The following is a 173,198-nucleotide window of genomic DNA, read 5'->3' as shown; positions in this document are numbered from 1 at the left end:
TTAAGGAAATAACACGATCAGGATAAGTTGCACTAAATAGGGCAGAGACACTTCCACCCTCGGAATGCCCAAAAAGAACTGCTTTTTCAGAACCCACAGCATCCATAACTGCTGTAATATCCTCCATTCGCTCTTCGAGAGTAGCAAATTCTACAACTCTATCCGAAAGCCCAGTTCCTCTTTTATCAAAAAGGATTACTCTTGCAAACTTACCTAGCTCCGTAAAAAAATCAACCAATTCAGGACATGACCACATCCAATCGATATTGGATATCCATCCAGGAATATACACTATGTCTACTGGACCAGAGCCAAAAACCTGGTACGCTATACTAATATCTCCGCATTTGGTATATGTCGTCTTTGGTTTTGTCATATCATTTAGTTTTTAAGGAATGGAATAAGGCCTGAAGCCTACCGATTGTAAAACTAAAGAAAGCCATCTCTATCGCCATAAAAACGATACCTACAATGTGTATACGTTAAAGTTTAAAGTGTTAAAAATGGATATACAAAATGTAGACAAGTAAAATTAAAATACTGAAAATCAATTATTTATTATTTTTATTTCAGAAAAACCAACAACCCTCTACATCCACTCTTTTTCTTGTTCGAACTTTACTAAATATGTGAAAATTTCCTGCTCTGGAGTCAATTTTAGCTTTTTCCTAAGGCGATATCTTGCGGTTCTAGCACTATCCGGAGATATCCCAAGAATACCAGCCATTTCTTTAACATTGAGGTTAAGCATTATCAAAGAACAAATTCTTAAATCATTGGTACTTAAATCTTCGTGTTGTGATTTTAACTTTGTGTAGAATCCCTGATATGCATCTTCAAAAAACCTGCTGAAGTCATCCCAATCTTTATCAATACTCAAGTTTGTACGTACTATTTTATTAAGATCAGCAATTAATTTGCTTTTTTCTATAGAGGAGGACTTTTTAATATTTTGAATGGTTTGTTGTATTCTCTCTATGATTTCATTCTTCTTTATAAAATTCAGCGTATACGAACTGAGCTCTTTGTTCTTAAAATCCAATTGCTGTCTTAATTCTGTTTGCTTTAATTCTGAATTCTCTAATTCTTTTTGTGTCAGTGCATGAGCAGATTCTAGAAGCTCTTGAGTTTTTGCGGTCAATTGATTACTCTTTTTTGCACGTTGGCGGGATATCATAAAAATAAAACAACCACAGATCGATATAGTAATAACACTAAGGATCAAAATGAGTTGTATAAGATCATCTTTTTTTTCTTGCTCCTTAAGCATTATCAACTCTTTATCTTTTTTTTCTAACTCATTTTCAAATTCCAGATAGGCAATTTGTTTTGATTTTTCTAGATTGAAAAGAGAATCTCTAAGAAAAAGATATTTATCATAAAAAACATAGGCTTCTGCAGGTTTGGCTTGTTGTTTTTTTAATTCTTTTAATTCTTCATAAGCAAACAACTCGTATTTCTTAAGGTTATTTTCTTTAGCAAGTTGTAAACCTTTATCTACCTCTACAGCTGCCTCATCGAGTTTACCAGAAAGTCTTAAAATTTTACCGTTTATAATAAGGTTATTTGTTAATCCATCAATATCATTTACTTTACTTCCTAACTCTTTAGATTTTTTTATGTGGTAATATGCTTGTTCTATTTCGTTTTTATGAAGATATAAAATCCCTAGTTTGTTATGTGCTTCTGCAACACCATAAGTAAAGTTGTTATCCCTATGCATTTTTAGCGCATCGGATAAATATTGTAATGCTTCTTCATCTTTATGTTCTTCAATAAGCATGGTGCCTATCTTAGTAAAGGTAGTAGCTATCCTCCCTTTTAATCCCAATGCGGTGAATTCATTAATCGCTTGTTCGTAATAGTGCAATGCTTTTGCATACTCTTTAAGATCTGCGTAGACCATCCCTATATTAAGTCTTGTATTGGCCAGACCCGCTTTATCTTGTATGATTTGATATGTTTTATGAGAATTATTAAGGAATTGTAATGCCTTAGTTAGATTTCCCTGAGCCCAATGGGCTACCCCAATCACACGATTTGCTCTAGCTAAACCTTTGTTGTATCCTAATTTTTCGGATAATTGAAGTGCTTTTAAACCAAAACGTATAGATTCATTAGCATCTACAATCCAATATTCATACCCAATTGCATTAAAAATATTGACTCTGGTAGTATCTTCTGTGGTATGTGCTTTTAATTTTTGTTCTAAACTGTCAATCTTTTTAGTAATCTGTATTGCAAAGGAATTATCTATCAAGAAAAAGATCCCAAAAACTACACAAAAAACGAACTTTTTACCGCATAAACATCGTTCTAACAGAGGTAAAGAAGTTTTAATAAAATTCATTAACAACAGGAATTACAGGAAAAAGTGATTTTTATAGCTATAAAACTACTCATCATTTTTTTAATCTAACCTGTAATAAGTGTTAAAACCCTTATAGAGCAAAGGATTTTGAAAACCTCTTAATAAACCTCCTATTAATTTAATAAAAACGTATTCCTTAATTCATTTTTATGTGATTGCTACTTAGAGAGAAACTCCAAGTAAAACTCCAGCTCCAACTCCGGCAACACCAATCAATATTTTTTCAAAAACAGTCTTTCTTCTTTGTCGTTTAGTTGCTTTTTCTACGAGTTCCAGGCTGTTGGTTGCTTTATCGAGACTATTAATAGTATAATCCAAAGCTTTTTGTGTATTGCTTAAGGTTGCTTGAGTTTTTTGATATACGATTTGATCTAAACTATCACTTTTAGTAAAGTTGATATTTAACCGACGTTCCAGATCAATATTTCTTCGCAAAGTTTGGGTGTATTTTTCTACTAATTCTTTAGTCATTTTATCTTGATCAATCGTACTCTGATATACATTCTTAATAGCTAAAAAAGATTTCTTATTAACCAGAAAAATATCTGGTGTTCTAAAGACATATAAACTATCTTTTTTTACAGTAAATGGTTCTCCTGAGCGATTAGCATAAGACTCCTTAATTTCTATCACTTTTAGTGAATCTATCTCTTGACTAAAAACTTTGCATACCGAGAATATCAATAATGTAAATACTATTTTTTTCATGTTGTAAAATTTATGTGGAACCAAACTTCTATTGATTTAAACCAAAAAGATCATCTAATAAAATACGTTCTTTTGCTAATTGATCATTCGTTAATTGTATAGAATCTTTAATATTCTGCAATTCGTCCCAATCTTTAGCATTCTTTCGTTTAAATGAAAAAAGTAATGAATCTCGTTTATGGATGATCAAATCCTTTTGGATTTTCATTTGTTGGAATTCTAATCTAGTATTTTTTAAAAGATTTTTTGTGATTGCCAAAGTATCTTTTGATATCTCCAGTTCTTTATTTGCCTTCTCTAGTTCTGAAGTAATAATTTTCCAATTCTCACTAGTATTAAAAGTCATGTAACCGATAATAATTAGAAAAGCTATTGCTACTATCTGCAATACCGTACTGATATTAATATTTTTCATATTCTGATTTCAATCAAAATTATCTAATAAACATTTTATAATAACTCTTGTTATAAAATTGAACATTCGTAAGCATATTTCATTTTCCAAAAGGATGCTAAAAATCTCTTTTTCTTTTGACATTAAAAGTATAGAAAACCCACTAATTATACTATTACAAAACCGGATAATATTGATAAAAAACCGACACTATAAAATGAATAAATTGTGTGGATATTTACATCTTTTGTTGAAGCCAAAACCGATCTATTCATGTCTTTGAAAAGAAAAATTCTTAAAAGCGACTAATCACAACAACGCTCTTTCTTGGTTACATAAATAAGAGATTCCAATTATTATAAAGATTACTTTTATAAAAAGGTACTATTATGATTTTAGTAAACAAGTTTGTGCGTATTTTTCATAACTATACTTACTAACCTTTATGCACCATTCTGCAAGGTTATTAGAGTGCTTACAATCACACACTATTTTCTTCTGGTTTAACGGTATATTTATCTTTATAAAGTATCATCAGATTACAGAATGAAATAATAAAACCTGCTGAAAATAAATAACACAAAAACAAAAGAACTATCAGCTGTATTCTATTAGAAGTAATACTTTCTTTGGTCCAAGCTTTTTCTGGATCACCTAAAATAATCATCATTTGCTCATTTCTGGCTGGTAAGAAACCATGAGATTCTTTAAATGCTTCAAAAGGATTGGTTTCTATGAATTCATTACCAATCACTATATCTTTATCCAGATATGGTAAAGTTTTGCTTTCACGTGCAAGATGGTATGCCGCATAGGTTCCTACAAAAATCACTATAAAATTAATAGATAAACGCATCCATACTCTGATGATTTTATTTTTTAAGGAATATAGAATTAAAAATCCCGCAAGGGCAGTAGCAATGAATACTCCAAATTTCATTAAGAAAGTAGTATTCTCATCGGATGCATACCAAGAAGGTAAAGGGATTATAAAAGCACCTGCCACAGAAGCTATCCAAGTACTAAGCAGTGTAATTTCTTTCCAGATTTCTTTTAGTTTAGATACTCCCATAGTACTACAATTTTGGAGTTTTAAGCACTAATTGTTTTTCTTCTTCACCGCTATTACTCATAATCAAATGTAGTTCTGGTTCTCCTATACGATCTTCTTTTTCTAACCAAAAAAGATAATACCCAGGTACAAAATCCTGAATAGCATTCTGAGTAGGCTGGTTAAACCGAAATCTTTTAACATTCTGTCCCTGCTCGTAGGACAGTTTCCCGAAAACAAAAAACCCTTCTTCTTCATTAGAATTTACCGTTACTTTTATTTTTGTAGTAGCATTGTTTGCTGCTGTATTCTTAATCGTTTGTAATTTGGCATCATAATCTTTATAAATTGCATTCAAGATAAATTCCTTATCTGAAGTTGTTGTAAACTCCTTGTTTATGCGACTTATCGTTTTCTCAATTTCTATTAATGTAGCAATATACTCTGGAGTAAGTGCATACTTTTCATTACACTTTTCTAAAACAGGAAATAACATTGCACTCTTTTCATTCAGATTGTTATAAGCTTCTTTTAGCCCTTTTTCTTCGGAAACAGCAATCTTTTCTTTAAGACTAGCGATGGTTTGTTGTGATTTGGATAAGACCAAAGTAAGATCATTATTTTTAGGTCCATAACTTGCACAACTGGTTATAAGAACCAGTATGAAAACTATTACTATTTGTGTGACTAATTTTTTCATGAGTAATCATATTTAATATTGTTGGTCTATCATGTTGAATCGTAAAGGTATATTTCGAAATGGGTATTGGACTAGTACAAATCCGACATATTAGAGTAATTTACCGACTCTTTACTTTAATTATAAAAGTCCTTCCATAACTTTTTGCCAATCAAAAGCGGGTCCTATATCCCACTTACCAGAAGATCGATAGTTTACGTGAGAGGTGATTCCTCTAAAATTAACCAGCTCACTTTCATTTACCACATCATATCGTTTATTTTCTGGTAAGAATGTTGCAGGTATGTTATATGCTGCAGTTAAATATCGAAGCAAAAAGATCAAACTCTCATATTGTTTTTTAGTATGTGTAGCAAAATAGTGCTCTCCCCTATGAGGCATGTCTAGCTTTCTATAAAATTGCTTTTCGTTAATATGACAATACACATCGGTATCGCTATAAACAGTTACTAACTGATCCCCTATTCGTTTTAAAAAACCAATGTTAGACATTTCGATCCCTATTGTTCTCTTACCTCCTTTGGTATTACCTCCTACTGCTTTGGAACCTAAGTGATATGCCCAATAGGCAGAAGACCACATATTAAGAATCGTACCATTTCTCGCGATAATAAAAGGTACCGAAACACGATAATTAGGCTTGGATAAAGCGGCTACATCTCCTTTTAAATATCCAGCGGTATAATGTAATACAATCTGTTTTTTGGTATGCTTTTCCTGAACATAAAATGAAGCGTCTCCATTTTTAGGTCGACATCGGATATATTCCATCATTTCTGTGCTTCCTTGAATTGGCACTGAACTTGGAGTTAATAAAAATTCTTTCCCGGCTGAATCCCTACCGGTATCAAAAAAGCTTTTCTCATGTTTAGCTATACTTGTTGCCTTCATACCTTCTTCAATTTATGATTATACTGATACAAAAGTACTGACCGTGGTACTGGCAGACTATCTCAAAACCGCCAAATAAAGGGAATTTTACGACAGAGTAGTTGCTTTTATAAATTCTTATGTTTTATAGAAAAACATCCATCCCCTGTTCATCCTTCTTAAGAAGTAACTTCTTTTTGTAAAACATCCATCCCCAACCCTTCCTTCAAAGGAAGGGGGCTAAAAAAACCGTTTGCTGCTCGAAAAAACTTCTCAAAACACCTATGCTATTTGTTTCTTACGATATGAGTTCGATTATTAATGTATTAGATTTTAAAACCGCCAATTCGAGTGTCCGCCTCGGGCGGATGTATCGAGAATAGGTTTTTAAATCCAAAACGCTTTTCATCCTGAGTTTATCGAAAGGTCGATACGATTTTCTATCAAAAATCACTCTGACTGACGTAAATTTTCTTGTATCGAACTCACGTTTGGAAATCCAACAGCGTCGATTATGCTTCTGGAACGGTCAATTTTTTGATAACATTTTGTATATCCTTATCGATTCTTCCCTTTACCAGCCAGGCGACAGCAAATGCATATACAGCTACCCACTCTAACCAAAAAGTATAAGCAGGAAGTATTTCATCCATATTTATTCCTAATAGTTTCTCGATGGCAAAAATCACAATAAGCACACCTACAGAAGCCCAAACGATAATACCACTCCTTCTGAACAATTTATTTTTAGAGGACGATGCTTCATGATTTAAAACAAATTTGTAAAAACTCATATACCCTAACAAAAAGAAAAATGAAGCTGCACTAAGCAAATGAATGGTTCCTAGTAAGCTGTTAGATTGATGACCAAACAAATAGGGAGTATCCGTAAAAAACAAAGTTCCTAATGGATTTTCTGATTTGGTAGGGACTAGTACTGTAATCAAAATGCATATTCCTGCTACTGTGGTGATCAAACGATCGCTAAACGACTCTCCATCTTTTTTTGGATATCCTCTATAGTTTATTAAGATTAAGCCAAAAGCCGAAAGTATCAAAATAAAAAACACACCTCCTGCTGTGTAATAATAATGACTCATACTAGACAGTAATTCCTGATGTGCTACTAACAACAGTATAGGTAGTGCTAATCCCAGGATTCCTATTGTTTTTCTAAGCGAATACATTGATTTTTTATCTTCCATAATTATCTTATTTATAAGACTTCAAATGTAGAAAGAGAAAGTTCTTAAGGCTATTACAAAACCGTCAAATCAAGGGAAAATTACGACAAAAAGTGATCTAGAAGGTGTGTAAAAAGGCTTCAAAACTTAAAATTTTCAGTCTGAGCTTGTCGAAGATGTTTTAAAAATAAGAAGTTAAAAACTTCAACAAATTTGACACCGTAAACTTACTTTTTAGACACCCTCTTAATTTTGGAGACTACTTGCGAAGATCTTTGACTTTCTTATATTTCACATAGCTACTCTTACCTTCTAACTGTTGATGCTAAGAAGTTGCACCTATCTACCTTAGTTAGAAACTTCACAGAACAAGATATAGCAAGCCCGAAGAATAAGTAAGAGAACGCAGACTCTTCGTACACCTTCTCATTAAGCTGGCGTTGGATATTGATATCCTCGCACGATTTAAACTTCTCTTCGCGAAGGGTCAAATAAGCTTCGCGACCTACACAACCTTCTTCGCTCAAGCTCCCTATATCTTCGGGAGGACTTACTTTCTCTGTGAATGTCTGTGACTTCGTAGTATTTTATTCGCACTATATGCTGCACATAAACTCTTATCTTCTCACTGTTGACACTACGAAGTTGTAAACTTCGGAGAACCAAGTTATATAATATCTTAGTTTTCCTTATATAATATTTTCATTTAAAAAACATATCAAAATCATCTGATTTATTTCTTTAAAAGAGACTCCCAATATGAATGTTTTTTTAGGTTAATGAATCCTAACTTTCGTTTAAACCATAGCAACCACCTTTTCTTACTTCCTTTTTCTGATGAATCTGCTAAAATTTCTAAAATTTCTTTTTCTTTATTTACTTGTTCATCATTATTTACAAGAGAATGTGCTTCTTTATATCCCTCTATCCATTTTTCATCAGTATAGTACTCTAATTCTTTTTGTGCCAATAATATTGCAGTTGGTAAGTCATCCGGACGTAAATTAGTAGTTCTTTCAGAAAGATGAATATCAAGCACATCAGTTGGTTTTCGGATTTCTACCAACACTGCATCATTTTGTTCGTTAGTTTTATATGCAACATCATTATTATCTAAATAGATCATTGTATCTGGACGAGCTGAAGTCATTAAACTTCTAACGTCAGGGTTTATAACCTGTTCCTTAGTATTCTTTACCTTATTTTTTTCATCCTCAAAAAAGGGCGGTAATTCTTCAAATACATTTTTATAATGCTCAATTGCTTGTTTTACAAAAGAATCATATTGTGGCTCAAAATCAAAAGCTGGGTTTGTCTTCGCATATTGTTTCATAGTCCTATACGCTACATTATTTTGCAGTGCTTTTTTAAGATCTTCCTTTTCCTTAGATAGTAATGACAAACCTGCTATTTTCAATTCATTTGGGAATTTTTTAACCTGTTCTGACAGCGTAGACTTTATCCATGCATAACCACGATCTTTTACACGACTAACTAAAGAGCGAGCCGCATGCTTTGTAAAATCCTGATTTTCGGTCCTTCTTCTTTCATGAACTTTATCTTGTTCATCCTCGTTACCTTCATGACCAACTAAAGTTTTTAACACATTAAAAGTTGGAGTATCGGTTGTGTCATCTTCTGAATAAGTATTTAACTCATTTAAAGATTTAGCGTGTAGACTATCAAAAAACATATAGGGAATCTCTGATATTTTTTGGGCTATGAATATATCATATCCTTTAGTCTGCGAGTGATATTCATTAGGTAGTCCTTTTAAAAATAATTTTCTAACTTCCTCAATTTCTTCCGGAAGTTCTTCTTTATTGTAAGCTAACTTAATAGCTTCTTCCAAAGAAGTTACGACATTGGCTTGTGCAGTAGTATGTCTGTTTTGTAAGTAGCTATTCTTATGCATAAATCCATAACGTTCGTAACTTACGTTTTTATAAGAGGAAGTTATTTTAATTTCTTTTGAAAGACCAAGGAATAATTGTACTGCCTTTAAAATCGATGGTAAGTTTCTTGTATTATTCTTTGCTAGTCCTTTTAGACCTCCTTCAAGTTTTAACATTACTTTCTTCATCCAAGTTTTATTTACTATTTTGGAACCTGGATCTCTTGGTATTAAAATAGGAGGCATAACCAACTCTATAGCTGCTCCCATATCAGTTTCAAATTTTAATGGAATATTTGGGAACAAAGGAAAAGATTCTCCTTCGGCAAGTTCTAGATGTGACATTTTTCCAAACTCTGTATTTTGATCCCGGGAACCTAATTGTGCAAATTCAAACTCGTAGCCCACAGCACTAAACTTTTGGGAATTTCGCATTTGCTCTCCATTATTATCATCTTTTGCGTCTTGCTGAACTTCTATATTTGTTGGTATTATCTCAGAAGCTGGACCATTTGCAGATTCTTCAATCTTCTGATATGCCGTATTTGTATCCCAAATAGGTTGTATCACTTTTTTTACTTCATGATTTTCTTTTTTCTTAATTGTTCTTGGGTCACTTTTAAAATCTGATAACTGAGCTTTTTCTCCCATATAATCTGCCTCTTTCTCTAATTCATCATCATCATTTACGGCAAACTTCCCTTTCATTTGTAATTTTGGTTGTACACGACCTTGCTTTTGCTGTACTACGTGCCAAGCTTCGTGTGGTAAATGTTTTTCTTGTCCTGGAGCCAAATAAATATCATTTCCTTGTGCATAGGCTTTGGCTTGCAGTTGTGCTGGTTTGCTAGAATTATAATGTACTTTTGTATCCTCTAATGAGTAACCAGAAAGTTGTTCGATCCCATTTCTTAATTTATCGGGTAAACCTGTTCTACATTGTCTTTGAATAATAGGTTTTGATCTATTAGGCGTATGCATGGCGTGGATCAAATTACGATGTCCTTTAGTAAAAAACCGGTTGTCCGTAATGGCTGCAATTCCTTGATTATTATCCGAATTACTTTCTGGTTTCTTATTCAGAGTAGTATCCTTTTCCACAGATTTACTAATTTGTGTTTTCATCTTAATGAGATCTTGTTCTTTTTGGCAATTATTTCTTATTTACACTTTTTTTGCATACAAACGTATTTATAGTTGTAGCTCTTCCTGAATGATTCCTAATAAAGAGTATTACATAAAACAACAACAAGTAGGAGTACTTCGCAAAATAGTACTCCAAAATATATCACTGTTCAAATCTATATTTTTGATTTGGAGATCTTTTTTTAGTTTCTGTTTAGCTTTTTTTATGTCACCTAAAGCCAACAATTCAAAAATCTGCTTTTCAATTGTGATCCGTTTGTCTGTATTCAAAATACTAGCTTCTTTATAGGCTTTTACCCAGTTCTCATCATTGTAGTAGTTCAGCATAATTTTAGCTCGTTTTCGGATAAAATCATCGTGCCTTCTAGGTTGGTAGTTACTTGTTGTTCTTTCTTCATACGAAATTCCTAAACTTTGTGTTGCTTTTCTAATCTCCACCAGGACAGCATCACTATTTTCATCTATTTTATAAGCAACGTTTTTATCCTCTAAGTTTATAATGGTATCTGGACGAGCAGAGGTTATTTCATATCTATTATCTGGGTTTTCGTTTTGTTCATCTGTATTTTTTAGCTGATTTTTTTCAAATGTGACCAATGAATTTGAATAAAATTGAAATGCTATCTTAAAATAATAAAGGGCATCTTCTATAAAACTATTATATTCTTTCTCAATATTCGAATTCTCATTTGCTTCGGCATATTTTTTCATCAGCCTGTAGGCTGTGTTCTCCTTTAGCGCTTCTTTGATTTTTTCCTTTTCAAAAGATAACAAACTATGACTAGCAGTAATTAACGAAAATGGAAATTTTTTGATTTGCTGTTTTAAGGAAGACTTTATCCATCCATACCCGCGATTTTTCACTTTACTCACTAAGGTTCTAGTGGCATGTTTGGTAAGATCCTCCTGTTCGGTATCCCTTCTTTCATGAACTTTGTTTTCTTCCCATTTAAAATCTTCATGTCCCACCAATCTATTTAATTCATTAAAGGTAGGGGTTTCCATCTCTTCTGCAGCTTCTTGATTACGTTCAATTTCTTGTAGTGACTTTGCGTGGAGGCTATCAAAAAACATATACGGGATTTCTGATATTTTTTGAGCTACGAAAATGCTATATCCTTTGGTATCCTCATCTCTTTTATCGTCCATTCTCTCTAATATAAGTTGTCGTACGACATCAATTTCTCTAGGTACCAGAAATTCCTCATTACTATCATCCATATAGGATAGTTTAATAGCTTCTTCTAAACTCGTTACAATATTAGCTTGTGCTGTAGTATGTTTGTCTCTTACTTTACTATTTTTTTGCATAAAACCATATTGTGCATCCATTGCATCTTCATCTTCAGTTACCTTTATATCAAAGCTTTCCGTAAGTCCCATAAATGTTTGAACTGACTTTAAAATAGCTTCTAAGTTGTTACTACCATTTTTAGCCAAGCCTTTTAGTCCTCCTTCAATTTTTAATAGCACTCTTTTTATCCATTCTCGATCCGTAACAGAAGATCCAGAATCAACATTTCCTCTTCGAGGTACCAGAATTGGAGGCATCGCCAATTCGATAACGGCAGACATATCTGTTTCCGCTCGAAACGGAATATCGGGGAATAGGGGGAAACGCTGCCCTTCGGCAAGCAGTAAATGTGACTTTTTTCCAAAATCAGAAGTACGTAATTCTGGGGCTAGCTGTGCAAATTCGAACTCGTATCCTACTCCTGTAAACTTTTTAGATTCACGCATTTGATCACCACCATCAAAATCTTTGGCTTTTTGTTGCACTTCAATATTGGTTGACACAATCTTCGAAGGATCACCATAAGACGAATTAACAATCCGTTCAAAAGCCTCATGAGTATTCCATTCGGATGTATCATTCTCATGAACCTCTACAGCACCAGTAACTGAAGGTAAAGAAATATCCTCAGATTCTACGGGAGTTTCATTCTTATATGGTATATTATGCAGTGTCTGTAAATAGCCCAATGTCTCAAAAGTATAATCCTTTATCTGATTCGTAGGTATTCTATAACCTTCTTCAAAATTTGGGCTTTGATAAAAACTTTTGGCATGTCTGTTTTCCATAATTACTGCCCATTCCTTATTACCTTCAAATCCTATTTCTTCTGATTCAATACCATCATCATCTATCAACTCTTCAAAAATAGTGTCCTTTTTATCCCCAAATAACGAATTCAAATGCGCATTCCAATCCCAGTCCTCTTCATTTGGATCATTCTTTATTTCATAAAGTTTCCCTTCCGGTCTTTTACTCTTGGTTTTTTCTATAATTTTTTTGATTAAGTTCTTTTTATTTCTAGAAATAAGATTTTGTCCTTCATCGGTTAATTTAGAATATATGTCCGATAATTGTGTTTTATACAAATACATTCCCACAGAGTTTTTACTGAGAAGGTAATGTGAAATTGTTGGGAATTTTATCATATAATTAGACAGTAACATGACCAGTGATTTTAGGATTGCTCTGTCCGAATTACTTATCTTTTTTTGTATATTACTAGGTAACTCATTGATGATTTCATTTCCAGCATCAACGACATTTTCAAATTTTGATCCTTTTGCATTTACCCCACCCCTAAGATGAGACATTTCAAAATGTTTTTGCACCTTTGATAACTGTACGCCCATGGTAGCTTGCGGCAATGTTTTTTGGGTATTCTGACCTCCTCTTTCTAATCCTCCAACTCGAATATCATCAGTATCTTCAAATAGATCCATTCCATCAATTCCTTGTACTACTTGTACTAGTGTACGGTTATTTCCAATCGCGCCTTCTAACCTTTCTACCAACAGCATAATTTGTTGATTGAGATTCATAAGTTCTGGAACGATATCGGGAGAAAATTCATCCATAGGATCAGTCGTTATTTCTACTATGTTGGCATTTCTTTTATCGTGATTCATACGATCATAACCCAAAACATCTTCTCCTGCTTCTATTCTGGTGGTACTATCCTTTACCATGTTAATGCCATTACCTTTTGATAATTCATACTGATCCTCGGATAAAGGTCCGTAAGTTTCATCTGCGGCGTTGTATGAGGTCAGTACCACATGAAATTCAAACTCAAACCCAAATTTTCCTTGTAGTACTTGATTAGAATCAGGAATGGTAGTAGATCTGTATTTTTTATGGAAGTACCCTCCAGATTCTTGTAGCGCTTTTTCCCCCATCATATCTGCTTCCTTCTCTAACCCTGCATCGTCATTAATATTTACTTTACCTTTAAACTGCATAGTCGGTCTTACACGTCCTTGTTTTTGTTGTACCACATGCCAGGCTTCATGGGGCAGATGTTTTTCTTGTCCTGGTGCCAAATGAATATCTGTTCCTTGTGCATAGGCGTGAGCCTGTAATTGTGCAGGTTTACTAGAGTTGTAATGTACGTTTACATCATCCATATTATAACCAGATAGGTTTTCTATACCTGATTTTAGGTTATCAGGTAATCCAGTATTATTCTTTCGTTGGATCGGATTATCCGTATCATCGGCACCACCCATGGCAGATCTCAGCTTGCGTTGTACTCCGATAGCTGGTCGATTGTCCGAAATGGTGGCTTCACCACCAGTGCTAGATTCTTGTTCTACTCGTTGTACAGTTTCTTGTTGTGATTCTCTGGTATTTTCTAGTGGTGCTTTCATTTTACATCATACATTTTACTATTCGTCTAAAATCTTTACCTATTAATAATGACGGCTAACTCGTACAAACAAATCCATATCTATTTGCGCTGCGAACATCTGTGACTTCGTAGTATTTCGCATATTTTTTCCATACGCATAACTTCTCACTGTTGACGCCACTAGTTACAAACTATCAGAAGCTGTGAATTGACAATCCTTTTTTAGGTTTTCTTTTACAGATTTTGCTCTTCCTTTTTATCTTTCCTAATTTCATGAATAATCTTAGGGTCTTCATTAACTATATAAAGAAATGAGAAACTTTTATCATGAATAGCTTCTAACAATTCTCTATTCATCTTCTCCCCTATTTTCTTATAAATTCTCTGAGAATTTTTGCTTCCAGTTTGTCTATAATGTAGATACGCTTCATCTAGTCGTTTACGAGCATCTCCATCTCGTTCTATCCAAGCAATTTTCATCTCCAACCATTTTACAAAATCCTCATCTAAACTATATTTTACCAATTTTCCTCTCGAGGTATGACTTCCCGGAGTAGATTCATTTTGTCTAGGCTTTATTTCAATTAAGAAACGGTCTTCGTGATTAAAAAACTCATCAAACAACTTAATGGCTTCCTCTACATTATCAACTCTTTTGGCCCAAAATGGAATTTCTTCACCTTTGGACACAACCTCTTTTAAAATTATCTTTACTTCTTTTGTTATATCTTCTCTATCAATTTCGGGATGACTTTTCATAAATCCGGCAACATCAATATTGAATCTTTCTACAGACTTATACTTCCTTTCCGTTTTTTCTACAGAAGGTCCGTTCGCGTGGGTTAATCGTAAACGATCTCGGTCATTGATATATATACTTCCAATCTTTTTTTCATCATTCATTGAAACCAAATAATCTTTCCTTACCATTTGAAATACCTCTTTATTACCATTTCCCTTCTTAGGTAATTTCTGTGAGCTACTAGTATCCCCTTTCATAGCTTTAGCCCCCATCGCATCAGCCTCTTTCTCTAAACTAACATCATCATTAATATTCACTTTACCTTTAAACTGCATAGTAGGTCTTACACGTCCTTGTTTTTGCTGTACTACATGCCATGCCTCGTGCGGTAAGTGTTGTTCTTGCCCAGGTGCCAAATGAATATCTGTTCCTTGTGCATAGGCGTGAGCCTGTAATTGTGCAGGTTTACTAGAGTTGTAATGTACGTTTACATCATCCATACTATAGCCAGATAGGTTTTCGATACCTGATTTTAGGTTATCAGGTAATCCAGTATTATTTTTTCGTTGGATCGTATTATCGGTATCATTAGCACCACCCATAGAAGACCTCAACTTTCGTTGTACCGCCATAGCTTGTCGATTGTCTGAAATGGTGGCTTCACCACCTGTACTGGATTCTTGTTGTAAACGTTGTACGGTTTCTTTTTGTGATTCCTGTGTTTTATCGGTTTGTGTTTTCATAGTTTTTTGTGTTAACTATAATTTTACTTTTTTATAGACATCCATCCCCAACCGTTCCTTCAAAGGAAGGGAGTTTAAAAAGTTTCCCTTTGATGGAAGATTTAAAAGGGATGTTTTTGATCAATTCACTTGAATTCATAGTTGTAATTTCATCTTTTAAATCATTATTCGTTTGCATCACAAACCTATTCTCGATAAATTTTATCTCTATTACATTATGACAAAACAACTGATGGGCTTGTTTTTATTTATAATTCGTCACATCGATGTCACGACGATAGGAGTGGTGTATCGAGATATATTTTCACTGATATCAGTTTTAAAAATCACTTGATCAGACGAGCTTTTTTAACTTAAAATCACTCCTTCTTTCTGTAACTCCTGTTGTATGGCAGTTTCCAGGCTTTGTTGGGTGATTGTATTTTCTTTATTTGTTACGGCTTGCAACGTACATTTGCGCACTACATTCATCATCAATCCGCCAGAGATTTCATAATTTTCGGAGATATGCCATAGATCTGCATTTTCATTTAGTGGTAATTTCTTAGCAAAAGATTGTTTCCATAATTGATAGCGCTCTTCTACTCCTGGCATCTTGAATTCGATTATGGATTGGAATCTTCGGGTAAAAGCATCATCTATATTGTCTTTTAAATTACTTGCCAGAATTACCACTCCTGGGAAATCTTCGATTCGCTGTAATAAATATCCGATCTCCTGATTTCCATAGCGATCATTGGCACTACTTACTTGGGTACGTTGCCCAAATAAGGAATCTGCCTCATCAAAAAATAAGATCCAATCGTGTTGTTGTGCCTGATCAAATACTTTCGCCAGGTTTTTTTCGGTTTCACCAATATATTTGGAAACCGTCATACTTAGGTCAATCCTATAGACTTGTCTGTCTGTACTTTTTCCTAACAATGCTGCTGCCATACTCTTGCCGGTTCCCGGTGGTCCGTAAAACAAGCTTTTATATCCTGGTTTTAGTCGTTTTCCCAGTTCTAACTCTTCTAAAACCGTATGTCCATAGGTAACCCAATCCCTGATTTCCTGCAAGCTATGTGTTGTGGACCTAGAGACGATGAGATCCTCCCACGATAGTTTGGTATGAATCCGTTGTGCAGGGAAATCAGGGCTATATTTTGCTTGATAGGGTTTACCAGTTAATAGATATTCTACATATTCATTAGCAATCATCCAGATATTACTCAGCAATGGACTATTTCCTTTTGTTCTGGATAAGCTGATAATGCCTCTTCTTATCGGGACAAAATCTTGGGTAATGAGTTTATGATATTGTAAGCGTTTCTGTAGTACATCTCCTGCTATCAAAAACATTGCTGTTTCTGCGGTAGGAATCAATCCCAAATGTCCTTCTATCAATAGTCCCCCAAATTCACTATAGCGACGGTCATAGTCTTTGTTTTTAGTTAGTAAAATATCTAAAATTGATGGTTGGATATGAGGAACCAACGCCAAGATTAGCAACAACCGTTCTGCAAAGTTGAGTTTGTGTTTTTGGATAAATGTTACATAGGATCCTTCTTTATCCGATATATCTGGAGGTGTTAACTCTTGTATGGATTGATAAGGCGTTTCTTGCTTGAAATGTAATTCCAGACGGGTTTGGATGATCAAACTAAGCCAAGTGAGTTCATTGGTTAACACTATTGCATTTTCTTCTAAACTTTTGTCTGTAAGAACTACTTGGGTTTGTTGATTTATGGCTATATCTGTTTCCATATTTTTTATTTTATTATTAGCTACTAACCTTGGTTTGCACCTTTTTCCTAATTTTTGTTTTACTCCTTTTAAGAAGGAAAGCATTTTTAGTATTTACACCATACGTAAAACCTCATACCCAAGATCTAACGCTTAACTCTTTACATCCAATCTACCATCAACGCACGTTCCATCCACGGTAGTTTTACCGCTTGTATACTCCAAGGTAGTTTTTGCAAAGTGATATCATAGGTCTCTTTTTGCACTTGTAATAACCAATGGTCATCACGCGTACGAAATGAGGCTTGCCGACATACATAAGAGGTTCTAAATCCTGTAATAGATAAATTTTTCCAATGTGGTCCTTGTCTCAGCACTGCATTCAATAAACCATTAGCGATTTCTTTTTCTTCTTCTGTAAGAAAAATAGGGGGTATGGATGCTCCTAATGGTACTCCACATAGTATTTTGGGCAAGGGCAACTGTCCCTCGAAAAGCTCTGATTCCTCAGGATTACAGAGGTATTGTAGTGCACATACTGCTTTATGTATGGATATTTGATCTCTAAAGTTTTTATCTTCTAACAATCCTAGATTATCAAAAAATCGTTGCAAAAAAGGCCAAAATAATACCAGTCCAGCATTTTCGATGGTAATAAAGTCTGCATCCTCAAACTGAGATTGTAATTTGGTAATGTTTAAACGATCTGCTGCAGGCGTATGCTGTTTTGCTATTTTTTCTATCGTAGTACCAAGTGTTGCTATGGGTGTCAACACCTCAGAAATCAAGGTGTCTTGTTCTTTTGCATCTTGCAATAACCCGGTTTTAAGATTTGATTTTATAGATTTTGTAGCATTTTCTAAGTCTTCTAAAAAGGCTGTATCCTCAAACTGAGATTGTAATTTGGTATTACTTAAACGATCTACTGCAGGGATACTCTGTTTCGCTATTTCTGCTTTCGGCGTCAATGTCTTAGAAATCAAGTTTTTTTGTTCTTTTGTATCTTGTAATAGCCTGGCTTTAAGGTTTGATTTTATAGCATTTTGTATGTCTTCTAACAATACTACCATTTGCCTAAGCAGATGAACTGGAACAGCAACTGCGGTATTCATTTGTATTACTGTATCTAATTGCTTAAAAAATTCTTGCCATACCCTATCCTCTAATCGCATACGCTTATATTGCTGTATGAAGGATCTAATTTTCTTAATTTCTTGATGTTGTGGTCTACTCTGTTTGTTATCGACTTTCAACCTTAATGTTTTTAGTATTTTCTGTATATAATAGTGTTGAATAGGTATTCCTTGATCTGACTGAGGTGAAAATACAGTTCGTAAGAATGTATTTTTCCACGATGATGATACTGTTGTTATACTGCTTTTATTGACCGTATTCGCAATACTGTTTTTGATATATAAAAGTTCATTTTCCGACATTCCTGTAATCAACTGTGCAGATTGTAACAATTGTTCTTCAGAAAAAGTATGCAGATACCGATCTAGGTGTACTTTATTATGATGTAATTCTGATAACAGTATCTTAAATTCGGCTGTTGGGTTTTGCATAAGCGATTCCCATTGTTGTTGCAAGTACGATTTATGCTGAGAAGTTGACCACCATGGTAATCGTCCTGTTGCTATATAATGTGCCAATACTCTTAGCGGTGTTCTTTCTGCAACATCCTCATTTTCATCAACGCTTGTTACTTTAGTTTTTGTTACTTGTGTAGTTTCTTGTATTGACGTCAACACAGTGTCTAATTCTTTTGCAAAAGTATCTTGCATTACTCCCAGATCTATTGCTCCCAAATCGATGGTTAAGGTATCTATCTGATAATGTGTATTGGTATCAGCATTAAAATATACATCTAACAAACGACTTAACTCAGGAACCAACTTATCTGCATACAATTGGCTGACTTTTTCTTGTGTCGCAAACGCAGTAGCTTTATCCGATACTGCTAGTTCGATGATTTGCTTATTAATGATATGTGTATGCTGATTTATAGACATTATAGATTAGCGCTTATTGATGGTAACAACAAAGTCCTGATAGGCTTTTGTAAACATTTCTATTTCATCTGCTCCTAACCAATGTACATAAGTAGTAAGATGTACCGGAGTTTCTTCGCGAACCGTGTTCTCTACAAAATTTTGAAATACAGGGTCTTGATACCTACCTTTTCCTTCAGGAAAAACAAAACTCAACTGTAGCGAGTATAGATCTTCTGTTGTGTCTAATTGCATAAAACGTCCTGTGATATATACCTGATTAAAAGGAATTTCAATTTCAAAACTTGTTTCTGTGATATTGGTCACTTTATGCGTTCCATCATACTCCTCAGCTCCAACGATCGTTACCGCATCGCCAATTTGTAAACTATGTATCGTATTACAAAAGGTATGACCCGTATTTGGTGAGGCCTCAAATGAAGTTATCGGTTCCGAAAAAAGATGATGCTTTATATCTGGTTGTATGCGTTGACAATTAGCAGTATCATTACTTCCTCCTTCCTGAAAAGGAGTATTAATCTCAAAACCGGTTTCAGTTATCGACTGTATCATATGGATTCCATCATACGTACCATTTTGTGTGATGCGTATTTGCTCTCCTTTTAGAAAACTGTGTTCAGGAATGATACATTCGGTATTTAGTTCGTTTTCAGCTGCTTTAAAAGCAGTGATCTCTATGGATTGATAGTACGTTTCCAGCGTATGTTGATCTGTGGTCTTAGGACGTAAAAGCAGGTGTTCTACCATAAAAAATGTTTCTTGCTCTTCTAATCCTAATTTTAGCGCAATCCGTTTTTCTAATCCCGAATAATTAGTATCATTGGTGTGTGGTTTACTATAATCAAAGCCTTTACCTCTATTAGCACTAATTAATGGGTAAGATTGTAAGAATTGCATTTTGTCTTGTATCAATCTTTGCTCTTGATCAAGCACATCCGTGCCTTCTTTTGGTTCTCCTAAAACATGGGTGCTAAACGTCTCACTAAAACGAGCTAATAGATGATTTAAAAATTTGTTTTTCCGCTGAAGACTTTCCAAAGTAATCGATGAAACATTGGTCAAGTATGTTTCATAATCCTCTTTACTCACAAGAATATCTTCTAATCCTTCTACAACACCTAATAAACTTTGATTAAAATAAGTACGATAATCGAGATCTGTAAAGCTGACCAATTTTTGAAAATTAGCAACCTTTGAAAATGTATTTGCCAATAACTGATCAAAAAAAGTAAGATAGGCTTTAAGCTGTTTAGCCTGTGCTTTTCTTTTGTCTGTTAACGAATCAGGCAATCCTAAAGTACCGATACCATAATTATCAGGAAACTGGTTTTGTACGCTATAATAGTTTGCTATATTCCTATCCTTGCCTACAGAAAATGACATTTCTTTTTGTACAGGGTTTAGGTTTTTTTGGGTTGCCGACATAAGTACTTTTTGTTGATAATTTTTCAGGACTTGTTCGGTATTAATTGTTGCGGTAAGTCCTTGCACCCTAAACTGTAGACTTTGCAAAGTAGCATTGATATCCAGTGTAGGGGTTTTGGTAGTATCCAGATAATACACCCAATTTTTACCATCATTCGCTCCAGACTGAATCAATAGATCCTGAACCGTGACCACGTGCCCAACATCCATAATTTCTTTAATCAAATCAGAAGCATGTATTTCTGTCTTTCTAATTTGCTCTTCCAATTCATCATCATCAATAAAACCGTGATCCAATATTGGACCTTCAAAAACCTCATCGGTACGTTTGCCTTTATCTAATAGTTCCTGCAAGGTATAAAACCGGATCGAAGGTGATAGATGCTCTTGTATCTTATATAATAGATCGGCAATCAGTAAATGGATATCATCTGTCTGATTCGAAATTTCTATAGTACCTCCTAATCGGATTTTCTGTTTATCGAGTAGTTGAATGTCTTCAAAATCCTCGCATAAACTACGACATTCTAGAAGGCGTTTTTTAATTGTTTGTAACATATTGCCTTCTGCATCTATCAGATCATCTTTTTCGATAATTACTGTATAGAGTCCTTTTGGTGTTGGATGCGAATTACTAACACTAATTATATTTTCTGGGGTGATCTTTTCTATCCATGCATTTTTAACCCCCTTAATATCGATCACCACTTTTCTAAGATCCAACCAGGTTACCGCACTACTGCTTAGTATCGTTGCCGCACTATACAGTTCTTGATGAGCTGCAAGGTTATCCCCTAGTAGGTCTTGTATATCATAATCTAGGCGATATGCCAGATCCGTAATCGCATAACACAACTGTTCCAGAATCGTAATACCCGGATCGTGGGTATTATGATCAGTCCAACTGGTACCTGCCAGTTCCTGGATGGTTTTGATTCCTTCTTCTCTTAAGAAATCATAACTTAAAGCTGAATTGCTAGGCACTTCTTTGGGTATGGTAATCGGTGTTGACATCATTACTTTGGTGTTTTTTAATAAGATTTTTTTAATCCAGGTATTACTAGGCTTACAATTTCATGATATATGCCAATACAAAATATGGTGGTCGATTTTCGTGAGGCTTATTTTCACCGGTTTGATTAGTTTCAAACGAATGTGTATGCTCCCCTGCAAATGCAGTAATCCTATTAAAAGCCTTGTAATAATCATTTGAACTACCGGTTCCTCCTCCATCTCCCCTTTTTGCTGCACCTACAAAACTGTGCCGATGATTACCATCGTTATTTGTTGTTCCAGAGTGTTTATGAGCAGGCAATTGTTCAGGAGTTAAGGATACCTGTTCTTGTCCACCGGTATTTGATATTTTGTTATAATCTTCATTATTTTCACTAAATCCAACAACAAATCTCCCGGAAAGGTTTGGTGTTCCATTTGTTCCATCACATAATGCCCATCCCGAGGGAATTTCTTTTCCGGACCACATCGAAATAAGCCCTTTTGGCAAACGAGTATCTACGTATGTTTTTACCGCTCGTTGTGATGCAATTGTACGGTCGCTGGCTTCTCCACTGTCCTGTAAATTAGGACTAGTCGATAAATTATTCATAGATACATTACCAGTAATTTTCATATCATCCGCAACGATTTCTAATGTTCTCGTAGTTGATTCTTCATCAGATGATTTTCCATAAATCTTTAGTGTCCCGTCTTCTGAAGCAATCTTAGCAGACTTGGTATTAGTAGTATCTCTTTTATCTTCAAAAGAAATCTCATTGCCCTGTATAGCGATACATTCATCAGATTTACCATTACGTACAGAGACCAAACCATCTCCTTCTTCCTGAGCAACTTCAAAAATTTTAGCGCGTTGTTGTGTAGCATCAATTATGGATAATAAGGAAGCATCATTATCTCCTTCGATAGTGAGTTTAGAATCAGGTTCGATGGTACCCACGCCTACATTTCCCTTATTAGATTGGATAAACAATCGACTTTTTCCTGTGGCATCTTTGATATTTAACCCTGAAATCCCCGTGTCAGGCTCTTCTGGATTGACTCTAGGATGCATGTTTACCGACCAACTAGGATTATCTTGATCAAAATCAGCATACAACTGTAACAGCTCCTGAGTGCTGGCAGCATTACCTTCTGCCATAATTGCCAGTGGATTTCCTGGTACTTTGGCGATACCATCTTCCATTTGATTTATATTAGCGTCAATCAATTCTGCAAATTGCTTTTCGGTAGGTTTATCACCTTCGTTAAAAAACTCTTTTAGTTCTGTTCTGTTTCTTTTATTAATGTCCATATTATTTCTTTTTGTGAAATGCCTTCTTTTGACACTCAGGTGTTTTTAAAAATCTTTTGCTACTACGAAGTCTGTTTCTACAATCATATAATTGATTCCTTTATCTGCATCCTCATCATAAATGTTTTCGTCAGCGATATCTATAAAATGATTGGCTGCCGATACAATTATCATATCAGGTTGATCCGGGATCACAGCATTTTTTTTGTGAGCTAAAGAGGTCACATCTGTAAAATTTTTGCCATTCGCACTCTGAAACAGTTTTAGATTTGCTACAAAATCAATGTAAGGTCTTTCTGCAATGAAATTGACCAATATTCCCGAATCCAACATTCCTCCCAAACGGATATCTTCCGCATCATCAAAAGCCCAGGGTGACAAAAATCTTTTGATCTCTTCGATCAATTTGTTTTTGTAAAAAATAGCATCTAAGCCTTGATTAAACTTTACAGTACAGCGTGTGGCTACTTGTAAATAGGTTGGATTGTTTACTGAAATTTCTGCTACCACCGGAGCACGTTTCTCCAGAAATTTCTGAATCCTTGATAACACATCAGCGGCTACTTTAGGATTGAAAGGCTGAAATGGCAAATTTTTTCTGATATCAGGTACTACCGTCACAACTACATTTCCTAATTGTTTTATTTGAGGTAAGCATTTTACTTTATATACTTCCGGAAAAGCATCAAGTACCAAATGTTCATAATCCCACATAGTTAACGCCCTATTTTTATGGCGTAACCGTTCACTAATCCGCTGGTTAAAATGTAAATCCTCTTCTGCAGGTTTTCCTTGGCTAGAAGTAAATGGCTGAGATACTGATTTTATTTGTGGAATAAATTGTTGGGTCTCGGTAATACTTTCTTCCTTTAAGGGTGTATTAAAATGTGAGGTAGCTATCACATCATTAGAAAGTATAGCTTGTACTACCTGAGTTTTAATAGCTATTGTATCCGCTACGCCTTCTATATGTTGTGCCACACTAACTCTAAACCAGTGTAAGTGATCCGGTAATAAAGAATTACCAGTAGTAGCATCCTCTGGCATACGAATGCTTACAACACCACTATTTAACAACCCATTGGTAGTATCCGATATGATATCGGATGTATCTAAAATCTTCCAGTCATTGTTCTTAAGATAACTCCAGTGTACGGCTGGTTTACCGACATCCGGATCAGCGCTTCCTTCTGCTAATTGAAAAAGTATATTGATAATTTGTGGAGGAGTACACCCGGAAATCCCAACGTAAAGTGATCCATTATCCTGGTATTTTGGGAATAAAGTAATTTCTCCATTCCCTTTTTGAGTTTTATACCCAAACGGATGTACGTGAAATATTTTCTGATTTTCTACTGTTGTCTGATCTTCTAAAAGTAAATTGGCTTCTGCTGTATAGCTTAGCTTTAAGCTTTTTAATTTAGGTTGATATGGAAGCGGAAGTATTAATTTTCTAATATCTGGGTTTTCAGAGAATGTCTGTCTGGCAAATAAACTATTGTATAGTTTATCCTGAAAATCAATAGCATTGAGCTCTAATTTAAAATAACGCTGCCAATCAGTAACTTCATTTTGCTCTTTATCGATATGATCAATAGGCTTGTACTTATACGATGGCTTGTTTTTTTGCACCAGATTGGGAATATTATTAATCTCCATCACCTGTTCTTCTGTAAATAACGGTACCTGATCGGTAACAGGAATTTCGGTAAAATTATGATACACAAACAAACTTGAGGTGAAATCACTATTACTTTTTATCTTTTGATCCTTAGCAGCTGGTGTAAGAGTATCCTGCTCAACTTTCCAATAATTTTCATAGTGCAGCGCAAAATCGTCTGGCTGATTCACCCATTCCGGATGTAACTGTAAGTCAGTAATTACTTTTTGAGCAATTTCTTCATTTGTAAAATACAATCCATCTCCTCTGGAAGGTTCTAATCCAAAAGGCTCGAAAGGTTTTTTAGGATTGATTGCACTCTGGTCATTCTGAATAATGATATTCTGTAACCCAGTTACAGCTACACGTAATCCAATCTTATTGATCTTCAGATCCATAAGACAGTCGTATACTTCTAAATCACTTTGGGTATTTAGTTCATCTACTATATCTGGATCAACTGTCATCACTAATGAAGGTGTATCTGCTTGTATGAATGATGTAGTTGTATCGGATGTATTGAAAACTTCTACTGCGGCCTCCTCTGGAGTAAGCTTTATTTTTGTTTTAATTGATTTTACAAAAACCTGTTCCTGATCGTATAAGGTTATCGTTTCTTGTAATTGGTTTACTTTACCTATTCTGCGCAATGGAACCGACTTATCTACAATATCTGATAATAGTTTATAGCTAGTTCCATCAGTATCAACGACTATTTTATCCTTCTCTAATACTTCGAATATTTCAGCAGTATCTTCTGTGATTGTTAACGTTTCATCAGTGATTGTTACATTTGATAACGGTATCCCTGAAGTTGATTTTAAGAAATCTCCTAATTCTATAGATACTTCATTAGGAACAAACCATTGCTCTTTACTACTCAGATATATACGGATGATTCCTCTATTGATTAGCTTTTTTAATTTTATAAATCTTTCGTTATCAATGTCCAATTGCTGAAAAAGCGTTATTGTTCTTTTACCTTCTTTAAGTAACAAAACAGGAGAACTTACTGCAAAACCTAACGTGGCTGCTTGTAAATGATTTGTAGCTTCTGTTGGTATATTACCAAAGGTTTTAAATCGTTTGCTTTCTTCAGTGTCGTTATACTGGCTAAAAGCAAGCGCCTCGGCATCATTAGCAGCATAGATATTTATAGTTTTTTCTTTCGAAGGTGCTTCAATAGTAATACGTCGCACCTGTCTTTCTGCAACTTCTAGAAGCGTATAAACATCTTCCCACGCTTCATTGGTCTCAGGAGTACTGCTCGTATCAAGAATGAAAACAAAATCAGGAACTTTTAACTTTAAGATTTCTTCGACAAACTCAGAAGCACCTTGTTTCGTAGCTGTATTTGGACTTTTGAGATCTTCAAAAATGCGCTCAAAAGAAGCCTCTCTCCCTCTATAGGTCGGTAGCTGATCTCCTGGGTTAGGATCACCATACACTTGTTTTAATAAAGATATAAACCCTTCTTCTTCTCTTATTTTGGTTAATCGATCCTTGCGTTCGGACCTGATCTTACGACCGTATGCTTCTTCTAACAATTCATAAACAGGCAACCAATCAGTAGATTCTCCTTTTTTTTCCTGAGCTTGTTTTTGGAAAATCAATTGGAATTCTTCGATGCTTAAAAACAATACTTCCGTAATATAACGCTGTACTGCTTCATTGTCATTTATCTCTGGAAGCATATCTGTAAGTTCCTGAAATCCATCAGGCATATCAGGTAATGCATCCCCAGGATTGGGGGTTCCTAATGCCATTTGCATCATTACCGAAACCCCCTTGTCTGGGGTATCTAAATTGTGACGATGAATCCCTGCAATTGTAAAAGTTTGTTTATCTACAAAGACGTTTTTTAATTGAGCGACCTTTGCTTGATTGATAATCGTATTTTCTGTGGTCGTGTAGTGTAGTTCATTACCTTCATCATCTTCTCCTGCCAAGAAAATAGTTCCTTTATTTAACGCTAACTGCGTTTCTTCTTCTACAAGTTCGATCAAGACATTGACCATATCCGGGACTGCTTTTTTGGGAGATAATCCTAGTCGCTCACGATAATAAAAATCCAGATGTTTTTGAGTAAGTCCATTGATCTGCTCTTTTATAAGATGAAGTAACTTTAAAAAAGTCAAGAAAAGTGCCGTATGTGGGCTTGCCAATTTTTGTTTAGTCTCTTGATTCTTTAGAAAACGATCGGGATTCTCTACATATGCTGCCAATTGACTTGCCCATTGTTTCCTTAGAGATTCCTTGCCGGTTTCCGAAGCCTTATAAAAGCTATCAGGATCTTCTATTAAGAAAGATTCCCAGGTTCCTCTAGCCTGATTGTTCTCATCAACAAATATCAGTTCTTTGGCTAGACGCTGTGCTTCCTGAATCAATTGCTCCATACTTCGATTCTCTACCTGAACATAGGAAGGTGCTAATCGTTCTATAGTATCGTTTTGTTTACTGGCACCATCACGAAATAAGAGTTGGTGTGTTTTTATTGTATTTCTCATGTCTCTTTTACATCTTTTAACAACTAGGTTGCTTTCAATTTATCTATTGCAGGTACTAATTTTCCTGTTCCCATATAAAAAGGTACCGGGTCAGATATCGGTGCACTTCCTGGCGGGATAAATTTTGCCGGAGACTGTACTTCAAATCGGGCTATAAAAACACCTCCTTTTAATACGATAGGTTTACTACCACTTTTGGTTTTTTTTGTCAATTGATCTGGCCCCAAAGAAGCTACTTTTAAATTACCAGTTCCTGGTATCGGAAAGGAAGGACTTGTATAAGTACAGCCAGATACAACAACCTTACTTTCATCTCCTTTGACCACTACTTTTTTACCTTGTACTGTGGTTTTTCCCGAAGCTTTTATTGTTCCTGGTTTGACTACCACAGTAGCTGGACCATAGGTAGGATCGAACAATACTTTATCTCCATCCAAAATAATTGTATCTAATGCCATATCATTTTATATTATGATTAATTAAAAGCTTCATTTATATAAAATGGATATACCAGATTAAATCTATTATTAGTCATTCTAACAGTATAGGTTACTTTGATATGGATGAGTCCTTTTTCAGGATCCGTATTATCTAGTACAACTGTATCTACTTTAATTCTTGGTTCATGATTAAGAATAGCATCTGTAACCGCATTTTTAATATCTGTTATAAACCTTTGATTTATACTTTCAAATACATAATCTTTTAGCTCACATCCATAATCAGATTGCATTACTCGTTCTTGTAAAGAAGTGGTTAATAGAATATAAAGACTTTGTTCTATATCCTTTTCACCAGAGACCATTACTACCTGATCACCACCTTTCTGAAACTGAGGTGGAAAGGACCAACCACTACCTAAAAATTTATTATCTTCAATCATCTTTTATTATTCTCTACGTTATTTATTAGATCACATCTACAGTATTCCCTTTAATTTCTATACCTCCACCTGCTTCAATTTTTAAATCTCCTTTGGATTGTATTTTGCAGTTATTCGCACTCAAAATATTAATTCCTTGTTTACTTAATTCAATCTGGTTACCGTGGCTATCAGCCAGTTCAATACGTTGTTGTTTTTCATCTATGGTAATCTTATTTTGTTCGGAAGTAGCAATGGTGATACACTTTTCCTCTTCGTCAAAAAATAGTTGGTATTTTGATTCCGTAAAAATCCCTTTAGATGTGGGATGCGTATCAAAGGAAACTGGAGGTTTATTTTTTGGATTATAAACGGATCCCATTATCATAGCATGTCTGGGATCATCGTTTAAAAATCCAATGATCACCTCATCTCCAGGTTGTGGTAGAAAAAATGTTCCTCGACCCACACCTGCGTCTAAAGTAGTAAGACGCGCCCATACCGTATTTTGCTGATCCCCAAAAGCGGGTATCATTACTTTAATACGGTTCAAATTATCAGGATCTTTGGCTAGAGGTTGTATAACACCTATCTGTAATCCGTTAACACCTGGTAATAAACCTGCTGCGGGTGCATCCATCACCTTAGAAGACGATGTAAACCAGCATGCATCCATGCCTATTTGAAGGTGCGTACACCAACCCATCACAGTTACTTCATGTCTAACTGCAGATACCATATTGTTACCTGATAAGGTTTTGCTAAATTCCTTAATTTCCAGAGTGTCACCTACTTTAATTTTGCCAGTTCCTGGAATTTTAATCCAACCTTTTATAAAGGACAAACTAGATTTTAGTTGTTGAGCATTAGACCAAGTCTCTAGCTCATTAGCAATTGTTGGCACCCCGTGTACCAATGTCATTTCTTTAGTTCCAAAGGCTTTACTTATGCTTGTTACATCTTGTCCTTTTGAACTAATGTTAAAAGTTTCATTTTTTGAAACCTTGGTGCTTTTTTGCGCACCAACGTCCCAACCTACTGCTGTTATTTCTTTATATTGATGACTGCCATTAATTTGTAAATCAAAATCATATATCTCATGAGACCCTAGTTCTAAAGAATGTTTTGGGCCTTTTAGTTTGGGCTGAAAAACAGAAATCTCCCCGAGTGCAACGCTTACTAACTGTGCATTAGCCTCTGCACGTGATAGCATAAAATCCCAATCAGTTACATAATATTGTATCATTTGCTGATGACTAACCGTCGTGTCTTCTACCTTTTTACTAGAAACCCCATATGGCTGTAGCATACTCGCTATAATCTCGTGATCCTTTTTCTGATGATATACAGCATTTTTGCGATGACTATTCATTTTTATAACAACATCGCTTAATTCTATGGTCAGCGTTGGTTCTTTTCGATTAAGTTCTAGTAGTTTATTGGTTACAATACCTCTAAAAACTTTTACTTCTTCATTTGGTTTATCTTCATACTTTAATGAAATATCTATTTTTTTTCCAATGGCAAAAGAAGTGTCGTCTAAAATTTTAAATTCTTTTTTGGAAACATCTCCATCAATAAATTTCAGTTCTGCTGTAGGAATTTTATTAAACTCATGCGTTACATCAATAGAAAGAAGCTCAAATTCGCCTCTCATTTCCTTGCCTTCACTTTTTATAGTTGCTGTTACTACTGACATATGACTATTTTTCTATAGGAGGAAAATAAATTCGCTGCCCAGGTTTAAGGTTTCTAAAATCATTTAGATTATTGGCTTTGGCTACCCAAGGATAATACTGGGCAGATCCATAAATTGCTTTACACATTAATGGCAATTGATCGTGTGTTCCTACGATTCTATAGTGCGTAAGATCAGGTGAGTTTTTGTTTTCTTTTTTAAGCCTTTCAACAGTTTCTACATCTTTAATGAACTCAGTATCTAACTCAGCTCTTAATGGAATTCCGCTACCATTAAACTGCGTATAATTGATGTTTACAGAACTTAACCTACATTTAAAATACAGATCTCCCCAACGTATTATTAAATATGGGGGCTGATGAATATCTCCGTTCATTTCTCTAGTCAGATCTAAAAATTTCTGAACCTTTTTGGAGACATCATCATTTCTGAAAAGATTTAGTATTCCGAAGTGTGTATCTACATTATTCCCATCTAAAATAAGCTTAAGATTAATTCGTTCCGGCTTAGAAAACCCATACTTAGCATTACTTCCGGTTGTATTAATACCTGTTTTTGTTCCGTATGTATTTTGATAAGAAACCGAATATGAATCTGGATTAAACATAGCTTCAAAAGAACCTAAACTATCTTTTATTTTTCGCTCTCCACTAGAAAAGCTTTGTATCGTTAGCTTTTCCAGCATAGTAAATGAATCAAAAGCCATAATTATCTACGATTTTTCTTTTTTAATATTTTTAATACTTGCGTGACACACTCCTGCACTATACTATCATTATCGGTAGCGTCTTTTGATGGTGTGTTAGTATCTTCATTTAATACAGCTCTAATTACGAGTTCTTTAATTTCTACCGGCATAGTTATAATTGTATAGTTTGAAATCTAGTATATGCTAATTCCATCGTATCGATGAGAACTGTATTGGATTGGGCGTCAAGATCTGAAATCGACCATTTTACAGGATATGCTTTCATAAATAATAATGCTTTTATAGGCACAGGAATCCCTTGAAAATCATTAAATATGGTAATCAACACATTGGAAGGTGCAAATTTAAAAGTGGAAAATGCTATATTAAACTCATCACTTAATGGTGATGGTATAAGGCCAGTACTATGACCACGCTCTAACACTAAATTATTGTAGTTAACCTTATTAGGTAACCGATGAGAAAAAAGATTTTGTCCTCCTTCATTAACTGTATCCGTTTGGATATCTGCGCTAAGTCCACTAACCTTCTGAAATCTAAAATCTATAGGATTTGGAATTACTCCTCCTGCGAAGAAAAAAACACCAAATCTATGAGATAATACCGGATCGGGATCTACAATATTCTTAAAAGTCTCTAATGCGTCCATGTGTTTCTATTATTCGTGATGAATTAGTTTTATATTGTGAGCAATTAAATCCAGGCTTTCAATGGCAACATCATTGGTACTGGCACTAAAAGAAGGTGCATTTAGCTTTATGGGCAATGCGCGATATACTTCCCAACTTACGACGGGTGTAAAGCTTTCATCACATAATGCTATATTAATATCCCTCTTGTTTTCGGAACGCAACCAGTCATATAAATACTTTCTATTCTTAACTACTCCTCTTTTTAGGCTTACACTAATAGGCTTACGTTGAGCACGGATCAGGTAATCCCCCATAATCCAACTGAAACCGTGCCTGTATAATACGTGGTCATAGTCCATTTCTAAACCCGAAATTTCTGAAAAGGACATGCCTTCATCAATACCATCAATGCTTACTTGATAGTTATAAACCGGTAAAGGATAATCTTGAATAATTTTCTTTTTATCTACTGCCATGATGATGTTACTGTTATCTTTATAGTATCAAACTTTATCAAAAGCCTGAGATTGAATCGCTAAAATGATCTTTATGCTTCTTCCATTGTTACTCGAAACGCCATAAGCTCTAAAGACTCTAAGGCAACCTCACTTGTACTTGCATCAAAAGAAGGTGCCGTTAATTTGGTAGGAAATGCATCAATAACTTTCCAACTTACTATAGTACTTCCTGTTTCATCGAGAAGGTGTACTATGATATCCTTTTTATCTATTTGATTTAGTTGAATATCATTGATCCAAGCATAAAAAACTGGGATACTCTTCCCTTTTACAAAACCTTTTTCCAGGGTAATATTAACTGGTTGAATCTGACCTGGCATATACATAATATTAGGTCCTACTTGCCCTCCAGCCGCAAAGCTCTCTTTGTATGTAATCGTTTCAAAGGATAAATCAAGACCCGTTACTTTAGAAAAGCTAAAGGACGCTCCATCAATATCTACTCTATAATTATAGGTTACCAATGGGTAATCTGTTTTTATTTGTTCTTTTGTTAAAGCCATGTTACTTTAGTATTAATTTATAATTGAATAATATGCTGTGAATGAGTATGATATTTTATAATATCATCTATCACTTTTTAAAAAAATTATATCGGATTATACTTCCTGTAGTTTATGTGAGAATTTTAGAATGATAAATTCTGCTGGTCTAGCCGCAGCAATTCCTATTTCTACAACCATACGGCCTTCAAGAATATCTTGTTGTGTCATCGTCTTACCCAATCCAACATTAACAAAATAGGCTTGTTCTTCTGTCGAACCTACTAATCCACCTTGCTGCCAGATTCCGTATAAAAAACTTTCGATCATTGCTTTGACTTTCAACCAAGTTGTTGCATCGTTTGATTCAAATACGGCAAAATGAGAAGCCTTTTTGGTAGATTCTTCGATCATATTAAATAATCTACGTACAGAAACATATCGCCATTCATTATCATTTCCGGCTAATGTACGTGCACCCCAGACTAGTGTTCCTTTTCCGATAAAACTACGGATGGCATTTACTGACTTTCCACTCGTGACATCTACGTTAAGACGTTCCTGATCTGCAGAACTGATTTTAACGACAGGTCCGATTATAGAATTTACACTCACATTTGCTGGTGCTTTCCAAACTCCTCTTTCTCTATCTGTAGTAGCGTAGATTCCTGCCACTGCCGAACTAGGAGGCAGGACGATGGTTTCTTTGGCCAACTCACTTTTAATCTTGCTATACAAGGCAGTACCTTCTCTACTTTCTAATGTAAAAGCACCTTCACTACCTCCTTGCTTAGATATTTCCTGACCGCCTGTTCCTGGCGTTGCAGTAATTTGGGTGTTTTCTGTTACAATTTCGATATCAAAATCTCCTTTGTTATCAAATGCTGTCCAAGCATCTAGTAAATCACTCGCTGCAATACCTTCTGTAGGAACATTAGAGATCGTTAACAACTTGGATGGGGAAACAGAAAACTCCACAGTATCGCCACTCCCACCATTGATTCTATACTTTGGTTCTTCAGAAATATCACCTGCATACGTTATTCTGATACCATCATGTACTACTTCGAAAGTAGCTGTGTCCGAAGAAGAAGATAAATTGATAATACGAACATCCTGATCGTCATATATATAATTTAGGGATGTATGGATATATGGAGTATAGGCGGCACCGTATTTTAGGTTATTAGTTCCTATTCCATTTCTAAATTCATTTGCTTCCTCATCGTCTTTTTTGATATCAAAAATGCAAAACCTGTCTTTTAGGTCTGCACATTGTGCTAATGCTTGTTGGCAAATTGCGTGATAATCATTTGCTGGTAATTTGGCCGCTTCACTTAACATAATAAGTGTAGGTTCATCTTCTTTGCTTAAGATTTTAAGCCCATCCTCAAAAGCTTGTTTGTTATACGCATCTTCAAAAGAACCGACAGATATAATATAGCAATCACCCCCTCCATTTTTAAAATAAAGATCTATAGCATAATACAAAGTACTTGTCGGAGGTGTAGCAGTCAATTTTTGCAACTGCTCATCATCATTAATAAGAACTTCAAATTCTGTTTTTTGAGCTCCTCCATACATTTCTCTGAACTCTAAAAAGGTAGAAATTCGTATCGCATTATTGGACACGCTTTTTCCATTTTTCAATGCTTTTTCGGTAAAACCTATAAAAGCAGGAACTGCTGTAGATACACCAGCAACGGACTGTGGTAAAACAGGTACTTCCTCGGTGTACACATCAGGTGTTAAAAAACTAGACATAATTATTTGAATTTTAAATGTTTATACTTAGCATTCCCATAAACCAATGTGAGTCTTCTGGTCCTGCTTTTTACTTACTTAATTTTAATTATTTGGATACCATTTTGTTCTTTTCGGGGATTGGGCAAATGACTCATAAGCACATCGCCATTTTTAATTAGTTTGATGTTCTTTATCGGTTTGCTACTGTAAGGAACCAAATCTTTAGACTCAAAAGCCTTTATTTGGGTATTGGGGAAATTTAATCGTATAGAAGTTATAATCTGATCTGTGGTATTTTCATCAATGACCATCTCATTGAAAGAGATTTGTTCGTCTCTGGATTCTAATGTTATGATTGGATCTTCAGAATTAGAAACAAAATAGTATTTCCACTTTATCGACTCCGTTTTAAATTTTGCTTTAAACTTAGTGGGCTGATCGATTGTATTGGTATCGATTTTGTTTCCAGCTATTACGATATTCGCTAATGCCGGAAAACCACAAAAAACTCCATTCTGTATTACCTGATTCGTAGTTAATTCAGAACTACCTATTGGTTGTTCTTGATTCGTAAAAGAAATCATGTTTCCTTTTTCTATTTCAGAAAGGTCAGTAACCTCTTGGATATGTTCTGAAGTAGGGTATATGTGAAAACTGAATATATCATCCGCTTCCAAAGGAGAAAAAACTTTGCTTTCTTGATGGACAGGAGCTAAAATTTTTAGTCCATTAGGCATCTTTTTTAGTATGAAACCAAGGTTATTTAAATGGCTTTTCGTTTCATTTTCTGTTACTATTACCATATCTTCCGCTATATCCGAAAAAAAAGGATGCACAATTTCTATATGAAAGAATTCACGATACTCCATCTGTCTATTTTTATTATTTTAATTAGTTCTCCTTACGGTTTTTCAACTATATTTTCAATTCAATAAAGCACCTAAATACTTATTTATCATGCACTTTTAGTTCTATACTTGATACTGGGTCTCCTACAAATTCTATACTTTGGTCATCTATAAAGGATAGTAGACGAACTCTATACAACACAGAGGGTAAATAGGAAGTATTTAAAGAATGCCATACTTGATTCTGTTCTTCCAAGGGGAGGGAAATTAGTTCTACAACTAGTTTTTCTATACGTTCATCAGACAATTGTGGGGAGTTAAGTGGATTAAAAATCCTATTGACCTGAAAAAATTTGATTACGTGGGATAAAAATTTAAGTGCCTGATCATATTTACTAAACTTAGACACAAAAAGAATCAAAAGCTCAATTCTTATTTCGGGATTGGTTTGCGTTCTGATTCCGTTTCTTACAATACCCGAAAATTGATCAGCTTTTCTGAATTTTCTATCCTCAGAAATATTAATTAAAAATGGTGTGATTTTATCATTTGTAAAAGAAACGGGGTCATTACTAGTGGTACTAATGAACTCTATTAAATTAGACTCTGTAGTACCTACTACATTCTTAAAATACTCATTGAGTTTATCTTTTAAAACGCTTAATACAACATCCACCATAATACTGCTCTTATAACTTATTGATCTTAATAGCTCAAAATTACAGTAGAACGTCGCATTGGAGTTAGTAAAAGTCCGGCAAATTCTTAAAGATTTCCGACAAGATAGTAGCACAAAATCGTCAAACTATGACATTTCCGACAAAATAAAACCAAACCAATTAATTATGTTGCATTTTCCCTGATTAAAAAGGGAAAAATACAACACAAAATTGTTTTGAGTAGTTTCAATATATGATAACATACAAGAGAATATTTGTTTTGTTTACTTACAATAATAACCTGAAAACATTATCTAGTTGGAACTAATTTCTAGTTGTTGTATAAGGTGTTACGAATAAAACTACTTTCGAATTTTTATCAATTAATAAAGATGTAATAATCTTTTCCATAAAAAAAGTAGCTGTTTGGCAAACAGCTACTTTTCAAACAATTAATGATGAAAGCATCACTAGTAGAAAACCATAAAGGGCGATTTACAGTTCTCGTACTAACCCAAATTCTTATATAATTTTACTTTTCTTTTATTCAATTGATCTTTAAGATCTCCTATTGTATTATTTATTGCGTTTTCAAAACTCTTTTCGTCAGAAGAAGCATAAATCCTGGGGCCGGGAAGACTAAGCCTAATTCCACAGATATTACCTTTTTTAACATTATTCCGTTCTTTATTAAAAAAGATATCTGCTCTAATAATAAATGCATATTTTTTTGTGAGTTTTAGAAGTTTTTTTGCTGTAAAAGCCTCTAAATATTTACTCGCTTCAATGCCTTTATATTCGAAAACTGTATTCATAGTTCTTTAACTTAAAGATTAATCATTATTTACTTTTAATATTTTTAGGCCGCATTCTTAAATAACTAAACGTCCACGCAATCTTTTGTCTATTTTACGTTTTTTTTGAGTAATCATTTTCATTAGGTTCATGAGGTCAGGGTCTTTACTCTTCTTATATATCTCATTGATACTTAATACCAAGGACTTTGCTTCTCTGGATGCAGAAACTCTATCACTTGTACTCATATTATTCATACTTCTTTGATGAAATTCTCTCGCTTTTTTTAATAATTCCATAAGAATACATTTTAGTGAAACATTAGGTTTTAATTTATTGTTATATCGAAATCAAGTAGCACATCAAAATCAATTACAACTTTTTGATTTAGAGTCTTTAATTCACTTTTTTACTAATAACATTATAAATGTATATATAAATTTTCATATATTTTTATTTATATTTGTAATCATAATCATTAATATTATTTATGAATTATACATTGCATCAACTACAAATTTTTCTCAAAATAGTAGAAAAAGAAAGTATTACTAAAGCTTCTGAAGAGTTACATTTAACTCAACCAGCCGTATCCATACAGCTCAAAAATTTTCAGGATCAATTTCCTATCCCTCTTACAGAAGTTATTGGAAGAAAGTTGTATGTCACTGATTTTGGAAAAGAAATTGCTATTGCTGCTCAGAAAATTATAAATGAAGTAAATCAAATTAGTTATAAAACCAAGGCCTATCAGGGGCAGTTATCTGGTATTTTAAAAATTTCTGTTGTTTCTACAGGAAAATATATCATCCCTTATTTCTTGTCTGATTTTATGAAGAAGCATGAAGGAGTCGACTTGGTTCTCGATGTTACAAACAAACAAAGAGTAATAAATAGTCTGGAAGAAAACACAGTTGATTTTTCGCTGGTTTCTGTATTACCTAAAAACATGCAAATTGAGAAAACAAAGCTCATGGAGAACCAGTTGTATTTGGTAGGTAGTACTTCAGAAAAATTTACTAAGAAAAAGTATAACAAATCTATTTTTTCTGAACTCCCTTTGATTTATAGAGAGCCCGGATCAGGAACAAGACATACAATGGAGAAATATATCGAAAAGAACGATTTACCTGTTAGAAAAAAAATGGAACTTACCTCTAATGAAGCAGTAAAACAAGCGGTTATTGCGGGACTAGGATATTCTATTATGCCACTCATTGGAATTCGAAATGATTTGGATGCTGGGCGTTTACAAATTATTCCAGTACAAGGTTTTCCAATTAAATCTATCTGGAATCTGATTTGGTTAAAAAATAAAAAGTTTTCTCTTGTTGCGGAAGCTTTTCTAAAATACGTGGAAGAAAAAAAGGATGAAATAATAAAAGATAAGTTTCATCTTTTTGACCAATAAAAAGAATATTAGTAAACTTTGAGCCTAATCATTGTATAATGGTTAAATCTAAAATCGAAAACCTTATCTAAAATAATAACATATAAAAAAAACCGTGTAATACGGTTTTTTTTATGTTTTTGATCATTATATTTCTGAAGCAAGTTCGGGCAACAGCCATGCATACACCTTCCTTTGTTCAATAGGAATATATTCAAAAGGTGGACCAGCTACTTTTCCTTCTTTGTTATCTGGTATCTGGATATTTAACAATTCCGCAGCTACATATTTCATCTGATACATCATCCCTACAGCTTTTACAATAAGATCCGACTGACCATTAAAAGTAAGATGAAGTAACCGTAAAAAATGAGAGTATAATTGATTGAACTCATCTGCTTTGATTCGTGCAGGTGACCCTTCAGGAAAATGATTGGCTTTAGGATTCTCAATCATATCTTTTACCGCTTCCCAGTTCACAGGAACACTTGCTCCTGTTGGTTCCTCAGTGGGCAAATCTCCTTCCTGATATCTTCGTTCCACATGGATTTCTTTGAACCTAAAATAATGTGCTACTTCTTGATCCTGACCAAAATAGGTCTCATCTCCATCATAAATAGATCCTGGAGCTCCTTCTCCCTGATCTACAATAATATCAATAGCAAATAATGCAGTTTCCAGATTATGAACCTCAATAACTTCACCTCCACCTCCATAATAGTCTTTTGAAGTGATTTGTAAACTTTGATCTCCATTAAATACAGATTCCTCTCCATATTCTTTTACCAACATTGTAAATTGTTCTTTTACCGTTTCATAGAATTCTCCAATCGTACTTTCATCCAGATCAATGGGATGTAACAATCCTTTTAGATCTTCTCCTTTAACTCTCAATCTGGTTTCTGAAGGTTTTTCTATTTCCATAAACGTTTCTATAGACGATTTCGAAAACTTTATTAACCCTACATCAAACTTGCGATCTGCAAAATTAAACTTAGCAGGATATTCCGGAATAAACTTTGGATTATCAATGTACGGTTTTCCTCCTACGGCATTTAATATGTTACAAGCTAAGGTCATATGTAACATTTCTTCCATTACTACGCTTCTAACCGCTTGCCATGAAAATGGATTGGTATCCTGATCAATAGTAAAAAAAGCTGCCAAATAAGGCGGTATCGTTGAGTGTTCCAGTTCTATTGCTGTTTGCAAATTCTTAAACAATTCTTCTTTATATGTATCGAGCATGGGTTTATTTTTTTTATGAATTCAGATCTTTACTAATATTCTCAGCCGCCCAAAACGAAAGTGCAGCAATCGTTAAAGTAGGATTAGATGTTCCCATCGTAGGCATATTTCCACAGCCTACCAGAAACAAATTCTTGTGTTCATGACATCGCTGATACTTATCCACAACAGAATTTTCTTTATCAGTCCCCATAATATGAGTTCCTGCCAAATGACCAGCTCCCTGCCACCATAGTTCTTCTCCTTTATACAAAATAAAACCTCCCTTATCAGGGCTATATTGGGTTTTATCAGTACCGCTTAGTGCATCAAAAAACTGTTTAGAAAATTCTTTGGCTGCCAACATGCCTTCTTTCTCGTGATCCGTGATATTATAGTTTATGATAGGTCTGTAATTCCCCAATTCATCTCGATAACGATCATCAATGGTAACACTGTTGTTAGAGAGTGCTTGTTGTTCTATTAAAAAACCTAAACGAAATTCTTTTTGGACTGTATCTAGCAGAAATGCGCGTAGTTCTTTTCCAAATAGTTGTTTAGAGAGCCCTTCTTGTAATTCGGTTGTTGGAGAACCAGCAGGCCAGTTCCATCCCCAATTACCAATCTCAATTCTAAATGCCGAACGATCTTTTCTAAACGTTCCATCTCTAAGACTCGGAATTCCTGATGTAGATCCTGGTCCTCTAAAAGCGCCTATAGCTTCTGGTGCCAATCCCCAAGTCAACAAAACAGGATGATCCATTAAATTTTGACCGATATTTTTATTTTTGAATCCTGAAGCTAACATCAGTTTTGCATTCTCAACCGCATGGGCCGCCAGGACATATCGCTTAGCCGTAATTACCTTTTCAATGTAGTTACAAGGTTTACTGGTATCTGTAAGACTATCAAAATCTTCATATTCCTTATACTTGATTCCGGTAATTTCTCCAGAATCTTCATCATATAATATCTCTGAAGCTACACATTGAGAATAGATCACTACGCCTTTATCTACAGCTTTCTTCAGTGTTTTTAGTGCATTATATTTTGCCTGAACAGGGCAAATCGGTACACAGGCAGAATTCCCTTCACATCGCTGACCTAAATCAGGATTTCCGACTGCTCCTACAGGTTGATATCCCTCACCATTGTTATAGTTAGGATTCGGATTACTATTTCTTCCTTGTGGAGTACTTACAACTTTATAGGGATATGTTTTTCCTTCATAGTCAAAAGTTGCCCCTTTTGTCCATTCTGTTAATTTTTTATCCAAATGACTCTGCGGAATCTTAGTCATTGGGTATACATAATTTTCTTCGAATTCAATTCCAAAAAAAGCTTGTTCCTCTACATCTGCAGAAACACCTATTTCACGTTCCGCCATTCGATAATATGGCATTAGATCATAATAATTGATTGGCCAGTTTTTTCCGGAATCGTATAAATCTTTTTCTTTAAAATCACTTGGAAGCATCCTTAGACAGGTACCTAACCAGTGTAATGTAGTTCCTCCTTTTGCCCTGGTATAGGTACTCTGAAAAGGCGCCGGTCCATATTGTCTAAAATATCCGTCTTTATTAAATTGTTGGATTCCATCTTCGATATCACCTACATCCGTTACCAAAGGCTGAGGAGCATTTGGGTTCTGAGGGTATGGGGAATTAGGAATTTTAATCGTATTCTGATAGTAATGATGTAAATAGGCTCGATAACTCTCAAAATCAAAGCTCTTTTGTACTCCTGCTTCCAAGATTAATACTTTATGACCTTTTTCTGCCAGTTGATTTGCAACAATTGCTCCAGTTATACCAGCCCCAACAATCACTACATCGTATGTGTTTTCTGTACTCATAATTCAATAGATTAATAACGTTTGATAGTGATTAAGAAGAAAAGGTAAGTGGTGGAAATCCCCAGGTTCCATATCCCGGTTGTTTTCCTCCCATAGGATGTGCTCCTATAGCTTTCCATACCAGACCTTCCAGATAAGATTGAGAAGAAACAATATAACTGTTCTTCCCATACCATTGTCCGGTATACCATAACAGAATAACCAATTTCGTTATGGATTCATTGCTTTTACTTTCTACTAATTCTTGTATATTCCTAGATTCTTCAGCTGTTAGATCTTCTTCATCCTGAATATTGATCTTTCTAAATGAATCTAATAAAGTATTGACGTGGTCTTCTCCAAGGTGTTGATCAATGGTATCAAGATATATTTCTATAAGCCCTGTTCCCAGAAGTTCACTTCGTGAAAATCCTGTAAGAATCACACTTAATTTCTCGAACCAATCCAGTCTTTCTGATACTGTTATTTTCATAGGTATGATGAGTTATATGAATTGTGTGTCAAAAAACCATGTATCGCTTTAGTTTAAAGACAGCGATACATGGCATGAAATAATCTTTATTGTTTTTTCGTCAACGTATTACAAGTGATATGTGGAAACTTTACGATAGTTCCATTAATCGGAATATTCATCAAAATCGTTTGATTATATGATAATTGTGTAAATTCTCCTCCTTGTGTAAATGCCTGTAACCAATAGTTCGCACTATAATCTACTACATTTGCCTTTTGTTTTTCGAATGGAATGTTAGTTACCGAACCTTTTGCTGCAGGATTTTCAGTATCTACTGCCCATTGAATATATTGAACACAAGGATTAGCCGCAACTCCATCCTGTAATGGTTGGTTAGGATTATCGTTTAGAGCAGGAAAAGGATTTCCCACACTTTCTGTTGTATAAGGAGTTGTATTAATACCTGAAGGGATTACATCTCCGGAATACGCACTTATACTTAAAGGACCATTATTCAAATAGGAGTTAGGGTATCCTTTTATACCTCCTTGCGCTAAAATAGAGTTCCCATGAGGTACAGAAATTTGTTTCGCCACATTCGTCAATACAGATTGCTCTGGAATAGGTCCATCATGAGGTACAACTGGTGTCGTTCCATAAGGTCCTTGAGCTTCTGTTCCTGTTACCAAAAACAACCATGAGCCATTTTCTGCATGAACAAGTTTATCCTTATCCGGTCCATCCGCAAAATAAATTCTTTGTTCATAAAAAATAACATTTGCATTTTGATTGTAATCACCTCCTCTATTGGGAGCATTTCCGTTAATTGGAGAAAATGTGATTTCCTCATAATATTTGAAATTCTTAAGAATATACTTTTCCGGTACTGACGCTACAGGTAATGGCATGATATTATAAGAATATGGTGATGCTGTTCCTCCACTACCAGATGATCCTAAATTTTGATTTGTCCAGGTACCTATTAGATTGCTAAGTGGCCCAAGACCATCAATATTAGGAGCTGGATTGGTTTGTGTTGGTTCATTAATGAGTGTATCAGGGAAAACAGGAGGTGTTACCGATGATGCTGTTGCTGTGCTTTTTTCTGACATGATAATACGTTTTAAAAGTTAGAATAAAATTTGCTTGAATATGTTTATGAATGATTAACCCCAATGCCCTCTGGAAACTCGTAAAGAAGTTTTTCCTGTGGTTTCATCGTTTGTTTCAACCTGACTTTTACAAGGAGCGTTGTCCATAGGTTGTATTGCTCCTTTAGATATTTTACCCAGTGCTAAATCAGAAGATCGTAAAGATCCATTTACCCAGCCTTGCATATCCGAAATAGCTTCGTTACACATATAAAATCCGGGTAAAGGATTCGAAAGATATTCGATCGTTTCTTTATCGTTTACATTCAATTGCCATTGGTGATATGCATGTTCGAAATCATCTTCTCCATTCCACAAACGATAACTGGTAAAAATAGGCTCCGGTATATTGGTAACACCAAATAACAGCCCCATTTGTTTTCTTGCTTCTGCTACTACTGCCTGTGAAGCCGGGAAAACTGTTTGTGATTTCATCTCATTATACATTTCCTGTAATGGTGAAGTGAATTTTGGCCCCACATTTTGTAACCCTTTCCAGAAATTCGTATTATTAAAATCGCAGTATAAAGTCAATGCCGCGGGTTCTTCTCCACTAATAATGGAGACGGTTCCTTTTTTGTGATCTACATCCAGATCCTCAACAGAATAGAACGGGTATATAGAATTAATGGGTAGGTCTGTAAAATTAGGTCCGAATTCTATATTAGGTCTTCCTGTAGAACCATTGTACCACCAAGCCTCTCTGAAATAGAAATTAATCTTCATCAAATTCATCCCTAAAACCCCGTTAATACTTTCCCACAATCTCATACCATCATGCTCCTTATTAGTTGAGTAAAGCGCAGGAGATTTCACAAAAAGAGATTTAAATCCAGTTGCTGCAATGGCAGATATTATTTGTTTAGCTTTTACCTTTTTGTGTTCTCCACAAGGAATATTTGGTCTCGAGTTTTGCCCTTCCGGAGCTTCCGTAAGATCTATGGTAAAATCATTTTCTTCTCCTCTTATACTATCTATATTGGTACTGAGATAAATATCTACTTTTCCTTCCAATTCTTTTTTAATAGCATCAGGAAGCGTACTAAATCCATATTTAAAAGTGTAATATGTTGGATCTTTTGGGAAATCTGCCAAAATTTGCCAGGCATCTCCTGCATTGGGTAATGATTTAAAAGGCCCTGCAAATCCAATAGTATTAGTGAGCATTTCTATACATTCTTCAGAATATCCCATATCCCGTAGCAATCCCCATAATTGCCATTCATTCATAGGAATTCCTTTCCATTTAAAATGCAATCTGAATTTTTGCCAATATTCTGGTGTTTGATCTTCATCTAAAATAATATCATTTGCTTCCAGAATCCTATTGTAGGCATTCGTTACAATCTGCACAGGACTCAATCCTATTTCTTCCGGATTTAAATCATACAATTGACTCCATATCATATTGCCTCCTGCATTCGCTTCTGCTAATGAAAAACTATGCCCTCTGATACAAAATCTATTGGTATCATCTGTACTTGACATCGGGAAAGGCACAATCTCATCACATATATTCAGTGCGCCATTAAGGGTCATTAGCTCTTCCATATTATAATTGAAACGCATCCCTCCTTGTTCTTCCTTCACCCAATCAATCTGTACCTGATCGTAAAAATTACGGATTCCGTTTTCATCAGAAACTTTATGATTTCCCCGAATCGGAATTAAATCTGATTGTAATCGCCCTCCTGTTCGATTAAGACGTTCGTATATGCTAATTTTTTTTCCTGAGTAGGCAGGATTATTGATCAATCGATATGCGCAATATAGACCAGAAATACCTGCTCCGATAATCGCAATATCCACATCATCATGATCTGAAATTTCATTAAATGTTAAGATAGCCATGTTGTTTAGTATTTTAAAAGTTGTGAATTCTAAGCCGGGGATTTCCCCAAAGTTCTATTATTATTTCAAAGAAAAAAAGCGTATAAACCCCTGTTTTTTGAATCCCAAACAAGCAATTTTATTTTTTTAATAAAATCGCTTAACCATCTAAAAACAGGTAACAAATAAGAAAACAGGTATTTATACCTATACCAAATTTTCCCTCTTGTTCCTAACTTTGAGAAGCATGGCTTAACTAAAAATACAACACACAATTATGGCTGGTAAAAAGAAAAAAACTTCTCAATATGAACAGGTAAAAGAGATCCTTAATACACTACAAGGAAAAACGGTTCCCAGTTATCAAGGATTACACGCTTTTTGGTTAGATCCCGAAACTTTTATAACAGCTTCCTTATATGGACAACGATTGATTGCTCCGAAGGATGGTTCAGATTCTAATGAAGGATCTGAAGGGTGTTGTGGATCTAAAAGTTCCTCTTCGGCACCAACTGCTGCCAAACAACCTACTAAAAGTGGTGATGGATGCTGTGGATCAGAAGAGAACTCCTCTGATACTGCCTCATTACAACCAGCAGTTTCTGCTGTACAGCAACCCCCTACTACAACATCTATAGGTGATTGCTGGCCTTCTGGAGGTTCTGGTGGCGGAGGTGGAAGTAGTCCAACTCAAAAACGAAGTAATCAATCTGCTATTATTATAGGTTTAAAAGGACAGTATCCTTTTGATGGAAGCATTTTCCCAAAACTATTATGGGATGCAGCCGCCACAGCTTCTGCAGATCAAATTCAAACCATTGCTAACTGGATTGACGCCGATTGTCCTTTAACTTTAGAAGAGGAGCAAAAAAACGCATCAAAACTGGTGCAGGTCTCTACTCATAATAATCATCTGGCATTAGCTACCGGAGAGTTACTGCATCAGGTGTCTACCAATAAAACCAATCAGGATCACGGAGATAATAAAGGGCTTACCGTCAGAAAAGAAGTAAGTTCACTAAGCGCTGATGAATTAAATACCTTTAGAGAGGCACTAAACTGTATGTTTCAATATACAGACTATTGGCAAGATGAAAGAAGCTTTGATTATTGGGCAAGAATCCATACTGATTCTTGTCAGCATGGATGGGAACAGTTTACTACATGGCATAGATTATACTTATACTTTTTCGAACAAAAACTGCAAGATTACGATAAGAATATTGCCTTACCTTATTGGTCCTGGACTGATTACGCTGATCAAAATAAAAACACTTTTAACAATAAAGAATATGATCTGGGTGTGCTGCCAGAAGCCTATGGTTGTTATCTAAGCAAAATAGGATTAGATAAACTAAAAGATCAAAAAACTTCTGAAGGCAAATCCATATTAAATAAGAAAGAGATTTCTGCCTTAGAAAAAATTGTCAAAAAAGGTACTGTATATAACTCTGGACTACGTTTCTTAAAAGCTGCCGGAATTCCTTATGAAATCATCAATGTTAATAATGTAGCGGTATGGTCTGATAAAATACGAGCTATATATGATATCCTTAAGGAAACGAACCCATTATGGTTTCCGAATCGCTGGCCAGGATCTATGGGACCACTATCTCAGTATCCAACAAAAGATGATATTAATTTACTCCTGTCATTAGATAACTTTGGTGATTTTGGAGGAGGTCCATCCTATGATCATCATTATGGATCCTTAGAAAAAGTGCATAACGGCATGCATAACTTCTCTGGAGGGACCAATCCCACGTATCCTGATAATAGTGATGAATGGAAAAAAATATATCAAAAACTAAAACTTACTGCTGACCCGCAAAGCAAGGAAAACCCCGTATATGGATGGATGACGGATAACAGAATTACAGCTTTCGATCCTCTATTTTGGGCACATCATTCTAATGTTGACCGGATATGGGCACGATGGCAGGAACTGCATAATGGAACTCCTCAGGAAATGAATGCCGTCTTGGCTCCTTGGTCTATGACAGTTCAGGATACTATGAGTATCCAAAAGTTAGGATATACGTATATGAGGGATTCTGTGTTTTATGATGTATCGAGCAAAACAGGGTTAGTAAAATTTAATAGTGCACCTGCCAAAGTTTCTACAAACACATTGGATTCTCATCGTAAAGCTGAAATTAAAATTCATAGAGTCCAACGAGGAAATCTACAAAATGCAAATATTAGAGTATTCTTAAACACTCCTGATGCTACCATAGATACTCCTACAAAAGGTAATGATCATTTTGTTGAAGAAATCTCTACGTTTCACGGAAGTTGTTACGGAGGTCCGGGACATTGTAATTTACCTCTGGATAAAACAAGACAATTTGATTTTAGACAACTACATCACCATGAACCCAGGAACTATAAAATCAATGCTACGGATGCTGTACAACGTATCTTAAATAATGGCGCAAAAGATATTACCATACAATTAGTGATTCTCGGTATTGATGGAAATCAGATAGACAACGCTGTATACATCGATGGTGTATCCTTAAACTTCATGGACTAAATTAAAGCAACACAAATGGACAATACATATACTACTTTTAAAATTCACCCAAGCATCGGAATTGCAAGACTTGGTAACACTGACGATGATTTTTACATTACTCCAGAGCAACCGGGAACGCGTCCTATTGCTTGCGATGAAATGGGAAGAGAACAAAAAGATTCAAAAGGAAACCCCATAAGAGTAAACTCTTTTAAAGACAGTAGTGATCTTTCTAAAATCAAAAAACAAGCTGCTCGATTTAGAGTATTTGCCTATAAAAATGAAGAAGATACTGAAGGAGAAGAAATCAAAGTAGGAGGTACCTATGATTTTATATATCAAACCGCCGTAACAGCACCAAGAACGGTTAAAGGAAAGGTTACGGATATCGATTGGACTGTACATCTTGCTAATAAGAAAGCCTCATGGTACGAGTTTCAGGAGACTGATGGAGAAGAAGGTTATGCTCCCAGTCACCCACTCCGTAATGCTGAAGTCACCCAACCCGATTTAAGAAGACAACTTATTATTGATCCGGGACCACTTACTGTAAACCTTAAAAACAACAAAGGTGCTTTTGCCAAATTTGGTTCAGAAAGTAAGAAGATGGATTGTAGTAAATATAAAAAAATATCCTATCCACAGACCTTTCCACCTTCGGATATACAACCTAATTCTATAGAAACACTGGGTAGTTTACTAGTGAATGAGCAGGAAAAAAACATCCGACTTATTGTATTAGGAGGAAATGGTAATTCGGGATCCACTAAAACTCCAGTTATAGAAAGTTTTGTTAATAATGATGGTTGGTTTGATGATATCTCTGATGGACCTGTAACGGCTACAATAGAATACACTTTTACAGATATCACTTATGATGGTGATAAAGAAATAAAGACCAAAACTAAGGGAACTATGGATGTCCAAGTTCCTGCATGGGTCGTTGTGGGATACCCGAGATATGTTCCTGAAATGGAAGACATGATTACGATGGATGAAAAGATGTACGACCTTTTTGTTCGTAAAATGGCATATGATCCGCAAGTATTTGGAGTACCTCCTTTCACAAAAGAAAGCAATAGCCCTAAAACTCAAGAAGAATTCGATATCTGGAGAAATGAAGCACGATACAACCCTGATTATTATCCAAAATTTTATAGGGAACTGTGGCCACAATTGCGCAGACCAGATGATTTTAAATACACCTTTGTTTTTGACTTCTTCGGTGGTGGAGATCCTCATAATCGAGGTACTGGTGGAAATTTAAATTACGAAACACTTTCCATCCCTCCAAAAAATGGAGAAGATCCATACTACCGATTGAGACAATTTGTACTCGGAATTATGAGACAAACCAATCAACTTAATGAATATGAGGTAGAAGGAAATTACAATTCTACTTCTAATAAGCCCCGATTAATGCCTATGCTCTGTGGTAATAATCCGATTAGTAATACTGCTCCTCAAAAGTTTCTATCTATGACAGAAACGCAGTTATTCTTTTTAAAACAATGGGCAAATGGAAAATTTGTTAATGAATGTACAGAATGGGGGGAAAGTAATACAAAATGCACTAATCCTTGGGTAAATCCTCCTACAACAGGTATCGGAATTGACCGTGGTGTATTGAGTAACTTATTAGGTGGTGCTTTCTGTCCGGGAGGTGAACTCTCCTGGATTGTTAATAATCCAGCTATTTATAGTGAACCTTATCGAATTAAACATGCCACCTATATTGCTGGAGGATTAAGTATCCCACAGCCTATTGCGAATACTGATGGTAGTACTGCTCCTAATCTAGCTGCAGGTATGGAGCCTGGAGATCTTACTAAATATATAGGAATTCCATGGCAAGCAGATTTTCATGAATGCACATTTCAGAACATTAATATCACCTATGAAAAATGGAATAACATTTATCCGGAATCAACAGGTGATCCAGTAGAGCAACAAATTGCTTATAACATTCCCTGGTGGCCAGCTCACAGACCTATTGTAGTACTGGATGCTCCAGAACCAAACGGGTCGCAGGTATACTGGGCATCTGGAATACCAAACAATAAGGCTGGGGATCTACAAATGGTTCAGGCATGGAAAGATCTTGGCTTTATAGTCTCCAAAGGAACTGGAATTACAAGACAGTTTTATCAAATAGAGCGTAATAATGAAGCATTAGGAGATCCTGTAAAACCTGGAGATCGTGTATTAGGACAAAGTTTTGGAGAATCAAATAAAGAAAATAACAATAATTAAAACAGTATGAGTACACCAACTAATTCAGTTCCAGAAATCCTTACCGGGGTATGGACTTATAGAAGTTTTCTTAGTAATCCTGATTTAGATGCGGATTTTGATTCATTAGAATTTGGAAGAGGAAATATAAAAATAAACGAAGCTCCTATGCAGACTCTTGATGGTTTGATATACGGCCCTGGATGGGAACTAAAATTAAAGGGTTCCATTGGATATGGAAATCCTTTTACACTTCAATTTCAAGGAAAAGGAATTGTAGGAGGTGCAGAGTGGATCTATAACTATTTAGGATATTATGTGCCTAATTGGATGAATGGGATAGATCAACGCCCTGCTATTGTTGGATCCATCGTTAGGGAAATCCCACATCCCACAGGACCTAATGGAAAATCTACTGCTCCTGCAGGGGTAGTTGCACAATGGATTGCGGTAAAACAAGATCCTAGCTAATGAAAAACAATCCATACACATATGATGTAGTTATAATCGGCGGTGGTGTTGCAGGATGTGCTACTGCAATTTCATTAAAAAATGAAGCTCCCGAACTTCGTATTGCCATTATGGAGCGTAAACCATCTTTCATTCCTAATAACGCTTCTATACGCAGAATAGGAGAAACGCTACCTCCTCATGCCTCTCAGCAATTACAAAAGTTAGGGATTTGGAATTCTTTTTTAGAGTGTAATTTTATAACCGCCTATGGAACGTCGGCTGCTTGGGGATCCTCAGAATTATATCATAATGAATATATGTATTCCCCTTATGGATACGGATGGCATTTGGATCGAATTGCTTTTGATCAATTTATGATTAAAGAAGCACAAAAAAGAGGTGTTTTTTTCTATTTTGAAACTAGTATTATAGCATCCACCAAGAAATCTAAACATTGGGTCTTGGAAACTAATTCTAAAAAAGATAATACAACAGTTAAATCCAATTTTGTAGTAGATGCAACTGGTAAGAAAGCTACATTCTCTAGTCTTCAAAAATCTGCTAAGATTAAGAAGGATCAGATGGTTGGGATTTATCGTTTTTATATTTCAAAAAATCAAGATAAAGCGCATTCAGAAATAGGCAATGGAACTTGTGTCGAAACCGATCAAAATGGATGGTGGTATAGTGCTACATTACCCAATAAAACGATCGTAGTTGGCTATATGACTGATGCAGATATTGCAAATCAGTTACAACTTCGTAAAAAAGAAGCTTTTGATAAGCTCCTAAATAATACCAAGTATACTAACAACAGAATAAAAGATACTATACATCTCTCGCAACCTCAAGTAACGGCGGCTCACACACAATATCTTAGTACTGTTACTGGCGATTCTTGGCTTGCAGTAGGTGATGCGGCTTCCTCTTATGATCCTATTTCATCCCTCGGGATTTTTAAATCATTAACTATGAGTCAGTATGCAGCTTATGCTACATTAGATGATCTAAAAGGAGATCAATCTGGATTACAAAAATATCAGCAAATCATTACTCAAGATTATAAAGCATATCTGAAAAAGAGGCAAGAATACTATGCACAGGAAGATCGATACACTACATCACTTTTCTGGAAAAGAAGACATGCTAATCAAAATTATAACTAGTAACCTTAAATTTTTTATACTATGAAACACACAATACAATTTTTAAACTCCAATATATTTCACCTCACAACGGTTTTATGTATTTCGTTACTACTATTTTCTTGTGATGATAAAGTAATCATTGAAGGAAATAACGATAAAGCAGAAGTCAATATCAATACAGATGATTACAAAAAAATTCCTGCTCCGGTAAAATTTTCTGCAGACATTCCTGTAGATGTGGATCCAGTGATTCAAAAAAAGCTGAAAGACAAAAAAAATACATTTAAGCTTAATGAGAAGTTTAATGAATACAGCTGGCAGGCTTTTATAGCCATCATGTGGCCAAGAGATGACAAAGGTACTCCTACACCTAAATTTACAGATAAAGGAGAGCCTACCTGGTTGGGATGGAAAGAGGCCTTTCAAGTATATCGAGCTGATGGAAAAACACCTGCTCCTTGGGGAAGTCCAAGAACAGCATCTGGATTAGGATTACACGATGATAAGATATCCGAAGACGCTAGAATAGTGCTTTCTTCTGCTACACCAACGCATCCTAAAAACTTCGACATTGCTGATGAAGTTGATCAGGCTTTTGCAGGAAAATTGTTTGACCAAAATGGAAATGTTGTCGTATACGAAGTATTAATGAATAAAGAAGAATTTGATTATATAGTTACTAATAAGCTCTATAATAAAAATGGACAAACCAAATTTTCTGAAAATGGAGTAATCGCCAACTTCCCAAAAGGAGATTATAAAAGCAATAAACTAGGAGCTATAGAAATAAAATTTGCTTGGAAAATCCTTACGGATACCGATCATAAAGAAAGGTACTATACTGAAGAAGGATATATTATTAGCCCTGATTCTACTTTAGTCAAAAAAGATTTAGGAATGATCGGTTTTCATATCAGTCAAAAAACACCAACGGGAAAACAATGGGTTTGGTCAACTTTTGAACATATTGATAATCTGGATCAAAATGTAATCGAAAAAGATGGAAAAACAACAGTAATTCCTCCTTCATTAACAGATCCGAATTGTGAGATCTGTCCTGTAAATATAGATGTAACCAATAACGGAACGACTTACACACATAACAAAGGAGCTCACGGAGATTTCTGGACAATTTCGAGCAGTAACACAGATATGTACTATGCAGAAAGTGATACTATGAAAACCCAAGCAAAACGTATGGTGGACATCCCAATTAGAGTACAACGAGTAAATGAAAAAATGCAAACATATTTTAAACAACAAAAAAGTGTTTGGCAATATTATCAACTAATCGATACGCAATATCCATTGGATCAAAACGCTCTTCCGGGCAATCATACTGAGGCTGGATATAATGTGCCAAAATCCGTAGTAAACAAACCCGGTGGAAAACCTAACCTGGCATTACTAACCAATATTACCATGGAAACTTTTTTTCAGACAGGAAATCAATCGGCTGCTAATCTTATGGAAGCAAACCCTGTAAGTGACATTACCATTTTTGGTACAGAAAGCTGTATGGGATGCCATTCCAGTGCTGGAATCTATGAATACAAGGGTGGAAAAGCAGTGTCAGGAGACCAATTAAGTGGTGATTTTAGTTGGTTACTTGGCAAAGCACAGTGGGAAAAAGGGAAGCCTAAAAAACCATCTAACTAATAGATCTAAAGAAATGGAGCAAAGTTTTTATAGAATATCATATTCATTTTGCTCCGATTCCTTTTAAATAATAAATCATTTTTAATATCCCTTTTTTGCCCATAATCAAGTTTAATTCTAAAACACAACAGCAAATGTATACTTCAAACAAAAACTCATGTTCTTGTGCTACCAAAGGTTCGACAAAACAAATTGGTAACCAAACAAAGAAAATGAGCGTTCTGAATATACTATCTGCTGTTGTGTTTTTTTTATTTCCAAAATGTGCCTTCTGTTGGGCAGCCTACGCATCTTTTTTTAGTTATATAGGATTCGGACAATTGGAATACAATTCTAAATGGAAATATATTATTCTTACAACATTTCTTTTGGGTAGTATTATACTAATGTGGAAACATTATAAAAATAAATCTTGGCTTAATATCCTACTATATACCTCTGGGCTAGCTATTTTACTGATCGCCTATTATCTTAACTATAGTCAGACTTGGTGGTTATATATAGTTGCTTTCCTGATGATTTTAAGTAATTTTCATCTACGAAAAAAACAGATACTAACTCATCATTAATATTTATTAAATAGTATCTATAAAAAAACATATAGTATTGTATATTTATACAAAAAGTACTTTATATGTCATCCCAATCCCGTCTGGATCGCGCTTATAACAATGCAAAAGTCATTTCTTTTGATGACAGTTCTAAGTTCATCTTGTTTAGTGATTGCCATAGAGGTGATAATAGTTTTGCAGATGATTTTGCAAATAATAGAAACATCTATTTCCATGCATTGAAACATTATTATGATGAAGGTTTTACTTATTGCGAATTAGGAGACGGAGATGAACTATGGGAAAACTTAAATTTTGAAACCATTCTTAGAGCGCATAAAAATGTATTCGAGTTACTTCAAAAATTCTTTTTCGAAAATAGACTAGAAATGATATGGGGAAATCATGATATGGTCTATCGAGATCCAAAGTATGTAAAAAAACATTTAAGTACTTATTTTGATCAAAAAACAAATCAAGAGACTCCTCTTTTTCCTGAAATTAAATTTCAGGAAGCAATTATACTAAAACATAAAAATACTAATCAGGATATCTTCCTTTTACACGGCCATCAAGCGGATTTTATGAATTACGTTGGATGGAGAATTAATAGATTCCTGGTTCGTGTTTTATGGAAACCTCTTCAGGTTGTAGGAATAGCAGACCCTACCAGTCCTGCTAAAAACTATAAAGAAACCATTAAAGTAGAACGAAGAATTAAAAAATGGATTGCTAATCATAAAAATCAATTTACCATTATTGGTCACACCCATCGCCCTCGTTTTCCCGAAGCTGGTGAATTAGCCCTTTTTAATGATGGAAGTTGTGTACATCCCAGGTCAATTACTGGAATTGAAATCGAAAATGGAAGTATTACTTTAATCAAATGGCAAATCGCAACTACAGAAGATGGAACTCTCAAAATTATTAGAGTACCTCTGGAAGGTCCTCAAAAATTGACTGACTTTATTACTGATTAATAGAGTATTCGTATGGAAAATATTGATCAAGTACTAGAACAAATTCCGATACGACACGATTTTGTATCTTATTTTATAAGTCTGGGTATTTTTATCGGATTATTAATGAGCTTTGTTCTCTTGCTTCGTACTTCCAATAAAAATAATGGCTTCAGAATCTATGGTTGGTCATTATTAATACAATCTATCATTGCAACAGATGTTTTCTTATGTTATACTGGTCTTATAAAATTTATCCCTCATTTTAATGATAGTACAGAACCATTAGTACTACTTCTAGCTCCATCAATATACCTTTTTATATATACGTTACTCACACGAAGATCAATCATTTTCCAAAAACTTTGGATTCATTTATTACCTTCTTTTTTATACTTTTTATCGCAAATACAATATTATCTTCAACCAATATCTGTTAAGATTAATGCTTATTTAGGAGCTTACTATGATGATATAGAAAAAGTAAAAATTCCTAAAGACACTGATTATAGTTATCTATGGATTAAAGATGAGTTTAGATGGTTGATTTTGGCCAGTTTCGTTTTATATATTATTTTATCAATGCGTCTTATTCTAATAAACAGAACTAAAAAGAAAATCTTGAGCGCTAAAAACACAAAGATTAATAAGTTCGATTTCTCTAAAAACACCTCTCTTGGACTTCTTGCCTTTTTCTTGCTCATATTTATCGTGTATATAAATTTTGAAGATGATGGTGGAGATCATTTTATATTCATTTTTAATACAATCATCGTTAGCATTACCAGTGTTATATTATTGTCAGAATCTCGTTTTTTTGAAAACTCCTGGATCGCCGATAAGTATGAAACATCAAGATTTAAGAGTCAAGAAATTTCAATCGATGATATCAAACAATTCGTGGAGAAAAGTAGATTTTATCTACTGAGTTCTGCTTCCTTAAAAAGTTTAGCCGAAGAGTTAGACTCAAACTCCAATTATATCTCTCAGGTAATTAATGCACGTACAGATCTTAATTTTAATGATTTTATTAATCAATATAGAATTGAAGCATCTAAGAAACGTTTAATCGACTCAGAATATAGTCACCTCACTATCGAAGCGATTGGAAACTCTGTAGGATTTAAATCAAAATCAGCATTTTATAATGCATTTAAAAAACACGTAACGATATCTCCCAAAGCATTTGTTACACTGCAAAAAGCCGAATGACGCCTATAAGAAGACGTCCAAAATTATAATTCTACACATAATTTGCTTCATTTTCTATCCAGTTAGAAGAGAAATATTTCACTTTTGAGCAAACAAATTTTCAAAAGTTATGGATAAAAAGATACGTCGTTACGATTTAGATTGGTTACGTGTTATTGTATTTGGATTACTCATTTTTTATCATGTAGGGATGTTTTTCGTCCCTTGGGGATGGCATATTAAAAACGACGTAATTTACGATTGGATTCGTTGGCCTATGCTCTTTTTAAATCAATGGCGTTTACCTATTCTATTTGTTATCTCAGGTATGGGGACTTTTTATGCATTATCACACCGGAACCTATGGCAGTTTAATCTGGAACGAATTAAAAGATTATTCATTCCCTTATTATTTGGCATGGTATTTATTGTGCCACCTCAGATTTATTTCGAGAGATTAGCTAATAATGAATTCTTAGGATCTTATGTTGACTATTTTACAACTGAAGCTTTTACCGGAGTATATCCTGAAGGAAACATTAGCTGGCACCACCTCTGGTTTTTACCTTACTTATTGGTATTTTCCGTTATTCTTTCTCCTTTATTCATAAAAATTAAAAGAAGTGCTCCAAGATTCACGAATTGGGTACGAAGACAGATTCAAAAGTCTTACGGTTTATATCTATGTATCATACCCTTGTATTTTCTCGAAGTCTTAGTTGAGCCTTTTTTCCCTACTACCCATGCTTTAATAGATGATTGGTTTAATTTCATAAATTCCATGACCTTCTTTTTGTTTGGTTTTATACTTATTTCTACTGGAAAGGAATTCTGGAAAAGCCTGGATATTATAAAATCTAAAGCTTTGGTTATTGGTGTGATTGCTTTTTCTATTCAACTTTTTATATGGATACAAGGTAAAGACAGTCTAATTATTCATTGTACGGAAGCATTGATTAAAGTTACAAATCTATGGTCCTGGATTTTGGTTATCTTAGGATATGCTGCTAAGTTTCTGAACACAAAAAGTAACGTACTGGCGTATTGTAATAGAGCAGTATATCCCTTTTATATTTTACATCAAACCGTTACGGTAGGAATCGGATATTATATTATGAATCTCAATTGGGGGTTTTTGTCAAAATTCATTTTGTTAACTATAGGTACTTTTGGAATTAGTTGGATGATCTATCACTGGGTTATTTTAAAGATTTCAGTATTACATCCTTTCTTTGGTTTAAAAAAGCTCAAATAGTTATTAATCTATTACAGTAGTTGGTATTGATAACTCATTGTCATTTGGGATACTATATTCAGTACAAGATTCTTTTTGAAGATTATATTTTTCTGATGAGACTTCTACCCAATAATCATCTCCAAAGAGTTTAAAAAAATATCGCTTATCAATATACTGTTCGAATACATTCTGAACAGCATAATAACCATCTCTTTCAATTGTATTTCCAACTGAATCTTTAGATTTTATTGAAATGTATTTTTCTTTGAGATAATGAATATAAGTAGCATCGTTACAAAAAAGAAGATGTTTAGGTTCTGCAGTACCTCCATTCCAATTTATATCTCCGTTGTTCACTGTAAGTTTATAGCTATAACTATGACTTGTCCCATAATTAGAATTCGTTATAATACCTATATGAGTAGTATTCTTATTTGTTTTTTCTACTTCTAAATGTTTGTCATTTCCTAATAGCGTATTTGTTATATCGATACGTTCTGTAGTTTTTGATCTACAAGCGATAAATAAAAAAATGAAACTAAGAATCTTTACATAAATTAATTTTTTCATGATTCTATTAGAATAAGAATTAAAAAATATATGCTCAAGAAGAATCTTTTTCTTGAGCATATATTTTATTAAAATTTAATAAAAAATTATATTATTCGATGTTCACAACTTCCTCAATTTGAGGAGCATACTTTTTAATAGTCATCTCAACTCCTGATTTTAGGGTCATTTGATTTACACTACAACCAACGCAGGCTCCCTCAAGCTGAACTTTAACTCTTTTATCATCTTCAATACCCACTAATGAAATATTTCCTCCATCACTTTCTAAGAAAGGACGGATTTCATCTAGTGCTTTTTCTACATTAATCTTTAATTCTTCAGAAGTCATTTTTTATTTTTTTACAGCAGAACATCCTGCCATTGTTGTTATTTTAATCGCCTCAGTAGGTGGTAGATTTTCATTTCTGTCTACTACTTCCTGCACAACATTCCTTGTCAATTCTTCAAAAGCTTTTTCTATAGGAGTGGCTGTTTGCAATGCAGCCGGACGACCTACATCTCCTGCCTCACGTATACTTTGTACTAAAGGTATTTCTCCTAAGAACGGAACATCAATATCTTCTGCAAGATGTTTAGCACCTTCTTTACCAAAGATATAATATTTATTATTAGGAAGCTCTTCTGGAGTAAAATATGCCATATTTTCTATGATCCCTAGCACAGGAACACTAATACTTTCTTGTTGAAACATTGCTACTCCTTTTCTCGCATCAGCAAGTGCTACATTCTGAGGTGTACTAACTACAACCGCTCCGGTAATCGGCAGAGATTGCATAATAGATAAGTGAATATCACCTGTTCCTGGAGGCAAATCTAATAGTAAGAAATCTAATTCTCCCCAAGCTGCATCAAAGATCATCTGATTTAATGCTTTTGCAGCCATAGGACCTCTCCAAACTACTGCTTGATTAGGTTGTGTAAAAAATCCTATGGATAATATTTTAACTCCATAATTTTCAACAGGTTTCATTTTAGATTTATCTCCTACTTTTACAGATAAGGGTCTTTCTCTTTCTACATCGAACATAATCGGTGCGGAAGGTCCGTATATATCTGCGTCTAATAATCCAACACTAAAGCCCATTTTTGATAAAGTAACAGCTAAATTAGAAGTCACTGTGGATTTACCAACTCCTCCTTTTCCAGAAGCAACTGCAATAATATTTTTAATTCCAGGAATCGGCTTCCCTTTAATTACATTTTTTTCAGGCTGTTTAGCTGCAGGAGCTTCTACTTTGATATTCACCTTAATTTTGGCTTTTTCATATACTTTATCATGAATAGCTTTCATTACGTCAACTTCTGCTCGCTTTTTGATATGTAATGCGGGTGTAGACAACTCTAAATCAACGATCACTTCATCTCCAAATGTGATTACATTTTTTACAGCTCCGCTCTCTACCATATTCTTCCCTTCTCCAGCAACCGTAATCGTCTCTAACGCTTTTAATATATCTGACTTTTCTAACTTCATGAGTATTATTTCTTTTTCTAACAATGAATCAATCTAGAATGATTCTAAAGGCAAAGATAGGTCGAAAAGTTAAGATTATAAAGTTCCTAAATTGAAATGATTTATAGCTCTATCGGAGGTAATGATAACATATTTTAAAAAATGGTATAATTCGTGATAATTCCCTATTCAAAATTCCACACAATCATTTTATGAAACACATATCATTTATTTTATTCTTATCCTTTTTTACTTACCAAGGGAATAGTCAAGGGAAACTGGAAAAAGCAGAAAAAAGTTTATCAAAAAAGGAAAGGAGGAGCATTTCTAACTCAAGATATGACAACAGCTCTTCTGACTCAGAAAATAGTTTTGTTGCGGATACCTTCAGTGAATTGTTTGTAAGTATATTTTGGGGTATCACATATGGATTAGTGTTTGAAACACCTATTGAAAAAGAATACGGTGCTAGCGATGCTTCTATTACCAAATACCCTTATTACAATAAAACAAAAGGAAATTACTCTTATGAATGGGGTGATGACACCGAAATTTTTAGAACGACAATATCAAATAGATTTATTGCCGAAAACGGTAAATTGTATGGAAATCATTTTAATGGAGAAATTTGGTTTTTAAAACGAATCAGTCTCGAAGGTGATTATCTTCAGTTATGGGAGGAAAACACTAATTTTGGAGATAATTCCCTTGCAATGTATACAGCGTTAGTTAAATATCACCGGGTAAGAACTGAGCTATTTAATGCATGGTGGGGCATAGGAGCTGCCTATGTGGATGGAGAAGTGGATGAGTTAGGTTTTACCTATGGTTTGGGTGCTGAACTTTTTTTTGCGAAACCATTGAGTGTAGAAACTGTCTTTAACCAAACCTTTATCAATAATCGGACAGTTAATAAGTTTACTGGGACATTAAATTATCACGTGAATCGTTATAAGATATCTGGTGGATATGAACACCTGAAGATTGGAAACCAGGATTTCTCTATGTTTTCTATTGGCGCAGGTATTTCTTTTTAAGGGTTATAAGGGCATCCGGGCAGGCTATTCGCTATATTTTTTGTTTGCCTGCTTCGCTAAGCTACGCACGACAACAAAAAAGGATGAAGCTTGTCCTGAGCCTCCTCCATAGGCAGATAGGTGTCGAAGGGCTACTATCCCTGATGCAGTTTATCCTATTATTTCCTAATTTTTGAAAAATCAGGAAATATTAGAAAATCATAATTCCTTCATAGGATCCCAAAACAATTTTTCGAAATCTTGTATTTGATTATCTATTACTTCTACGCCTTCATTTTCGAGTAGTTGCTGCATTAAATTTGTTCCATCAAAATGATGTTTACCGGTGAGAATTCCTTTTCTATTTACCACTCTATGAGCAGGCACATCTTCTTGTTTACCAGAAGCATTCATAGCCCAACCTACCATTCGGGCACTTCTTGCTGCACCGAGGTATTTAGCAATCGCTCCATAAGAAGTAATTCTACCATACGGAATCAGTTTTGCTACTTCGTAAACTCGATCAAAGAAATTTTCGTTTGTATTCTTATCCTTCATCCCAAGTATAAATTATTCTAGCTAAAGTTAACATTACTAAAATCAACATCAATATCCCCATAAAATAGTTAGAATATTTAGTTATAGATGCTGTTTTCTTTTCAATCTTAAGAAAAGAAAATACATAAAAATATAAGGTTACAAAAGTCCCGATTCCGGCAGCAATACCAAATATCACAATCCTTAATGCATCATATTCTATTTTCCCACTTACACTCATAGCCGCAGCAATTGTACAGAAATAAGGGATAGGCAGTACATTAATTGCTGACATCATCATTCCTTTAAAGAGGCTACGGGAACCCGCATGTTTATATACTTTGATCTTGGTCCTTCTTTGTTTTGCCTTAACAAAAAAATAAATAGCCATTAGAAAAAACACAACTGCTCCTGTTCTGAGAAGCATATTTTTCACATAAGGATTAAAAAAAATATATTTTGCCAGTAAAATAGCGAATAACGCTTGAATAAAAACAACAACCGAAGCTCCTATTGCTACTAAGATTCCATTTTTCTTTCCTCTTTCTAAACAAGTTTTAGCAACAGTCATATTAATCAGTCCAGGTGGAATTACCCCAACCAAGGATGCAAAAAATGTGACGAGAAATAGTTTAGTTGTTTCCAAATCGATGACGCAATTAGGTAATTTTAAACTGGATGTAAGTTATAGGTTTATTTTTTTCTAAGTATTGTTTTTCATAAAAAGTCTGGATAGCTGTTACCTCCTCGGGAGAACCTTCTTGATGGTACACATTATGATTGGCATATAACACCTCGTGTCCTTCACCATGTAATAAGCCTAATGTATACCCATGCATAAATTCGCTATCTGTTTTAAGATGCATGATACCATCTGGTTTCAGAACTTTCTTATAACGCTGCAAAAACACATGGTTAGTCATCCTATGTTTTGTCCGTTTGTACTTTATTTGAGGATCTGGAAACGTTATCCATATTTCATCAATTTCGTTTGTATCGAATATATGATCTACTAATTCTATCTGAGTTCGAATAAAACCTACATTACTCATTTCTTTCTCTATAGCTGTCTTGGCACCCCGCCAGAAACGAGCTCCCTTGATATCTATCCCCATAAAATTCTTATCAGGATACTTTTCTGCCAATCCTACTGTATATTCTCCTTTACCGCACCCTAACTCTAATACAATTGGATTTTCATTCTTAAAGAACTTCTCTCTCCATTTTCCTTTATACCCTAAAGAATTGTTCAATACCTCTTCTCGTGTAGGTTCTACTACATTATGAAAAGTTTTGTTCTCGTTAAAACGTTTTAATTTATTCTTGCTTCCCACCTATTCTACTTCTATATCTATTTGACTCTATAACTCGTTTTATGTTACACCAGGTTTAAAATACTTCATCAATAAAGAAGTTTACCATCTTAAACTCCAAAACATAATTACTATGTATATCCCTTTCTACAACAGGATTAGTTCGTCTATTACATTCAGCGTATTTCACTTTTGAATATAAAGCTTCACTAACCTAAACATAATTTTTTGGTAAAATTAAGGAAATATATACTTAGAAGAATACTATTAATTTTAAAAATAAGACAATGCGTTTTTTCAATAATTAACTTACAAAGCAACTGATTTTGAGTAAAAAAGTACTTGTAGCACCACTAAATTGGGGATTGGGTCATGCGACTCGATGTATTCCAATAATAAATGCCTTAATTAAGGAAGGTTTAGAGCCTGTTATAGCTTCGGATGGAGCAGCACTTGCTTTATTAAAAAAGGAGTTCCCCGATTTAAAATCGGAAGAAATTCCTTCATATAACATAGAATACTCTAAAAAAGCTAGCAATTTTAAGTTAAAAATGCTCTTAAATAGTCCTAAAATAGCACACGCCATTACTACCGAAAAAAAGGTAACAAAACGTATTATAGAATCTGACAATTTTTATGGTATTATCTCTGATAACAGAATGGGAGTGAGGCATAAAAGTGTACCCTCTGTATTCATTACGCATCAACTCACGGTTCTCAGCGGTAAAACAACTTCTATTAGCACAAAAATTCACAATAAATATATTAAGAAATTTGACGTATGCTGGGTACCGGATATGGCGGATGATCCAAGTTTAAGTGGAGAACTTGGGCATCCCAAAAGAAGTAATATACCAGTTACATATCTTGGACCTTTAAGCAGGTTTACCTATCAAAATCTACCTAAAAAATATGATATCATGGTATTGCTATCAGGCCCGGAACCACAGCGTACAATGTTGGAGCAAAAATTATTTCAAGAATTCGAGCGTAGTGATAAAAAAATAGTTTTTGTTAGAGGTATTATTGAGGAAAATCAGAAGACTTATATTAAAAATAATATTACCATACATAATTATCTAACAGGTTTAGCATTACAAAATACAATTAACAGTAGTAACATGATCATTTCACGATCCGGATACACTACGGTAATGGATCTTGCTAAATTGAAGAAAAGAGCATTTTTTATACCAACTCCCGGACAATTTGAGCAAGAATATCTCGCTGAAAGGCTTACTTCGAATAAGCTTGTCCCTAGTTGTAAACAAAATGAATTTACACTAAAAAAGTTATATGATCTAAATGCTTATAAAGGGTTAAGCAGTTTTAGTACCGACATCGACTACGGGGAACTTTTTCACTTTTTCCAAAGTAAATGAAAATTCACTTCCTATTCGATAATCACTTTCGACGTAGATACGTTCATGGTGTGCTTCAATGATATGTTTAACAATAGCTAATCCAAGTCCAGAACCTCCTTCTTTACGTGACCCACTTTTGTCAACTCTATAAAAACGCTCGAACAATCTAGGTATATGTGCTTGTGCAATACCTTCTCCATTATCCGTAACTCTAACAATGACCTTATTTCGAATTAAATTCTCTATACTAACCTCTGTGGTACCATCTTCTTTCCCATACTTAATAGAATTAACGATCAAGTTAGATAGTACTTGTTGAATTCTCTCCTTATCTGCGTGGACCATAACAGGTTCCTGATAATTCATGTCAAAAGTTAGAGCTATATTCTTTTTTGATGCTTTCATTTCGAATAAATCAAAAACGCTTTGCACTAGTTCTATAATATCAAAATTAGTGTAATTAAGATTTAGATCACCTACTTCTAGTTTAGTAATCATATCCAGATCTTTTACAATATAAATAAGTCGCTCTACTCCTTTATTTGCACGATTAAGGTATTTATCAAGAATTGCAGGGTCATCCATTGCCCCATCCAGAAGTGTTAATATATATCCTTGTACTGTAAACAACGGTGTTTTTAGCTCATGAGAAACATTCCCCATAAATTCTTTACGATAATCTTCTCTTATTTTTAAGGTTTCTATTTCTGTCTTTCGTTTCTGAGCAAATTTTTCAACTTCTTTTATTAAAGTTTTCATATCTGTAGTCACAGGACTTTCACCAACGGTATCGACATCGAGCATTTCGATATCGTCATAGATTTTTCGAACTCTGCGATAAATAAATTTTTGAACTCGATACTGAATTATTAGAAAAGATACTGCATAACAAACAATCACGAAAATTGCCAAGAACAGAAAATTAAATCGACCTTGAACGTACAAAAAAACGCTCATTAAGAGCGTTAGTAATAATGTTATGTATAAAGACGAAAGGTAAGCAAACCTATACGATCTCTTAAAATTTTCTGCCATTTTATATTACAAACTTATAGCCAACTCCTTTTATGGTTTTAAAACTATCATCGCCAAGTTTTTCTCTTAGCTTTCGAATATGCACATCTATGGTACGTCCACCAACAATAACCTCATTCCCCCAGACTTTATCCAAGATATCTTCTCTTTTAAAAACTTTACCAGGCTTTGATGCCAATAAAGATAATAATTCAAATTCTTTCCTAGGTAATATAATCTCTTTTTTATCCTTAATGATCTTATATTCATCCCTATTAATAACAAGGTTTCCGATCTTAACTACATTCTCAGATGAATCATCTTCTTTTAACCTACGAAGTAAGGCTTTTACTTTACTTACTAATACTTTCGGACGAATTGGTTTCGTAATATAATCATCCGCACCAGCGTCAAAACCTGCTACTTGTGAGTAATCTTCTCCACGTGCGGTTAAAAATGTGATAATTGTATTTTGTAAATCCGGTATTTTACGAATCTGTTCACATGCTTCGATCCCATCCATCTCTGGCATCATTACATCGAGTATGATCAAATGTGGGTTTTTCTTTTTAGCAATTTTAACAGCCTCGATACCATTCTCTGCTGTTAAGACATTATAGCCTTCTGCGGTTAGATTATAGCCTACAATTTCTAAAATATCCGGCTCATCATCTACTAGTAAAATTGTAATATCCTTTTTATTCATTTCTTTATTGAATTACATCACTAATCGTAAATATACTAGGTTAAAATGAAGTATCGATAAACATTCATCCAGGAAACGATAAACTAACACAAAGATTTCATAAGCATAACATTAAGTTAACTTAATAAATTCATTTCGTGATTAATCCTGATGATCTCTATAGGTAGTTAACAAATTCATGGTAGCTGTTATGAGATCTTTTGTCTCCATTAGTAGTCCGAAATAAAGTGTCGTATTTTTAGGACTACTTTCTTCTGTTCTAGTTCGTTCTACTTGCTTATTAATTTTGTCATTTACTAAGGTAAACAATTTTTGTTTTTCTTCTATAATGGTATTAAGTCCACCAAACTCCCTACTATCAAAAATATCTTTAATGCTAACAAAAAATTCTTGTAATTCATCTTCAATCTCTTTAAGATCTTTAATTTGATTAAATCGTAGTTTCTTATGGTTATTATTTACGTGTTTATGACTAGTTTTAGAAATATACTCAAGGGACTGAGTAATATCCTCTAGGTATCCTAAAATAGAAATATAAAAACTACTTGCGCCAACGCTAGATTCATCAAGGTTTTTGATAAAATAAAAAATACTATCTCTAAGTTCTTCTACTTCTGTTTCTAGTTTTGCAATTCCTTTTCTGCTCTTTTTAAGAGAGGCCAGATCATATTTTGCCAAACTGTCTATTGTATTGCCATAAATTTTATTCCCTCTGTTTACAAAAGATTTAATGTTATCTGCACTTTCTTCGATAACTCCTTGTATTGAACTACTCTCTGACTTCTTAAGACTATCTTCCGCTTTATTCGCTCTTGCTTTGTTGCGATACTTAATTGTATTTCTAACCAACAAGAGTATTGCTACCAATAGTAGCACACCCGTCATAATTGGTTGATTAAAATTAATTAGAAAAGCAATAAGTGCTGCAGCTAAAAATGCGCTTATAGCAGTAAAGAACCATCCTCCTATTACATTTAGAACTCCAGCTACTCTATACACTGCACTCTCAGTTCCCCAAGCTCTATCAGCTAATGAGGTACCCATTGCAACCATAAAGGTTACATACGTTGTTGATAACGGTAACTTCATAGAAGTTGCAATAGAAATCAAAACTCCAGCTACCATAAGATTAACAGCTGCTCGTACCATATCAAAAGCCGGCATATCTTCCTTTCGAGTAGTCACAGGTAATGTCAGCTCTTCAAACTGTTCATCAGAAAATTTCTTAAATGATTCTGGTGTAATAGAAGATATAACTTCAGAAATAAATACGGTTCCTCTTACAACTCCTCTAGACAGAAAGTTAGGACGAAATTTTTCATCCCCATCTCCTTGACGTGATAAGTCAATAGATGTCTTAACTACGTTTCTGGCTTTAGAAGAAAACCACAATGTTAAGACCATAATAAGTCCGGCTGCCAGCAATAATAAAGTTGGTGTTTCCGCTTTACCACTTAACGAAGTCATAAGATATTCGTTTGCAAGAACTCCAGAATCACTCCACATTTGGTATCCTTCCCAAGCAGCTATAGGAACTCCGATGAAATTCACCAAGTCATTTCCTGCAAAGGCTAATGCCAATGCAAAAGTTCCTACTATAATAATAAGTTTATAAATATTTATCTTAAAAATGCTCATCACTGCATAAGAAAGCAAGGATAATAATCCAAAGCCAACAGCAACGATTAATAATACATTAGTTTCTAAAAACCCTCTTAACGTAGTAGCAATTGTTCCAGCTTCTGCGTCAATCTTAAAAAGATCCTTCTTAGCCGCAATCATTTCTTTAACTGTTTCGTAAGAACTTTCGAAATGAATATTAGCCCAATCTAAAAAGCTCAATCCAGAATCATTAGATACTGTATCAATAATCAATTTAGCATAATTAGTGCCTTTAATTCCTTTTATAAAAATGAAATAAAGTATTGCGGTCAATGCAATTCCTCCGAATAACGCTCCTACCCATTTTGCCTTTTTTTCAAAATTAAATGACAATAATAATCGTGATATATATTGAACGATCGCTCCAACAGAAAATGCCACAACCACAGAGAGTAATATCCCAGTGATAATTTCACCGGCTTTTTTAGTATTAATATAGTTCCCTAAATCTCCAAAAGAAAGCGATGAGTCCGCGGCAATTTTAATCAAAGCAACACAAACCGCAGCTCCCAATAGTTCAAATACAATCGAAACTGTGGTTGAAGTTGGCATACCTAGCGTATTAAAAAAGTCTAGGAGTAATATATCTGTAATCATAACTGCCATGAAAATGATCATGATTTCATCAAAATAAAACTCACTAGGCACAAAAATACCCTTACGGGCCACCTCCATCAATCCGCTAGAAAAAATCGCACCTGCAGCTATCCCTAGACTGGCAACTATCATAATAGTTCTAAAGGAGATCGCCTTAGAACCTATCGCAGAATTTAAAAAATTTACAGCATCATTACTAACCCCTACTACCAGATCTGCAATGGCTAAAATAGCCAAAGCAATAATCATCAAAATATAAATGTCGTTCATATTTTTCTTACAATCTTATAAACCACAAAAATGTTACTAAAAATCTAGTCGTATGTTATTGAAATGTTATCTTTTTTATTGTAATCTAAAATCATTTAGTTCTAAATAATCATTAAAATCATAATCATCTCAAGATTAACATTATTTAATTTTTTCCTATTTCTATTTCGATTTTTTACACCCACTTGGAGTCAATAGAATTATATTGATATTTCGACAGTCCTTAAATCATAGTATTTCCGCAAAGTTATGAATGAAATAAATTTATTAAATTAACTTGTATCTATTAGCACTTCTGTCTTGTTCGAAGTTCAAACTGAGTTTATACATTCCATTATTAATAGTTGTTTTTTTATCTTTTATTCTTTCAATCATAACCAAAATACACTTTCATAACATTTCAATATTCTGAATATCAAGTATTTATGTTTTCAATGTTAATTTAATGTTACGCAAATGTTGCTTAAAAGTAAAATTAATGTTACATTTGTAATGTAAATATTAAGAACACCCCCAATAAAACATATATTATGAAAAATTTACTCTTAACATTAGCAATCCTTTTTTCAGGAGTAATTATGGCACAAGAAGCAAAACCTACTTTCGAGAAGCAAGGTGATGCTATCAAAGGCACTTACTTTCACGAAAACGGCGAAGTACGTCAGCAAGGATTTTACAATAAAGAAGGAAAACTTCACGGAGAATGGAAGTCTTATGATATAACAGGCAAGAAAATTGCTATGGGACAATATACTAATGGAGTTAAGACAGGAAAATGGTTCTTTTGGTCTGATGAAAAATTATCAGAAGTAAATTACTCTGATAATAGTATTGCTTCTGTAACAACTTGGTCCAATAAAAGCGATGTAGTTGTTAACTACAACGAGAATTAAATTTGCTAAAATATTTAAACAACAAAAAGCACTCATAAATTTATGAGTGCTTTTTGTTGTTTAAATAACTTCAGGATTAACAAAAGTTAAACTATGTTTTGACGATAGAATTTATAAATCTTGTCATTAACTAAAGTTACCTCTAGCTTCTATTCATTTCCTAAATCGAGCTCTTAACAATTAGGTAATCCTCAATATTTTTACGTTAAACCCTTAATTTTAAAGAGCTTTATAAATCACAACCTCTTCCCTTTTTGACAAAAGCTCCATATTCATTTAAAAACAGATAACAATTAGGTAACGTTATAATCACTCTTATTTAATTTTTCAGTAACGCACAGGTAACAATAGCTATCGTTATTTGCACCGAATTTAGAACACGTTATGAGAAATATTGTAATTCTCTGTGCACTATTCGTTGTTGGAATAGTTAGTGCGCAGGAAACTGGCTCCATAGCCGGTACTTTGCTTGATAAAGAAGCAAATAGTCAACCATTACCCTTTGCTAATGTTTTAATTAAAGGGACGAGTAAAGGTACTACTACAGATTTTGATGGTTTATATACTATTGAAAATTTAGAACCCGGAACGTACACTGTAGAATTTAGCTTTATAGGATACGAAACTCTTGAAAAAGAAGTTATTGTAAAACCGAATGAAACCACTACTGTAAATGTAGCTATTGGTGCAAGTGCAGCGGCGCTAGATGAAGTTGTTATTAGAACCACGAGTACTAAAAAAGAAAGTGTGCAAGCACTACTTTTAGATCAAAAAGGTGCTGTCGTTCAGAAACAAAGCATTGGAGCTCAAGAACTTTCGAACAAAGGAGTAAGTAATGCTGCCGCGGCTGTTACCAAAATCTCTGGTATCTCAAAACAAGAAGGTGGTGGTAATGTATATGTTAGAGGTCTTGGAGATAGATACTTAAACACCACATTTAACGGTTTATCACTACCTGCAAATAACGTAGATAAGAAAAATATAGATCTTGGCCTATTCTCTTCTGATGTTATTCAGAACATTGGTGTAAGCAAAACCTATGCTGCTAATTTTTATGGAGACTTTGCCGCAGGTAATGTAGACATTAAAGCAAAAGAACATGTTGGGAAAGCGTACATTGATGTAGATCTAGGAAATAACATAAACACCGCTTCAATTGGAAAAAAGTTTCTAAAAAATGAAGGAACAGGATTTTTTGGATTCTATAATAGATATAAAAACGATCCTTTTGCCGTTGTTTTATCTCATGGAGTAGATCCTATTTCATCTGAGGGACCAGTTGGTCTATCAGGATCAATTACAGCAGGAAAATCCTGGGAAATTGGGGAAGAATCAAAACTAAGCATCTTCGGAACTGCATCTTTTGGAAGTAGTTATGAATATCTAAGAGGTGAAGCAGCAAATGTAACTGCAGCAGAAAATCAAATATTCAGAGATACAGAAATTTTTGAATATAGCCGAACTACTACGGCAATGGCAAATATTGTATACCGAATTAACGGAGATCATAGAATAAAGTTTACTTCTTTATTTATTAATGATGCAACAGATGAAGTTGGTCGTTTTGGAATCGACGGAAATGGATTTAATAGAAACACCATTGCAGACATCGATGATTTCGGATTTTTTACACAAAATGTGCAATTCGAACAAGACATGATCTATGTTAACCAATTATCTGGAGTTAGTAACATCAATGAAAAGATAAAAGTAGATTACGGAATTGGTTTTAACAGTGTTCTGGCTCGTCAACCGGATAGAAAGCGTATTGCGTTAGAGCAGTTTGACTTAGCATTAGACAATGATCCTAGTACAAATCCAGTTCTTTTCCGTAATGTAGATTTTGACAACCAACGTTATTTCCAAAATATTGAAGATCAAGAATGGAATGGTCGTGTAAACGTAGCTTACGAACATAAAGAAAATCTATCCTTTAATTTTGGATATAATGGGCGTATAAAACAACGTGATTTTGATAACCAACGTTTTGGATTAAGCATTATTGAACCAAGAACTGAAGTCACTGATGTTAATAATTTCGATTCAATTTTTAATATTGATAATTTAGGAGTTACCTATAATACCGTAGTGATAAATGCTTTAGATCCTTCCAATGGATTAGGAAATACAAATCTTCCGGGACTTCCAGAAAATACATATACTGGAAACCTAGATATACATGCACTATATGCTAATGCAATTTATAAATATGGAGAGAAGTGGACATTTGTTCCAGGACTTCGTGTAGAATCTTTCAATCAAAGCATCGACTATAATGTGATCAACCTTGCATTTAATAATCCAGGACGTAATGAAGCAACAGAAACTTTTTTACTACCTAGTTTAAATGTAAAATACGCATTAAACGAAGATCAAAACTTACGTTTTTCTTTAAGTAGAACGGTTTCTAACCCAGAATTTAAAGAAGTAGCTCCATTTGTTTATGAAAATGTGACTGATCGTATCGGAGGTAATCCAGACTTATTAAATGACCCTGCATTCTCTTCTATTATCAATTTAGATTTAAAATACGAATGGTTCTTTGAAAGAGGTCAAGTATTTTCTATTGCCGCTTTCGCAAAACAAATTAATGATCCTGTAAACTTGGTATCTGCTAACGATGCTACAGGAACGCAACGTTTCTTTAGAACAGGAGATAAAGCAGAGGTTTTCGGTATTGAATTAGAAGCACGCAAAGCGTTGTTATTAAACACAGAAGAAGAAAGTCTTCTTTCTGCAGGTCTAAATCTTACCTACACCTCTACAAAACAGGATTTAAAAACTGTTTCGGGAACCTTTAACACAAATTTTAATAGAGATTCTGACGAACTACAAGGAGCATCACCATTTTTGATAAATGCGGATGTAAGTTATACACCAACTTTTGGAGATTATAAACCTGTAGCAAACCTTGTATTCTCCTACTTCTCTGATCGAATTGACGCATTAGGAGCTGGACAATTAGGAAATATTGTCGAAAAAGGAGTTCCAACACTGGACTTTGTTTGGAAAAACAAAGTACGTGAGAATTTTGAAATCAATGTTAGCGTTAAAAATCTGTTGAACCCTACTATAAAAAGAGTAAGAGAAAACGCAACCATATCAGAAGATGTTCTTACGACTTTTGGAATTCCATTCACAAGAAATGAAAATAATGAAATCAATCCAATAGATGAGTTTGCCCTTTCTAGCTATAAAAGAGGAGTAAATATCGGATTACAATTTAAATACACATTTTAACACAATTAAAACGAACACGAATAAAATTAATTAAAACAAAAACCCATGAAAGCAAGTATATTTCTTTTAAAAATCGTTGCCATTGCTATGCTTTTTGCAGCATGTGCTAGTGATGACACCTCAGATATTACTATTAATATTAACGGTGATGGTTCTCCTGTAGACCCTACTGATATAGTAATTGGAGGTACTCTTACAGAGGACCTTACTCTTGAGTCAAACACAGAGTATTCTCTTAATAGCGCTCTTATTGTACCTGAAGGTTTTACGCTAACTGTAGAGCCAGGTGTAGTAGTACGAGCAGCTACTGGATCTGATGTATATATCGCTGTACTACAAGGAGGGACTATTAATGCTGAAGGAACTTCTTCTAATCCTATTGTATTTACTTCTGCTACCTCAACTCCTAATCCTGGAGACTGGGGAGGTCTAATCCTATTAGGTAGAGCACCAATAAACTCTGTTGTAGGAGGTGATGCTACCTCTACTTCTGAAATTGGAGGATTACCATATGGTGGTAGTGCTGTAAATGATAACTCAGGTATCCTTAGATATGTTCGTATCGAATATTCTGGTGGTGCAGCAGATGCAGCTTCAGAGAATAATGGATTTTCATTCTACGCAGTAGGAAATGGAACTACTATCGAATTTATTCAGGCCTTTGAAGGAGCAGATGATGGAGTAGAGTTTTTTGGAGGAACCGTGAACGCTTCATTTATATCAGTAATTGGTGCACAAGATGATTCTGTAGACTGGACTGAAGGATTTACAGGAACATTAACCAATGTATATATCGAGCACAGACAATCTCATGATAAAGGAATAGAAGGTGATGGTTTTAACACAGATATAGGAAATAATTCTAATCCAGTATTTTGGTCAGCTCCTACAGTAACAAATCTTACCATCAATGGACTTGGTTCTTCTAATGAGAATGAAGCTATCCGATTACGCGCCGGAACAAGAGCTACATTTACCAATGTACTTTTAGAAGGTTTTGCAGAAGGTTTTGATCTTGACGATACTGAGACTGGAAACGGTGTTTTAAATGATGAAACTTCTATTACAGATATCACTTTTGACGATATCACACTTAATCTTAAAAATGATACAGGAGCTACTTTTGGAGAAGCTGATGTAATCACTGGTGTTGGTAACGGAACTGGTGCGGATTACAACTCATGGAATTCTGGATGGACTCGTAACTAATAATACGAAATAAGAATTCAGTTAATAATAAGCTGTTTGAAAAGTGTTTAAAATATTTTTCGAACAGCTTATTTTATTATTCTTTTACAAAACATTGCCTTTCTTAACCTTTTCTTTTAATTCTTTGCACTTAAGTTACATTCTCATAATACAAGTATAATACTCAAATAAAATACAACTCAGACAATCTTTATTTATTTGTAACTAGATTTTTAAAATAACACTATATCAAAATAAATACTACGCGTAATACTTTCTTGAATATTTTGAGTTAGCTATTCGATATAAAGAAACGTGTTCGTAGAAGGCTGGAAGATCATTATTATCCAACAACAATAATGTTTCTATTCAGCCTTCTCTTTTTTATAAAATTCTAAAAATGGATATTTTTAAGAGATTAACTATAAAGTTGTCTTTCACTGACACAAAACCTCTTATGATTCCTAAAAAAATACAAAAACATTAGAACTATTCGTATCGTAAGTTTATCCAATTGTTAAGACCAGTACATACATTTTTACCCGTTTAACATTGCGATAATGTTTATGTAATATTTTATAAAACTATCAAACTTGAACATTGTTAACCTCCTGAAACAAACTTTCAAATTATTACAACAAAAACAAAAAATCTTAATACCGTGTAAAACCTTGGTTTAAAAACAAATATTCAATAAGACAATACCGAAAAAACAGATTAAAAAATTACCAAAAACTCCACTTATCTCTATTTTTTTCAAAATTACAATCCCTTAAACTAAGGATAATAATAGGATAAGATTCTTTACTGTAAAACCGTATTTATTTGTAACAGAATTTTACGAATACGAAATGAGAAAACTTTTTACAGTAATTGCACTGTTTTATCTTGGATTAAATTTTGCACAAGAAACCGGATCCATCGCCGGAACACTTCTAGACAAAGAAGTAAACAACCAACCACTTCCTTTTGCAAATATTGTAATTGTTGGAACTACCTTGGGTACTTCCACAGATTTTGATGGAAAGTATGAAATGACCAATGTTCCTTCTGGAACCTATACCTTAGAATTTAGTTTTACTGGTTATGAAACCTTACGCATTCCTGATGTAGTAGTAGAATCCGACAAAGTAACTGTTATTGACACAGCACTAGGAGCTACTGCCGCCGCATTAGAAGAAGTTATTATCAAAGTTCAAACAAGTAGGGAAAGAGAAGAAGCCTTATTATTAGAACAAAAAAATGCTGTTCAAATAAAAGAGAGTATAGGAGCAGAACAACTAGCAAGACTTGGCGTTTCGAATGCTTCTGCTGCAACTACAAAAATATCAGGTGTTTCTAAAGCAGAAGGATCAGGAGATATTTATGTACGAGGTTTAGGAGATCGTTATTTAAGCACAACACTTAATGGATTACCGATCCCATCCGACAATATCGATAAAAAAAATATAGATTTAGAACTGTTTCCAGCTAGGTTTATAGGGAACGTATCAATAAGCAAAACTTTTGCCCCTTCCAATTCTGCAGATCTTGCTTCTGGAAATATAGATATCGTTTCTAAACAAGTTACCAAAACAAAAGACATCGGTGCAAGTATTAGTAGTGGAGTTAATTCTAATGTAGCCGATAACGACATTTTTAACAATTTTAAAGCTACAGCGAATAATGACGATATTTCTTTAGGGATATATAGCCGTGAATTTGAAGCTGACAACCTTGTAAACGCTATAACTCAGCAATCGTGGAACACCACAGAGATATCTACTCCTATTAACTATGGATTTGGATTTAATGTTGGCGGTATATTAGGTGAGGAAAGAAATTTCAAAGTTTATTTTAGTGGTGGCCAATCCATTGATTACGAATATCGAGAAGGTTTATTCAGGGAATATGATCAAGGAAACCTAAGGGACATAGTACCTGAGGATGATTTAAGACGCTGGTTACGTACAGTTAATTCAACAGCGATGTTACACGGTCAGTACAAAATTAGTAATGATCATAAATTATCTTTTAACACTTTCGCTATTAACAAAGTTTTTGAAGAGACGTTGGAAGCTGGACGTGAGCGTACTACTGAATTTTTTGAAGAATTAGATAATATTGAAGAAGGATCTCAATTTCTTAGAGATCAAAATATAAAAAATACTTTTTTATCAGCCACGCAGCTTATTGGAGAGCATGTTTTTTCTGAAAAGAATAATTTAGAATGGGCAGCTGGGTTCAATTATTTGGTAGCTAATGAACCTAATAGAATTCGTAATGAAGTAAATATCCTTAACGATAATCCAAACACACCTGAGAATGAAGATGGCATCATAGAACTTGGATTTACCGGAGGATTTCAACAAAGAAAATCTGTTCAGGAAATCACAGATCAAGAAATCAATGCGAGAATCTCAGATGAATGGGTTCTTAAACAAAATGAAGACGAAGAAGATATTTTTGTTTTAAATATTGGAGGAGATTTTAGAAACAAGACAAGAGACTTCTTATCACAGTTTTTTGGAGTTGAAGAAGGTAATGTTGAAATTAATCCTACCTCAATAGATGCTATAGGTGATATTTTCACACAACAAAACTTTGATAATGGAGCGTTGCAGCTTAACGTACAGCCGATAGACACTTATGACGCAGAACTTCTTTCCTATTCTGGTAATGCAAACTTTACAGGAAAATTTGACAAATTCACGGCACAAGTTGGTGTTCGTTATCAGAAAGATGAAATTGACGTTAACTTTGATGTAGGGAATTTTGTAAATCCTCTCACAGGCCAAGCCAGAATAGGTAGTTCCAATAAAGAATATGATAATTTCTACCCATATCTGAACTTAAAATATGCAGTAAACGAAAAATTAGCATTGCGTCTTTCTGGAAGTTTAGGTCAAACCTTACCTGAATTTAAAGAAATTGCTCCTTTCCAATATGTTTCTCAGGTTGGGCAGGTATTTCAGGGAAATCCTAATGTAGAAAGATCTCAAAACTATAATGTAGATTTTAAAGTAGAGTTTTTTCCAGAAAATGATGAATTACTATCCTTTAGTGCTTTCTATAAAAGGATAGAAGACCCAATAAACCGAGGTTTACAAAGAGGAGGAGAAGATATTTTCTCTTACTTCAATACAGGTGATAGAGCTCGAATTTTAGGATTTGAACTTGAAGGGAGAGTCTACATAATAAAGAAACAAGAATCAAATCCGAACCTAAGACTTAGTGGTAACATTTCTTACCTAGACCATGTACAAGATTTAAAAGATGTAATTAGAGAAGATGGAACTCTTGAACAAACTTTTAAATACGGTGATAGAACTGAAATTGGATTGGAAGGAGCATCTGATTGGATCTCAAACCTGTCATTAACATTCAACTCGGGTAATGAATTCCCTTATGAGCTTACGCTAACAGGTAATTATGCATCTGATAAGATTTTTGCTCTAGGAGCTCCTAGAAATCAACAGCAACCAGATGTTTTCTTCAATGGTGAAATCATAGAAAAGGGTTTTGTAACCTTGGATTTGATTGCTAATAAACAGATAAATAATCATTGGAGTATAGGATTAACCGCAAAAAACTTATTAAATCCAACTATAGAGAGAACGCAATTTATTCAAGAAGTGGTTAGCGGTAACCAATTTGAAAGTACCATTTTATCATATTCTACGGGTATAGAAACTTCTTTGAGTCTTAGTTATAAATTTTAAAAACTATTAATTAAATATAAACAATGATGAAAACTTTTAGTAAATTATTAAGCTTTGCACTATTTACAGGATTACTTCTTGTTTCCTGTGGAGATGATGATGATGGAGGAATAATTCCTACACCAACAGATGATTCTGTTCTAAATGGTATTATTAATGCTGATCGTACATTGGATGCTAGTATTCAATATAAAATTACAGGAACAGTAACTGTTGCTTCAGGAACTACTTTAACGATACCTGCAGGGACAGAAATCGTATCAGACGCTGGTGTCGAAAATTACTTAGCAGTATTAAAAGGGGCTGATATTGATATTCAAGGAACAGCAGCAAATCCAGTGATTATGCGTTCTAACGGTCAAGCAGGTGCTTGGGGTGGGTTAGTGATTTGCGGAGATGCTACTACTACAGAAGGAACAAATGCGACAGCTGAAGTTGGTGGTCTTATCTATGGTGGAACTAATGATACAGATCGCTCTGGTAACATCGATTATTTAATCCTAAGAGATGCTGGTGCACAAATTAATGCAGATTCTCAGTTTAACGGTCTTACGTTATATGCTGTTGGTTCCGGAACTACCATCGACAACGTAGCAATCATCAATGGTACTGATGATGGTGTAGAATTTTTCGGAGGGACTGTATCTGTTACAAATATGTACTTAGAGAATAACGAAGATGATGCTGTTGACTGGACTGAAGGATGGAATGGTGTATTGACAAATGCATATGTTACAAATACTATTTCTGATTTCTCTACTGCTATCGAAGCTGATGGTGTGAATAACAACCCAACACTTGTTAACTTTACAGCAATTTCTTCTACTGGAGGTACGGCTATCCAAATCAAAAATGATTCTGGTGCAACTATCAATGGTTTAACATTAACTGGTTTTGATACGTCTTTCGACTTTAGAGATAGTGCTCCAGCTTCTAACTTACAAATTGATAGTGCTGATGCAGATACTGCGGATGACGCTGTATTTAGTACTTCTTCTACAAACGCTAGTTTATTTGCTTGGGTTATAGATGCAGGAACTGGCTCTGGTAACGTATTACCAGCTACTATTTCTAGCGATCTTACACTGGATGCTTCAGTTGCGTATGAAATAAGTGGACCAGTTTTAGTAAGTAATGGTGCTACTTTAACAATTCCAGCTGGAACTACAATTACTTCTGAGTCTGGAACTGCAAATTACCTTGCTGTATTAAAAGATGCTTCTATCGATATCCAAGGAACCATGGCTAATCCAGTCGTAATGGAATCTAACGATGGTGAAGCTTGGGGAGGATTACTTATCTGTGGTGATGCTACAACTACTGAAGGAGTAGATGCTATTGCAGAAGTAGGTGGTCTTGTTTATGGAGGAAACAACGATACAGATAACTCTGGTACTATCAATTATTTAGTACTAAAAAATACTGGAGCACAAATCAATGCAGATTCTCAGTTTAACGGTCTAACTCTTTATGCCGTAGGTAGTGGAACAACTATTACCAACGTAGCAGTTATCGGAGGTTCTGATGATGGAGTTGAATTCTTCGGAGGTACTGTTAACGTAACAAATTTCTATGCTGAAAACCTTGAAGATGATGCTGTAGATTGGACTGAAGGTTGGAATGGAACTCTTACTAATACTTTTGTAAACATCACCATAGCAGATTTTTCTACAGCTATAGAGGCTGATGGAGTTAATAACAATCCTACACTTGTTAATTATACTGCAGTTTCAACTATGGGCGGTACTGGAATTCAAATCAAAAATAATTCTGGTGCTACTATTACTGGTCTTTCTCTAACAGGATTCGATACGCAATTTGATTTTAGAGATAGTGCTCCTGCTTCTAACTTACAAGTAGATAGTGCTGATGCAGTAGAAGGTACAGCATACAATACTTCTACAACAGTGGCTGCTGATTTTGCTTGGGCTACTTCTTTATAATAATAGCTATGAGATAAAAATCTCATTATAATATAGTAAAACCGCTTCAAAAAATTGAAGCGGTTTTTTTATACTTAACCATAAGAAACTTTCATAAATAGAATTTTTTAATGAATTCATTCACACCTTCACTGATTTCCAAGTACCTTTTTTAAACCATATAATTCCAACTACAGCTATTAAAATTTCGGCAAAAGTAATTGCTAAAAAAACACCCATTGCTCCCCAATCGAAAACAATTGCAGCCAGATATGCAAACGGAAGCTGAAATACCCAGAAGCAGAAAAAGTTAATAATAGTTGGTGTTTTAGTATCACCGGCACCATTAAATGATTGAATCACCACCATACCGTATGCATAGAATACATATCCAGCAGCAATTACACGTAGACTTAACGCTCCATATTCTACAACTTGGGGTTCTACACTAAATATTTTGATAATAACCTCGGCAAAGATCAAATAAAATATAGATACAAATATCATAAAATAAGCATTGTACTTTCCTGTTTTCCAAACGGATTGCTCAGCCCGATCTGGTTTACCTGCACCCAGATTTTGACCTACTAGCGTTGCAGCGGCATTACTCATCCCCCATGAAGGCATAAGTGTAAACATCAATACTCTAATTGCAATAGTGTATCCCGCCAAAACTTCACTACCAAATTCCGCCATAATTCTCATTAAAAACACCCAGCTGGATGTTCCTATAATAAATTGGCCGATCCCTCCAAGAGACACCTTAATTAAATTAATCATCACTTTAGACCTAAGTACAATATCTTTAAAAGTCACTTTAATTTTACTCCATCCGAATAAAAGAATTACTAGTTGTAATAGTACTGCACTACCCCTTCCTATAGTAGTCGCTATTGCAGCTCCTTGCACTCCAAAACCAGGAATAGGTCCAAAACCGAAAATAAAAAGTGGATCCAAAATGATATTTAACAGGTTAGAAAAAATCAACACTTTCATAGCTACCGATGCATCACCTGCCCCTCGGAAAACGGCATTGATTAAAAACAATAACATAATAGTAATGTTTCCTCCTAGTAAAACTTGCGTATATCCATATCCATCGGCGATCAGATCGGGTTCACCTCCCATAAGTGCTAAAATTTCTTTCGGAAAAGTTATTCCGATTACACTAATGATTATAGCAACCAGCGTTCCTAAAAAGATAGCCTGTACTGCTGCCTGAGATGCTCCTTCGATATCCTTTTCACCAACTCTACGAGCTACAATAGCAGTAACTCCCATACTGAGACCAATTGCTATGGCATAAATTAAAGTGATAACAGATTCTGTTAACCCTACCGTTGCAATTGCATTTTCGCCAAGACTGGAAACCCAATAGATATCTACTAATGCAAAAATAGATTCCATGATCATTTCGAAAATCATAGGAATTGCAAGCATAAATACAGCTCTTCGAATACTACCAGAAGTAAATTGTTGTTCTTTGCCTGTAACAGCTATTTTAAAATAAGAAAATAGTTTAGAAAGGGTAAGTTTATTTTGTGTCATAAAAAAAGAATTACGTTTAAAAAAAGAAATAGCTGGAAAAGGCTAGAGAAGTTTCTCTACCTTACTAATACCGAGACCGATATTTCCAAAAAGACGTACATAATTCTTTATAACTTCATAATAGTGTAAATATCCGTTTTTTTTATGAAACTACAAAACAAACAACAAACCTTAATTACTTAATGGTAAATCCGTACATATGAAAGTAAACTAAGTTATTTATAGAGATTTAACATTAAAAAATGACCTCCCTAACTCAATTATTAATAAAATATTGTACTTTTATAGTCCCAAAATAAATTTTTTATGAAAAAAATCTACTTACTACTCATATTTATTGGTGTTTTTAGCCTCTCCTTTTCTACTGGAGTACAGGCTCAATCATCCTTTAATACTACCGACCAAAAAGAAGAGATCCAAATATTTCCTAATCCTGTCTCTGGTGATATTCTTAATGTGACATCTAAATCTGGAAAGTCAATCACCTGTAGGGTTTTTAACGTATTGGGTAAAACAGTATTATACAAGGTTATTACTACGGAGAAATTAAATATTTCTGCACTATCGCCAGGAGTATATGTACTTAGAATGAAAATTGGTAATATCACACAAGTACAAAAACTGGTAAGACAATAGCATTTTAGTGAATTATATATTTTTATCTCGGACATTAGAATATACTATTCCGAATCTAACCAAAAATCAAAATATTATATAAAAAACACTCTATTCATACAGAGTGTTTTTTTATACCTTTGTTCTAAACAAAAATACCTTATCGACTCCTATGCTGGCTGAGACTATTTTTACAATTCAAAATGATCAAGATTTTGAAAAAGCCGCATTGAGAGTTTTTCAGCATCAATATGTTAATTGTACAGTATACCAGCGATTTTGTAACCTTTTGGGAATTACTAAAAGTTCTGTAAAGAATAGCTCTGATATTCCATTTTTACCCATTGAATTTTTCAAACAAGAAAAAATCGTTAGTTCTCCATCCAACATTCAGCAAATCTTTACCAGCAGCGGAACTACAGGGAGCATCACTAGTAAACATTATGTAACTAACTTAAATATTTATGAAAGTAGTTTCAGAAAAGGTTTTCAGCATTTTTATGGAGAGGTAAGAGATTATACAATTTTAGCTCTTTTACCATCTTATTTAGAACGTGAAGGTTCTTCATTAGTTTATATGGCAGATAAACTGATTAAAGAAAGTCAGCAACCAAAAAGCGGATTTTATCTCAACCAAACTGATAAGTTGGTCACAATGTTAAAACAACTAGCTCAACAAGGTAAAAAAGTATTGCTTATAGGAGTTTCTTTTGCATTATTGGATCTTGTCGAAAACCATGATATTCAACTAAATGATCAAACGATCATCATGGAAACCGGAGGAATGAAAGGCAGGAGAAAAGAAATGATACGAGGACAACTACACGAAATTCTTAAAAAGGGTTTTGGCGTCTCCAAAATTCATAGTGAATATGGCATGACTGAATTATTATCTCAAGCGTATTCTAAAGGTGATGGGATTTTTTACTGCCCGCCCTGGATGAAAATATCAACTCGTGATACCGAAGATGCCTTAACCCAGCTACCAGCTTATAAAACGGGAGGTATCAATATTATTGACCTCGCTAACATAAATTCCTGTTCATTTATTGCTACTCAAGACCTTGGCAAAACCCATGATAACGGTAGTTTCGAAATTCTTGGCAGATTTGATCATAGTGATATTAGAGGATGTAATTTAATGGCATTATAATCTTTCTTTTACAATTATCACCTCTTATTTTATCAATTTCGTAAGGTTCTCTTCTTTTTACGATCTAATTGCCCATAACCACAATAAATAATCACAACAATGAAAAAATTAATAACAACACTGTTACTTATATTTACAATAGTACTAAATGCACAACAAATAGATTACAACACGGATGATGGATATATTGCAGAAGGATATGATGTTACTGAATATTTCAATAACAAGGCCGTAGAAGGAAAAAGTGCTTTTGTCGCCACTCATGATAATGTAAAATACAAATTCGCAAGTCAAGCAAATCTAGAAAAATTTAAAAGCAACCCAGAAAAATTTGTGCCCAAATATGGAGGATATTGCTCTTATGCACTGGCTACTAAGGCAGATAAAGTTGACATCGATCCTGAAACATATGAAATTAATAATGGTAAGCTGTACTTGTTTTACAATTCTTGGGGCACTAATACACATAAAAAATGGAAAGCCGAAGGAGCAGAGAAACTAAAACCAAAGGCGGATGCAAACTGGGAAAAAATAAAAACAAAATAATAAAACATATCACTTAATCTTAATCATATATAAGATTACGTTTTTTTCAATAATTGATTAGTAAAGTCTGCAGAGAATAAATTCTGGCAGACTTTATTTTTTTGCAACTTTCGATTTTAGATATCGTATTTATAGGAGTAAGTAATTTTTTAGATTAAAAGAATGTTAGATCTCTATATCTTCTAAAAACTTATAATTATGTTAAAGTTGTAATGTTCTGATTTTTTCACGACTGAATAGATGTAACAACAAAAAAACACAATTACACAAAATGAAAAAGTTCATTGTCATACTGTTTTTAGGATTAATTACCAATGTAACAGCGCAACAGATTGACTATAATGTTAAAAAAGGATTTGTTGCAGAAGGATATGATGTTACGGAGTATTTTAATAATAAAGCGATAAAAGGAGATAGTAAGTTTATTACTATTCATGACAACGCAAAATACAAGTTTGCAAGTCAGGAAAATCTGGAAAAGTTTAAAAACAACCCAGAAAAATTTGTTCCACAATATGGAGGTTACTGTGCCTATGCAATAGGAGCAAATGCGGAAAAAGTGGATATTGATCCGGAAACATATGAAATAAGAGATGGAAAACTGTATTTATTCTATAATTCCTGGGGAATTAACACCTTAACCAAATGGAATAAAGAAGGTGCTGAAGATTTAAAGAATAAAGCTGATATAAATTGGCAAAAAATAAAAACAAAAAAATAATCGATATTATCGATACACATATAGAATGCTAAGTTTTTTTCAATAATTGATTGGTTAGTTGACAAAGCCTGCTAAGAAGAGATTCTCGCAGGCTTTGTTTTTTTAGGTTATCATAGTATTACAATCTGATAAAATACCATTATTAAATACACTGTAGGTTTAAAATATTAAGTGCGAATTACTCGTTATAGGTATCCAACTTAAATTTTAACACAATGAAAATCAACAAGTTTTTAAGCGTAACTGCTTTAGGAGTATCTGCAATGTTATTTATAAATTGCCAAAACGATTCTGTATCAGAAGAAGTGATACAAGATTTGTCAAAATCTGATACCTCATCAGAAAAGTACCCATTAACTTCAAATGAGTCTTTAGTTATTAAACCTTTCTTTGGTACTGAAACAGAGTTTAGTGAAGTGGATGGTAATTTAGTTTTGGGTGATATGATCTTGTCTCCAGAACAAGTAGAAGAAACCAATACTATTGAAAAAGGAACCATTCTTAATAATCCTTCTAGAAGATGGCCAAAATCTGGAAACACTTATGTTGTTCCTTATGTAATAGATAGTCGTCTACCCAATAAAAGTCGTGTAACCAATGCAATGAATCATTGGAAAAACAAAACTAAAGTTCGTTTTGTTAGGAGAACGAACCAACGTAATTATGTGTATTTTACAGATGATGGAGGATGTTATTCTTATATTGGTAAAATAGGCGGTCGCCAAATTATATCTCTTGCCAGCGGCTGTACCACAGGTAATACTATTCATGAAATTGGTCATGCAGTGGGTATGTTCCACGAGCAGTCTCATCCAAGACGAGATCGAAATGTTACCATCAATTTTCAGAATATCATCCCCGGAAGAGAAGGTAATTTTAGAAAAGAATCAGCTTCTAATGTTAGAACTACTAATTTTGATTTGGGATCAGTAATGATGTATGGATCATTCTTTTTCTCTAAAAATGGAAGACCTACAATTACCAGAAAAAACGGAAGCACATTTAATGTCCAAAGAAATGGACTAAGTACTAGAGATGTGAGAGCTGTCAATAAAATTTATAACTAATTTCAATTTCGCCTCATAGTATAGAAAAAGGCGTATACACTTTCTTAATGTATACGCCTTTTACAGTATTGTTAAATATTAGAATACATTATACGACTCTAATTACAAAATAGTTTTTCTTTCCTCTTTGAAGTAAAACAAATTGATCATTAATCAAATCATTAGAAGTAATAATATAGCCTTCTTTTATCTTTTCTTTATTTACAGAGATAGAATTCTCCTTAAGAGCTCTTCTTGCTTCTCCATTAGACTTCAAGAATCCTGTATGTTCTGCTAATGCTCCAATAATATCTAATCCAACATTAATCGAATCTTTAGAAACTTCAGTTTGAGGAACTCCTTCAAAAATATCCAGAAATGTAGCCTCGTCTAATCCTTTCAAGTCTTCAGAGGTAGATTTTCCAAATAATATATTAGATGCTTTGATCGCATTATCCAAATCCTGCTGAGAATGTACCATAATGGTAATTTCTTCTGCTAATTTTTTCTGAAGAATTCTCTGATGTGGAGCTTCAGCATGCGTAGTAACTAAGCTTTCGATTTCTTCTTTGGTCAAAAAAGTAAAAATCTTAATATACTTCTCAGCATCCTCATCACTTGTATTTAACCAGTACTGATAAAACTTATATGGCGATGTTCTTTTAGCATCTAGCCATACATTTCCTCCTTCAGATTTACCAAATTTAGACCCATCAGACTTAGTAATTAACGGACAGGTTAATGCATATCCTTTTCCTCCACCGATACGTCTTATTAACTCCGTACCTGTAGTGATGTTACCCCATTGATCGCTACCGCCCATTTGTAGCGTGCATTCGTGTTCTTTGTATAAATGCAAGAAATCATATCCTTGTACCAATTGATATGTAAACTCAGTAAAAGACATTCCGTCAGAAGACTCCGAAGAAATTCTGTTTTTTACAGAATCCTTTGCCATCATATAATTTACTGTAATATGCTTACCTACATCTCTAATAAAATCAAGAAATGAAAAATCTTTCATCCAATCATAGTTATTAACTAATACGGCAGCGTTAGCAGCATCACTCTCAAAATCTAAAAACTGCGCTAACTGTGATTTTATAGCATCCTGGTTGTGTCGTAAAGTTTTTTCGTCTAGAAGATTTCGTTCTGCTGATTTACCAGAAGGATCTCCAATCATTCCAGTGGCACCACCGACTAATGCAAAAGGTTTATGACCAGCTCTCTGATAATGTGCTAACAACATGATAGGTACTAGATTTCCTATGTGTAAAGAATCTGCAGTAGGATCAAACCCTACATATGCCGCTCTCATTTGTTCCATCAGGTATTCTTCTGTACCAGGCATAGCATCGTGCAACATCCCTCTCCAGCGTAGTTCTTCTATAAAGTTTACAGCCATTATAATATAATTCAATTAGACGCGGCAAAGATAAAAATATGGATTATATAGCACTATGAATAACTGAGAAATCGTTTTATCAACCTAGTCTTTTTATAACTCACTCAACTCAGCTTTCAGTTGCATTGCTTTTTCTTTGTAGATTCCATTATAATTAATGATTTCTTTTAGGATCTCTAAAGATTTGTTGGTCTCTCCTAACTTAAGATGTGTAAGTGCACGATACCAATTCGCAGTTTCACGATATCTACTTGCATCACTTATCATTTCAAACTGTAGTAATGCTTCGCGTTCTTTTCCTGTATTAAGATAACTATTGCCTAGATACAACCTAATCCGTTCTGATGTAATAAAAGAATTAGTTTTCTCAAGTTTAGAGATTACCGAATCATAATTACCTTCAGAATAATTTTTAACGATTTCCTCCCATTCGTTTGTGGTATCTCCTCTCGTAACATCCTCTACCGGATATGGTTTATAATAAGAAGCATACAAATCCGAAAAATTATTTGTCTTGTTCAAGTTATTCCATAACAGTGTTCCTACTCCGAGTATAATAATAATAGAGGCTGCGATTTTCCAATATGAAAAATAGGTATTACTTCTAGATTGTTCTTTTTTTATTTCTGCACTGATTTTTTGTAATTTCTCTTTAAAATCAAGTGTATCCTTATCACTCAACACTTTATGTAGCTCTCGTTGCTTTTCTAGTTCACGTTTAAGTTCAGAATCTTCAGCCATTTCTTTTTCAAAAGCAAGCACTTCTTCTTTGGATAATGTCTGAGTAAGATACCCTTCTATTTTTTCAAATAACTCCTGAGTCCTTTCCATATTATGATTCTTTTTCAGAAATTATTTTTAACTCCTGATACATAGGATCTTTTTCTATATTATCTAACAAAGATTTTTTACACTCAAATTTCTTTTTTCGTGCATATCCTTCTGCATATCCAGTAATACGCGCTATTTCTTTCATATTATTACCTGCAAAAACTAAACTTAACACTTCTTTACACGCATCACTTAATCTAAGAAAGTATTTGCGATACACCTGCTCCCGTTCTTTTTTTTCTATATCTTCTATGATATATTGTTCTGATTCTTCATTGACCAGTATTAACTCACTATCAAAGATTAGCTTTCTTTTTTTGCGCAATCGACTCCTCCAAATATTCTTACAAATAGCATAAAAATAAGTTCGTATCGAAACATTAATATCTAGTGTATCTGATTTTAGTTTTTGATACATCACTACCAACGCATCCTGAAATACATCTTCTGCATCTTCCTCTTCTCCAGAATTCTGAAGAATATAACCTCTGATATAATTGTAATTCTTTTTATAGAAAGCTTTTATAACTACCTCATCTCCGGATATAATTCCTTCTAAAATTTTACGTTCCTTGGGGTTATTCATAAGTTAATGTCACCAAACAGTGATGTGTTACCTTAAATTTGTAAATTTTTTTTTACAATGTAAAAGTAACATTTTTACATTCTTTGTTATTAACAAATATAGAATTACCTTATGAATCGTCCAGAATATTTTTTCAATATGACAAAATATGTGCTTTTTACGCTAATAATATCATTGAACTATGTTCATGGACAAAGTGTAAATGATACGATTCTAGCCTCACAATATTTTAATAAAGCGGACTCTCTGTTAGCTGATAGAAAACTAGATAATTCTATTGTATATTTTAAAAAGGCACTACCCTTATACAAAAACGCGAAAGCATGGAAAAAAGTAGCTAATTGCTATAATGAAATAGCTTATATTCAATTCCAACTCCAAAAACTGGATTCATCATATTTTGCTGCAAAAAAAGGTCTTGACATAAGCGAAAAGCACCTTCCTGAAAACTCTATCGAAAAAACCGTTTCGTATGAATACATTGGAAACTATTACGAAATAAAAAAGTCTGATATAGAGACTGCTCTAAGTTATTATCAAAAGTCCTATGGAATAAAAATGAAAATCTTACCTGAAAATCACATAAGTTTTTCTTCTACACTCACCAATTTGGGATTCATTTCATATTCTAAAGGAGAATACGATAAAGCAATAGAATATCATAAAAAAAGCTTATCCATAAAAAAGCGCCACAAAAAAAAGAATTCAAATCTATCATATAGTTTAAATGAAATTGGAAGAATTTACATTGCAAAAAAACAACATACTAAAGCATTAGAATACTTCAAACAATCATTAACTATTTCTATCGAAACTTTCGGCTCCAACAATTTAGAAGTAGCTACTAATCTAAATAATATTGGCGTCGCCCTGCGCGGAAACAAACAATACAAGGAGGCTTTAATAAAATATAGAGAAGCTTTGCAGATATATATAAAACTATATGGCGATAAGCATATAAGAGTATCCAATTCCTATTATAATATTGGACTCATCTATTATGATTTGAAAGATTATGATAAATCTCTCGATTTTTATAACAAAGCTTTAAACATAAGATTAAATAAGCTTGGAGAAAATCATCAATATATAGCTAATTCATATTTTCTTATTGGTATTAGTTTTGATGGAAAAAAAGAATATGAAAAAGCATTAATAAATTACAAAAAAGCAGTACGTATCAATTTAAATCAATCCAGTATTAATCATGGAATGGTCGCAAACATTTATAATTATATTGGAAACACTTTAAACAAAACAAAAGAATTTTCTGAAGCCATAACGTATTATGAACATGCTTTAAATACAAATTCCATTTCTGATAATAGAAATTTACATTTTTTTGACTCGAATATTGCTTTGGAAACTTTACTTTTCAAAGCTAAAACCTTTCAGAGTTACTATCCCGATAAAGACAGTATCCAAAGCCTTGAAAATAGTATTCGTGTTTACCAAAAAGCGGACACCTTAACAAACAGTATTAGAGGAACCTTAAGTAATTATAAGGATCGAGTAACTTTTGCTAACAAAGTTAAGGAGATTTATCAGGGTGCTATTGATGCTCAATTACTTCTTCATAATCACAATCAACATAAAGACGCAATACATCAAGCATTTCTGTTTTCAGAAAAGAGCAAAGCTAATACCCTAAAAGGACTACTAAATGATGCTAACGCAAAAAGTTTTGCAAGTTTACCTTCAAAACTTGTGTCATTAGAAAAAAAATTAAGAGAAGATCATGCTTTTTATCAATCACAAATCACCAAAGAGCGTTCTAAACAAAAAACAGATCACAATAGGGTATCGGATTATGAAAGCAAACTATTTACAACTACAAGAAAACAAGATTCGTTAACAGAAGTCTTGGAGAAAAACTATCCTAACTATTATCAGATAAAGCATCAAATTGAGATTATTTCCGTAAATGATATTCAACAAAAGTTGGATAACAAAACTACCTTTTTGGAATTTTTTGTTGCCGATAGTACAACCTATGCCTTTACGATTTCAAAAAACAAAATTGGTGTAAAAAAACTTACTACCTTAAAACTTACAGAGAATATAAAAAAATTAAGAACATCTATTACTGATAAAAACAATGTTAACTATAAAAGCAACGCACTTAAACTTTATCAACAATTAATCAGTCCCATCAAGAATCAAATCGAAGGCAATAACTTAATTATCAGTCCTGACGGACCATTATGGCATCTTAATTTTGATTTACTCCTTACACAAGATGACACCTCTAATAATCCGAAGAAATTATCATATTTATTAAAAGACTATACGATTAGCTATGCTAATTCTGCTAACCTTTTGTTTACTCCTTTCAAAAGCAATGAAAAATCCAATAAACTAAAGGAATGTCTAGCATTTTCATTTTCGGATAGCACCAATATTGTTACAAGTAAGACCCTTAGTATGGCAACCCTAAGAAATACTGGTGATGACCTACCGGGAACTCGCAAAGAAATCAAAAGTATCTCAAATATTATAGATGGAAATTATTTCTACGGATCTGAAGCTGTAGAGACTAACTTTAAGAAAAATGCTAGTCAGTACAGTATTCTTCATCTAGCATTACATGGTGAGGTAGATAATGAACGACCAGAAAATTCTAAACTATTTTTCTCACAAAGCAAAGACACCATAGAAGATAATCTATTGTATAGTCATGAATTATTTGCTTTAGATATACCTTCAGAATTAACGGTATTAAGTGCTTGCAATACGGGTACAGGTCAAATTGCCAAAGGAGAAGGTATCATGAGCTTAGGAACTGCATTTCAATATGCAGGAACTAAAAGTTTATTATTAAGCAGTTGGGAAGTATCGGATCAAACTACACCAGAATTGATGAAGTATTTCTATACTAACTTAAAAGCAGGCATGGATAAAGCAAAAGCTCTAAGACAGGCAAAGTTGCAATATTTAAATACTGCTGATATTAACCGTACACAACCATTTTATTGGGGAGGTTTTTATCTGATTGGAGATACCAATCCAATTCAATTTAATACTAACTACAGTCTATATTGGATAACTGGAATAATCATATTTGTAATACTATTTTTGAGCATCGTTTGGTTCAGAAAAAGGAAAGCTTCTTTTTAAAGAAGTAAAATAAAATATTTATTACTAATTGTTTACATTAGTATGACAGAATAAATACTATGATATTAGTTACCGGAGCAACAGGTTTAGTAGGCACGCATTTATTAATCAAACTGGTAGAAGAAAAACATCAGATACGTGCTTTATACAGAACAACTGCTAAAAAAGAATATGCAAAAACAGTTTTTTTACAATGTTCTAAACCCGAAAACCATAATGCTTTTGATGCCATTGAATGGATACAAGGAGATCTTAATGACATTCCAGCACTAACCACTGCTTTTGAAGGAATTACTCAAGTGTATCATTGTGCAGCTATGATATCTTTTAATCCATCTCATTATAAAAAACTACGCAAAATAAATATAGAAGGAACTGCTAATATCGTAAACCTATCACTGATCCATAAGATACAAAAGCTTTGTTATGTAAGTTCTATTGCAACTTTAAGTGAAAACACTTCTCAAAGTTCAATTAATGAAACTGCCGAATGGAATCCTGAGGTTTCTGATTCTGTCTATGCTATTACTAAATACGGTGCAGAGATGGAAGTATGGCGTGGAACTCAAGAAGGACTTAACACCGTAATTATAAATCCCGGTATCATTATTGGTCGTGGTTTTTTTAATTCTGGCAGTGGATATCTATTTAAAAAAATCTACAATGGAATGAAATACTTCACTACAGGAACTACAGGATATGTAGGTGTTGATGATGTAGTAAAGATCATGCACCGTCTTATGAATAGTGAAATAAAAAATGAACGATATATCTTAGTGAGTGAAAACTTAAGTTTCAAAAATGCGTTTACTCTAATTGCTGAAGCTCTTAATAAACCTATCCCCAAAAAGAAAGTTTCTCCTTTTCTGATGAAAATAGCATATCATCTGCAACAGTTTAGTCATTTCTTTTTCCGAACCAAACGATCCATATTCAAATCCTCAATAAAAAGTGCTTTCTCTAATTCTTTTTATGAAAATGAAAAAATAAAAAAAGAACTTACTTATAGTTTTACACCTGTTAATAAAGCAATAGAAACTACTGCTTCTTTTTTCCTGAAAGAGGAATAGGTTTTGGTTTATTTCTTTTCTTGATTGCGTTTTCTATCTCTTCTTCTAATAAAAATTCTTTATCAATAGAGGATTTTTTTTCGAGTTTGACGCCTTTTGTTGCTCTTTTAATAGAATCCTTTATCTTTTGTATTGAATCTTCTTCCTTTTTTAGTTTTTCAAATTTGACTTTTGATTTCTCAAGGTTATTTTTCACCCTTTTAAAAATCTCTTCGTATTCATCTAATTCATGTATATACCATCTATTATTTTCTGCAAACACTAAACTATCTATACCGTGTTTTTTTAAGATATATGATTCAGGGTTTATCTTTTCAATATCAAAAACCTTTTTATAACTTCCTTTTGCAGCTTTTACAAAAGCAATATCAGTTAGTAACTCTACCATTTTATCTTCTGTGAGTAGATTCTCCGGCTTTTGTCTTTTATCTAAACTTTGACAAGAAAAAACAATAAGAGCTAAAGAAAAAAAACTATATACTATTCTTTTTTTCACACATTTAAATTTTATCAATTAATCACAAGTACGTCATAAAGTTGAAAATATCTCTAACCATTTTCTTCAGCAAAGAAATTTTTAAAAAATTCCTAACACCTCTTTTATCGGTCAAAAGTTAATCGTTGTGCGTTCTTAACATCATAGAACTTAAAATTCTTATACACCAAACTTCCATTCACAAAAGTATGTGTAATTCTTGATTTAAAGGTAGTCCCTTCAAATGGAGACCATCCACACTTATAAGCTATATTGTCGTTATTTACAGTCCAGGGAGCATTAAGATCTACTAACACAGCATCTGCACAATAGCCTTCTTTAATATATCCTCTTTTCTCTACCTGAAATAAAATTGCAGGATTATGACACATTTTCTCTACAATTTTTTCTAACGAAATTTCACCTTTATGATAAAATTCTAACATTGCAGGTAATGCATGTTGCACTAAAGGACCTCCTGAAGGTGCACTTGTATATACATTATCTTTTTCTTCTTTCGTATGTGGTGCATGATCTGTGGCAATTACATCTAATTTATCATTAAGTAAAGCTTTAAATAATGCCTTTCTATCTTTTGATGTTTTTACTGCAGGATTCCACTTTATCAAAGTTCCTTTTTCTTTATAATCCTCATCAGAAAACCAAAGATGATGTATACAAACCTCTGCAGTGATCTTTTTATCTTTTAACGGAATCTTGTTCGTAAACAATGCTAATTCTTTTGCCGTAGAAAGATGAAAAACATGCAATCTGGCACCTGTTTTCTTAGCAAGTGCTACCGCCCTAGAAGAAGATATATAACAAGCTTCTTCGCTTCTAATAATCGGATGCATCTCAATAGGTATATCCTCACCATACTGCTCCTTATATTTAGCCGTATTATTTTTTATAGTCTCTTCATCCTCACAATGTACCGAAATTAGTAAATCTGTAGACGAGAAGATTTTTTCTAGTACTTCGAGATTATCTACCAACATATTTCCTGTAGAGGAACCTAAAAATAACTTAAGTCCTGCAACCTTTTTCCGATCTACCTTTAATATCTCTTCTAGATTATCGTTAGTACCTCCAAACATAAAAGAATAGTTGGCATAACTGGTTTTGGCAGCTATTTCGAACTTTTCCTCCAGCTTTTCTATAGTAGTTGTCTGTGGGTTTGTATTAGGCATTTCAATAAAAGAAGTAATCCCGCCAGCTATTGCAGCTTTGGATTCTGTTTCTATGGTAGCTTTATGTGTCAGTCCTGGTTCTCTAAAATGAACCTGATCATCAATAACACCTGGCAAAAGATATTTCCCTTCTGCATCAAAAACTTGTACATCCGGAGATTTGGCACTAATCTGTGAAGCGATTTCTTTAAAAAAACCATTCTCTATATATACATCCCCATTAAAAATCTTTCCTTCATTAATAATGTTAGTATTCTTAATCAATACTTTATTCATGATCATATTTCATAACTATTAAACAAACTCTCTATTTTCATTCTTAACACCCCAAAAATTGCTTCAGAGATAATTCCTTTACTCATTTTAGAGGTTCCTCGTGTTCTATCGGTAAATACCACGGGAACTTCTTTTATCTTAAATTTTGACAGATATGCTTTAAACTTCATTTCAATCTGAAAAGCGTATCCTACGAATTTAATCTTATCAAGGTTAATTCTTTGTAAAACTTCTCTTTTATAACAAATAAAACCTGCCGTAGTATCGTGAATATTCATTCCAGTGATAAAACGAACATATTTAGATGCTAACCAAGATAGTAATACTCTGCTCATAGGCCAATTTACCACATTAACACCGGTAACATATCTCGATCCAATCGCTACATCTGATGTTCCTTTAGCGCAAGCATTATATAATCTTATCAGATCATTTGGATTATGCGAAAAATCTGCATCCATCTCAAAAATATATTCATAAGACCGTTCTAATGCCCATTTAAATCCGGTAATATATGCTGTTCCTAATCCTAACTTCCCTTTTCGTTCTACTAAAAAAAGATGTTCAGGATACTCTTCTTGCAATTCTTTTATCTTTGCTGCTGTTCCATCCGGAGAATTGTCATCTACAATCAGAATATTAAAATCACGCTGTAGCGCAAGCACATTTTTGATAATACGCTCTACATTTTCGATCTCATTATAGGTAGGTATAATTACTAATGCATCTACCATTTAAGGTGTTTTCAGGCAAATATAACTAAATAATCACTAGAATATTTTCAGTTTTTTACACTAATATTATGGTTTATGTATATATACTTGGTATTTAAATTAGTGTTGCATCTTATTTACGATACTTTATTTTATTATGTAATAAGTATGACTTAATTTTATCCTTTTCTAAGTATGGAAGTTATTACCAGAGAAATCATATCTACCGACTGGATTACTATAGTAATTCTATTGTGTTTTGCGCTTTTAGCAACAGCTAAACTTATGAATTCTGCTCGTTTTTCAGAATTTGTAATGCTCTTTAATACAAACAAGTATATAGTTCTTAATCAAAAAGGAAATAAACTATCTACTTTTTTTAATGGAATTCTAATTTTAGTTCAGGTTCTTTCTGTTTCATTATTCATATATCTATGTCTGGATGTTTTACAATGGCAATCAGATATGATTAACATTACACTTTACTTAAAGATAGCATCACTATATTTGTTTGTTTTAATCTGTAAAATTTTAGTAGAAAAAATAATTTCAACTATTTTTTCTATCGAAATTTTAATCGAAGATTATTTATTCTATAAATTATCATATCGTAATTTTTTGGGGGTAATATTATTACCTCTTAACTTATTATTCATTTATACTACGAAACCTTCAAAAATTGTTTTGATTGTACTAATAGCTTCTCTGGTGATTCTTAACTTAATCATCCTTTTTTCTATCTACAAGAAAAACGAAAACATCATTTTAAACCATTCGTTTTATTTTATTTTGTATCTTTGCGCACTTGAAATCGCACCCTATTTTATGCTGTACAAGCTAATTATATAATTTAGGGATACGTTTACAAATAAAGACTATATATGAAAGTGAAAACGATTTTGGTCTCGCAACCAGAGCCTAAAGTAGAAAATTCACCTTATTTCGAACTTGAGGAGAAAGAAAAGGTAAAAATTGACTTTATACCGTTTATTCACGTAGAGGGCGTAGATGCTAAGGAAGTGAGGCAACAAAAAGTAGATTTATCTCAATACACTGCTATTATTCTTACGAGTAGAAATTCTGTGGATCATTTTTTTAGAATTGCAGATGAAATGCGTTTTAAAGTTCCTGATTCGCTTAAATATTTCTGTCAGAGTGAAGCTGTTGCTTATTATCTGCAGAAATATGTGGTTTACAGAAAGAGGAAGATTTATGTTGGAAAACGTACATTTCAGGAATTAATGCCATTAGTTAAGAAGTATAAAAATGAAAAGTTTTTATTACCTTCTTCTGATAAGTTAAAATCTGAAATACCTGATACACTTAACACCCTAAAAATAGAGTGGAAACAAGCAATTTTCTACAAAACCGTGGTAAGTGATCTCTCTAATTTAAGAGATGTATTTTATGACATCCTTGTATTTTTTAGTCCTTCTGGAATTAAATCATTATTTGAAAACTTTCCTGACTTTCAACAAAAAGATACTCGTATTGCTGTTTTTGGAAACTCAACGGTAAAAGCTGCAGAAGAACACGACTTGATAGTAAATATTCAAGCGCCGACTCCTGAAACTCCTTCCATGACAATGGCACTTCAGAAATACATCAAAGAAGCAAATAAAAAATAAGCCAAGCTTTTTACATAACTAATAAAAAAGCCGAGAGTTCGTACTCCTCGGCTTTTTCAATTTCACGCAGATATAGAAACTGACTCACTTCATTATATCCCTTAAGTCAAGTACAAGAAAAATACATCAACCAAAATGTTTTCAACTCCAAAAAATATTCTGATTACAAAATTGTGTAAACACTCAATAAATATATTTGACTAGAGAAAATCAACTATTTATACCTGAATGTCCTTTTTAAAACAGAAATTCCGAATATCATTTGAAAATAAACAATTACAACAACTATAGCAGCGAAAATAGACGGATAAAATGTTTTTAGATTTTGTGTATTAAGATCTATAGATCTTAATAAATCAGTATACGTTAAGATTACATAGATGAAGAAGAGAATTAAGCTAGTAAGAAGCCCGATTTTTATTTTAAGCTTCGTTTTTGACAATATTTCTTTATAATCTTTTTGTTTACCTATTACCTTCATTATACTATTTTCCAATTCAGAATCAACTGCATATCCCGCTTCATTCTCTACAAGTATTTTACGTATGTTTTGATCTGTATTATTCATTATTTTTTATTATTATGTTGAACAGAAAGTGCGAGAAAACTTTTTCGTGCTCTATGTAGTAATACTTTTATATTTGATTTTGAAAAACCTGTTATTTTTTCTATTTCAACAATAGGTTCTTCGTGTAAATAATATAATTTCAACAACAAAGCTTCTCTAGGTTTCATAAGATTCATTGTCTTTGTAATTTCCATTTTCCTATCAGCTTTGTCAAAGCTCTCAACCGCTTCATTGAATGAAGTAGAATAGTCAAAAGGGTCACCCATGAAGGTAATGAACTCTTGAGTTCTTTTATTCTTTTTTAGAAATTTTAAAGACTCGTTTACTACAATCTTATACAGCCAAGTTGAAAACTTGGCATCTGATCTGTATGAACGTAAGGCTTTAAATGCCCTTATAAATGAATTCTGTACTACATCATTTGCATTGAATTCATTCTTTACCATAGAAATGGCAATAGAATATGCCATTCCTTGGTAGTTCCTAATGAAATACCCAAAAGCATTGGTGTCTCCAGAGAGCACTTTATCTATGTAGACATTGTCTGGTATAGAATTCAATTGCTCTTCTTTTTATTGATATTATAAGAAACCAGAAAACCGATTCCTCCAAAAAGTAATAGAAACCCAGGAATTATTACATATTCAGGAATTTCAGTATATGCACTAACTAAATAAGAAACGAAGATTCCTGTTGCCAGAGAGCATAAAAGTATCCCAATGTTTAGAAGAATAGTACCTGAATCTTTAAATTCTTCGTCTATCATTCCACTTTCAATTTTTGCCATACGCTCTATATGCTTACTTTTTATGATATAGAAAACTGAAAATACAACCGCTGCTATTAAGGCCATTACTACTATTGCTACTGGATCATTCATGTTTTTTTCATTTTAAGATTACTGTATACCCATTGGATACTTGAATTCTGATTAAGGTTACAAAAACTCAAAAAAAATAATTAATTGTAACCTTTTCCTATCTACAGGTATCACATTATCAGATTGAAAATTAATATTCAATAGAATCAATTTGCTTAGAGTTCTATTTGCGCAATTAGAGATAGCAATTTCAAAAGTTTTAACAACCTTTAAAATCATTCAACATGAAAAACACAATGCAATTTTATAAAATACAGCGTATAGATAACGCCACAAAAACTAATGGTATTTTAGTAAAAATCATCGTAAACATATTCTTTACTATTACTGCTATGATGAACATGAATGCACAGTTGAGTTCCGCTCAAATTGATAGTATAGCAACAAAAGCATTTAATAGTCTAAACAATACTGTTGGTTTTGCCGTTGGTGTTGTTAAAGATGGTAAAATCGTTCATATGAATGGGTATGGAGTGCAATCAATTAAAACAAAAGAAAAAGTTACTGCTGAGACTCCTTTTGGTATAGCATCAAACTCAAAAGCATTTACTTCAGCTGCACTGGCTTTATTAGTTGAACAAAGGAAAGTCAAATGGGAAGATAAGGTTATCAAACATATTCCAGAATTCAAGATGTATAATGATTATATAAGTAATAATTTTAATGTACAAGATCTATTAACGCATCGTAGCGGATTAGGACTTGGTGCTGGTGATCTAATGTTATTTCCAGCAGGTTCAGATTTCGATATTAATGATGTCTTGAATTCTTTTCAATACTTTAAACCTGTATCACCATTTAGAACGAAATTTGATTATGATAACTTATTATACCTTGTGGCAGGAGAATTAATAGCTAGAGTAAGTGGTCAATCTTGGGAATCATTTATATCTAATGAAATAATCAAGCCACTTGAAATGAAAAACACCTATGCCAGTTTTTTTGAAGCAGTAAAAAAGGCAAGTAGCGCAAGTGCACATTCTTTTAATGGAAAAAGTCTTAGTGTAATAGAAACACCAATTCCCGTAGAAGAAAAACAAAAATTGAATGGAGCAGCGGGTGGAATTTGGGCAAGTGTGTCAGACATGTGTAAATGGATGTTACTTCAATTAAATGAAGGAAAGTATGGTCGTAGTTTAGATAAAAAATTATTTTCTGAAGAACAACAAAAGGAAATGTGGAGAATGCATACTCCAATGAATTTACAACAAGACCCAAGATCTCCTTTTAAGGTGAATTTTTCTGGATATGGCTTAGGTTGGTTTGTTTCTGATTTTAACGGACATTATAAAGTTGAGCACTCAGGATTAATTGCAGGAATGTCTTCTGAGGTTATATTATTCCCCAAGCTTGAATTGGGAATTGTAGTTATGAATAATTCTGCCGGTGCGGAATTTTTAAACGGCCTGGTGAGTTATATTTTGCTGGATGAATATTTAAATTTGGAAACAGGAATTAATTGGCTTGAAATGGCAAAAGGAATGCAACAGCAAGAACAACAAATGGCAGATGTAGAAACAGAAAAAGTATGGGCAGAAGTTGAAGCAAACAAAGGTGTAAAAATTAATAAACAGAATTATATAGGCATCTATGAAGATAATTGGTTTGGAAAAATAGAGATTTTAGAGAAAAATGGAGAACTATGGTTTAAATCTCATAAATCACCACGATTAAACGGTAAAATGTCATTTTACAAAGACCATACATTTGCCATCAAATGGGAATATCAAGACATGAAAGCAGATGCGTTCGCAATATTTTCATTTTCCGGAAATAATGGTAAAGCTATGAAAATCAAAATGAAAGGGATTTCTCGTTTTATCGATTTTAGTTTCGATTTTCATGACTTAAATTTAAAAAGAATAACCAGTCATTCTAATTCACATACAACTTTGAATTGAAACTTATGTTGTGAAAGTAAATAAAAACGCCTGAAGTGAAATTTCAGGCGTTTTTATTTCTTGATTAACGTTTCTTAATTACTAGAAAGCATATCGTTGTGGTCCTCCTCTACGGATTTCCTCATTAGCATAGGATTCGAATTTTTTAAAATTCTCTCTGAATGCATTCGTTAATTTAAATGCTGTTTTATAATATTCTTCATCATTATTCCAAGTAGCTCTAGGACTTAATACAGTTGTTGGAACTCCTGGACATTCTCTTGGCTGTGCTACTCCAAATACTGAGTGAATATGATAATCATCATAAGAATACAATCCTAAATCGCCATTAAGCACTGCTTGGATCATAGCTCGCGTATATTTTAATTTGATTCTAGTCCCTACGCCGTATGGTCCACCAGTCCATCCAGTATTCACCAACCACACATTTACTCCAGTATCTTTCATTTTTTCTACTAACATTTCAGCATATTTTGCTGGATGTAGTGGCATAAATGGCGCTCCAAAACAAGCCGAAAATGAAGGAGTTGGCTCTACAACTCCAGCTTCTGTTCCTGCTACTTTTGCGGTATATCCAGATATAAAATGGTACGCTGCCTGACTTGGAGTCAACTTAGAGATAGGCGGCATTACTCCAAAAGCATCTGCAGTTAAAAAGAATATATTCTTTGGGTTTTTACCGATAGAAGATTCCTGTATATTATCTATATGATAAATCGGATAACTCACTCTTGTGTTCTGAGTGATAGAGGTATCAGCATAATCAACCTCACCATCTTCTCCAAAAATTACATTTTCAAGAATTGCTCCTTTTTTAATAGCTCCATATATCTCTGGTTCTTTTTCAGCAGAGAGATCAATAACCTTTGCATAGCAACCACCTTCAAAATTAAATATTGTATTTTCTTTAGTCCAACCATGTTCGTCATCGCCAATTAATTTACGGTTAGGATCAGTAGATAATGTTGTTTTTCCAGTTCCTGAAAGTCCAAAAAATATAGCCGTATCTCCTTCTTCTCCTACATTAGCAGAACAATGCATCGGTAGTGTCTCCTTATAAACAGGTAATATAAAATTTAATGCAGAGAAAATACCCTTTTTGATTTCTCCAGTATAACCTGTTCCTCCAATAAGTGCTATTTTCTTTGTGAAATTCAATATCGCAAAATTATGTTGACGTGTACCATCTACAGCTGCATCCGCCATAAAACCAGGAGCATTAATGACCGTCCATTCTGGATCAAAATCTTTAAGCTCCTCTTCTGTTGGCCTTAAGAACATATTATAAGCAAACATATTAGACCAAGGATATTCATTGATCACTCGTATATTTAGCTTATAATCTGCATCCGCACAAGCGTAACTATCTCTAACAAATATCTCTTTACCAGAAAGATACGAAATAACCTTGTCGTATAATGCATCAAACGCATCAGACTCAAAAGGAATGTTAATATCACCCCACCAAATTTTGTCTTCGGTAATTTGATCTTTTACAATAAAACGATCCATTGGTGAACGCCCAGTAAATTCTCCTGTATTTACAGCAAGTGTTCCAGATTTTGTGATTTTCCCTTGTCCTTTTTGCACCGTTTCCTCCTGAAGTTCATCTGGAGATAATTGGTAGCGTATTGTAGCATTTTCAATACCGTAATGCTTTAACGAAATCGTTTTCGTAATTGGATACAGTGGTTCCATAAAAATATGTTGTGTTTGTTATGTTTGACAAAATTATAAATAAATATTACACTAACGGTTAAAAAATTCACTTAATCTTAACAAGCGAAATTACAAAGAAAATCCATCCTAAAATTAACATAAAACCTCCTAAAGGTGTAACAAAACCAATACTTGACAAAGAAATTCCTAATATTTCATCAACTACCAAAAGGTAAATTGACCCTGAAAAAAGGATCATTCCAGTTAAGAAGAAATAAAAAATGCGTTTTTTAGCAACATCTTCTAAGACAACCATATTTCCTAAAATCAGGCAAACGATTGCATGATACATCTGATATCGAACACCTGTCTGAAAAGAGTTAATACTTTCTTGATCTACAAGCTTTTCTAAGCCATGCGCTCCAAATGCTCCTAAAAGCACAGCCAATAAGGCTGCAACTGCTCCGGTAATCAAAATTGTTTTATTCATTCTTGTTTTAGTAATAATTGATCATTTTTTTGAACAAAAAATAAATTTTAGACATATTTTATCTGAAATTATAACGAATACGTCAAAATTGAGAACTTACTTTTTGATGTATTTACTACATTCGCATCAAAGTTATCAAAATAATCATTAAACATGCGAAAGATACTGGTCATTGGTGCAGGTAAATCCACTGCGGTTTTAATTAAATATTTTCAGGATAAATCCGAATCTGAAAATTTAGATATTATTATCGGAGATGTTTCTATTGAAAACGCTCTTAAACTTGCAGCAAATCATCCTAATACTACTGCTATCAAATTAGATGTTTTTGATAAAGACTCTAGAGAAGATACCATTAAAAATGCAGACATTGTGGTATCTATGCTTCCCGCCAGATTTCATATAGAAGTAGCCAAAGACTGTCTTAGATTCGAAAAATCATTAGTTACAGCCTCTTATGTAAGCAATGAGATGCAAGAGCTTCATGAAGAAGTAAAGAAAAAAGGGCTTGTTTTTATGAATGAGATTGGTGTAGACCCTGGAATAGATCATATGAGTGCTATGCAAGTTATTGATCGAATTCGTAATCAAGGTGGAAAAATCATCCTATTTGAATCTTTTACGGGAGGATTGGTGGCTCCGGAAAGCGACACTAATCTTTGGAATTATAAATTTACCTGGAACCCTAGAAATGTAGTTGTCGCCGGACAAGGTGGTGCTGCAGAATTTCTACAGGAAGGAACCTACAAATACATCCCTTATCATAAATTATTCAGAAGAACTGAATTCCTAGAGGTAGAAGAATATGGTCGTTTTGAAGCATACGCTAATAGAAATTCCTTAAAATATCAAAGCATCTATGGATTGGATGATATTTTAACTCTTTATCGAGGAACTATAAGAAGAGTTGGGTTTTCTAAAGCCTGGAACATTTTTGTACAATTAGGTATGACAGCTGATGATTATACACTAGCCAACTCTGAACATATGAGTTATCGCGATTTTACAAATTCATTTCTTGCTTATTCTCCAACAGATTCTGTAGAGTTAAAGCTTCGTCATTATTTAAAAATTGATCAAGACGATATTATCTGGGATAAATTAATAGAACTAGATATCTTTAATACTGATAAAAAAGTGGGAATCCCGAACGCTACACCAGCTCAAGTCTTACAGAAGATACTAATGGACAAATGGACCTTAGATGAGGGAGATAAAGATATGATCGTTATGTATCATAAATTCGGATACGAACTTGATGGAGAACGTAAACAGATAGATGCAACAATGGTATGTATTGGCAAGGATCAAAAATACACTGCTATGGCAAGAACCGTGGGATTACCTGTTGCGATGGCTGCATTAAGAATTTTGAACAAAGAAATCACATCTACCGGAGTACAAATACCAATCAGAGAAGAAATATACACTCCAATCCTTAAGGAATTAGAGGAATATGGCATTGTATTTAAGGAAAAAGAATGTGAGTATTTAGGATACAATCCTGACGGTGTAAAAGGATAATCATACAAAAAGTTTCGATTTTAAATCTTAACCTCTATTTTTGATTATTAATTGTAACATGTCTTTTTATGAAAGGTCAGTATGGTAGCGTAAAAATAGATGGTATTGACAAAGAGATTCTTCGTAATCTAATGGAAGATGCCCGAAGACCTATTTTAGAAATTGCAAGAAAGATTGGAATTTCAGGAGCAGCAATTCATCAAAGATTAAGAAAACTAGAAGCTTCTGGTCTTATTGCCGGTTCCAAATTTATTATTGATCCAAAAGTATTAGGCTATAAAACCATGGCCTTTGTTGGAGTATATCTAGATAAAGCAGTCAGCAACCCTAAGGCAGTTAAACAATTGAAAGACATTCCTGAGGTAATTGAATGTCATTACACTACCGGAAACTGGTCCATATTCATTAAAATTCTATGTAGAGACAACGAACATTTAATGAATGTTTTAAATAAAGAAATACAAGCAATCGAAGGAGTTTCTAGAACGGAAACATTTATTTCACTAGATCAACAAATTAACAGACAAATTAAGATCTGAATTACCTTCTTCTACCTAATATTTGCAATGCAAAATATAATAAAGTCGCCAGTGAGCCTATAGCCGCTACCACATATGTTCTTGCAGCCCATTTTAAGGCATCTTTTGCCCCAGCATACTCGTTACTTGTTACCATGTTAGCATTTTCTAACCAAGCTAATGCTCTATTACTAGCATCATATTCCACAGGTAAGGTAATAAAACTAAATAGAGTACTTGTTGCATACAATGCCAATCCAACCAATGCTATTGTCTGGCCAAATTGCATACTAGCCATTAAAGCAACTCCCCCCATAATTACCCACATAGACATTTTTGAAGCTATACTTACCACCGGGACTAATTTTGATCTCATTGTTAACCACGAATAAGCAGTTGCATGCTGTACTGCATGACCAACTTCATGGGCGGCTACTGCGGCTGCGGCTGCATTTCTTTGATTATAGACACCTTCACTTAGGTTAACGGTTTTATTTCTTGGATTATAGTGGTCTGTTAACATTCCTGGTGTAGAAATTACTTTTACATCTCGTATCCCATTATCCTCTAGCATTTTTGTAGCAATCTCTGCTCCACTCATTCCATTTTGAAGATGTAATTTTGAATAATGATTGAATTTACTTTTTAACCGAGAACTTACTAAACCGCTTATCAATGCAATTGCACCAACGATTACATAATATCCCATATATCCTGAAAGCATAGTTATTTATTTTTAATTACTGTATTGCGTTTTTATTCTACGTTTTAATACTAATTTACAATAATAAAAGCAAAAACCTCGCCACAAGGACGAGGTTTTCAGTTAAATAAACTTGAGTTAGCCAATAAGTCGAGTTTAACTTAAATAGTTATTTACATCTTCCAAAGGAAGGTTAAATGCTTCTGAAATAGCAGGATACACTACATCTCCATTGATTACGTTTAATCCTTTTTTAAGTGGTTCGTTATTTGCACAAGCAACTTTCCAGCCTTTGTTTGCTAATTGTATCGCATATGACAAAGTAACATTAGTTAATGCTAAAGTTGAAGTATAAGGTACCGCACCTGGCATATTAGCCACAGAATAATGTACTACATCATCAATAATATAAACCGGATCCTGATGTGTAGTAGGTTTTGTTGTCTCAAAACAACCACCTTGATCTACCGCAACATCTACCAATACAGTTCCAGCGCGCATATCCTTCAGCATATCACGAGTGATAAGCTTTGGTGCTTTTGCTCCTGGTATTAACACACCTCCAATAATTAAATCAGAAGTTTTTATATGTTCACGAATAGTATATTCATTAGAAAATTCAGTATTCACATTAGCTGGCATTACATCATCTAAATAACGTAATCTTTTCATACTAATATCAAGAATTGTTACATCTGCTCCCATTCCTGCTGCCATTTTTGCAGCCTGAGTTCCAACAACACCTCCACCAAGCACTAGCACTTTAGCGGGAGCAACTCCAGGAACTCCTCCAAGAAGAATTCCTCTTCCTTTTAAGGGTTTTTCTAAATATTTAGCTCCTTGTTGGATCGACATACGTCCAGCTACTTCACTCATTGGTGTAAGTAACGGTAAACTACGATCAGGATCTTCTACAGTTTCATAAGAAATACAAACCGATCCGCTCTCTATCATTGCTTTTGTTAAAGGCTCGCTTGAAGCAAAATGAAAATAAGTAAATAACAATTGATCTTTCTTGATCAATTTATATTCTGGCTCTATAGGCTCCTTCACCTTTATAATCATTTCAGCAGTCTGATACACCTCTTCTATAGTAGGTAATATCTTTGCTCCTGCACCGATATATTCATCATCACTAAAACCACTCTGAAGACCAGCATTTTGCTGAATGAAAACAGTGTGACCATGATTAACGAGTGCCATTGTTCCGGCAGGTGTTAAACCTACTCTGTTCTCGTTATTCTTGATTTCCTTAGGAACACCAATTATCATATTCTTAATTTTTGGTCGAAAATAAATTTTTTATTGAAATAAAACAATAAAATAACTCTAAAAAATATCTTATCCGTAATTTACTATATTATGCAATAACTTGTTAAAACACAGTTAGAATTGGCAATTTCTTCTAGTTTTTGTAGCGAAATTTAAAATAAAGTAGCAAAAATCCGGATATAGCTGTAATAAAGTTTGCAAAAATTACAGGTAAACTATCTATCAAATATCCATAAACCAACCAACAAAGTACTCCACTTTCAAAAATTAACAACATGGATAACGATAAACTTTCTGCAGATTTCGTCTTCCAAGTTTTATAGACTTGCGGCAAAAAAGCAGCGGTTGTTAATATCGCCGCTACTAATCCAAGAATTTCTACTGGGTTGATCATATCTGTTGCTAAAAAACTGTAAGCTTATCATAGTCACACTGAGCTTGTCGAAGTGCTACAAAACCAAACACAAAAGTCTTCGACAGGCTCAGACTGACATAAATTTCTTTCTAAGAATTACCCTACTACATTTACAATCTTACCAGGCACCACGATCACTTTTTTAGGTGTTCTGCCATCAAGTTGTTGTTGTGTTTTTTCGTGGGCCATTACGGCCGCTTCAATATCTTCTTTACTTAAGTCTAAAGATAATTCCATCATAAAACGCATTTTACCGTTAAATGAAATTGGATATTGCTTTGTGCTTTCTATCAAATGCTTCTCTTCAAACAATGGAAATGACGCTGTAGCGATAGATTCATTATGCCCTAATTTATTCCATAACTCTTCTGCGATATGAGGAGCGTATGGAGAAACTAATACTAACAATGGCTCTAAAATTTCTCTGGCATTACATTTCTGAGCAGTTAATTCATTCACCGCAATCATAAAGGTACTTACAGACGTATTAAAAGAGAAGTTCTCGATATCTTCTTCTACCTTTTTGATGGTTTTATGTAATGTCTTCAGATTATCTTTTGTTGGTTCTGCATCAGAAACATTAAAAACATCCCCCTTACCCCCTTCAAAGGGGGAATGATATAGTTTCCAAAGTTTCTTAAGAAAACCGTGCACACCTGTGATACCTGCAGTATTCCAAGGCTTCGCTTGCTCTAAAGGCCCTAAAAACATTTCGTATAGACGTAAACTATCTGCGCCATACTGTTCACAGATTCCATCTGGATTTACAACATTATATTTGGACTTAGACATTTTTTCGACTTCGCGATGAGCCAATAACTTCCCATCATCCTCACAAAAGAATTTTGCATTTTTAAATTCTTCTCTCCAATTCCTTAAGTTTTCAATATCAACCTCTAAATCTCCTTTTAATAAACTAACATCTATATGAATTGACCGATACTTTACTTCGTTTGGTATTCCATTTTCTTTGAAGAAATCTTCTTTTTCTTTCCAACTGGAAGCATTCTCTATATTGTCTTGTTCAAAAACTTTTGAAGAAAAGTAAATATTTGGAATATCCTTATCTTCAAGAATTGCTTCATACAGAAAAGCACTCGTCCCCAAAATCATTCCTTGATTGATCAGTTTTTTTGCAAATTCATCTACAGGAACGATCTCACGATCAAATAAGAATTTTTGCCAAAAGCGTGCATATAATAAATGACCGGTTGCGTGTTCACTTCCTCCTATATATAGATCAACTTCTTTCCAGTAGTTAATAGCATCCTGAGAGAATACTTCTTCAGTATTATTAGGATCCATATACCTATTAAAGTAATACGAGCTTCCTGCCCAACCTGGCATGGTATTTAACTCCAAAGGAAATACCGTTGTATGATTTATTAAATCATTAGATACTACTTCATTCGTTGAAGTGTCCCAAGCCCAGACATCTGCTCGACCTAATGGCGGTTCACCAGTTTCAGTAGGTAAATATTTTTCTACTTCTGGTAATTGGATAGGTAAATGTTTTAGATCAATCATCTGTGGCATACCGTCTACATAATACACTGGAAATGGTTCTCCCCAATAGCGCTGACGACTAAATACTGCATCACGTAATCTATAATTAATTTTACCTTGTCCTTGCCCTAGTTTTTCTAACTCATAAATCGCAGTTTTTACTGCTTTTTTATATTTCAAACCATTCAGAAAATCTGAATTAGCTATGATCGTATTGTCTTTATCTGCAAAGGCTTCTTCAGAAATATCAATTCCTTCAAAAATATTAGGAATATCAATCCCAAAATGTTTTGCAAAATCATAATCACGTTGATCTCCACAAGGCACCGCCATCACAGCTCCTGTACCATATCCCGCTAATACATAATCTCCGATCCAGACTGGAACTGGTTCCTTAGTAAAGGGATGCTCTGCATAGGCTCCTGTAAATACACCACTAATGGTTTTTACGTCGGCCATACGATCACGCTCACTACGTTTTGCTGTAGCTTCTATATAAGCATCAATTTCAGCTTTTTGTTCTGGAGTTGTAATTTTAGATACTAGCTCATGTTCTGGAGCCAATGTCATAAAACTTACTCCAAAAATAGTATCAGGTCGCGTCGTAAAAACATCTATTGTATGTTGCTTCTCGACTCCGCTCGAAGTGACAGAATCTATCACCTTAAAAGTTACACTTGCTCCTTCTGAACGACCTATCCAATTGGTTTGAGAATCTTTTAATGGTTGTGGCCAATCTATAGTATCCAATCCATCTATCAAACGTTGTGCATATGCAGAAATTCGCATACTCCATTGCGTCATCTTTTTACGAATTACCGGATAACCACCACGTTCTGAAACTCCATTTACGATTTCATCATTGGCCAACACCGTTCCTAATTGCGGACACCAGTTTACTTCGGTTTCGGCTAGATAGGTTAATCTATATTTTAATAATGTTTCTTGTTTTTCTTTAGATGAACATCCGTTCCAATCATCAGCGGTAAATTCGGTTACTTCTTCGTCACAAACAGCGTTTACTTTTGCATTTCCATCTTCAGAAAATATCGTTTCTAATTCAGTAATCGGCCTTGCTTTATCTGCTTCATTATCATACCACGAATTGAAAAGCTCTGTAAATATCCACTGCGTCCATTTATAAAATGTAGGATCACTGGTTTTTACTTCTCGACTCCAATCAAAAGAGAACCCAATCTTATCTAATTGCTGACGATATCTAGCGATATTTTCTTTGGTAGTAATTGCAGGATGTTGCCCCGTTTGGATCGCATACTGTTCTGCTGGTAATCCGAATGAGTCATATCCTTGCGGATGCAATACATTAAAACCTTTATGACGTTTATATCGAGCATAAATATCACTGGCAATATATCCTAATGGATGCCCAACGTGTAATCCTGCTCCAGATGGATAAGGAAACATGTCTAGCACATAGTATTTTGGAGCCCCCTCCATCTCCCCCAAAAGGGGAGGGTTTTTAGCAACAAATGTTTTATTTTCTCTCCAGTAGTCTTGCCACTTCTGTTCAATGTTTCTAAAATCGTAACTCATCAACCTGTTTTTTGAGACCGCAAATTTACTAAAACCTAAACAATTGTAAGGTTCTCAGCTTGACAATTGTTTAGGTTTTAATATCTAATCTGCTTTATCAACCTTCTTAATATCGTCTGCTACCAGAAAAGGTCTGGTCTCAAAATCTTCATCAATACTTTTAACTTGCAATCCATTCTTAAGTATTGCTTCAAGATGTTTTCCTCTGGCAATCATTGATGTTTTTTGCCCAGAATTGGCAATTTTTCCTCCAAAATATCCTCCTACACCTCCAATACCAATAATTACTGTATGCATATTCTTTTTAGATTATTAGATTGATTAGATCGCTACGCTCTTAGAAATTTAATCTTTATTGTGATTTCAAAAATTTTAAACCCAATTAGCCGTTACCTTTATAGATCAAAGTTAATTAAAACATCATAATAAATTGGCTCAGCTGTGAAACGCTATTAATTGTGATAATTAATTCTAAAAATGAGAGACCTTTTAGAATTAAAAGTCTCATTAACTTTATTATTTTTACCTGCAAAACAAATCTCTATGAGCTCATCTTTTGAAAAATATCAGAAACGCAGACTAATATCCTCTTACTTTTCTGTGGTTATTAGTATTTCTCTGGTACTTTTCTTACTGGGATTACTGGGACTTTTAGTTCTGAATACAAAAAAAGTAGCTGATCATTTTAAAGAAAAAATTGCACTTACAATTTATCTAAAAGATACTGCCAAAGAAGTCGAGATCAAACAAATGGAGAAAAGCTTAGCGCTGGCGGAATACACCAAATCCACTACTTATATCTCTAAAGATGAAGCTGCAGAAGAACATAGTAAGGATATAGGTGAAAATTTTATGGATTTTCTTGGATATAATCCGTTACAGAACTCGATTGACGTTTATCTAAAAGCGGATTTTGTGGATCAGGTAAAGATTGATGAAATCACTACATCTATTACTAAAAAAGATTTTGTTGATGAAGTAGCGTATGACAAACCTTTGATCTCTTTATTAAATGATAACATCAAAAAAATAAGTTTTTGGGTGCTATTGATTAGTGGGATTTTTACTTTTATTGCCGTACTTCTAATTAATAGCTCTATCAGACTTTCTGTATATTCTAAACGTTTTATTATTAAAACCATGCAAATGGTAGGTGCAACCAAAAGATTTATTCGCAAGCCTTTTGTATGGAAAAGTGTTCGTTTGGGAATGATTGGAGCTATTGTCGCTCTTATTGGAGTAGGAGTTGTTTTATATTATCTGGATAAGGCTTTTCCGGAATTAGCATTGCTTAGTGATAAAATATTACTAATTGGTTTATTCGGAGGTGTCTTTGGAATTGGTATTTTGATTACCTGGATAAGCACATTTTTTGCTACTCAACGTTTTCTGAATCTCAGAACTGATGAATTATATTATTAGGATTTATGGAGCCATTACATTGGAGCGTTGATCCAGAAATTACTACTCTTTTTGGTGTTTTTCCAATAAAATATTACGGGTTATTTTTTGTTACTGGATTATTGTTAAGTTATACTGTTCTAAAAAAGATGTTTCTTTCAGAAAACATTTTATTAAAAAATCTGGATACTCTTACCAATTACGTATTTATTGGCACTTTGGTTGGTGCAAGATTAGGGCATTGTTTATTTTATGATTTTGCATATTTCTCGCAACACCCATTAGAAATTTTCCTTCCATTCAAAATATCTCCAGAAGGTTGGGATTTCACAGGTTTTGCCGGCCTGGCTAGTCATGGTGGCGCAATTGGAATTTTGATTGCTATCTCATTGTTTGTCATAAAGACCAAAACTCCATTCTTATGGATCATGGATAAAGTAAGCATTGTTATCCCAATTGGATGTGCTTTTATTCGTTTCGGAAATTTTATGAATTCTGAAATCTATGGAAAGCCTACAAATACTAATTATGGTGTAGTTTTCGTAAAGGATGATTTAATCGCCAGACATCCAACTCAATTATATGAAGCCTTTTCTTTTCTAGCTATCTTCGCTATACTCTGGTATCTTAACAAAAAGAAGATTTTCTTTCAACAAAATGGAGTGGTTTTTGGAATATTTTTAACTTTAATGTTCTCGGCAAGATTCATTATTGAATTTTCTAAAGAAAATCAAGTAGCTTTTGAAGATGCTATGACATTAAATATGGGACAATTGTTAAGTATTCCTTTTATCATAGTGGGAATTGTTTTGGTAACACTTAGAATATTGAAAAAGGAAGCTGTACCTTCTTAAAGTTAATGATTATGCAAAAAACTGGTAAAATATTCTTCTCTATATCCTTTGTGTTGTTTGTGATTTTTATGTGGATAATGATTCAAACGTTTAAACCTATACGTAATGTACAACCCGATCAAGTTATAGAAATTACAGGAAAAGTAACAAAAATTGAAGAGGGAAGTGGTTTTGATATTGCCATAACGTTAGAAAATGACAGTCATTACTATTACATTAATCGTGGATTACAATATGGGCTAACTTTAGACGAATTACAAAAAGAATTATTGAATAAAAAAGTTACTTTGTATCCTATTCATAGATGGACTATATTTACACGTGATAAAATTATGGGACATATCTCAAAATTAATGATCGAAGATCGCGTTATTTTTAATGAAATTAACAACGACATTCATGAACAAACAATCCAATAATACACATAAACCAGATTTCGTCTTTGGAAAAAAGAACTATGTAGTAATGGCCATAGGTATTGCTGTCATTGCATTAGGATTTATTTTAATGGCAGGAGGAGGAAGTGATGACCCAAATGTATTTAATCCTGATATTTATAATTTTAGAAGGATTAGACTAGCACCTACAGTTGTTTTAATTGGTTTTGGTATCGAAGTATACGCTATTTTATTAAACCCTAACAAAAAGAAAACCTCGTAATTAAGCGATTTATCTTCTAGTAGTTATAGAACCTTTATCAAATTTTTCGGTTTAAAACAAAAAGCCGAGACGAGTTCTATATATTTGCACCGAATTTTAGAAATCTTTCCGTATGGAGATTATTGATGCAATTATTTTAGGTGTTATTCAAGGACTTACAGAGTTCCTTCCTGTTTCTTCTAGTGGTCATTTAGAATTAGGAAAAGCTATTTTAGGTGATGAAAGTGTTCCCGACGAACCTCTTCTTTTTACTGTAATATTACATTTTGCAACAGCATTAAGTACCATTGTCATATTCAGAAAAGACATTTTTCAGATTATTAAAGGATTACTACAATTCAAAAAAAATGATGAAACGATGTTTTCATTGAGAATAATCGTTTCCATGATTCCCGCTGTTATTATTGGCGTGTATTTTGAAGAACAGCTTGAGCAACTTTTTAACGGAAATATTACGTTTGTTGGTTTTATGCTTATCATTACCGCTATTCTTTTATGGTTAGCCGATAAAGCAAAGGATACAGCAAAAATAGTTACTACCTCTAATGCCTTTGTTATAGGAATTGCTCAAGCCATAGCTATGCTACCTGGAATTTCGAGAAGTGGTGCGACTATTTCTACATCAGTATTACTAGGAAATGATAAAACCAAAGCTGCCCGTTTTTCATTTCTAATGGTTATTCCTTTGATTTTTGGTAAAATCGGGAAAGACCTAGTAAGTGGAGATCTTAATTTTTCTACAGAAAGCAGCACACCTTTACTTCTAGGATTTATTGCTGCCTTTGTTTCTGGGCTTTTTGCTTGCACCTGGATGATTTCCTTGGTAAAAAAGAGTAAATTATCATATTTTGCCTTATATTGTATTATTGTTGGCGTTGCTGCCATCATCTTTGGTTTTATTAAATAGTCCCCAATAATGCTAACCGAACAAGATTATAAAGACGGTCAAATTCTTTTGATCGATAAACCTCTACAATGGACATCCTTTCAGGTTGTTAATAAGTTACGCTGGTTAATTCGTAAAAATTTTGGGATAAAAAAAATAAAAGTAGGGCACGCAGGAACACTAGATCCTCTTGCTTCTGGTTTACTTATTATCTGTACTGGTAAATTCACAAAACGTATACAAGAATTTATGGGACAGACTAAAGAATACACTGGAACTATTACGTTAGGAGCAACAACCCCTTCTTATGATCTAGAAACAGAAATTGATAAAACTTTTGCTACTGATCATATTTCCGAAGAACTTATAAGAACAACTACCAAACGATTTATAGGTGAAATTGAACAATATCCTCCAGTTTTTTCAGCTTTAAAAAAAGATGGAAAACGATTATACGAATATGCTCGTCAAGGACAGGAAGTAGAAATAGCATCAAGAAAAATTACTATTTCGACTTTCGAAATTACCAGAGTAGAGTTACCTGAAGTTGATTTTAGAGTAGTTTGTGGAAAAGGAACTTATATTAGATCATTGGCACACGATTTTGGCAAAGCATTACAAAGCGGAGGACATTTAAGTGTTCTAAGAAGAACCAAAATAGGAGAATTCTCTGTGGATGAAGCAATTAGCCCAGAAGTATTTGAAAATCAATTGCACGCAGAAATTGAAACTACATAAAATATTGTAGAAAAAAAGAAGTTATAGATACCTATGGAATTTATAGAAAAACATAAAGCTTTAATTATCACATCCATGCTAATGGGTATTTTTGTGTTGTCACTCTATAATATTAATATGGTGAAAAAGAAAAAACAGCAATCCGAAATTCTGATGGAAATTCCAGAAGAATTGATGGAGGAACTAACTAAAGAGGAAGAACCGGAAGCGCCACCAGAAGAAGAACGAGAACTCATTGCCTCTAAAAGAACCCATGATGCATTTAATGAAGATTTTGAAGATTCTGAAGATTTTGAACAAAGAATAAAGTCTCTTACAGAAACAGAAGAGATAACAGAAGAAACTTCTAATAGCGATCAACTAACAGAAGGACAAGAAGCTATAAACGAAGACATCACTTCTGAGGAAGTTCCAGAGGATAAAAAAGAAGAAAAACCAATACCTGAAGAAGTTAACAACAGAAATAGCTCTGTTACTTTTACATTAAGAGGTAGAGAAAAGAAAGATATCCCAAATCCTATCTATACCTGTAACGGAAGTGGAAAAGTAGTAGTAAAAATTGAGGTAAATCAAAACGGTTATGTCATTGATGCTAAGATTGACAAAAAGAAATCTACCACCAGAAACGAATGCCTTTTTGATAATGCATTAGACTATGCACAAGATGCATTATTTTCATCCTCAGAGATAAAAGAACAGAAAGGTTTTATTACGTATTACTTTAATTACGGAGGCTAACTTTATAGTAGTTTTGCCAGATCTTCAGCAATATTGCTTCCTTTATCTTTATTATACCAAACCTGTAAATCTTGTTTGAATTCCGGATCTAAACCACCATGTTTTTCTTTGTAATCATTTACCATTTTCGTAGCTACAGATGGTCTTGGACCCCAAGTATTTATTACTTCTTTAGTTTCTTGATTATATGCTATTAGTTTTGGAATCGCTTTCCCACCATTTGTAAGAAAATTATTCATTAACTCATCATGAGCATCTCTAGATATAATTCTTAAATCAATTCCTTCATTCATTTCAGAAAGCTTATTAATTACAGGTAATGACTGAGCGGCATCACCACACCAACCCTCAGTTAAGACTAACCAAGTAATATTAGTTGTCGCACTAGAAAACGTTTCTTCAATAGCACCATTAATTTTTAGTGTTTTATCCAATCGCTTCATTCTACGATCATTAAGCATACTATAGTTGGTAAGTGCTTCTGATTGTTCGTGACCAGTAGATTTCCCTTCAGATAATAAGTTACTTACTGTATTTCTATATTCTTCATAGGAATATGAATTGCTTATTCCTTCTTCTATTAATTCATTTATAGTCATCGTAGTCGTTTCCATAATTTCTTTATATCTTATCCTATAGGACGATATATATTCTTAAAGCTTACACTAAAAATTCAAAAGTAATCTAATATCTTTATCTACTAGAAATAAACCTATGGAAAAACATAAATGCGGTTGGTGCATCGGTGATTCATTATACGAATCATACCACGATAACGAATGGGGAGTGCCATTGCACGATGAGCGTCTTTTGTTCGAATTCTTAATCTTAGAAACTTTTCAGGCCGGATTAAGCTGGATTACCATTCTTAGAAAACGAGAAAACTTTAGACTTGCTTTTGATAATTTTGATTACAAAATTGTTGCTCAATACAATGATACTAAGAAAGAAGAATTATTACAAAACGCTGGTATCATTAGAAATAAACTGAAGGTTAATTCTGCTATAAGCAATGCACAAAATTTTATAAAAATTCAAGAAGAATTTGGCAGTTTTGATGCTTATATATGGGGGTTTGTAGATGGAGAACCTATTGTAAACACATGGAAACATCATAAGGAATGTCCTGCTACAACAGAAATATCAGATCGTCTTAGTACGGATCTAAAAAAAAGAGGATTTAAGTTTGTAGGATCAACTGTTATATATGCTTTCATGCAAGCTATCGGTATGGTAAACGATCATACCATAAACTGTTTTAGATATAAAGAGGTTTAAAAATGACTGGAGAAAAGAATCTTACCTCACTTATTCAAAAAATGACTCCAGAATTACAACTTGGAGAATATGTATTTACTACGGTAAAAACGACAGATCAAATCGAAAGAAAAGACATTATCTGCGAGTTCAGGGAGCAAGAAGGAATTACACTGATTTTAAGACGTGAAAAAGCTGATAATCTTAACTTAAAATATGAATTTATTGCTTCTTGGATAACTTTAAAAATCCATTCTTCACTTGATGCTATAGGATTAACCGCTATCTTTTCGTCGGAACTAGCTAAACACGAAATAAGTTGTAATGTAATCGCAGGTTATTATCACGATCATATTTTTGTTAATACAAAGGATGGCGAAAAAACAATTGAGGTTCTTAAAAATTTATCTCAACACTATATAGGATAACTTTTAGTTTTACAACTTTACACCAAAAGACAAATCTCCTGAATCTCCTAAACCAGGGATTATATACCCTCTACTGCTTAGCTTCGGATCGATAGCAGCTATCCAAAGGTGGGTGTTTTCAGGAAAAACATCCTTGATATACTCAACTCCTTCTCTAGAACCAATAACGGCTATGATATGAATCTGTTTGGGTTCTCCATGGTTTTTCATAGCCTTCAGGGTATTCTCTAAAGTTTTTCCGGTGGCCAACATTGGATCCGCAAGCAACAGTGTTTTATTATGCAAAGAAGGTGATGCTAAGTAATTAACAACTACCTCAAAATCATCAGAATCTTCTGTGTGATCTCTATATGCCGAAATAAAAGCGTTTTCTGCAGTATCAAAATAATTGAGAAGTCCCTGATGTAATGGCAAACCTGCTCGCAAAATTGCACAAAGAACCAACTCTTTATCTGGTACTGAAATCTCTTTAGTTCCTAAAGGTGTCTTGATCGTTTTTGAAGTATATTCTAATGCTTTACTTAATTCATAACCTAAAACCTCACCGATACGTTCTATATTCTTTCTAAAACGCATACTATCTTTTTGTACAGCACTATCTCTAATTTCGCTGATAAATTGATTTAAAATAGAGTTTTCAGTTTCAAGATTGTGAATAGTCATAAATGATAAAATTTAACCCTCATTGAAAGGTTAATTCTCTGAGGTTTGTTCTAAACTTGTTTTATATATATAAAACTACTTTAAAAATTCGATAAATGCACGCCTAGAAATTTCTTTGGCTCCTAAACTAGCTAAATGATCAGTATAAACCTGACAATCTATTAGCTTCACTTCTTTTTCTTTTAAGCGTTCAACTAGTTTAATAAATCCATATTTAGAAGCATTACTTACTTTAGAAAACATACTCTCTCCACAAAATACTTTCTTATCCTCCAACCATATCCCATATAAGCCTCCTACAATCGTTTTGTCTTTCCATACTTCTACAGAAATAGCATGTCCCATTTTATGAAGTTCTATGTATGCTTCTTGCATATCCGATGTAATCCAGGTACCAAACTGATCAGGACGAATTATACTAGCACAGTTATCAATAACCTGTTTGAAGTTTTTATTAAAGGTGATTTCAAAATAGTTTTTACGAAACAACTGCCGCATACTTTTACTTATTTTGAGATCTTCAGGAAAAAGCACCATTCTAGGATCAGGACTAAACCATAAAATAGGTTGATCCTCATCATACCAGGGGAAAATTCCGTTATGATACGCGTTCAATAATCTGGGAATAGAAAGATCTCCTCCTAATGCCAACAACCCATCTTCGTTAGCAGCAGATACATTGGGAAAATCTATGGAATCATTAAGTATATACAAAACAAAATTCTAAATGTTTCTACAACGTTAAATATCAATTAGTTGTTTGAATTGACCAAAAAAATCACAATATTTGTTAGAACCTTTTAAGATAAATTTTGTTCATCATTGCTTTTTTGAGTTTTATTAAAAGGTTAACCTAAAACCACAATATGAAAAGTCCGATACATTGTATCGGACTTTTTACTTTTACACATCGACAGTTATCATCCTGAGTCTATCGAAGGATCAGTATAATATCTATAATATTGATCTACCTAAAATGGTAAATCATCATGATCTTCTTCCGTAAGATTTGTTGCAGGTTCGAATGCATCAGCAGGAGGCATTGGAGCCGCTGCAGAAGGAGCCGCCGCTTGTAAATTCTCAATCCTCCATCCTTGGATAGAGTTAAAATATTTAGTCTCTCCTTGTGGGTTTACCCACTCACGACCACGTAAATTAATACTTATTTTCACATCCTGACCTACCTGAAAGCTGTTTAATAAATCACATTTATCCTGAACAAACTCTACCATTATATGCTGCGGATATTGTTCTTCTGTAGTAACCACTATCTCACGTTTTCTGAAACCATTGTTTCCAAAAGTTTGTGTCTCACCGACCATCTTTACTTTACCTTGTACTTCCATCTTTTTAATTATTGTATTGCTGCTAAAATATTCCAGGCAGTATTAATATCATCCTTATCTAAATACTGCTGTGCAAATTTATGAATTTCTATTAGGTTAACATCCTGAATTTTATCCTTAATATCACTATTGTTATTAACAAAATCTTGGACCTCAGTATTTGTAGGTATTCTTTCAACATTTGCCAACTTACCGAGATCATTTCCTGTAAATATCTTACTGCTTTTTATGCTTTCAGGCAATGCATCTACACCAATCCCAATAGTACTTAGTGGTTTTGGAACTTCAAACATTCCCATATTCGCTCTTGTATACCAGTTTCCTCCCATACGTGCAACTTGATCAATTTTATACTGATCAATCTTACCATCGCTATCAAGAATCTCTTTTTTCACATGCATTAATAATACTTCGCAAATAATAAGGTTTCCTGCTCCTCCTTCTTCTCCCATTGGCACTATTTGATTCACCTTGCACTCAAACTGCACTGGTGCTTCATCAACTCTAAAAGCTTTTATCTTTTCTGAAGCTACCATTGTTAAACCAGCTTTATCAAACTCATTAATTCCTTCTGGATATTCGGTACTAGACAAGGACATTTGCTGAACTATATCATAATTAACAACATTTATAACAACCTCCTTAGTAGCTATTGCATTTTCTAACGTATGTTTTATAGTATTATCTCTGACTCTTCTAGCTGGCGAAAAAATAAGAATTGGCGGATTAGCACTAAATACATTAAAAAAACTAAAAGGTGAAAGGTTTGGTCTACCTTCTTTATCGATAGTGCTTGCAAATGCTATTGGTCTTGGTCCAATCGCTCCTAGCATCATTCCGTGTAATTTTCCTGTGGAAACTTCTAAAGGGTCTATACGTAACATACATGAATCTATTACACAAAGATAATTAAAGTTTAAAGGTATCAATACACTATTGCTTGGTTTTACTTACCTTGTAATAGAAACAATAAAATAGTTTTATAACGTTTATATTTAGGGTTTGGTAACACACATTTTCTATGAATTTTTCTGATGAACGTAATCTGGCTAGTTATTTTATAATTTTTGCAGTTCTTGTGATTACTGGCCTGATATTATGGAACACCTCTATATTTCTTCAGCGATTAAAAAAAGATGAGAGCACTAAAATGCAAGTATGGGCTCAATCATTTAAGGCGTTAAGTAGCTCAGGCATAGATGGATCTAACGATATTAACTTGGATGATTACCTAGAGTTATCCAATCTCATCAACAGCACTAATAATACCATCCCCACAATTATCACTAACTCTAAAGGTGACTTTATCAAAGGACAATCTGGTCATATAGATATTTCAGGGTCCACACTAAATTTACCAGATGATATTACTGAAAAAGAATTAGCAGATTATCTGGAGCAGATGAAGTCCGAAAATGAACCAATAGTTTTAGACCTAAAAGGGACTGTACAATACGTTTACTATGGAAATTCTTCTATTTTACAAAAATTAAAATATTACCCTATTGCTATCGCATTAATCATTTTTTTGTTGATTGGAGTAATTTATTTCTTTTTTACTACTTCTAAAGCTAGTGAGCAGAACAAACTTTGGGCAGGTATGGCTAAAGAAACCGCACATCAGATTGGGACTCCGTTATCATCTTTAGTGGGATGGAATGAAATTCTAAAAGTAGAAAACGTAAATCCCGAATATATTGTAGAAATAGAAAAGGATATATCCAGATTGAAAGTAATTACCGAGCGTTTCTCTAAAATAGGATCTATTCCTAAATTAGAAGAAGTAGATATTGTAAAAGAAACAAGAGAGGCATATACTTATCTACAATCCAGAAGCTCCAAATTGATTAATTTTTCGATCAATTTACCAGAAAAATCTATTCAGGTACATCTAAATTCTCAACTATATAGCTGGACTATAGAAAATCTCGTGAAAAATGCAATTGATGCTATGCGTGGAAAAGGAGATCTAAATATTGAACTGTCTCAAGACTCTAAACGTGTATTTATAAGAATTACAGACAGTGGAAAAGGAATCCCCAAAAGCAAGTTTACTAAAATTTTTGAACCTGGTTACACCTCCAAAACCAGAGGTTGGGGGCTTGGGCTTTCATTAGCCAAAAGAATTATTGAAGATTACCACTCTGGTAAAATTAAAGTACTTAGATCTGAAATTAACAAAGGCACTACTTTTCAGATTACTCTGAGCAAATCAGACGAGTCTGTTATAACATAATTCTCTTATAAGCGTTATACGTAATAAACTAAACAAAGTGAAAACCGAGTATATCCTTTTAAAAGAAGCTGTGCTTAATAATAACTGTCCTGAATGTTATTCTACAGAAAGCCTATTATTATCATTTAAACAAAAAAGGCAGCTATCCAAGCTTTTTATTAAGACCAAAGGTGAAATTATTGAAAGTATGGATTGCAAGAAATGCGAGACTACTATTTTTCCAGGGCGCTGGACCGATGATATTGAAAGAGTTTATAATTACCATAAAAAAACAATAAACTCTAAATCCTCAGGTATTCAATTTACAGGACTATTTTATATAGTAGTTCTTTTGGTTCTTATAATAACAGGGGGTTTATATGCATTTCTTTATCATCCTGAACTATTTCAGTTATAATGTATCCTATAAATATTGATTCATTACTGTTCGTAATTTATCAGAAATCATAAAGGTTTTATCAATATTAAAATCAAAACAAACAGCTACATCATGACCAATAGCACATAATGTTCCATCATCATTATACAATTCATGATATAATCCAAAACTAGAATTCTTTACAAATTCTACTTTTGTCTTAATTAGGACATTTCCAGGAAAAAACAAGGGGTTTTTAAAATCACATTTTGTAGATACAAGCATAGGACCTTTCTTAGTTTCGGAATATAATGTAGCCAATCCAGATACTTCCCAAAACTGAACACGAGCACTTTGCATATATTTCATGAAATTTACGTTATTCACATGCTGATACGTATCCATTTCACTCCAATCAATCCTAAGTTGTAACGACAATTTAAAATCAGAAGTTGTCTTCATTTCTATAAATTCGATTGAATCTCCGTGGCTAATTTATTAAACTCATCTGCTGTCATTGACACTTTATGCTGAAATGTCATTTCTTTCATATCATTAAGCGGTATTAAATGTACGTGAACGTGAGGAACTTCCAGACCCACAACAGCAACACCTACACGCTTACAGACTATTGATTTCTCTAACGCTATAGCAACTTTTCTCGAAAAACGCATCAGTTCGATATACGTTTCTTCATCAAGATCAAATATTTTATTTTCTTCTTTTTTTGGGATACACAAGGTATGTCCTTTGGCATTAGGGTTTATATCCAAAAAAGCATAAAAATTCTCATCTTCGGCGACTTTATAAGAGGGTATTTCGCCATTTATAATTTTAGTGAACAGGGTAGACATTCGTTAAAATTTTAGTTGGTTTATCGATACGAAATATAGGGTATTTCTAACAAAAACAAGAGCATAAAAAAACCTTTCTCATTTTTTTAAGAAAGGTTTTTCGTAACTGGATGTTATTTTTTATTCTCGTGTAATTTCTACAACATCAAATTTCATAATTCCATTAGGAACCTGAATTTCTGCAACTTCGCCTACGCTTTTACCTAAGAGGCCTTTACCAATAGGTGAATCTACGGATATTTTACCTGTTTTAAGGTCTGCTTCACTTTGTGCAACTAGTTTATAGGTCATCTGCGCTCCATTCGTTTGATTTTTAATTTTAACAGTAGAATGGATTAATGCCTTGGACGTATCTAATTGAGATTCATCAATTAATCGCGCTCCCGACAAGGTTTCTTCTAATTTAGAAATTCTCATCTCTAGCAACCCTTGTGCTTCTTTTGCTGCATCATACTCAGCATTTTCACTTAAATCACCTTTATCACGAGCCTCTGCAATCGCTTGTGATGCTTTTGGTCTCTCTATATCTTTAAGGTTATTTAATTCGTCTCTTAACTTTTTTAGCCCTTCTGCAGTGTAATAAGATACTTTGCTCATAACTTCATCGTTTATATAAATACAAAAAATCCCATGGCTATGGGACTTTAACTATAAACAAATATAATAAAAAATAATACCGAATCACATTTTTACTTAATTTGGTCTTTTTAAAAATGATACTTCGGTTACACAACCATATTTTTCATATAAATAATTCAAAACAATGAAAAAAATAATAGTAATAGCTTGTATTTCTCTTCTGATATTTTCGTGTAGTAGTGATGATAATCGTACTAACAATCCGAACCTTCCATCGATAGGCTTTAATCATACCGTAAACTTAGACTTACCAGGATTTAATAGTCTTAAATTTCCAGGGAATGCTGAAGAAATAAGAATTGAAGGTGTAGGCATTAAAGGTGTTGTAATATATAATGTAGATAATACGCTGTATTCAGCTTTTGAACTGAGCGATCCTAACATTACGCCTAGTGACTGTTCTGCGCTTAATATAAATGGTATACGAGCTGAGTCTAATTGCGGTAATGATAATGTCTATGAGATTATCAGTGGTCAACAATTAGAAGGAGAAGGCGGATTTCCTCTTTTAAGATATCAAATCAGGAGAGAAGGAAATATTTTGGTAATTTCTAATTAATAAGAAGAAAAGCCTTCTTTAAGGTTTACTAAAACAAGATCATCTCTGGATTTAGAAATGATTTCTATGGCTTTTTTGCTTCGTATTCCTGATTGACAACAAACTACGATTGGTTTGTGGTTATTTAATTCTAAAACTCGGTTTAAAACCATGTCTAGAGGTATATGTATTCCTCCAATATTGAAGTTATTATATTCTTCTATCGTTCTAACATCTAAAATTTGATAATTCTCATGGTTTTGCTTTAACTCTAAGGGTGTAATTTCTTCGAAAGTATTTGACCTAATCCCACAGAAAAAATCATAATCATCCTCTAATTGATCAACTTCAATAGTATCATTTTTTTTGAAACTTAATACTTGTTGTTGTAGTGTAAGTGCATCAAAATAGAGCAGTTTTCCTCTTAACACCTCTCCGATTCCAGTAATCATCTTAATGACCTCATTCGTTTGAAGACTACCTATAATTCCTGGTAATACTCCTAAAACCCCAATATCTGAACAATTTGGAACAGCTCCTGATGCTGGTGGATTGGGGAATAGACAACGATATGTAGGACCATTTTCATAATTCAACACAGAAACTTGCCCCTGAAATTTAAAAATAGAACCAAATACTAAAGGTTTGTCTGTTAAAACACAAGCATCATTTACTAAATATCGTGTTGGAAAATTATCACTTCCATCTACTATGATATCATATTCTTCAAAAAGTTCTAATGCATTATCTGCATCTAACTTCTCTTCATATACTTTAAAAAACACAAATGGATTTAGTCTGGATAATTTTTCTGCAGCCACTTTAGCTTTTGATCTTCCTATATCATCAATTGTATAAAGTATCTGACGTTGAAGATTCGTTTGATCCACCTCATCATCATCAATAATCCCTATTGTTCCTACTCCTGCTGCTGTAAGATATTGTAAAACAGGACACCCTAATCCTCCTGCGCCAATCACCAAAACTTTAGCTGATGCTAGTTTATTCTGTCCCTCTTCTCCAATTTCGTCAAGAATGAGATGACGGTTATATTGTGTTTTTTCTTCTCTGCTTAACATATCACGAAACTAGCTTATAAAGATATTACAATTTATTGCCAATTATGAGCCCAATCTTTCCAAACCACTTCTAATCCTTTCGATTTTAACATGGTTACCACTTCTTCCGTAGAACGTTCATCAGAAATTTCGAACTGCTCTAATGATTGAGGCTCTACGGCATATCCTCCCGGATTTGTTTTAGATTCAGCACTAATAGATGTAATCCCTAGGTTTACTATATTTTCTCTAAACGTTTCACTTTCTCTTGTAGACATAGATAATTCTACATCTTCATCCAATAAACGAAATGCGCAAATCAATTGAACCAAATCTGAATCTGTCATCTCAACTTTTGGCTCTAGTCCACCACTATGAGGTCTTAATCTGGGAAATGATATAGAATATTTTGTTTTCCAATAGGTCTTCTGCAAATATTGAAGATGTAATGCAGTAAAAAAGCTATCTGCTCTCCAATCTTCTAATCCAAACAAAGCACCCAATCCTATTTTATGAATACCAGCACGCCCTAATCGATCTGGAGTCTCTAATCGATAATCGAAGTTTGATTTTCTTCCTTTTGGGTGGTGTTTTTTATATTCTTCTTTGTGATAGGTTTCTTGATATACCAAGACTGCATATAAACCACTATCTATTAACAATTCATAATCCACTTGATCCATTGGTTGAACTTCTATAGTAATATTGGCAAACTTAGATCTAATTAACCTGATCGCATTATTAATATAATCCACGCCTACAGTTCGATTTGCTTCTCCTGTAACCAATAAAATATGATCGTATCCTTTACTTTTCAGAAAACTTACTTCTCTTAAGATCTCTTCATCAGTTAATGTTCTACGAGGAATTTTATTGGTCATGCTAAAACCACAATATGTACAAATATTCTGGCATTCATTGCTCAAATACATGGGTGCATACATTTGTATCGTATTCCCAAAACGTTTCTTGGTAATCTGATAACTTAGTTGTGCCATTTGCTCCAGATAAGGCTTTGCAGCTGGAGAAATTAGTGCCTTAAAATCTTCTATACTCCTATTAGATGTATTTAATGCTCTTTGAACATCCTGTTCTGTCTTACTAAGAATATCAGATAAGGTATCATCCCAATTGTATTGATCGAATATGTTTTTGAAACTGGTATCGGGTATCGGGTATCGGGTATGAAACATTATACAATTGCTTTTACCAAGTTAAACAACATTTTCCTAATTTGTATCGTCTGACTTAGTAAATCCGAAGCTTGTTTTTCATTTATATAATACAGATCTTTCGATAAAATTAATAGATATTCTACTTCTGAAATTGATCCAGAAGCGATTCTTAAGTATCTTGCAAATTCTTTACTCGAATCGTGTCCGCAACCTTCAGAAATATTTGTTGGAACAGAAGAAGAAGCTCTTCTGATTTGAGATATAATCCCAAACTTTTCCTCATTTGGAAATTCTTTAGTAGCATCATAAATTAACAAACATAGTTTATGACTTTTCTCCCAAACTTTTAACTCTTTAAAATCTCTCATTAATCCTTTTAATTTTTATAACACATATCAAAAACCAATACCTGATAGCCAATACCCTCATTTTTAATCTTTAGATAAAAATGAAGTCAAAGGACTACTTGCTTCTGCATGTTTTTTTATAGGAGCTAATTTTGCATTATAGGCCATTCTACCGGCTTCTACAGCCATTTTAAAAGCTGTGGCCATAGTCACTGGATCTTTTGAAACCGCTATAGCTGTATTTACCAGAACTGCATCGGCACCTATTTCCATAGCATGAGCTGCATGTGATGGACTACCGATACCAGCATCTACTATTACCGGCACATTACTTTGATCTATAATTATTTCCAAGAAATCCAATGTTTTTAATCCTTTATTACTTCCAATAGGCGCTCCCAAAGGCATTACACATTGAGTACCTACTTCTTCTAATCGTTTACATAAAACAGGATCCGCATGTATATATGGCATTACCACAAAACCAAGTTTTACTAATTCCTCAGCGGCTTTTAAGGTTTCTATAGGATCTGGCAATAAATACTTTGGATCCGGATGAATCTCTAATTTAATCCAATTAGTCTCTAGAGCTTCTCTAGCCAATTGAGCAGCAAAAATAGCTTCTTTAGCATCTCTAACTCCAGAAGTATTAGGTAATAAATTAATTCTGGGATGATTTAAATGAGTCAGTATATCATCTTCATTATTGTTGACATCCACACGCTTAAGCGCTACTGTTATCAACTCACTTTCTGAAGTTAACAGTGCTTCTCTCATCAAATCAGATGAGCTAAATTTTCCTGTTCCTGTAAACAACCTAGACGAAAACTCTTTGTCTGCAATTTTTAATGTATCCATTTTCTAGCCTTTAGCTTCTAGCCGATTAGCCATTAGCTTTTTTATATTTTTTATTCAATCTTTATATATTATGATACCCTAAAAGTGTTTTATTAGAACTCAATACCTTTTCAGTATATCGTTTTCCTCTAAAACATGATTTTAGTAAAGGAAAACCTAACGATAAATATGAGGTTATGGCTGATGATAAAACACAACCACTCCCATGTTTTTCCGCGATATTCTTATTTTTTGGATTCAGTACAAAATATTTTCCATCTCTGGTAAATAGTTCATCTTTCCCCAGCATTTCTTTTCGGTGTCCACCTTTTAGAAATACATTAGTTTTACTGCTAATGTGTCTCACTGTCTCTTCTATAGTTTTATCAGTGTAAAACATCTGAATTTCTTCGTAATTAGGAGTCAACAGATATATTTTCTTTAGCACTTCTTCAAAATGGTTCTTGATACTATTGAGATCAGGATTACGAGAACTGACGTTTGGGGAATGGAAATCAAACTCAGAGCTTGATTTTAATACTGGATCCAAAACGATTTTTATTGCACTATTTTTCTTCAACAAAAAATCAATAATTTCGTGTAGTATTTTCCAGTTCTGAACGATTCCAATCTTTACATAATCAATATTGAATTTTTTAAAAAGAATTGATATCTGACTTTTGATCACCTCAATATCGTTCCAAATGCATTCTTCAAAATCAGTATCATTCTGGATCGTATTTGCCGTACAAACAGCCAGACCATAACACTTTAAAGCTTCAAAAGTTTTAATATCTGCCGTTAACCCAGCTCCTGATGACGGATCAAAACCTGCTATTGTAAGTACATTAGGACGATTTCGCATAAGAATTTTAGTTAATATCCTTTTTTAACTTGATCGTTTGCTTCCTTTATTTTTACGAAACTATCTAAAGAATCCTCAGTATTCCAAACACCTCCTAAAACTCCAACTCCTTTGAATCCTAAATCATAGGTTTTTTGAAGTGTTGTTTCATTGATTCCGCCCATTCCTATGATGGTCTGACTTAGTTCATTTACATCAAATCCTTTTCCTTCATAACCTGCTTTAGAAATTGAGCCAAAAACAGGGCTTAATAAAACATACTCGAAATCTCCTTTAGACGCAATAATATCTTCTTTAGAATGGAAAGAACTTGTCACAGAAAACCCTTTATTATTATAAACCTTAACAGTAACCTCTAATGCATCTTCTAGATCAATACGTGCTTGTTCTTGTAAATGTATTCCTCTCAATTCATATTCCTGAGTCAATTCAGGAAACTGATGTGTCATTATTCTATTATGGAATTTATTTTCTATCTGATCTAATAAAGATCGATATCCATCAATAGTAAATGTTGGTTTACGAAGATGTAATATCTCTAATCCAGCTTTGAATAGTTTATTAATCTGATCTGTCTCGTTGGGTATTGGTTTTTCTGATGTTAATACTATAATCATTTTTTTTGGTGTCGATTTTCGGGTATCAGGTTTCGGGTGTCAGGTTTGGAATCTACGAAACCAGATAGCTGACAACTGATGCCTATAAATATACTTCGCTTCCTTTTTCTTTAAACTCTTCTGCTTTTTCCTGCATCCCTTCTTCTAGCGCTTTCTGATCATCGATCTCTTTCTGAGCTGCATAATCACGAACTTCTTGTGATATTTTCATAGAGCAAAATTTTGGACCGCACATACTACAGAAATGGGCAATTTTTGCTCCTTCTGCCGGCAATGTTTCATCATGATATTCTCTTGCTCTTTCTGGATCTAAAGCTAAATTAAACTGATCTTCCCAACGGAATTCAAAACGAGCTTTGCTCAATGCATCATCTCGGTGCTGAGCTCCTGGATGTCCTTTTGCTAAATCTGCAGCGTGAGCCGCTAACTTATATGTGATCACACCGACTCTTACATCTTCTTTATTAGGCAATCCTAAGTGTTCTTTTGGGGTTACATAGCATAACATGGCTGTACCATACCAACCAATCATAGCAGCACCAATTCCTGATGTAATATGGTCGTATCCTGGAGCAATATCTGTTGTTAATGGTCCTAATGTGTAAAAAGGAGCCTCTCCACAAGCTTCTAATTGCTTATCCATATTTTGCTTGATCATATGCATAGGCACGTGACCTGGACCTTCGATAAAGGTCTGAACATCATGTTTCCAGGCTATTTTTGTTAATTCTCCTAGCGTTTCCAATTCTGCAAACTGCGCTTCGTCATTAGCATCTGCAATAGATCCCGGACGTAGTCCATCTCCTAATGAGAATGCTACATCATAAGACTTCATAATCTCGCAAATTTCTTCGAAATGCGTATAGAGGAAACTTTCTTTATGATGTGCCAGACACCATTTTGCCATAATTGAACCTCCACGAGATACAATTCCGGTAACTCTTTTTGCTGTCATGGGTACATATGCTAAACGAACACCAGCGTGTATGGTAAAATAATCTACTCCTTGTTCTGCTTGCTCGATCAAAGTATCCCTGAAAATTTCCCAGGTAAGGTCTTCTGCCTTACCATTTACTTTTTCTAAAGCTTGATAAATAGGAACTGTACCGATCGGAACCGGAGAATTACGAACAATCCACTCTCTTGTTTCGTGAATATTCTGTCCCGTAGAAAGATCCATAATATTATCAGCTCCCCAACGACACGCCCAAACTGCTTTTTCTACTTCTTCTTCTATACTAGACGTTGTAGCAGAATTCCCAATATTAGCGTTTATTTTTACCAAAAAGTTACGCCCCAAAATCATGGGTTCTGCTTCTGGATGATTTATGTTAGAAGGGATTACTGCTCTTCCTCTTGCTACTTCTTCTCTTACGAACTCTGCTGTAATTTTTTTTGGGATACTTGCTCCAAAATCCTGCCCTGGATGTTGATTAGCAATTCTGGTAGCTTCTTCAATTTTTTGATTTTCACGGATAGCAACGTATTCCATTTCGGGAGTAATAATTCCTTGCTTGGCATAATACATCTGAGAAACATTCTTTCCAGCTTTTGCTCTTTTTGGTTTTCGTACATGATTAAATCTAAGATGATCTAAACTAGCATCATTTAACCGTTGATTACAATATTCTGAAGAAAAACTATCTAACTCTTCAACATCACCGCGATCCAGTATCCATTGCTCTCTAATGCGTTCAATTCCATCATGTACATTGATTTCTTTGCTTGGGTCTGTATAAGGTCCGCTGGTATCATATACCACAACAGATTCATTTGGTGTTTTCTTACGTGTCATAGAATCCACGGTATCGCTCAATTCGATCTCTCTCATTGCTACCTTTAGCTGTGGATGGATGCTTCCGTTTACGTAGATTTTTTTCGAACTCGGAAAAGGAGTTGTTGTAATTTTTCCTTCTTGTGGTGCGGTATCTTTTTTCTTCATAAATATGTCGTTTTAGCTTTTGTTAATGGCTTAGTTTCTGTTTTTAATTATCCTCCTTGTGTAGCTTGTATAATAGTAATGTTATCTTCTCCCTGAATAAGGGTTTGACTCCAATTACTTTTAGTAATGATTTCATTATTAATAGCAATAGCAATTCCTTCTTTAGAAAGACATAGCTGTTCTAACAGCGATACTATCGAACTATTTTCTGAAACAATTTGTTCTTGATTATTAATGTTTATGGTCATTTTTTTAATTTAAATCCATAAACTTTAGGCAACACCTATTTTGAGAAGAAAATCATATTCTTATACTTTATATAAGAAATGAGATTGACTTTTCCCTTCGTCAGTACTAACTGCATCAGGTTCAAAGGGTATTTCTCAGACTCCATATTAAGGAGTCACCCCTAAAGTTTATTTTATAAAAATACTAAACTTAAATCAATAACTAAATCTTATTGAAAAGTCTTTTTCTGTCATTTCGAAAGAAGTCAAGAAACTTGCACTACATTTCGACTACGCTCAATGTGACTGAATAGATCGGTTTAGTATTAAAATTTTAATGTTGCCCCAAGCAAGAAGTTAATCCCCGCTTGTGGATAGAATCCAGCTCCTTCGATTGTGGTTACTGTTCCTGGATTGGTAAAATCATCATCAAATGTGAAGAAGTACCCATTAGATACATATTCTGTATCAAAAATATTATTTACCAAACCCGTTAATACGATTGATTTAAAAACAGGAATGTTTTTGATTTCATAAACTACATTCAGATCATTTATAAAAAAACTATCTAGTTTAGATGCTTCACTATCAATATTACCCATATACTGTTCTCCCACAAATTTAGAAAGAAATCCTAGTTGGAGATTTTTAACGGGTTGATAAATAAACATGTTTCCAACAACTACATTTGGTGAGTAAGAGATATTTGTATTTCCTAAATTCACTAAACTACCATCTCTAGAAGTCACAAAATCCTTATTTTTATTGGTACTAATAGCAATATTAGGTTTTACTATAAACTTATCTGTAATTGTGATATCTGCATCAATTTCGATTCCCAGACGGAAGCTTTCTCCGCTAGTTGCTCTTATTGGTGCTCCCACATCATCCAATGCTCCAGTAAGCACTAGTTGATCTTTGTACCACATATAATATAGATTAGCATTTACGATTGTTCTCTTTTTATTAAACCTCCAACCGAATTCTATATCATTTAATCTTTCTGCAGTACTGATTCCATTTTCAAAATCACTTCTTCTTGGCTCTCTGTTTGCTCTTGCATAAGAAGCATATAATTGATGAGCTTTATTAATTTGGTAGGTCGCACCTAATTTCGGATTAAAAAAATCATAGCTTTCATCAACTTCCAATGGCACTCTATCTGAAGTTAGTCCTGTAGTTTCATATCCTACAAAGCGGCCTTGTAAATCTAAAAATGCACTCCATTTATCATTCACTCTATAGGTGGTTTTTCCAAAAATGGTGAATTCATTTTTCTTTCCATTACCGAAATAATAATTATCTCTAATTTCTGATCCACCCGCATTTTGAGCCCAAATTACTTCTCCAAAATGATCTCCGTCGTAAAGACTGTAAAATGCACCAAAATCAACATCGAGATTATTATTTTTATAATTAGCAGTAGCATTGATTACATAAAAATCATTGTCTAACCATCTACGACGAATTAAGTCTGTGGTATTAATAGTTTCTCCACCTAAAACAATTGGAGTAAAATCATAATCGGCAAAATCTTCATCTTCTTTATATTGCTCGAAAAAGCCTCGCCCATATGTATAATTAAGACCTACATTAGTAGACCAGTGATTATTATATTTTTGATTCCAATGTAACTGATAATGATCTTGCTTATAATTATCTACTTCATTATCATAAAATCGCGTATTTCCATTCTCATCTGTATATTGCCCTGCTGGGTTAAAAGTACGATCACTGTCTAGGGTTGCTTGATCAATTCCAAACCAGGACTGATACGTAATTTCGTGTCCTCCAAAAGCTACTGCCTTAATTAGTGTATTATCATCCACATAAGAACCTTGTAAAAAGTAAGATTTTAGATCAGCAGAAGCTCTATCTATATATCCGTCTGAAGCAATTGCAGATAAACGACCTGCTATTTCGATATGATCATTTAGTAATCCTGTACTAAATTTAAGATTATGTCTTCTCGTTCCAAAAGACCCAAATGAATTAGAAATTTCTCCATTTGCAGTTTCAGAAACCGCATCGGTTAATAGATTAAGACTTGCTCCAAATGCTCCTGAACCATTAGTAGAAGTTCCCACTCCTCGTTGAAGTTGCAAGTTTTCTACAGAAGATGCAAAATCTGGTAAGTTTACCCAAAATGTTCCCTGACTCTCTGCATCATTAAATGGAATTCCATTTAAGGTTACATTCACTCTGGATGCATCACTACCTCTTACTCGGATATAAGTATATCCTACTCCTGCTCCCGCATCTGTAGTAGTAACAACACCCGGTAAATAGTTTAATAAAATCGGAATATCTTGACCAAGATTACGAGTCGCTAATTCCTCTTTGGATAGATTGGAATGCGTAATAGGTGAATCTGCATCTACACGTACAGATTTCACTAAAACTTCATCTAGTTTTTCAATTTCGCTAGTTATAGAATCTTTCTGTTTTTCTTGAGCAAACAAAGTAGTACTCAAAAATAAAATGGTAAGACAAAATAATAGATTTTTCATTCGTAAAAATTATTACGAATAAAAGGGGCAATTACTCTAAGGTTTAAAATTAATTTAAAATTGTACCGACTATACAATACTATTTATTACTTCCCTATTGAGCTAATGTATCAAATAGACATATTAGCTTATTGCTGTCCCTTGGCAGCATTACCTGCCCAGGTTCATCGGGTATGATCTCAGCCTTTATTAGGTTGGAGGAGTGAGGTTTTAGGAGTGAGATTGTTTTAAACCCCAAACCTAACCTCATACCAAATACCTTTTTAAAGCACCCCTTTGAGATTTTGCTGCAAAAGTACTGTGTTTAATTGATTTATTGTAACTTTATTAGACATAAAAACAATGCTTCGGTTTTTTTGAAGTTAGTATAGTATGAAAAACACAAAACGTTCAATTACGTTAAAAATAATTGCAGGATATACATTAGCAATTCTACTAGCGATCATTGCTTTCTGGGTTATTTATAGGCAATTTGGTAATTACTCTGAAATTACTAAAATTAAGAATGATAATAATGAAAAGTTAGTACTTGTTGGAGAGGCGATCACTGGCTTATATGAAGCCGAAAGTTTAACCAGAAACATAATCCAAACTTCGGATACTGAAAAATTTGAAGCATATAAAATAAAGGTCGATTCTATAATTACAACCATCGACCAAGTTGGAGGAATGTCTTTAGATACGTTTCAGTCTAATAAAATTGATAGTATAAAAATACTTATCGATAGTAAAAACAAAAATTTCGAAAAGCTTATTGCTATATATGAGCAACGAAAAGAAAAAGGTTTAAAAGAAAATGTAATTGATCAACTCAAAAAATCAAGTAAAGAATATGGTAATTATCTTGATTTAGACAAGCGTATTAAGGATTATAATCCTGCTACAAAAAAATTAATAAAAAACCTTCTAAGTTGGTCAAAAAAAGATAATGAAGAACGTTTGACAAGTCAGACTTTAGATTCTGTAGCCAATCATTTTTATAAAGTACTAATAGAGGTAGAGGAAAAAGACAGAAGGTACGAACGCCAAATTACGGCAAGAGAAAACAAACTCTTAAAAAATGATCAGATTATCACTAAGCAGCTTCGTGATTTAATGGCGGCGATAGAGGATAGCGAACGGAAAGAATATGTAGCAAAACTGGAAAGATCAAATAACATACTTGATAAAACTGCCAATTTTATCATTATTATAACTGCTATCAGCTTATTAATTGCTATTCTATTTCTCTTTTTAATTACGAAAGACGTATCTAAGAGTCAGAAATATAGAAACGAATTAGAAGCTGAAAAAATATATAAAGAGTCTTTATTAAAAACCAGAGAATCCCTTATAAACACGGTAACCCACGATCTCCGTTCTCCTCTGAATACTGTGATTGGATATTCTGATTTATTGGAAAAAACTGGCTTAACTAATAAACAAAAGCATTATTTAGGTCATCTAAAAAAATCATCTGATTATATTCTCCATTTAGTAAACGATCTCCTTGACCTATCAAAGCTTGAAGCTGGTAGAATGGTGATTGAAGAATTACCTTTTTCTCCTAAAAAATTAATCGAAAACACGATTACCAGTGTCATTCCTTTAAATGACAGTAAGAATTTAGAAATCTTAATAAATTCAGACAGAGAGCTAAACAAACAATATTTAGGAGACCCTTTTAGAATCAAACAAGTACTGACTAATTTATTGAATAACGCATACAAATTTACGGATCAAGGATCCATCACAATTGATAGTAAAATCACACAAAATGGTCTTGCAGAAAAAGAGCTTATTATTTCTGTAAAAGATACTGGTATTGGAATAACAAAGGAGCAGCAGAAATTCATTTTCGAAGAGTTTTCGCAAGGAGATGATGATACTGAAAAAAAATATGGTGGTTTTGGTCTTGGTTTAGCCATTACTAAAAAAATAATTAAACTTCTTAATGGAAAGATAAAATTAGAAAGTGAACCTGAAGAAGGTAGTAATTTTAGTTTTTGTATCCCGATTAAGCTTGCTAAGACACAAATTTCTGAGGAAGAAAATGAGCCTTTAGAAATTCAGCATTTCACGAACAAAAAAGCTCTCATTGTTGATGACGATCTTAGTCAATTAGATTTAACCAGTGAAGTAGCATCGCTGATTAGTCTATCGTACGATATCTGTGAAAATGGCTTAGACGCCTTAGAACTTTTAAAGAAAAACAACTATGATCTAATTCTTACGGATATACAAATGCCTAAAATGGATGGTTTCGAACTACTAAAAGCTATTAGAAATAATACTTCTTATAAAGATTTACCAATTATTGCTTTATCTGGTAGAACAGATACTTCTGTATCAGAGTATGAAGAAGCTGGTTTTTCAGGAAGTCTTCGTAAACCTTATGCTCCACAGGCTTTAATAGATTTAATAACTAATATTTTAAAAATTGATGCTGTCGATCTTGACTATGAAAATCCAATGTCAGATAAAGAAAAAGAAGCGAACTACTCTTTGAGTGACCTGATGCTTTTTGCTCAGGGAGATACAGAATCACTTTATGCCATTTTAGAAACTTTTTGTATTAGCACCACGGATCATATAAAAGAACTTAAGTCTGCCATTGATAGTCATAATTTTGAACAGATTAAACGTCTTGCACATAAAATGTTACCAATGTTTAAACAAATAAAAGCAAAAGAAATCGTACCAATTTTAGACACATTGGAACATCAAGATGACTATGAGTTAGATAATAAGGAAATTCTTGAACTAACAGAGAAAGGAGTAAATAAAATAGAAGATCTAATTGATAAGCTTAAAGTTAAAAACTAAAGACTGATATCATATTGCTTTAATTTATTATAGAGGGTCTTTCTATCTATATCGAGCATTCTTGCTGCCTTTGCTTTATTACCGTTTGCTTTTTCTAAAGCATCCAAAATCAATTCTTGTTCATTTTGACTCTTAAATAATCCATAGGTTTGTTTGGCATTATGAGAAGCATATGCAACATCGTTAGGTAGAACATCCATAGTAATCATATCATTCTGAGAAAGCAATACGGATCTTTTTACAATATTTTTTAATTCTCTTAGATTTCCTGGCCAATCATATTTCTTAAATGTATCCAATACTTCATCGGCAAATCCAACAACATGCTTATCCAACTCTACATTAGACTCCTCTAGAAAATAATTTGCAAACAACATCAAATCTTCGATTCTATCTTTTAATGGTGGTACTTTTATAGAAAACTCATTCAGGCGATGATATAGATCTTCTCTAAACTCTCCTTCTTTTACTGCATTACTAAGATCCTCATTTGTAGCTGCTATAACACGGATATCAACTTCTATCTCTTTATTACTTCCCACAGGTTTAATCTTTCTTTCTTGTAATGCCCTAAGAAGCTGAACTTGTAATTCATAACTAAGATTACCTATTTCATCTAAAAATAAGGTTCCCCCATTAGCTGCTTCAAAATGACCAACTTTATCATTTACAGCTCCTGTAAAAGAACCTTTGATATGCCCAAAAAATTCACTTGATGCAATCTCTTTTGGAATCGCTCCACAATCGACCGGCACAAATGGTTTATCGGCTCTTTTACTTGCTTTATGTATACTACTAGCCACATATTCTTTTCCGGTACCACTATCTCCAATAACCAATACAGACATACGAGTAGGAGCCACTAATGCGACATATTCATTAAGTTTTTTAGAAGCGTCACTGATTCCTTTTACAAAAGAATTATTTGTACGAGCAATCTTCTCTTCCTTTTTAGGTGCTTTACTATCTCCAAATTCAGGCTCGTTAGTATCAACTTTTAATGCTTTTTCAATAATCTGAAGTATCTTATCAGGATTAAAAGGTTTAGAAACATAATCAAATGCTCCTTGCTTTATAGCATTAACCGCCATGTTTATTTCTGCATAACCAGTCATAATCACAACCTGAGTCTTAGGATTCTTAGCTCTAATATCGTCTAACAAAGTGATACCATCTCTATCCGGTAATCTTACATCCGTTAGTACAATATCAAACGTATGCTCTTGAATCTGTAAAACGGCTTCATTACCAGAAAATGAAGTAGATACGTCATATCCTTTTTTTTGTAAAAAAGTTTTGAGCATCGTACAAAAAGCTACATCATCTTCAACTATCAGTAATTTGGACATATTGATATCATTTAATTTTAAATGTATGGTATAAAATTAAACATTAAAAACATTTAATTATTCTCTAACATAAAAGAAACCTAAAAATAAAAAAGAGACCCTTGGGATTGGGTCTCTTTTTAGCACTAAACAACTTTATATCGTCTTTTGGTTGCAAAACGATATCCTTTTCTACCCCTAGATTTAAGATTTGTCGTCTGGCTTTATCCATTCGCCATTAGCGCTTGCAAATACAACTTTTGTGTAGTTATCTTTACCTCTAAGAACAATCTTATACGAATTATCTTTAGATATATATGCTTTGTAAATACGTAAGTTCTCAAAATCTCTTGCAGCAGCGTCTTGAATTGTCATTGGTAATTCTACAATTTCAATTTCCGTATACTCCTGTAGTTCATATTCATAATCCATAAACTCCCATCCATCATTCTCAGCCAATTCATCTTGAGCTATCACTCCTTGTGCTGATATAATACTAACTACTATAGCGATGATCATTTGTAAATTTTTCATTTGATTATAATTGTAAACACTTGTTTTACGATTATATGTAGAGGAATAATTGTTCCAAAAAATAATCAGACAAAAAAATATATAAAATTAACTGATTATCAGATGTTTAGGTATTTTTATGTAGATCTAGAATCTGTGGAAATCTGTAGATTCCACACAAAAGTGTAGAAATTATACACACTTTTGTGTGAAGGGATAATTACAATAGAGGTTTTTTTCGATTAGATTTTTTAAATGCTTGTCTTTTTTTGCTTTCCAAACGTTTTCTAACAGAAGACTTAGAGGGCCTAGAAGCTTTTCTTGGTTTAGGTATATACAAACTTGCTTTTATGATCTCTAAAAACCTACTAATTACAAGTTCTTTATTTCTGTGTTGACTTCTCGTATCTCCACATTGCAAAATTAATTCATCTGATTTAGTGATTCGTGATTTTAACTTGTTAGTAATTCGTAACTTTTCTTCATCGGTAAGCCCTTTAGAATCATTTATATTAAAACTAAGCTCTACTTTAGAAGAAACCTTATTAACATGCTGGCCACCAGCACCATAACTTCTAATGCCTTTGAACTTTAATTCATTTAATACAACTGAAATATTCACGAAAAAAGTTTTACTTGATGTGCAGACTTTAATAGATCATTTACTGTTTTTACAGGATTAAATGTAGTTAAAGGTACTTCTACAAAAACACTAATCCAATTCGCCATCGCACCGTTCCATAATCCTGGTAATTCTAATGCTTTTAATACTTGTCCATTAAGAGATTTCGTTGTTATAAAACCTGCATCCGGATCTACAAAATCAAGTAAATTAAACTTATTTCCTTTGTAATCACGCACACCACAAACCAAATCTACAGGGTTGAAGTGAGTTGCACTTTTTAAAATATCTCGCTGTCTATTATCTTTTATATTTATTTGCGGGGTTTCGATAATCTGTAAAACTAATCTCCCATTCTCTCTTTTTATCCAAAAAGGTCCTCCACCAGGTTCTCCTTCATTAATTACCATACCACATACTCTAATTGGTCTGTTTAATGATTCTTTTAGAAATTGAAGTTTATATTTCTCGGAAAATTTATCAAAATCCAAAGGCAACCTCACATTAAGTTGCTGCACCAAAAACTTCTTGATGTCCTTTAATTCAGCTTCTGACGGAACATTTTTATCAATTGCATTTAATATCCTAAAAACCTCATCCTGAATTTCAATTAATTTACCTGCCAGCACCTTTTTATATCCTGAGACCTCATCCTGATATTTACGAACTACAACATTGTCTATATTTTTAATATATACGATATCCGCATCCAGATCATTTAGATTTTCGATCAATGCTCCGTGACCTCCTGGTCTAAATAGTATAGAACCATCTTCCGTTCTAAACGGCTCATTGTTTTTATCTACTGCAATAGTATCCGTTTCTGATTTTTGAAAAGAATATGTAATTATAAAATTAGTATCTGTTTTTTCTTCTACTTTTTTCTTTATCCTTTCGAATTCATCCTTAAATGCATCGAGATGCTCCTTAGAAATTGTAAAATGTAATTTAGAATCTCCTTTGACATTTTTGTTATATCCTGCAGCCTCGAACAAATGTTCTTCAAACGAAGTAGATATACTATTTGTGTATTTATGAAAAGGCAATAATCCTTTTGGGTATACTCCAAAATTCAGTCCTTTTTCTTTTAGCATCATTTCGATAAAAATATAGAGCTGTCTTCCTTCTGATAAAGATTCAAAATTAGGATAAGAACTCCTTATTTTTTGCATTACTATGTCATAAAAAGGAAATTTTTCTAAACCTATTAAAAATAGTCGTATTGCATTTGCCTTTTCGTGATTTGTATATGAGTTCAAACTTTCTTTTTCGTACTCATAGTTATCCAAAAATTTAAATAATTCTTTAAACATTCTAGTAGCAGCACCAGAAGCTGGTACAAATTTTATTGTATCCAGATTAGAGGATCTAGACTCATACAACTTAGTCAGTTCGGACTGGTAGTGCTCAGAAAATCTTAAAATCCCATTATCAAGACTAGCAGCACTTCTTAATGCCACAAAAGGAATTTCATTTTTAAATGTCTCGATCTGCGATAGTACTTTTTCTACAGTCAAGCCTTTGGATGTAATCAGTTTGATATCTTTATCTGTAATATTCACGTTACTTCTCTATTAATTGATCAATAGTTTTTATTGCTTTTTTAAAACGAGATTCAGCATCTCCTTTTAATATAATGTACTTACAATTGTTTTGCTCCAGAGATTCTTTAAAACGCAAAAACATTTCTTCTCTCTGATATGGTTTATCTCTTAGATCATCAGGAATCCAAGGTGTGTCAATATAAGTTAAAAGATACAAATCATAACTGTTTTCTGATGAAAATTTACGTATCATTTCAGGGACCGATCCATTATAATATGCCTCGGAATACACTTTGATCTCAAGAAGATTCGTATCGCAAAATAATATTTTGTTTGATTCTTTTATGATTTCATTTTCTAACTGCATTTGTCCTACCGCGATCGGAATCAAATCCTCATAAGTACATACTTCTTTATCAGTATCCCATTTTTTCTGAAGGTACTCTCTCATATATTCTGGCACCCAAGAAGTATTGTAATGTTTAGCTAATTGTTTAGATAGAGTAGTTTTACCGGTTGATTCCGGGCCAAACAATACTATCTTTAAGCAGTTACTAGTGTTTTGTCTAAGCTTTTCTTCCATGCTAAATACCCTTGAATTGCCATAATTGTAAAAATCAAATATTGAAAACTGGTAAATGTAAACCCTTTATAAAAATATAAGGGAACAGAAATAATATCACCCAGTATCCAAAAAATCCAATTCTCAATTTTTCTTTTAGCCATCAACCACATACCAACAAAAAATATAGCTGTTGTCAATGTATCTACATAAGCTGTCCAATCATTCCATTTATCAAATGTTTTATATACGACGTAAACAAAAATTAATGTCGCAATAAAAATTGTTATTTCTATGATTTTCTCCTTTGAGTTTGTTCTGGAGATAGGAGTAGTATGAGTTTCGTCAATTTTTCTTGTCCAAACGTACCAACCATAAATACTCATTATAAAATAGTAGGCATTGATCATCATATCACCTAATAAGGACCATTTTAAAAGTAAATACACATAAATCGAAGTACTTACTAAACCTGTAGGATATACCCATATTTTATTAAACCAAGCAAAGAAAACACTTGCAATTCCAAATAAAACTGCTGTGATTTCTAAAGAAATATCCAGTGTAGAATATGCTGTATATTGACCAAAGAGAAAATCAAAAATTTGGTTCATAATCACTTCTATTACTTTTTACCATTTTCATATATACTAAAACGTGTTCCATATCTCCAAACGCCTTCTTAATTTCTTCTGTCAAGAAGAGCATCATCTTATCATAATCTCCATATACCTGGGTACTTAATGGATTTTCTAAAACAGTAAATTCTGAAGACCTTAACCTTTTAATAAATCGAATAATATGTTCTTCGAAATCACTTTGTAAAGGGGTAAGTGTTAGTTCTATTGATACTTGCATGTGATAATTAAGATTTACGATTTTAGAAGTACGAAGGTAAGTATTGTCTAATGATTATACATATGGTAAGGCATACACACAGGTAAAACCATCGAACTCTGCAAAAGTTATATCATAATGACTGATTTTACCATTATGATGAACACTTCCGGCCGTAAATGGCATATTTAGATCAAACGGCATAATATGTATGTTTTGCTCAAAACTCAATCCCGCAGTTCCGTATAATTTATATAAAGATTCTTTTGCTCCCCAAATAACTGTTAATACACGTGTTTTTTCTTCCTCTTTATGTTTACTTACAAATTCTTGTTCTGATTCTACAAATTTATGAGCGATCCGATGAATTTTTTCACGCTGTTTTTCAATATCAATACCTACAAGTTTATCACTAACAATTATTCCTGCATATTCATAAGAATGTGTTATTGAAATTTGTTTTCCATCTTTTAGGTGAGGCTTCCCAAAATCGTCATAGTATAGATCATGATCTGTATATCCAAAAATTGCTAACAAATGTCTAATACTCATAAAACCTCGCTTATGCATATCGGATTTCATGTTATCTACTCTATTTTGACAATGATTGGTTAACTCAATCCCTTCAGACAACGCTTCAAAAGATTCTTCTATCTTCCAAATCAATATATTAGTGCTTTGATCAACTGTTATAGTTTTGTAAAGAGGCATGCGAATTATTAAAGTTATTATGTACCTTTGCAAACTGAAAATCAGGAACCATTAGCATGATTTTCGATGGACGAATTTAGAATAATTTAGTGCGAAATACTAAAATTATTGCACTTCATAAACATAAAACAGATACTATGAGTACCAAAACAGTACCTTATGTTCCTTACAAGGTGAAAGACATTTCATTAGCTGCATGGGGAAGAAAAGAAATTGAACTAGCTGAGGCCGAAATGCCAGGTCTTATGTCACTTCGAGAAGAGTATAAAGACGAACAACCTCTAAAAGGTTCTCGTATTGCAGGTTGTCTTCATATGACTATTCAAACTGCGGTGTTAATAGAAACACTACAGGCTCTTGGAGCAGAAGTAACTTGGAGCTCTTGTAATATATTCTCTACTCAGGATCAAGCAGCTGCTGCTATTGCAGATGCTGGTATACCAGTATATGCCTGGAAAGGAATGAATGAAGAGGAATTTGATTGGTGTATCGAACAAACCTTATTCTTTGGAGAAGATCGTAAACCATTAAATATGATTCTTGATGATGGTGGAGATTTAACAAACATGGTTTTAGATCGTTACCCAGAATTAGCTAAAGGTATCAAAGGTTTATCTGAAGAAACTACAACAGGTGTTCATCGTTTATACGAAAGAGTAAAGAATGGAACTTTACCAATGCCTGCTATTAACGTTAATGATTCTGTTACCAAATCTAAATTTGACAATAAGTACGGTTGTAAAGAAAGTGCTGTAGATGCTATTCGTCGTGCAACTGATATTATGTTAGCCGGAAAACGAGTAACTGTTTGTGGATACGGTGATGTTGGTAAAGGAACAGCGGCTTCTTTTAAAGGTGCTGGAAGTATCGTGACTGTAACTGAAATTGATCCTATTTGCGCTTTACAAGCAGCTATGGATGGTTTTGAAGTAAAAAAACTAGAAACCGTTATCGGAAATAGCGACATCGTTATTACTACCACAGGAAATAAAGATATTGTTCAAGGGCATCATTTTGAAGCTTTAAAAGACAAAGCTATTGTATGTAATATCGGACATTTTGATAATGAAATCGATATGGCTTGGTTAAATAAAAATCACGGACATACTAAAGATACTATTAAACCTCAGGTAGATAAATACAATGTAAATGGGAATGATGTTATTATTCTTGCAGAGGGTCGTTTAGTAAACCTGGGATGTGCAACAGGTCACCCAAGTTTTGTAATGAGTAACTCATTTACAAATCAGACTTTAGCACAAATTGAGCTTTGGAAAAATAGCGAAAACTATGATAACGAAGTTTATATGCTACCAAAACATTTGGATGAAAAAGTGGCAAAATTACACTTGGCTAAAATCGGAGTTGAACTTACGGAATTACGTAACGATCAAGCTGAATATATCGGCGTAACTGTAGAAGGTCCTTTCAAACCTGAACATTATAGATATTAAAAATAGAACGTGATGCTTCTGGAATTTTAGACTGCTTCGCTGTTAGAACATAGATGGAACCCTTGCTAGTTTTTAGCAAGGGTTTTTATTTATTTTCTCTTCCTAAAAATATAACTCATCCATACCGGATCATTTTCCTCAGAAACTATAGATTGACGGTCTACAAATTCCCAGTTAGCAGTATTCATATAGTTTAGCAAATCAGAAGTTCCTTCTAGATCCTCTAGTTCCTTGATTGTTATCTGCTTTCCTTCTAATGATTTTTGTTCCTGAACTTTTATTCTTTTTACTCTTCCACTGTTATTAGCTTTCTGTATCACGATAACCTCTAAATAATCATATTTAGGTATATCCTGAGAAGAAACTCCTAGCGTTATAAAAAATAAAAAACAACATAAGGTTTTAATAAATACATACTTCATAGTTTCATTCCATTTTTGGTTCTTGATTAGTAAATTTAGATATTTACTAGCTATGTATACTAAAAGTTTGATGAAATTACTACTCTTTTTTTCCTCGCTTGTCTCTTTTTTTGGTTTCGGACAGAATGCTATAGATAATATAGAAGGTATCCGAAATGAATATAAAAAAATAGAAACACTACTTAACAAACTAGAATTAGAACAAAAAGAAATAACCTATACCTGCGAAGGTGAGAGAATCAACGGGACCCTAATTTTTTATTATAAAGATCACGATTTAAGGCTTATTACCCATTCTTTTGATCAAGGACATTATTCAACCCTAGACAGTTATTATATACATAAAACGAATCTATTCTTTTCCCTTAGAGAGGAAAGCGTACAAAATGACAAACCTGTTTATGATAAAAACACCGAAGCCTTGTTAGCTATTGATGAAGATTGGAGCATTACCGAGTTAAGAACCTACATTAGCAAAGAAAAAGCAATTAAGTGTCTCTCCAAACATTATGACAATAAAGATGTAACTGTTGATATTAAAGAAAAACACACCGATCCATCTGCATATTTTGAAAACAAAGAGATTTTGTGTGATATAGAGAACACTAAAGAAATTTTAAACCGTTATGCTCAGTTGATAAAATTTCAAAAAACTGATGTAGAAAATATTTGCTTATTGCATTAATAAAAAACAAAAAACTCATTTCAAGCTAACTTGAAATGAGTTTTATATATGTAACAAAGGAAAATATCCTTATGCTTCAAAAGGAACTATAGAAACATAAGATTTATTATCTCTCTTTTTAGTAAACTTCACCATACCGTCCACTTTAGCGTGTAGTGTATGATCTTTACCAGCGTACACATTCTCACCTGGTTTGTGTGCTGTACCTCTTTGTCTTACAATGATGTTACCAGCGATGGCAGCTTGTCCACCAAAAATCTTCACACCTAAACGTTTCGATTCTGATTCTCTACCATTCTTAGAACTACCAACTCCTTTTTTATGAGCCATTTTCTTAAGGTTTTATATGTTAAACTTAAAATTAGATGTTGTGCAATTAAGCTTTACCACCATCTAATTCGTCTTGCCATTTCTTTAATTCATCCCACTTACCTTCTGCAGCAAGTTTCGCTTGTGCTGGCCAAGTATCTGTAACGTGATTTCCACGTACATCTGCTATAATTTCAGAAATTTTAGCAGCATCTGTCTTTGCTAAATCAGCAAATGTACTGATCCCTGCTTCTACCAATGTAGATGCAATTTTTGGTCCAATACCTTCAATTTTTTTAAGATCATCTGCTTTGGCTGATTTTTTAGGAGCAGCTTTCTTTGGTGCTTCTGCTTTTTTAGGAGCAGCAGGCTTAGCTTCTACTTTCTTTTCAGCTTTTGGTGCAGCTTTCTTAGTTTCCTTTTTAGGAGCAGCTTTCTTTGCTCCAGAGGCAACTATACTTTCGATTACGATTTCAGTAAGAGATTGACGGTGACCATTTTTAACACGGTATCCTTTACGTCTCTTTTTCTTGAAAACAATAACTTTATCACCTTTTAGGTGTCTTGTGATTTTAGCTCCTACTTGAGCTCCATCTATAGCCGGGGCGCCTAAAGTAACATTATCTCCATCTGCAGTAAGAAGAACTTTGTCAAAAGAAACTTTATCTCCTTCTTCTCCTGCTAAACGATGAACAAAAACTTTTTGGTCTTTCGCAACTTTAAATTGCTGCCCTGCTATCTCTACAATTGCGTACATAGCGTAACGTTTAATTAATTTTTTTATATCTAAAGAACTGCGCCTATTAAAATAAGCGGTTGCAAATATACTCCTAATTAATTAACTGACAAACATTTTACGCCTTTATAGGGTTCGAATTATGCTTTTTTCTAATATTCCAACTGTCTTTAAACAACTGCATAAAAGAAAGAGTTAGCACAAATGTAGTTGCAAAACCCATAATAGCCGCCACAAAAACTACAATTCCTACGCCTACATGGTAGTGAGAACTCCAATTAGCAAGCATTTCTGGGAGAAAATTAGTATTGATATTAGTTACATAAATCGCAAAGAAAACAGTAAAAATAAGTGTTGCATTAAATCCTGTAAATAATCCAGCCATAAAACCCTTTTGATATTCAAAAGCATTCCCTTTTTCGAGCTTATAATCTTTTATAGCTTTATATAATCCAAATGCTACTATGATTCCATTACCCAGACTAAAGATAGGATTGGTTTGCACTCCAATTAATGACAAAATTAAAAAATAAGCAATCAGTCCAATTGCAATCATAACACCATACTTAACAGGGATTGTAGACTTTTTCATAATTTCTCTTATTTGGATTTAACAGAAATTTATGGATTATTAACGATTTTCAGGCTTAAAAAACTGTTAATTTATTATAAACAAAGCACTTAGCCTTTCATTATTTTTTATCAAAATCATGACAACATGAAGTCTCACACACAAACTCAATTGATAAAATTATTACTAATGAAAAATAAATAAGAAGGTATAACAAGCAACTTTTAAACGAAATGTAATCTAAAAAATTGAGAAATAAGCGTTCACAGATCTAAGAGTGGGTTTGTATTTTTTTGCGGTTTGCAATATAAACTCCTAAAATTATAATTCCAGCCGCAATTACCTGATAAAAAGAAAATTCTTCTCCATCCATTAATCCCCACATCAAGGCTACTATTGGAATTGTATATGTAACAGAAGTAGCAAAAACAGGACTACTGATTTGCACCAATTTATTAAACAACACTTTAGCAATTCCTGTTCCTACTACTGCAAGAATTGATATATAAATCAAACTTGTATGCATTGTAGAATTTGTAATTACTTTCTCATCAAAAAAACCTGAGTAATACAATACCAAAAGCGAAGGAATTACCAGCACAATAAAATTTCCATTAGCGATTGCCATGGGTGATATTTGCTGCATGTAGCGTTTTATAATATTCACATTCATCGCATAACAAACAGAAGCACAAAGCACTAATGATGCATACCAATAATTCTGATTAGGATTTACAGAAGCACCTTCGAATATTAACGCTAAACATCCAATTAACCCAACAACAACACCAATTAACTGGTTTCTGCTAAAATGAATTGAAAAGACTAAAGCACCTAGAATCAATGTGACCAAGGGTGTAGTAGAATTAAGAACTGAAGCTATACCACTATCAATTTCTGTTTCTGCAAAGGCAAATAAGAATGCCGGAATAAATGTGCCTAAAAAACCAGAAATAACAATCCATTTCCATTCTTTCTTCTTAATGGTCTTCATACTTCTAAAGCCAATCAGAAACAAAAAAAAGGCTGCAAATAATGTTCTTAAGGCTCCCAATTGCATCGGTGTTAGACCTATCAATGATTTTTTTATTAGGATAAATGAACTACCCCAAACCAATGATAGTACAACCAGGTATATCCATTTTAATTTTGCGTTTTGCATGTGCCGTTTTATAAGCTGCAAAAATCACTAAAATTATGAAAGTAACGATGTAGTATGTGGAAAAATTAACTAACGTTTAGCGTTATTCTTTCCATTGGACAGTCTCCATAAAATGAATAATGTCATTTCGTAAATATTTTGCCGCCGGAAGAATAGAATCATAGTTTGGTTTCACCTTAAAATAAACCGAACCAGATACAAAATGATTAATACTATCTGTTACATAAAACTGACAAGAAGAAGCTGCATTTCCTGTTACTTCGTATATTCTACCATATACCTTTTTCTCTGGATAAACAAAATCTTTTGGCTGTATAGCATCCGCTTTTATAAAATGCTCTTGCGTAAGATTTTGTGCATCTCTTAATAAAGAATCCAGGTTATTATTTATGTCATAATAAGAAATATAGACCGTAGCGTTTAACTTTGGATATTCGATATTATACCAACATTTCTTCCTGTTTTTCGCCTTTTCAAACACTGAAATATTGTTTTTTTCAAAATTATAAGAGCAATCTAATAATGCTTGTTCATATTTTGGTGCAGGATAAGTTAGCCTTAGCATTCCTTTAGGCTTGGGCAATATCTCTCCTCCACAAGAACACAAAGCACACGCCAGAATTACCACTATAAATCTACTAAGTCTACGCTTCATTAATCGTTAATTTTATCCTTTTAATTCGTTTATTGTCCAAGGATTCTATCTTAAAAGTATATGACTCTACCGTAATTATATCTCCTCTTTTTGGAAAGCTGCCGGATATCTCTAACAATAATCCTGCGATAGTTTCTGCATCTCCTTTTTTGTTCTCAAAAACAGAATGATCTTCTAACTTCACTACTTTATAAAAATCCTTTAATGATGTTCTTCCTTCAAAAACATAATTATTATCATCTAGCTTAGAGAATATCAAATCCTCATCATCAAATTCATCACTAATATCACCAACAATTTCTTCAATAATATCCTCTAACGAAATCAAACCACTTGTCCCGCCATACTCATCTACTACAATAGCCAAATGATTTTTTTTATCTTTAAAATCATTAAGTAAATCATCTAACTTCTTATTCTCTGGAACAAAATAAGGCTCTCTTGCCAAAACCACCCAATCAAAGTTTTTATGATTAATATAAGGCAATAAATCCTTTACATAAAGAATCCCTATCACCTTATCAATACTATCCTGATATACCGGAATTCTAGAATATCCATTTTCAATAATTTCTGGAATAATTTCAGCATATTCCATGTCTTGATTTAACGCAAAAATATCAATTCTCGGTTTCATGACCTGTTTGGTATCGGTATTCCCAAAAGACACAATCCCTTCCAGAATTTTTTTCTCTTCGGAAGTTGTATCAGTATCCGAAGTTAACTCTAGCGCTTGTGATAACTGATCTACGCTTATATTTGATTTCTGCTTACCTAACCTATTATGAATACGTATGGTTATGCTTCTCATCGGCAAACTAATAGGAGTAATAATCCAATCCAACACTCTTAGTGGTCGTGCCATAAAGTTAGCAAACTTCACATTGTTTCTACTGGCATATATCTTTGGTAGTATTTCACCAAATAATAATATAAGGAATGCTACAACAATCACCTCTACAACAAACCTCACATCTACCCAACCCCACCAAACAATATTAAGGTCCTTAAAATAAACTTCACCTAAGCTATCAAAAAGTAAAACAATTGCAATATTGATAAAGTTATTTGCTACCAATATTGTTGCTAATAGTTTCTTGGGTCTATTAAGTAATTTTGAAATTATTTTTTGATTGATCGTTGCATCCTCATCTTCCGCTTTTAGATCTGAAGGAGTTAGCGAAAATAATGAAACCTCACTACCGGATATGAGGGCAGAACAAATCAATAGTAATATAAGGACAAGCAAATTAATTGCCTGCATAGAATCAAAAGCAAATAATAAAATAAACAACGGTTCAGGATCAGGGTCCAAATTATATCTGTTTAGTTAAACATATTAAAACGGAAGATCATCTTCTTCCATTTCTGTGGGTGAAGATGAAACCAATTGCGAGTTATCAACCAATGGCTTATTTATAGCCGGTTGTTTTTCTGCAACTATTTCAGAGTGCTGACCTTCAGTTTTAGGAGTTAAAAATGTAAAATCGGTACATTGTATTTCTGTACTATATCTGTCTTTTCCTTGATCATCCTGCCATTTTCTGGTTTTAAGACGACCCTCGATATATACTTTATCTCCTTTTTTAAGGTATTTCTCGCAGATTTCTGCGGCTTTATTTCGCACTACAATATTATGCCATTCTGTAGAAGTAACTCTATCTCCAGTAGTTTTATTTACATAAGAATCATTAGTTGCCAACGGAAACCTACCTATACAATTCCCTCCTTCAAAATAATGCATCTTTACTTCATCACCTGTATGGCCAATAAGCATTACTTTATTCAACGTTCCAGACATACTCTTTATTATTTATAGTAAATGTAATAAAAAAGCGTCATACCTAAAAAAAGCTATCTATAAAATTACCTAATAGTATCGGGACAGGGTATTCCCTAATTTTTTCGATTTCTACTAGGTCTAATTCACCATTTATTTCTGGTTTTTCATTCATTTTTACGACATAAAAACGAGTATATAGGTGCTGATGAGATAGCTTATGAACTTTAAATTCATCTTTATAAAGTGTAATATCATATGGTTTGGTACCCATTAAGTTTTTAAAATCTTCCTGCTCCTTTATATAAGTTAGATCTACATCTTTATCACTTTCTATTAATGGAAACTCATATAGATTTTGCCAAATTCCTTTACCCGTTCTTTGTTTTATAATAGTTTGCTCTTCATTTATAGAAAATATCAAATAACTAAAATATCGTTTCTTAACTTTTAACTTTTTAAGTTTCACAGGCAAGGAGGAAACAGTGCCTTTTTTTAAGGATTCACAACTATCATTTAGAGGACACACAATACAATAAGGATTTTGTGGCTTACACTGTAATGCTCCAAACTCCATAATAGCTTGGTTATATGTTGCCGGTTGTTCTGGGTCTATAAACTCAAAAGCAATTTTTTTAAACTCTTTAATACCTTGTGTACTATTAATAGGAGTATCAATATTAAAATACCTAGACAAAACTCTATATACATTACCATCTACTACAGGAACCACTTCATTATAACATATAGAAGCGATAGCACTTGCCGTATAATCACCAACACCCTTAAGTTTTAACAAGTCATTATAAGTAGAAGGAAAAATACCATTGAGCTCACCAGCAATATATTTTGCTGTTGTGTGTAAGTTCCTTGCCCTGGAATAATACCCTAATCCCTGCCATAATTTTAATACCTGCTCTTCTTTTGCATTTGCTAAGTCAAAAACTGTCGGATATTGATCGGTAAATGACAAATAATATGGTAATCCTTGAGCAACTCGTGTCTGCTGAAGTATAATTTCGCTTAACCAAATGTGGTATGGATCGTTAGTTTCTCTCCAAGGCATCGATCTTTTGTTTTGTAAGTACCACGAAATGAGTTTTTTAGGAAAAATCATAGTAAAATTGTAAGTTTTGTAAAATTAAACCTTTAAAAGATGATAATTTCATCTTAAGTATTGATATTTTGGATTTTAAATTGCTATATTTGCCCCCTTGAAAATTTAAAAACCCCTAAATAGGTAATATAATGACTAAAGCAGATATTGTAGCAAAAATTTCAGAAAAACTAGGAATTGAAAAAGGAGATGTTCAGGCAACTGTTGAAACCTTTATGGAAGAAGTAAAAAGTTCTTTAGAGAGCGGAGATAATGTATACCTAAGAGGTTTTGGTAGCTTTATCATCAAGACAAGAGCTGAAAAAACTGGCCGTAACATTTCTAAAAACACTACAATCAAAATACCTGCACATAATATTCCTGCTTTTAAGCCGGCGAAAGTATTTGTGGAAGGTGTAAAAACTAACGTAGAAGTTAAGTAAAAAAATTAATAATCAATAAACAGACGCACTATGCCAAGTGGTAAGAAACGTAAAAGACACAAGGTAGCTACGCACAAGCGTAAAAAGAGAAGAAGAGCTAATCGCCACAAGAAAAAGTAGTTTTCTAACTACTTTTTCTATTTAAGAATGTTCTTTGAAATCGAAATAGAGTATCTTATATCTCTACCTTTATAAGACTTTGTTTCAACGGAATTATTAAAATTCCTGTGAATAAAATTTGTTTAATCCATCTGTCTCGAACATATCGAGGTGGATAAAAATCTAATCAGAGTGAACAAAGAATTGATCATTAGATCTGGTTCCTCTACTGATTTTGCCTTATTAAAAGATGGAAAACTAATTGAATTACATAAGGAAGAAGACGACAGCAATTTTGCAGTAGGTGATATTTTTATCGCCAAAATCCGTAAAGCTGTCCCTGGTCTTAATGCCGCATTTGTTAATGTAGGCTATGAGAAAGATGCTTTTTTGCATTATCATGATCTAGGTCCTCAAGTATCTTCTTTACTTAAATTCATTAAACGTGTAAGCACAGGTAAATTAAGAGATTATTCTCTAAAGGATTTTCCTTTTGAGAACGATATTGATAAACACGGTGTTATTACAGATGTGTTAAAATCAAATCAATCGCTATTGGTACAAATAGTAAAAGAACCGATTTCTACAAAGGGCCCTCGAATTAGCTCAGAGCTATCGATTGCTGGTAGATATATTGTTTTAGTACCTTTTTCTAATAGAGTTTCTATTTCGCAAAAAATAGAATCCTCAGAAGAAAAAGAACGTCTGAAAAGACTGGTAAAAAGCATTAAACCAAAAGGGTTCGGAATTATTGTACGTACAGTAGCAGAAGGCAAAAAAGTAGCAGAACTAGATAGAGATTTACAAAATCTAGTGGAACGCTGGGAGTCAATGTGTAAAAAATTATACAAAGCACCCCATCCATCAAAAATTTTAGGTGAAATGAATAGAGCATCCTCCATATTACGAGATGTCTTTAATGATACTTTCACTTCTATTGTTGTAGACGAACAAGATCTCTACAACCAAATCAAAGATTATCTGCAAGAAATTGCACCAAAAAAAGAATCAATAGTAAAGTTACACACGTCTAACGTACCTGTTTTTGAAAAACACGGTATCGAACGACAAATCAAAACAAGTTTTGGTAAAACAGTCTCCATGAGTAAAGGAGCGTATCTTGTAATCGAACACACTGAAGCAATGCATGTCATTGATGTAAATAGTGGAAACCGATCTAACAAAGCCAAAAATCAAGAAGACACTGCTCTAGAAGTCAATCTAATCAGTGCATCCGAAGTAGCCCGCCAACTACGTCTTAGAGATATGGGAGGTATTATTGTAGTCGATTTTATAGACATGAATAATGCTGATAACCGCAGAACGCTCTTCAATCACTTACGTGAAGAGATGAAAGACGACAGGGCGAAGCACAAAATTTTACCGCCAAGTAAGTTTGGCTTGATTCAGATAACGCGACAGCGTGTACGACCAGAAATGAATATTAAAACCCGTGAGGAAAACCCTAACGGAGGAAATGGCGAAATTGAGGCGCCAATAGGTTTAGTAGATAAAATAAAGGTCGATTTAGAAAAACTAATTAAAAAAGAACATAAAAAGTTAACGCTTAGTGCGCACCCTTTTATTGCAGCTTTTTTAACTAAAGGATTTCCATCCGCCCGATCTAAATGGTTTATTGACCATAAAAGATGGGTAAAAATTATACCTAGAGACGCTTACACGTATTTAGAATATCATTTCCATGATAAAGATGGAGAAATGATACAATAAAAAGAAAACCCAGCTTACTGATGTAGGCTGGGTTTTTTTGTTTGTATATTATCTTGAATGTTACACTGAACTTGCTCCCTACGGCAGACAAGTGTCGAAGTGTTATTAGAATCACCCTTCTTTCTTCTCCAACTCCTTAATAAAATATGATGGGTGAATACCCGTACTTTTATAAAATGCTTTAGAAAATGCATCCTGACTATTAAAACCTATTTCCTGGGCAATTGCCTTTACTGTATACTTTCTAAATTTAGGGTCTGATTGCAATCGGGTTATCACATAATTAATCCGTAGCTCATTAATATATTGACCAAAACGTTTACCCTTATACGTATTCACAATTTTAGAAAGATAATTAGGATTGGTTTTTAGTTGTTTAGATAAAGAAGTAATCGTAAGATTTGTAGTCAAGAACTTATGGTTATCCTCCATCGCTTGTAGTTTTTTAAGAATTGCATTTACTACTTCTTCAGAAATCCCTATTTCTTGTGGTTTTCTATATCCGGATGTTTTTTCTGGTATCAGATCTTTAAACTGCTGATCCAGCAATCCCTGAAACCTTTGTTGATATATATTTCTTTTACGGTAATTAAAAACGGCTATTCCTATGGCAATAGTAATAAGTGCTACCAACCCAAGCATCCAGTGATTACTTCGCTTTTTTGAAGCTTCTAGAGCAGTAATGATTTTCTGTTTTTCGGATAGCAATAAGGGGGTATCGTATTCTTTAGTAATTTTATTAGATAAATATCGAGTATCTTTTTTTATGACACTATCAAAAGACAATAATCTATTAACATAATACAGTTGTTTTTCTTTATCATCTTTTTCTTTATAATGTGTAATTAGTATTTCGTAAGTCTCCCTCAAAGGAGGAAAAAAATTCTTCGATACAAATGTTACAGAATCTACTTTTTTTAGATGTTTAATTGATTTTTCTAGTTCATTTAGTTTAAGGAATGTTTTTCCTAATACTAAGTTGGCAGTAGTAATATAGATATTAGTTAACTCTATTTTATCTCTATATAATTCAATAAATTTTAACGAGCTATCTCTAGCTGATTCATACTTCTCTAATGACAAATTAATACCACCCGATACTAATAAAAACTCACCATATAAAATACTATCCTTAGATTTTAAGGATAATTTTATTCCTTCTCTATTTTGATAATATGCGGAGTCATATTTTTTATTATTGGAAAATGAAACACCAAGAGCATATAGTGATAGTAAATACTCATAACTATTGTGTCTATCTATTCCATACTTCTTCCTATTATATTCCTCAATAGACTTAAAAATCTCAAGAGTTTCGTGATACTCTCCCAAATTATCCTTTAACAAGGCAATAAAATATTTGGTCTTATATTGTTGATCTTTATTTCCATTATTATTTGCATAAGCATTAGCTTTAGTCAATTCTTTCATGGCTAATTCATACTGACCTTTTAAACCAAAGCGTCCTGCTTTAAACAAATATGCTTCAGCCGGATATTTATAATCTCTTAACTCTTTTGTTAGGGAGATAATAGAATCAGCATATACAATACCAATAGTATCTCTATTCATTTTAGCAAGCATATAATATCCATCTGCTTGCTTAATCACATTCTTTTCTTTTTTTGCTTTATCTAAGAAACTTTGAGCGTATAGTATTGCTTTTTTAGGATTTTTTCTTTTTACAGTGTTATACTTACTATCTAGTTCTTCATAATTCATAGAGTGTAATGAATCTAGTACAACCACATTAGTTTCCTGAGCAGAACAAATATTACTAAACAAAAAGTATAGTAGCAACCAATTAAAAAAGGAAGTGATAGTGTTAGTTTTCAATGTAGATTTAGATATTAATAGTCTATTTTATCCCTCAAAGATACTTTTTTTGTAGTAGTAAAGAACGTAAGCTTAACAAAAAATCAACCCCTTTATTTCCAGTAATTTAACCGATCATTTTCTCACCATGTTTTCATGAATTAAGGGTTATAACACTTGTTTTTATACAAATTTCATCGATACATTTGGCAAAACGTAAGCCTAATAAGTTCACTTACGACAAGGAACAACTAGCGAGTAACCCCCTCTATCCTAACGGACATCTCCCCCTAAAAGGGAGAATCTGGAGAGCAATTTAGTAGCAAATAAAAACAAAAATTATGGCATTAGAAAACCTTATCAGTATCAGTTTTACAGAAGAAGAATTAACACAACTAGATGGACATTTAGCTGGTATCCGACAACTCTTACAGGGTAAGACCGTAAATCTTACTCCAGATCAACGTCGCCAATACGGTCGTATCGCTAACCAAAACAAACTCATTGTAGATAAAGCAAAAAATTATATGGAGCAACATCCCGATTGGATTCCTCGTTTCTTAGATAAACCGGAATTTGACAGCGATTACACCGCTCGCGAACAAGTAGAAGGTCGTGTGCAACTCCTAGAAAATCTCACCCAACAATTAGTAGACACCAAAACTTTACTAGATCACGATAATTACACGAACGCGTTAAGTTTTTATCGTATGATGCGTTTTCTTGCCGGAGAAAATGAACCCGGAGCCAAATCAGTATATGAGGATATGCGAGTATTGTTTAAAAATACTCCAACAGGAGATGCTGCTACCGAAAAAAAAGAATCAGAATAACCCCAAGCCTTCATAATAAGACCTCTGGGTCTTACAGAAGTACCTCTAGGTATTTCGAAACTACCTAGAGGGCTTCCTATCAGGCATCAAAGACCAAAATGTAAGAGGCTACCCCTATCCGGATAGGGTCACAAAGCCATACCGTAAGGGTATACATTCATCAGAAATGGGACAATAAGCCTTACCATAGCAGCTTTAGGTAGTAACATAATACCTAGCGGTAGTGTGTTAAGGGGGTATCCCCTTCCTGTATTCAAAATATGGAGTAACAAGAGGCAAAATATTTTGTCACACTGAGCCTGTCGAAGTGCCCCTAATATCTGCTCCAATCCGTGAGCACCTACTTATGGATATATGGTAGTTCATTAGCTCCAAAGGACTGAGGCTCTTGAAGTCCTCAGTCCGAAGTCTAAAACAAGTTCAGGATACATCTACTGCAACTACGGATTTGCAGACTTTATAAACGATGTTTTCTGATACCGAAAGGAGATTTTTGTATCAAAAATTAAAAGGGAATTTATAAGTAGTTCAGAACATCCATCCCTAGCCCTTCCTTCGAAGGAAGGGAATCAAAAGCACCTCTTAGAAAACCCGTACTCCGGTTAAGGAGGAAGAGATGTAGGGAGCTGTTTTTAAAGATTAAAACACTAACAAATAAGGAAAACAACTATGAATATCACAAAAAATCAACACATCATCGATGGAATTATTGCTGGGGATAGCATCGTTCTAAAATCATTTTACAAAAGAAATTTACCGCCAGTAAGAAGACTAATTTTAAAATACAACGGTATTACAGAAGATGTAGAGGATATATTTCAGGAAGCGTTGGTATTACTGTATCATAAACTACGCAGTGGTGACTTGGAGTTACACAAATCTATTCATATTTATTTTATAGGAATTTGCAAAAATATGTGGAGAAATCAGTTACGTAAACAACGTATTTCAGAATATTATCAACTATGCGAAAAAAGCACTCCAGATCCATCAGATTCTATAATAGATACACTTACAAAAAAGCATCAACAAAACCTGTTTAACAAACATTTTGACAACCTTAGTAATACTAATAAAAGTATACTAAAACTATTTTTTGAAGAAAAAAGTAATCGCGACATTGCTAATATCACTGGATGTTCAGAAGGATATACACGTAAAAAGAAATGCATCATAAAAGAACGTTTACACAAGATGGTACAGAGCGATCCTATATATGGAGAATTGGTAGTGTGTTAGTAGTTAGTATGGAGTACAAAGTAATGAGTACTATATAGTTGATGAGTAAGTGAACCCTTGAGAACTGAGGTTCATTCATAGATGGACAGGTTTCGAAGTCCAAAGTCAAAATCTCAAAAAATCATATCTCATAGAATTCTCAAAAAAAAATCAAAAACAGAGGTAACATTTCTCTTTCCTAAGACACGTACAAGTAGGGAGGCGGAATTCACCTTAGAAAATTTCTTAAACATATTAAGAAGTTGATGGGGTATCCATCTAAAAAATAAGTAAGGCAACAATTTTTAAATAGTATTTTTTATGAAAAACATTTCATTATTTCTCACACTTTTTTTGATTACAAGTTTGGGATATGCGCAGACTGGCGATAGCGGTGGAGGCACTACTGCATTTGATTATACAGCAGAGCTTTCCAGATCGGTTACGATTCCTAACTCTCCAGAAGCCCAGGCTTTTATTAAATATGGAAATGTTCCATTAAATCAATATACGGGTACTCCTAATATTTCGATTCCGATTTGTGAGATTTCGGGTAAAAGTATTTCACTACCCATATCAATGACCTATGATGCTTCTGGGATCAAGGTGAACCAGTTAGCCACTAAGGTTGGTTTGGGATGGAATCTAAACTATGGCGGGGTAGTTTCTCGTCAGGTACATGGACTTCCTGATCAAGCGGATGGAACCTATGCTAAAATTACAGACCCAGGCACTCGAGCGGGTCTTGATGCAGCCTACAATAATGCATATATGGGTACTTTTTCTACCGTAGAGGCGATGGATGCTGCCGATGCTTTATTAACCAATTATGGTATGAATAATATCGATACCCAGGCAGATACCTTTAGTTTTTCTATTAATGGACTATCGGGAACCATTGGGATTAATTACGATGTAACTGAAAATGGAAAATATCAAATCTTTTGTATTGACAATCCAGAAGTCAAAATTGATTATACCCTGTTAGGAGATCAGATCACCAATTGGATTATTACTGATACCCAGGGAACGCGCTATGAGTTTGCTAAAGCAGAATTCACCCATACATCCTATAGCACCCAACAGAACGAATATACCGCAGAATATATCTCCAGTTGGTATGTAACCAAGATAGAAACGGCCAATAAAGAAGATGTCATTAACTACTATTACGGGAATGGAGCCTACTATGCAGAGAATCAGCGGTTGCCTTTAGACCATATTGTTCAATTTTATCAAAATGTGAATTCTTCAGTTTTTACACAAGAAATTGTAGCACAACATAAACAAACGATCTATAAGATCCAACAATTTAACCCAACAGCTATTTTTCATAATGGTAAGTTAGCCGTAGATTTTGGAAGTGGTCTGCAGCGAGAAGATTTGCTTGGGCAGTCTGCGATTACAAGTATCAATGCCTATAATACTTTAGGTCAGACTATAAAAGCCTTTGAACTGGATTATTCATATTTCGTATCAGAATCCGGTTCTGGGATATATCCAGCAGGTGATAAACGTCTAAAACTAGATGCCATTCGTGAGGTTGAGGTGTTTAGTGATCAAGGAACTGTTAATACATCACCTACAACTCCTAAAGAGAAAACGCATCGTTTTGACTATTTTAACCCAACACAACTTCCTCATATAAGTTCTCATTATATGGATCTTTGGGGATATTATAATGGTGGAGGAGCACATATCACGAATGTGGTGGGGAACAGGTTCCTTTTTAACGAACAATACGGACTGACCAGATTAGATTATGACTTCCCAGGGTCTGACCGTACATCTAAACCTCAATTTGCAATTAACGGAACGCTACAAAAAATTACCTACCCTACCGGAGGAAGCACCGAATTCTTTTTTAATGGACATAGCGGTCCTTTAGAAGAAGAGGGAACAATTAATCTACAAAGATACACCACTGCGGTTCAGGGAGGAAGTGACAACCCTATAGCAAGTACCAATGATCTCAATGATTGCCCTAATATTGATGATATCGAATACTTACATAACCTTCAGAATATTGCCAATGGTGGGTTTACGATCGATGCTTTAAATGCCAACAAAGCAATTGCTTTTGATGCCACATTCAACAATTATGATCCTGGCAATCCATTAGCTGATAATGGAGTCACCTTTGTTTGTGTGTATAAATCTCGAATAGGAACAGGGCAGTGTGTAACGAGTCCGTGTCCTGACTTTGGATTACAACCTAATGGATGTTCTACAACAGTAACCGGTGATACCTATACCATCTGTGATACCGGAGAACAACCACTCACCTATTGTGATATTATGACCAGTAATCCTGCTACCAATCCAAAGATTGTATACTTCAGTACGACTCCTGACAGTGATTTTATTTTACAATTAGAAGAAGGAGATTATCGCATTTTACTAGTCAATGGAAATGCTAATACAGCTTTGAATGTTCAGTATGACCTGCTGGTAGAACAGGAGATAAGCAGAAACAATATGATAGGAGGTTTACGATTGGTTAAAACAGAAGACAAACCTTCAGAAAATTCTAATGATGTATTGGCTAAGTATTATTATTATAATACGTTGCCTGAAAATGGAGTAATTACTCCTAGTATTATAGAAGGTAACTATGCTTCTTCCGGAGTGGTGCATCAAAAACTATTCTTTTCTGATGTAGAAATACATAATGGTCTTGTACGTGATGGTGTCAATGTACCTGATGTGAATTTGTACAAGTTTTATAGCAGTAATTTGGCTCCAAAAGCAAAATACAATATTGCTTATACCGATGTTTCTGAAATACGATTTAAAAACAATCAATATCAAGGGCATACTGTCTATAGTTTTTATAATGAGGATGATGGTGTAGCAGTGGCAAACCGCCCTTATTTCCCCAGATACCATCTAAACGGAAGACTAAAAACAACTACCCATTATAACGATCAAAGAAAAATGGTGCAGCAAAGTTCGCAAAGCTACTCACAACAAACCCTGAGTACCACCATGCCACACAACGGAGTCTTTATGATCCCGCAAGCGATTGCCCACCAAGCCTGTAAGAAAAAAATATACGGAAATGGTACCTATACTATTGACATCACACTTCCTAATTCTCTATTTGGCGTTTGTGATGCAGGAGGAGAATTAGGGCCATATACCAAGTATTTCGCTAACAAGTATCGCTTAACACCTGTATGGACACGATTAGAATCAAAAACCGAAAAACAGTTTTTTGAGGATCAGATCATAGAGCAAAAAACAGAATACTTCTATGATAACGATACCCATAAACAAATGACACGTACGCAAACTACCAAAAACAATGGGGAGATAGCGATCTCTAAAATGTATTATCCTCAGGATAGGGCAGCGCTTGGTACCTTACCTCTTAATGCCAACAAAGCTATTGATGTAATGATCGATACCTATCGTATTGGGATGCCTTTACAAGTAGAGCAGTATACCAAACAGGGATCGACCAATACGCTGCTGGCAAAACAAAGAACAGATTATAAGTTATGGGGAACCGAAAAACAGGTATTCCCGGAAACTATATATACCAGTAAAGGCACTACAGCCCTGGAACCGCGTATGCGATATCATCAATATGATACCAAAGGGAATCCGCTGGAAGTATCACAAACCAATGGAGCATCTAGTATTTATATCTGGGGATATGAAGGGAAATATCCTGTAGCCAAGATAGAAAATGCTACCTATAGTCAGATCACTTCTCGTTTAGCAACGATACAATCGCAATCCAACCAGGATGATGACAACACAATTGGATATGCAGGTAAAGAAGGTGCTCTGAGAGAAACCTTGGATCAGCTGAGAGAGGCAGTACCCAATGCACTGATTACTTCCTATACTTATGATCCGATGATTGGGGTCACCAGTATCACAGATCCAAAAGGATATACCATGTATTATGAGTACGATGGATTTAATCGATTAGTAAACGTAAAAGACGGAGATGGAAATATTCTATCGGAAAATGAATACCACTATAAAAACAACTAATACAGTGATGAAGATGAAAAATTTATTTTTAGTGATTACTGTACTAGTCAGTACAATAGTCAGTGCACAGACACAGTCAGAGAATTATATAAAGACTACCGCATATCAAAAAGAGGTAAAAGAAGGAGAACAGGATCAGGTACTGGAGAGTGACAAGATCGTATCGGTAAACTATGCTGATGGATTGGGTAGAGCTAAGCAGTCCATAGCCCTTAGAGCAGGTGGACAAGGCCAAAGCACCAATATCTTGAATTGGACAGGTGATTGGACGTTAGGCGGAGGACACACTCCTTTGTTTAATATGAATGGTCAGTCTTCGGATAATGAGCGTATTTTTGGTGCTAATCCATTTGGAGAACAGTCTTTATTATGGAAATGTGGAAATGATACCAATAGAGATGCAGATGGAGGATGGAATACCGATTATATCCCAGTAGATAAAAACGTATCTTATCGCTACACCGTTTGGGTAAAACGTACTGGATCACAGGATGGAACCACCTATCACGGTACTCAAAATGTAAATAATCTTAGTGGTTCTGCTAATAACAATCCTTATTTCTGGTCAGGCGATATGCCAAACCTGAACCAATGGTACTTATTAGTAGGCGTAGTACATCCACATACCTATACAGGTGGTAATAGTGGCATCAGTGGCGTCTATGATAGCAATGGTACCAAAGTGTTAAATGGAACTGATTATAAATGGAGAAATAATACCACTACTGCTCGATTTAGAAACTATTTGTATTATGCTACTGATGTTAATGTAAAACAGTATTTCTGGAATCCGGTATTGACGCAAATAGATGGTAATGGAGCGCCTATAAATCAGTTGATAATACAATCCAAACCAAAAGATATCATTACTCATTATCAGTATGATGAGCTAGGAAGACAGCCAAGAGAATACCTGCCATATGCATCAGATCAGACCCAGAACGGAGCAATCTATACTGATCCTTTGACCAAATTAAATAAGTTTTATAATACCGCAAAGTATCAGAATACCACCAATCCCTATTCAGAAACGATTGTTGAGAAATCTCCATTAAGTAGACCATTAAAACAGGCTGCACCGGGATTAGATTGGATAGCAAAAGCTACAGGAGACGATCATACCATAAAACTAGATAGAAGAGCAAATACCATCGCTGATGGCATAGTCTATTTTAAAGTGAATTTTACAAATGGTAATACCGAAGCTCCTTCTTTAGTGAAAGTTAGTAATTATGCAAAAAATGAACTTTTGGTAAATATCACCAAAGATGAAAACTGGAAAAGTAGTGATGGTGATAATCACACTACCAGAGAATATACTGATAAATCCGGCAGAGTTATTCTAAAAAGAACGTACAATGCAGGTGTAGCTCATGACACGTATTATGTGTATGATGATTTTGGGAATCTTACCTATGTAATCCCTCCTAAGATCACAGTGAGTAATGGAGTATCTACTACAGAACTCAATGAATTGGGATACCAATACAAATATGATCATAGAAACCGATTGGTAGAAAAGAAAATACCTGGTAAAGGTTGGGAATACATTGTATATAATAAATTAGATCAACCGGTAATGACACAGCATGCAAATTTAAGGAACGATAATAAATGGTTGTTTACTAGGTATGATGTTTTAGGACGTGTAGTATACACAGGTTTATTAGATGATACAGCGACAAGAGAAGAAATGCAGTTCGAACTTAATGACACTAATTCTCATTATGAAACCAAAGTAACAAGCCCTAATAATACTATAAGTAACACCCCTTTATATTATTCAGCAAATACATATCCAGATGATATAGCAAGCTTAGATATTCTTACCATCAACTATTATGATAACTATACCTTCGATAGAGATGGAATGAATAAGCCTACTTCAGTGTATGGAATAGCTACTACTAATAACGTAAAGAGCTTACCAACAGGGTCCAAAGTAAGAGTGTTAGGAACCAATAGCTGGATCACTACAGTATATGGATATGATACCAAAGGACAAGTAATCTGGACAGGAAGTAGAAATGATTATTTGAATACTACGGATAAGATAGAAACCTTATTAGATTTTACAGGTAAACCTAAAATTGTAAAAACAACCCATACCAAAGGTAGTAACGCGGCTATTGTTACCACAGATAAATTTATCTATGATCATATGGGGAGATTAGTAACCCAAAAACAGCAAATCAATAACTTTGCAGAAGAGTTAATTACGCATAATGTGTATGATGATTTAGGACAGTTAGAAAGTAAAAAAGTAGGGAATGCAGAGCAGGCTCCCCTACAAACGGTAGATTATGCCTATAATGTACGTGGGTGGCTAACAGACATCAATGATGTAAATAATATTGGTGATGATTTATTTACCTTTAAGATTCATTATGATCAAGTAGAAGGCTATTATAATGTACCAAAACTCTATAACGGAAATATATCGCAAACCATATGGAAAACTGCTAACGATAATGTAAAAAGATCCTACTCTTATCAGTATGATGATTTAAATAGAATTACCAGAGCAAATAGTTTAAAAGGCTCGACCTTAATGAGTGGAGATGCTTATAGTATGTGGGGGATTGCCTATGATAAAAATGGAAATATCGGAAGAATCACCAGAAATGGAAGACCTGGAGGAGGAGCTATTAAAACCATTGATGAACTTTATTATACGTATTCTAATAACAAGCTTTTAAAAGTAAGAGAAGCTATTACATCAAGTTATAAAAATGAAGGCTTTAAAGACGGAACCAATACCAATGATGATTATATCTATGACAGTAATGGTAATATGACAATCGATCGTAATAAGGGAATATCTAGTATTGCTTATAATCATTTAAACTTACCTAATACTGTTGCGATTTCTAATAGTGAAGGAACAGGAAATATTAGCTATATTTACGACGCCACTGGAACCAAACTTAAAAAGATCGTCTCTGGAGGAAGTTCTTTAACAACTGAATATGCTGGTAACCATGTGTATGAAAACGGACAACTTAAGTTCTTTAACCACGCAGAAGGATACATAGAACCTAATGGAGAAGGTGAGTTTGATTATGTATACCAACTCAAAGACCATTTAGGAAATATAAGGCTCTCCTATAGTGACCGAGACAATGATGGGAAAATCGATATCCTTAGAAACAATGCCGATGTAGATGGTGATAATGATTATGCACATGAAATCATGCAAGAGAAAAATTATTATCCTTTTGGGATGCGCCATCAAGGATATAATACGCAGATTGTATCAGAGCATAAGTATGGGTTTAATGGTGTTGAAGAAGAAAATGAATTAGGTATAAATATGCTTAGTATGGATCTTAGAAAATATGATCCTGCGATTGCTCGTTGGACAGGGATTGATCCTGTTACACACCACTCAATGTCTCCTTATAATGCTTTTGATAACAATCCAGTTTTTTGGGCTGATCCTTCGGGGGCTGATGGAGAAACAAGTTTACAGGATTTTGATGGTAATTGGCATACGTTAAGTTCTAATGACATGATTACTGTTTATGATTCAAGTGATGATGATACAGATCCAAAGAAGAAGAAAAAGAAAAGCCAAAAAAAGGATGTAAAGGAAATGGGTACAGGAGAGCTTTATGGAATGGCATACAATGGAGGATCAAGGACTGCCTTTTTGAATGGGAATGATCCATATAACCCTACAGATGCTGATATTGCTCAAAATGAAAGAGAAAAGAATGAGGCCGCTGGAGAACTTGCATCTATAATAGTTGGTGAATGGGCAATGATTAAGGTGGTCAAAGGAGGAAAATGGGTCTACCAATGGGTTAAGGCTAAATATGCATATCATGCTATTAAGAATAGTATGAATGCTTATGCTAAAGGTAGGAATATATTCAGAGGGCAGCAACATTTTTTTAGAGAAACAGGTGAAAAGTACTTAGAACAAATGCGCAATGGAACCTTCAATAATTATAAAGGTTTATCTAATCTATTAGATAAAAGCGGTAGAACTATAATGACGGGAGGTAACCATAGGATGTATGCAGCAATAAGATATGGCGTTGAAACTGGTAATTATAAGTTTGTTGATAAAGTATTACAAGCAGCCAGAACTACTATCGGGGAAGCATCTCAATATGGATATCAAATAGGAAAAATAGCAAAATGATAACAGACAAAAACATTTATACAATAGTAGACTTAGGTAAGGTTTATTGTTTTAAAACCAATAATGAGTTTATTTCTGATTTAATAATTGAAAATAACAATAAATCAATTGTAATAAACGCTTTATCTAAAGTTTACGATTCTATCTTACTGCCAACATATATTGGAAAGCATAAAAAAGTATTGATAAAAGAAGGGCTTGATAAATATATTAACATAAACAATAGAGATTTTCTTAAATTTTTGATTCGTACTGAAATGAAAGGTTTTGACTTTGTTGTTTTTGGATTAGTCGGGTTGTCTTACGACGGAGTCTCTTTTTTAAAACAATATTTTCAAAAAATTTCTAAGAATACAGGGAAGACCTTTATTTTAATAGACTACGATCCTTCTTATTTAGAAACAACTAAAATGATAATAGGGGAAGATTCACATAAATAGTTAAAAAAACGAAAACCCGATCGCTCAGATATGATAGCGCGGAAATATTTTCCGTGATGCGTAAGAGTGAGGTATAGATATAGTGTGAGAAACTTAAATAGCATCAAGAGACTGTTGTAGTAGCAGTCTCTTTTCTTTTATTGATTTACAAATTTTAAATTTGCTATATACAAGCAACGCCATATATGGCTGTAGATACATCTAAATTACCTAAAGGAAGTGTAAGTGTTGATGGGGATCTTCCTGGTTTACCATCAGGACATGTTTCAGTTACTGCCACACCTGAACAAATAGTAAATGCCATTAATCCCTCGCTCCCGCTAGTCTGTGACTAGTGGCTTGAAAGATTGACAGGTAAGAGTAAATAATAAAAAGAGAAAGCAAAAAGCTACTACAATATGATAGTAGTTTACCCCCGTTCGGGCATAGTATACTACTGCTAGTTTGCAACTAGTAGCATCAAAGCTTGGCCGGGTAACAGTAAAAATATAAATAGATAAAACCCAGTTACATTGATTTGTAGCTGGGTTTTGTTTGTTATTCGTACAATTTACAACAACACTATTTTTCAGTTAGTTTTCTGGCTGATACTCTGGATGACCCGTTTGCCATAAAGCAAAAGATAAGATATTAGCAAACCTTGTAAATTCTATTAGTTTTGTATCATCTTGCGCATGACCTGCTTCTGAGTTAGCTAATAAAAAATTAGGCTTTTCCGAAGTATTTGCAGCTTGAATACGAGCACCAAACTTTACAGAAAACCAAGCAGGAACCCTTGGATCATTTAAACCTACAGTCAATAAGGTAGCCGGATAGTCTTCTTTATCTTTTATATGATGGTATGCATCCATTTCTAATAAATTTTTAAACCCTAATGAATCTTTAATGGTACCAAATTCCTTAACATTATTCGCGCCATTAGCTCTCATTTCTGATCTAAGCATATTTAAAGAGCCAAATTCCACAATTGCCGTTCCAAATAAGTCCGGTCGTTCTGTAATAGCTCGACCAATCATAATACCGCCCGCACTACCACTCCATATAGCTAATTGATCTGGATTGGTATATTTACGATCAATCAAAAATTCCGCACAGTCAATAAAGTCATTCCAAGTATTCGATTTCGTAGCTTTATAACCTCTTTTATGCCAGGCATCTCCTTTTTCTCCTCCTCCTCGTACATGAGCTATCGCATATACGCCTCCTTCCATGACCCATAACAATCGTCTCAATGAAAATCCTGGTTTCATAGATATTCCATAAGAACCATAGCCATCCATCATCACACGATTTTTAGCATTCTTTACAAGATCCTTGTTATATATCAATGATAAAGGTATTTTTTCTCCATCTCGTGCTGTTACCTCTATCTCTTCTACGACTATATTATCTAATTTATCGTTATGTACATCCTCTTGTAAGCTTTGATTAATAAGCCCTTCTGACGTATAAAGGTATCTTTTATTATTGGTGATCCAACCTCTCGCATTGATCCATAATTCTGGATGTGTGGCACCTAAAGAACTGATACTAATATTACCATATACCTGAGGAAGTTGAACTGCTTCTATAGTTGCATTATCCAGTTTATATAAATCAGCTTTCACTCCATTAGTATTGGTCACAAAGTATAAACCCTCGCTGGTTAACTCAAAATCCGTAATAACTTTATCCTTATATTCCTCCACCAATACCTGCGGATTTTTAAAGTCGGGATTAATCAACGATGTCATGCAGATCTTAAAATTAGGCGCATCTTTAGCAGTTCTATACACAACAGAATCTCCACTAATCTTAATACTTTTTACTTTATCAGATTTTGTAAACAATGGTTTCCATTCTTTAGAGCTAATATTATTTATTGACTTGTAATAAGCGTCGTAATAACTATAGGCTCCAGTCAATTTTCCCAATATGTATTGAGCATCTGGGTTTTCTATAGAAATTACTGGAAAATCTTCTTCGTTTATTGCTAATTCGGAGTTAAGCTCTTTTGATAATATAACTTTTAGTATCTCTGGTTTATCTCCCAATCGATATACAACAGATTGCATATTTTTAAGAAAGCCTTTAGCCTTAGGATCGGTCACAGGATGATAGACATATACAAAGCCTTTATTATCCGGTAACCATTGTATTCCTCCGGCGGCAGAAGGCCAGGCATTTTCTAATATCTCTGGATGTACTTTACCAGAACTAACATCAACTATAAGTAATTCTGAAATTTCTTTCCCTTTAGAAGTTAAACTGACTACGACCTTCGATCCATCCCAATTAGGTCTAATGTAATTGATTACATATTCAATTCCAGAATCTGATCTAAAATCCTTTGGGTCATATAGTAACTGTTCTTTTTCGGAAAAAGCTTTTCTATAATAAAGTTTGGGAACATTTTCATTGGACAACCTTTTTAGATAAAAATATTTATCATTTTCTAATACTTTAAGCTTAGAAATTACAAATTCATTTTTCTCATCAGAATTAGTTTGCTCTTCTATTAAATATTGACGTTTATGAATTTTATCCAACAAGTTTTCAGCAATTACACTTTGATTCTTTATCCATTTCTGTACGGCAGAATTATTAAGATTCTCTGCATAACGGTAAGGATCTTCAATCGTTTCACCAAAGTAGTTCTCCTTAAATTTTTGTTCAGGAAGTATATTCATACTTTTCTTACATCCTAAAAGGATAATACTAATAAATAATACAATTAAGCATTTATTGATCATAGGTTTGAATCTAAAAAGGTTAAATTCACTAAAACTTATACCTTAAGTCTTAGATCTTTATTATAGAGCTTTAATCAGCCTCCCCAAGTATCTATAGTACTGCTATCATCATTGTCATCATCTTCATTATTCAATGAGTTAATACTATCCATCATATTGATAATACTTCCTCCTCGTATAGAAGATAAATTATTAAGTTTCGCAATGTTCATTTTTTCTAGTGTAAGCTTTTTTTTGATGTGTGATTTTTTCATTTGTGATTTTTTTTGAAAAGTGATTGTGGAACAAATGTATTTATTTATGGTAGAAAAAAACTACTTCCTATCAGTTTGCTTGTCTGTTTTCAGGAATACAGAGTCTGTTTTTAAGGAATAGCTTTTTTAATTCATTGTTTTACAGACTTTTATTTCACGGTCTCAAAAACAAATCTAATCACTTATGAACTTCTTTTTTTTCTAATTGTTTAAGGAAAAAGGAAGGATAGATACCCGTAGTTTTATAAAAGGATTTAGAAAAAGCCTCTGTTGTATTAAAACCACTTTCATTAGCTATCGCCTTGATCGTATACTTTCTAAATTTCGTGTCGGATTTTAGCCTTTCAACTACAAAATGAATCCTAAGATCATTTATGTAGTTACTAAAACTTTTTTGCTTGTAGAAGTTAATGGTCTTGGAGAGATATTTAGAATTTGTCTTTAAATCTTTTGATAAAGAACTTACGGTAATATTAGAATGTAAAAATTCATGTTTCTCCTCAAAAACGTCTAGTTTTCTGAGAATATCCGAAACGATATCTTCTGATATTCCAATATCTTGATCTTGTTTTTTGGCTTCGGGTTCTGTAATTACTTGAATAGTCTCCTTTTTCTCGTCAAACATTTCCTGAAACCTTCGTTGATAGATCTTCTTCTTTTTATTATTAAAATAAAGAAACAACAGTAAGGCAAAGGAGAATATTACTAAAAAAACAATGACAATATTCCTATTTTGACTGTTCTGTTTTAGAGAATCTATAATTACTTGTTTTTCTAATAACAAATTTGGGGTGGAATATTCACTGTTAATTTTCTTATACAAGACTTTAGTATCTTGATCAGTTATACTATCAAAACTTAATAATCTATTAATATAGTAAAGTTGCTTTTTTTCATCACTTAATTTCTTATGTACAACAATTAGACTTTCATAAACAGATCTTAAGTCAGGTGAAAATCTGTTATTCTCAAATATTTCATAATCAACATTAATTAAATAAGGTAAAGCACTTTCGTGTTGGTTCAAACCAATATAACTCTTTCCTATGTACAGATCAGCAAGCATAGATAGTATTTTATCGGTTTTCTTATTTTTCAAACTTTTGAATTTTTTAATACTATCAATTGATGCATTATATTCTTCAATGTAAAAGTGCGTAATTGCTGAAGACAACAGAAATCTCCTATACAAAACACTATCTTTAAGAGAGAGAGAGAATCGGATTCCCTTAAAATTTTCAGCAAATGCTGAATCATATTTTTTATTTCTATTATAAGCATCTCCCAATGCATATAAAGTTTTTAGATAATTATACTTTTCGTTATCATCATTCTTTTCTTCATAATATCTAATTAAAGACTTAAATATTTCTAGAGTTTCTTCATGCTCTCCAAGATTGTTTTTTAAAATCGCAATAAAATACTTAATTCTAGCTTGTTGACTTAAATTATCCTTTTTATTTGCATAATTATTAGCCTCTACTAACTCCTCCATTGCTTGTCTGTAACGACCAGTTACCCCAAGCAATCTTGCTTTAAACAAATGAGCTTCAGCAGGATATGTAAAATCATCTTGTTCTTTAGTCAGATCAATAATACTATCTGTATATCTTAGTGCTTGAGGTTTATCAACAATTTTAGCGAGCATATAGTATCCATCCGCTTGCTTGATGATGTTATTCTCTGTTTTTGCTTTAACAAGAAAGGCAGTTGCGTATCGTTTAGATATATCAATATCTTTTTTGTATTGATCAAATCTTTTAGACAATTCTAAATAACTCTTAGTAGTCAACGAATCTTTAGATAATTCATCATTTTGAGCATTTACATTCTGAAAAAAAACGAATACTATATATAAAACTATACTGAAGTAACTTTTTATCATTAAGTGAACGATATTTTCTTTATTAAAAAACTATTAGTAACACTTGCCAAACACCCTATAGCTCTTAGGTTTTATATAAAGATACCATCCATTATATACACCAACATACGTATGTATGCTATAAAGTAGTTGCAATATCAGTATATTTTTTCCCTTCTATTTTCTAAAAGGGGTTTACATACTGAGTTTGTAAGTTTTTTTGTTAGAAGGGGTATTAGTCTACATTTTTAGTAGGGTGCAAATATACTACTTTCCTTTTTCTGTAAAGTTTTCTTATCCTTTTTTTTAAATAACAATTAACCAGTTGTTTACATTAAAAAAACCTAGTCTGGATTCCGCGAATAACGGGTCTGTTTTCCCGAATGCAGATGTAGTTCCCTTGTTACTAAGCTTTTATCGAAGTTATATTTGAGACATCAATAATTCATTTATTATGATCACACTACTCACAAAACTCGTTCATCATCTCGTAGAATTTATGATATACTTATATCAATTGATTTATTAATCTGCAAACACACAAAACATGAAACAACTATTTCCTAAAGAAATAATCGAAAATACGGTAGAGGTACACCAGTTTAAACATCAGAACAGTAGTAAAATAATTTATGGATTGATTTTGGTTGCTATACTGATCGTGTTGATTCTGTTACCTTTTATAAAAGTGGATATTTATACTACTGCTCGTGGCATGCTTAAACCTAGTAAAGAACGTATTGCTATCACTCCACTACAATCTGGTAAGGTAGTATTTGTAAATCTACTAGATAACCAAATAGTAAAAAAAGGAGACACCCTATTAATGACCAATAAAAAAATCCTGGATCAGAAAATACAGTTTTCTACCTCTAAAATTGAAGAAATCCAACAGTTCATCACTGATTGCGAATATATAATCAATACTTCTAATCCAATTTTCCTAAAAATAAAATCAGCTCGCTATCAAAAAGAATACTTGTATTACACTCAAAAAATAGGAGAATTACAAACACGTTACGAGAAAACCTTAATAGATTTTGAACGGGATCAGAAACTATATAAAAAAGGAGTAATTGCCAAAATAGAATTTGAGAATAGCGATTTTGAACATCAATTATCTATAACCAATCTAAAGCAATACAGAAAACAGCAAAAAAACACCTGGCAGACCATGCTTACTGATTATTCTGCTCAGTTACGAGAGTTAGAAAGTAGTGTATCCCAGATAGTCCAAAACCAAAAAGAATATATGATCACTGCTCCTATTGATGGTATATTAAAGAGTGTAAAAGGTATAGAACCCGGAAGCATGATCATCAGTGGCACTCCTATTGCGGAAATATCTCCAGATACTGGTTTAATAGTAGAATGTTACCTCTCCCCATCTGATATCGGACTGATAAGCAAAGCAAAGAATGTAAGTTTTCAGGTAGATGCATTTAACTACAATCAATGGGGATTGGCTACCGGAAAAATCCTGGACATCAGCAAAGACGTAGATCTGGTCAACAATCAACCAGTTTTTAAGGTTCGCTGCGCCATAGATCAAAAACATCTGGAACTTAAAAATGGTTTTAAAGGAAATTTTAATAAAGGAATGACCCTAAGCGCTCGATTTCAGCTAACAGAACGAACACTATTTGATCTGCTCTACGATAAAGTAGATGATTGGTTGAATCCATCCAGTCCAACCATCGCACAAATTGAACAATAAAATAAAAAGTGGTAAGTACAAAGGCATTAGCAATTATAAACTTGATACTAACTACTAAAAATCTATACAAAATGGCAAAAATTAAAATCAAACAACACGATATTACAGATTGCGGAGCTGCTTGTCTGGCATCTATATCTGCTCACTATAATTTAAAACTTCCAATCGCTAGAATACGACAGTATGCAAGTACCGATCAAAAAGGGACGAATATACTGGGACTTATGGAAGCCGCTCAGAAAATTGGATTTACCGCAAAAGGTGTTCGGGGAGATTTTGAAAGTTTATCAAAAATTCCTAAACCGACAATCGCCCACTTAATTGTTAGAGGAAAGCTTCAACATTTTGTGGTGATCTACGAAGTAACAAAAAAATACGTTCTTGTGATGGATCCTGGAGATGGGAGAATGCATAAAAAATCACATGAAGAATTCAAAAAAGAATGGACAGGCGTATTAGTACTTATATCTCCAAATGAAAATTTTGAAAAAGGAAATCAAAAAATCTCTTCCTATAAACGATTTTGGTATTTATTAAAGCCTCATAAACTAATAGTTTTCCAAGCATTGGTAGGAGCAGTTGTATACACGCTACTGGGGTTTTCTACTTCTATATTTATACAAAAAATAACAGATTATGTGTTGGTAGGCGGAAACACCAAACTACTAAATCTGCTAGGTGTTATTATGCTAGGGTTATTGGCTTTGAAGTTTGTTATTGGTGTTTTTAAGGATGTATTCCTAATCAAAACTGGCCAGCAAATCGATACCAGATTGATTCTAGGATATTATAAACACTTACTAAAACTTCCACAACAGTTCTTCGACACTATGAGAGTTGGTGAAATCACCTCTAGAATTGGAGATGCAGTCAAGATCAGGAATTTTATCAATGGAGTGGCGCTATCGCTTACCGTTAATATAATGATACTCTTTTTCTCATTTGGATTAATGTTTTTCTATTACTGGAAACTCGCTTTAATCATGTTATGTGTAATACCATTGTATGCAAGTATTTATTATATCATGAATAAATTGAATAGGAAAGTTGAGCGTAAAGTGATGGAAAAAGGAGCAGATTTGCAAAGCCAACTAGTAGAATCTATAACCTCTGTTGGAACCATTAAGCGTTTTGGTCTGGAGGATTTTGCCAATATCAAAACCGAAACCCGATTCATTGGTTTACTACAAACAGGATATAAATCCGCATTGAACTCTGTGTTCTCTAAAACATCAACAGGAATCATTGCTCAATTATTTATCATCATTTTACTATGGTCAGGTTCCTTTTTTGTAATCGAAAGAGAAATCACCGCAGGAGAACTGATGTCTTTCTATGCCATTGTTGGATATTTTACTGGACCTGTAGCTAGCTTGGTTGGAGCAAACAAACAAATACAAAATGCACTGATCGCAGCGGACCGTCTTTTTGAAATCATGGATTTAGAACGAGAGGAGACAGAAAATAAAATGAAACTGAATAGAGAAGCTGTTGGAAATATTTCTTTTACTGACGTTGCTTTTCGATATGGTAGCAGAAAAGAAGTTTTCAAAAAATTTAACCTTACCATAAACAAAGGAGAATTAACCGCTATTGTTGGTGAAAGTGGTTCCGGAAAATCAACACTAATGTCTTTACTACAAAACATTTATCCAATCCGAAGTGGTATTATTAGTATCGGAGATAAAGACCTACGTTACATAGACAATAACAGCCTCAGAGAAATAGTTGGTGTTGTACCTCAACAAATCGATCTTTTTGCCGGTAATGTCATAGAAAATATTGCTGTTGGTCAGTTCAATCCTAATATGGAAGAAATTATTACAATCTGTAAAAATATTGGAATTTTAAAATTTATTGAAGATTTACCAAATGGTTTTAATACCTATTTAGGAGAAAACGGTGCATCTTTATCCGGAGGACAGAAACAGCGAATTGCCATTGCCAGAGCGCTATATAAAAAGCCCGAAATATTAGTACTTGACGAAGCAACATCTTCTCTGGATAGTGCATCCGAAAACTATATACAAAATACTATCCAGAATCTAAGAACTGAAAACAAAACCATTATAGTCATTGCACACCGTTTAAGCACTGTAATCGAAGCCGATAAAATCGTAGTACTCGAAAAAGGGGAAGTATTAGAAGAAGGAAATCATCAAGACCTATATCAACGCAAAGAAAAGTATTATCAGCTGTGGCAGCAACAAATGCCAGCGTTAGATTACATCAATAAAATAGATGCAGTGGCATAACTATAAGGAATTTTTAATAAAACATTCGAATCATGACAAAAATAGAAAGACAAATAGAATTAATAGAACGATTAGATAGATTAATACGATTACAAGCAACTGGAAACCCGCGAAAGCTGGCCAGAAGACTGGATATATCAAAAGCTTCATTATTTAGAGTTTTTGAAGTGATGAAACGATTAAACGCTCCAATAGTTTTTGATATTGGATTACAAAGTTATGTATATGAAGAACAGGTCAGCTTTAAGTTTGGTTTTTATACAAGGGATCTTCAAGGAGAAGAGGTCCTGGAAATCAGTGGAGGAAGTTTCCAAAGAGTTTTAATGGAACCTGGTTTTAACTATCCATATCTAAAAACGGTATAATTAAAATCTAAAAGAACTCATGAAGAAAAATGAAAAGGAAGTTAGATTACTTGATCAACAAATCGATCAACTTGTAAATGATCCAGAACTCCAATCGGTAATTTCTGATGTGATGATGTATTCAGAAGATTATGACATCGATCTAAATGATACTACGGCTGAAATATCTAATTGGTTTTAAAAAATATTAAGTTTGATTCGTAAAATGGGAGTTTGTTTTCTACAGCTCCCTTTTTTTATGCCTTAAATATATCCACTATCGCATTTTAAAAATTTAATCCTCTAAGTATTTCATCTACATATAAAATACTTTCGAAAATTCCGTGATACTGTATTGTTGTATCTAACAGCCCTAAAAATCAGTTTCTATCACATAAAACACAGGAAATTAACAAATTTTAACATTTTTAAATATACACTCTCAATTAATGAGATTACCCAAACCTACTTTTACATTGTCAAAACGAAACAGGTGCACCAAAACAATTTGACAGCTTATACAAATATTAATCATAAAATTTTAAAGATGAAAAATTTAGAAAATTTTGGAGTTCAAGAATTAAACAATCTTGAGTTACACGCAATTGAAGGTGGAAATTGGTTAACTGATGCCGCTGACGCTATATCTGATGCTGCTGATGCTGTAGTAGAAGCTGTTGGAGACGCGGTAGATGCTGTCGAAGGTTTTTGGGACGGATTGACAGGAAATTAAAATATCACATTAAATAATAACTTATAAAATTAAAAATCATGAAAGAATTAAATCTAAACGAATTAGTACAGATCAACGGTGGAAGTGAAGAAACTTATAACGCAGGACACGCTGTAGGTGAAGCGATACACGATGCAATTGTAGACGCAGCTGACGCTGTAGTAGGTTTCTTTGACGGATTATTCGGAAACTAAAATATCACACTAAATATTAACATATAAAATTAAAAATCATGAAAGAATTAAATCTAAACGAATTAGTACAAATCAATGGTGGAAGTGAAGAAACTTATAACGCAGGACACGCTGTAGGTGAAGCTATACACGATGCAATTGTAGATGCAGCTGA

The 173,198-nt window shown here is 33.7% G+C and carries 157 protein-coding genes and 1 riboswitch; of the genes, 58 read left to right on the top strand and 99 right to left on the bottom strand.

The window, feature by feature from the left end; all coding sequences use genetic code 11:
- The 30 genes from Q0829_RS26275 to Q0829_RS26130 form a co-directional block, all read right to left on the bottom strand.
- Positions 1-376: alpha/beta hydrolase (locus Q0829_RS26275; protein WP_298548786.1), on the bottom strand; the 376-nt coding region annotated here is incomplete at its 3' end.
- A 213-nt stretch (positions 377-589) separates the two neighbouring features.
- Positions 590-2,350 (bottom strand): tetratricopeptide repeat protein, encoded by a 1,761-nt coding sequence (locus Q0829_RS26270; RefSeq protein WP_298548784.1) that lies wholly within the window; start codon positions 2,348-2,350, stop codon positions 590-592.
- Between the two features lie 183 nt (positions 2,351-2,533).
- Positions 2,534-3,079 (bottom strand): hypothetical protein, encoded by a 546-nt coding sequence (locus Q0829_RS26265; RefSeq protein WP_298548782.1) that lies wholly within the window; start codon positions 3,077-3,079, stop codon positions 2,534-2,536.
- A gap of 28 nt (positions 3,080-3,107) precedes the next feature.
- Complete coding sequence (locus Q0829_RS26260) at positions 3,108-3,494, bottom strand: hypothetical protein (protein ID WP_298548780.1); 387 nt, start codon at positions 3,492-3,494, stop codon at positions 3,108-3,110.
- Positions 3,495-3,954: 460 nt separating this feature from the next.
- Complete coding sequence (locus Q0829_RS26255) at positions 3,955-4,545, bottom strand: hypothetical protein (RefSeq protein WP_298548777.1); 591 nt, start codon at positions 4,543-4,545, stop codon at positions 3,955-3,957.
- Between the two features lie 4 nt (positions 4,546-4,549).
- On the bottom strand, positions 4,550-5,224 hold the full coding sequence (locus tag Q0829_RS26250) for a hypothetical protein (RefSeq protein ID WP_298548775.1): 675 nt from the start codon (positions 5,222-5,224) through the stop codon (positions 4,550-4,552).
- 120 nt (positions 5,225-5,344) lie between these two features.
- Positions 5,345-6,115, bottom strand: coding sequence for an N-acetylmuramoyl-L-alanine amidase (locus tag Q0829_RS26245; protein WP_298548772.1), 771 nt, complete (start codon positions 6,113-6,115; stop codon positions 5,345-5,347).
- Between the two features lie 491 nt (positions 6,116-6,606).
- A complete protein-coding gene (locus Q0829_RS26240) occupies positions 6,607-7,299 on the bottom strand; it encodes a hypothetical protein (RefSeq protein WP_298548770.1) in 693 nt (230 codons plus the stop codon).
- A gap of 712 nt (positions 7,300-8,011) precedes the next feature.
- Complete coding sequence (locus Q0829_RS26235; RefSeq protein WP_298548767.1) at positions 8,012-10,297, bottom strand: DUF4157 domain-containing protein; 2,286 nt, start codon at positions 10,295-10,297, stop codon at positions 8,012-8,014.
- A 108-nt stretch (positions 10,298-10,405) separates the two neighbouring features.
- Positions 10,406-13,981, bottom strand: coding sequence for a DUF4157 domain-containing protein (locus Q0829_RS26230; RefSeq protein ID WP_298548765.1), 3,576 nt, complete (start codon positions 13,979-13,981; stop codon positions 10,406-10,408).
- A gap of 215 nt (positions 13,982-14,196) precedes the next feature.
- Positions 14,197-15,447 carry a DUF4157 domain-containing protein gene (locus Q0829_RS26225; RefSeq protein ID WP_298548763.1) on the bottom strand — a complete coding sequence of 417 codons (1,251 nt, stop codon included), beginning with the start codon at positions 15,445-15,447 and terminating at the stop codon, positions 14,197-14,199.
- A gap of 31 nt (positions 15,448-15,478) precedes the next feature.
- Positions 15,479-15,625, bottom strand: coding sequence for a hypothetical protein (locus Q0829_RS26220; protein WP_298548760.1), 147 nt, complete (start codon positions 15,623-15,625; stop codon positions 15,479-15,481).
- Between the two features lie 170 nt (positions 15,626-15,795).
- The gene (locus Q0829_RS26215) at positions 15,796-17,193 is read right to left on the bottom strand and encodes an ATP-binding protein (RefSeq protein ID WP_298548758.1); all 1,398 of its coding nucleotides are present in this window, start codon (positions 17,191-17,193) and stop codon (positions 15,796-15,798) included.
- A gap of 140 nt (positions 17,194-17,333) precedes the next feature.
- A complete protein-coding gene (locus Q0829_RS26210) occupies positions 17,334-19,184 on the bottom strand; it encodes a contractile injection system tape measure protein (RefSeq protein ID WP_298548755.1) in 1,851 nt (616 codons plus the stop codon).
- A gap of 6 nt (positions 19,185-19,190) precedes the next feature.
- On the bottom strand, positions 19,191-21,626 hold the full coding sequence (locus tag Q0829_RS26205; RefSeq protein WP_298548752.1) for a hypothetical protein: 2,436 nt from the start codon (positions 21,624-21,626) through the stop codon (positions 19,191-19,193).
- Positions 21,627-21,675: 49 nt separating this feature from the next.
- Positions 21,676-22,917: a hypothetical protein gene (locus Q0829_RS26200; protein WP_298548749.1), complete on the bottom strand. Its 1,242-nt coding sequence runs from the start codon at positions 22,915-22,917 to the stop codon at positions 21,676-21,678.
- A 45-nt stretch (positions 22,918-22,962) separates the two neighbouring features.
- Positions 22,963-27,084 carry a baseplate J/gp47 family protein gene (locus Q0829_RS26195; RefSeq protein ID WP_298548747.1) on the bottom strand — a complete coding sequence of 1,374 codons (4,122 nt, stop codon included), beginning with the start codon at positions 27,082-27,084 and terminating at the stop codon, positions 22,963-22,965.
- Between the two features lie 23 nt (positions 27,085-27,107).
- Complete coding sequence (locus Q0829_RS26190; RefSeq protein WP_298548745.1) at positions 27,108-27,542, bottom strand: hypothetical protein; 435 nt, start codon at positions 27,540-27,542, stop codon at positions 27,108-27,110.
- A gap of 17 nt (positions 27,543-27,559) precedes the next feature.
- Entirely contained in the window at positions 27,560-27,967 is a 408-nt protein-coding gene (locus Q0829_RS26185; protein ID WP_298548742.1) for a GPW/gp25 family protein, read from the bottom strand.
- A 25-nt stretch (positions 27,968-27,992) separates the two neighbouring features.
- Positions 27,993-29,645, bottom strand: coding sequence for a phage baseplate assembly protein V (locus tag Q0829_RS26180; RefSeq protein ID WP_298548740.1), 1,653 nt, complete (start codon positions 29,643-29,645; stop codon positions 27,993-27,995).
- A 4-nt stretch (positions 29,646-29,649) separates the two neighbouring features.
- On the bottom strand, positions 29,650-30,351 hold the full coding sequence (locus Q0829_RS26175; protein WP_298548737.1) for a hypothetical protein: 702 nt from the start codon (positions 30,349-30,351) through the stop codon (positions 29,650-29,652).
- Between the two features lie 2 nt (positions 30,352-30,353).
- Complete coding sequence (locus Q0829_RS26170) at positions 30,354-30,503, bottom strand: DUF5908 family protein (RefSeq protein WP_298548735.1); 150 nt, start codon at positions 30,501-30,503, stop codon at positions 30,354-30,356.
- Between the two features lie 2 nt (positions 30,504-30,505).
- Positions 30,506-31,003 carry a phage tail protein gene (locus Q0829_RS26165; RefSeq protein WP_298548733.1) on the bottom strand — a complete coding sequence of 166 codons (498 nt, stop codon included), beginning with the start codon at positions 31,001-31,003 and terminating at the stop codon, positions 30,506-30,508.
- Positions 31,004-31,012: 9 nt separating this feature from the next.
- A complete protein-coding gene (locus Q0829_RS26160) occupies positions 31,013-31,462 on the bottom strand; it encodes a phage tail protein (RefSeq protein WP_298548727.1) in 450 nt (149 codons plus the stop codon).
- A 71-nt stretch (positions 31,463-31,533) separates the two neighbouring features.
- Positions 31,534-32,007 carry a phage tail protein gene (locus tag Q0829_RS26155; protein WP_298548724.1) on the bottom strand — a complete coding sequence of 158 codons (474 nt, stop codon included), beginning with the start codon at positions 32,005-32,007 and terminating at the stop codon, positions 31,534-31,536.
- Between the two features lie 96 nt (positions 32,008-32,103).
- On the bottom strand, positions 32,104-33,750 hold the full coding sequence (locus Q0829_RS26150; protein WP_298548722.1) for a phage tail sheath C-terminal domain-containing protein: 1,647 nt from the start codon (positions 33,748-33,750) through the stop codon (positions 32,104-32,106).
- A gap of 74 nt (positions 33,751-33,824) precedes the next feature.
- Positions 33,825-34,601 (bottom strand): hypothetical protein, encoded by a 777-nt coding sequence (locus Q0829_RS26145; protein ID WP_298548720.1) that lies wholly within the window; start codon positions 34,599-34,601, stop codon positions 33,825-33,827.
- 79 nt (positions 34,602-34,680) lie between these two features.
- Positions 34,681-35,259, bottom strand: a complete 579-nt coding sequence (locus Q0829_RS26140; RefSeq protein ID WP_298548718.1) for a DUF4255 domain-containing protein — start codon at positions 35,257-35,259, stop codon at positions 34,681-34,683.
- A 489-nt stretch (positions 35,260-35,748) separates the two neighbouring features.
- Positions 35,749-36,054, bottom strand: a complete 306-nt coding sequence (locus Q0829_RS26135; protein WP_298548716.1) for an HPF/RaiA family ribosome-associated protein — start codon at positions 36,052-36,054, stop codon at positions 35,749-35,751.
- A 57-nt stretch (positions 36,055-36,111) separates the two neighbouring features.
- A complete protein-coding gene (locus tag Q0829_RS26130) occupies positions 36,112-36,333 on the bottom strand; it encodes a hypothetical protein (protein WP_298548714.1) in 222 nt (73 codons plus the stop codon).
- 191 nt (positions 36,334-36,524) lie between these two features.
- On the opposite strand from Q0829_RS26130, the gene Q0829_RS26125 reads away from it, so the two are divergent.
- On the top strand, positions 36,525-37,445 hold the full coding sequence (locus tag Q0829_RS26125; protein ID WP_298548711.1) for a LysR family transcriptional regulator: 921 nt from the start codon (positions 36,525-36,527) through the stop codon (positions 37,443-37,445).
- A 126-nt stretch (positions 37,446-37,571) separates the two neighbouring features.
- Here the strand turns inward: Q0829_RS26125 and Q0829_RS26120 are convergent, their stop codons facing one another.
- From Q0829_RS26120 to Q0829_RS26100, 5 genes are all read right to left on the bottom strand, one after another.
- Positions 37,572-38,672: a ferritin-like protein gene (locus tag Q0829_RS26120; protein WP_298548708.1), complete on the bottom strand. Its 1,101-nt coding sequence runs from the start codon at positions 38,670-38,672 to the stop codon at positions 37,572-37,574.
- A gap of 13 nt (positions 38,673-38,685) precedes the next feature.
- A complete protein-coding gene (locus tag Q0829_RS26115; protein WP_298548703.1) occupies positions 38,686-40,506 on the bottom strand; it encodes a GMC family oxidoreductase in 1,821 nt (606 codons plus the stop codon).
- Positions 40,507-40,537: 31 nt separating this feature from the next.
- Positions 40,538-40,978, bottom strand: a complete 441-nt coding sequence (locus Q0829_RS26110; RefSeq protein ID WP_298548701.1) for a hypothetical protein — start codon at positions 40,976-40,978, stop codon at positions 40,538-40,540.
- 86 nt (positions 40,979-41,064) lie between these two features.
- Positions 41,065-42,072 carry a heme-binding protein gene (locus tag Q0829_RS26105; protein ID WP_298548698.1) on the bottom strand — a complete coding sequence of 336 codons (1,008 nt, stop codon included), beginning with the start codon at positions 42,070-42,072 and terminating at the stop codon, positions 41,065-41,067.
- Between the two features lie 54 nt (positions 42,073-42,126).
- A complete protein-coding gene (locus Q0829_RS26100) occupies positions 42,127-43,962 on the bottom strand; it encodes an FAD/NAD(P)-binding protein (protein WP_298548695.1) in 1,836 nt (611 codons plus the stop codon).
- 256 nt (positions 43,963-44,218) lie between these two features.
- Here Q0829_RS26100 and Q0829_RS26095 point away from each other — a divergent pair, with 256 nt between their 5' ends.
- The 9 genes from Q0829_RS26095 (at position 44,219) to Q0829_RS26055 (ending at position 55,907) form a co-directional block, all read left to right on the top strand.
- A complete protein-coding gene (locus Q0829_RS26095) occupies positions 44,219-46,477 on the top strand; it encodes a tyrosinase family protein (protein WP_298548693.1) in 2,259 nt (752 codons plus the stop codon).
- Positions 46,478-46,492: 15 nt separating this feature from the next.
- Complete coding sequence (locus tag Q0829_RS26090) at positions 46,493-48,712, top strand: LodA/GoxA family CTQ-dependent oxidase (protein WP_298548691.1); 2,220 nt, start codon at positions 46,493-46,495, stop codon at positions 48,710-48,712.
- 6 nt (positions 48,713-48,718) lie between these two features.
- Complete coding sequence (locus Q0829_RS26085; protein ID WP_298548688.1) at positions 48,719-49,162, top strand: hypothetical protein; 444 nt, start codon at positions 48,719-48,721, stop codon at positions 49,160-49,162.
- Positions 49,162-50,310: an NAD(P)/FAD-dependent oxidoreductase gene (locus Q0829_RS26080; RefSeq protein ID WP_298548686.1), complete on the top strand. Its 1,149-nt coding sequence runs from the start codon at positions 49,162-49,164 to the stop codon at positions 50,308-50,310. Before Q0829_RS26085 ends, Q0829_RS26080 begins: the two co-directional genes overlap by 1 nt.
- Positions 50,311-50,331: 21 nt before the next feature.
- Positions 50,332-51,951: a hypothetical protein gene (locus Q0829_RS26075; RefSeq protein ID WP_298548684.1), complete on the top strand. Its 1,620-nt coding sequence runs from the start codon at positions 50,332-50,334 to the stop codon at positions 51,949-51,951.
- A 134-nt stretch (positions 51,952-52,085) separates the two neighbouring features.
- On the top strand, positions 52,086-52,520 hold the full coding sequence (locus Q0829_RS26070; RefSeq protein WP_298548682.1) for a hypothetical protein: 435 nt from the start codon (positions 52,086-52,088) through the stop codon (positions 52,518-52,520).
- Between the two features lie 65 nt (positions 52,521-52,585).
- A complete protein-coding gene (locus Q0829_RS26065; protein ID WP_298548680.1) occupies positions 52,586-53,482 on the top strand; it encodes a metallophosphoesterase family protein in 897 nt (298 codons plus the stop codon).
- A gap of 12 nt (positions 53,483-53,494) precedes the next feature.
- Positions 53,495-54,673, top strand: a complete 1,179-nt coding sequence (locus Q0829_RS26060; protein WP_298548679.1) for a helix-turn-helix domain-containing protein — start codon at positions 53,495-53,497, stop codon at positions 54,671-54,673.
- Positions 54,674-54,782: 109 nt separating this feature from the next.
- Positions 54,783-55,907, top strand: coding sequence for an acyltransferase family protein (locus tag Q0829_RS26055; RefSeq protein WP_298548676.1), 1,125 nt, complete (start codon positions 54,783-54,785; stop codon positions 55,905-55,907).
- Positions 55,908-55,910: 3 nt separating this feature from the next.
- Here Q0829_RS26055 and Q0829_RS26050 read toward each other — a convergent pair whose 3' ends face one another.
- The 3 genes from Q0829_RS26050 to Q0829_RS26040 all read right to left on the bottom strand — a co-directional run bounded on the left by Q0829_RS26050 (position 55,911) and on the right by Q0829_RS26040 (position 57,936).
- On the bottom strand, positions 55,911-56,459 hold the full coding sequence (locus tag Q0829_RS26050) for a hypothetical protein (protein WP_298548673.1): 549 nt from the start codon (positions 56,457-56,459) through the stop codon (positions 55,911-55,913).
- Positions 56,460-56,550: 91 nt separating this feature from the next.
- A complete protein-coding gene (locus Q0829_RS26045) occupies positions 56,551-56,790 on the bottom strand; it encodes a NifU family protein (protein WP_027394883.1) in 240 nt (79 codons plus the stop codon).
- Between the two features lie 3 nt (positions 56,791-56,793).
- Positions 56,794-57,936 carry an Mrp/NBP35 family ATP-binding protein gene (locus Q0829_RS26040; protein ID WP_298548669.1) on the bottom strand — a complete coding sequence of 381 codons (1,143 nt, stop codon included), beginning with the start codon at positions 57,934-57,936 and terminating at the stop codon, positions 56,794-56,796.
- A 191-nt stretch (positions 57,937-58,127) separates the two neighbouring features.
- Here Q0829_RS26040 and Q0829_RS26035 point away from each other — a divergent pair, with 191 nt between their 5' ends.
- A complete protein-coding gene (locus tag Q0829_RS26035) occupies positions 58,128-58,952 on the top strand; it encodes a hypothetical protein (RefSeq protein ID WP_298548667.1) in 825 nt (274 codons plus the stop codon).
- A 198-nt stretch (positions 58,953-59,150) separates the two neighbouring features.
- Here Q0829_RS26035 and Q0829_RS26030 read toward each other — a convergent pair whose 3' ends face one another.
- Genes Q0829_RS26030 through trmB form a run of 3 tightly spaced genes read right to left on the bottom strand, consistent with a single transcriptional unit; the run spans position 59,151 to position 60,802 of the window.
- Positions 59,151-59,489, bottom strand: a complete 339-nt coding sequence (locus tag Q0829_RS26030; RefSeq protein ID WP_298548665.1) for an MGMT family protein — start codon at positions 59,487-59,489, stop codon at positions 59,151-59,153.
- A complete protein-coding gene (locus tag Q0829_RS26025) occupies positions 59,479-60,114 on the bottom strand; it encodes a LysE family transporter (RefSeq protein WP_298548663.1) in 636 nt (211 codons plus the stop codon). Before Q0829_RS26025 ends, Q0829_RS26030 begins: the two co-directional genes overlap by 11 nt.
- A 13-nt stretch (positions 60,115-60,127) precedes the next feature.
- Positions 60,128-60,802: a tRNA (guanosine(46)-N7)-methyltransferase TrmB gene (trmB, locus tag Q0829_RS26020; protein WP_298548661.1), complete on the bottom strand. Its 675-nt coding sequence runs from the start codon at positions 60,800-60,802 to the stop codon at positions 60,128-60,130.
- Between the two features lie 305 nt (positions 60,803-61,107).
- Here trmB and Q0829_RS26015 point away from each other — a divergent pair, with 305 nt between their 5' ends.
- Positions 61,108-62,163 carry a glycosyltransferase gene (locus Q0829_RS26015; RefSeq protein ID WP_366141975.1) on the top strand — a complete coding sequence of 352 codons (1,056 nt, stop codon included), beginning with the start codon at positions 61,108-61,110 and terminating at the stop codon, positions 62,161-62,163.
- On the opposite strand, the gene Q0829_RS26010 is transcribed toward Q0829_RS26015, so the two are convergent.
- The 3 genes from Q0829_RS26010 to Q0829_RS26000 form a co-directional block, all read right to left on the bottom strand.
- Positions 62,101-63,180, bottom strand: a complete 1,080-nt coding sequence (locus tag Q0829_RS26010) for an ATP-binding protein (protein ID WP_298548659.1) — start codon at positions 63,178-63,180, stop codon at positions 62,101-62,103. The two genes, Q0829_RS26015 and Q0829_RS26010, sit on opposite strands and share 63 nt — an antisense overlap.
- Position 63,181: 1 nt before the next feature.
- On the bottom strand, positions 63,182-63,865 hold the full coding sequence (locus Q0829_RS26005; RefSeq protein ID WP_298548657.1) for a response regulator transcription factor: 684 nt from the start codon (positions 63,863-63,865) through the stop codon (positions 63,182-63,184).
- A 141-nt stretch (positions 63,866-64,006) separates the two neighbouring features.
- On the bottom strand, positions 64,007-66,394 hold the full coding sequence (locus Q0829_RS26000) for an inorganic phosphate transporter (protein WP_298548655.1): 2,388 nt from the start codon (positions 66,392-66,394) through the stop codon (positions 64,007-64,009).
- 530 nt (positions 66,395-66,924) lie between these two features.
- On the opposite strand from Q0829_RS26000, the gene Q0829_RS25995 reads away from it, so the two are divergent.
- The 5 genes from Q0829_RS25995 to Q0829_RS25975 all read left to right on the top strand — a co-directional run bounded on the left by Q0829_RS25995 (position 66,925) and on the right by Q0829_RS25975 (position 77,359).
- The gene (locus Q0829_RS25995) at positions 66,925-67,287 is read left to right on the top strand and encodes a nicotinic acid mononucleotide adenyltransferase (RefSeq protein ID WP_298548653.1); all 363 of its coding nucleotides are present in this window, start codon (positions 66,925-66,927) and stop codon (positions 67,285-67,287) included.
- 384 nt (positions 67,288-67,671) lie between these two features.
- Complete coding sequence (locus tag Q0829_RS25990; RefSeq protein WP_298548651.1) at positions 67,672-70,527, top strand: TonB-dependent receptor; 2,856 nt, start codon at positions 67,672-67,674, stop codon at positions 70,525-70,527.
- Between the two features lie 45 nt (positions 70,528-70,572).
- Complete coding sequence (locus Q0829_RS25985) at positions 70,573-71,736, top strand: multidrug transporter (protein WP_298548650.1); 1,164 nt, start codon at positions 70,573-70,575, stop codon at positions 71,734-71,736.
- A gap of 830 nt (positions 71,737-72,566) precedes the next feature.
- On the top strand, positions 72,567-75,416 hold the full coding sequence (locus tag Q0829_RS25980) for a TonB-dependent receptor (RefSeq protein ID WP_298548648.1): 2,850 nt from the start codon (positions 72,567-72,569) through the stop codon (positions 75,414-75,416).
- Between the two features lie 26 nt (positions 75,417-75,442).
- Positions 75,443-77,359 (top strand): hypothetical protein, encoded by a 1,917-nt coding sequence (locus Q0829_RS25975; protein WP_298548646.1) that lies wholly within the window; start codon positions 75,443-75,445, stop codon positions 77,357-77,359.
- 120 nt (positions 77,360-77,479) lie between these two features.
- Here the strand turns inward: Q0829_RS25975 and Q0829_RS25970 are convergent, their stop codons facing one another.
- A complete protein-coding gene (locus Q0829_RS25970; protein ID WP_298548644.1) occupies positions 77,480-78,886 on the bottom strand; it encodes an MATE family efflux transporter in 1,407 nt (468 codons plus the stop codon).
- Between the two features lie 306 nt (positions 78,887-79,192).
- On the opposite strand from Q0829_RS25970, the gene Q0829_RS25965 reads away from it, so the two are divergent.
- The 5 genes from Q0829_RS25965 (at position 79,193) to Q0829_RS25945 (ending at position 82,988) form a co-directional block, all read left to right on the top strand.
- Positions 79,193-79,522 carry a T9SS type A sorting domain-containing protein gene (locus Q0829_RS25965; RefSeq protein ID WP_298548642.1) on the top strand — a complete coding sequence of 110 codons (330 nt, stop codon included), beginning with the start codon at positions 79,193-79,195 and terminating at the stop codon, positions 79,520-79,522.
- 151 nt (positions 79,523-79,673) lie between these two features.
- Entirely contained in the window at positions 79,674-80,654 is a 981-nt protein-coding gene (locus Q0829_RS25960; RefSeq protein ID WP_298548640.1) for an acyl transferase, read from the top strand.
- 99 nt (positions 80,655-80,753) lie between these two features.
- Entirely contained in the window at positions 80,754-81,200 is a 447-nt protein-coding gene (locus Q0829_RS25955) for a YHS domain-containing (seleno)protein (protein WP_298548638.1), read from the top strand.
- Between the two features lie 271 nt (positions 81,201-81,471).
- Positions 81,472-81,921, top strand: coding sequence for a YHS domain-containing (seleno)protein (locus Q0829_RS25950; protein ID WP_298548636.1), 450 nt, complete (start codon positions 81,472-81,474; stop codon positions 81,919-81,921).
- A 215-nt stretch (positions 81,922-82,136) separates the two neighbouring features.
- Positions 82,137-82,988 carry a M12 family metallopeptidase gene (locus Q0829_RS25945; protein WP_298548633.1) on the top strand — a complete coding sequence of 284 codons (852 nt, stop codon included), beginning with the start codon at positions 82,137-82,139 and terminating at the stop codon, positions 82,986-82,988.
- An 88-nt stretch (positions 82,989-83,076) separates the two neighbouring features.
- Here the strand turns inward: Q0829_RS25945 and tyrS are convergent, their stop codons facing one another.
- The 3 genes from tyrS to Q0829_RS25930 form a co-directional block, all read right to left on the bottom strand.
- Entirely contained in the window at positions 83,077-84,372 is a 1,296-nt protein-coding gene (tyrS, locus tag Q0829_RS25940; RefSeq protein WP_298548630.1) for a tyrosine--tRNA ligase, read from the bottom strand.
- 93 nt (positions 84,373-84,465) lie between these two features.
- The gene (locus Q0829_RS25935; RefSeq protein ID WP_298548627.1) at positions 84,466-85,203 is read right to left on the bottom strand and encodes a hypothetical protein; all 738 of its coding nucleotides are present in this window, start codon (positions 85,201-85,203) and stop codon (positions 84,466-84,468) included.
- A gap of 1 nt (position 85,204) precedes the next feature.
- Positions 85,205-85,789, bottom strand: a complete 585-nt coding sequence (locus tag Q0829_RS25930; RefSeq protein ID WP_298548624.1) for a sigma-70 family RNA polymerase sigma factor — start codon at positions 85,787-85,789, stop codon at positions 85,205-85,207.
- A 111-nt stretch (positions 85,790-85,900) separates the two neighbouring features.
- Between Q0829_RS25930 and Q0829_RS25925 the strand changes: the two genes are divergently transcribed.
- Together Q0829_RS25925 and Q0829_RS25920 are read left to right on the top strand one after the other, a co-directional pair.
- Positions 85,901-88,906: a CHAT domain-containing protein gene (locus Q0829_RS25925; RefSeq protein ID WP_298548621.1), complete on the top strand. Its 3,006-nt coding sequence runs from the start codon at positions 85,901-85,903 to the stop codon at positions 88,904-88,906.
- A gap of 59 nt (positions 88,907-88,965) precedes the next feature.
- A complete protein-coding gene (locus tag Q0829_RS25920) occupies positions 88,966-89,976 on the top strand; it encodes an NAD-dependent epimerase/dehydratase family protein (protein WP_298548618.1) in 1,011 nt (336 codons plus the stop codon).
- On the opposite strand, the gene Q0829_RS25915 is transcribed toward Q0829_RS25920, so the two are convergent.
- The 3 genes from Q0829_RS25915 to Q0829_RS25905 form a co-directional block, all read right to left on the bottom strand.
- Positions 89,945-90,472, bottom strand: coding sequence for a DUF4296 domain-containing protein (locus Q0829_RS25915; RefSeq protein ID WP_298548615.1), 528 nt, complete (start codon positions 90,470-90,472; stop codon positions 89,945-89,947). The genes Q0829_RS25920 and Q0829_RS25915 overlap by 32 nt on opposite strands.
- A 104-nt stretch (positions 90,473-90,576) precedes the next feature.
- Positions 90,577-91,917 carry a dihydroorotase gene (locus Q0829_RS25910; protein WP_298548612.1) on the bottom strand — a complete coding sequence of 447 codons (1,341 nt, stop codon included), beginning with the start codon at positions 91,915-91,917 and terminating at the stop codon, positions 90,577-90,579.
- Positions 91,918-91,919: 2 nt separating this feature from the next.
- On the bottom strand, positions 91,920-92,651 hold the full coding sequence (locus tag Q0829_RS25905; RefSeq protein WP_298548609.1) for a polyprenol monophosphomannose synthase: 732 nt from the start codon (positions 92,649-92,651) through the stop codon (positions 91,920-91,922).
- 174 nt (positions 92,652-92,825) lie between these two features.
- On the opposite strand from Q0829_RS25905, the gene Q0829_RS27640 reads away from it, so the two are divergent.
- Both Q0829_RS27640 and Q0829_RS25900 read left to right on the top strand, forming a co-directional pair.
- A complete protein-coding gene (locus tag Q0829_RS27640; protein WP_366894051.1) occupies positions 92,826-93,479 on the top strand; it encodes a DUF4271 domain-containing protein in 654 nt (217 codons plus the stop codon).
- Positions 93,480-93,511: 32 nt separating this feature from the next.
- Positions 93,512-94,258, top strand: coding sequence for a uroporphyrinogen-III synthase (locus tag Q0829_RS25900; RefSeq protein WP_298548606.1), 747 nt, complete (start codon positions 93,512-93,514; stop codon positions 94,256-94,258).
- A gap of 214 nt (positions 94,259-94,472) precedes the next feature.
- Here Q0829_RS25900 and Q0829_RS25895 read toward each other — a convergent pair whose 3' ends face one another.
- The 3 genes from Q0829_RS25895 to Q0829_RS25885 are packed head-to-tail and all read right to left on the bottom strand — an operon-like array spanning position 94,473 to position 95,706.
- Positions 94,473-94,826, bottom strand: a complete 354-nt coding sequence (locus Q0829_RS25895) for a hypothetical protein (RefSeq protein ID WP_298548603.1) — start codon at positions 94,824-94,826, stop codon at positions 94,473-94,475.
- Positions 94,826-95,386, bottom strand: a complete 561-nt coding sequence (locus Q0829_RS25890) for a sigma-70 family RNA polymerase sigma factor (protein WP_298548601.1) — start codon at positions 95,384-95,386, stop codon at positions 94,826-94,828. Before Q0829_RS25890 ends, Q0829_RS25895 begins: the two co-directional genes overlap by 1 nt.
- Positions 95,383-95,706, bottom strand: coding sequence for a DUF6249 domain-containing protein (locus Q0829_RS25885; protein ID WP_298548598.1), 324 nt, complete (start codon positions 95,704-95,706; stop codon positions 95,383-95,385). Before Q0829_RS25885 ends, Q0829_RS25890 begins: the two co-directional genes overlap by 4 nt.
- A gap of 224 nt (positions 95,707-95,930) precedes the next feature.
- On the opposite strand from Q0829_RS25885, the gene Q0829_RS25880 reads away from it, so the two are divergent.
- Positions 95,931-97,607: a serine hydrolase gene (locus Q0829_RS25880; protein WP_298548595.1), complete on the top strand. Its 1,677-nt coding sequence runs from the start codon at positions 95,931-95,933 to the stop codon at positions 97,605-97,607.
- A gap of 81 nt (positions 97,608-97,688) precedes the next feature.
- Here Q0829_RS25880 and pckA read toward each other — a convergent pair whose 3' ends face one another.
- Both pckA and Q0829_RS25870 read right to left on the bottom strand, forming a co-directional pair.
- Complete coding sequence (gene pckA, locus Q0829_RS25875) at positions 97,689-99,305, bottom strand: phosphoenolpyruvate carboxykinase (ATP) (protein WP_298548593.1); 1,617 nt, start codon at positions 99,303-99,305, stop codon at positions 97,689-97,691.
- A 67-nt stretch (positions 99,306-99,372) separates the two neighbouring features.
- Positions 99,373-99,756, bottom strand: a complete 384-nt coding sequence (locus Q0829_RS25870; RefSeq protein ID WP_298548590.1) for a DUF423 domain-containing protein — start codon at positions 99,754-99,756, stop codon at positions 99,373-99,375.
- A gap of 153 nt (positions 99,757-99,909) precedes the next feature.
- Here Q0829_RS25870 and Q0829_RS25865 point away from each other — a divergent pair, with 153 nt between their 5' ends.
- Together Q0829_RS25865 and Q0829_RS25860 are read left to right on the top strand one after the other, a co-directional pair.
- On the top strand, positions 99,910-101,280 hold the full coding sequence (locus Q0829_RS25865) for a saccharopine dehydrogenase family protein (protein ID WP_298548589.1): 1,371 nt from the start codon (positions 99,910-99,912) through the stop codon (positions 101,278-101,280).
- 68 nt (positions 101,281-101,348) lie between these two features.
- Positions 101,349-101,819, top strand: coding sequence for an Lrp/AsnC ligand binding domain-containing protein (locus Q0829_RS25860; protein ID WP_298548587.1), 471 nt, complete (start codon positions 101,349-101,351; stop codon positions 101,817-101,819).
- A gap of 1 nt (position 101,820) precedes the next feature.
- Here Q0829_RS25860 and Q0829_RS25855 read toward each other — a convergent pair whose 3' ends face one another.
- The 5 genes from Q0829_RS25855 to Q0829_RS25835 all read right to left on the bottom strand — a co-directional run bounded on the left by Q0829_RS25855 (position 101,821) and on the right by Q0829_RS25835 (position 107,545).
- Positions 101,821-102,522, bottom strand: a complete 702-nt coding sequence (locus tag Q0829_RS25855; protein WP_298548584.1) for a zinc metallopeptidase — start codon at positions 102,520-102,522, stop codon at positions 101,821-101,823.
- A 135-nt stretch (positions 102,523-102,657) separates the two neighbouring features.
- On the bottom strand, positions 102,658-103,773 hold the full coding sequence (gene ald, locus Q0829_RS25850; protein WP_298548582.1) for an alanine dehydrogenase: 1,116 nt from the start codon (positions 103,771-103,773) through the stop codon (positions 102,658-102,660).
- A 133-nt stretch (positions 103,774-103,906) separates the two neighbouring features.
- Positions 103,907-104,167 (bottom strand): SemiSWEET transporter, encoded by a 261-nt coding sequence (locus Q0829_RS25845; protein ID WP_298548579.1) that lies wholly within the window; start codon positions 104,165-104,167, stop codon positions 103,907-103,909.
- Positions 104,168-104,284: 117 nt separating this feature from the next.
- The gene (locus Q0829_RS25840) at positions 104,285-107,248 is read right to left on the bottom strand and encodes a class I tRNA ligase family protein (protein ID WP_298548576.1); all 2,964 of its coding nucleotides are present in this window, start codon (positions 107,246-107,248) and stop codon (positions 104,285-104,287) included.
- 84 nt (positions 107,249-107,332) lie between these two features.
- Positions 107,333-107,545: a 2-dehydropantoate 2-reductase N-terminal domain-containing protein gene (locus Q0829_RS25835; RefSeq protein WP_298548575.1), complete on the bottom strand. Its 213-nt coding sequence runs from the start codon at positions 107,543-107,545 to the stop codon at positions 107,333-107,335.
- 246 nt (positions 107,546-107,791) lie between these two features.
- Here Q0829_RS25835 and Q0829_RS25830 point away from each other — a divergent pair, with 246 nt between their 5' ends.
- The 7 genes from Q0829_RS25830 to Q0829_RS25800 all read left to right on the top strand — a co-directional run bounded on the left by Q0829_RS25830 (position 107,792) and on the right by Q0829_RS25800 (position 112,525).
- A complete protein-coding gene (locus Q0829_RS25830) occupies positions 107,792-108,670 on the top strand; it encodes a permease-like cell division protein FtsX (protein ID WP_298548572.1) in 879 nt (292 codons plus the stop codon).
- 5 nt (positions 108,671-108,675) lie between these two features.
- The gene (gene lgt / locus Q0829_RS25825; protein WP_298548570.1) at positions 108,676-109,503 is read left to right on the top strand and encodes a prolipoprotein diacylglyceryl transferase; all 828 of its coding nucleotides are present in this window, start codon (positions 108,676-108,678) and stop codon (positions 109,501-109,503) included.
- Between the two features lie 11 nt (positions 109,504-109,514).
- A complete protein-coding gene (locus Q0829_RS25820) occupies positions 109,515-109,922 on the top strand; it encodes a hypothetical protein (protein WP_298548568.1) in 408 nt (135 codons plus the stop codon).
- Entirely contained in the window at positions 109,903-110,163 is a 261-nt protein-coding gene (locus Q0829_RS25815) for a DUF3098 domain-containing protein (protein ID WP_298548565.1), read from the top strand. The genes Q0829_RS25820 and Q0829_RS25815 overlap by 20 nt, the downstream gene beginning before the upstream one ends.
- 112 nt (positions 110,164-110,275) lie before the next feature.
- Positions 110,276-111,070, top strand: a complete 795-nt coding sequence (locus tag Q0829_RS25810) for an undecaprenyl-diphosphate phosphatase (protein ID WP_298548561.1) — start codon at positions 110,276-110,278, stop codon at positions 111,068-111,070.
- Positions 111,071-111,079: 9 nt separating this feature from the next.
- Complete coding sequence (gene truB, locus Q0829_RS25805; protein WP_298548559.1) at positions 111,080-111,787, top strand: tRNA pseudouridine(55) synthase TruB; 708 nt, start codon at positions 111,080-111,082, stop codon at positions 111,785-111,787.
- 33 nt (positions 111,788-111,820) lie between these two features.
- Positions 111,821-112,525 (top strand): hypothetical protein, encoded by a 705-nt coding sequence (locus Q0829_RS25800; protein ID WP_298548556.1) that lies wholly within the window; start codon positions 111,821-111,823, stop codon positions 112,523-112,525.
- Positions 112,526-112,527: 2 nt separating this feature from the next.
- Here the strand turns inward: Q0829_RS25800 and Q0829_RS25795 are convergent, their stop codons facing one another.
- Complete coding sequence (locus Q0829_RS25795; protein WP_298548554.1) at positions 112,528-113,139, bottom strand: thioredoxin family protein; 612 nt, start codon at positions 113,137-113,139, stop codon at positions 112,528-112,530.
- Positions 113,140-113,239: 100 nt separating this feature from the next.
- On the opposite strand from Q0829_RS25795, the gene Q0829_RS25790 reads away from it, so the two are divergent.
- Both Q0829_RS25790 and Q0829_RS25785 read left to right on the top strand, forming a co-directional pair.
- Entirely contained in the window at positions 113,240-113,803 is a 564-nt protein-coding gene (locus Q0829_RS25790) for a DNA-3-methyladenine glycosylase I (protein ID WP_298548553.1), read from the top strand.
- Positions 113,804-113,805: 2 nt separating this feature from the next.
- Complete coding sequence (locus tag Q0829_RS25785) at positions 113,806-114,210, top strand: ACT domain-containing protein (protein ID WP_298548552.1); 405 nt, start codon at positions 113,806-113,808, stop codon at positions 114,208-114,210.
- 9 nt (positions 114,211-114,219) lie between these two features.
- Here Q0829_RS25785 and upp read toward each other — a convergent pair whose 3' ends face one another.
- The 4 genes from upp to Q0829_RS25765 all read right to left on the bottom strand — a co-directional run bounded on the left by upp (position 114,220) and on the right by Q0829_RS25765 (position 117,103).
- The gene (gene upp / locus Q0829_RS25780) at positions 114,220-114,873 is read right to left on the bottom strand and encodes a uracil phosphoribosyltransferase (protein WP_298548550.1); all 654 of its coding nucleotides are present in this window, start codon (positions 114,871-114,873) and stop codon (positions 114,220-114,222) included.
- Between the two features lie 75 nt (positions 114,874-114,948).
- The gene (gene aat, locus Q0829_RS25775) at positions 114,949-115,587 is read right to left on the bottom strand and encodes a leucyl/phenylalanyl-tRNA--protein transferase (protein WP_298548547.1); all 639 of its coding nucleotides are present in this window, start codon (positions 115,585-115,587) and stop codon (positions 114,949-114,951) included.
- A gap of 257 nt (positions 115,588-115,844) precedes the next feature.
- Complete coding sequence (locus Q0829_RS25770; RefSeq protein WP_298548544.1) at positions 115,845-116,219, bottom strand: DUF3127 domain-containing protein; 375 nt, start codon at positions 116,217-116,219, stop codon at positions 115,845-115,847.
- 8 nt (positions 116,220-116,227) lie between these two features.
- Positions 116,228-117,103, bottom strand: a complete 876-nt coding sequence (locus Q0829_RS25765; protein WP_298548541.1) for a flavin reductase family protein — start codon at positions 117,101-117,103, stop codon at positions 116,228-116,230.
- A gap of 137 nt (positions 117,104-117,240) precedes the next feature.
- Here Q0829_RS25765 and Q0829_RS25760 point away from each other — a divergent pair, with 137 nt between their 5' ends.
- Both Q0829_RS25760 and Q0829_RS25755 read left to right on the top strand, forming a co-directional pair.
- Positions 117,241-118,455: a HAMP domain-containing sensor histidine kinase gene (locus tag Q0829_RS25760; protein ID WP_298548538.1), complete on the top strand. Its 1,215-nt coding sequence runs from the start codon at positions 117,241-117,243 to the stop codon at positions 118,453-118,455.
- A gap of 37 nt (positions 118,456-118,492) precedes the next feature.
- On the top strand, positions 118,493-118,852 hold the full coding sequence (locus Q0829_RS25755; RefSeq protein ID WP_298548536.1) for a hypothetical protein: 360 nt from the start codon (positions 118,493-118,495) through the stop codon (positions 118,850-118,852).
- 6 nt (positions 118,853-118,858) lie between these two features.
- Here the strand turns inward: Q0829_RS25755 and Q0829_RS25750 are convergent, their stop codons facing one another.
- The 3 genes from Q0829_RS25750 to greA all read right to left on the bottom strand — a co-directional run bounded on the left by Q0829_RS25750 (position 118,859) and on the right by greA (position 120,264).
- On the bottom strand, positions 118,859-119,275 hold the full coding sequence (locus Q0829_RS25750; protein WP_298548533.1) for an acyl-CoA thioesterase: 417 nt from the start codon (positions 119,273-119,275) through the stop codon (positions 118,859-118,861).
- A gap of 2 nt (positions 119,276-119,277) precedes the next feature.
- Positions 119,278-119,667 (bottom strand): HIT domain-containing protein, encoded by a 390-nt coding sequence (locus Q0829_RS25745; protein WP_298548529.1) that lies wholly within the window; start codon positions 119,665-119,667, stop codon positions 119,278-119,280.
- Between the two features lie 120 nt (positions 119,668-119,787).
- The gene (greA, locus tag Q0829_RS25740) at positions 119,788-120,264 is read right to left on the bottom strand and encodes a transcription elongation factor GreA (protein WP_108804865.1); all 477 of its coding nucleotides are present in this window, start codon (positions 120,262-120,264) and stop codon (positions 119,788-119,790) included.
- 166 nt (positions 120,265-120,430) lie between these two features.
- Between greA and Q0829_RS25735 the strand changes: the two genes are divergently transcribed.
- The gene (locus Q0829_RS25735) at positions 120,431-120,865 is read left to right on the top strand and encodes a hypothetical protein (RefSeq protein ID WP_298548523.1); all 435 of its coding nucleotides are present in this window, start codon (positions 120,431-120,433) and stop codon (positions 120,863-120,865) included.
- On the opposite strand, the gene moeB is transcribed toward Q0829_RS25735, so the two are convergent.
- The 9 genes from moeB to Q0829_RS25690 form a co-directional block, all read right to left on the bottom strand.
- Entirely contained in the window at positions 120,862-121,923 is a 1,062-nt protein-coding gene (gene moeB / locus Q0829_RS25730) for a molybdopterin-synthase adenylyltransferase MoeB (RefSeq protein ID WP_298548499.1), read from the bottom strand. The genes Q0829_RS25735 and moeB overlap by 4 nt on opposite strands.
- A gap of 32 nt (positions 121,924-121,955) precedes the next feature.
- The gene (gene thiH, locus Q0829_RS25725; RefSeq protein WP_298548497.1) at positions 121,956-123,095 is read right to left on the bottom strand and encodes a 2-iminoacetate synthase ThiH; all 1,140 of its coding nucleotides are present in this window, start codon (positions 123,093-123,095) and stop codon (positions 121,956-121,958) included.
- Positions 123,095-123,445 carry a four helix bundle protein gene (locus Q0829_RS25720; protein ID WP_298548494.1) on the bottom strand — a complete coding sequence of 117 codons (351 nt, stop codon included), beginning with the start codon at positions 123,443-123,445 and terminating at the stop codon, positions 123,095-123,097. The genes thiH and Q0829_RS25720 overlap by 1 nt, the downstream gene beginning before the upstream one ends.
- A gap of 63 nt (positions 123,446-123,508) precedes the next feature.
- Positions 123,509-124,282 carry a thiazole synthase gene (locus tag Q0829_RS25715; protein ID WP_298548490.1) on the bottom strand — a complete coding sequence of 258 codons (774 nt, stop codon included), beginning with the start codon at positions 124,280-124,282 and terminating at the stop codon, positions 123,509-123,511.
- Between the two features lie 61 nt (positions 124,283-124,343).
- Positions 124,344-125,126: a hydroxymethylpyrimidine/phosphomethylpyrimidine kinase gene (locus tag Q0829_RS25710; protein ID WP_298548488.1), complete on the bottom strand. Its 783-nt coding sequence runs from the start codon at positions 125,124-125,126 to the stop codon at positions 124,344-124,346.
- A gap of 11 nt (positions 125,127-125,137) precedes the next feature.
- Positions 125,138-125,743 carry a thiamine phosphate synthase gene (locus tag Q0829_RS25705; protein ID WP_298548485.1) on the bottom strand — a complete coding sequence of 202 codons (606 nt, stop codon included), beginning with the start codon at positions 125,741-125,743 and terminating at the stop codon, positions 125,138-125,140.
- 82 nt (positions 125,744-125,825) lie between these two features.
- Entirely contained in the window at positions 125,826-127,685 is a 1,860-nt protein-coding gene (gene thiC, locus Q0829_RS25700; RefSeq protein ID WP_298548483.1) for a phosphomethylpyrimidine synthase ThiC, read from the bottom strand.
- Positions 127,686-127,732: 47 nt separating this feature from the next.
- Positions 127,733-127,933, bottom strand: coding sequence for a sulfur carrier protein ThiS (gene thiS / locus Q0829_RS25695; RefSeq protein ID WP_298548480.1), 201 nt, complete (start codon positions 127,931-127,933; stop codon positions 127,733-127,735).
- A 75-nt stretch (positions 127,934-128,008) separates the two neighbouring features.
- Positions 128,009-128,106, bottom strand: a riboswitch (TPP riboswitch).
- Between the two features lie 132 nt (positions 128,107-128,238).
- Entirely contained in the window at positions 128,239-130,422 is a 2,184-nt protein-coding gene (locus tag Q0829_RS25690; RefSeq protein WP_298548477.1) for a TonB-dependent receptor, read from the bottom strand.
- Positions 130,423-130,794: 372 nt separating this feature from the next.
- On the opposite strand from Q0829_RS25690, the gene Q0829_RS25685 reads away from it, so the two are divergent.
- Complete coding sequence (locus Q0829_RS25685) at positions 130,795-133,227, top strand: hybrid sensor histidine kinase/response regulator (RefSeq protein WP_298548475.1); 2,433 nt, start codon at positions 130,795-130,797, stop codon at positions 133,225-133,227.
- On the opposite strand, the gene Q0829_RS25680 is transcribed toward Q0829_RS25685, so the two are convergent.
- From Q0829_RS25680 to Q0829_RS25645, 8 genes are all read right to left on the bottom strand, one after another.
- A complete protein-coding gene (locus Q0829_RS25680) occupies positions 133,224-134,576 on the bottom strand; it encodes a sigma-54 dependent transcriptional regulator (protein WP_298548473.1) in 1,353 nt (450 codons plus the stop codon). The genes Q0829_RS25685 and Q0829_RS25680 overlap by 4 nt on opposite strands.
- 183 nt (positions 134,577-134,759) lie before the next feature.
- Positions 134,760-135,089: a hypothetical protein gene (locus Q0829_RS25675; protein ID WP_298548470.1), complete on the bottom strand. Its 330-nt coding sequence runs from the start codon at positions 135,087-135,089 to the stop codon at positions 134,760-134,762.
- Between the two features lie 199 nt (positions 135,090-135,288).
- The gene (gene arfB / locus Q0829_RS25670; RefSeq protein WP_298548468.1) at positions 135,289-135,690 is read right to left on the bottom strand and encodes an alternative ribosome rescue aminoacyl-tRNA hydrolase ArfB; all 402 of its coding nucleotides are present in this window, start codon (positions 135,688-135,690) and stop codon (positions 135,289-135,291) included.
- Positions 135,687-137,252 (bottom strand): DUF4301 family protein, encoded by a 1,566-nt coding sequence (locus Q0829_RS25665; protein WP_298548466.1) that lies wholly within the window; start codon positions 137,250-137,252, stop codon positions 135,687-135,689. Before Q0829_RS25665 ends, arfB begins: the two co-directional genes overlap by 4 nt.
- Before the next feature lies 1 nt (position 137,253).
- Positions 137,254-137,817: an ATP-binding protein gene (locus Q0829_RS25660; protein WP_298548464.1), complete on the bottom strand. Its 564-nt coding sequence runs from the start codon at positions 137,815-137,817 to the stop codon at positions 137,254-137,256.
- Positions 137,778-138,410 carry a nicotinamide riboside transporter PnuC gene (gene pnuC / locus Q0829_RS25655; protein ID WP_298548463.1) on the bottom strand — a complete coding sequence of 211 codons (633 nt, stop codon included), beginning with the start codon at positions 138,408-138,410 and terminating at the stop codon, positions 137,778-137,780. The genes Q0829_RS25660 and pnuC overlap by 40 nt, the downstream gene beginning before the upstream one ends.
- Positions 138,394-138,654, bottom strand: a complete 261-nt coding sequence (locus Q0829_RS25650) for a hypothetical protein (RefSeq protein WP_298548462.1) — start codon at positions 138,652-138,654, stop codon at positions 138,394-138,396. The genes pnuC and Q0829_RS25650 overlap by 17 nt, the downstream gene beginning before the upstream one ends.
- Before the next feature lie 54 nt (positions 138,655-138,708).
- Complete coding sequence (locus Q0829_RS25645) at positions 138,709-139,344, bottom strand: 4'-phosphopantetheinyl transferase superfamily protein (RefSeq protein ID WP_298548460.1); 636 nt, start codon at positions 139,342-139,344, stop codon at positions 138,709-138,711.
- Positions 139,345-139,481: 137 nt separating this feature from the next.
- Between Q0829_RS25645 and ahcY the strand changes: the two genes are divergently transcribed.
- Positions 139,482-140,798, top strand: a complete 1,317-nt coding sequence (gene ahcY, locus Q0829_RS25640; protein ID WP_298548458.1) for an adenosylhomocysteinase — start codon at positions 139,482-139,484, stop codon at positions 140,796-140,798.
- 89 nt (positions 140,799-140,887) lie between these two features.
- Here ahcY and Q0829_RS25635 read toward each other — a convergent pair whose 3' ends face one another.
- Entirely contained in the window at positions 140,888-141,220 is a 333-nt protein-coding gene (locus tag Q0829_RS25635; protein ID WP_298548456.1) for a hypothetical protein, read from the bottom strand.
- 70 nt (positions 141,221-141,290) lie between these two features.
- Between Q0829_RS25635 and Q0829_RS25630 the strand changes: the two genes are divergently transcribed.
- Positions 141,291-141,905: a hypothetical protein gene (locus Q0829_RS25630; protein WP_298548453.1), complete on the top strand. Its 615-nt coding sequence runs from the start codon at positions 141,291-141,293 to the stop codon at positions 141,903-141,905.
- A gap of 69 nt (positions 141,906-141,974) precedes the next feature.
- Here Q0829_RS25630 and rpmA read toward each other — a convergent pair whose 3' ends face one another.
- From rpmA to mutY, 8 genes are all read right to left on the bottom strand, one after another.
- Complete coding sequence (rpmA, locus tag Q0829_RS25625) at positions 141,975-142,235, bottom strand: 50S ribosomal protein L27 (RefSeq protein WP_118459983.1); 261 nt, start codon at positions 142,233-142,235, stop codon at positions 141,975-141,977.
- Positions 142,236-142,281: 46 nt separating this feature from the next.
- A complete protein-coding gene (gene rplU / locus Q0829_RS25620) occupies positions 142,282-142,971 on the bottom strand; it encodes a 50S ribosomal protein L21 (protein WP_298548450.1) in 690 nt (229 codons plus the stop codon).
- 97 nt (positions 142,972-143,068) lie between these two features.
- Positions 143,069-143,542 carry a DUF4199 domain-containing protein gene (locus tag Q0829_RS25615; RefSeq protein ID WP_298548448.1) on the bottom strand — a complete coding sequence of 158 codons (474 nt, stop codon included), beginning with the start codon at positions 143,540-143,542 and terminating at the stop codon, positions 143,069-143,071.
- Between the two features lie 250 nt (positions 143,543-143,792).
- Positions 143,793-144,683 carry an EamA family transporter gene (locus tag Q0829_RS25610; protein WP_298548446.1) on the bottom strand — a complete coding sequence of 297 codons (891 nt, stop codon included), beginning with the start codon at positions 144,681-144,683 and terminating at the stop codon, positions 143,793-143,795.
- 82 nt (positions 144,684-144,765) lie between these two features.
- Positions 144,766-145,338, bottom strand: a complete 573-nt coding sequence (gene gldD / locus Q0829_RS25605) for a gliding motility lipoprotein GldD (RefSeq protein ID WP_298548443.1) — start codon at positions 145,336-145,338, stop codon at positions 144,766-144,768.
- Positions 145,328-146,653, bottom strand: a complete 1,326-nt coding sequence (locus Q0829_RS25600; RefSeq protein WP_298548440.1) for a gliding motility-associated protein GldE — start codon at positions 146,651-146,653, stop codon at positions 145,328-145,330. Before Q0829_RS25600 ends, gldD begins: the two co-directional genes overlap by 11 nt.
- Before the next feature lie 24 nt (positions 146,654-146,677).
- On the bottom strand, positions 146,678-147,139 hold the full coding sequence (gene ssb / locus Q0829_RS25595) for a single-stranded DNA-binding protein (protein ID WP_298548436.1): 462 nt from the start codon (positions 147,137-147,139) through the stop codon (positions 146,678-146,680).
- Positions 147,140-147,182: 43 nt separating this feature from the next.
- On the bottom strand, positions 147,183-148,235 hold the full coding sequence (gene mutY, locus Q0829_RS25590) for an A/G-specific adenine glycosylase (protein WP_298548434.1): 1,053 nt from the start codon (positions 148,233-148,235) through the stop codon (positions 147,183-147,185).
- Between the two features lie 131 nt (positions 148,236-148,366).
- Between mutY and Q0829_RS25585 the strand changes: the two genes are divergently transcribed.
- Positions 148,367-148,657: an HU family DNA-binding protein gene (locus Q0829_RS25585; RefSeq protein WP_024768281.1), complete on the top strand. Its 291-nt coding sequence runs from the start codon at positions 148,367-148,369 to the stop codon at positions 148,655-148,657.
- A 291-nt stretch (positions 148,658-148,948) separates the two neighbouring features.
- Positions 148,949-150,487 (top strand): Rne/Rng family ribonuclease, encoded by a 1,539-nt coding sequence (locus tag Q0829_RS25580; protein WP_298548432.1) that lies wholly within the window; start codon positions 148,949-148,951, stop codon positions 150,485-150,487.
- A gap of 111 nt (positions 150,488-150,598) precedes the next feature.
- On the opposite strand, the gene Q0829_RS25575 is transcribed toward Q0829_RS25580, so the two are convergent.
- Positions 150,599-152,323: a helix-turn-helix transcriptional regulator gene (locus tag Q0829_RS25575; RefSeq protein ID WP_298548428.1), complete on the bottom strand. Its 1,725-nt coding sequence runs from the start codon at positions 152,321-152,323 to the stop codon at positions 150,599-150,601.
- A gap of 320 nt (positions 152,324-152,643) precedes the next feature.
- On the opposite strand from Q0829_RS25575, the gene Q0829_RS25570 reads away from it, so the two are divergent.
- From Q0829_RS25570 to Q0829_RS25545, 6 genes are all read left to right on the top strand, one after another.
- The gene (locus tag Q0829_RS25570) at positions 152,644-153,135 is read left to right on the top strand and encodes a hypothetical protein (RefSeq protein ID WP_298548425.1); all 492 of its coding nucleotides are present in this window, start codon (positions 152,644-152,646) and stop codon (positions 153,133-153,135) included.
- Positions 153,136-153,804: 669 nt separating this feature from the next.
- Positions 153,805-154,374 (top strand): sigma-70 family RNA polymerase sigma factor, encoded by a 570-nt coding sequence (locus Q0829_RS25565; protein WP_298548423.1) that lies wholly within the window; start codon positions 153,805-153,807, stop codon positions 154,372-154,374.
- A gap of 300 nt (positions 154,375-154,674) precedes the next feature.
- Positions 154,675-158,361 carry an RHS repeat domain-containing protein gene (locus Q0829_RS25560; protein ID WP_298548420.1) on the top strand — a complete coding sequence of 1,229 codons (3,687 nt, stop codon included), beginning with the start codon at positions 154,675-154,677 and terminating at the stop codon, positions 158,359-158,361.
- Positions 158,362-158,374: 13 nt separating this feature from the next.
- A complete protein-coding gene (locus tag Q0829_RS25555; RefSeq protein ID WP_298548417.1) occupies positions 158,375-162,511 on the top strand; it encodes a DUF6443 domain-containing protein in 4,137 nt (1,378 codons plus the stop codon).
- Positions 162,508-162,951, top strand: coding sequence for a hypothetical protein (locus Q0829_RS25550; RefSeq protein WP_298548415.1), 444 nt, complete (start codon positions 162,508-162,510; stop codon positions 162,949-162,951). Before Q0829_RS25555 ends, Q0829_RS25550 begins: the two co-directional genes overlap by 4 nt.
- Before the next feature lie 185 nt (positions 162,952-163,136).
- On the top strand, positions 163,137-163,286 hold the full coding sequence (locus Q0829_RS25545; protein ID WP_298548412.1) for a hypothetical protein: 150 nt from the start codon (positions 163,137-163,139) through the stop codon (positions 163,284-163,286).
- 237 nt (positions 163,287-163,523) lie between these two features.
- On the opposite strand, the gene Q0829_RS25540 is transcribed toward Q0829_RS25545, so the two are convergent.
- From Q0829_RS25540 to Q0829_RS25530, 3 genes are all read right to left on the bottom strand, one after another.
- A complete protein-coding gene (locus tag Q0829_RS25540) occupies positions 163,524-165,683 on the bottom strand; it encodes a prolyl oligopeptidase family serine peptidase (protein WP_298548409.1) in 2,160 nt (719 codons plus the stop codon).
- A 74-nt stretch (positions 165,684-165,757) separates the two neighbouring features.
- Positions 165,758-165,937, bottom strand: a complete 180-nt coding sequence (locus tag Q0829_RS25535; RefSeq protein ID WP_298548406.1) for a hypothetical protein — start codon at positions 165,935-165,937, stop codon at positions 165,758-165,760.
- A 178-nt stretch (positions 165,938-166,115) separates the two neighbouring features.
- Positions 166,116-167,822 (bottom strand): AraC family transcriptional regulator, encoded by a 1,707-nt coding sequence (locus tag Q0829_RS25530; protein WP_298548404.1) that lies wholly within the window; start codon positions 167,820-167,822, stop codon positions 166,116-166,118.
- A 526-nt stretch (positions 167,823-168,348) separates the two neighbouring features.
- Here Q0829_RS25530 and Q0829_RS25525 point away from each other — a divergent pair.
- From Q0829_RS25525 to Q0829_RS25500, 6 genes are all read left to right on the top strand, one after another.
- Positions 168,349-169,518 (top strand): HlyD family efflux transporter periplasmic adaptor subunit, encoded by a 1,170-nt coding sequence (locus tag Q0829_RS25525; RefSeq protein WP_298548402.1) that lies wholly within the window; start codon positions 168,349-168,351, stop codon positions 169,516-169,518.
- Between the two features lie 71 nt (positions 169,519-169,589).
- Positions 169,590-171,773 carry a peptidase domain-containing ABC transporter gene (locus Q0829_RS25520; protein WP_298548399.1) on the top strand — a complete coding sequence of 728 codons (2,184 nt, stop codon included), beginning with the start codon at positions 169,590-169,592 and terminating at the stop codon, positions 171,771-171,773.
- Positions 171,774-171,805: 32 nt separating this feature from the next.
- Positions 171,806-172,138: a hypothetical protein gene (locus Q0829_RS25515; RefSeq protein WP_298548397.1), complete on the top strand. Its 333-nt coding sequence runs from the start codon at positions 171,806-171,808 to the stop codon at positions 172,136-172,138.
- A 19-nt stretch (positions 172,139-172,157) separates the two neighbouring features.
- A complete protein-coding gene (locus Q0829_RS25510; protein WP_298548395.1) occupies positions 172,158-172,319 on the top strand; it encodes a hypothetical protein in 162 nt (53 codons plus the stop codon).
- A gap of 345 nt (positions 172,320-172,664) precedes the next feature.
- Positions 172,665-172,850: a hypothetical protein gene (locus Q0829_RS25505; protein ID WP_298548393.1), complete on the top strand. Its 186-nt coding sequence runs from the start codon at positions 172,665-172,667 to the stop codon at positions 172,848-172,850.
- 38 nt (positions 172,851-172,888) lie between these two features.
- Positions 172,889-173,044: a hypothetical protein gene (locus tag Q0829_RS25500; protein ID WP_298321430.1), complete on the top strand. Its 156-nt coding sequence runs from the start codon at positions 172,889-172,891 to the stop codon at positions 173,042-173,044.
- Positions 173,045-173,198: the final 154 nt, after the last annotated feature.

The organism is uncultured Aquimarina sp. (genome assembly GCF_947492405.1).
Classification (GTDB): Bacteria; Bacteroidota; Bacteroidia; order Flavobacteriales; family Flavobacteriaceae; genus Aquimarina.
The sequence above is the reverse complement of the archived record's forward strand: the minus strand, read 5'-3'. Positions and strand labels throughout refer to the sequence as shown.

Coding starts and splice junctions, on each gene's coding strand:
- Q0829_RS26270 (WP_298548784.1), bottom strand. CDS start 2,350: ATGAATTTTATTAAAACTTCTTTACCTCTGTTAGAACGATGTTTATGC.
- Q0829_RS26265 (WP_298548782.1), bottom strand. CDS start 3,079: ATGAAAAAAATAGTATTTACATTATTGATATTCTCGGTATGCAAAGTT.
- Q0829_RS26260 (WP_298548780.1), bottom strand. CDS start 3,494: ATGAAAAATATTAATATCAGTACGGTATTGCAGATAGTAGCAATAGCT.
- Q0829_RS26255 (WP_298548777.1), bottom strand. CDS start 4,545: ATGGGAGTATCTAAACTAAAAGAAATCTGGAAAGAAATTACACTGCTT.
- Q0829_RS26250 (WP_298548775.1), bottom strand. CDS start 5,224: ATGAAAAAATTAGTCACACAAATAGTAATAGTTTTCATACTGGTTCTT.
- Q0829_RS26245 (WP_298548772.1), bottom strand. CDS start 6,115: ATGAAGGCAACAAGTATAGCTAAACATGAGAAAAGCTTTTTTGATACC.
- Q0829_RS26240 (WP_298548770.1), bottom strand. CDS start 7,299: ATGGAAGATAAAAAATCAATGTATTCGCTTAGAAAAACAATAGGAATC.
- Q0829_RS26235 (WP_298548767.1), bottom strand. CDS start 10,297: ATGAAAACACAAATTAGTAAATCTGTGGAAAAGGATACTACTCTGAAT.
- Q0829_RS26230 (WP_298548765.1), bottom strand. CDS start 13,981: ATGAAAGCACCACTAGAAAATACCAGAGAATCACAACAAGAAACTGTA.
- Q0829_RS26225 (WP_298548763.1), bottom strand. CDS start 15,447: ATGAAAACACAAACCGATAAAACACAGGAATCACAAAAAGAAACCGTA.
- Q0829_RS26220 (WP_298548760.1), bottom strand. CDS start 15,625: ATGCAAACGAATAATGATTTAAAAGATGAAATTACAACTATGAATTCA.
- Q0829_RS26215 (WP_298548758.1), bottom strand. CDS start 17,193: ATGGAAACAGATATAGCCATAAATCAACAAACCCAAGTAGTTCTTACA.
- Q0829_RS26210 (WP_298548755.1), bottom strand. CDS start 19,184: ATGTCTATAAATCAGCATACACATATCATTAATAAGCAAATCATCGAA.
- Q0829_RS26205 (WP_298548752.1), bottom strand. CDS start 21,626: ATGATGTCAACACCGATTACCATACCCAAAGAAGTGCCTAGCAATTCA.
- Q0829_RS26200 (WP_298548749.1), bottom strand. CDS start 22,917: ATGGACATTAATAAAAGAAACAGAACAGAACTAAAAGAGTTTTTTAAC.
- Q0829_RS26195 (WP_298548747.1), bottom strand. CDS start 27,084: ATGAGAAATACAATAAAAACACACCAACTCTTATTTCGTGATGGTGCC.
- Q0829_RS26190 (WP_298548745.1), bottom strand. CDS start 27,542: ATGGCATTAGATACAATTATTTTGGATGGAGATAAAGTATTGTTCGAT.
- Q0829_RS26185 (WP_298548742.1), bottom strand. CDS start 27,967: ATGATTGAAGATAATAAATTTTTAGGTAGTGGTTGGTCCTTTCCACCT.
- Q0829_RS26180 (WP_298548740.1), bottom strand. CDS start 29,645: ATGTCAGTAGTAACAGCAACTATAAAAAGTGAAGGCAAGGAAATGAGA.
- Q0829_RS26175 (WP_298548737.1), bottom strand. CDS start 30,351: ATGGCTTTTGATTCATTTACTATGCTGGAAAAGCTAACGATACAAAGC.
- Q0829_RS26170 (WP_298548735.1), bottom strand. CDS start 30,503: ATGCCGGTAGAAATTAAAGAACTCGTAATTAGAGCTGTATTAAATGAA.
- Q0829_RS26165 (WP_298548733.1), bottom strand. CDS start 31,003: ATGGACGCATTAGAGACTTTTAAGAATATTGTAGATCCCGATCCGGTA.
- Q0829_RS26160 (WP_298548727.1), bottom strand. CDS start 31,462: ATGGCAGTAGATAAAAAGAAAATTATTCAAGATTATCCTTTACCGGTT.
- Q0829_RS26155 (WP_298548724.1), bottom strand. CDS start 32,007: ATGGCTTTAACAAAAGAACAAATAAAAACAGATTACCCATTGGTAACC.
- Q0829_RS26150 (WP_298548722.1), bottom strand. CDS start 33,750: ATGTCTAGTTTTTTAACACCTGATGTGTACACCGAGGAAGTACCTGTT.
- Q0829_RS26145 (WP_298548720.1), bottom strand. CDS start 34,601: ATGGAGTATCGTGAATTCTTTCATATAGAAATTGTGCATCCTTTTTTT.
- Q0829_RS26140 (WP_298548718.1), bottom strand. CDS start 35,259: ATGGTGGATGTTGTATTAAGCGTTTTAAAAGATAAACTCAATGAGTAT.
- Q0829_RS26135 (WP_298548716.1), bottom strand. CDS start 36,054: ATGAATACAGTTTTCGAATATAAAGGCATTGAAGCGAGTAAATATTTA.
- Q0829_RS26130 (WP_298548714.1), bottom strand. CDS start 36,333: ATGGAATTATTAAAAAAAGCGAGAGAATTTCATCAAAGAAGTATGAAT.
- Q0829_RS26125 (WP_298548711.1), top strand. CDS start 36,525: ATGAATTATACATTGCATCAACTACAAATTTTTCTCAAAATAGTAGAA.
- Q0829_RS26120 (WP_298548708.1), bottom strand. CDS start 38,672: ATGCTCGATACATATAAAGAAGAATTGTTTAAGAATTTGCAAACAGCA.
- Q0829_RS26115 (WP_298548703.1), bottom strand. CDS start 40,506: ATGAGTACAGAAAACACATACGATGTAGTGATTGTTGGGGCTGGTATA.
- Q0829_RS26110 (WP_298548701.1), bottom strand. CDS start 40,978: ATGAAAATAACAGTATCAGAAAGACTGGATTGGTTCGAGAAATTAAGT.
- Q0829_RS26105 (WP_298548698.1), bottom strand. CDS start 42,072: ATGTCAGAAAAAAGCACAGCAACAGCATCATCGGTAACACCTCCTGTT.
- Q0829_RS26100 (WP_298548695.1), bottom strand. CDS start 43,962: ATGGCTATCTTAACATTTAATGAAATTTCAGATCATGATGATGTGGAT.
- Q0829_RS26095 (WP_298548693.1), top strand. CDS start 44,219: ATGGCTGGTAAAAAGAAAAAAACTTCTCAATATGAACAGGTAAAAGAG.
- Q0829_RS26090 (WP_298548691.1), top strand. CDS start 46,493: ATGGACAATACATATACTACTTTTAAAATTCACCCAAGCATCGGAATT.
- Q0829_RS26085 (WP_298548688.1), top strand. CDS start 48,719: ATGAGTACACCAACTAATTCAGTTCCAGAAATCCTTACCGGGGTATGG.
- Q0829_RS26080 (WP_298548686.1), top strand. CDS start 49,162: ATGAAAAACAATCCATACACATATGATGTAGTTATAATCGGCGGTGGT.
- Q0829_RS26075 (WP_298548684.1), top strand. CDS start 50,332: ATGAAACACACAATACAATTTTTAAACTCCAATATATTTCACCTCACA.
- Q0829_RS26070 (WP_298548682.1), top strand. CDS start 52,086: ATGTATACTTCAAACAAAAACTCATGTTCTTGTGCTACCAAAGGTTCG.
- Q0829_RS26065 (WP_298548680.1), top strand. CDS start 52,586: ATGTCATCCCAATCCCGTCTGGATCGCGCTTATAACAATGCAAAAGTC.
- Q0829_RS26060 (WP_298548679.1), top strand. CDS start 53,495: ATGGAAAATATTGATCAAGTACTAGAACAAATTCCGATACGACACGAT.
- Q0829_RS26055 (WP_298548676.1), top strand. CDS start 54,783: ATGGATAAAAAGATACGTCGTTACGATTTAGATTGGTTACGTGTTATT.
- Q0829_RS26050 (WP_298548673.1), bottom strand. CDS start 56,459: ATGAAAAAATTAATTTATGTAAAGATTCTTAGTTTCATTTTTTTATTT.
- Q0829_RS26045 (WP_027394883.1), bottom strand. CDS start 56,790: ATGACTTCTGAAGAATTAAAGATTAATGTAGAAAAAGCACTAGATGAA.
- Q0829_RS26040 (WP_298548669.1), bottom strand. CDS start 57,936: ATGAAGTTAGAAAAGTCAGATATATTAAAAGCGTTAGAGACGATTACG.
- Q0829_RS26035 (WP_298548667.1), top strand. CDS start 58,128: ATGAAACACATATCATTTATTTTATTCTTATCCTTTTTTACTTACCAA.
- Q0829_RS26030 (WP_298548665.1), bottom strand. CDS start 59,489: ATGAAGGATAAGAATACAAACGAAAATTTCTTTGATCGAGTTTACGAA.
- Q0829_RS26010 (WP_298548659.1), bottom strand. CDS start 63,180: ATGGCAGAAAATTTTAAGAGATCGTATAGGTTTGCTTACCTTTCGTCT.
- Q0829_RS26005 (WP_298548657.1), bottom strand. CDS start 63,865: ATGAATAAAAAGGATATTACAATTTTACTAGTAGATGATGAGCCGGAT.
- Q0829_RS26000 (WP_298548655.1), bottom strand. CDS start 66,394: ATGAACGACATTTATATTTTGATGATTATTGCTTTGGCTATTTTAGCC.
- Q0829_RS25995 (WP_298548653.1), top strand. CDS start 66,925: ATGAAAAATTTACTCTTAACATTAGCAATCCTTTTTTCAGGAGTAATT.
- Q0829_RS25990 (WP_298548651.1), top strand. CDS start 67,672: ATGAGAAATATTGTAATTCTCTGTGCACTATTCGTTGTTGGAATAGTT.
- Q0829_RS25985 (WP_298548650.1), top strand. CDS start 70,573: ATGAAAGCAAGTATATTTCTTTTAAAAATCGTTGCCATTGCTATGCTT.
- Q0829_RS25980 (WP_298548648.1), top strand. CDS start 72,567: ATGAGAAAACTTTTTACAGTAATTGCACTGTTTTATCTTGGATTAAAT.
- Q0829_RS25975 (WP_298548646.1), top strand. CDS start 75,443: ATGAAAACTTTTAGTAAATTATTAAGCTTTGCACTATTTACAGGATTA.
- Q0829_RS25970 (WP_298548644.1), bottom strand. CDS start 78,886: ATGACACAAAATAAACTTACCCTTTCTAAACTATTTTCTTATTTTAAA.
- Q0829_RS25965 (WP_298548642.1), top strand. CDS start 79,193: ATGAAAAAAATCTACTTACTACTCATATTTATTGGTGTTTTTAGCCTC.
- Q0829_RS25960 (WP_298548640.1), top strand. CDS start 79,674: ATGCTGGCTGAGACTATTTTTACAATTCAAAATGATCAAGATTTTGAA.
- Q0829_RS25955 (WP_298548638.1), top strand. CDS start 80,754: ATGAAAAAATTAATAACAACACTGTTACTTATATTTACAATAGTACTA.
- Q0829_RS25950 (WP_298548636.1), top strand. CDS start 81,472: ATGAAAAAGTTCATTGTCATACTGTTTTTAGGATTAATTACCAATGTA.
- Q0829_RS25945 (WP_298548633.1), top strand. CDS start 82,137: ATGAAAATCAACAAGTTTTTAAGCGTAACTGCTTTAGGAGTATCTGCA.
- tyrS (WP_298548630.1), bottom strand. CDS start 84,372: ATGGCTGTAAACTTTATAGAAGAACTACGCTGGAGAGGGATGTTGCAC.
- Q0829_RS25935 (WP_298548627.1), bottom strand. CDS start 85,203: ATGGAAAGGACTCAGGAGTTATTTGAAAAAATAGAAGGGTATCTTACT.
- Q0829_RS25930 (WP_298548624.1), bottom strand. CDS start 85,789: ATGAATAACCCCAAGGAACGTAAAATTTTAGAAGGAATTATATCCGGA.
- Q0829_RS25925 (WP_298548621.1), top strand. CDS start 85,901: ATGAATCGTCCAGAATATTTTTTCAATATGACAAAATATGTGCTTTTT.
- Q0829_RS25920 (WP_298548618.1), top strand. CDS start 88,966: ATGATATTAGTTACCGGAGCAACAGGTTTAGTAGGCACGCATTTATTA.
- Q0829_RS25910 (WP_298548612.1), bottom strand. CDS start 91,917: ATGAATAAAGTATTGATTAAGAATACTAACATTATTAATGAAGGAAAG.
- Q0829_RS25905 (WP_298548609.1), bottom strand. CDS start 92,651: ATGGTAGATGCATTAGTAATTATACCTACCTATAATGAGATCGAAAAT.
- Q0829_RS27640 (WP_366894051.1), top strand. CDS start 92,826: ATGGAAGTTATTACCAGAGAAATCATATCTACCGACTGGATTACTATA.
- Q0829_RS25900 (WP_298548606.1), top strand. CDS start 93,512: ATGAAAGTGAAAACGATTTTGGTCTCGCAACCAGAGCCTAAAGTAGAA.
- Q0829_RS25895 (WP_298548603.1), bottom strand. CDS start 94,826: ATGAATAATACAGATCAAAACATACGTAAAATACTTGTAGAGAATGAA.
- Q0829_RS25885 (WP_298548598.1), bottom strand. CDS start 95,706: ATGAATGATCCAGTAGCAATAGTAGTAATGGCCTTAATAGCAGCGGTT.
- Q0829_RS25880 (WP_298548595.1), top strand. CDS start 95,931: ATGAAAAACACAATGCAATTTTATAAAATACAGCGTATAGATAACGCC.
- pckA (WP_298548593.1), bottom strand. CDS start 99,305: ATGGAACCACTGTATCCAATTACGAAAACGATTTCGTTAAAGCATTAC.
- Q0829_RS25870 (WP_298548590.1), bottom strand. CDS start 99,756: ATGAATAAAACAATTTTGATTACCGGAGCAGTTGCAGCCTTATTGGCT.
- Q0829_RS25865 (WP_298548589.1), top strand. CDS start 99,910: ATGCGAAAGATACTGGTCATTGGTGCAGGTAAATCCACTGCGGTTTTA.
- Q0829_RS25860 (WP_298548587.1), top strand. CDS start 101,349: ATGAAAGGTCAGTATGGTAGCGTAAAAATAGATGGTATTGACAAAGAG.
- Q0829_RS25855 (WP_298548584.1), bottom strand. CDS start 102,522: ATGCTTTCAGGATATATGGGATATTATGTAATCGTTGGTGCAATTGCA.
- ald (WP_298548582.1), bottom strand. CDS start 103,773: ATGATAATTGGTGTTCCTAAGGAAATCAAGAATAACGAGAACAGAGTA.
- Q0829_RS25845 (WP_298548579.1), bottom strand. CDS start 104,167: ATGATCAACCCAGTAGAAATTCTTGGATTAGTAGCGGCGATATTAACA.
- Q0829_RS25840 (WP_298548576.1), bottom strand. CDS start 107,248: ATGAGTTACGATTTTAGAAACATTGAACAGAAGTGGCAAGACTACTGG.
- Q0829_RS25835 (WP_298548575.1), bottom strand. CDS start 107,545: ATGCATACAGTAATTATTGGTATTGGAGGTGTAGGAGGATATTTTGGA.
- Q0829_RS25830 (WP_298548572.1), top strand. CDS start 107,792: ATGAGCTCATCTTTTGAAAAATATCAGAAACGCAGACTAATATCCTCT.
- lgt (WP_298548570.1), top strand. CDS start 108,676: ATGGAGCCATTACATTGGAGCGTTGATCCAGAAATTACTACTCTTTTT.
- Q0829_RS25820 (WP_298548568.1), top strand. CDS start 109,515: ATGCAAAAAACTGGTAAAATATTCTTCTCTATATCCTTTGTGTTGTTT.
- Q0829_RS25815 (WP_298548565.1), top strand. CDS start 109,903: ATGAACAAACAATCCAATAATACACATAAACCAGATTTCGTCTTTGGA.
- Q0829_RS25810 (WP_298548561.1), top strand. CDS start 110,276: ATGGAGATTATTGATGCAATTATTTTAGGTGTTATTCAAGGACTTACA.
- truB (WP_298548559.1), top strand. CDS start 111,080: ATGCTAACCGAACAAGATTATAAAGACGGTCAAATTCTTTTGATCGAT.
- Q0829_RS25800 (WP_298548556.1), top strand. CDS start 111,821: ATGGAATTTATAGAAAAACATAAAGCTTTAATTATCACATCCATGCTA.
- Q0829_RS25795 (WP_298548554.1), bottom strand. CDS start 113,139: ATGGAAACGACTACGATGACTATAAATGAATTAATAGAAGAAGGAATA.
- Q0829_RS25790 (WP_298548553.1), top strand. CDS start 113,240: ATGGAAAAACATAAATGCGGTTGGTGCATCGGTGATTCATTATACGAA.
- Q0829_RS25785 (WP_298548552.1), top strand. CDS start 113,806: ATGACTGGAGAAAAGAATCTTACCTCACTTATTCAAAAAATGACTCCA.
- upp (WP_298548550.1), bottom strand. CDS start 114,873: ATGACTATTCACAATCTTGAAACTGAAAACTCTATTTTAAATCAATTT.
- Q0829_RS25770 (WP_298548544.1), bottom strand. CDS start 116,219: ATGGAAGTACAAGGTAAAGTAAAGATGGTCGGTGAGACACAAACTTTT.
- Q0829_RS25765 (WP_298548541.1), bottom strand. CDS start 117,103: ATGTTACGTATAGACCCTTTAGAAGTTTCCACAGGAAAATTACACGGA.
- Q0829_RS25760 (WP_298548538.1), top strand. CDS start 117,241: ATGAATTTTTCTGATGAACGTAATCTGGCTAGTTATTTTATAATTTTT.
- Q0829_RS25750 (WP_298548533.1), bottom strand. CDS start 119,275: ATGAAGACAACTTCTGATTTTAAATTGTCGTTACAACTTAGGATTGAT.
- Q0829_RS25745 (WP_298548529.1), bottom strand. CDS start 119,667: ATGTCTACCCTGTTCACTAAAATTATAAATGGCGAAATACCCTCTTAT.
- greA (WP_108804865.1), bottom strand. CDS start 120,264: ATGAGCAAAGTATCTTATTACACTGCAGAAGGGCTAAAAAAGTTAAGA.
- Q0829_RS25735 (WP_298548523.1), top strand. CDS start 120,431: ATGAAAAAAATAATAGTAATAGCTTGTATTTCTCTTCTGATATTTTCG.
- moeB (WP_298548499.1), bottom strand. CDS start 121,923: ATGTTAAGCAGAGAAGAAAAAACACAATATAACCGTCATCTCATTCTT.
- thiH (WP_298548497.1), bottom strand. CDS start 123,095: ATGTTTCATACCCGATACCCGATACCCGATACCAGTTTCAAAAACATA.
- Q0829_RS25720 (WP_298548494.1), bottom strand. CDS start 123,445: ATGAGAGATTTTAAAGAGTTAAAAGTTTGGGAGAAAAGTCATAAACTA.
- Q0829_RS25715 (WP_298548490.1), bottom strand. CDS start 124,282: ATGGATACATTAAAAATTGCAGACAAAGAGTTTTCGTCTAGGTTGTTT.
- Q0829_RS25710 (WP_298548488.1), bottom strand. CDS start 125,126: ATGCGAAATCGTCCTAATGTACTTACAATAGCAGGTTTTGATCCGTCA.
- Q0829_RS25705 (WP_298548485.1), bottom strand. CDS start 125,743: ATGATTATAGTATTAACATCAGAAAAACCAATACCCAACGAGACAGAT.
- thiC (WP_298548483.1), bottom strand. CDS start 127,685: ATGAAGAAAAAAGATACCGCACCACAAGAAGGAAAAATTACAACAACT.
- thiS (WP_298548480.1), bottom strand. CDS start 127,933: ATGACCATAAACATTAATAATCAAGAACAAATTGTTTCAGAAAATAGT.
- Q0829_RS25690 (WP_298548477.1), bottom strand. CDS start 130,422: ATGAAAAATCTATTATTTTGTCTTACCATTTTATTTTTGAGTACTACT.
- Q0829_RS25685 (WP_298548475.1), top strand. CDS start 130,795: ATGAAAAACACAAAACGTTCAATTACGTTAAAAATAATTGCAGGATAT.
- Q0829_RS25680 (WP_298548473.1), bottom strand. CDS start 134,576: ATGTCCAAATTACTGATAGTTGAAGATGATGTAGCTTTTTGTACGATG.
- Q0829_RS25675 (WP_298548470.1), bottom strand. CDS start 135,089: ATGAAAAATTTACAAATGATCATCGCTATAGTAGTTAGTATTATATCA.
- Q0829_RS25660 (WP_298548464.1), bottom strand. CDS start 137,817: ATGGAAGAAAAGCTTAGACAAAACACTAGTAACTGCTTAAAGATAGTA.
- pnuC (WP_298548463.1), bottom strand. CDS start 138,410: ATGAACCAAATTTTTGATTTTCTCTTTGGTCAATATACAGCATATTCT.
- Q0829_RS25650 (WP_298548462.1), bottom strand. CDS start 138,654: ATGCAAGTATCAATAGAACTAACACTTACCCCTTTACAAAGTGATTTC.
- Q0829_RS25645 (WP_298548460.1), bottom strand. CDS start 139,344: ATGCCTCTTTACAAAACTATAACAGTTGATCAAAGCACTAATATATTG.
- ahcY (WP_298548458.1), top strand. CDS start 139,482: ATGAGTACCAAAACAGTACCTTATGTTCCTTACAAGGTGAAAGACATT.
- Q0829_RS25635 (WP_298548456.1), bottom strand. CDS start 141,220: ATGAAGTATGTATTTATTAAAACCTTATGTTGTTTTTTATTTTTTATA.
- Q0829_RS25630 (WP_298548453.1), top strand. CDS start 141,291: ATGAAATTACTACTCTTTTTTTCCTCGCTTGTCTCTTTTTTTGGTTTC.
- rpmA (WP_118459983.1), bottom strand. CDS start 142,235: ATGGCTCATAAAAAAGGAGTTGGTAGTTCTAAGAATGGTAGAGAATCA.
- rplU (WP_298548450.1), bottom strand. CDS start 142,971: ATGTACGCAATTGTAGAGATAGCAGGGCAGCAATTTAAAGTTGCGAAA.
- Q0829_RS25615 (WP_298548448.1), bottom strand. CDS start 143,542: ATGAAAAAGTCTACAATCCCTGTTAAGTATGGTGTTATGATTGCAATT.
- Q0829_RS25610 (WP_298548446.1), bottom strand. CDS start 144,683: ATGCAAAACGCAAAATTAAAATGGATATACCTGGTTGTACTATCATTG.
- gldD (WP_298548443.1), bottom strand. CDS start 145,338: ATGAAGCGTAGACTTAGTAGATTTATAGTGGTAATTCTGGCGTGTGCT.
- ssb (WP_298548436.1), bottom strand. CDS start 147,139: ATGTCTGGAACGTTGAATAAAGTAATGCTTATTGGCCATACAGGTGAT.
- mutY (WP_298548434.1), bottom strand. CDS start 148,235: ATGATTTTTCCTAAAAAACTCATTTCGTGGTACTTACAAAACAAAAGA.
- Q0829_RS25585 (WP_024768281.1), top strand. CDS start 148,367: ATGACTAAAGCAGATATTGTAGCAAAAATTTCAGAAAAACTAGGAATT.
- Q0829_RS25570 (WP_298548425.1), top strand. CDS start 152,644: ATGGCATTAGAAAACCTTATCAGTATCAGTTTTACAGAAGAAGAATTA.
- Q0829_RS25565 (WP_298548423.1), top strand. CDS start 153,805: ATGAATATCACAAAAAATCAACACATCATCGATGGAATTATTGCTGGG.
- Q0829_RS25560 (WP_298548420.1), top strand. CDS start 154,675: ATGAAAAACATTTCATTATTTCTCACACTTTTTTTGATTACAAGTTTG.
- Q0829_RS25555 (WP_298548417.1), top strand. CDS start 158,375: ATGAAAAATTTATTTTTAGTGATTACTGTACTAGTCAGTACAATAGTC.
- Q0829_RS25550 (WP_298548415.1), top strand. CDS start 162,508: ATGATAACAGACAAAAACATTTATACAATAGTAGACTTAGGTAAGGTT.
- Q0829_RS25545 (WP_298548412.1), top strand. CDS start 163,137: ATGGCTGTAGATACATCTAAATTACCTAAAGGAAGTGTAAGTGTTGAT.
- Q0829_RS25540 (WP_298548409.1), bottom strand. CDS start 165,683: ATGATCAATAAATGCTTAATTGTATTATTTATTAGTATTATCCTTTTA.
- Q0829_RS25535 (WP_298548406.1), bottom strand. CDS start 165,937: ATGAAAAAATCACACATCAAAAAAAAGCTTACACTAGAAAAAATGAAC.
- Q0829_RS25530 (WP_298548404.1), bottom strand. CDS start 167,822: ATGATAAAAAGTTACTTCAGTATAGTTTTATATATAGTATTCGTTTTT.
- Q0829_RS25525 (WP_298548402.1), top strand. CDS start 168,349: ATGAAACAACTATTTCCTAAAGAAATAATCGAAAATACGGTAGAGGTA.
- Q0829_RS25520 (WP_298548399.1), top strand. CDS start 169,590: ATGGCAAAAATTAAAATCAAACAACACGATATTACAGATTGCGGAGCT.
- Q0829_RS25515 (WP_298548397.1), top strand. CDS start 171,806: ATGACAAAAATAGAAAGACAAATAGAATTAATAGAACGATTAGATAGA.
- Q0829_RS25510 (WP_298548395.1), top strand. CDS start 172,158: ATGAAGAAAAATGAAAAGGAAGTTAGATTACTTGATCAACAAATCGAT.
- Q0829_RS25505 (WP_298548393.1), top strand. CDS start 172,665: ATGAAAAATTTAGAAAATTTTGGAGTTCAAGAATTAAACAATCTTGAG.
- Q0829_RS25500 (WP_298321430.1), top strand. CDS start 172,889: ATGAAAGAATTAAATCTAAACGAATTAGTACAGATCAACGGTGGAAGT.